197 protein-coding genes, 1 tRNA gene and 1 riboswitch (1 of these 199 cut by a window edge) are annotated in these 188,770 nt (G+C 62.0%); of the genes, 21 read left to right on the forward strand and 177 right to left on the reverse strand.

Going from position 1 to position 188,770, the window contains the following annotated elements; translation table 11 throughout:
* The 17 genes from AK2_RS03070 to rimP form a co-directional block, all read right to left on the reverse strand.
* Positions 1-244: the start of an aspartate-semialdehyde dehydrogenase gene (locus AK2_RS03070; protein ID WP_067931321.1), read on the reverse strand. Its footprint begins 830 nt before the window's first position; only the first 244 of its 1,074 coding nucleotides appear in the window; the start codon lies at positions 242-244; its stop codon lies off the left edge, out of view.
* Between the two features lie 33 nt (positions 245-277).
* Complete coding sequence (locus tag AK2_RS03075; protein WP_067931324.1) at positions 278-892, reverse strand: dipicolinate synthase subunit B; 615 nt, start codon at positions 890-892, stop codon at positions 278-280.
* Between the two features lie 13 nt (positions 893-905).
* Positions 906-1,781: a dipicolinate synthase subunit DpsA gene (dpsA, locus tag AK2_RS03080; protein ID WP_067931325.1), complete on the reverse strand. Its 876-nt coding sequence runs from the start codon at positions 1,779-1,781 to the stop codon at positions 906-908.
* 164 nt (positions 1,782-1,945) lie between these two features.
* Positions 1,946-2,407, reverse strand: coding sequence for a dUTP diphosphatase (dut, locus tag AK2_RS03085; protein ID WP_067931328.1), 462 nt, complete (start codon positions 2,405-2,407; stop codon positions 1,946-1,948).
* 5 nt (positions 2,408-2,412) lie between these two features.
* Positions 2,413-3,666, reverse strand: coding sequence for a M16 family metallopeptidase (locus tag AK2_RS03090; RefSeq protein WP_083520801.1), 1,254 nt, complete (start codon positions 3,664-3,666; stop codon positions 2,413-2,415).
* A gap of 81 nt (positions 3,667-3,747) precedes the next feature.
* Positions 3,748-4,677 carry a polysaccharide deacetylase family protein gene (locus AK2_RS03095; protein WP_067931330.1) on the reverse strand — a complete coding sequence of 310 codons (930 nt, stop codon included), beginning with the start codon at positions 4,675-4,677 and terminating at the stop codon, positions 3,748-3,750.
* A 137-nt stretch (positions 4,678-4,814) separates the two neighbouring features.
* Positions 4,815-6,923, reverse strand: coding sequence for a polyribonucleotide nucleotidyltransferase (locus AK2_RS03100; RefSeq protein ID WP_067931332.1), 2,109 nt, complete (start codon positions 6,921-6,923; stop codon positions 4,815-4,817).
* A gap of 176 nt (positions 6,924-7,099) precedes the next feature.
* Entirely contained in the window at positions 7,100-7,366 is a 267-nt protein-coding gene (rpsO, locus tag AK2_RS03105) for a 30S ribosomal protein S15 (protein WP_067931334.1), read from the reverse strand.
* Between the two features lie 148 nt (positions 7,367-7,514).
* Entirely contained in the window at positions 7,515-8,477 is a 963-nt protein-coding gene (locus AK2_RS03110) for a bifunctional riboflavin kinase/FAD synthetase (protein ID WP_067931336.1), read from the reverse strand.
* Entirely contained in the window at positions 8,468-9,394 is a 927-nt protein-coding gene (gene truB / locus AK2_RS03115; RefSeq protein ID WP_067931338.1) for a tRNA pseudouridine(55) synthase TruB, read from the reverse strand. The genes AK2_RS03110 and truB overlap by 10 nt, the downstream gene beginning before the upstream one ends.
* Positions 9,395-9,410: 16 nt before the next feature.
* Entirely contained in the window at positions 9,411-10,406 is a 996-nt protein-coding gene (locus AK2_RS03120; RefSeq protein ID WP_067931340.1) for a DHH family phosphoesterase, read from the reverse strand.
* A 4-nt stretch (positions 10,407-10,410) separates the two neighbouring features.
* Positions 10,411-10,770 carry a 30S ribosome-binding factor RbfA gene (gene rbfA, locus AK2_RS03125; protein WP_067931342.1) on the reverse strand — a complete coding sequence of 120 codons (360 nt, stop codon included), beginning with the start codon at positions 10,768-10,770 and terminating at the stop codon, positions 10,411-10,413.
* A 63-nt stretch (positions 10,771-10,833) separates the two neighbouring features.
* Complete coding sequence (gene infB / locus AK2_RS03130) at positions 10,834-13,473, reverse strand: translation initiation factor IF-2 (protein WP_369406114.1); 2,640 nt, start codon at positions 13,471-13,473, stop codon at positions 10,834-10,836.
* Between the two features lie 19 nt (positions 13,474-13,492).
* Positions 13,493-13,876 carry a L7Ae/L30e/S12e/Gadd45 family ribosomal protein gene (locus AK2_RS03135; RefSeq protein WP_067931346.1) on the reverse strand — a complete coding sequence of 128 codons (384 nt, stop codon included), beginning with the start codon at positions 13,874-13,876 and terminating at the stop codon, positions 13,493-13,495.
* The gene (rnpM, locus tag AK2_RS03140; RefSeq protein WP_067931348.1) at positions 13,869-14,150 is read right to left on the reverse strand and encodes an RNase P modulator RnpM; all 282 of its coding nucleotides are present in this window, start codon (positions 14,148-14,150) and stop codon (positions 13,869-13,871) included. Before rnpM ends, AK2_RS03135 begins: the two co-directional genes overlap by 8 nt.
* Before the next feature lie 56 nt (positions 14,151-14,206).
* The gene (gene nusA / locus AK2_RS03145; protein ID WP_067931350.1) at positions 14,207-15,331 is read right to left on the reverse strand and encodes a transcription termination factor NusA; all 1,125 of its coding nucleotides are present in this window, start codon (positions 15,329-15,331) and stop codon (positions 14,207-14,209) included.
* 36 nt (positions 15,332-15,367) lie between these two features.
* Entirely contained in the window at positions 15,368-15,841 is a 474-nt protein-coding gene (rimP, locus tag AK2_RS03150; protein ID WP_067931352.1) for a ribosome maturation factor RimP, read from the reverse strand.
* Positions 15,842-16,106: 265 nt separating this feature from the next.
* Here rimP and typA point away from each other — a divergent pair, with 265 nt between their 5' ends.
* Positions 16,107-17,951: a translational GTPase TypA gene (typA, locus tag AK2_RS03155; protein WP_067931354.1), complete on the forward strand. Its 1,845-nt coding sequence runs from the start codon at positions 16,107-16,109 to the stop codon at positions 17,949-17,951.
* 43 nt (positions 17,952-17,994) lie between these two features.
* Here the strand turns inward: typA and AK2_RS03160 are convergent, their stop codons facing one another.
* From AK2_RS03160 to AK2_RS03395, 48 genes are all read right to left on the reverse strand, one after another.
* The gene (locus AK2_RS03160) at positions 17,995-18,921 is read right to left on the reverse strand and encodes a prephenate dehydratase (RefSeq protein ID WP_067931355.1); all 927 of its coding nucleotides are present in this window, start codon (positions 18,919-18,921) and stop codon (positions 17,995-17,997) included.
* Between the two features lie 19 nt (positions 18,922-18,940).
* Positions 18,941-23,380 (reverse strand): PolC-type DNA polymerase III, encoded by a 4,440-nt coding sequence (locus AK2_RS03165; RefSeq protein ID WP_245632743.1) that lies wholly within the window; start codon positions 23,378-23,380, stop codon positions 18,941-18,943.
* A 26-nt stretch (positions 23,381-23,406) separates the two neighbouring features.
* On the reverse strand, positions 23,407-24,684 hold the full coding sequence (locus tag AK2_RS03170; RefSeq protein WP_439645076.1) for a M50 family metallopeptidase: 1,278 nt from the start codon (positions 24,682-24,684) through the stop codon (positions 23,407-23,409).
* Positions 24,681-25,844: a 1-deoxy-D-xylulose-5-phosphate reductoisomerase gene (locus AK2_RS03175; RefSeq protein WP_067931358.1), complete on the reverse strand. Its 1,164-nt coding sequence runs from the start codon at positions 25,842-25,844 to the stop codon at positions 24,681-24,683. The genes AK2_RS03170 and AK2_RS03175 overlap by 4 nt, the downstream gene beginning before the upstream one ends.
* A 74-nt stretch (positions 25,845-25,918) precedes the next feature.
* The gene (locus tag AK2_RS03180) at positions 25,919-26,707 is read right to left on the reverse strand and encodes a phosphatidate cytidylyltransferase (RefSeq protein ID WP_067931360.1); all 789 of its coding nucleotides are present in this window, start codon (positions 26,705-26,707) and stop codon (positions 25,919-25,921) included.
* 8 nt (positions 26,708-26,715) lie between these two features.
* Entirely contained in the window at positions 26,716-27,501 is a 786-nt protein-coding gene (gene uppS, locus AK2_RS03185; protein WP_083520804.1) for an undecaprenyl pyrophosphate synthase, read from the reverse strand.
* Between the two features lie 33 nt (positions 27,502-27,534).
* Positions 27,535-28,092 (reverse strand): ribosome recycling factor, encoded by a 558-nt coding sequence (gene frr / locus AK2_RS03190; protein WP_067931362.1) that lies wholly within the window; start codon positions 28,090-28,092, stop codon positions 27,535-27,537.
* On the reverse strand, positions 28,085-28,816 hold the full coding sequence (gene pyrH, locus AK2_RS03195) for a UMP kinase (protein WP_067931364.1): 732 nt from the start codon (positions 28,814-28,816) through the stop codon (positions 28,085-28,087). The genes frr and pyrH overlap by 8 nt, the downstream gene beginning before the upstream one ends.
* 87 nt (positions 28,817-28,903) lie before the next feature.
* The gene (gene tsf / locus AK2_RS03200; protein ID WP_067931366.1) at positions 28,904-29,557 is read right to left on the reverse strand and encodes a translation elongation factor Ts; all 654 of its coding nucleotides are present in this window, start codon (positions 29,555-29,557) and stop codon (positions 28,904-28,906) included.
* Positions 29,558-29,678: 121 nt separating this feature from the next.
* Entirely contained in the window at positions 29,679-30,392 is a 714-nt protein-coding gene (gene rpsB, locus AK2_RS03205) for a 30S ribosomal protein S2 (RefSeq protein ID WP_067931368.1), read from the reverse strand.
* A gap of 140 nt (positions 30,393-30,532) precedes the next feature.
* Entirely contained in the window at positions 30,533-31,252 is a 720-nt protein-coding gene (locus tag AK2_RS03210) for a hypothetical protein (RefSeq protein WP_067931370.1), read from the reverse strand.
* Between the two features lie 21 nt (positions 31,253-31,273).
* Positions 31,274-31,768 (reverse strand): chemotaxis protein CheD, encoded by a 495-nt coding sequence (locus tag AK2_RS03215; protein ID WP_245632745.1) that lies wholly within the window; start codon positions 31,766-31,768, stop codon positions 31,274-31,276.
* Complete coding sequence (locus tag AK2_RS03220) at positions 31,758-32,381, reverse strand: chemotaxis protein CheC (protein ID WP_067931372.1); 624 nt, start codon at positions 32,379-32,381, stop codon at positions 31,758-31,760. Before AK2_RS03220 ends, AK2_RS03215 begins: the two co-directional genes overlap by 11 nt.
* Positions 32,378-32,860, reverse strand: a complete 483-nt coding sequence (locus tag AK2_RS03225; RefSeq protein WP_067931374.1) for a chemotaxis protein CheW — start codon at positions 32,858-32,860, stop codon at positions 32,378-32,380. The genes AK2_RS03220 and AK2_RS03225 overlap by 4 nt, the downstream gene beginning before the upstream one ends.
* A 24-nt stretch (positions 32,861-32,884) precedes the next feature.
* Positions 32,885-33,418 (reverse strand): hypothetical protein, encoded by a 534-nt coding sequence (locus AK2_RS16790; protein ID WP_067931376.1) that lies wholly within the window; start codon positions 33,416-33,418, stop codon positions 32,885-32,887.
* A complete protein-coding gene (locus AK2_RS03235; protein ID WP_067931378.1) occupies positions 33,415-34,344 on the reverse strand; it encodes a flagellar biosynthesis protein FlhF in 930 nt (309 codons plus the stop codon). Before AK2_RS03235 ends, AK2_RS16790 begins: the two co-directional genes overlap by 4 nt.
* A complete protein-coding gene (gene flhA / locus AK2_RS03240; protein ID WP_083520807.1) occupies positions 34,344-36,380 on the reverse strand; it encodes a flagellar biosynthesis protein FlhA in 2,037 nt (678 codons plus the stop codon). Before flhA ends, AK2_RS03235 begins: the two co-directional genes overlap by 1 nt.
* Positions 36,377-37,468: a flagellar biosynthesis protein FlhB gene (gene flhB / locus AK2_RS03245; RefSeq protein WP_067931380.1), complete on the reverse strand. Its 1,092-nt coding sequence runs from the start codon at positions 37,466-37,468 to the stop codon at positions 36,377-36,379. The genes flhA and flhB overlap by 4 nt, the downstream gene beginning before the upstream one ends.
* A gap of 5 nt (positions 37,469-37,473) precedes the next feature.
* Positions 37,474-38,256: a flagellar biosynthetic protein FliR gene (locus tag AK2_RS03250; RefSeq protein ID WP_067931381.1), complete on the reverse strand. Its 783-nt coding sequence runs from the start codon at positions 38,254-38,256 to the stop codon at positions 37,474-37,476.
* 1 nt (position 38,257) lies between these two features.
* Positions 38,258-38,527, reverse strand: a complete 270-nt coding sequence (fliQ, locus tag AK2_RS03255; RefSeq protein WP_067931383.1) for a flagellar biosynthesis protein FliQ — start codon at positions 38,525-38,527, stop codon at positions 38,258-38,260.
* A 24-nt stretch (positions 38,528-38,551) separates the two neighbouring features.
* On the reverse strand, positions 38,552-39,328 hold the full coding sequence (fliP, locus tag AK2_RS03260; protein WP_067931385.1) for a flagellar type III secretion system pore protein FliP: 777 nt from the start codon (positions 39,326-39,328) through the stop codon (positions 38,552-38,554).
* Positions 39,325-39,969: a flagellar biosynthetic protein FliO gene (locus AK2_RS03265; protein WP_067931387.1), complete on the reverse strand. Its 645-nt coding sequence runs from the start codon at positions 39,967-39,969 to the stop codon at positions 39,325-39,327. Before AK2_RS03265 ends, fliP begins: the two co-directional genes overlap by 4 nt.
* Positions 39,970-39,986: 17 nt before the next feature.
* Complete coding sequence (locus tag AK2_RS03270; RefSeq protein WP_067921783.1) at positions 39,987-40,349, reverse strand: response regulator; 363 nt, start codon at positions 40,347-40,349, stop codon at positions 39,987-39,989.
* Between the two features lie 14 nt (positions 40,350-40,363).
* Positions 40,364-41,563 (reverse strand): flagellar motor switch phosphatase FliY, encoded by a 1,200-nt coding sequence (gene fliY, locus AK2_RS03275; protein ID WP_067931389.1) that lies wholly within the window; start codon positions 41,561-41,563, stop codon positions 40,364-40,366.
* Positions 41,526-42,548 (reverse strand): flagellar motor switch protein FliM, encoded by a 1,023-nt coding sequence (gene fliM, locus AK2_RS03280; RefSeq protein ID WP_067931390.1) that lies wholly within the window; start codon positions 42,546-42,548, stop codon positions 41,526-41,528. Before fliM ends, fliY begins: the two co-directional genes overlap by 38 nt.
* A 15-nt stretch (positions 42,549-42,563) precedes the next feature.
* Positions 42,564-42,989, reverse strand: a complete 426-nt coding sequence (locus AK2_RS03285) for a flagellar basal body-associated FliL family protein (RefSeq protein ID WP_067931392.1) — start codon at positions 42,987-42,989, stop codon at positions 42,564-42,566.
* A gap of 5 nt (positions 42,990-42,994) precedes the next feature.
* On the reverse strand, positions 42,995-43,210 hold the full coding sequence (locus AK2_RS03290; protein WP_067921793.1) for a flagellar FlbD family protein: 216 nt from the start codon (positions 43,208-43,210) through the stop codon (positions 42,995-42,997).
* Positions 43,211-43,278: 68 nt separating this feature from the next.
* The gene (flgF, locus tag AK2_RS03295) at positions 43,279-44,094 is read right to left on the reverse strand and encodes a flagellar basal-body rod protein FlgF (RefSeq protein ID WP_067931394.1); all 816 of its coding nucleotides are present in this window, start codon (positions 44,092-44,094) and stop codon (positions 43,279-43,281) included.
* Between the two features lie 62 nt (positions 44,095-44,156).
* The gene (locus tag AK2_RS03300; protein ID WP_281180611.1) at positions 44,157-44,606 is read right to left on the reverse strand and encodes a flagellar hook capping FlgD N-terminal domain-containing protein; all 450 of its coding nucleotides are present in this window, start codon (positions 44,604-44,606) and stop codon (positions 44,157-44,159) included.
* Complete coding sequence (locus AK2_RS03305) at positions 44,590-46,023, reverse strand: flagellar hook-length control protein FliK (RefSeq protein WP_245632758.1); 1,434 nt, start codon at positions 46,021-46,023, stop codon at positions 44,590-44,592. Before AK2_RS03305 ends, AK2_RS03300 begins: the two co-directional genes overlap by 17 nt.
* 28 nt (positions 46,024-46,051) lie before the next feature.
* Positions 46,052-46,783 (reverse strand): MotE family protein, encoded by a 732-nt coding sequence (locus AK2_RS03310; RefSeq protein ID WP_067931400.1) that lies wholly within the window; start codon positions 46,781-46,783, stop codon positions 46,052-46,054.
* Positions 46,776-47,216: a flagellar FliJ family protein gene (locus tag AK2_RS03315; RefSeq protein ID WP_067931402.1), complete on the reverse strand. Its 441-nt coding sequence runs from the start codon at positions 47,214-47,216 to the stop codon at positions 46,776-46,778. The genes AK2_RS03310 and AK2_RS03315 overlap by 8 nt, the downstream gene beginning before the upstream one ends.
* Positions 47,213-48,526 carry a FliI/YscN family ATPase gene (locus AK2_RS03320; RefSeq protein WP_067931404.1) on the reverse strand — a complete coding sequence of 438 codons (1,314 nt, stop codon included), beginning with the start codon at positions 48,524-48,526 and terminating at the stop codon, positions 47,213-47,215. Before AK2_RS03320 ends, AK2_RS03315 begins: the two co-directional genes overlap by 4 nt.
* The gene (locus AK2_RS03325; RefSeq protein WP_245632759.1) at positions 48,519-49,292 is read right to left on the reverse strand and encodes a FliH/SctL family protein; all 774 of its coding nucleotides are present in this window, start codon (positions 49,290-49,292) and stop codon (positions 48,519-48,521) included. Before AK2_RS03325 ends, AK2_RS03320 begins: the two co-directional genes overlap by 8 nt.
* A 1-nt stretch (position 49,293) precedes the next feature.
* A complete protein-coding gene (gene fliG / locus AK2_RS03330) occupies positions 49,294-50,307 on the reverse strand; it encodes a flagellar motor switch protein FliG (protein WP_067931408.1) in 1,014 nt (337 codons plus the stop codon).
* Between the two features lie 21 nt (positions 50,308-50,328).
* Positions 50,329-51,858: a flagellar basal-body MS-ring/collar protein FliF gene (gene fliF, locus AK2_RS03335; protein WP_245632746.1), complete on the reverse strand. Its 1,530-nt coding sequence runs from the start codon at positions 51,856-51,858 to the stop codon at positions 50,329-50,331.
* Positions 51,859-52,089: 231 nt separating this feature from the next.
* Positions 52,090-52,389, reverse strand: coding sequence for a flagellar hook-basal body complex protein FliE (fliE, locus tag AK2_RS03340; RefSeq protein WP_067931410.1), 300 nt, complete (start codon positions 52,387-52,389; stop codon positions 52,090-52,092).
* A gap of 37 nt (positions 52,390-52,426) precedes the next feature.
* Positions 52,427-52,861: a flagellar basal body rod protein FlgC gene (gene flgC, locus AK2_RS03345; RefSeq protein WP_083520809.1), complete on the reverse strand. Its 435-nt coding sequence runs from the start codon at positions 52,859-52,861 to the stop codon at positions 52,427-52,429.
* A 6-nt stretch (positions 52,862-52,867) separates the two neighbouring features.
* Positions 52,868-53,251 (reverse strand): flagellar basal body rod protein FlgB, encoded by a 384-nt coding sequence (flgB, locus tag AK2_RS03350; protein ID WP_067931412.1) that lies wholly within the window; start codon positions 53,249-53,251, stop codon positions 52,868-52,870.
* 180 nt (positions 53,252-53,431) lie between these two features.
* Positions 53,432-54,820: an ATP-dependent protease ATPase subunit HslU gene (gene hslU, locus AK2_RS03355; RefSeq protein WP_067931414.1), complete on the reverse strand. Its 1,389-nt coding sequence runs from the start codon at positions 54,818-54,820 to the stop codon at positions 53,432-53,434.
* A gap of 17 nt (positions 54,821-54,837) precedes the next feature.
* Entirely contained in the window at positions 54,838-55,389 is a 552-nt protein-coding gene (gene hslV, locus AK2_RS03360; protein ID WP_067931416.1) for an ATP-dependent protease subunit HslV, read from the reverse strand.
* 3 nt (positions 55,390-55,392) lie between these two features.
* On the reverse strand, positions 55,393-56,310 hold the full coding sequence (xerC, locus tag AK2_RS03365) for a tyrosine recombinase XerC (RefSeq protein WP_245632747.1): 918 nt from the start codon (positions 56,308-56,310) through the stop codon (positions 55,393-55,395).
* Positions 56,311-56,315: 5 nt separating this feature from the next.
* Positions 56,316-57,623, reverse strand: a complete 1,308-nt coding sequence (gene trmFO / locus AK2_RS03370; protein ID WP_245632748.1) for a methylenetetrahydrofolate--tRNA-(uracil(54)-C(5))-methyltransferase (FADH(2)-oxidizing) TrmFO — start codon at positions 57,621-57,623, stop codon at positions 56,316-56,318.
* Between the two features lie 6 nt (positions 57,624-57,629).
* On the reverse strand, positions 57,630-59,762 hold the full coding sequence (gene topA, locus AK2_RS03375; protein WP_067931420.1) for a type I DNA topoisomerase: 2,133 nt from the start codon (positions 59,760-59,762) through the stop codon (positions 57,630-57,632).
* Positions 59,763-59,919: 157 nt separating this feature from the next.
* Complete coding sequence (dprA, locus tag AK2_RS03380; RefSeq protein WP_067931422.1) at positions 59,920-61,020, reverse strand: DNA-processing protein DprA; 1,101 nt, start codon at positions 61,018-61,020, stop codon at positions 59,920-59,922.
* A gap of 202 nt (positions 61,021-61,222) precedes the next feature.
* Positions 61,223-62,128 carry a succinate--CoA ligase subunit alpha gene (gene sucD / locus AK2_RS03385; protein ID WP_067931424.1) on the reverse strand — a complete coding sequence of 302 codons (906 nt, stop codon included), beginning with the start codon at positions 62,126-62,128 and terminating at the stop codon, positions 61,223-61,225.
* A 12-nt stretch (positions 62,129-62,140) separates the two neighbouring features.
* On the reverse strand, positions 62,141-63,295 hold the full coding sequence (gene sucC / locus AK2_RS03390; protein ID WP_067931426.1) for an ADP-forming succinate--CoA ligase subunit beta: 1,155 nt from the start codon (positions 63,293-63,295) through the stop codon (positions 62,141-62,143).
* Between the two features lie 193 nt (positions 63,296-63,488).
* The gene (locus AK2_RS03395) at positions 63,489-63,872 is read right to left on the reverse strand and encodes a hypothetical protein (protein WP_067931429.1); all 384 of its coding nucleotides are present in this window, start codon (positions 63,870-63,872) and stop codon (positions 63,489-63,491) included.
* Between the two features lie 189 nt (positions 63,873-64,061).
* Here AK2_RS03395 and AK2_RS03400 point away from each other — a divergent pair, with 189 nt between their 5' ends.
* Positions 64,062-65,531, forward strand: coding sequence for a YifB family Mg chelatase-like AAA ATPase (locus tag AK2_RS03400; protein WP_067931431.1), 1,470 nt, complete (start codon positions 64,062-64,064; stop codon positions 65,529-65,531).
* A gap of 42 nt (positions 65,532-65,573) precedes the next feature.
* On the opposite strand, the gene AK2_RS03405 is transcribed toward AK2_RS03400, so the two are convergent.
* The 12 genes from AK2_RS03405 to AK2_RS03455 form a co-directional block, all read right to left on the reverse strand.
* Positions 65,574-65,960, reverse strand: a complete 387-nt coding sequence (locus tag AK2_RS03405; RefSeq protein WP_067931432.1) for a YraN family protein — start codon at positions 65,958-65,960, stop codon at positions 65,574-65,576.
* On the reverse strand, positions 65,914-66,186 hold the full coding sequence (locus AK2_RS03410; protein WP_245632749.1) for an EscU/YscU/HrcU family type III secretion system export apparatus switch protein: 273 nt from the start codon (positions 66,184-66,186) through the stop codon (positions 65,914-65,916). Before AK2_RS03410 ends, AK2_RS03405 begins: the two co-directional genes overlap by 47 nt.
* Before the next feature lie 36 nt (positions 66,187-66,222).
* Positions 66,223-67,227: a hypothetical protein gene (locus tag AK2_RS03415; RefSeq protein ID WP_067931437.1), complete on the reverse strand. Its 1,005-nt coding sequence runs from the start codon at positions 67,225-67,227 to the stop codon at positions 66,223-66,225.
* Positions 67,220-67,915 (reverse strand): ribonuclease HII, encoded by a 696-nt coding sequence (rnhB, locus tag AK2_RS03420; RefSeq protein WP_083520811.1) that lies wholly within the window; start codon positions 67,913-67,915, stop codon positions 67,220-67,222. The genes AK2_RS03415 and rnhB overlap by 8 nt, the downstream gene beginning before the upstream one ends.
* Positions 67,916-68,040: 125 nt before the next feature.
* On the reverse strand, positions 68,041-68,928 hold the full coding sequence (gene ylqF, locus AK2_RS03425) for a ribosome biogenesis GTPase YlqF (protein ID WP_067931438.1): 888 nt from the start codon (positions 68,926-68,928) through the stop codon (positions 68,041-68,043).
* A gap of 109 nt (positions 68,929-69,037) precedes the next feature.
* Entirely contained in the window at positions 69,038-69,388 is a 351-nt protein-coding gene (gene rplS, locus AK2_RS03430) for a 50S ribosomal protein L19 (RefSeq protein WP_067931440.1), read from the reverse strand.
* Positions 69,389-69,647: 259 nt separating this feature from the next.
* Positions 69,648-69,797, reverse strand: a complete 150-nt coding sequence (locus tag AK2_RS16795; RefSeq protein WP_157076205.1) for a hypothetical protein — start codon at positions 69,795-69,797, stop codon at positions 69,648-69,650.
* Between the two features lie 79 nt (positions 69,798-69,876).
* A riboswitch (cyclic di-AMP (ydaO/yuaA leader) is annotated at positions 69,877-70,002 on the reverse strand.
* A 122-nt stretch (positions 70,003-70,124) separates the two neighbouring features.
* Positions 70,125-70,889 (reverse strand): hypothetical protein, encoded by a 765-nt coding sequence (locus AK2_RS03435; RefSeq protein WP_067931442.1) that lies wholly within the window; start codon positions 70,887-70,889, stop codon positions 70,125-70,127.
* Positions 70,880-72,562, reverse strand: coding sequence for a hypothetical protein (locus tag AK2_RS03440; protein WP_067931444.1), 1,683 nt, complete (start codon positions 72,560-72,562; stop codon positions 70,880-70,882). The genes AK2_RS03435 and AK2_RS03440 overlap by 10 nt, the downstream gene beginning before the upstream one ends.
* A complete protein-coding gene (locus AK2_RS03445) occupies positions 72,507-73,808 on the reverse strand; it encodes an O-antigen ligase family protein (protein WP_083520812.1) in 1,302 nt (433 codons plus the stop codon). The genes AK2_RS03440 and AK2_RS03445 overlap by 56 nt, the downstream gene beginning before the upstream one ends.
* Before the next feature lie 82 nt (positions 73,809-73,890).
* Entirely contained in the window at positions 73,891-74,391 is a 501-nt protein-coding gene (locus AK2_RS03450; protein WP_067931447.1) for an acyl-CoA thioesterase, read from the reverse strand.
* A gap of 241 nt (positions 74,392-74,632) precedes the next feature.
* Positions 74,633-75,667 carry a M23 family metallopeptidase gene (locus AK2_RS03455; RefSeq protein ID WP_083520813.1) on the reverse strand — a complete coding sequence of 345 codons (1,035 nt, stop codon included), beginning with the start codon at positions 75,665-75,667 and terminating at the stop codon, positions 74,633-74,635.
* 140 nt (positions 75,668-75,807) lie between these two features.
* Here AK2_RS03455 and AK2_RS03460 point away from each other — a divergent pair, with 140 nt between their 5' ends.
* A complete protein-coding gene (locus AK2_RS03460; protein WP_067931449.1) occupies positions 75,808-76,212 on the forward strand; it encodes an acyl-CoA thioesterase in 405 nt (134 codons plus the stop codon).
* A 14-nt stretch (positions 76,213-76,226) separates the two neighbouring features.
* Here AK2_RS03460 and AK2_RS03465 read toward each other — a convergent pair whose 3' ends face one another.
* Positions 76,227-77,183, reverse strand: coding sequence for an RluA family pseudouridine synthase (locus AK2_RS03465; protein WP_169794722.1), 957 nt, complete (start codon positions 77,181-77,183; stop codon positions 76,227-76,229).
* 81 nt (positions 77,184-77,264) lie between these two features.
* Here AK2_RS03465 and AK2_RS03470 point away from each other — a divergent pair, with 81 nt between their 5' ends.
* Positions 77,265-77,534, forward strand: a complete 270-nt coding sequence (locus tag AK2_RS03470) for a hypothetical protein (protein ID WP_067931453.1) — start codon at positions 77,265-77,267, stop codon at positions 77,532-77,534.
* 90 nt (positions 77,535-77,624) lie between these two features.
* On the opposite strand, the gene AK2_RS03475 is transcribed toward AK2_RS03470, so the two are convergent.
* The 31 genes from AK2_RS03475 to AK2_RS03615 form a co-directional block, all read right to left on the reverse strand.
* Positions 77,625-77,701, reverse strand: a tRNA-Arg gene (locus tag AK2_RS03475).
* A 206-nt stretch (positions 77,702-77,907) separates the two neighbouring features.
* Complete coding sequence (gene trmD, locus AK2_RS03480) at positions 77,908-78,672, reverse strand: tRNA (guanosine(37)-N1)-methyltransferase TrmD (protein WP_083520832.1); 765 nt, start codon at positions 78,670-78,672, stop codon at positions 77,908-77,910.
* A gap of 7 nt (positions 78,673-78,679) precedes the next feature.
* Positions 78,680-79,246 carry a ribosome maturation factor RimM gene (gene rimM / locus AK2_RS03485; protein WP_067931457.1) on the reverse strand — a complete coding sequence of 189 codons (567 nt, stop codon included), beginning with the start codon at positions 79,244-79,246 and terminating at the stop codon, positions 78,680-78,682.
* Between the two features lie 120 nt (positions 79,247-79,366).
* Positions 79,367-79,792 (reverse strand): YlqD family protein, encoded by a 426-nt coding sequence (locus AK2_RS03490; RefSeq protein ID WP_245632750.1) that lies wholly within the window; start codon positions 79,790-79,792, stop codon positions 79,367-79,369.
* A gap of 34 nt (positions 79,793-79,826) precedes the next feature.
* Positions 79,827-80,057: a KH domain-containing protein gene (locus AK2_RS03495; RefSeq protein WP_067931458.1), complete on the reverse strand. Its 231-nt coding sequence runs from the start codon at positions 80,055-80,057 to the stop codon at positions 79,827-79,829.
* Between the two features lie 89 nt (positions 80,058-80,146).
* Complete coding sequence (gene rpsP, locus AK2_RS03500) at positions 80,147-80,419, reverse strand: 30S ribosomal protein S16 (protein ID WP_067931460.1); 273 nt, start codon at positions 80,417-80,419, stop codon at positions 80,147-80,149.
* Between the two features lie 48 nt (positions 80,420-80,467).
* Complete coding sequence (gene ffh / locus AK2_RS03505) at positions 80,468-81,928, reverse strand: signal recognition particle protein (protein WP_067931462.1); 1,461 nt, start codon at positions 81,926-81,928, stop codon at positions 80,468-80,470.
* Positions 81,929-81,963: 35 nt separating this feature from the next.
* Positions 81,964-82,329 (reverse strand): YlxM family DNA-binding protein, encoded by a 366-nt coding sequence (gene ylxM, locus AK2_RS03510; protein ID WP_083520814.1) that lies wholly within the window; start codon positions 82,327-82,329, stop codon positions 81,964-81,966.
* A 56-nt stretch (positions 82,330-82,385) separates the two neighbouring features.
* Positions 82,386-83,297, reverse strand: a complete 912-nt coding sequence (gene ftsY, locus AK2_RS03515) for a signal recognition particle-docking protein FtsY (protein ID WP_067931464.1) — start codon at positions 83,295-83,297, stop codon at positions 82,386-82,388.
* Positions 83,298-83,301: 4 nt separating this feature from the next.
* Positions 83,302-86,877: a chromosome segregation protein SMC gene (smc, locus tag AK2_RS03520; protein ID WP_067931466.1), complete on the reverse strand. Its 3,576-nt coding sequence runs from the start codon at positions 86,875-86,877 to the stop codon at positions 83,302-83,304.
* Entirely contained in the window at positions 86,858-87,577 is a 720-nt protein-coding gene (gene rnc, locus AK2_RS03525) for a ribonuclease III (protein WP_067931468.1), read from the reverse strand. The genes smc and rnc overlap by 20 nt, the downstream gene beginning before the upstream one ends.
* Before the next feature lie 99 nt (positions 87,578-87,676).
* Positions 87,677-88,915 carry a beta-ketoacyl-ACP synthase II gene (fabF, locus tag AK2_RS03530; RefSeq protein ID WP_067931470.1) on the reverse strand — a complete coding sequence of 413 codons (1,239 nt, stop codon included), beginning with the start codon at positions 88,913-88,915 and terminating at the stop codon, positions 87,677-87,679.
* A 92-nt stretch (positions 88,916-89,007) separates the two neighbouring features.
* The gene (gene acpP / locus AK2_RS03535) at positions 89,008-89,241 is read right to left on the reverse strand and encodes an acyl carrier protein (RefSeq protein ID WP_067921971.1); all 234 of its coding nucleotides are present in this window, start codon (positions 89,239-89,241) and stop codon (positions 89,008-89,010) included.
* 124 nt (positions 89,242-89,365) lie between these two features.
* Complete coding sequence (gene fabG, locus AK2_RS03540) at positions 89,366-90,100, reverse strand: 3-oxoacyl-[acyl-carrier-protein] reductase (protein WP_067931472.1); 735 nt, start codon at positions 90,098-90,100, stop codon at positions 89,366-89,368.
* A gap of 3 nt (positions 90,101-90,103) precedes the next feature.
* Complete coding sequence (fabD, locus tag AK2_RS03545) at positions 90,104-91,045, reverse strand: ACP S-malonyltransferase (RefSeq protein ID WP_157076206.1); 942 nt, start codon at positions 91,043-91,045, stop codon at positions 90,104-90,106.
* 40 nt (positions 91,046-91,085) lie between these two features.
* Positions 91,086-92,069: a beta-ketoacyl-ACP synthase III gene (locus AK2_RS03550; protein ID WP_067931473.1), complete on the reverse strand. Its 984-nt coding sequence runs from the start codon at positions 92,067-92,069 to the stop codon at positions 91,086-91,088.
* A gap of 13 nt (positions 92,070-92,082) precedes the next feature.
* Positions 92,083-93,090: a phosphate acyltransferase PlsX gene (plsX, locus tag AK2_RS03555; protein WP_067931475.1), complete on the reverse strand. Its 1,008-nt coding sequence runs from the start codon at positions 93,088-93,090 to the stop codon at positions 92,083-92,085.
* A complete protein-coding gene (fapR, locus tag AK2_RS03560) occupies positions 93,087-93,656 on the reverse strand; it encodes a transcription factor FapR (protein ID WP_281180614.1) in 570 nt (189 codons plus the stop codon). Before fapR ends, plsX begins: the two co-directional genes overlap by 4 nt.
* 172 nt (positions 93,657-93,828) lie before the next feature.
* Positions 93,829-94,005, reverse strand: a complete 177-nt coding sequence (rpmF, locus tag AK2_RS16365) for a 50S ribosomal protein L32 (RefSeq protein WP_083516700.1) — start codon at positions 94,003-94,005, stop codon at positions 93,829-93,831.
* Positions 94,006-94,085: 80 nt separating this feature from the next.
* Positions 94,086-94,592, reverse strand: coding sequence for a YceD family protein (locus tag AK2_RS03565; RefSeq protein ID WP_067931477.1), 507 nt, complete (start codon positions 94,590-94,592; stop codon positions 94,086-94,088).
* Between the two features lie 49 nt (positions 94,593-94,641).
* Positions 94,642-95,451: a patatin-like phospholipase family protein gene (locus tag AK2_RS03570; RefSeq protein WP_067931479.1), complete on the reverse strand. Its 810-nt coding sequence runs from the start codon at positions 95,449-95,451 to the stop codon at positions 94,642-94,644.
* A gap of 11 nt (positions 95,452-95,462) precedes the next feature.
* Complete coding sequence (gene coaD / locus AK2_RS03575; RefSeq protein WP_067931482.1) at positions 95,463-95,996, reverse strand: pantetheine-phosphate adenylyltransferase; 534 nt, start codon at positions 95,994-95,996, stop codon at positions 95,463-95,465.
* 39 nt (positions 95,997-96,035) lie between these two features.
* The gene (gene rsmD, locus AK2_RS03580; protein ID WP_067931484.1) at positions 96,036-96,575 is read right to left on the reverse strand and encodes a 16S rRNA (guanine(966)-N(2))-methyltransferase RsmD; all 540 of its coding nucleotides are present in this window, start codon (positions 96,573-96,575) and stop codon (positions 96,036-96,038) included.
* 368 nt (positions 96,576-96,943) lie between these two features.
* Positions 96,944-98,098, reverse strand: coding sequence for a glycosyltransferase family 4 protein (locus AK2_RS03585; protein ID WP_067931486.1), 1,155 nt, complete (start codon positions 98,096-98,098; stop codon positions 96,944-96,946).
* Between the two features lie 4 nt (positions 98,099-98,102).
* Positions 98,103-99,251, reverse strand: coding sequence for an NAD-dependent epimerase/dehydratase family protein (locus AK2_RS03590; protein ID WP_067931488.1), 1,149 nt, complete (start codon positions 99,249-99,251; stop codon positions 98,103-98,105).
* Positions 99,252-99,411: 160 nt separating this feature from the next.
* Positions 99,412-99,534 (reverse strand): hypothetical protein, encoded by a 123-nt coding sequence (locus tag AK2_RS17605; protein WP_281180612.1) that lies wholly within the window; start codon positions 99,532-99,534, stop codon positions 99,412-99,414.
* A gap of 95 nt (positions 99,535-99,629) precedes the next feature.
* Positions 99,630-100,457, reverse strand: a complete 828-nt coding sequence (asd, locus tag AK2_RS03595; protein ID WP_067931670.1) for an archaetidylserine decarboxylase — start codon at positions 100,455-100,457, stop codon at positions 99,630-99,632.
* A gap of 165 nt (positions 100,458-100,622) precedes the next feature.
* Positions 100,623-100,850: an alpha/beta-type small acid-soluble spore protein gene (locus tag AK2_RS03600; RefSeq protein WP_067931490.1), complete on the reverse strand. Its 228-nt coding sequence runs from the start codon at positions 100,848-100,850 to the stop codon at positions 100,623-100,625.
* A gap of 84 nt (positions 100,851-100,934) precedes the next feature.
* Positions 100,935-102,974, reverse strand: a complete 2,040-nt coding sequence (gene recG / locus AK2_RS03605; RefSeq protein ID WP_067931492.1) for an ATP-dependent DNA helicase RecG — start codon at positions 102,972-102,974, stop codon at positions 100,935-100,937.
* 12 nt (positions 102,975-102,986) lie between these two features.
* The gene (locus AK2_RS03610) at positions 102,987-104,705 is read right to left on the reverse strand and encodes a DAK2 domain-containing protein (protein ID WP_067931493.1); all 1,719 of its coding nucleotides are present in this window, start codon (positions 104,703-104,705) and stop codon (positions 102,987-102,989) included.
* Between the two features lie 10 nt (positions 104,706-104,715).
* On the reverse strand, positions 104,716-105,081 hold the full coding sequence (locus AK2_RS03615) for an Asp23/Gls24 family envelope stress response protein (protein ID WP_067931495.1): 366 nt from the start codon (positions 105,079-105,081) through the stop codon (positions 104,716-104,718).
* A 147-nt stretch (positions 105,082-105,228) separates the two neighbouring features.
* Between AK2_RS03615 and rpmB the strand changes: the two genes are divergently transcribed.
* A complete protein-coding gene (rpmB, locus tag AK2_RS03620; RefSeq protein WP_026961701.1) occupies positions 105,229-105,420 on the forward strand; it encodes a 50S ribosomal protein L28 in 192 nt (63 codons plus the stop codon).
* A 167-nt stretch (positions 105,421-105,587) separates the two neighbouring features.
* On the opposite strand, the gene spoVM is transcribed toward rpmB, so the two are convergent.
* From spoVM to AK2_RS03695, 15 genes are all read right to left on the reverse strand, one after another.
* Positions 105,588-105,668, reverse strand: coding sequence for a stage V sporulation protein SpoVM (spoVM, locus tag AK2_RS16370; protein WP_067922019.1), 81 nt, complete (start codon positions 105,666-105,668; stop codon positions 105,588-105,590).
* Between the two features lie 127 nt (positions 105,669-105,795).
* On the reverse strand, positions 105,796-106,461 hold the full coding sequence (gene rpe, locus AK2_RS03630; RefSeq protein WP_067931498.1) for a ribulose-phosphate 3-epimerase: 666 nt from the start codon (positions 106,459-106,461) through the stop codon (positions 105,796-105,798).
* Positions 106,458-107,333 (reverse strand): ribosome small subunit-dependent GTPase A, encoded by an 876-nt coding sequence (gene rsgA, locus AK2_RS03635; RefSeq protein WP_067931500.1) that lies wholly within the window; start codon positions 107,331-107,333, stop codon positions 106,458-106,460. The genes rpe and rsgA overlap by 4 nt, the downstream gene beginning before the upstream one ends.
* A 40-nt stretch (positions 107,334-107,373) precedes the next feature.
* A complete protein-coding gene (pknB, locus tag AK2_RS03640; protein WP_067931502.1) occupies positions 107,374-109,419 on the reverse strand; it encodes a Stk1 family PASTA domain-containing Ser/Thr kinase in 2,046 nt (681 codons plus the stop codon).
* Positions 109,416-110,177, reverse strand: coding sequence for a Stp1/IreP family PP2C-type Ser/Thr phosphatase (locus AK2_RS03645; RefSeq protein WP_067931505.1), 762 nt, complete (start codon positions 110,175-110,177; stop codon positions 109,416-109,418). Before AK2_RS03645 ends, pknB begins: the two co-directional genes overlap by 4 nt.
* A gap of 34 nt (positions 110,178-110,211) precedes the next feature.
* Entirely contained in the window at positions 110,212-111,249 is a 1,038-nt protein-coding gene (rlmN, locus tag AK2_RS03650) for a dual-specificity RNA methyltransferase RlmN (protein ID WP_067922033.1), read from the reverse strand.
* A gap of 47 nt (positions 111,250-111,296) precedes the next feature.
* Positions 111,297-112,658, reverse strand: coding sequence for a 16S rRNA (cytosine(967)-C(5))-methyltransferase RsmB (rsmB, locus tag AK2_RS03655; protein WP_067931507.1), 1,362 nt, complete (start codon positions 112,656-112,658; stop codon positions 111,297-111,299).
* Positions 112,655-113,602, reverse strand: coding sequence for a methionyl-tRNA formyltransferase (fmt, locus tag AK2_RS03660; protein WP_245628878.1), 948 nt, complete (start codon positions 113,600-113,602; stop codon positions 112,655-112,657). The genes rsmB and fmt overlap by 4 nt, the downstream gene beginning before the upstream one ends.
* 5 nt (positions 113,603-113,607) lie before the next feature.
* Positions 113,608-114,090 (reverse strand): peptide deformylase, encoded by a 483-nt coding sequence (gene def, locus AK2_RS03665; RefSeq protein WP_067922042.1) that lies wholly within the window; start codon positions 114,088-114,090, stop codon positions 113,608-113,610.
* 68 nt (positions 114,091-114,158) lie between these two features.
* Positions 114,159-116,630 (reverse strand): primosomal protein N', encoded by a 2,472-nt coding sequence (gene priA, locus AK2_RS03670; RefSeq protein ID WP_245632751.1) that lies wholly within the window; start codon positions 116,628-116,630, stop codon positions 114,159-114,161.
* Positions 116,627-117,832 carry a bifunctional phosphopantothenoylcysteine decarboxylase/phosphopantothenate--cysteine ligase CoaBC gene (coaBC, locus tag AK2_RS03675; protein ID WP_067931508.1) on the reverse strand — a complete coding sequence of 402 codons (1,206 nt, stop codon included), beginning with the start codon at positions 117,830-117,832 and terminating at the stop codon, positions 116,627-116,629. The genes priA and coaBC overlap by 4 nt, the downstream gene beginning before the upstream one ends.
* A gap of 93 nt (positions 117,833-117,925) precedes the next feature.
* Entirely contained in the window at positions 117,926-118,129 is a 204-nt protein-coding gene (rpoZ, locus tag AK2_RS03680) for a DNA-directed RNA polymerase subunit omega (RefSeq protein ID WP_067922051.1), read from the reverse strand.
* 36 nt (positions 118,130-118,165) lie between these two features.
* Complete coding sequence (gene gmk, locus AK2_RS03685) at positions 118,166-118,801, reverse strand: guanylate kinase (RefSeq protein ID WP_067931510.1); 636 nt, start codon at positions 118,799-118,801, stop codon at positions 118,166-118,168.
* On the reverse strand, positions 118,798-119,064 hold the full coding sequence (remA, locus tag AK2_RS03690; protein WP_067922056.1) for an extracellular matrix/biofilm regulator RemA: 267 nt from the start codon (positions 119,062-119,064) through the stop codon (positions 118,798-118,800). Before remA ends, gmk begins: the two co-directional genes overlap by 4 nt.
* Before the next feature lie 17 nt (positions 119,065-119,081).
* The gene (locus AK2_RS03695) at positions 119,082-119,972 is read right to left on the reverse strand and encodes a YicC/YloC family endoribonuclease (protein WP_157076208.1); all 891 of its coding nucleotides are present in this window, start codon (positions 119,970-119,972) and stop codon (positions 119,082-119,084) included.
* A gap of 267 nt (positions 119,973-120,239) precedes the next feature.
* Here AK2_RS03695 and AK2_RS03700 point away from each other — a divergent pair, with 267 nt between their 5' ends.
* Both AK2_RS03700 and AK2_RS03705 read left to right on the forward strand, forming a co-directional pair.
* Complete coding sequence (locus AK2_RS03700) at positions 120,240-120,899, forward strand: beta-barrel domain-containing protein (RefSeq protein WP_067931514.1); 660 nt, start codon at positions 120,240-120,242, stop codon at positions 120,897-120,899.
* Between the two features lie 17 nt (positions 120,900-120,916).
* Complete coding sequence (locus AK2_RS03705) at positions 120,917-122,548, forward strand: DHA2 family efflux MFS transporter permease subunit (protein WP_067931516.1); 1,632 nt, start codon at positions 120,917-120,919, stop codon at positions 122,546-122,548.
* A 76-nt stretch (positions 122,549-122,624) separates the two neighbouring features.
* On the opposite strand, the gene AK2_RS03710 is transcribed toward AK2_RS03705, so the two are convergent.
* The gene (locus tag AK2_RS03710; protein WP_439645078.1) at positions 122,625-125,342 is read right to left on the reverse strand and encodes a calcium-translocating P-type ATPase, SERCA-type; all 2,718 of its coding nucleotides are present in this window, start codon (positions 125,340-125,342) and stop codon (positions 122,625-122,627) included.
* A 137-nt stretch (positions 125,343-125,479) separates the two neighbouring features.
* On the opposite strand from AK2_RS03710, the gene AK2_RS03715 reads away from it, so the two are divergent.
* Entirely contained in the window at positions 125,480-127,273 is a 1,794-nt protein-coding gene (locus tag AK2_RS03715) for an Rqc2 family fibronectin-binding protein (RefSeq protein ID WP_067931519.1), read from the forward strand.
* Here AK2_RS03715 and AK2_RS16375 read toward each other — a convergent pair.
* Positions 127,189-128,670 (reverse strand): DUF2254 family protein, encoded by a 1,482-nt coding sequence (locus AK2_RS16375; RefSeq protein ID WP_169794723.1) that lies wholly within the window; start codon positions 128,668-128,670, stop codon positions 127,189-127,191. The genes AK2_RS03715 and AK2_RS16375 overlap by 85 nt on opposite strands.
* Positions 128,671-128,782: 112 nt before the next feature.
* Here AK2_RS16375 and AK2_RS03735 point away from each other — a divergent pair, with 112 nt between their 5' ends.
* Positions 128,783-130,072: a Glu/Leu/Phe/Val family dehydrogenase gene (locus tag AK2_RS03735; protein ID WP_067931528.1), complete on the forward strand. Its 1,290-nt coding sequence runs from the start codon at positions 128,783-128,785 to the stop codon at positions 130,070-130,072.
* Positions 130,073-130,297: 225 nt separating this feature from the next.
* A complete protein-coding gene (locus tag AK2_RS03740) occupies positions 130,298-130,945 on the forward strand; it encodes a QcrA and Rieske domain-containing protein (protein WP_067931530.1) in 648 nt (215 codons plus the stop codon).
* 84 nt (positions 130,946-131,029) lie between these two features.
* On the opposite strand, the gene pyrE is transcribed toward AK2_RS03740, so the two are convergent.
* The 10 genes from pyrE to AK2_RS03790 all read right to left on the reverse strand — a co-directional run bounded on the left by pyrE (position 131,030) and on the right by AK2_RS03790 (position 142,098).
* Positions 131,030-131,686 carry an orotate phosphoribosyltransferase gene (gene pyrE, locus AK2_RS03745; protein WP_067931532.1) on the reverse strand — a complete coding sequence of 219 codons (657 nt, stop codon included), beginning with the start codon at positions 131,684-131,686 and terminating at the stop codon, positions 131,030-131,032.
* Complete coding sequence (pyrF, locus tag AK2_RS03750) at positions 131,683-132,474, reverse strand: orotidine-5'-phosphate decarboxylase (protein WP_067931534.1); 792 nt, start codon at positions 132,472-132,474, stop codon at positions 131,683-131,685. Before pyrF ends, pyrE begins: the two co-directional genes overlap by 4 nt.
* A complete protein-coding gene (carB, locus tag AK2_RS03755; protein WP_067931536.1) occupies positions 132,467-135,754 on the reverse strand; it encodes a carbamoyl-phosphate synthase large subunit in 3,288 nt (1,095 codons plus the stop codon). Before carB ends, pyrF begins: the two co-directional genes overlap by 8 nt.
* Positions 135,738-136,862, reverse strand: a complete 1,125-nt coding sequence (gene carA / locus AK2_RS03760; protein ID WP_245632752.1) for a glutamine-hydrolyzing carbamoyl-phosphate synthase small subunit — start codon at positions 136,860-136,862, stop codon at positions 135,738-135,740. Before carA ends, carB begins: the two co-directional genes overlap by 17 nt.
* Before the next feature lie 49 nt (positions 136,863-136,911).
* Positions 136,912-138,216: a dihydroorotase gene (locus AK2_RS03765; RefSeq protein WP_067931540.1), complete on the reverse strand. Its 1,305-nt coding sequence runs from the start codon at positions 138,214-138,216 to the stop codon at positions 136,912-136,914.
* A complete protein-coding gene (pyrB, locus tag AK2_RS03770; RefSeq protein WP_083520821.1) occupies positions 138,213-139,196 on the reverse strand; it encodes an aspartate carbamoyltransferase in 984 nt (327 codons plus the stop codon). Before pyrB ends, AK2_RS03765 begins: the two co-directional genes overlap by 4 nt.
* Positions 139,193-139,759: a bifunctional pyr operon transcriptional regulator/uracil phosphoribosyltransferase PyrR gene (gene pyrR, locus AK2_RS03775; protein ID WP_067931541.1), complete on the reverse strand. Its 567-nt coding sequence runs from the start codon at positions 139,757-139,759 to the stop codon at positions 139,193-139,195. Before pyrR ends, pyrB begins: the two co-directional genes overlap by 4 nt.
* Before the next feature lie 234 nt (positions 139,760-139,993).
* Positions 139,994-140,935: an RluA family pseudouridine synthase gene (locus AK2_RS03780; RefSeq protein WP_245632753.1), complete on the reverse strand. Its 942-nt coding sequence runs from the start codon at positions 140,933-140,935 to the stop codon at positions 139,994-139,996.
* Positions 140,910-141,395, reverse strand: a complete 486-nt coding sequence (gene lspA / locus AK2_RS03785; protein WP_067931545.1) for a signal peptidase II — start codon at positions 141,393-141,395, stop codon at positions 140,910-140,912. The genes AK2_RS03780 and lspA overlap by 26 nt, the downstream gene beginning before the upstream one ends.
* Positions 141,396-141,495: 100 nt before the next feature.
* Positions 141,496-142,098 carry a TraR/DksA C4-type zinc finger protein gene (locus AK2_RS03790; protein ID WP_067931547.1) on the reverse strand — a complete coding sequence of 201 codons (603 nt, stop codon included), beginning with the start codon at positions 142,096-142,098 and terminating at the stop codon, positions 141,496-141,498.
* 237 nt (positions 142,099-142,335) lie between these two features.
* On the opposite strand from AK2_RS03790, the gene AK2_RS03795 reads away from it, so the two are divergent.
* Positions 142,336-142,512, forward strand: coding sequence for a hypothetical protein (locus AK2_RS03795; RefSeq protein ID WP_157076209.1), 177 nt, complete (start codon positions 142,336-142,338; stop codon positions 142,510-142,512).
* Positions 142,513-142,625: 113 nt separating this feature from the next.
* Here AK2_RS03795 and AK2_RS03800 read toward each other — a convergent pair whose 3' ends face one another.
* From AK2_RS03800 to bshC, 28 genes are all read right to left on the reverse strand, one after another.
* Positions 142,626-143,132, reverse strand: coding sequence for a DivIVA domain-containing protein (locus AK2_RS03800; protein ID WP_067922105.1), 507 nt, complete (start codon positions 143,130-143,132; stop codon positions 142,626-142,628).
* A 95-nt stretch (positions 143,133-143,227) separates the two neighbouring features.
* Positions 143,228-144,001, reverse strand: a complete 774-nt coding sequence (locus tag AK2_RS03805) for a YlmH family RNA-binding protein (protein WP_067931551.1) — start codon at positions 143,999-144,001, stop codon at positions 143,228-143,230.
* Positions 143,998-144,282, reverse strand: coding sequence for a YggT family protein (locus tag AK2_RS03810; RefSeq protein ID WP_067931553.1), 285 nt, complete (start codon positions 144,280-144,282; stop codon positions 143,998-144,000). Before AK2_RS03810 ends, AK2_RS03805 begins: the two co-directional genes overlap by 4 nt.
* 10 nt (positions 144,283-144,292) lie before the next feature.
* Positions 144,293-144,991: a YggS family pyridoxal phosphate-dependent enzyme gene (locus tag AK2_RS03815; protein WP_067931555.1), complete on the reverse strand. Its 699-nt coding sequence runs from the start codon at positions 144,989-144,991 to the stop codon at positions 144,293-144,295.
* Positions 144,975-145,829 (reverse strand): peptidoglycan editing factor PgeF, encoded by an 855-nt coding sequence (pgeF, locus tag AK2_RS03820; RefSeq protein WP_067931557.1) that lies wholly within the window; start codon positions 145,827-145,829, stop codon positions 144,975-144,977. Before pgeF ends, AK2_RS03815 begins: the two co-directional genes overlap by 17 nt.
* A gap of 66 nt (positions 145,830-145,895) precedes the next feature.
* The gene (locus AK2_RS03825; protein WP_067922286.1) at positions 145,896-146,189 is read right to left on the reverse strand and encodes a YlmC/YmxH family sporulation protein; all 294 of its coding nucleotides are present in this window, start codon (positions 146,187-146,189) and stop codon (positions 145,896-145,898) included.
* 142 nt (positions 146,190-146,331) lie between these two features.
* The gene (gene sigG / locus AK2_RS03830) at positions 146,332-147,111 is read right to left on the reverse strand and encodes an RNA polymerase sporulation sigma factor SigG (protein ID WP_067931674.1); all 780 of its coding nucleotides are present in this window, start codon (positions 147,109-147,111) and stop codon (positions 146,332-146,334) included.
* Between the two features lie 137 nt (positions 147,112-147,248).
* Entirely contained in the window at positions 147,249-147,947 is a 699-nt protein-coding gene (gene sigE / locus AK2_RS03835) for an RNA polymerase sporulation sigma factor SigE (protein ID WP_439645080.1), read from the reverse strand.
* The gene (locus AK2_RS03840) at positions 147,898-148,911 is read right to left on the reverse strand and encodes a sigma-E processing peptidase SpoIIGA (RefSeq protein WP_067931559.1); all 1,014 of its coding nucleotides are present in this window, start codon (positions 148,909-148,911) and stop codon (positions 147,898-147,900) included. The genes sigE and AK2_RS03840 overlap by 50 nt, the downstream gene beginning before the upstream one ends.
* Positions 148,912-149,100: 189 nt before the next feature.
* Entirely contained in the window at positions 149,101-150,219 is a 1,119-nt protein-coding gene (ftsZ, locus tag AK2_RS03845) for a cell division protein FtsZ (RefSeq protein ID WP_067931561.1), read from the reverse strand.
* 32 nt (positions 150,220-150,251) lie between these two features.
* On the reverse strand, positions 150,252-151,484 hold the full coding sequence (gene ftsA, locus AK2_RS03850) for a cell division protein FtsA (RefSeq protein ID WP_067931563.1): 1,233 nt from the start codon (positions 151,482-151,484) through the stop codon (positions 150,252-150,254).
* A gap of 185 nt (positions 151,485-151,669) precedes the next feature.
* Complete coding sequence (locus AK2_RS03855) at positions 151,670-152,047, reverse strand: small basic family protein (RefSeq protein WP_067931565.1); 378 nt, start codon at positions 152,045-152,047, stop codon at positions 151,670-151,672.
* Entirely contained in the window at positions 152,047-152,772 is a 726-nt protein-coding gene (locus AK2_RS03860) for a DUF881 domain-containing protein (RefSeq protein WP_067931566.1), read from the reverse strand. Before AK2_RS03860 ends, AK2_RS03855 begins: the two co-directional genes overlap by 1 nt.
* 13 nt (positions 152,773-152,785) lie before the next feature.
* A complete protein-coding gene (locus AK2_RS03865; protein WP_067931567.1) occupies positions 152,786-153,550 on the reverse strand; it encodes a DUF881 domain-containing protein in 765 nt (254 codons plus the stop codon).
* Positions 153,550-154,329: a cell division protein FtsQ/DivIB gene (locus AK2_RS03870; RefSeq protein WP_067931568.1), complete on the reverse strand. Its 780-nt coding sequence runs from the start codon at positions 154,327-154,329 to the stop codon at positions 153,550-153,552. The genes AK2_RS03865 and AK2_RS03870 overlap by 1 nt, the downstream gene beginning before the upstream one ends.
* A gap of 116 nt (positions 154,330-154,445) precedes the next feature.
* Entirely contained in the window at positions 154,446-155,702 is a 1,257-nt protein-coding gene (gene murA / locus AK2_RS03875; RefSeq protein ID WP_067931570.1) for a UDP-N-acetylglucosamine 1-carboxyvinyltransferase, read from the reverse strand.
* 5 nt (positions 155,703-155,707) lie between these two features.
* Complete coding sequence (gene murB / locus AK2_RS03880; RefSeq protein ID WP_067931572.1) at positions 155,708-156,631, reverse strand: UDP-N-acetylmuramate dehydrogenase; 924 nt, start codon at positions 156,629-156,631, stop codon at positions 155,708-155,710.
* Positions 156,632-156,707: 76 nt separating this feature from the next.
* Positions 156,708-157,823, reverse strand: coding sequence for an undecaprenyldiphospho-muramoylpentapeptide beta-N-acetylglucosaminyltransferase (gene murG / locus AK2_RS03885; protein ID WP_067931574.1), 1,116 nt, complete (start codon positions 157,821-157,823; stop codon positions 156,708-156,710).
* A 33-nt stretch (positions 157,824-157,856) separates the two neighbouring features.
* Entirely contained in the window at positions 157,857-158,960 is a 1,104-nt protein-coding gene (gene spoVE, locus AK2_RS03890; protein WP_067931576.1) for a stage V sporulation protein E, read from the reverse strand.
* A gap of 66 nt (positions 158,961-159,026) precedes the next feature.
* The gene (gene murD / locus AK2_RS03895; RefSeq protein ID WP_157076210.1) at positions 159,027-160,379 is read right to left on the reverse strand and encodes a UDP-N-acetylmuramoyl-L-alanine--D-glutamate ligase; all 1,353 of its coding nucleotides are present in this window, start codon (positions 160,377-160,379) and stop codon (positions 159,027-159,029) included.
* Between the two features lie 36 nt (positions 160,380-160,415).
* On the reverse strand, positions 160,416-161,387 hold the full coding sequence (gene mraY, locus AK2_RS03900) for a phospho-N-acetylmuramoyl-pentapeptide-transferase (RefSeq protein WP_067931581.1): 972 nt from the start codon (positions 161,385-161,387) through the stop codon (positions 160,416-160,418).
* 18 nt (positions 161,388-161,405) lie between these two features.
* The gene (locus tag AK2_RS03905) at positions 161,406-162,887 is read right to left on the reverse strand and encodes a UDP-N-acetylmuramoyl-L-alanyl-D-glutamate--2,6-diaminopimelate ligase (protein WP_067931583.1); all 1,482 of its coding nucleotides are present in this window, start codon (positions 162,885-162,887) and stop codon (positions 161,406-161,408) included.
* A 38-nt stretch (positions 162,888-162,925) separates the two neighbouring features.
* Complete coding sequence (locus tag AK2_RS03910; protein WP_245632754.1) at positions 162,926-164,902, reverse strand: stage V sporulation protein D; 1,977 nt, start codon at positions 164,900-164,902, stop codon at positions 162,926-162,928.
* Between the two features lie 106 nt (positions 164,903-165,008).
* A complete protein-coding gene (locus AK2_RS03915) occupies positions 165,009-167,207 on the reverse strand; it encodes a penicillin-binding transpeptidase domain-containing protein (protein WP_067931585.1) in 2,199 nt (732 codons plus the stop codon).
* A 17-nt stretch (positions 167,208-167,224) separates the two neighbouring features.
* Positions 167,225-167,608: a septum formation initiator family protein gene (locus AK2_RS03920; protein WP_067931587.1), complete on the reverse strand. Its 384-nt coding sequence runs from the start codon at positions 167,606-167,608 to the stop codon at positions 167,225-167,227.
* A gap of 118 nt (positions 167,609-167,726) precedes the next feature.
* Complete coding sequence (rsmH, locus tag AK2_RS03925; protein ID WP_067931589.1) at positions 167,727-168,677, reverse strand: 16S rRNA (cytosine(1402)-N(4))-methyltransferase RsmH; 951 nt, start codon at positions 168,675-168,677, stop codon at positions 167,727-167,729.
* A gap of 15 nt (positions 168,678-168,692) precedes the next feature.
* A complete protein-coding gene (mraZ, locus tag AK2_RS03930; RefSeq protein WP_067931591.1) occupies positions 168,693-169,124 on the reverse strand; it encodes a division/cell wall cluster transcriptional repressor MraZ in 432 nt (143 codons plus the stop codon).
* A gap of 225 nt (positions 169,125-169,349) precedes the next feature.
* Positions 169,350-170,993, reverse strand: a complete 1,644-nt coding sequence (gene bshC / locus AK2_RS03935; protein ID WP_067931593.1) for a bacillithiol biosynthesis cysteine-adding enzyme BshC — start codon at positions 170,991-170,993, stop codon at positions 169,350-169,352.
* 222 nt (positions 170,994-171,215) lie between these two features.
* Between bshC and AK2_RS03940 the strand changes: the two genes are divergently transcribed.
* The 3 genes from AK2_RS03940 to AK2_RS03950 all read left to right on the forward strand — a co-directional run bounded on the left by AK2_RS03940 (position 171,216) and on the right by AK2_RS03950 (position 173,614).
* Positions 171,216-172,049, forward strand: coding sequence for a hypothetical protein (locus tag AK2_RS03940; RefSeq protein WP_067931595.1), 834 nt, complete (start codon positions 171,216-171,218; stop codon positions 172,047-172,049).
* A 124-nt stretch (positions 172,050-172,173) separates the two neighbouring features.
* A complete protein-coding gene (gene ymfI, locus AK2_RS03945) occupies positions 172,174-172,941 on the forward strand; it encodes an elongation factor P 5-aminopentanone reductase (RefSeq protein WP_067931596.1) in 768 nt (255 codons plus the stop codon).
* Positions 172,942-173,032: 91 nt separating this feature from the next.
* Positions 173,033-173,614, forward strand: a complete 582-nt coding sequence (locus AK2_RS03950; RefSeq protein ID WP_067931598.1) for a hypothetical protein — start codon at positions 173,033-173,035, stop codon at positions 173,612-173,614.
* A gap of 7 nt (positions 173,615-173,621) precedes the next feature.
* Here AK2_RS03950 and AK2_RS03955 read toward each other — a convergent pair whose 3' ends face one another.
* The 8 genes from AK2_RS03955 to clpP all read right to left on the reverse strand — a co-directional run bounded on the left by AK2_RS03955 (position 173,622) and on the right by clpP (position 181,584).
* A complete protein-coding gene (locus tag AK2_RS03955) occupies positions 173,622-174,917 on the reverse strand; it encodes a Ger(x)C family spore germination protein (RefSeq protein ID WP_067931601.1) in 1,296 nt (431 codons plus the stop codon).
* An 81-nt stretch (positions 174,918-174,998) separates the two neighbouring features.
* Positions 174,999-175,640 (reverse strand): RsfA family transcriptional regulator, encoded by a 642-nt coding sequence (locus tag AK2_RS03960; RefSeq protein WP_245632755.1) that lies wholly within the window; start codon positions 175,638-175,640, stop codon positions 174,999-175,001.
* A gap of 130 nt (positions 175,641-175,770) precedes the next feature.
* Positions 175,771-175,998 (reverse strand): hypothetical protein, encoded by a 228-nt coding sequence (locus AK2_RS03965; RefSeq protein WP_067931603.1) that lies wholly within the window; start codon positions 175,996-175,998, stop codon positions 175,771-175,773.
* Positions 175,999-176,045: 47 nt separating this feature from the next.
* Positions 176,046-177,233: a tRNA uracil 4-sulfurtransferase ThiI gene (gene thiI, locus AK2_RS03970; protein ID WP_067931681.1), complete on the reverse strand. Its 1,188-nt coding sequence runs from the start codon at positions 177,231-177,233 to the stop codon at positions 176,046-176,048.
* Between the two features lie 63 nt (positions 177,234-177,296).
* The gene (locus AK2_RS03975; RefSeq protein ID WP_067931605.1) at positions 177,297-178,439 is read right to left on the reverse strand and encodes a cysteine desulfurase family protein; all 1,143 of its coding nucleotides are present in this window, start codon (positions 178,437-178,439) and stop codon (positions 177,297-177,299) included.
* Positions 178,440-178,578: 139 nt separating this feature from the next.
* Positions 178,579-179,643, reverse strand: coding sequence for a type I glyceraldehyde-3-phosphate dehydrogenase (gap, locus tag AK2_RS03980; protein WP_067931607.1), 1,065 nt, complete (start codon positions 179,641-179,643; stop codon positions 178,579-178,581).
* Positions 179,644-179,943: 300 nt separating this feature from the next.
* A complete protein-coding gene (locus AK2_RS03985; RefSeq protein WP_169794724.1) occupies positions 179,944-180,993 on the reverse strand; it encodes an SAM-dependent methyltransferase in 1,050 nt (349 codons plus the stop codon).
* Between the two features lie 6 nt (positions 180,994-180,999).
* A complete protein-coding gene (clpP, locus tag AK2_RS03990) occupies positions 181,000-181,584 on the reverse strand; it encodes an ATP-dependent Clp endopeptidase proteolytic subunit ClpP (RefSeq protein ID WP_067931611.1) in 585 nt (194 codons plus the stop codon).
* Between the two features lie 189 nt (positions 181,585-181,773).
* On the opposite strand from clpP, the gene AK2_RS03995 reads away from it, so the two are divergent.
* Positions 181,774-182,160 (forward strand): YgaP family membrane protein, encoded by a 387-nt coding sequence (locus tag AK2_RS03995; protein WP_067931613.1) that lies wholly within the window; start codon positions 181,774-181,776, stop codon positions 182,158-182,160.
* Positions 182,161-182,212: 52 nt separating this feature from the next.
* Here the strand turns inward: AK2_RS03995 and AK2_RS17065 are convergent, their stop codons facing one another.
* Together AK2_RS17065 and AK2_RS04000 are read right to left on the reverse strand one after the other, a co-directional pair.
* Positions 182,213-182,386: a hypothetical protein gene (locus tag AK2_RS17065; protein ID WP_169794162.1), complete on the reverse strand. Its 174-nt coding sequence runs from the start codon at positions 182,384-182,386 to the stop codon at positions 182,213-182,215.
* A gap of 87 nt (positions 182,387-182,473) precedes the next feature.
* The gene (locus AK2_RS04000) at positions 182,474-182,944 is read right to left on the reverse strand and encodes an isochorismatase family protein (protein ID WP_067931614.1); all 471 of its coding nucleotides are present in this window, start codon (positions 182,942-182,944) and stop codon (positions 182,474-182,476) included.
* A gap of 360 nt (positions 182,945-183,304) precedes the next feature.
* Here AK2_RS04000 and AK2_RS04005 point away from each other — a divergent pair, with 360 nt between their 5' ends.
* Positions 183,305-183,775 (forward strand): IDEAL domain-containing protein, encoded by a 471-nt coding sequence (locus AK2_RS04005; protein ID WP_067931616.1) that lies wholly within the window; start codon positions 183,305-183,307, stop codon positions 183,773-183,775.
* Between the two features lie 24 nt (positions 183,776-183,799).
* Positions 183,800-184,072: a DUF3055 domain-containing protein gene (locus AK2_RS04010; RefSeq protein WP_369406113.1), complete on the forward strand. Its 273-nt coding sequence runs from the start codon at positions 183,800-183,802 to the stop codon at positions 184,070-184,072.
* Between the two features lie 86 nt (positions 184,073-184,158).
* Here AK2_RS04010 and AK2_RS04015 read toward each other — a convergent pair whose 3' ends face one another.
* On the reverse strand, positions 184,159-184,662 hold the full coding sequence (locus AK2_RS04015; RefSeq protein ID WP_067931618.1) for a hypothetical protein: 504 nt from the start codon (positions 184,660-184,662) through the stop codon (positions 184,159-184,161).
* Positions 184,659-184,925 carry a hypothetical protein gene (locus AK2_RS04020; protein ID WP_157076213.1) on the reverse strand — a complete coding sequence of 89 codons (267 nt, stop codon included), beginning with the start codon at positions 184,923-184,925 and terminating at the stop codon, positions 184,659-184,661. Before AK2_RS04020 ends, AK2_RS04015 begins: the two co-directional genes overlap by 4 nt.
* Before the next feature lie 142 nt (positions 184,926-185,067).
* On the opposite strand from AK2_RS04020, the gene AK2_RS04025 reads away from it, so the two are divergent.
* The 4 genes from AK2_RS04025 to AK2_RS04040 all read left to right on the forward strand — a co-directional run bounded on the left by AK2_RS04025 (position 185,068) and on the right by AK2_RS04040 (position 187,375).
* On the forward strand, positions 185,068-185,343 hold the full coding sequence (locus tag AK2_RS04025) for a hypothetical protein (RefSeq protein ID WP_067931622.1): 276 nt from the start codon (positions 185,068-185,070) through the stop codon (positions 185,341-185,343).
* Between the two features lie 20 nt (positions 185,344-185,363).
* Positions 185,364-185,732 (forward strand): YlbF/YmcA family competence regulator, encoded by a 369-nt coding sequence (locus AK2_RS04030; RefSeq protein WP_067931624.1) that lies wholly within the window; start codon positions 185,364-185,366, stop codon positions 185,730-185,732.
* 104 nt (positions 185,733-185,836) lie between these two features.
* Positions 185,837-186,151, forward strand: a complete 315-nt coding sequence (locus AK2_RS04035; RefSeq protein WP_067931626.1) for a DUF1292 domain-containing protein — start codon at positions 185,837-185,839, stop codon at positions 186,149-186,151.
* 495 nt (positions 186,152-186,646) lie between these two features.
* Positions 186,647-187,375, forward strand: a complete 729-nt coding sequence (locus tag AK2_RS04040) for a YjbE family putative metal transport protein (protein WP_067931628.1) — start codon at positions 186,647-186,649, stop codon at positions 187,373-187,375.
* 133 nt (positions 187,376-187,508) lie between these two features.
* Here AK2_RS04040 and AK2_RS04045 read toward each other — a convergent pair whose 3' ends face one another.
* Complete coding sequence (locus AK2_RS04045; protein WP_067931630.1) at positions 187,509-188,543, reverse strand: glycoside hydrolase family 113 protein; 1,035 nt, start codon at positions 188,541-188,543, stop codon at positions 187,509-187,511.
* Positions 188,544-188,770: the final 227 nt, after the last annotated feature.

The following is a 188,770-nucleotide window of genomic DNA, read 5'->3' on the forward strand; positions in this document are numbered from 1 at the left end:
GGCTGGCGGCGGCACCCGCGCTGAACAGCGCGATGTCGACCCCGTCAAACGCGGACGCCGAGACGGCTTCGACGGGTACGGACTGGCCCCGAAAGGGGAGCGTCGTGCCCGCCGACCGCGGGGAAGCCAAGAGCCTCAACTCTCCAACCGGAAACCCCCTGCGTTCCAATGTATCGATCATCTTGCGGCCGACTGCGCCAGTCGCCCCCAGCACGGCCACACAATATGTCTCCTTGCGCTGCACTCGTCCCCGACTCCTTGTCCCGCAGCCCTCCCGTCAGGGAGATGTCGACGGCCGCTCCTCGCGCCACCGTTCAATCAATAGCGGCTGCAGTTGTTTTTTCTCGAGAGCGGCTTCCAACGTCTCTGGAATCAACCGCATCTGCGCTACCAACGAGTTTATTTTAACATGCGGCGCGTCTTGGCCGAACGGAACGAAGAAAATATTTTTTGTATTGAGGAGCTTGGCGAGATTGAATAGATTGAGCCCCAGTCCGTCGTTGGTCGATATGGCCAACACCACGGGCCGGTCGTTGCGCAGTGTGGCTTTCGCGGCCATGAGGACGGGAGAATCGGTGTTGGCGTTGGCCAAGCGACTGAGTGTGCTACCCGTGCATGGGGCGATGACCAGGCTGTCCAGGCGCTTGCTCGGCCCCAGCGGCTCCGCCTCGGGAATGGTCCGTATGCCCTGTTGACCGGTCACAGCCTCGATTCGTTCCGCCCACTCTCCCGCTTCCCCAAACCGTGTGCCGACGCCCAGCACGGTGTTGGAGAAGACAGGCACGACCGTGGCGCCCATGGCCACCAGCCGTTCCACCTCCGGAAACACCTCGGCGTATGTGCAATGCGACCCCGTCACGGCAAACCCGATGGTCTTTCCCTTGACCTCCACACACAATCCCTCCTCAATTGGCGGCCAGAAGCCGGCACACGCTGGCGGCGATAATCCGCCCTGCTGTCTTGGGTGCCACCAGCCCCGGCAGACTCGGCGTCAGAATCGCCTTCATGCCACGCCGTTCCGCGTAGCGAAAGTCCGTGCCGCCCGGCTTGGAGGCGATATCGATAATCACGGTCTGACGCGGCATCACCTTCAACACCTCGGCGGTCAGGATGGGCGCGGGCACCGTATTGAACACCACATCGATGTCGCGCACCGCCGCCTCCAGTCCATTCATGGCCGCCGGCTCCAAGCCCATCTCGATAATTCGCGCCAAATCCGCCGTGTCACGGGCAGCCACACGAACCTTCGCCCCCAAGGCGGCCGCGGTCCTGGAAAGCGTTTGGCCGCAACGGCCAAAACCAACCACCAGAACCCGGGACCCGTGCAGGGTGATGTCCGTATGCTGCATCGCCAAGGCGATGGCCCCTTCGGCCGTGGGAATGGAGTTGAGAATGGCCACCTCATCCAACTCCATCAGCTTCACCAGCCGCAGGCCGGCCGACTGACACCATTGCTCAAGGACAGGCCGAGCGATGCCGGAGAAGACAAAGGTCCCTGGTTTGGCGGCTCGGAACAAGTCCTCACGCAGGTAGATGGGGTCATCCGCAAAGTGGCTGTCGACGCGACCGTCGTCCTCCATGCCCGCCACCGGCAGGACAATCGCGTCCACCTGGCTGAACACCGGATCCGACAGCGTTACGTGACGGATGTCCGGGAAGGACCTGGACAACTGGTCAAAGCCAATCAGCGCCACGCTCCCGTCCGATTCAATCACCTGCGCGATCACCTCGACCATGCGCGCGTCTCCCCCGATGAACAGCACCTGGCGGCCTGTCAGCATCCGCCATCGCCCCCTTTGCCACTGGGTCGATGCAATCTATGAGCGAACGCCCATCAAGGTGCTGCCGCCCACATGAAGAAAGCCCGACTGATGGGTCCATGGCGTGGCCTTCCCCTCAGTCGGGCTTGGATGCAATCTGACGTTTTAAGACGGTGCCCGGCCGCCTACGGCCGCACCCCTGTGGAACCAAATCCGCCCTCCCCCCGCTCCGTCTGTACGAACACATCCGTGGCTTCCAGTACGGCCCGGTGCACGGGGGCAAAGACCATCTGCGCGACGCGGTCCCCTGGCTCAATCGTGACCGCCTCGCTGCCAAAATTCATCAACAACACCATCACCTCGCCCGTGTAGTCACTGTCGATGACACCGACGCCATTGGGCAGGGCCAGGCCGTGCCGGAGCGCCAGACCGCTGCGGGCGTAAACCAAAGCCACGGCACACGGGTTGAGAATCTGGATGGCGATGCCTGTCGGGACCTTGACCCGCTCACCGGGTGCCACCGTGATGGCGGCAGGCAGGCAGGCGTGCAGGTCCATCCCGGCTGCCCCCGCCGTGGCGTACTTGGGGAGATACTCGGGTCGGAAGTGCGGGGACACGACGCGGTATTTGACGCGAATTTCAGCCATCCGCGTCACCTCACCCAGCGTGCGAACCGGCTGTCCGTCACCGGCCCGACCGCGGCCAAGGCAAAGTCCTGTTGCAGCAGCCACGCAGCCATCGCCTTCACGTCCGCCACGGTCACGCCGTTGATTCGGGCCAAGGTCTCATCCAGCGGGACTTCGCGCCCCAACACCAACTCATTCTTGCCCAGTCGGCTCATGCGACTGCTCGTGCTTTCCAGGCTGAGCATGATGGAGCTCTTTACCTGCTGCTTGCACTTCTGCAGTTCATTGTCTGTCAAACCTTTTTTGGCCAAATCCTCGCAAATGGCGTAGATCCGCTCCAGCACAGTGTCCACGTGTTCAGGCGAGGTGCCTGTGTACACCCCGAACATGCCGCAATCCTGATAGGCCGAATGGAACGAGAACACGGAATACGCGAGGCCACGCTCTTCCCGAATCTCCTGAAACAGTTTGGAACTGGGCGCGCTGCCAAGGGCGTTGTTGAGCAGAATGAGCGGATACAGACGTTCGTCGCCCGCAGCCAGCCCTGGAGCGGCCAAACAGATGTGGACCTGCTCGATGTCCTTCTCCCGAACGGTCACGCGGGCGTCGAAGCTGGGCGGAGAGACCTCCGCCGTCCTCTGGGCTGAGGCCGCAAAGGCCCGCCCAAACAGCCGCCGGACCGTATCCACCGCCCGGTCCTCGGGGATGTTGCCGGCAATGGCCACCACCACCCGCTCGGGGCGGTAATGACTCGCCACGTATTCCAGCAAATCCGCTCGGGTGAACGCCAGCAGATTGTCTTCCAGGCCGAGAATCGTATATCCCAAAGGATGATCGCGATACGCCCCCTCCGCGATGACGTCCATCACCAACTCGTCAGGGGTGTCCTCGTACATGCGGATCTCTTCAAGAATAACTTTCTTTTCCTTTTCCATCTCTTCTGGGTAGAATTGGGAATCAAAAAACATGTCGGCCAGGGTCTCAATCGCCGTGTCGAAGTGTTCATCCAAAACCTTGGCATAAAAGCAGGTGTACTCTTTCGAAGTGAACGCGTTGACATGCCCGCCAATTTCGTCAAACAACATGGCCAATTCCCTGGCCGAGAGACGATGGGTCCCCTTGAACAACATGTGTTCAAGAAAGTGGCTGATGCCGTTGTTGTTCTTAGTCTCAAAGCGTGAACCCGTGCCAATCCAAATCCCCATGCTCACCGAACGCATGCTGGGGATCTCCTCGCCCACGACACGCACTCCGTTATCCAACACGACTCGGTACGTCACTCCGCAGCCTCCCTGGGGTCAAGGCGACCGATGGAACGGACGCCTGCATCTGCCAGACTAACTATAGCAGACCGCCAATCCTCATCTCAACAAATCGGGAGGGGCTGTGGCCGGCTGTTCGCGCACCACCTGATCGACCGTTTTGAAGCTGTAGCCCTGCTCGCGCAGCCCGGCGATGATCTGTGGGAGTGCCTCCACGGTGGGCTTGGTGGGGTGCATCAGCAGGAGCATGCCGGGCTCGGCATGCGCCAACGCCCGCCCGGCAATGGCAGAGGCCGGAGGTCGACGCCAGTCCACGGTGTCCACCGTCCACAACACCGTGTAGCACCCGTATTGGCGAGCCAGTTTGACCAGCCGTTGGTCGTAACTTCCAGCCGGCGGAGCCAGCAAGTCCACGCGCACCCCTGTCGCCTGCTCAATGCGTTCTCGGGAGCCAGCAACCTGTGCGGTCAACTGCCCGGTGGACAGCTTGCGAAAATCGGGGTGCCCGCTGCCGTGGCTGCCGATGTCCATGCCCGCCCGCGCAATCTCCGACGACAGCTGCGGGTGCTTTTCCACCCACGCTCCGTCCAAGAAGAACGTCGCCTTCACGCCTTCCGCCGTCAACGTCTGCAAGACCGCGGGGATGTACTCCTCGCCCCACGACACATTGAACATCAAACAGGCCGACTTTTCCTCGCGCGGACCGCGGTAAATCGGCTCCGCCGGCAGATCCGCCAAGCGCACGCGAGGAGCCACCGTCCTCCATACCATATGAAGGTGGCCATCCTGTCGCAACCGGGTCTCGCGGACGCTGCCCGCCACGTCCAGCCGCCAACCGGACAGGCCGGGTATCGCGTGCCACACCCTATCTACTTGCGCGTTCACAGCGGGCCGGCCCCACTTCTCTCCCAGGGTCTGCAATTCAACCTCCATGTCTTTGTCCTTGGCGCTCGCCTGAGAAACAGTTCCTGCACAAACAACCCAACACGCAGTCAGGCACGCGAGCATGCGCAACCGGCGGCGTCCCATACAGATTCCCCCTCGCACGTCTTGTATCGAGGGTTAGCTTGTCCCGAATCGAAAAAATCCCTCCGAACGGGCGGAAGGATTCTTGCGGTCCACAAGACATGCATATGGAGGAAACAAGCGAAGACGGCCGGCCCGGCTTATCCGTGGCTGGCCAGGTTGCCAGACCGCTGGCGCTGGCGCAAAACTTCCTTGCGGGAAAGGTTGATGCGCCCCTGGCTGTCGATGTCCGTCACTTTTACGGTGATTTCATCCCCCACCTTACAGATATCCTCCACCTTGGCCACACGGCCCACGTCCAGTTGCGAAATGTGAACCAGGCCCTCTTTGCCAGGGAGAATCTCCACGAACGCGCCATACTTCTCCACTCGGGTTACGCGGCCCACGTAAGTGGCGCCTACCTCAACCTCACGCACAATATCCAGTATCTGCTGTTTCGCGCGTTCAGCCCCTTCGGCATCCACTCCCGAAATGAAGATGCGACCGTCCTGTTCAATGTCAATTTTCACGCCCGTATCCTCGATGATCTTGTTGATGACGCGCCCACCGGGCCCTATCACGTCGCGAATCTTATCCGGATTGATGCGCACCGTGATCACCCTCGGAGCGTAGCGGGACAGCTCGCCGCGCGGTTGGCCGATGGCCGCCAGCATCTTCTCCAGGATGAACATCCGCCCCTGGCGCGCCTGCTCCAGCGCCCGTTCCAGAATCCCCCGCGTGATCCCGGAGATCTTGATGTCCATCTGCAAGGCCGTGACCCCCTGGGCCGTGCCGGCCACCTTAAAGTCCATGTCGCCCAAGTGGTCCTCCAATCCCTGGATGTCCGTCAAAATGGCCACCTGGCCGTTTTCCTCCACCAGACCCATGGCAATCCCGGCCACTGGCGCCTTGATAGGCACGCCTGCGTCCATCAAAGCCATCGTGCTGCCGCAGATGCTCGCTTGGGACGTGGAACCGTTGGACTCCAACACTTCCGACACGACACGAATGGCGTACGGGAATTCGTCTGGGGACGGAATCACCGGATCTAGCGCCCGTTCCCCCAGGGCCCCATGGCCGATGTCCCGACGGCTGGGGGCCCGCAGCGGCCGCGCTTCCCCGACACTGAACGGCGGGAAGTTGTAATGATGCATGTAGCGGTTGGATTCCTCCAAATCCAAACCGTCGAGGATCTGCTCATCTCCGAGCGCCCCCAGGGTGCACACCGACAGCGCCTGCGTCTGCCCCCGCGTGAACAGACCGGAGCCGTGCGCCCGTGGCAACAGTCCCACCTCGCAGGAAATGGGGCGGATTTCGTTCAACTTGCGACCGTCCGGACGGATGCCTTCATAGATGATGGCCCGCCGCACTTCCTCTTTGAGGATGTCGTGCAACACCTCGTCGATGTCCTTCGCCTGCTCTGGGTAGTCTTCCGCCAACTGGGCCTGCACCCGTTCTCCAACTTCGGCGACCGCCGCTTCGCGGGCCTGCTTGTCCGGGTTCCGGATGGCACCTTTGATGTCCTCGGTCGCCAGCTCTCGTACCCGCCTCTCCAGCTCGGGGTCCACAACGTGCAGTTCCACTTCCCGTTTAGGCTTGGCCACGTCCTGTGCAAACGTTTCGATTTCCGCGATGACCTGCTTCACCGACTCATGCCCGAACAGGATGGCCTCCAGCATCTCCGGCTCCGGAACCTGATTGGCCCCCGCTTCCACCATGACAATCGCGTCCTTGGTGCCGGCCACCGTCAGGTGCATGTCGCTTTGTTCCGCTTCCTGGACCGTAGGGTTGATAACCAGCCGCCCGTCCACCCTGCCGACAATCACGCCCCCAATCGGCCCGTCAAACGGTATGTCAGAAATCGTCAGGGCGGCCGAGGTCCCAATCATCGCCGCAATCTCGGGGGCGCAATCCTGATCCACGGACAGGACCATGGTCACCACCTGGACCTCGTTGCGAAACCCTTTCGGAAACAGCGGCCGGATGGGACGGTCAATCAAGCGCGCGGCCAGAATCGCCTTCTCGCTCGGGCGTCCCTCGCGCTTGATAAACCCGCCGGGAATCTTCCCCACCGCGTAGAAACGCTCCTCATAGTTGACCGTGAGTGGAAAAAAATCGAGTTCCTTGGGCTCCTGCGAGGCGGTCACCGTGGCGAGCACGACCGTGTCGCCGTAGCGCACCGTCACAGCAGCCGTCGCTTGTTTTGCCAGCTTGCCGGTCTCAAGAACACACTTGCGGCCGGCAAGCTCAAATTCGTGCTGCTTCACCATACCGTTCAAAAATCCCCTTTCGCACCTGCATCGAGCGGTCCATCGGATGAATTCGGCCTTGTCCTAGCATTTCCTTCCGCTTACGAGACCAAGCCGACTCCTGTCGCCCGGCCGCTTCCGAAAAACATCCATGACCGATATAAACAAGGCGGGCCGAAGCCCGCCTCAATACCCGCTTACCGCCGCAGGCCCAACGCCTGAATCAGTTCACGGTAACGATTGATATCCTTCTTCCGGAGGTAGTTCAACAAATTCCGGCGATGGCCGATCATCTTGTACAACCCGCGCCGGGAATGATGGTCCTTCTTGTGCACTCGGAAATGCTCGGTCAAGTCGTTGATGCGCTCCGTCAAAAGGGCAATCTGCACCTCCGGGGAGCCCGTGTCTGACTCATGGGTGCGGAACCGTTCCACAATTTCACGTTTGCGTTCTTGGCTCAACAACCTCTATCCCTCCAAAAGTCTGCCGCGAGAATCCCTGTTACCGAAGAGAGCGTCTGGAGGCAACGACAGTCCGCGGCACAGTTTATGCGGGCAGATTACATTGGTCATACTGCATTAGAATACCACGAATCCATATCATGTGTAAAGCTCAATTTCCACGGACGCCCAGCATATCCTTGACTTTCGCAACGTCCTGCGCAATCTGCGCGCGCAGTTCCTCCAGCCCGGCAAACTTCCGCTCCTCCCGCACACGCCTCAGGAAGGACACGGTCAGAATCCGGTCGTACAAATCTTGCCGCACCCCAAACAGGTGCGCTTCCAAACGAAACTCCCGGCCATCAACCGTAGGACGGTAGCCTGCGTTCAGCACGCCGAACCAGTTTCTTCTGCGCGTGTGCTCCCGCCGCTCCCGCCCCGACTCGTCCCATTCGACCGACACCGCGTAGACGCCGGGCGCGGGCAGCACGTATTCATCCAGCAACTCCAAGTTTGCGGTGGGGAAACCGATGGTCCGCCCACGCGCATCCCCATGCACCACCCGACCTTGGATTCGGTAGGGGCGCCCCAACAAAGCCTCCGCCGCCTCCACCCGGCCGTGGGCCAAGTGCTCGCGAATGTGAGAGCTGCTCACCTTGAGACCGTTCTCCTCCACGTGGCTCACCACGCTCACGGGGACGCCCAGTTCTTCGCACAGGCGGCGCAGGTCCTCCACATCCGCGCGCCCGCCTTGACCAAAATGAAAGTCCGATCCCACCACCACGCGGCAGGGGCGCAGCGGACCCAGGTGGTCACGCACAAAAGTTTCGGCCGAGGTCTTGGCGTAGGTGCGGGAAAACTCCACCATGTACAGCGCATCGACTCCGAGCGCCCTCATTTGCCGCACCTTTTCTGCATACGGCGTCAGGGAAGCCCGGTATTCTTCCCGACCACCGAGCACCCAGGCGGGATGGGGCCAGAGGCTGTACACGGCCAGTTCCGCCTGCGGCTCAGCCTGTCGGGCGGCCTGCAGAATCGCCTGGTGACCGATGTGCACACCGTCAAACTTGCCAATCGCAATCACACACGCCCGGTCGCGTGCCGGGGGCCTGTCCTTGACGTCAATTACTTGCATGGCACGCCCTTCTTCCAGAAAACTTTCCGCGGCCGAATCCAACTACGCCCAGCTTCGCGGTGAACCCGCCCCACTGCCAGCAAACTCCCATCCGCCGCCATGACCGCCACGTCCCCCGCTGCCTCCGCCGTCCCCACATCCATTCCCGGCGGCAAGGGTACAGCCTGTCCGTGCGCCAGCCGCTGGCACTGCTCATCTCGAAGACGCAGGTGCGGCAGCGCGGCGACAGCCTCCTCCATCGGCAACAGCGCCCGCGCTGGGTCTGCTGCGTTCTCCCACTCCGAGAGCTGGACCGCCTGCCCCAGATCAAACCGCCCTGACCGGGTTCTCCGCAGCGCTCCCATGTGAGCCGGCAGACCAAGGGCCTCGCCCCAGTCTCTGCACAACGAACGGATATACGTACCTGTAGAACACACCACACGAAACCACGCGCGCGCCTCATCCCCGGCTGTGAAGGAAACAACCTCCAGATTGGTGATCTGCACGCGCCGCAGCGGCAGCTGCATGGCCTCGCCCCGCCGCGCCCGCTCGTACGCGCGCTGGCCGTCAATATGTACTGCCGAGTAGGCGGGGACTCGTTGGTCGTAACCCCCGACAAACCGGCGCGCCGCCGCCTGCACCGCTTCCACCCGCAGATGGCGTGCCGAGGCGGACGTCACCACGCGACCGCTGGCATCGTCGGTATCCGTGGCTCGACCGAACACCACTTCGCCGTCGTACGCCTTCTCCGCGGCCGAGACGTACTCCAACAGGCGTGTGGCGTCGCCCACGCACAGCACCAATACCCCAGTGGCGTCCGGATCGAGCGTACCAGCGTGGCCGATCTTGCGGATTCCGAGCCGCCGTCTTGCCCTGGCCACCACATCATGGGAGGTTATCCCCGCAGGCTTGTCCACCACAAGAATGCCGTGCACCATCCGTCCATCATCCCCGTCACGCGCGGCCTAACTCGGTGGCGACCGCCACTGTCAGCCTGTTCATCGCCTCAGCCAACGGCAGCCCCAGCGTGCAGCCGGCAGCCCGGACATGGCCGCCACCGCCAAACTCCTGGGCAATCTTGGCCACATCCACCCGCCGCTTGGAACGCAGGGACACCTTCACCTTGCCGTCCGGCGTCTCCCGGAACAGCATCCCGACCTCCACCGTGTCGACGCTGCGCGCGAACCCCACCAAACCCTCCGCGTCGTCGTCGTCGGCGCCCGCCTCCGCCAACATAGCGCGGGTCACATACAGGGTGGCCAGGCGCCCGTCTTCCTGCAGGCGCAAATTGGCCAGAGCCGACTGCAGCAACCGCATCTGCGGCCAAGTGCGCGATTCCAGCGCCGGCTCCGCCACATCGTAGGGCTGTACACCGCTGGCCAGCAGTTCGGCCGCAATCTCGTGCACCTCACGGGTCGTGTTGGGCAGCGAGAAGCCCCCCGTATCGGTTAACAAGCCGGTATAGAGGCAAGTCGCCAACGCCTCGGACAAGGGCAACCCCAGCTGGCGAGCCACGTGATACAGCAGTTCGCAGGTGGCCGCCGCCTGCGGGTCCACATAGTTGGCGGCACCGTAACGAGGATTCGTCTGGTGGTGATCGATGTTGACCACGAGCGCCTCGTCGGCAATGTAGGCAGACACGCCCTCGTACCGCCCCTGGTCAGCGCAATCCAGCGCAATCACCTGCTGAAATTGTCGATCCGTCCGTTCCCCGGCCACCTGGGCCTTGGCGAACCCGGGCAAGTAGGAGAAGCGCCGCGGCATTGGCTCCGCGACGAGCAGCCGCCACGACTTGCCCAGACTGGACAGCATCTCGGCCATCGCGAAGGCGCTGCCCAAAGCGTCCCCATCGGGCCGCTCGTGGGTGACAATCAGCCAGTCGTCCCGCTTCGCAATCACCTCCGCGACCTGCTGCAAATCGGCCGCTTGACGCGGGGCCGGATTCCACATGCGCTCACGCCTCCCCTTGCGAGTCCTTCTTGAGCTCCCGCAGCACGCTCTCTATCCGCGCGCTGTAAGCCCCCGATTCATCAAGCTTGAACACCAATTCCGGCGTCAGACGGAGATGCAGGCGACGGGCCAACTCCCCACGCAGATAGCCGGTCAACTTGCTGAGGGCGGACAAGGTGTGCCGTTTCGTCTCCTCGTCTCCCAGCACGCTGACGTACGCCTTCACATGCTGCAGGTCGTTGGCCACCTCCACCCGCGTCAGGGTTGCGAACCCCACGCGCGGGTCCTTCACCTCCGAACGCATCAAGGCGGCCAGTTCCTTTTTCATCTGTTCAGCCACACGCTGAGCGCGCAGACGAGCCAATGTCTTCAGCCTCCTTCGTCCAGGCGACGGACGCACTCCGGCCGCCAAGGGGTTCAACATCGACTAGGCTTTCTTGACCGCCTCCATCTTAAAGGCCTCCACCACGTCGCCAACCTTGATGTCATGGAAGCGGTCCAGGGTCAAGCCGCACTCAAAGCCCTGTGCGACCTCGCGCACATCGTCCTTGAACCGTTTCAACGAATCGAGCGCCCCTTCGTACACAACAACCCCATCGCGGATGACGCGCGCCTCCGCGTCGCGGGTCATCTTGCCGTCGGTCACGTAGCAGCCGGCCACGGTGCCCACCCGTGAGATCTTGAACACTTCGCGGACCTCCGCGTGTCCAAGCACGACCTCCTGAAATTCCGGATCCAGCATGCCTTTCATGGCGGCCTCCAGCTCTTCGGTGACATTGTAAATCACCCGGTACAGGCGAATGTCCACCTTCTCCGCCTCAGCCACCCGGCGGGCGTTCGCGTCCGGGCGCACGTGGAAGCCGATGATGACCGCGTTCGAGGCTTTGGCCAGCAAGACGTCGTTTTCGTTGATGGCGCCGGCTCCTTTGTGAATCACCTTGACCCGCACGCCCTCGACGTCAATCTTCTCAATCGCGCCGACGACCGCTTCCACCGACCCCTGAACATCGGCCTTCACGACAACGTTCAATTCTTTGACGCCGCCCTCCTGGATCTGCCGATACAAATCGTTCAAGGTGACGCGAGCGGATTGCTCCATCTGGGCCGCGCGCTCGCGGTTCAAACGCTTTTGCACCAAGGCCCTGGCGGCCCGTTCATCGTCATACACCACAAACCGGTCGCCGGCGCTCGGAACATCGCCCAAGCCCTGAATTTCCACCGGTGTGGAGGGACCCGCCTCCTTAATCCGCTTGCCGCGGTCATTGACCATCGCCCGTACGCGGCCATAGGTGGTCCCGGCCACGACGATTTGCCCCACTTTCAGCGTGCCATTTTGCACCAGGACAGTGGCGACCGGGCCCCGGCCTTTATCCAGCTTGGCCTCAATCACCGTCCCGCGAGGCCTCGCATCCGGATTGGCCTTCAATTCCTGGATGTCGGCCACCAACAGGACCATCTCCAGCAGGGTGTCCAGGCCTTCCTGTTTGAGCGCGGAGATCTCCACGAAGATGGTGTCGCCGCCCCACTCCTCCGGGACCAACTCGTACTGGGTCAACTCCTGCTTGACCCGGTCCGGATTCGCCCCCGGCTTATCGATCTTATTCACGGCCACAAGAATCGGCACGTTGGCCGCCTTCGCATGGTTGATGGCTTCTACCGTCTGCGGCATCACTCCGTCGTCCGCCGCGACCACCAGGATGGTGACGTCGGTCACCTGCGCGCCGCGCGCACGCATGGTGGTAAACGCCTCGTGCCCTGGTGTATCCAGGAACGTGATGCGGCGACCGTCGATTTCCACCTGGTAGGCCCCGATGTGCTGCGTAATGCCGCCTGACTCCGAAGCGGCAACCCGGCTGTGGCGAATCGCGTCCAAGAGCGTGGTCTTGCCGTGGTCCACGTGCCCCATGATCGTGACCACCGGCGGCCGCGGGCGCAGATCTTCCGGATTGTCCTCGGTCACCAGCATGTCGATGGCCTCTTCGTCAGCCGGCTCGACAATCTCCAGCTCCACGCCAAATTCGCCGGCTATTAACTCCATCGCATCGGTGTCGATCTCCTGGTTGATCGTCGCCATGATGCCCAGGAACAACAATTTTTTGATGATCTCGGAAGCTTCCCGGTGCAGCAGCTTCGCAAAATCCCCGACCGACATCGGCCCTTCAACCGTGACTTTGGTCGGCAGCGGCTGACGATTCCCATTGCCTTGTCCGCGCCGGCGAGACCCGCTCTGACGCTGCAGAAGCTTCTCCTCGTTGAACTGCTCCTTGCGGTCAAACTGGTCTTTGTCGGGCCGCTCCTTGTCCTTGCGCCCCGTCACCGGCTTGCTTTGATTCCCCGTGACCGGCGCCGGCGGAATGGGAGTGGGCCGACCAAAACCACCGCCTGGCCGACCGCCGGGTCGACCTCCCGGCCGGCCGCCACGGCCGCCCCCTGCAGCGCCGCCAGGACGCGGCCCCGCTCCCCGGCGTTCACCTGGCCTATCGGAGGGACGCCTATCCGACCGCCCTCCGCCGACGCCGTCCGACCGGCGGTCACTGGTACGCTCGTCCCGGCGTCCATCGCCGCCCGGCCGGCCGCCGTAATCTCCGGCAGGCCGACCATTGCGGGGGTAACCCCCTGATCGCGCGGGCGCTTGCGCAGCTGAACCGTCCGCGCCCCCCGCCTGCGTCCGGACCGTTCCCGCCGCACCCTCGGCGCGCGCGGGCTGCCGGCTCCGCTCGTCAAAGGAGCGCCCCCTGTCCCGCTGCGGCATCCCCGATCCCGCGGGATTCCGGCCGTCCCGGCGAGCCGTCTGCCCTTCCCGGCCATTGTACCGGTTGCGCGTCGAAGCCCCGCCTTGCCGGTCGGAATCGACCTGCGCCTGTTGACGGGCCGCCCGCTCCCGGTTCCGCTGCTTCTCCCGCAGTTCACGTTCCACTTCGCTGGCGTGCCGCTCAGCCGCCCGCCGCTTGACGTCGCGAAAGAACTGCTCCACCTTCTCCACCATGTCGTTGTCCATCACGCTCATGTGATTGGCCACCGGAACATCCAGCCGATTCAATATGGTAATAATTTCCTTGCTCGACATGTTCAACTGCTTCGCGTATTCATAGACCCTCAGTTTCGTCAAAAGCTTCACCTCCGTAAATTGCCAGCAGAGAGCGCCGCAGCCGCTCGGCAAAGGCTGCATCCAACACGGCCGCCACGACCACGGCCCTGCGCCCCAGTGCCCGTCCGAACATATCCTTGTCGGGTCCCCGCAGTAATGGCACTTGGTAATACGTACACTTGTCGCGGAATTTCTTCGCGACGTTCGCCCCCGCGTCCCCCGCCAGCACGACCAATTGCGCCTGCCGCGCCCGAACTGCCGCCAGCGCAGCCTCGGAACCTACCCGCATCCGGCCGGCCCGCATGGCCAGTCCAAGCCAATTGTTGAGTGTCCGAAGTTCGCTCGCAGCAAGGGCCGGCGTCGGCTCCGTCGGGTCATCCATCGCCGTTCCCTCCCTGCAAGCGAGCTTCCAGGTCATCGTAGATGCCGGCCGGCACCGGGTTCTTCAGCGCGCGCTCCAACGCTTTGCGCTTGCGCGCTTGCCGCAGGCATTCAGGCCGTCCGCACAGGTACGCCCCCCGACCGTTGCGCTTGCCGGTCGCGTCGAGCACAATCTCCCCTTCTGGAGTCAGCACAACGCGGATGAGCTCGCGCTTGGGGAACATCTCCTGACATCCGACACACTTGCGCAGGGGCACCTTCCGCTGCCGTTGCACACGCATCCCTCCCTCGACACTCCATAGCTGTCTATACAGCAGAAACCACAAACGGATTACGGCTCGTTTAACCAATCCTCGGACAAGGTGCCGATGTCGTCGTCTTCCTCGTCCGCAAAGCTGCCAATCGTCCCGAACATGCCCAATTCAGCCGCCTGAGTCTCGCTCTTGATGTCAATTTTCCATCCGGTCAGTTTGGCCGCCAAGCGAGCGTTCTGTCCCTCCTTGCCAATCGCCAGAGACAACTGGTGATCCGGAACGACGGCGCGGGCGATGTGCTCGTCCTCCATCACCTGTACCTCGGAAACTTTGGCCGGCGAGAGAGCATTGGCGACAAAGGTCGCGACATCCTCATCCCACTTTACAATATCGACCTTCTCCCCGTGCAGCTCATTGACCACGGCCTGCACCCGCATGCCTCGCGCGCCGACGCAGGCGCCAATCGGATCCACCTCCGGATTGCGCGAATGCACGGCGATCTTGGAACGGTATCCGGCCTCACGCGCCACCGCCCGAATCTCGACCACCCCGTCGTAAATCTCCGGAACCTCCAGCTCAAACAGGCGCTTTAAGAATCCGGGATGAGTGCGTGACAACGACACCTGCGGCCCCTTGGACGTCCTTTCAACCCGGGCGATGAACGCCTTGACGAAGTCCCCCGGCCGCAGAACATCCCCCGGCATCTGCTCGGAAGCCGGCAGCACGGCCTCCGCCTGCCCTACATCCACGTAAGCCGCGCGCCCATCGGATCGCTGGACGACTCCGGTCACGATTTCCTCCTCACGGTCGGAGAATTTGCTGTAGATGATAGACCGTTCCGCTTCGCGAATCCGCTGGGTGACCACTTGCTTCGCTGTCTGCGCGGCAATGCGGCCAAAGTCCCGTGGCGTGACCTCAATTTCCACCACGTCGCCGACCTGGTATTTCGGATTCAAATCCAGTGCCGCGTCCAGCGAGATCTCCAGCCGTGTGTCAGTCACCTCCTCGACCACCGTCTTCCTGGCGTAGACGTGCACCTCGCCCGTCTCCCGTTCAATTTCGACGCGCACGTTGGCGGCTGAATTAAAATTACGCTTGTAACCGGAAATCAGCGCGGCTTCGATGGCTTCCAGGAGCGTGTCCTTGTCAATTCCCTTTTCCCTTTGCAGCTGCTCCAACGCGTCGATGAAATCCACATTCATGGGACGTCGATTCCCCCTTTGGCTGTCGCGACTCGATTACCACTCAAGCGACAGGCGAGCCGCCGCCACCTTGGAGAACGGCACCAGCACGCGGCGTTCAGCTCCCCCGGCCTGGCGGGTGATGGTCAGCGTCTGCCCATCGAAATCGTCCAGCACCCCTTCAATCACCTTCTCGCCAGCAAGCGGCTCGTATAATTTCACCCGCACCGCTCGACCCACGGCTCGCTCGTAATCCTCCGGTTTCTTGAGAGGGCGCTCCGCACCTGGAGAGGACACCTCCAGGATATAGGCGTTCGGGATGGGATCAACCTCATCCAGGCGCTCCGACAACGCCTCGCTGACACGGCTGCAATCGTCAATGTCCACGCCGCCCGGTTTGTCGATGAACACACGCAGGTACCAGGTGGCTCCTTCCTTTGTGTATTCCACCTCGACCAGATCCACGCCGGACGCCTGGACTATCGGTTCCGCCAACGCTTGTACGATGTCGGTCACGGACTGCTTGGGCACGAACGTTCCTCCCTCAAAACCCGCTCTGGGTCGTTTGCGGCTTGGCGCCCATGGCGCGTAACGGGCGTTGACAGCCTCATAAATCGAAGAGTGGGTGAACCCCACTCTTCGCCGCACAACCTATACGGAGTCTAACAGAGCCATTATAGCACCGGTACGCCGCAGTCGCAACGCTTGGACGGAGCCCCACTGCGAGCTGCCGTTGCAGAGGTCAGGTCCGGGTGGTATTGTGGGATGCAGACCGCGCAGGAAGGTGGGGATTTTTATGGAAACAATCAGCGGTCTGCGCAACGTCGCCATCATCGCCCACGTCGATCACGGCAAGACGACGTTGGTGGACCAGCTTCTGCGCCAATCGGGGCTGTTTCAGAGCCATCAGCAGATTGAAGAACGGGCCTTGGATTCCGGCGAGTTGGAGCGGGAACGAGGCATCACGATATTAGCGAAGACCACAGCCATTCCCTATCAGGGCGTCAAGATCAACATCGTGGACACCCCTGGCCACGCGGATTTCAGCGGCGAAGTCGAGCGGATCGTGAAAATGGTAGACGCTGTGCTGCTTGTGGTCGACGCCTTTGAAGGAGTCATGCCGCAGACACGGTTTGTATTGGAACGCGCACTGGCGGAGGGGCTACCCGCTATTGTCGTAATCAACAAAATGGACCGCGACAACGCGCGCCCCCAAGAAGTGGTCGACGAGGTGCTGGACCTGTTCATTGATCTGGGGGCTTCGATGGAGCAGTGCGAGTTCCCGGTTGTCTACGCGTCTGCGCTGCGTGGCACAGCGAGCCGGCAACCGGATGATCCTGGCACCGACATGCGTCCTCTGTTTGACGCCATCCTGGAACATGTCCCGGCCCCGAAGGTGGATGTGACAGCCCCGTTGCAGTGGCAGGTGACCATGCTCGACTACAACGAATACCTGGGACGCATCGGCATTGGCCGCATCGCCCGTGGTACGGTGCGAGTCGGCGACGCGGTGGCCATTCTGAAGCGCGACGGCAGCGTGGACAAATCCCGCATCGTCAAGTTGTACGCTTTCGAAGGATTGCGCCGCCAGGAAGTGGACAGCGCCAGCGCGGGGGATATCATTGCGATGGCAGGCCTCGGGGACATCACGGTGGGAGAGACGGTTGCGGCCATCGAGGCGCCGGAGCCGTTGCCGCTGTTGGCCATCGACGAACCAACCCTGGAAATGACGTTCATGGTCAACGACAGCCCCCTGGCAGGGCGTGAAGGTGTACACGTCACCTCGCGCAAGCTGCGCGAACGGCTGTTCGCGGAGTTGGAGTCGGACGTCAGCCTGCGGGTGGAAGAGACAGAGGAGGCGGACCAGTTCCGCGTCGCCAGCCGCGGGGAACTGCATCTGTCCATCCTGATTGAAACCATGCGCCGCGAGGGATATGAGCTGCAGGTGTCGAAACCGCGCGTCATCGTGCGCCGCGAGGACGGACAGGTTTTGGAACCTATCGAACACCTGGTGGTGGACGTCCCGGACGAGTTTGTGGGAGCCGTGGTTGAAGCGCTGGGCATGCGCAAGGGCGAGATGCAGTCGATGACGCCAGCGCCGTCCGGAAACACCACACGTATGGAGTTTCTTGTCCCGGCACGCGGCCTGATTGGCTTTCGCGGCGAATTTCTCACGCTGACCAAGGGTTACGGGACCATGCACCACACCTTCGCCGAATACGGCCCCTGGCGCGGCGATGTGGTCACGCGCCGGCAGGGGGTGCTGATTGCCAGCGAAGGCGGGACGGCGACCGCCTACAGCCTGCAGGCCCTTGAAGACCGGGGGGTCATGTTCGTCACGCCGGGCACCGTCGTGTATGAAGGCATGATTGTTGGCGAGCACACCCGGGAAAACGACCTGACCGTGAACGTCACCAAGCAAAAGCACATGAGCAACGTGCGCTCTTCCACCAAGGAGGAGACCACGCGGCTCAAGGCTCCGCGCATCTTAAGCTTGGAAGAGGCCATCACCTACATCACGGACGACGAGCTGTGCGAAGTGACGCCCCAGAGCATCCGCCTGCGCAAGCGGTATTTGAACAAAGGAGAGCGGGAGCGCAAAGCGAAGCAAAAGCGCCAGGCCCCGCCCGTGCAAGCCTGACGCGAGCGTGAGTCAACCGCCACGGCAACGGTTCATCCCCGGGTCACACTTCCGGGTACAGCCCGAGGTGGGCCGCACGGATGCCCATCTCGGCCAACTCGGCCCGCACTTGGCGCCATTTTGGAGCCGCCTCGGGGTCCCAATCCACATCGACAAAGAAGACGTAGGTGCCCAGCCCTGTGCCGCTGGGCCTGGATTCGATGCGGCTGAGGTTGAATCCCCTGCCGCAAAACACGCGCAGGGTGTCAACAAGTCCGCCGGGCCGATTCGGTACCCCCTCCAGGACTAACGACCGCTTGCGCCGGCCGCCGTGCCGGCGCACGGCCCGCGGCGTCAGCATGGGCAGGCCAATCAAGCCAAAGCGGGTTTGATTCCCCTCGCTCGCGGCCAGGCACGTGTAGGCAGCGGCTAATCCCTGAACAGCCGCCGCCTGGGCGGAGCCGATGGCCGCCCATTGACGCTGTCCTGCCTCGCGTACGTGGCGAGCCGCCTCGGCCGTGCTGGCCACCGCCGTGAGGCGGGCATGGGGCAGATGCTCGGACAGCCACGATTGGCATTGAGCCAGCGCCTCGGCCTTGGAAAACACCTCTTCAATCTCGTTCAGCTCCACATCCGCACTCACGGTCAACAAGAAGTGTTCAATGGCCAAGGTGTGGGTGGCGACAATCTGCAGGTCCGCCCAATGTGAGGAAGCTTGGTCCATGGTCCGAAAAGCGATTTGGCCAAGCAAGTCCCAACTGGTGGTAACACCGCCGTGAATGGTGTTCTCCAACGGAATGGAGGCAAACGGAGCCTCCCCTTCCCGGCCCGCTTCCACCGCTTCCCGACACTCCCTTTGCGTCCGCTCAATGACGGCCGCAATGGACGGCAGCGGACAAGCCTCCACCGTTCTGCCCGGCCACAGCTTGATGAAATACGCGGCAGCCTCCTGCGAAAAGGTTCCCTCCGGCCCCAAGTAGTATAGACGCACGGTATCCCCCCTGCACGACTCAAAATAGAGACAGTTGATTGGTCTCCGGCAACGACTTCAGACACCCCAGGGAATCCAGGATGTCGATGACGGCACGGGAGACTTTGCTCCGCGCCTGCAGGTCCTCGATGGACAGGAACGCGCCCTGCTGACAGGCTTCATAAAGACTGGTGGCGGCGCTCTCCCCCACCCCCGGGATGGCAGCAAACGGCGGCAGCAGGGCGTTTTCAGACTCCACCACCTGGAACCGGGTGGCATGAGACTGGTACAAGTCAATCGGAAGGAAGCGATACCCGCGCGCTGTCATCTCCAACGCGACTTCAAGCACGGTCAGGAGGCTTTTTTCCTTCGCGGACGCGGCGTTTCCCTTGGCCTCCAGCTCCTCGATGCGATTGCGGATGGCTTCCTTGCCGCGAACCATCAATTCCACGTCGAAGTCATCCGCCCGCACCGTAAAGTACGTCGCATAAAACGCCAGTGGATGATACACCTTGAACCAGGCGATGCGGACCGCCATCAGGACATATGCGGCAGCATGCGCCTTGGGGAACATGTACTTGATCTTGCGCCCAGACTCGATGTACCACTCCGGCACGCCGTGCTCACGCATGTATTGGGCGTCTTCTTCCTTGACGCCTTTGCCTTTCCGGATCGACTCCATGATCTTGAACGCCCGCGCCGGTTCCAAGCCCTTGTAGATCAGATACACCATGATATCGTCGCGCGCACAGATGACCTCGGACAAGGTCGCGATCCCGTTGCGAATCAGGTCCTGCGCGTTGTTCAGCCACACATCCGTCCCGTGCGACAGGCCGGAAATTCGCACCAGCTCGGAAAACGTCGTCGGCCTCGTGTCCTCGAGCATCTGCCGGACAAACTTGGTGCCGAATTCGGGAATCGCAAAGGTGCCCGTGGCGGACCGGATCTCTTCGGGAGTCACGCCGAGGCTTTCAGTCCCGCGGAACAGCTCCAGGACCTTGGGGTCGTCCAACGGTATGGACTTTGGGTCCACACCCGTGAGGTCCTGCAGCATGCGGATCACCGTCGGATCGTCGTGGCCGAGGATATCCAGCTTCAGCAGACACCGCTCAAGTCCGGAATGGTAGTCGAAGTGAGTGGTCAAGGTGCCGGTTGTCTTGTCGTCAGCCGGGTATTGCACGGGCGTAAAATGATAAATGGTCTCGTGCCGGGGCACCACCACCTGTCCGCCCGGGTGCTGGCCGGTCGTGCGCTTGACCCCGGTGCACCCCTCCACCAGCCGCTCCATCTCCGCGCTGCGCAGATGCAGCCCCCGTTCCTCGGCGAACTTGCGAACATATCCGTAGGCGGTTTTCTCCGCCACCGCGGAGATGGTCCCGGCTCGGAACACATGGTCCTTGCCGAACAGTTCTTCCGTGTACCGGTGCGCCCGGGGCTGGTACTCCCCGGAGAAGTTCAGGTCGATATCCGGGACCTTGTCGCCGTTGAAGCCCATGAACGTTTCAAACGGAATGTCCTGACCGTCCTTCACCATCGACGTGCCGCAACGAGGGCAGTCCTTGGCCGGCAGGTCGAATCCGGAGCCGACGCTGCCGTCCGTGATGAATTCGCTGTGCCGACAGGACGGACAGCGGTAATGGGGCGGCAGCGGATTGACCTCCGTAATGTCGGTCATCGTGGCCACCAAGGAGCTTCCGACAGAACCTCGACTGCCGACCAGGTACCCGTCCTGCAGCGACTTGGTGACCAGCTTGTGAGCAATCAGGTAGACCACGGCAAAGCCGTTGTTGATGATAGAATTCAGTTCCTTTTGCAGCCGTTGCTCGACCAGGTCCGGCAACGGGTCTCCGTACCAGCGCTTGGCCTTGTCATAGGCCAGCTGGCGAATTTCGTCTTCCGCTCCGTCGATGACCGGCGTATACAGATCATCCGGTATCGGCTTGACCACCTCGCAGGCGTCCGCGATGGCGCGCGGGTTGTCGATGACCACCGCCTTACGGTCCTGCTCCTCCAGGTGTTCAAAGTCGGCCAACATTTCGTCGGTGGTGCGGAAGAACAGCGGCGCCGAACGCGCGTCCTGAGTGCCCGGTTGAGCCTGCAGGAACACCTCGCGAAAGACCCCGTCCTTGGGATTGAGGAAGTGCACGTCCCCAGTCGCCACCACCGGCTTGTTCAGCCGCTTGCCCAGTTCGACAATCTGTTTGTGCATGTCGCGGATGCTCTGCAGGCTTTGCACAGTTTCGTCGCGGACCAGGTTTTCATAGTGGCTGGGCGGCTGAATCTCCAGGAAATCGTAGAATTCGCAGATCTCTTCAATCTCCTCAAGCGATTTGCCGCGCAGAAAGGCTTCCACCAATTCGCCGCGCTGACAGGCGGACCCAATCAACAGGCCCTCCCGCAGACGCACCAGCTCGCTGCGCGGCAACCTCGGCACACGGTGCAAATAGCGAGTATGGCCGAGCGACACCAGCTCATAGAGATTGCGCAATCCTGTCTGGTTGACGACCAGGATGGTGGCGTGAAACGGCCGCACGCGCGACATATCGATGTCCCCGGACAGTTGATTCAACGCCTGGAGATCGCGTATCCCGCGCTCGCCCAAATCCTTGAGCATGCGCAAAAACAGTTTGGCGGTCGCCTCGGAGTCGGCCAAGGCCCGGTGATGGTTGACCAGTTCGATGTGGAACTTGTTGGTCAATGTCTTCAGCCGATAATTTTTCTCGCCGGGATACAACAGGCGAGCCAGGGCAAGGGTGTCAATGACCGGCTGCGTCCAGTCCTCCATGCCAATCCGCTTCGCACACTGATGCAAGAACCCGACGTCAAACTCCGCATTGTGCGCGACCAACACAGCATCGCCCACAAACTCGCGAAAGCGCGCCATGGCTTCGGGCAGCTTGGGCTGACCCGCCAACATATCCGGCGAAATGCCGGTCAGCTCGGTGATTTTCGCAGACAGCCGGCGTTCGGGATCAACCAGCGTGGTGAAGCTATCCACCAACTCGCCATTTTTCACCTTGACGCCCGAGATCTCGATCAAGGTGTCTTCGCGGGCGTTCAACCCCGTCGTCTCCGTGTCGAAGACGACATACTCCCGCGTAGGCTCAAGCGCAATCGGCGCCGGACGATAGACGATAGGGGTGCCGTCGTCGACCACGTACGCTTCCACACCCAAGAGCACCTTGATGCCGTACTTCTGCCCAAGTTCGTAGGCCTCGGGAAACGCCTGCACCCCACCGTGGTCGGTGACGGCGATGGCGGGGTGTCCCCACTCGGCCGCCTGCTCCATCAAGCGCTGCAGAGGCGTCACCGCGTCCAGAGCCGACATCGGGGTATGCAGGTGCAGTTCCACGCGCTTGTCCACCGCCGTGTCGGTCCGCCGCGGCGGCTCGGCCGGGCGCATGGCGTGAATCATGAGCACCAGCTCTTTTTGGTAGGGATCAAATTGCACTGCACCCATGACGCGCACGTAAGAGCCGGAACGGAGTGGATCCAGCGCCTCCATTTGGCGGGGCGAATTGGTAAAGTATTTTGCGGTGATGGAATCCTCTTCGTCGGTCAGATTGAATTGGTAGAGTTTGCGCCCACTCGGCAGCACCCGGGTCTCCAACTTGAAGACGCGTCCCTCTACGACCACGCTCCTCATCTCGTCCGCGATGTCTTTCATCGGGGTCACGGGGCCATGGATGTCGCCCTTCCCTATCGTCAGTTCGGGAATCGGCTCGTCGTCGCGCTCACGACGCCCCCGCCAGGAAGAGGAGGCGTCCGCCCGGGAGGTGTCGACAGCAGGCGGTTGGGCCTCTGCTGCCTGCCGTTCACGCTGGGCAATCTCGACCACCTCCTGCCGCTGTTGGGCCAGCAGCTCCTGGCGAAGCTGCTCCGCACGCTCTTTTGCGTCCGCAGCCACATCCAACCGGACAATCAGGCGCAGGCCCAACGCCTGTTCCGCCAGGCGGGCCAACCATTCGCCCGCCCGCTTGCGCTCCACCTGTTCCTGCAGGGATGGACTCTCCAACCAAAACCTGGCGTTGACCGTGGCATCGGGCGATACGGATGAATCCTCGACCACCACCTCGCGTCGCGCCCGGCGGAACAAATTGCCGACCAACGGTTCCACGCCCGCATACGCGTCCAGGAGCGCCTGCACCATGGCCGAAGCCTCTGCTGGCGTGGGCCGCCGCTCCCAGACGGGAGACAACAGCTGCAACTCCACGCTGGGCGGAAAGACCTGTTGGCACACCTGGCCCACCAGGCGATGATTTTGCAGGGCTTCCCACGCCTGCCGGTACAACTCGTCCGCCGTATCGATAGGATTGGCCGTTGCCGATGGCTCCCCTTGGGGGAACGGCGGCAAGGGTCGAACGACCAAGCGCTTGGCCTGAAGGTGCAGCTGCACCTGTTCAATCCCGCACAGGGGAAGCTGGAAACTGTCGCTAGATCCGACCGTATCCATTGCCAGCGCGTGCTGCATCTCGCTCATTCGTCTTCCTCCAACTACTCATCCCTTTAGAACAGCCTCGTGACATCTCGGTAGGTGATAACCACCGCAAACAACATCAACAGGGCGAACCCAACCAAATGCACGAGCCCCTCTTTGTTGGGGTCGATGGCGCGGCCGCGCACCGCTTCCACCAGCATAAACAACAATCGGCCGCCATCCAGCGCCGGAATCGGCAGCAGGTTAAACAGGCCCAGGTTCAAGCTGAGCAGACCCGCTATCATCACCACCTGCCAGAAGCCGCTCTGCGCCTGCTGGCTGATGACGTCCGCTATCCCCACAGGCCCCGCCAGGTCTTGGAATTGATGATGGACAAGCACATCGCCCAGGGCCGCCAGCATGTTCACGGAACCGAAATAGACCGCGGAGAAGCCACTGGCCACCGTTTGCACAGGGTTATGAGTGACTGGGTTGTTCACGCCAATCTGAGGAATCCCGGCGCTGGACAGACGCGGGTGGACCACCACGGTACGCTCCACCCCTCCGCGCTCAATGTCCATGCGAACGGGCCGTGGGGGATTCCCCTTGTCGGATCGGATCTCTTCGACCATATCCACCCAGGTATTCACTTTTTTGCCGTCAATAGTTATCACCTTGTCGCCTTCGCGAAGGCCCGCACTCCAAGCCGGCGATCCAGCGACCACGGCGCCCAAGGTCGGTTGATTCACGGGAAGCCCGGTGTGCGTGTAATAAGCTGCGAACAGAACCCCCGCCAACAAAAAGTTCATCACCGGACCCGCCAAGATGATGGCGGCTCGTTGCCACAGGGGTTTGCCTAGGACCTGCTCTTGTTTCTCCACCAACGGGATGGCATTGCGCGGGCTCGTCTGCAGCTGCGCATAAGGACGCACCTGGTACGTGCGCACCGCCCCGTCCGCCTCAATGGTCATCTGCAGCCGATCGACAAGGTCGAGCGCCCGCAGCACCCCGACCTGGCCGCCGCGCATGTCGCGCGGACTGCCCAGCTGCGCAATCCGTCCCTTCTCATCCAGGCGGAAGGCAATCTCCTCTCCCTTTCGAAAGAGAGCGTCCTGTGGCACCTCACCCGCCAGCTGCACCAAGCCTCCAAGCGGCCACAGGCGAATCGAGAACTCCGTGTCGCCCCAATTCCACTTGAGCAGTTTCGTGCCAAACCCCACCGCGAATTGGGGCACCGCCACCCCGCACCGCTTTGCGACGAGGAAATGGCCAAACTCATGCAGCACGATGCACACCAGAAACACAACCACAATCGCGATGGCCGACTTGAGAACCGTCATCAGCATCGCAGCGCTCAACAGGGTCACCCACTCCTCTCGACCAGCGCGCTCGCCTTGGCCCGCGCCCGGGCATCCGCCTCCAACACCTCCTCGAGACAGGATGCCGCACCTGGCTGCTCGCTTTCCAACACCCGCTCCACCAACTCCGGGATCGCCATAAACGGGATGCGTCCGGACAGGAAGGCGGCCACCGCAATCTCATTCGCTGCGTTCAGGATGCATGGGGCCAAACCACCCGCACGACCGGCCTGGTAGGCCAAACGCAGACTCGGAAACCGATGCCAATCCGGCTCTTCAAACGATAGCGGCCCGCACTCGGCCAGGTTCAACCGCGGCCATGCAGAAGAAATCCGCTGCGGGTAGGTCACCGCATATTGAATCGGCATGCGCATGTCCGGCGGGCCCATCTGGGCCACGATGGAACCGTCGCAGAATTCAACCAGGGAATGCACGATGCTTTGAGGATGTACAACCACTTTTATCTTATCATACGACACCGCGAACAAATGATGCGCCTCAATCACTTCGAGTCCCTTGTTCATCAGTGTCGCCGAGTCAATCGTGATTTTTTGCCCCATGGACCAATTGGGATGAGCCAAAGCCTGCTCCACGCGCACTGTCTGGAGCTGCTCCATGGCCCAGGTTCGGAAGGGTCCGCCAGAAGCTGTCAGCCAAATGGCATTCAATTCGGCGGCTCGCCCGGCGCGCAGGCATTGATGGACCGCCGCGTGTTCACTGTCCACCGGCACGACGACCGCTCCGTTTGCGGCCGCATGCGGCATGACCAAATCCCCCGCAGTGACCAGGGTCTCCTTATTCGCCAACGCCACGCGGGCTCCTCGTCCAAGCGCACTCCATGTGGGCACAAGCCCTTTGGCCCCCACGATGGCCGATACAGCGATGTCAGTTTCCACCTCGGCCGCTTCACGGAGTCCTGCGTCCCCCACCACGACACTCGGCTTAGGTGTCCACCCGGCCAGCCGGCTGAGCAGTTCCCGCCCGACGTCGTCGTCGGCTACAGCCACCACTTCAGGACGCCATCGGCGCACCTGCTCAGCCAGCAGTTGCGCGTTGCGCCCGGCCGCGAGGGCTCGCACCTGATACTCGTCGCCGAGAGCAGCCAGGACCTCCAACGTCAAGCGACCGATAACCCCTGTAGATCCCAAGACGGTTACCGTCGTTCCCACTGGGCAAGCCCCCTCTCGTGTTCGCCGTCCGTTTCGCAGCCAGAGTGGGCTCCGCGGACGGATCCCCTATCCAATCACTGAAACCAATTCGGCAACCGGGAGACCAATAGCAGCGCAAACGGAGCCGCGAAAATTAGGCTGTCCACCCGGTCCAGCAGCCCGCCGTGCCCGGGCAGCAGCCGTCCCGAGTCCTTGACGCCAGCCGTCCGCTTGTACGCGGACTCGATGAGATCACCTAATTGGCCGGCGACAGAGATCGCCGCGCCCAAGACAACATACGCCCACATGTGATGAGACGGGCGCACCAGCCAAGCAAAGACGAGCACACCGACGATAGCCCCCATCACGCCTGCGGCGGCGCCGCTCACCGTTTTGGCCGGGCTGATGGCAGGCCACAGTTTGGGGCCGCCTACCCGCCGACCAATCATGTAGGCGGAAGTGTCCGTCATCCAAATCCCAATCAACAACAGCCAGAGCCATAACCACCCATCCGCCAAACCACGAAGGGCCGCCAGACTCTGGCCACCATAACCTATGTACAGGGCGCCGACCCACGAACTGGCCGCCTGGGCCAGCGTCACTCGATTGCGCGTCACCACCGGCAGCAGCAAGGTGACCGCCACCATGATTTGCAGCACCCACAGAGCGTGCCAACCGGACCACCATTCAATCAGGCTGACCACCGCGTAATTGAAAACAGCCAGCGGGCGGTACCAGCGCTCCCCCAGCATCATGGTAAACTCCGCCGCGCAGAGCAGCGTAGCCAGCCAGACCGTGACTCGCCAAGGGATGTACCCCCAGGCGATCAGCGCGATCACGATAATGATTCCGATCGCTGCTGTCACGACCCGTTGCTTCAACATTCGGTCACCTACTTCAGCCCGCCGAAGCGACGTTTGCGTCGGCCATAATCGGTGAGGGCAGCAAACAGCTCTCGGCGTCCAAAGTCCGGCCACAGCACATCCGTAAACCAAAACTCTGCGTACGCCGCCTGCCAGATCAGAAAATTGCTCAACCGTTGCTCACCGCTGGTACGGATGATGAGATCGGGATCTGGCAAGCCAGCTGTGTCCAGGCGCTGACCGAAAGACTGTTCCGTCAACTCGTCCATTCGCATGCGGCCCTGCACAATTTCTTCCGCCACCCTGCGTACTGCCCCCAGAACATCCGCGCGGCCTCCGTAATTCAGAGCAAAGGTCACAATCATGCCCGCTCCCTCCTGGGTGCGCGAGAGCGTGCGGTCCACCGTATCCCTCGTATAGGGAGGAAGCTTCTCCACATCACCGATGAACCGCACACGCACCCCGCGCTCCACCAGTTCATCAATCTCCGTGCGGAAGAATTCCTCCGGCAGACGCATCAGGTACTCGACCTCGCTCTCGGGCCGCTTCCAATTTTCCGTTGAGAACGCGTACAAAGTCAAACATTGAATTCCCGCATCGTCACAGGCGCGAATGACCTCCCGCATCGCCAGCATCCCGGCGTGATGGCCGGCTGCTCGCGGCAGCCCGCGCCGCCGTGCCCAGCGGCCATTGCCGTCCATGATGATGGCGACGTGCCGCGGCAGATTTTGCGTCGGGACGGGCAAATCCTCCTGCCCCCGCCTCGCCCCGCGGAACCATCGTCCAATCACGCCGAACCCCGCGTCCCCTTTCATCCTCCAGCCGTTCTCCCGAGAACCTGCCAAGCCTCAGATTTCCTTGAGCTCGCGTTCCTTGACCTCGAGCATCTTGTCAACCTCGACGACAAACCTGTCGGTCAATTGCTGAATCCGGTCCATACCGCGTCGCACCTCGTCCTCCGAGACGTCGCCCGCTTTTTCGGTGCGCTTGAGCTCGTCGTTGGCGTCTCGGCGTACATTGCGGATGGCGACACGGGCCTCTTCCGCCATCCTGCGCACGACCTTGGTCAACTCCTGACGGCGCTCGTCGGTCAAAGGCGGGATCACGAGACGAATGACGGAACCGTCGTTCATGGGGTTGAGACCCAGGTCCGATTTTTGAATCGCCTTTTCAATTTCCGACAACACCCCCTTATCCCACGGCGTGATCACCAGTTGCCGCGGCTCTGGCACGGAAACGGTGGACACCTGATTCACTGGCATTTGAGCACCGTAATACTCCACCATCACCTTGTCCAGCATGGCGGGTGTGGCGCGTCCGGCACGCACCGTGGCCAAGTCCCGCTTCAACGCTTCAATCGTCTTGTGCATCCGGTCTTGGGCCGACTTGACAATGTCTTCAAGCACGCGTCTTCCCCCTTATGATGGTACCTATGGGCTCTCCGAGCACAGCCCGGCGGATGTTGCCCGACTCCCCGAGTGCAAACACCAACAGGGGAATGTCGTTGTCCATGCACAGGGATGTGGCGGTCGAGTCCATGACACCCAACCCTTGGCGCAGCACCTCGAAGAACTCAAGCTCGTCGTATTTCACTGCATCGGGGTTCAAGCGCGGATCGGCATTGTACACGCCATCCACCCCGTTTTTCGCCATCAAAATGACTTCCGCCTCGATTTCAGCGGCTCTCAGGGCGGCTGCGGTGTCGGTCGAGAAATACGGATTGCCCGTCCCCCCGGCCAAGATGATGACACGCCCCTTCTCCAGGTGGCGGATAGCCCGCCGGCGGATGTAAGGCTCGGCGACCTGGCGCATTTCCACGGACGTCTGCACCCGCGTGTCCACACCCAATTTCTCAAGCGCATCCTGCAGCGCCAACGCGTTCAAGACAGTGGCCAGCATGCCCATGTAATCGGCGGTCGCTCGGTCCATCCCCTGCTGACTGCCGGAGACCCCTCTCCAGATGTTCCCGCCTCCGACCACCACCGCGACCTGCACACCCAATTGCACCACTTCGCGGATCTGTTCGGCGATCCGTTGAATCACGTTGGGATCAATTCCCATGCCCAGATCGCCAGCCAGCGCCTCACCACTCAACTTTAACACGATACGCCTGTACTTCGGCGTCGCCATCTGTCTACCCCCGTTCCATCCCACGCCGCCAACGCCGTCCCGACTACCTATATGCAAAGGGAACACTCACGGTGTTCCCTGTTCCGCTCACCTGCGGACCTGCTCCATGACTTCCTGCACGAAGTCTTTTTCTTCTTTCTGTATGCCTTCCCCGACTACGTACCGGGCAAAGCGGCGGATCGAGATGTTCTCGCCGATCTGGGCGATCTTCTCCTTCACCAACTGCTCGACGGTTTTCTCCGGGTCCTTGACAAACGGCTGCTCCAGCAAGCAGATCTCCTTGAGATACTTGTCGATTCGGCCTTCGACAATCCGGTCCACGATGTGTTCCGGCTTGCCTTCGTTCAAGGTCTGGGCACGAACAATCTCGCGCTCCTTGTCCAACACCTGCTGGGGTACCTCTTCCCGCCGGACATACTGTGGATTGCTGGCCGCGATGTGCATGGCGATGTCGCGCACCAGGGTGCGGAAATCGTCATTCTTGGCCACGAAGTCGGTCTCGCAGTTGACCTCGACCAAGACACCGATGCGCCCACCGCCGTGTATGTAGGATTCAACGAGCCCTTCCGCCGCGACGCGCCCTGCCTTCTTGGCCGCCGAGGCAAGCCCCTTCTCACGCAGGATCTCAATCGCGCGCTCCATATTCCCGTCCGCTTCGGTCAGCGCCCGTTTACAGTCCATCATCCCGGCGCCCGTCCGTTCCCGCAATTCTTTCACCATTTGGCTGGTTACAGCCGCCATGACAACCCCTCCTTGACTTCTCATGCAAACATACCACTGGATGAAAAGGGTTGACACACCGATGGGGTGACGAGGCAGAAACTCCCGTCACCCCATCGCCTCCAAACCCTGTCGTTTATGATTAAGCAGTCGTGATTTCTTCCTCTTCCGGCTCCTGGGGCGCGCCCTCCAACACGGCGTCGGCCATCTTCGAAGTCAACAGGCGAACCGCCCGGATGGCATCGTCGTTGCCCGGAATCACATAATCAATCTCATCCGGGTCGCAGTTGGTGTCCACGATGGCCACAATCGGAATCCCGAGCTTGCGGCCTTCCGACACCGCGATGCGCTCCTTGCGCGGGTCAATCACGAACATGGCCGCCGGAAGCTCCGTCATCCCCTTGATTCCGCCCAGAAACTTCTCCAATCGCTCCTGCTCCTTGCGCAGCAGGATGACTTCCTTTTTCGGCAGGAGTTCGAAAGTCCCCTCCGCCTCCATCCGCTCAATCTCCAACAGGCGCGCAATCCGCTTCTGAATCGTCTTGAAATTGGTCAGCGTGCCACCCAACCACCGGTGGTTGACGTAATACATCCCGCAACGTTCCGCCTCTTCGCGCACCGCCTCTTGGGCCTGTTTCTTGGTCCCGACAAACAGGATTTTATTGCCTTGCGCCGACAGATCGCGCACGAAGTGGTACGCTTCCTCCACTTTGCGAACCGTCTTCTGCAGGTCGATGATGTAAATCCCGTTCCGTTCGGTGAAGATGTATTTCGCCATTTTCGGGTTCCACCGACGTGTCTGGTGACCGAAGTGGACACCAGCCTCCAGCAGCTGTTTCATCGAAATGATAGCCACGCTCGACAAACCTCCTAATTTGGTTAGTCCTCCGTCCGCTTCCGCCCGAGAACCAACCGCAATCTGCGCGGCACCGGCTCTCGGTCCACAGACGTGTGTACTCCACCCGCAGGCGGGCCGTCACACTGTACAGGAATATATCACAAATTCCCGTCCGCTGGCAATCCGGGCGCCTGGCCTGGCCGACTCGCCTGCCCCTCGTTTCTGGCTCCTGCTGGTGCGAGCAAAAGCCCCCTCACGCTGGCGATCACAGACGTCTCCACTCCCAGGCGACGAGCCGCCTCTTCGTCCGAGCAGCCCGCGTACAGCAATTCGAGGGCGCGGTAGGCCGTTGCTTCGTCGCACAATATCGCCCCCGGCGCAGCCCCGTCAGCGCATGCCTTGTCATCGGTCGCGGCCGTCGTCCCTTCTGCCTTCGTGCTGGCAGTGGCCAAGGCGTCGCCGGCAGACACCCCCGCCGTCAGGCGACCCTGTTGCAGGGTTTGCAGTTCGGCGCGCAGCTGTTCAATCTGCGCCTCCAGGTGTTCACGCAGTCGGGTCAGCTCGGCCGCCACGTCTTCATAAATACCGCTCAGAATTTTCTCGATTTCCTCCTGATCCCAACCCGTGACGGGGGTTGTGGCAGCTGGGAGACGGTCTGGCGACGCACCCGCGCCAACCGCTCCAGCGCCGTCCGGCATCGTGGCCGAAGCGGCGTTCGGGCGCCGGAAACTGGTCCACAGCCCCGCCCCCAACAGCGGCGCTTGCAGCATGGACGAAGACGGGCCCTTCTTTAGGCGTCTTTGCAGGCGCATGTAGTACCACCCCAAGCCAACCAACAACACGAGCAAGACCACGTCCCAGAGCAAGGATTCCATCATGCCTTGCACCCCCCGCTCGTCTCATATCGCGTAGGTCTGATGGACCGTGCGAATCCACAACTGGTGGGTCACACTGTCGAACTCAATCGTCCTCCCGACCCGCCCCCCGACGTCCTTCGCCACCACCGGCACGCGGGCGCGTGCCAGCGCGGCCACAACCGACTCCAGATTTCGCTCCCCGATGCGCAGCGCCGGCGAGGCTAGGCGGCCTGTGAACATGTGCGCTCCCCCGGCCAGCTTGGCCTGCAGCTGCGCCGGTCGGCCGCCCGCGGCGATCACGGCGTCGATTAGCCACAATGTGCCCAGGTCCGCGTATTTTTGCGGTGGGGCGGCCACCTTCGTATCCGGTGCCGTTGGCAGCATCACGTGTACCATGCCAGCGACGTCGGCGTGCGGATCGTAAATCACGACCCCGATGCAGGACCCCAGGCCGACCGTCAACAGGCGGCCCGGACCCTGGATGACTGCGCCGTCCCCGATGCCGATGCGTCGGACCGAGGTGTCCTCACTCGCCACGGTCCCAACACCCCACCGCTCGCAGCAGGACCGCCATCGCGCCCGGATCGGGCAAAAGCACCAGATGAGCGTCCAGATCTTCTGTCCCGCGCTGGATCTCGGTTTGCAACAGCAACGCCTCCGTGGCCTGAGCCGCACTGTCCAGCAAGGCGATGTCCAACATCGCTCCCATCATGTCCACCGCGATGGCCGGAACAGAGGTATGCACGTTCAGGTGCGTCAAATTCGTCACCGCTGTCATGTACGACGCACAGAGGATGTTGGCCACCTCGCCGAAGGTGGACAATTCCAGCTCACTCCACTCAACCTTGTCGGCTGTGGACGCGGCAACCAGTGTATCGAGCAGGCGCCCCGCGCTCTCCAGGTCCATCAGGAAGAGAAAGTTGCCTGCAAAATCTCCGTCAATGCGAATGTAGGCGCCCGCCATCAATTTGTCCGGGCAGCCCATGGCCTCGGCGATCTCCGCCAACGGCAGAACCGCGGCCGAAGGCATCTTCATGTTGATGGTACTGGAGAGCAGTTTGGACAGCGCGGTCGCCGCGTGGCTCGCCCCGATATTGCCCATCTCGCGCAACACATCAATCTGTGCGGGTGACAGCTGGAGGGGCCTCAACCGCGCACACGCTCCTGAACCTGCTTCAATTGGGCGACCTGGACATCACTCAATACCCGCTCCAGATTCATGAGGACCACCGGTTTCTCTGGTCCGCCGACAACCCCCAACAAATAGCGCGCCTCAACCCCGCCAACCAAATCCGGCGGAGGCACCATTCGCTCGTCATCCAGTTGCACGATGTCAATCACGTCGTCGACCGCGAGCGCCACTTTGCACCCGTCTGTGTTCACAACCACCAGTTTCGTCTCGGACCGCTCCAATTGGTCCCCGTCCCGGCCGGATACGTAGCCGAATTGCTCGGCCAAATCAAACACAGGCAGGACCTCGTCCCCACGACTCACCACCCCTTTGATGGAAGGCAAAGTGCCTGGGACCGGCTGCACGGCCGCGCACCGTTCAATCGAGACCACCTGCCGGGCATCGGCCGCGAATTGATATTCGCCGAGTCGAAACACCACCGCTTGAAAATCGCTCATCCTCTCATCCTCCTCAGCTTGTGGCTAACCGTGCGCCACCCTCCGGATATAATTGAAGGCCGCTTGCTGGACAGCCGCCCAGTAGAGAGACGTGTCGACCTCCCCCACAAGGTAGCCCAACACGTCCACCGGCCGGCCGACGTGCTGTTCCAGCAGCACCCGCTGCCCCAGCGCCGCCTGGCGAGCCGGCCGCAGGCCCCCCGGCGCTTCCACGACCATCCACAACCGCTCGGCGGCCGGTTGTCGGGACAGATGGGACAACCAGTCTGACACTTGCTCTGGCCCCATGGTGCCGTCCAGGTGCACGATGATGTCGTCTACGGGCTGCTCGGGCCAGGATTCCACAACCATCGGCTGGGGAGCGCGCCCAGCGTCCTGTCGCTCGGGCTCGCCCCCGAGCCGGCGCCGCACCGCCGCCAGGAATTGCTGGGCAAACCCGGGACTGGCGCCAGGGGCGCGCAGAAACGCCAGGGAGCGCATGGCCCCGGGCATCGCCGCTGCTTGGCCCTGCCGGGCTTTCATCAATGAGCGCAGGGGAGACGCCTGATCCCCCATCATGCAGGACCCTCCCCTTGCATCCGCCGCAGCCACTCGGCCAGCGACACCGTGGCGATATCGTCCGGGACGTTTTGCCCCATGGTCGCGTAAGAAGGCGGCCGCCGACACTCCCAGACCAGGTTGATGACCGATCCGTACGTTCTTGTCTCATCCAGCTTCGTAAACAGAAACTTGTCGAAGACGACATCGCGAAAACGCGCCACGATTTCGAACAGGTCTTCGTCTTTGGCGGTAAGCCCCAGTACCAGGTATGTCTCGTCCGGACGTGCCAGCTCAATTACTCGCCGCGTCTGCTCCGCATGGCGCGGAGCGAGCAGATTGTGGCCCGCCGTGTCAATGAACACGCGGTCGTACCCGGCGAGCGCGGCGAGCGCCTGCGGCAACTCGGCCACATCCTCCACCACCGTCATCGGGGCGTTCATGATCTGCGCGTACGTGCGCAGCTGCTCCACGGCCGCGATGCGGAACAGATCGGTCGTCACCAGCGCCACCCTCTGGCCGGCCAGAACATGCAGCGCGGCCAGCTTGGCGATGGTCGTGGTTTTGCCGACGCCCGTAGGCCCCACAAACACCGCCACCCGCGAAGCGTTGCCAAGGGGACTTGCATCCAACCCACCCAGCCGCTGGCGCAGCAAAAGCTCAATCTGCGCCCAGTCGAGGCCCGGCTTGAGCAAGGCGGGGACGCGCACGCCGTGGCGCTTCAGACACGCAGCAGGCCCCTGGGCCGATCCGGTCGCTGGCTGTGACACCGGCACGTCGGCTCCGGATGCAGCCAACACCTCAATGCGCGAACTCCGGACCAGCCCCAGCCAGCGTCGTTCATGAATGCGGCGACTGCTCAAAATCACGGCGTCGTGTCCGAGGTCCCGGCGGATCTGCGGCAGTGCCTCCGGCATCTCCTTGACGACGTAGCGCTTGACGACCATCAGAGATTCACCACCCCGCCACTTTCAATCTCCACGGCCGGATCGAGTTCACTGTAAGAGAGCACCGTCAAATCCGGCAGAAACCGCGCGAGCCAGCGCCGCACCGGCAGCCGCAGCTGCGGGTGTGTCAGCAGAATCGGTGTCTTGCCCAGCGCCGTCAGCCGATTCGACTCCTCCTGCAAACGCCGGTAGATTTGCTGGGCCAGGTTCGGATCGACCGCAATCTGCGCACTGCCCTCCTGCATCAACAGCGACTGCTGCAGGCGTTCCTCGACGGTCGGGGAAAACGTGATCACCGTCAGCGGCTGCCCGGGCACACGGAACTGGTGACAGATTTGCCGAGACAGGGCTTGGCGCACGCGCTCGGTGAGGTAATCGGGGTCTTTGCTCACACTGGCCGCGTCGGCCAAGGTCTCCAAAATCGACACCAAGTCTCGAATCGATACCTTTTCCTGCAGCAGGTTCACGAGGACCTTCTGCACCTGGCCGAGCGACAGGACGCCCGGCACCAGGTCGTCCACCAGGGCCGGCGCCGCTTCCCGCACATGGTCCAACAGGGCCTTGGTCTCCTGCCGTCCCAACAGTTCGTGGGCGTGGCGGCGCAGTACCTCGGTCAGATGCGTCGCGATGACGGTGGGCAGGTCCACCACCGTATAGCCGGCTGCCTCGGCCCGAGCCTTCATGTCCTTATCAACCCACAGCGCGGGCATCCCGAACGCGGGGTCAGTCGTCGCGATGCCTTGAACGTTGGGATCCTCAGGCCCGGGGCTCATGGCCAGCCAATGACCCATTTGCAACTGCGCGCCCGCCACCTGAAGACCGCGTATCTTCAACACATACTCGGAAGGCTTGAGTTGCACATTGTCACGCAGCCGGATGGTGGGGATTACGATGCCCAGTTCCAGCGCCAACTGGCGGCGGATGGCGGCCACACGCTCCAGCAGGTCTCCCCCTTGTTTGGCGTCCACCAGCGGGATCAACCCATAGCCGAATTCAAACTCCACCGGCTCCACTGTCAGCAGCGACAACACGCTTTCCGGCTTTTTGGTCTGCTCATGCTGGCTGCGGACACGCTCTTCCGCCTGCTTGGCCTGTTGACGCGACAACTGCTGCTGCCGCTGCCAGGCGAGAAAGGCGGCCAGCAGGGCAACGGGCAAAGCGCGCATGAGCCCGATGGGAGTCGCCAAGCCCAGCAGGAACACGGCGCCAGCGGCAATGTACAGGGTGCGCGGATTGGAAAACACCTGGCCGAGCACGTCCGTACCCAGATTGGTCTCCGAAGCCGCCCGCGTCACCATCAGGCCGGTGGCGGTCGAGAGCAGCAGGGCGGGGATTTGACTGACCAGCCCGTCGCCGACAGAAAGCAACGTGTACGTTTGAGCGGCTTGCTGCCAATCCATGTGGTTCATCATCATGCCGATGATGAACCCGCCCACCACATTGACGGCCACAATCAACAAGGAGGCGATGGCATCGCCCCGGACGAACTTGGACGCGCCGTCCATGGCGCCGTAAAAATCGGCCTCCCGTTCAATCGCCTGGCGTCGCCTGCGCGCCTCCTCTTCGCTGATGAGGCCGGCGTTCAAATCGGCATCGATGGCAATCTGTTTCCCCGGCATGGCGTCCAGCGTGAAGCGGGCGGCGACCTCCGCCACCCGTTCGGCCCCGCGAGTGATGACAATAAACTGGATGATGGCGAGGATGAGGAAGATGATGAAGCCGACCACCAAATTGCCCCGGACCACGAAGCTGCCGAAGGTCTGGATGACTTCGCCGGCGTCGTGCTGGGTCAGAATCAGCCGGGTGGAGGACACGTTTAGCGCTAGCCGATACAAGGTGGTGACCAAAAGCAGGGACGGGAACACGGAAAACTCCAGCGGTTCGCGCGTGTTCATGGCCACCAGCAGCACCGTCACGGAGACAAACAGATTGATGATAAGGAGCACGTCGAGCAGGGTCTTGTTGATAGGCAACACCATCATGGCGACGATGCCAATGACGGCGACCATGACGATGATATCGGACCGTTTTTTCACGACCGCACCCCCATCCTTTCATCCCGCATACGGTACACGTGGGCCAGAACCTGCGCCACCGCCTGGTACAGCTCCTCCGGAATCGGATCGCCGATGTCGACGTTCCGGTACAGCGCCTGGGCCAACGGCTTCTGCTCCACCACCGGCACGCCATGCTCGCGCGCCAACTGGCGGATGCGCCTGGCCACATCCTCGGCCCCTTTGGCTGTCACGCAAGGAGCCCGCATCACGTTTGCGTCGTAGCGCAGGGCCACCGCCAAGTGGGTTGGGTTGGTGACGACCACGTCGGCCTTCGGCACCTCCTGCATCATGCGCCGCATCGCAAGCGCCCGCCCGCGCTTGCGGATCGTCGATTTGATGAGCGGATCGCCCTCCTCACGCTTCAGCTCATCCTTGATCTCCTGCAGCGACATGCGAATGCTCCGCTCAAAATCAAACCGCTGGTACAGGTAATCCAGTCCCCCCAGGACCACCATCAAAGCGGCAATGATGACCGCAATCTGGAACACCATGTGGCCCACCAGGGCGGGTAGGGCGGCCGGATTGACCCCGCTGAGGCCGGCTAGTCCGACGAGCACTCTGCGGACACCGACATACGCGCCCACGGCGACCACCAGGAGCTTGAGCAGGGATTTCACACCCTCCATCGCGGTGCGCAGGCTCACCAGCCGTTTCAGTCCGGCCAAGGGGTTGATGCGTTGCAGATCCGGAACGAGCCGCTTGGGCCAAAAGCCCGGGCCCACCTGGGCGAAGGCGGCTGCCCCAGCCACAGCCAGGACCACGCCGAGCCAGGGCGCCAGCATGCGCACAAACACCCACACGCCTTCCCGAAACACCCGGCCGGGATCTAGTGCGGTCGCGTCTAACTCCGCGGCGTGGGCAAAATCGGAGCGTATCAAGCTCTCCCACTGGTTCCAAATCCCCGGGCCGAAGACCCGCAATGCAGCCAGAGAGGCCAGCAGCACCAAGGCTGACGTCAACTCCGGGGAACGCACGACGCGCCCTTCCCGCCGTATTCTGCGCCGCTTGGCGGGCGTGGCTCGTTCCGTCTTCTCGCCGGCGAACCGCTGCAGGTTGAGACGCTGCACCGCCGTTACCCCCCCAGCCACTGTAGTGTCGTGTTGAGTTCTGAGAACAACCAGGAAAACACGCGTCCAAACAGATACACCAGCCCGGGCATGGCCGCGGCCATCACCGCCAATCCGACCAGCAGTTTCACAGGCAGCCCGACCACGAATACGTTCATCTGCGGCACAGCGCGGGACAGCAAGGCAAACGTGATGTCAGTCAACAAGAGCGCGACCAACAGGGGGGCTGCCACCTCCAGCGCCACGGCCATCGCCATCGACAAGGCTTCGGTGAGAACGGTCCACGGGTGGGCAGGGACGGCAAACGCACCGACGCCCACATAGCGGTAGCTCTGCAAGATGCACAGCGTCATCCCGTCCAACCCGTCCGCCGCAACAAAATACAGGCTGAACAGGACCTGCAGGAACATACCGCCGATAGCCGTCTGCGCGCCCGTGGCCAGTCCTTGATCCAGCAGGGTGGCCAGATTGAAACCCACCTGCACGTCGAACATCTGTCCCGCCATGGAAATGACGGAAAACACCAAGGTGGCGAGAAACCCCAGCAGCAGACCGACCACCGCCTCTTTCAGCGCCAGCAGCAGATAGCCGCCCGGATCGGCAAACGGGTCGACGGCGCTTGGCGGCTGGAGCGGAGCCACCCACAGCGCCACAAGCCCTGCCAACCCCACGTTGGCGATGACCGGCCACGCGCGCACCGACAGGAGCGGCGAAGCTACGAAAAAGGCGGTGACACGCACCATGACCAGGAAGACCAACGGATAGTGACTGATGGCGTAAGTCCACATGTCAGTTCACAAACGACATCAGATTGCCCAGGATGCCCCGCGTGAACTCCAGCATGTCGGTCAACATGAACGGACCGAACAGCACCAAAGCCAGTATGACCGCTGCAATCTTCGGAATGAAAGCCAGGGTCTGCTCCTGGATCTGCGTCGTCGCCTGAAAAATACTGACAATCAAGCCGATGCCGAGACCAAACAGGAGAATTGGGGCGGTGACCTTGATCACCAGCCAGATCACCTGTTGACCGAGGCCGAGGATAAAATTGGCGTCCATCACGCACTCCCTCCAGCGGCCGCATCACGTATAGCCGTGCAGCAGCGACCCCACAACGAGATTCCAGCCATCGACCATGACAAACAACAGAATCTTGAACGGCAGGGAGATGACCACCGGCGGCAGCATCATCATCCCCATCGACATCAGGATGGTGGAGACCACCAGATCAATGACAAGAAACGGGAGATAAATCATAAACCCGATTTCAAACGCCGTCTTGAGTTCACTGATGGTGTAGGCCGGCACCAGCGCGGACAAGGGAATCTTCGCGACGGATTTGGGCCGGTTCATGTGCCGATACTGCAAAAATAGGTCCAGGTCGGCGTTGCGCGTGTGCTTGGCCATGAACTCCTTGAACGGGACCTCCGCCCGCGTCAGCGCCGTCGACTGCGAAATCTGTCCATGCAAGTAAGGTTGCAGCGCGTGTTGATTGACAGCAGACAAGGTCGGCTGCATGACGAACAACGTGATGAACAGCGCCAGTCCAATCAACACCTGGTTAGGCGGCGTCTGCTGCAGGGCCAAGGCGTTGCGCGTGAATGACAAAACGACAATGATACGGGTGAAACAGGTCATCAGAATCAAGATTGCCGGCGCCAGGGATAAGACCGTCAACAGCACGACGATCTGCAGCGTCGTCTCCACCGAATTGCGAGAGCCGCCGCCAATCGACAGGTGGACGCCCGGGAGCACCGTCGTGTCTGCCGCCTCGGCGGGCGTCGCCCACAGGAACGCCCCGATGAGCACCACCACCACGGTGCCCACCAAGGTCGCGAGGATACGGCGTCTGCGCGTCATTTGAAGTCCTCCTCGCCAAGTTGCACCCACTCTTTGCTCAAAACCTGCGAAAACGAAGGGCGTACCGCCGCATCGTCCTTGTGGCCGTGCGCTCGGTGTTCTTGGGCGGCCGCATCGGACCCGGTATTCTCGTCCGCCTCTGGCCGCTCCGTGGGCGCCTGGGCGCGCCCGCTCTCCAGCAGACGTTTGTTGCGCACCGCCTGCAGCGCCGCCGCCAGCACGGCAACGGGAGAATCCGCCGACGCGGAAACTGCTGTTCCCCATGCCCCTCCGGGGGCCGGGTAGTCTTCCGTCACGTCCGCCAGGAGACTGACCTGCTCCCCGACACCAATCAGGTAACGCCTGTTCTCCACCTGAATCACCTGGACAAACCGGCCCGGCGCAATTTGCCGCGCCGCCAGCACCTCGATGGCGCCTTTAGCGGGCACCCCGCCCTTGCTGCCAAGCCAACGCAGCGTCAGCAAGACCAAAGCGAGAATCACCCCGAGGGCCAGCAACAGGCGCAGCCCCATCAGCCACGCGTTGCCGGCGGCAGAATCCACCGCCGGCGTCTTTGCCCAGGCCACGGACAGCCACCCACCCGCCGCCCATCCTAAAGTGGTCGCTCCGAACAGGTTTCGGAGGCGTTGTCTCCAACTCACCGCTTGTCCTCCAACCTTCAAGCCAACGCCTTTTGCACAGCTTCCAGCACGCGATCCGCCTGAAACGGCTTGACCACAAAGTCGCGGGCGCCGGCCTGGATCGCGTCGATCACCATGGCCTGTTGCCCCATCGCCGAACACATGATGACGCGCGCCCCCGGATCCAGCGCGCGGATCTTCTTGAGCGCGCCGATGCCGTCCAACTCCGGCATGGTGATGTCGAGAGTCACCAAATCCGGGCGCAGTTCCTGGTACTTGTCCACGGCCTCATTGCCGTCGGCAGCCTCGCCGATCACCTGATAGCCGTTTTTGGTCAGGATGTCTTTAATCATCATCCGCATGAACGCTGCATCGTCTACCACCAAAATCCGCTTGGACACCTTGCATCCACCTCTCATTGCAACTTTCGAACCCGGTCCGACGGGCTGATGATCTCGGTCACGCGCACGCCGAAGTTCTCATCGATGACAACCACTTCCCCGGTTGCGACGCGCTTATTGTTGACGAGGATATCCACCGGCTCCCCGGCCAGCTTGTCCAGTTCCACGACGGTACCCTGCGTCCAATTCAGGATATCACCAATTTTCTTCTTCGTGCGCCCCAATTCGACCGTCACATGGAGGGGCACGTCAAGCAACAATGCCAGATTGCGCGGCTCCCCTTCCCGGGCAGCCGTCTCCGCGCTCAGGTCGACAAATTCCGGGCGCACCACCCGAGCCGGCCGGGCATTCACTTGCGTGGGTCGCGGACCCGCGTAGGCCGCCGCCGTCTCCGCCGCGGCGCCGCGGTCTGACGCTGCCGCAGCGGCCGCTTGCGCCGCACCCTGGGCTCCCCCGCCGTCCGCCCCCACCGGTTCCGGGGAACTTGGCCCACCGTCTCCCTCCGTCGCCGCACCTTCGTCTGCATCGGAGGAACCATCCGGCGACCTTACCAAATTGACCATTTCCTTTGCGAAGGACAAGGGCAACCATTGCATAATGGTCGAATCAATCAAAGTGCCCACCCGCATGCGAAACGACACGTTGACAATCGGACCGGAGACCCCGAAATGCCACTCCTCGCTGGAAAGGTCGACAAACTGCACCTCAGGCGGAGAGATGTTGATGGGCCTGCCGAAAATCTGGGACATCGCCGTCGCCGCACCGCCCATCATCTGATTCATCGCTTCCGCGACGGCAGACAGGTGCAGTTCATTGAGTTCATCCGGGACGTTCTCCCCGTTGCCGCCCAGCATGAGATCGGCAATCGTCTTCGCATCATCCAATTGCACCAACAAAACGTTGGTCCCGGTCAAGCCTTCTGTGTATTGCACCCCAACCACGACAAACGGCTTAGGAAACTCCCCGCGCAGGTTTTCCGCCTGGTACAGACTGACCGTCGGGGTGGTGATCTCCACCCGCTGCTGCAACAACGTTGACAGCGACGTGGCGGCAGCACCGAAGCTGATGTTCCCGATTTCCCCAAGCACGTCCATGTCTTCCCCAGTGATGGAGAAGGAGTCGCTCTCGGGCGCGCCGTCGCCAGTGGAGGCGGTCGACGCCTGTTGCAACAAGGCGTCAATCTCCGCCTGCGACAGCTTCTGGTGGTCCGTCATCGTCATACACCTCTTTCCACAAGCTGAGAACCTGCACCGCCATCTTATCCCGGGAGCGGCCCAACCTGGCCGTGAACATCGGAACGCCGTCCACAAACACCCGGATCGGATCGTGAATGCCGGTGTTCAACGGGATCATGTCGTCGACATTGATGTCGAGCAGTTCCTCCAGGGTCAACTCGGCGGAACCCAGTTCAGCGGTGACCTCCACGTCCACAGCTTGCATGTGGCCCGCCAAGGCGGGGCCTGACGAGCCATCCTGTTTCGCCACTGCGGCGTCAAACAGGTACTGGGTGGTCAGCTTGGGTACCAAGGGCTCCACCGTGACGTATGGAATGCAAATGTTCCACAGACCCGACACCCCGCCTATGCGCGCACTCAGGGTGATCACCAGCACCGTCTCGTTGGGCGTGGCCAACTGCAGGAACTGGGGATTGCTCTCGAACGTCAACAGGTGCGGATTCAGGTCCGCCACACTCCGCCAGGCCTCGGCAAAGAAATTGCCCATGCCGGATAGCCCGCGCTCTAATAGCCCCTGTTCGATTTCCGTCAGCTCCCGTTCCCGATACGGTCCCTGCGGCGTCCCCCCCAGCATCCGGTCCAGGAGCGCGAACACCACTTGCGGGTTCATCTCCACAACCACCTTGCCGGTGAGCGGAGTGAACTCCATCACTTCCATCACCGTAAGTGCGGGAACCGACCGGATGAACTCCTCGTAGGGAACCTGATCCACCGATTCGACCTGAATCTGGACAATAATCCGCAGCTGCGCCGCCAGCTGCGTGGTCAACAGACGCGCGAAGTGTTCGTGGATGCGCGCGATGATGCGCATCTGGTCCTTGGAAAACCGCATCGCCCGGCGGAAATCGTAAACGCGAACCGATTTCTCCTCGGCCGCCTCGCGGATTTCCTCCGCCTTCAATTGACCGCTGGTAAGGGCCGACAACAAGGCGTCAATTTCGCTTTGCGACAGAACTTCCGACACAGAGCCCGCCCCTTTCTACTGCGTCACAAGGTTAAGAATGAGTACCTTTTCCACGCGCCCATCGGGGAGCAACTGATTGACTCTATCCAATACGGTCTGTTTCAACTGATTGACCCCCGTGTCCGTGGCCAGTTGGGCGGCTGTGAACCGACGCATCGTCGCATTCAGAAGGTCCAAAAGCGCCGGCTTCATATCGGACAACTCTTGCTTTGTCGCATCGTCCTGCGGTAGCAACGCGATGGTGAACTGAACTAATCCGTCCCCTTTCAAATTTGTCGTGGTTTGCGGCAGTTGAACCAGCAATGCGTGTTGCTGGGCCGGTGACAACGTCTTGTTGTCCGGCTTTGCCGTGGCCGTCGGCCGCCAATATTTATACCAGCCGACCGCCACGGCAAGGCACACAGCAATCGCTGCAATGGCGGCAGACATGACCAAGAGCATCCTCTTCAAAACTCTCCACTCCCTCGTTGCATTCCACTCATCCAACCGGCGGCTGCCAGAAATTCCACCACCGCCTGCCGAATCTGCTCCGGCGTCTCCCTGACCACGTACTTGTGGGAGTTCGACAACGTCACCACCGAGTCCGGCGTGCTTTCAATCGATTCAATGAGCAGAGGGTTCAACCACACGGCGCTGCCGTTCAGGCGTGTCAATTCAATCACCCAGCGTTCCCCCTCTTCCGGGCGGCCGGGAGTCCCCTGGCCGCCCGCCGGACCAGCGGCCGTCCGGATTAACTGTTCTTGAGGTTGACGATGTCGTTCAAAATCGCGTTGTCGGTGCCGATGACCTTCGAGTTCGCGTCAAACCCGCGCTGAGCGATAATCATGTTGCTGAACTCCTGAGTCAGGTCGACGTTGGACATCTCCAGCGCTCCCGATTGAATCAAGCCGGCGCCGTTGGTCTCTGGCTGCGTAAGAGTTGGAGTACCAGAGTTGGGAGCCACTTGGTACATCGTGTCACCCACCTTCTCCAGCCCGGCCGGGTTGGGGAACATGGCCAACGCTATCTGCCCTATCGTGGTCAGAGTGTTGGTGGCCTTATCCGTGGCGGTTACCGTGCCGTCCAGACCGATGCTGATGTCGGTGTACTGGTTTGGATCCACCCGGAGATCCACCAAATTGCCCGTCGCTGCGTCATAACCTATCAACTTCGCGCCATTGGGCAAAACGAGATACCCATTGTCATCAACCGTAAAATTGCCTGCCCGCGTGTAATACCGATTGCCGTTCATGTCGACGACGAACAACCCGTTCCCCTGAATGGCCAGGTCGGTCGGATTGTTGGTCGTCTCCGGAGCGCCCTGAGTGAACAGCGTGTCGATGGCGCCCACCTTCACCCCGAGGCCGATCTGTTGCGGATTCGTCCCGCCGAGTCCGCCTGCCGGGGCGGCGCCGGTGTTGATGGTTTGGCTGAGAATATCGCTGAAATCAGCACGGCCGGCTTTGAAGCCAGGAGTGTCGACATTGGCGATGTTGTTGCTGATGACATCCAGGTCCGTTTGAAACGCCTGCATGCCGGAAATGGCCGAATACATGGAACGCAGCATTGTTTCTCACTCCCTGCTTGGAATGCCCGTATCGTTGCCCGCCAGGCGGCCAACGCCTCTCCTCAAGCGGAATCGCTCACCTGCTGAAGGGAGCTGAGCGCATAATTGGTCCCGTTGACCACCAACTCCGGACTGCCGTTGACGTAGCGAACAGCCGTCACCACGCCGGAGACGGTGCTTCCGTCATCCGCCGTAACGACCACATTGGAACCAAGCAACTGGTGCGCATAAGATGCCTGATAGATACCGGCTAGGGATTGCAAAGTACTGAGCACCGACTGATCCGTCTGGGCCACGTTGGTCATTTGCTCGAGCGCGGTGAACTGCGCCAACTGCGAGAGAAACTGTGTATCGTCCATCGGCTCCAGCGGATCCTGGTACTGCATCTCGGTCACCATCATCTGCAAAAACGCGTTCTCGTCCAGGTTGCCTCCCGGCGCCGTTACCTGACTCGACATGTGTCCTCGCCTCCTCCGCGGTGAAGATGATTGCCGGTTACGCGCGCGCGACAAAGCCGATGGACTGACCGCTCATCCAGGCCCCGAGTCCGCCGGCGTCAGGGCCTGCCAGCGCTTGCCCCGGCGCGGCGGTCACCTCTGCGGCGGTGCGCCACTTGGCCGAACGCTCACGCTCCCGGTCCGATCCCCCACCGGCGCCGCCGGCGCCCGAGCTGGAGCTGTTGCTGCCGAATCCCACCTGCAGGCCGGACAACTGGACACCCGCGTCCTGCAGGGCGTGCGTCAGCGCGGCCGATTGCTGGTGCAACCAGCTGACGGTGGCCGGATGCGCAGCCGTAATCTGCACGGCGACGCCGTTACCTGTCTCGGACACGGTCACCGACAACGGACCTAAACCCTCGGGGCGAACCGAAACCTCTAGGGTGGCCGCACCCTGAGCAACCTGCCTGTGCACCACCTCGGCCAGCTGTCGAGATGCGAGCGGGTGAGCAAGTTGAACCACAGGTTGGCTCGTCATCTGTGATGGAGCCGCGTCAATCCGTCCGGATGCGCTTGGAGACGCATCCAGCTGCCCGCCCAAGGCCGCTGCGAATCCTGCCGCCGACGGACGTCCCGCCGTCGGCGCGGATTGATTGGACGGGCCGACCTCGCCATGCGAGCGCGGCGTCAACTGGTCCTCGCCAGTCATGTCGGCGTGCTGGCGTTGGGTCGGTTTACCTGCCGTATCCTTGCCGGAGCCCCAAGGGGCTGACGTCACGCCCACCCGAGGGCTGTCCACGTGGGAGCGTGCCCCTTGAGCCCAGTCCTGTTCCGCCGGATTCCGCTGTGCGACGGATTGCGCAGGTTGCTGCCCGGTCGCCTCCGCGCGCCCCAGGGGCGACTCAGACCGACCATCCTCTTTGGCGGACGCGTTCGCCCGCACGCCCGAGGCGGGTGTTTCCCTGCCAGCTCCAGCGGTGCCAAGGAGCGAAGGCTCGGCTTCAGGCGCCACCCCACCCGGCCTCGCCAGCGCCTTTGCGCCCGACGGATGTGGCTCCGTGGCGCCACCGCTTTGTCCGTCCCCAGTGCCGACATCTATGGAACGTTCCCTGGCTACGGACTGCGCGTGAGCTTCCATGGCCCTGCCGGCGTTCCCCGGACTTGCGCGGGCCTGCGTCCGCCCGATGCTCGTCCCCTCCGGGGACTTGTGCACCGGGCCGTCCTCCACCCGGCTCGGGTTGCCTGCCCCCGCCTGCGCCAGCAGGAACAGCCAGGCGGAAAAATCGTGCGGGGACGGGGCGGTCTGCTGCCGACTTGTCGGTTCCAACTCGACCTGATGGAAGCCTGCCCGGCGTCTCCCCGAGGCCTCCCGGAGGGAGGGCTGCCCCTTTGGCGCCACCGCCGACCGCAGCTTCCCTTTGTCCAGGGTTGTCAACGAGGGCGGCGTCCCCGGCGCCCGCGGGGCCTGCCCCGAGAATGGGAAGCTGTGCATCACACCTGTCACCTCCCTTCACGCTGTGTCAGCCAACCTGATTTCCGTTTGCTAAACTCTGCCCGCCAGTTCCATTCGCCGGCATGGCGGTCGCGCCCGTCGCCGCTCCCGCGCCATTGGCCGACCCGTTCGCGGCGCCTTCCGCGGCGGATTTGGCGAGGATCTTGCTCGCCCGGGCGGCATCCATCTCGGCCAGGATGGCCCCCGAGTCGGCCGCTGACATCTCCGCCACCACCTGAGCAGCTTCATCGATGGACATCTGATCCAGGACTTTGGCCGCGGCTTGGGGTTCCATGTCTTTTAGCACCTTGGCCTCGGCTTGCGCCTTGGCCTGGGACGCGGCGGCTTCTGTCAATTTCCGCCGCGCCGCCTGCAGCTGAGAGTCAAGCCGTCGATTGGCCTGCTGTTCGGACTGCAGCTCAGCCTTCAGCTGGGCGTTTTGCTGCTGCAACTGGGTCAACCGACTTTTTTGCTGGGCCAGCCTGTACGAAAGCTGGTCCTGCTTGGACGCGGATGACCCAGATGTCTGAGACCCCAGGTGCAGGTCCTGGCGCACGGTCTGCCAGACGGGAAAACCGAGGTACTGCAGCGCCGCCGCCACCATGACGGCAGCGGCCAAGAGCGGCACCACGATGACCAAGAGGAACCATGCCACTTTCCGGCCGGCAGAATCGTTGGCCTCCAGCTCCTTCTTCTGGCGCGCTGGCGCAGCCGCTGCCCGTCCTTGACTCTTTGGCTTTCCTGCCTGCACCTCATTCACCCGCCCCGGGCTGCACCCTCATCTGCAGCCCGATTTCATCCAGTTGGCGCTGCTCGCTCCTTTGTCGCTCGGCGGCGATTTGGGACCGACGTTGCCGCAACAGCACGTCCCACCGCAGCTGCTCCTGGTGAGCCGCTCGCACTTCCTTGCGCCCCTGCTCCACCGCCGCCTCCAGGCCTTCCACGCGTTCACCGACCCGTTTTCCAGCGGCTTGCAACGCTTCGGCATACAACTGCCACAGCCACCAATCCCGCCCCGATGGCGCCCGCAGCCGCGCCGCCAACGCGCGTCGGCGCTCTTCGCGCACCTGCTCCCACTCTTCCCGAGCGGCGGCCGCCTGCCGTTGCGCCTGGGCCAGGCGGAGCAGCTTCATCTCTTCCAGGCGCACGTTCACTTGATGCATCCGCTGCGGAACCTGCAGCTTGCGATTCATTCACTCACCCCCGCCAACTCGCACAGTCTCGCCACCGTCTCCTCGACCGTGGCGGACTCCTCCTCGCCTTGCTCCAGGAATCGGCGCAATTCAGGCATCCGAGAGATGGCCACATCGGTCTCCTTATCCAGCCCGGACTGATAAGCCCCTATCCGCAGCAGATCCTCGACCTCTTTGTAGCGCTGCAGCCAAGCGCGCACCTGGACGGCGGCTTGGCGGTGGCTCGGGCCGGCCAGGCGGGAAAACAGGCGGCTCACACTCGCCAGCACGTCCACCGCCGGAAATCTCCCTGCATTGGCCAAATCGCGCGACAGGACAATGTGTCCATCCAGGATGCCGCGGACCGCGTCAGCAATCGGATCGTTCAAGTCGTCCCCGTCCACCAACACGGTGTAAAAGGCCGTGATGCTACCGGTCTCCCCCGCCCCCGCTCGCTCCATCAGGCGCGGCAGGAGCGCGAAAACCGACGGCGTATAGCCGCGGCTGGTCGGCGGTTCACCGACAGCCAGGCCAATCTCCCGCTGTGCCATGGCAAAACGGGTCACAGAGTCCATCATCAGGTTGACGGCCAACCCTTGGTCCCGGAAGTACTCCGCAATCGCGGTCGCCGCAAACGCCGCTTTGAGCCGAATCAGGGCCGGCTGGTCCGATGTGGCGACCACGACGGTACTGCGCTGCTTGCCTTGTTCGCCCAAATCGTGCTCAAGGAATTCGCGCACCTCTCTGCCGCGTTCCCCAATCAGAGCAATAACGTTCACATCCGCCGAGGTGTTGCGGGCTATCATCCCCAGCAGGGTGCTCTTGCCGACGCCGCTGCCGGCGAAAATCCCCATCCGCTGGCCGAGGCCGACGGGCAGCAGCGCGTCGATGACACGGACCCCGGTTTGCACCTGGTCCAGAATAGGTCGCCGCGCCAACGGATTGGGCGGCGCCGCGTCCAGCGGCTGCGGCCGGGCATCCAGGATGGGACCCAAACCGTCCATCGGATAGCCCAGGCCGTCCAGCACACGCCCAAGCAGCCCCGGGCCGCACGGAACCGTCAAACGCTCGCCAAGAGCCAATACTTCCGCACCGGGCGCTATCGACGACAACTCCCCCAACGGCATCAGCAACAGCCGTTCGTCGCGGAATCCGACCACTTCGGCCAAACACTGCCTCCCATCTTGAGACAGGATGGAGCAGATGTCTCCGATGCTGGCGTATGGCCCCTTGGATTCCACGGTCATGCCCGCGACTTTGGCCACCCGACCATACAGCCGGAACCAACGCATGCTCTGCAATATGGGAGCGTAGGAGGCGGTCTCAGCCATCCTCTAACCCCCTCTCCAGAAGCTGCGGGAGGACCTGTTCCAACAGCTCCAGCTTCGTCTCAATCCGCGCGTCCAAGCGCCCGGCTTCGGATAGGACCTCACAGCCGCCGGGGCTGATGTCCGGATCAGGAACCACGGCGATCTCCCAATCCCCAGGCTTGCCCAGACGCCAACGAGGCTGGGCCTCGTTCGCCTGCCGGAAGTCGTCCGGGTGGACGCGCACCTCGACGTGGCTCCCCTCCAGCACGTAATCGAGCAGCTCCTGCACCATCTCCTCAACCTGAGCCGGGGCAAGCGTCAATTCACGGCGCAGGAGGACACGGACCGCCTCCATGGCGACACCGACCAGCAGCGGGCGGGCTGCCTGCAGGAGCCGCACGCGCTGCGCCTCCGCCTGGGCCACCACGGCCTGGGCCTGCGCAATTCGCTCCCGCCAGGCTTCGCGTGCCTCTGCCTCCCCCTGTTCCAATCCCTGCTGAAAGCCGGCGGAAAAACCCGCCTCTCTGGCCTGCGCGTGAATCTGCTCCTCTGCCCGCCGCGCGTCCTCCAACACCCGCTGGGCCTGACGCTGGGCCTCGGAGACGATGTCATCCGCCTGCTGCCGCGCCCGGGCCAGACACTCCTCCAGCCCCATCCGTTCAGCCACTTCGCCGGCCGCCACCCCGGAAGGCTCGACGTCCACGGCCCTCTGGGCCAGCGCGAGGGCAGGGCCTTCAATGGTGACCGATTCGACGGGGGGCCACGTCTGCGTGTTGGGCTTTAACACCTTAGACAATGATGTCATCTCCCCCAGCGCGAGCGACAATGATCTCACCGGCTTCTTCCAGCCTCCGGATCAGGCCGACAATCCGCTGCTGAGCATCCTCAACATCGCGCAAGCGGACGGGGCCCATGTATTCCATTTCCTCTTGAAACGACTCGGCCATCCGCTTGGACATGTTGTTGAAGATGACCTCCCGCACCTGTTCGCCCGCGACTTTGAGCGCCAGTTGCAGGTCTCTCGGGTCCACATCGCGAATGACCCGCTGAATGGAACGCGCATCCAGATACACGATGTCATCAAAGGTGAACATCCTCTGCTTGATGTTGTCGACAAGCTCGGGATCCTGCATGGCCAGGGTCTCCAGGATGGATTTCTCCGTCCCCCGGTCCACATTGTTCAAAATCTTCACCACCGAGTCCACGCCGCCCGTCATCTGGGCGTCCACATTCGTCATCATGGCCAGCTTGTTCTCCAGTACCTGTTCAACCTCAGCCACGACATCGGGAGATGTGCTGTTCATCAAGGCGATTCGCCTTGCCACATCCGCCTGCTGGTCATGCGGCAGCGAGGAGATCACCAGAGCAGCCTGGTCCGGATCAAGATAAGACAGCACCAACGCCATGGTCTGCGGATGCTCATCCTGCAAAAAGGTGGCCAGCTGCTGCGGGTCGGCCCTGCGAACCTGGTGGAACGGGCGGACTTGCAAAGCGGACGTCAGTTTGTGAAACACCCGCTCGGCCTCTTCCCGGCCGAGGGCCCGCTCCAGGACTTCGCGAGCATACTCGATGCCGCCGGTCAATATGTACTCTTTGGCCACCGCAATGTCGTGGAACTCCTGCAGCACCCGCTCCTCTAGGTCCGTGTCCACCTGTTGCAAGTTGGAGATCTCATAGGTCAACTGTTCAATCTCCTCTTCCGACAACTGTTGATAGACTCGGGCTGCCACTTCAGGGCCAAGGCTGATGAGCAGGATGGCGGCCTTTTGTTTGCCTGTCAATTCTCGTCTGCGCCGCTGCACCGCACCCGCCCCCTTGTACGACTAGTCACTGACAAGCCACGTCCGGATCAGATTGGCGAACTCCTCAGGCCGCTGCTGAGCCAGCCGCGCCAATTGGCGCTTGATTTGTTCGTCCTCCGTTAAGGACTCAGGCAAAGACTCCTCGCCGGCAGGAAGGCCGACGGGCTCTAGTTCCGCCTCTTCCTCGTTCTGGCGGCGCCTCCACCACAGCCACAGGCCGCCCGCCAGCAACAAGGCCGCGGCCAAAGCGGCCACCCACCACCAACGCCACGCTGCCGGGGCCGGCGTGGTAGCCTGTGTTTGGAAGGGAACTTTCATCACCGACACTGAATTCTGCGCATTGGCCCCCGTGGAAGCACCGACCGCATTTTTGACAAACTGCTGCACCTGCCGCATGACAGCCGGGGTGAGATTGGCACTGGCCGAATTCAGCATCACCCCGACGTCATACCCGTTGATTTGCACGGGGTCGCGCACCGTGGTGGTGTCGGTGTAGCTGTTGTCGTACGTGGTATTCGTTTCGTCATCTGTGGATTGGGACGTCGAATTGCCTGTGCCGTTTCCGGCGTAAGTGGGAAGTCCGGGATTGGTCGAAGATTGACCAGCCACGCCGCCGACGCCATTTCCTTGTGAATTGTCCGACTTGTGTATCACCTGTTGACTGGAGGGCAGCCCGGTATCCTGCCCTGGCACTGGCTGAACCACGTGCGACTTGCTCTGCACGCGATCAAACGTCACATTCGCGTGGACCACCACCACCGCATTCCCTGGTCCGACGATTTGCTCCAGCCCGGAAGTCAACCTTTGCTGGAGATCCTGCTCTAGCTCTTGCCGCTGGGCCAATTCCGTACCGGCCGTGACAGAGGTTGTGGATGCCGAGTTAGAGGACAAATCCACACCGTTTTGATCTACAACCGTGACGTTGCTTGCCGACAGCCCCTTGACCGAATGAGCGACCAACTGCTGAATTCCGGCCACCTGGGCGGAAGACAGCTGTACCCCTGTGCCCAACTGCACAAACACGGACGCTTTGGCCGTGTCCTGGGGCTGCGACACAAACACCTGTTCCTGCGGCATGACAATATGTACTTGCGCACTTTCAACGCCGTCGATGCTTTCGATTGTGTGGTTCAAACTCTGCTGGAGGGCATCCAAAACTTGTATGTTAAACTGGTCTTCCGTCATGCCGAAGGAATTCGAAACTGAACTGTAGCCGATGTATCCAGTGTCCGGGAGACCAGCCGTCGCCAACTGGATGCGGGCTTCATCGGCTTCACGCTGAGGTACCAGTACCGACGAGCCACTGATTTCGAATGGAATTTTGAGGTCTTCAAGCTTCGACTGGACTTCCCCAAGTGATTTATCGTCCAGTCCGCTCATGATTGTGACATAGTGAGGTCTCGACAGGAGCCATGCAGACACAGCGATGCAGGCAATCAACGCAGCAGCGGCAATCGCCAGATTTCGTCTTTGCCGACCGGACAAGCTTCCCCAGCGCGAACTCAAACGCGAACTCAGTTGTTGCCACCAACCGCCGAACGATGCGTTCAAACCAGTTCACCCTTACTTACATACTTAAAAACCCCTTTTCCCAACACAAAAGTGGTAGACAGGCGACCGCATCGTGTACGGGCACGGGTGCGTCCGGCGCGTCTGACTTGACCATCCTCAGGCGCCGAGCCAGTCCCCATGTGATTCTCTCTTTATGGCCTTCTATCTCTTTCTCTACGTTGTTTTCCCTCACGAGCGCCTATCTGCCGACGCCACGTCGCCGAGGTCAGATCACATCTGCATGTTCATCAACGATTGGTAAGCGCTGACCACCCGGTCCCGAGTCTGCACAACCAAATCCAAGGCCAGCGAAGCCTGTTGTTCCGCCACCATCAATTGGTCAATCGTCGTTGGCCCGCCGGCAGCATAGGACACCGCCGCCTGATCTGCCTGCTGCAAGATCCCGTTGACGTCATCCAGGGCTTTGCCCAACACGTCGCTGAACGACATTGTGCTCTTCGCGGACCCGCTCGCTGACGGTGTCAGAGTCGATGCGGACGAAGCCACACCGTTCACGCCTGTGACAGCCATAGACCTTCCTCCTCCATGAGAATCCGCTGCTCGCCGCTTATTTGCCCAATGAGATGGCAGCCGTCTCCATCTGTTTAGCGGCGTCAAACGCCGTCACGTTCGCCTGGTACGCGCGGGCCGCGGAAATCATGTCGACCATTTCGGTGGAAATGTCCACATTGGGCATCTGTACGTATCCATTGACCGCATCCGGATTCCCCGGATCATAAACAACCCGGAACGGGCTCGGGTCTTGCACAATCCCGACCACCTGAACGCCGGCATCCGGCTCCGTTTCCGATTGCGCCGCCGACAGCGCGTCCTGAAAGCTGTTCGTTCTGGGCGCCAGAATGACCATCTCTCGACGGTAGGGACCGCCCGTTGGGGTGCGCGTCGTATTCGCGTTGGCGATGTTGTTGGCGATAACATCCATGCGCACACGTTCAGCGGTCAATCCGGACGCGCTGATGGCCAAATCGCCTAGCCACGACACCGGTTATCACTCCCCTTGAATCGCTTCGCGCAGCCGGAGTATCCGAAGATCCACGTCTTGCACGAGAGCGTTGTAACGGATCTGATTCGCCGCCAATTCGCTCATCTCGGCATCCACATCGACGTTGTTGCCGTTGTTTTGTACCGCTGTCGATGTGTCAGTGACCACCTGCGGCTGCACGGACACCAACTGATTCAACTCGTCCGTGGTCAGACCGGAGCCATCGGTCGACGCCAGTTGCTGCTGCAGCATCGATTCAAAAGACACATCCTGGCGCTTGTAACCCGGTGTATCCACATTGGCGATGTTGTTGGCGTATACGCTCTGACGCAAATTGGATGCCGCTAACGCGTTTTGCAGGAGTTGAAACGTCCCTGTGTCCAGTGTCATCTTTTCACCCCGTCAACCTCTGCCACAACATGGGCATGATTCCTGCGGGCATAACTACTTTCCTAGGGTTACTAATTCGACACCCCGCGGCAGATTCCTGCACACTTCGACACGATTCCCCATGAATGAGAAAAAGCCACCAAACTTTCGGTGGCCTAACTTTCTGGTTAACCCGCAGGACTACAGGATGAACTGGCTGAGATCGCGATTGACGACAATCGTCCCCAGCTTCTCCTGCACATATTCAGGCGTGATGACTACCTCTTCCAGGTGTACTTCTGGAGCCTCGAAGGACAAGTCCTCCAGCAGTTTTTCGACCAGGGTGTGCAGACGGCGCGCCCCGATGTTCTCGGTCTCCTTGTTCACCTGCACCGCCAGTTCGGCGATGCGACGGATAGCCTCGTCGGTGAAGCGGACTTTCACACCCTCCGTTTCCAACAGGGCCGTGTATTGCTTGAGCAAGGCGTGTTGCGGTTCTTTCAGGATCTTTTCAAAATCGTCCGCGGTCAGGCTCGTGAGTTCCACGCGAATCGGGAACCGCCCCTGCAGTTCTGGGATCAGGTCAGACGGCTTGGAGATATGAAACGCACCAGCAGCAATGAACAGGATGTGATCCGTCGATACCGGCCCATATTTGGTCACCACCGTGGAGCCCTCGACAATCGGCAGAATGTCACGCTGCACGCCTTCACGCGAGACATCGCGCGTGTTTTGCTCCCGGCCCGCAATCTTATCCATCTCGTCAATGAAAATGATCCCGTGGTTTTCGACGCGCCGGACCGCTTCGGCCGTCACCGCATCCATGTCAATCAGCTTCTGCGCCTCTTCCTGCTCCAGCACACGCCTGGCCTCGCGCACGGTCAGGCGGCGTTTGCGCAGCCGCTTGGGCAATAAGTTCCCCAGCATCTCCTGGAGATTGCCCATTCCCTCCGCGCCCATGCCGGGCAAAAAACCCATCATCGGCGCCGCCTGTTCCTCCACCTCGATTTCAATCTCCTGGTCCTCCAGCTGACCGCTGCGCAATTGCTGACGAACCCGCCGCCGCTCGCTGCGGACGCTCTCCGACGGTGTCTCCTGTTCACTGGACGCGCCGGGGTTGGCTCCAAACAACATTTCGAATGGATTGCGCATACCCCGCCTGGCGCTCGGGTCTGGCACCAATGCCTGGACGATCCGTTCGTCAGCGTGTTCTCGAGCCTGATCTTTGACCCGTTCCATGTGTTCCGATTTCACCATGCGGATGGCGGTCTCCACCAAATCACGCACCATGGATTCCACATCGCGACCGACGTAGCCCACCTCGGTGAACTTGGTCGCCTCCACCTTGATGAAGGGGGCCCCAACCAGGCGACTCAAGCGGCGGGCAATCTCTGTCTTGCCCACACCTGTCGGACCAATCATAAGAATGTTTTTCGGCGTGACTTCCGCCTGCAGCTCGGGCGCCAGCTTGGCGCGCCGCATCCGGTTGCGCAGCGCGACGGCCACCGCGCGTTTGGCCGCCTGCTGTCCGACAATGTACCGGTCCAGTTCCTCGACAATCTGACGCGGGGTTAATTCCCGATAGGCCATCTTACCGCCTCCAAAATTTAAGCAGGTCCTATGCCCAGTTCTTCGACAACGATATGATCATTCGTGTACACGCAGATCTCCGACGCCATCTTCAAAGCTTCGCGGGCGATGTCCGCCACATCCATGGAGGTGTGACGCACCAAGGCGCGCCCGGCCGCCAGGGCATAGGCCCCGCCCGAACCGATGGCGCACAGGCCGTCATCCGGTTCAATCACCTCGCCGCTGCCCGAGAGAATGAACAGGTGCTGCTCATTCATGACGATGAGCATGGCCTCCAGCTTGTGCAGCACTTTGTCGGAACGCCACTCGCGCGCCAGCTCGACGGCGGCCCGCTGCAGGTTGCCGTCAAACTCCTCCAGCCGCGACTCAAACTTCTCAAACAGCGTGAACGCGTCGGCCACAGAGCCGGCAAATCCGGCAATGACACGTCCTTGGTACAGCCGCCGCACCTTGCGGGCGTTTTGCTTCATGATCATGGTGTTTCCCAGCGTCACCTGGCCATCGCCCGCCATCGCCCCGCGGCCGTCGCGCAGGATAGCAAATATGGTGGTCGCGTGCAAGTCCGACATGTGTTACTCCTCCTTTGTTCCCCCATCGGTGAGCCGCGCCCGCGGGTGCGCCCGGTCATAGACGCGCGCCAGCCGATCCCGGGTCGTATGGGTGTAGATTTGCGTGGAGGACAGACTGGCGTGCCCCAGCAATTCTTGCACAGCGCGCAGGTCGGCCCCGCCATCCAACATGTGAGTGGCGAAGCTGTGCCGCAACGCGTGCGGGCTGATATGGTGCAAACGGCCGACACGTTCGATACACGCATTGAGAATCCGGCGCACGCTGCGGTCAGTCAGGCGGCCCCCGCGCCGGTTGATGAACAGGGGCGAATCCCACGAGAGCTCGGGCCCGCGCAACGCCAGGTAGACGCGCACCGCTTGAATGGCGTAAGACCCCATCAACACATACCGCTCCTTGCGCCCCTTGCCCAGCACGCGGACTATCCCCTGCGCAAGGTCCACATCCCCCACATCCAGCCCGACGCCTTCACTGACGCGGACACCGGTAGCATACAGCAACTCCAAAAGCGCCCGGTCGCGTGCCGACCAGATGTCTTGCTGGCCTATCGAATCCAGCAAGACCTTGACCTCTTCCTGATAATAGAAGTCCGGAATCGGCTTCGGAAGCTTGGGCAACTGAACCGCTCGCGCCGGATTTCCAGTCACGACACCTTCCCTTTCCAGGAAGTCAAAAAAACGCCGGTAACAGGACAACCGCCTGGCCAGCGTGCGTTTGGCCAGTCCCCGCTGCACCTCCTGCGCCAACAGGGCGCGCAGGTCGGTCAGGGTCACCTGGCCGGGCTCGTCCTTGTGCCGCTCCCGCAGAAAGTCCTGGAGGATCTGCAGGTCTTGACGGTACGCGACCACGGTGTGGACAGAGGCGCCCCTTTCATCCTGCAGGCGGGTCAAAAACTCCCTCACATACGAAGCCAAACAGGACACCCAGGTCACACCTCGATTCTGGCCAGCACGCGCTGCCAGTCCGCCAACGCTCGATCCGCCAGTTTTTGATGGCGCTCGCGTTTGTCTCGAACCGTCTGGTCGAGTGGCGGAAACAGGCCGAACGTGGCGTTCATCGGTTGAAAATTGTCCGGTGAAGCTTCCGTGATATAGTGGGCCAAGCTGCCGATGGCGGTGGTTCGCGGCGGCGTGAGGACGCTTTGGCCGACGGCCAGCCGTCCGGCGTTGAGACCAGCTATCAGGCCCGCAGCCGCCGATTCCACGTACCCTTCGACGCCCGTCATCTGCCCGGCGAAAAACAAGGTGGGACGTGCCCGCGTCTGATATGTCGGCAAAAGGACAGTGGGACTGTTCATATAGGTGTTGCGGTGCATCACCCCGTATCGCACGAATTCGGCCTGTTCCAGTCCGGGGATCATGCGGAACACCCGCTTTTGCTCACCCCACTTCAGGTGGGTCTGAAACCCGACGATGTTGTACAGGTTGCCGGCCGCGTTATCCTGACGCAGTTGCACGACCGCATAGGGCCGCCGCCCAGTGCGTGGGTCCTCGAGACCCACAGGCTTCATGGGGCCAAACAGCAAGGTTTTCGGGCCCCGTTTGGCCATCACCTCTATCGGCATGCAACCCTCGAAGTACTTTTCCTCCTCAAAGTCGTGCAGAGGAGCTGTTTCGGCGGTGACCAGCGCCTCGTAGAAAGCCTCAAACTGCTTCTCGTCAAACGGGCAATTCAGGTATGCCGCCTCCCCCTTGCCGTACCTGGAAGCAGCGAACACCTTCTCCCGGTCAATCGACTCGCTGGTCACAATCGGCGACGCCGCATCGTAGAAGTACAGATGCCGACCTCCGACCAACCTCTCGATCGCGGCCGAGAGCGCCGGGGAAGTCAAAGGGCCGGTGGCCACCACCACGATTCCGTCCGCCGGAATGTCCCGGACCTCTTCCCGGCGCACGGTGACGCGTGGGTGTTGCTCCAGGGCGCGTGTCACCGCCTGGGCAAACCCCTCCCTGTCGACTGCCAAAGCGCTGCCTGCGGGCACAGCATGCGCGTCGGCAGCCCGCATGATGAGGGAGTCAAGCCTCCGCATCTCCTCTTTGAGCAGCCCGACCGCGTTGGTCAGGGCATTGGAGCGCAAAGAATTGGTGCACACCAACTCGGCAAACCAGGGTGTGTGGTGAGCCGGCGTCTTGACCTGCGGCCGCATTTCGTACAGTGTCACCGAGGCCCCTTGCCGGGCAGCCTGCCAGGCCGCCTCCGAACCCGCCAATCCGGCGCCAATCACGGTGACATGCATCTGCATCTACCCCCTAGCATATGCCCCAGATGTTGCCGGACGTTCCTTCCGCACACCTGCCTCACTCCCCTCAGCTTCCGGGTGAGCCGCCTCATTGCTGCAAACGACCACGGTTTCTCCCTTGATTCGCTTTTCGACCATGGGATGACCGCACACCGGGCACAAAGCCCCGGTCGGACGGTTCCATAACACATACTCGCAATCCGGATAGCCGCTGCAGCCGTAGAAGACCCGCCGCTTCCCGCGGCGCTCGACCAAGGGCTTGCCGCATTGAGGGCAATTGACCCCGGCTTCCTTGACAATGGGCTTGGTGTTTCGGCACTCTGGAAAGCCCGGACAGGCGAGAAACTTGCCGTAGCGCCCGTGCTTGTAAACCATCTTGCGACCGCACTTTTCACAGATCACGTCCGATTCCTCGTCGGCAATTTCGACCTGGCCGAGCAGGTCCTCAGCGCGCTGTAGGTGTTGCTCGAAGGAGTCGTAGAATTCGCCCAACAGCCTGACCCAATCAATTTTCCCTTCCTCGACCAAGTCCAGTTCCTGCTCCAGGTTTGCGGTGAAGTCGACATCAATCAACTCATGGAAGTACTGAAGCAGGAGGTCGACCACAATCTCGCCCAACTCGGTCGGGTGGAACCGTTTCTGCTCAAGTACCACATATCCCCGCTTCAGGATGGTGTCAATGGTCGGCGCATAGGTGCTGGGCCGGCCAATGCCCAGCTCCTCCATGGCCTTCACCAAGCTGGATTCTGAATAGCGCGGTGGCGGTTGCGTAAAGTGCTGCTCCGGCTGGAGAACAGGCGACTCCAGGGCCTGATGCGGTTCCAGGGGCGGCAGCAGGCGGGTCTGCTCGTCATCTGCCCCGGCATCGTCGCGGCCCTCTGTATACACGGCCATGAAACCAGGAAAACGCAGAACCGAGCCGCTGGCCCGGAACCACGCCCGCCCCGCCCGAATATCCACCGTGGTGGTGTCGAGCAGGGCGGAAGCCATCTGACTGGCCATGAACCGTTCCCAAATCAACTTGTACAAGCGGTATTGGTCACGCGAGAGAAAAGGCTTGACCGAATCCGGATCGCGTGCCGCGGAGGTCGGCCGAATGGCTTCGTGCGCATCCTGGGCCCCGCCCTTGCTGGCATATTGGCGCGGGGTACCGGGCACATATTCGTCGCCGAACCGTTCCCGCAGGTACGAGCGCGCTTCCGCCTGGGCCGACTCGGCAATGCGTGTGGAATCGGTGCGCATGTACGTGATCAGGCCCACGGCGCCGCCGGCGCCGACGTCCAGGCCCTCGTACAGTTGCTGCGCGACCGCCATCGTTTTGTAAGCGCGAAAGCCCAGTTTGCGGGCGGCCTCCTGCTGCAAACTGCTGGTAGTAAATGGAGGGCTCGGATTGCGGCGCCGCTCCGCCTTTTTTACCGACTCGACCACAAACGGCTCACCAGCCACGGCCTGGAGCAATTCGTCGACCGCCGCTCGATTGGCCAGCGTGGTCTTCTCCTCTCCGTATCCGTGAAAACGAGCAGTAAAGCCCCCCTTTTCGGTCTCAAAACGGGCGTCAACGGTCCAGTACTCCTCCGGTTGAAAGGCGCGGATCTCCCGCTCCCTGTCGACTATCAACCGCACCGCCACAGACTGGACACGGCCGGCTGACAGGCCCTTTTTCACCTTTTTCCACAAGAGCGGGCTCAATCGATAACCGACCAACCGGTCCAGGATGCGCCGCGCCTGCTGCGCCTTGACCAGGTCCAAATCCAGCGGCCGCGGATGCTGAAAGGCTGCCTTGACCGCGTCCTTGGTGATCTCGTGAAACACCACCCGACATGAATCGGACGGATCGACATTCAACAGGTGGGCCAAGTGCCAGGCTATCGCCTCCCCCTCGCGGTCGGGGTCAGCCGCCAGGAAGATGCGTTTCGCCTTTTTCCCGGCCTCGCGCAGTCCTTTGATGACGTCGCCCTTGCCACGGATGGTGATGTATTTGGGCTCAAAGTCGTGCTCGATATCCACTCCCAATTGGCTCTTTGGCAAATCCCGCACGTGTCCCATCGAAGCCTTGACCGTATAGCGTTTGCCCAGATATTTGCCAATGGTCTTCGCCTTTGCCGGCGATTCCACGATGACCAAATAATCCGCCAATCTGTTTCCCCCTCAATCCCGGCCAGCGTTCATGGCTATCCCGCGCCTCCGCTCTGCATCGGCCACGCCGGATGCGTCCGGGTCCGGTGGAGGCTCCACAATGAATAGGTATTCCTACCCATTCATTCTCAGAAACCTGTGTCAACCCATGATAGCATCACCGCTTTTTTGATTGCAAACCCACACCCGCCCGATATCCGCCGCCTGGTGCGCGCCCCAGCCAACCGCCCATTTCCAGCTCCAACAGGCCGGTGTACACCCTGGCCAACGGCCACCCGAGGCTGGATGCCAACTGATCAGGGGAAGCGTGCATCAGCGCCGCTTCGTACAACGCCTGCCACCGCTCCGGAGGGCGATGGGCCTCGCAGCAGGCCGAGTCCAACGCGCCGCCCAGGTCGGACACCAGGTCGTGCGGATCGATGAGCAGGCGCGCCCCGTCCTGAAGCAGCCGATTGGAACCGCGGCAATGAATGGAGGTGATGGGCCCTGGGACGGCGTACACGTCCCTGCCCAGCTCCAGCGCCATGTCGGCCGTTCTCAGAGCACCGCTGCGTTCTCCGGCCTGGATGACCACAACCACGTGCGACAGGGCTGCCAGAATTCGGTTGCGCTCCGGAAACCGATGACGAGCCACGCTTGTGCCCGGAGGATATTCGCTGACAAGCAGGCCGCGCCGCTGAATATATTCGTACAAACTCCGATGGGAAGGGGGATAACAGATGTCGGTGCCAGAGGCCAACACAGCCACCGTCCACCCGCCAGCCGCGAGGGCAGCCTCCTGAGCCGCGGCGTCGATGCCGAGGGCCATGCCGGACACGACACAAAACCCAGCTTGTGCCAGCACCTGTCCGGTCCAGCGGGCTGCCTCCAGTCCATACGCCGACGCCCGGCGCGTGCCCACCACGCCCACGCCGAGCCGGTTCAACGCCGCCGTCCGGCCGCTGACAAACAGGCACAGTGGCGGATAGGTCAGATGAAGCAGGGATTTAGGGTAGTCCGGCAGGCCGCGCACGAGGCAATGGACCCCCCGCTCCGCCAGTTGGGTCTCCAATTGCCGCGGTTGCACGCGGCGGCGCCAATCCTCCAGCCTCCGCACGGTGGCCGGCTGAAGGCGCACGGCTTCCATCCACTCCCTCGGGTGTGCCTCCCAAACCCTGGTCGCACTCCCGAGCGCTTCGATCAAGCGCAACAGGCTCATCCGCTCCAATCCTTTGCACATCGCGAGGGCGATGGAACAAGCCTTTTCATCCTCGACCACGGTGTTCCCCCATCTCGCAGGGTTTTGACCCTATTGTGGCGGATGTCCACCCTAAGCGTCGATGGCAGATAGGAGCAAACGTTTGCCACTGGATGTTAAAACACAATGGAAAGCGGCCCTGGCGTGGGGACCAGGGCCGCCTGCTCAGCGACTTCCCTCTCATCTGTCGCGGTGATGTCCGCTCACCCAGCAAGTGCTGGCTTCAACGGGCGGTGCGGCAGGACTCGAGCAGCCCGCGATCCTTTAAGTACTGCTCCATCGTCGCCCCCATGTCGGAAGGCGTCGGCGCCACGCGGATGCCGCACTCCTCAAGCTTCTTGATCTTAGAAGCGGCCGTGCCGCTGCCGCCGGAAATGATGGCGCCGGCGTGCCCCATGCGGCGTCCCGGAGGCGCGGTGGCGCCGGCGATAAAGCCGACCACCGGCTTGGTCATGTGATCGCGAATCCATTCGGCCGCCTGTTCTTCCGCGGTACCGCCAATCTCACCGATCATGATGACCGCTTCCGTGTCCGGATCATCATTGAACATCTTCAGCACGTCGATGAATTCCGTCCCTTTGACTGGATCGCCACCGATGCCGACCGCCGTCGACTGGCCGATGCCGCGCACGGTCAATTGGTAGACCGCCTCGTAGGTAAGGGTGCCGCTGCGGGAGACGACGCCGACTTTGCCTGGGACATGGATATAACCAGGCATAATGCCGATCTTACAGGCGCCGGGGGTGATCACGCCCGGGCAGTTGGGACCGATGAGCCGGGTGTGGCGGCCCTCCATGAAGCGCTTGACCTTGACCATGTCCAAGACCGGAATGCCTTCGGTGATGCAAATGACCAGGTCCAACTCGGCGTCGACGGCCTCCATGATGGCATCGGCCGCAAACGCGGGCGGAACGTAGATGACCGAGGCGTTCGCCCCCGTCTTCTCGACCGCCTCGCGCACCGTGTTGAACACCGGCACCCCCTCGACAGTCGTTCCGCCTTTGCCCGGCGTGGTGCCGCCCACGACCTTCGTTCCGTATTCAATCGCTTGTTTTGTATGAAACAGGCCCTGTTTGCCGGTGATTCCCTGCGTGATGACGCGCGTCTCCTTGCCGACCAAAATACTCATCGCAGAATCCCCCTATACCAAGGCGACGATGCGCTGAGCGGCGTCCGCCAGCGAGTCTGCCGCAACAATATTGAGTCCGGACTGGTTCAGGATTTCCTTGCCTTTTTCCACGTTGGTGCCTTCCAAGCGCACGACGAGCGGCTTGTCCAGTCCAATCTGCCGCGCCGCCGCGACGACCCCGTTGGCCACCACGTCGCACTGCTGGATGCCGCCAAAAATGTTGACCAAGATGCCTTTGACGTTCGGATCGGACAGGATGAGCTTGAAGGCCGCCGTGACCTTCTCCTCGTTGGCGCCGCCGCCGATGTCGAGGAAGTTGGCCGGCTCCCCGCCGTAGTATTTGATGGTGTCCATCGTCGCCATCGCCAGACCGGCGCCGTTGACCATGCACCCGATGTTTCCGTCGAGCGCGATGTAATTGAGACCAAACTTCGAGGCTTCAATCTCCTTCGGGTCTTCTTCGTCCAGGTCACGCAATTCGAGGATGTCGGGGTGGCGGTACAACGCATTGTCATCAAAGTTCAACTTGGCATCCAGAGCCATCACGTCGCCTTCTGCGGTGACGACGAGCGGGTTGATCTCGGCGACGGAGCAGTCCTTGTCCACAAAACACGCGTACAGACCGGTCATGAATTTGACCGCCTTATTGACCAGGGCATCGGGAATCTGAATCGCAAACGCGAGGTTGCGCGCCTGGTAGGGCAGCAGGCCCACGGCCGGATCTATCGTTTCCTTGAAAATCTTTTCCGGCGTCTTCGCGGCCACTTCCTCAATCTCCATGCCGCCCTCGGCCGATGCCATCATGACAACCCTGCCGCTTGCGCGATCCACAACCAAGCCTATGTAGTATTCCTTTTGAATATTGGAGAGCTGTTCAATCAACAGACGCTTGACGACCTTGCCCTGCGGGCCGGTTTGATGCGTCACCAACGTCTTGCCGAGCAGTTCACGGGCGTTGGCCTCGACCTCCGCAAGCGACTTGGAAACCTTCACTCCGCCAGCTTTCCCGCGGCCGCCCGCGTGGATTTGCGCCTTGACGACCGCCTTTCCGCCCAGTTGCTTGGCATGCTCCACAGCTTCCTCGACCGTGAAAGCGACATGACCTTGCGGCACCGCGACGCCGTACTGCGCGAGCACAGACTTCGCCTGGTATTCGTGAATGTTCATGCGCCGACTCCTTTCTCGCCACGCCCATACGGCGCGGGCATCCCATGATCCCCGGGGCCATCGGGGACAATCCTTATATAGGATAAATCAGTCGAGAAGCATTTACAAATCAAAAGCCCAGGGACGCATCCCTGGACCCGAGAGGAAAGTTGGACATGAATGAGACCTTCTCCGTGGCCGGCACCCTTCACATCTAGGAGCGCACCAGAAAAACGGCCGAGGCCAGCGAGACGGCCATGCAGACCACGAACCCGAGCAACAGCCGCTGCGCCTGCCGGTCCCGCAGCACATGCAACGCCAGCCCGCAGCCGGCGCCCACGACGGCCAACAGCCAGGTGCAGGCAATCATCTGGGGACGCTGGGCCCAGGGCAGACACGAAGCAATCGCGAGCGCCACGGCGGCTGCCAACAACACCTTGACCAGGCCGGAGAGGAAGTAGCGCCGCCAGGTCAAAGGACCGCACAGACTGCGCAATCGCTTTTTCCTGCGGAAGGCGCGCAAATCCACAACGCGGCCCCGGTTCGACGGCCGACTCTTCTGGTTTACCCGCTGCGTGTGTTCCCTGAAGTTCTGCACGTTGTCTCCCCCGCTCCCCGCGTTCACTCTTACTTTGATCCTACACGGAAGCCAGCAATTCTGCAATATTAAGACAACGTCTCCCGGACGTCATCGCCAAAGCGTGACATCCGCGGTATATACAAACTATACGCCAGCCGGACGGGGATGCGCCCCAACGACATGACCCGAATGCGGGAGGGATGGAACGTGCTGGGAATCGCAATGGGCGCAGTCTTGGACGGGGTCGAGGCCCATGTGGTGCGCGTCGAGGTCGACGTCAGCCGCGGGCTTCCCCAATTTTCCATCGTGGGCCTACCTGATTCCGCAGTCAGCGAGTCCAAGCTACGCATCCGTTCGGCGGTGCGCAACGCTGGGTTTGAGATGCCGAATCAGCGCATCACCGTCAACCTGTCGCCGGCCAGTGTGAAAAAGCGCGGCGCCGGTCTCGATTTGGCCATCGCAATGGGCATCCTGCGCGCCAGTGGACAGCTGCCGCCCGCCCGTGCACCCATCGGATTTTGCGCGGAGGTGGGACTGTCCGGCGCTCTGCTCACCGTTCCAGGCATGGTCAACCTGGCATTGGCGCTGCGGCGGGCCGGCATCCATAGGGTGGTCGTCGCCTCCGAGGCGCGGGAGCACTGCATTCCTGTGCCGGAGGTGGATTGGTTTGCGTACGGATCGCTCCAGGAGCTGGCCGCTGATCTGCTCGCCGAGCGCCTGCGCAGCCCGCTGGACTTCGCCGGGTCCCCGTTTCTCGACAGCGAACGCGCGGTTTCCCTCGCCGACGTCCATGGCCTGCCAGCCGCGAAGCGCGCCCTCAGCATCGCCGCCATCGGCCGCCACCACACTCTTTTGGTGGGCCCGCCGGGCACCGGGAAGACCATGCTCGCGGAGCGCCTGGTTACGCTTTTACCGAGACTGTCGGACAGCGCGGCGTTGGAGGTGTTTGCGATTCACCAGGCGGCGGGTCTGCCCAACCGACCGTCCCACGTGCCGCCGGTGCGTATGCCCCATCACACGGTCACCGCGGCCGGATTGGTCGGTGGAGGTACGCCGCTGGCTCCGGGCGAAGTCACGCTGGCCCATCACGGGCTGCTCATTCTCGACGAGCTCCTGGAATTTCGCCGCCACGCGCTGGAAACGCTGCGAGAGCCGCTGGTGCACGGCCGTGTCAGGCTTGTCCGATCCGGTCACAGCCGCGAACTGCCGGCGGATTTTCAGCTGCTGGCGACGTTGAATCCGTGCCCCTGCGGACAACGTGGATTCGCCGACTGCCGCTGCACGGACACGGAAGTAAAGCGCTACTGGTCGCGCTTGAGCGGCCCCTTGCTGGACCGGGTGGACCTGGTCGTCTCGGTGGCCCCCGTGGATACCCGCGCCCCGGGCGACACCTTCGTACCTCCGACCCCTGAACAAGTGGCGGAGATGCGGGGCGAGCTCACACGCCGTCAAACTGCGCGGGGCCGCGGCCGGTCCACAGAGGCCAGCGATTTTCAGGCCGACGCCAAGGCGTACTTGGAGCAACTTGGGCAGCGCTTGCATTTATCCCTGCGGGCTCAGGATTCAGTGCGCCGAGTGGCCCAAAGCGTGAGCGTACTGGAGGGCGAAAGCACCGTCAAATCCGCTCACGTCGAGGAGGCGCTGATGCTTCACGGCGACCTCGGACGCTGGTTGTGATCGTTTTTGGGCGCCCTGCAGCGCTCCCCGCCGCGGGATCCTTCACGGCGCTTCCACCGCCCACCGGATGTGTTGGACGTCCGTAACGCGGACGCCGTCAAGCATCAGCCCCAGCACGTCAATCCGGATGTCATGGACGAACTGACTGTAGGTGGAACTGTTCAAAAGCCAACCGGCAAGTCGCCGCAATCGCCTTTGCTTGTGCACATCGACCGACTCGATGGCCTCCCCGAACGCCAATCCGCGTCGCGTCCGCACCTCGACCAACACCAGTTCCCGGCGCGCCCGGGCTATGATGTCAATCTCCCCCAACGGGCAGCGCCAGTTTTGCTCCAGCACAGCCCACCCCAGGGAGCGCGTCAGGTACTCAACGGCGAATCGCTCACCGATCCGCCCTGTCCAGCGCCTGGTGTCGATGTCGGTAGACAAAGGCCAGCACCTCCGCCACGGCTTCGTAGAGTTCCTCGGGGATTACCGCCTCCACCTCCAGGGACAGCAAGGCGTCGACCACCTGCGGGTGCTGCACCACCGCGACATCGGCTTGCTCGGCCGCCCGCACAATCGCCTCCGCCACCTGGCCGCTGCCCTTGGCCACAACCCTAGGCGCCCGTTCACGGGCTTGGTCATAGCGCAGAGCGACCGCCTTCTTCCGCACCAAGACACCCCCTCGCCAGAGTCCGTCCGCCAATCGTCAATCACCGTCTGTGTGATGAGCCGCCGTAACGCGCTCCACCTGCCAACCCAGGCGCGACAAGCCGTGCTTCAGATTGTCGGCCCGGGCCGCCAAACGCTCGCTCACCTGTGCATCGCTGCACCGGATGTGCACCGACAGGCGTGGCCGCTGGGCCAACAGCACGACTTCGTAGTCCGCCCCAGCCAAAGAAAATGCGAGTTGGAGACGGTGCACTAGGTGTCCGGCGGAATCGGTCTGCGTCCGCCGTTCCGCCCGCCAGCGGATGGTCGGCGGGGAGCCATCCTGGCGCACCTCCCGGTACAGACCGCCACCTGTCACCGGAGCCAGCGGTGAGGCGACGCTCGCCTCCAATCGGTCGAGCAAGACGGTCCCCTGCAGGTCCGGTGGTAACTCGGCCCACTTCTCGAGATCGCGGATGTCTTGAAACGGAATCAGGCGATCCGCATGCGATGCGCCGGCGTCCCCGGAACCAGGCGGCGTCTCGCCCATCCCTGGCGAAACCGGGCCCAACCCCTGCCGCCCCTGGGCGGCCTGTTTCGCCAGAGCCTCGAGCAGCCGCCACCAGGTTTGGACCACAGCCTGCAAGTCCGCGCGCGCGGGCGCATCCTGAGCAGCCTGCTCCCCCGGCACGGCTGCTTGCACCGCCTGCCCGGAGGAAACGGCCGTTTGCACCTCCCGTTCCCTGGGCGGTGCTGTCCACACCTGTTGCGCCGATGGCGGATCGCTTGCGTCCGCCGCCCAATGTTCCACAAGCAGCGTCCGCCATGCCCATTCGGCGGCCAACAGGCGGGGGCTCTGCAAGACGGCCAACGGCAGCAACCGCTCCCTCCCGACAGCCAGGCGTTGCCCGAGAACCAGGACATCGCCTGCCGCGGGGGCTGAACGCGCAAGCCCCGGGGCCCTTCCGGCGGTGGCCGGAGCCTCGGCCTGACGCCCCTCCCCCCGTTGCACTGGGGCCGCAGGGTTGGGGGGCGACGTCTGGGTAACACGAAGGTCATCCATCCAAATTCAACCTCACCTGCAGGCACTGGGCCACCGGGGCGAATGATTGGCGGTGCACTGGCGTCGGACCCAGCCTCGCCAGCGCAGCCCTGTGCTCTCGGGTGCCATAACCCGCGTTGCGATCAAAACCAAAGTCGGGATATGTATGGGCCAGTTCGGCCATGCTCCGGTCTCTCGCCACCTTGGCCACGATGGAGGCCGCCGCGATGGACAGACACCTCGCATCCCCGTCCACAATCGGAAAACAGGCCCCGTTCGCCGGCGCATCCAGGGGCGGGTACAGACCATCGACCAACACCGCATCCGGAGCCACAGCCAGGTTGCGGATAGCCCGGCTCATGGCCAGGCGCGAGGCCTGCAGGATGTTCAACTCGTCGATTTCGGCGACACTGGCCCATCCAATGCCCACGGCCAGCGCGCGCTCAACAATCCAATCATACAACTCTTCCCGCCTGCGCCGGCTGAGACGTTTCGAGTCGTCGATACCCGTCCACAGTTCGGCGCTGCCGCCCAACACCACGGCCGCAGCCGTCACGGGTCCCGCGAGACAGCCTCGCCCAGCCTCGTCCACCCCCGCCACGGTCAAGCCTTCCCGCCAAGCATCACCGATCACCCGGCGCTCCTCCCGCCACAACCGGTACGAGCGGTCCTTTTCATCCCATCTTGCTCCTCGGGAACGACTGGGCATGCAGCCACCCCCAACCCGTTTTGAACCCGTTGCTTGTATCTCTAGTGTAGCGAGAATCCAGGGTTGTGACGAGATACAATTTGAAAAAAGAGAGAGCCGATAGAATCCGCGTCCTGAAGTGCCCGTCAGACCTCGCTCGGCCACTCGAGACTGATGCGCCCCAGCTTGCCTGTCTGCAACTCCCGCACTACCAGTTCGCTCACCCGCTCTGTGTCGGGCACCCCCCCGCGCCCCAGAAGCCCGCGCCGCATAGCGATTTGCTCCATCAGCGGCTGGGCCAGGGTGTAGGCCTCAAGTGGATTCGCCGCGCGCAGATCATCCGGCAGGCTGTCCAACCCGTACCGCTCACACAGACAGTCTGGATAGTGGACGGCCGCCCAGGTCAAGAAATACGCGCAGAGCTCCTGGATATCCAAAACCGACGACTTGAGGGCCCCGCTCAACGCCAGCCGAGCAGCGGCGTGCGGGTCTTCCAACTTCGGCCACAGTACGCCAGGGGTGTCCAGCAGCTCCAATCCTGCAACACGAATCCACTGCTGAACCTTGGTGATGCCCGGACGGTCCCCGATGGAGGTGGCAGCTTTTCCCGCCAAGCGGTTGATCAGCGACGATTTGCCCACGTTGGGGATGCCGACCACCATCGCCTTCACCGCTCGCGGCCGAATGCCTTTACGCAAATCGCGTTCCCGCTTGGCTGCGGTTGCTCGCTGCAGCGCCTTGGGTATCTCATCCACCCCGCGCCCGCTGCGGGCATCGACACCGAGCGTCTCCCGGCCCAACGCCCGGAAGTGGCGGTGCCACTGTTCGGTCACCGAACCATCCGCCAAATCGATGCGCGTCATCACGGTCACACGGGGTTTGCTCCCCATCATCTGATCCAGCATCGGATTGGCGCTGGCCATCGGCAGACGCGCGTCCACCAACTCAATGACCGCGTCCACTCGCCGCAGGCTTTCCGCCATCTCCCGGCGCGCCTTTGCCATATGACCTGGAAACCAGTTTATCGAGCGCATGTTTTCCCCCTGTCCGCTCCGTCAACCCGGGCGTACACGAAAAGCGGGAGACACTGGTCCCCCGCTTTCGTAGGTTGCCCCCGATTCCACCTGCAGTTTTGACCAACGCTTAGGCGTTGTTGCGAATCTCTTTGATTCGCGCAGCCTTGCCGGAACGCCCACGCAGATAATACAGCTTCGCGCGGCGCACGCGGCCACGGCGCACAACCTCAATCTTTTCGATGTTCGGCGAATGCAGAGGAAACGTCCGTTCCACGCCGACTCCGTACGAAATCTTACGGACCGTGTACGTCTCACTGATACCGCCGCCCCGACGCCGGATGACCACACCTTCGAACACCTGCACGCGTTCACGCTGACCTTCACGCACCCGCACATGCACGCGCAAGGTATCGCCCGGGCGAAACTCCGGAATATCGGAACGCAGTTGTTCCTGCGTAATCTCACGCACCAAATCCATAGACACGGCCTCCTTCCCGTTCGTGTTCGTACCAGAATGCTGGCAGAGGACCACGTAGTCACGCGCAACAGTGTACCATAAGTCCACAAGCCCCTGCAATCACTGGTTGTCCGCGCGTCTGAATCGAGTGGGCCAGGTCGGCGACGGCCCCCCATAGCGGACCCTCACCGCCTAGTCATCTCCCATGCCTGGCCATCACACACAAACGGCGCCGCAAGCGGCGCCGTTCGAGTACCTAAGGACTATTGAGATGCATGCATCAGGACAAGAGCACGGGCCCCTCCTGATCCAGCGAACTGCCCGATTCTGTCTCCATTTCCGCATCATCCTTGGTAAAGGGTAGGCGATTGAGCGATCGGACAATCTCCATGTCACGAATCAAGTCTGGCAGCTCCGGCTGCTTCATCATGTTTAGGTCCCTCCCGATTTCATAGAATGAAATCGCGAGTTCCGCTCATATGGAAGTTCTGCCCATTCGGCTGAGCCGAAGTGGCACTCCTACACGCTTACGGAGTTAGCTGACGGGTTAGGGCGTAGGATTCCCCTCGCGTACGCGATTCACCCCAAAAGACCGGGTCCTCCGCTTCCGATATGGAACTCAGCGATTTGAAGTTGACGTAACACTATTATACGCGACATGGCCCGCATGAGCAACGCTGCCCTTGGGCTGCACAGGTCATCCCCTTCCTGGCCGACACTGGATGAACCGGTCCCGCAGGCCGAGCAGGGCCCCTCGTCACTTTGCGGCGGGCAGACCGCTCGGTGCCGCCACCTGGGGCACATCGTTGAAATTGGAAAAGATGACATCGGTGGTCAGGGTAGTCGCCCCGCCAGTCGATGCTACCGATTGGGTCGTGGTCACCTGGTGCAGGAGGTGATCTGGGATACCGACAGCGAACGTGAACAGGGTATCGCCCTCGGCACGGCGCGCGTTTCCGGCGTTGCCCCAGAAGCTGTCCGTGCGCCGCCACGCCGTCGCCGGCAGCGATACCTCGTACACACGGCAAAATTGGCCGCCGACAAACTTTTGCGGACGCTCCGACAACCGCCGGTCATGGGCCCGCGCCCAGTTCAGCACGTTTCGATACTCTGCGAACCAATTGAGGTCCAGGGGGTGGTCCAATTTGTGCCACGTATCCTGGTAGGCGTAATAACCGCCAGTCCCGTCCCGGTACACCTCGTACGACTCGCGCCCTGCCTGGACCTGAAAATCGGCCGCTCCATCGGCCCCGATACTGCCATGCACGCTTAAATTCCCTGATGTCGCGCCGTGCCGGGCGTGCACGTACACCTTCACCTGGTATGAGGATGCCTCCGCCGCCCGGGCCGTGGCAGTGTCCAGAGCCGTCCATACCGATGGCGCCGAGGAGACGGGCGAAGCCTGAAGTGGTTGGGTAGCGTTCGGATCGACGGCCGGCGTACAGCCGGCCAGGGACAGGCTGATCACCGCAACCATCCCTATCCAGGCGCGCCTCCCCCTGTTCACCCCTGTTACCGCCACCGTAGACGCCTCCTCTGCTGCCATCCTGCCACCATAAAACCCGCCAGCACCAAAAGCCACGCCACCACCAAAGCTGGCTGCAGGGGCCAAAAATGTCTCGCCAACACAACGTACGCGCCACTGCCAGCCACCGCCGCCACCAGGCACGGTGGTTGTCCGGGGAAGAACTGCACCTGGCGGACGTTCTCAATCCCGCTTTCGAACACGCGCCAGTTCCGGTACAGCTGCCCGTCACGGTATGTGTAGGACGTCAGATAGGTCGTGCTGGACGAGCGAACGGCGCTCCGGTCGTCGGCCAAAATCTCGGGTGCCGCCCCGGGTGCGGTGCGGATGCTGGCAAGAAACTGCAGGTCGTCGTTGGGCGCCGTATAGATGCGGCGCGCGTGTCCGTCACCCGTAAAACTCAAGATATATGCGGGCGAGGCGTTGACGAAGACGGCATCTTTATCCGCCGTCCCAATGGGGCCGACCTGCATCCCCTCGCCAATCGGATTCGCCGGGGACCCGTGCAGACTCGCCACAACGTGCGGGCGGTTTCCTGCGAGCGACACCACCTCCAGGAGATTGCTGCCACCCAACAGCAGTTCGTGGGCGCCCGGCTTGGTGAACGAGCCGCTGCCGATGACAAACTGGGCATCGACGCGCACATGCACGGTGCGTCCCCGCCACTTCCCTGAGAGGACGCCGTTGTCGATGCGCCACGGCGCTACCGGCGCCACGCCAGCCTTGCGGAGTGCCTGCGACCAATCCTTCCACTCATCCTGGTGCGCCTGCACAATCAGCTCGGCCAACTCGGGTGCGTACTGGACGGGCTGTAATGCCGCGTCTACCGCGCCGGCGGACGATTGCGTCCGGACCGTGTACTGCAGCACTCGTCCCCCCACGACCGCCCACGTGCTCCGATCAAAAGGAGCCAAGGCGCCGCTCAACTCGGTCGGCTGAACCTCCGCCAGCTCCTGCGCCGTGGCCGGCCGCGCGCCGATCCGCCCGTTCTCCGGCGCCAGCTGCATGTACTGATAAACCAGGTGGTCGGCGGGCAGTTTCCCGCTCTTCACCGCTTGCAGGTAATCGTCGGTGTTGCTCCCGAACCGGGTGTCCGGCCAACGCGTCACCGTGAGCACCACCTCCCCGTGCTGGGTCCTGACCACGTCCAGCGGAAGCACCGGGTAATTCCCGTTATCCACGGTGAAGGTCCCGACCGCCAAAACGCGAAAGTGGGTAAGCAGGGGCCACAGGTTTTCCGGCAGCCACGCGTTGGCTGCCGCCAGCACCAGCATGGAGCCGAGCAGCGCAGAGAGGGCCACCCTACCAATCCAACGGGCCGCAGCCGCCAAGATGGCCATGCTGATGGCCGCCGTCAGCACGCGCTGGCCCAACGGCAGGGAAGCGAACGACGCCAGGGCCTGGCACGCGCAGAGCGAAAAAAGGCTGAACACCACCCACCAGCGCCGGTGCGGCCGGGGAATGGCGAACACCCAAAGCCACGCCATGAGCAACACGAGGAGAACACCGATGACAGCCAAGTCCTGCACGAGCGGCCGCACCAGCCATTCATCCACCAGATTTACAAACAACGACCAGGCCACACAGGCGAGGATGCGCGCCAGATGGCCCCAGTTACCCGTGAACAGGCGCCTCGCGCTGGATCTCGTTTGTATCCCGAGATGCTGCATGTTCTCCCCCCTTTGCCGCAGAGCCCGCGGTCAACGCCAGCGTCGCCACCGTGTAGTACGAAAGCGCCATGGGCGCGTACTCAAACACGTTCTCCATGGCATTGTGGATGAGTACGGCCAGCACCCCGGTGATGGCCCCCAGATACAGGTAGCGATGCACGTCGCGAGCGCGGCGCAGGGTTCGAAACAAGTCCAACACTAGACGCACATGCATGCCGAAGAACAGGACGAGCCCTATCAACCCCGCCTCGCCCAGCGTCTTGGCGTAGAAGCTGTCCGAATAAGTGGACAGGTGGTGAACCGTCGCCACGGCCCCTCCGTAGCGCCCAATCCCCGCTCCCAGCAGAGGGTTGGTGGACATGTGATCAAACGCCGACAGCCACTTGGCAATCCGCCCACTGTCGGCAGACTTAATCCAGTAGACCTGCGTGAACAAAGAGCCGATACGCGTCCGCACACCGGGCTCCAAGAACGCGCCGCAGATCAAAATCGCCAGCGGGACCAGGGCTCGGCGCTCAAAGGCAATGGCGCTGATTACCAGGGCTCCGGCCAACCCCAGCCAAGCGCCGCGGGTAAAGGTCAGAATCATCGCCACTGCGCACACCACAGCCCCCAGGCCGTAGAAGACTCGTCTGCGGCCCTGGGCCACGATGGCCAGACCGGCCAGCAACGGCGTCATCAGCGCCATATAGGACCCGAGTTCATTGGGGCTCTTGAGGACAGAAAACACCCGCGTACGGACGTGTTCGTCCGGATCGACCCAGTCGGACGGAATCGGCACCCCGATGATGTACTGGTAGATGGCGTGCAAGGCGATGAGAACCGCCGCGCCGACCAGCAGATGGAGCAGCAGCCTGGCCTCATGCTTGCTCACCGCATACGGCAGGACAAAAGCAAACATCAGATAATAAATGTAAAATCCTGCACCGGCGGCAGCATACTGGGGATCAGCCGCTCCCACAGCCGACAAGGCGACAATCCAAACCACAAACCAAAGGGCCGGCTTCTGCCAAGTCTGACGGGGCGGGCGCACGCCCCGCCGGTGGCGGCGAACCGCGACCCAGACCAGCGAGGCAAACGCCAGCTTGTCCCAGACCTCGCCGAGAGGGGTCAGCGGCGAAAGACGAAGAGCGTAGTCAATGATGGGAAAGAACATGAGCAGCCGCGGCACCCAGGTCGCCAGCCACACTTCCAGGGCATCCAGGTGCGTCGACGCTCGCCTAGGTGGCCTTGTTCTCAACGTCATACGTGCATGAACTCCAGACGAAAATTGGACACCACCTGGCCAACCACCAGGGGGCCGCGCCACACCTCTGCCACCGCTTGGCTCATATCGTTGATTCACCTTTCATAAGCTGCGTCCGATGCTGTTTGCGCCGCTTGCGCGCTTCATAACGTTCGGGAGCCGTCTCGTACAACCATTTCTCCTCTTCCGTCTCGGGGATGACGGGCGGCACTGGAGTCGGCCGCCCGTCTGGCCCCAGCGCCACAAAGGTTAAAAAGGAGGTGGCCGTGAGTTTGATCTCCCCTGTCACCAGGTCTTCGGACTCCACCTTGACGTGAACTTCCATAGAGGTGCGATGCGTCCAAGTCACAAACGCTTCAATCAGAATCGCCTGCCCCACCCGGATGGGTTCGAGAAAATCGAGACTGTCACTGGAGGCCGTCACTACCGGGCGGCGCGAATGGCGCATGGCCGCCACGCTGCCTACCTTGTCCACGTACGCCATCACTCGACCGCCGAACATCGTCCCAAGATTATTGGTGTCTGGCGGCAGAATCAAATCTGTCAGGGTGGTGCGCGATGCACCCGCGGGTTTCGGTTCCATACCAACGCCCCTTCAAAGATCATGCCGACCGCGTGACAAAGCGGCCCAGTGTTGGCTGTGGAGCAATATCCACGCACAGAAGGTCAACCGTTGGGACACAGGCGGCAGCCCGTGTTGTCAAAAAAGTCCCTGGCTCGACTTGCCTAAGCCGTTCATGTTGTTCCCATTTTACGTTGTCGAAGACACTCGGTTCAAGGGTGGGGAGACATCCACGCTCCTGCGTCTTTGCGCGTCGCGGGAGTCAGTGTTGCGGCGGCAGGATTCGCTGCGGTTGGCGCTGCCAGAGGGCCAACCACCCGGACGGGCTGAACGCCCATTCGCCGTGGCCTGTGTCGCGGTAAATGCCAAAGTGCAAGTGGGCGGGAAACTTTCCACTCGTGCCGGGAGGTCCGTAGCCACTGCTGCCCACATAGCCGATGACCTGCCCAGGCTGCACGAGATCGCCGCGTTTCAAACCTTTGGCAAAGCTTGAGAGGTGAGCATAGTAATAGTACATATTATTGGCGTCGCGGATGCCCATGCGCCAGCCGCCAAAGCGATTCCATCCCATCAATTCGATGTAGCCATAGCTGCACGCCAAGACCGGCGTTCCATAGCCAGCGAAAATGTCCACTCCTTCGTGGACGCGGCGCCCGCCGTAGCTGCGCCCGGAGCCAAAAGTGTGTTCAACCGTGTAATTATACCGCTTGTCCACCGGGAAACAGTGGCCGCGTGGGTACAGGCCGAAGCGTTCAAACAGCTTTTGGAACTCGAAAATCCGGTCCATCGCCACCGGATCCTGAAACAGATTCCACACAGACTCCTCCACGTCCTCTTCCCCGCTTTGCTCATCCAGCCAGCGGGCAAGGGCAAAGATGCGGTCCTTGTCCTCCCACTGCAACGCCAGACGGTCGCCATTGGCATCGACCCCAATGCCACGGAACAGCGCAATGGTGACCGGGTTTACGTCCGTGCCGTCCGGGTTGTCGATGCCCACCCACGCGGAGGGGGCAAAGGCGAACCCGTACCATGGCGCCTGCTGCCGATCCGCCCGGCTCTTCATGAGGTCGGCATACCGATCAATCGCTGCCAGCAGCGCCCACGGCGTTTCGTACCGCCTAGCCGCTTCCTCATAGAGGGAACGCAAGGGCTGCTGACGATGGATGGGCCGAGTAGCTGGAGCGCTCGCCGACAAAGCTGGCTCCGACGGCTGCAAAGCCGCAGCGGAACACGGTCCAGCTGCCGTCCATAGAGCGAGCAGGCACGCCGCGCCCCCGTACAACCGTCCCAGTCGCATCGTCCTTCCCACCTTCCCGCACACCCGTTGCTTCTGCTGCGCCACACTTGTCTGCCCTATACCGTACCCGTGTCAGCCCAAACTATGCGGCTGTGGTATGCTGGCTGTGTGGGGAGATGCTTGGGAGGAGGAGCGCGCCGATGACATGGCAGAACGAGATTGGCATTACGGTCCGGTCTACAGAAATCGATGTGAACGGGCACGTGAACAATGCCAAGTTCCTTGAATACCTTGAATGGGGAAGGGAAGATTGGTACGAGCAACTGGGATTGGACTACGCGACCCTGCGAGACGTTGGTGTCATTACCGTGGTCGTGAACGTGAACGCAAACTACCGGCGGGAAGCGCGCCAGAACGATAACCTGCGCGTGCGGACCAACCTGCTCCGCGCCGGTCGTACCAGTTTCGTCATGGCGCAAGAGATTGTCAATCAACGCGGGGAACGAATTGTCGACGCGCAAATCACCTTGGTGACCGTCGATCCGGTCGCGCGCACCAAGGTTCCCGTCCCAGACTGCATCCGCCAGCACGCCCTGGAACGGTGACGACCAGCCTACCGTCACGACAGCGCGCGTCTGATCTCATCCGGGGCGTAACCGAGTTCCAACAGTCGCTGCCGGAACGGCTCAGGAAAGGAAGCGGTCACACGACGCCCGTCCGGGAATTCGAGAGCGCCCGCGTGCAACCACTGGTGCGCGTCCTGCTTGGAGCGCGGCGCGCCATACTTCACATCGCCCACGAGCGGATGCCCGATGGACGCGAAATGAGCCCGAATCTGGTGCGTGCGCCCGCTCACCAACTCAATCTGCACCAGGCTGGTGCCGGTTCTTGACGCCACCCGCACAAATCGCGTTTCCGCGGGCTTTCCGGTCTCTGCGGTCGACGTGACGTTTTGCACCGGATTTCGCTCCACCCGGGCCCGAATCACGCCTTGGTCCTGGGTCTCCCCGACGACGATGGCAACGTACCATTTGCGCACGCGATGGTCCGCTATGTCCTCAGACAACCGGCGTGCGGCCTCGGCCGTCTTGGCAAACGCCACCAAACCGCTCGTGTTTCGATCCAATCGATGGACGGGTGCAGGGGAAAATACCCGTGATGGGGAGTCGATTGCCACCCTATCGGACGCCGATTGCGTGTGATACAAGTAGGCGGCCACCCGATTCACCAGCGTATCCTTATGCTCCGTACCGGCCCCATGGACCAACAGGCCCGCCGGCTTGGCCACGACCAGAATGTCATCGTCCTCGTAGCGGACATCCACCCGCGCGTCAATCCCGGCAAACTTCCGTGCCGATTTGCGCACGCGTGCGAAGTCCGCGTCAGCCATGTACAGATGCAGGATGTCCCCGGCCGCCAACACATCGTCGGCCTGGACTCTTCGTCCCCCGCGCTTTACGCGCCCGGTACGCAACATCTTGTAAATTCCCGACAAAGGCATCCCCGGCAACAATTGGCGCAAGTAACGGTGCGCTTTTTTTCCCGCGTCCTGTTGGTCGATGCGAAGTTCAATCACGTTATCTGCCTCCACCGCCCTGGATGTGTAGAAGTTCAAAATCACACCGACTTGCAACTGCCATCATCCGGGGAGGAACACATGCGGTCACAACTTTCACTAGAAGGGAGTTTCACGGCGCGAACCTGGCAGCAAGCGATGATTACGGCGCGCTCCCGGCACATGGAATGGGAATCGAAACCCTCCTGGGATGCCGCCAGCGTGCTTGACGCTTGGGCGGAGAAGAACGTAAGAGCCGGCTTAGACCCCAAGCAAATTTCTGACAAGCCGAACTTATGGGCCAAGAAGGCTGATAAATACATCCATGCCATGCACAGCGTGGGTACCCTAACAGCGGAGTTGTCCACATGAGCCTACTGGCCTACGAAGACCCGATTCAAGGGAATGTCGTGTGATACTACACATCGCCCGTCTGCTTGTTCCGCAGACGGGCGGTCTGAATGGCGTGCCCGGAGAGATTCGAACTCCCGACCTCTTGATTCGTAGTCAAGCGCTCTATCCGGCTGAGCTACGGGCACATAGTCTCATCTCCCATTATGAATAAGGGCGCCGCGTTGATCAAGCCTTGGGCCTTTCTCCCGTTAACTCAAGCTGTCTACAACTGCTGGCACGGTTCACCGTTGTGGACCATACGATGGTGTAGGCCTCCGGTTGCGAACCAACGGGATACAGCCACTGATTTCGCGCCGGGGGCCTCCCATATTCATGGGGGCCAGGCTTCGTTTCATTCGTCCAGAAGCGCGGAAAAATCTCCCTTCCGAAAGGCCTCCACCAGTTCCATGTCCGCGTCTGAGAGTTCCGCCTGCGCCAGTAAATCAGGGCGTCTGCGCCACGTCCGATACAACGCCTGCCCACGCCGCCACTGCGCAATACGGGCGTGATGACCCGACAACAGCACATCTGGCACCTTCAAGCCACGAAACTCCGCTGGCCGGGTGTATTGCGGATACTCCAGAAGTCCGGTGACAAAGGATTCCTCTTCAGCCGACGCCTCGTTTCCCAAAACCCCCGGCAAAAGCCGAACTGTGGCGTCCACCATGGCCATGGCGGCGATTTCCCCGCCCGTCATCACGAAATCCCCCAGCGAGACTTCATCCGTCGCCAGGTGCTGCGCAATGCGCTCATCAAATCCTTCGTAGTGGCCGCAAATGAAGATCAGCCGCCCATCGGTCTCCGATAACTCTTGCGCGAGGCGCTGCGTAAACGGGCGGCCGGTCGGGGTCATCAGCAACACCCGTTCCATCGCGACCGCCCCACCCTGTTTCCGCACGTGATCGACCGCGTCAAAGATCGGCTGCGGTTTCAGCACCATGCCCACGCCACCGCCGAAAGGATAATCATCGACCGTGCGATGTCGATCCGTGGCAAACTCCCGGAAGTTCACAAGCTCAATCTGCACCCGCCCGCGTTCGACAGCCCTCTTTAAGATACTTTCGGAGAGCACGCCGTGAAACATGTCCGGAAACAGAGTCAGGATATAAATTTGCAGCATCCTATCACTCCTGCTTGCCTCGACTATCCGCAGCGCCATCCGGTCTTTCATCCAACAGGCCGGGCAGCAAATGCACCACCATCCTGCCGGATGCGAGATTGACCTCGCGAATGCAATCACGAATGGCGGGCAACAGCACATCCTTTCGCTGCAAGGGCCCTCGCACCACATACACGTCGTTCGCCCCGGGCGTCAGGACATCGACCAATTGGCCCACGTACACGCCGTCGTCGCTGTAAACCTGCAATCCAATCAACTGGTCAATATAATAGCTGCCCTCCGGGAGAGACATGCGCTCCGATACCGGGACGCACAGTTCCATCCCCTTCCAGGCCTCGACATCTCCGATGGATGACACACCTTCAAAGAGCACCAACCAGAACTGCTTATGGGGCCGGGCGGACCGGACCACCAGCTGTTTGATCGGTGTCTGGCCAGCGGGTCGCAGCCACACCGACGCTCCCTCCGCGAACCGCTGCTCAGGAAAGTCGGTTCGCGGCAGGACACGAAGTTCCCCCCTCAATCCGTGCGTATTGGCAATCACACCCACCGTCAAGTACTCCAACTCCATCCGCACGCACCTTCCATCCGCCCATCCTAGGCATCTTAGGCACACCCGACGGTACACCCGACTCCAGCGAACGCACAAAAGGGGCGCAACGCGCCCCCAAGGGGTGATTCTGTCCCGCCGTCAGTCGTTCAATGACACGCCTCGCTGGCGAATCTCTTGAACAATCCCGTCTTTCACAATGATCTCCGCGCCGCGCAGGATTTCCGACCAATCATCACCGACATGCACATCGACGGTGGTCTCCACCGTCATGTTCTGGACCTCGGTCCCAAGGGGCATCTGTTGCACCTGCTGAATCTGCTGAATCAGCTCTTCACGCTGCTGCACCCGCTTGTTCCGCTCTTCCTCTACCTGCTCGCGAACCCGCTGGGCGACTTCGCCCCCCTGGGCCATAGCCTGTTCGATGGCCTGCCGTCCCTGCTGCTCAATCTGGTCCAACTCCATGGTCAACTGCTCGATTTGGCGCCGATACTCAGCTATGATCTGTTGCTTTGTCGTCTCCGTCATGACGATCTTCACAGCGACAGGTTGACGAATGGTCAGCAAAGGAATGTCCTCCTCGCCTGGACCCGAATCACGGTCAGGAATCGATGTCAACCAGCACTCGTTTTCCCTGCAGATACGCAGACGCGCCGACGACGTTGCGGATGGCCGTGGCCATCCGCCCCCGCCGCCCAATGACCCTGCCAACGTCGCTGGCTGCCACGGAAACCCGCAACACAATCACTTCGCCACGCTGCTCTTCAGCGACAACCACCTGATCCGGAAATTCAACCAGGGATTTTACCAGGTATTCGACGAGTTCTCTCATGCACGCCTCCCGCCGCCCCGTTGGCCGTTCCATGAAGATGGTTCCGCGGGCGCTCCCACAGTTATCCTGAAGCCGTGTCCGTCTGTCCGTTATTTTTGCAGCTTCAATTCATGAAACTTCTTCATGACTCCCGCTTGACTGAACAGATAGCGCACCCGGTCGGACGGCTGCGCCCCATTTCCCAGCCACTTGAGCGCCTTCTCCTCATCAATCTTGACCTCGGCAGGATTGGTCAAAGGGTTGTAATATCCAATCTCCTCGATGAACCGGCCATCCCGAGGGGAACGAGAGTCTGCCACGACCACGCGGTAAAACGGAGCCTTCTTCGCACCCATACGCTTCAAACGAATCTTCACTGCCATGTCATAATCCCTCCTGAGTACAGTTCGACACAATCCACGACTGACGCATCACTTTTTCTTTTTCTTGGACCTGTGCCGTCGAGGCGGTCTGGACTCCAGAGACGGAACCTCCCGGCCCGCCTCCGGAGCCAGTTCGGACAGGGCGGACATGTCCGGCAAGCTTCCCCCGCCCAGCGACCTCATCGCGCGGAGCGCCTGCCTGCGGCCGAACTTGCCTCCGCCGGCGAAACGCTTCATCATCTGTTGCATCTGATCAAACTGGTTGAGCACCTGATTGACTTCCCGCACAGTGACGCCGCTGCCGTTGGCCACGCGACGGCGCCGACTGGCATTCATAATCGCCGGATTGGTCCGCTCCTCCTTCGTCATCGAAGAAATAATCGCTTCTATCCGGCGAAAACGGCTGTCATCCAGGTTGACGTTTTCGAGCCCCTTCAATCGATTGGCCCCCGGCAGCATTTTCAGCACTTGGTCGAGCGGACCCAGTTTGCGGACCTGCTGCAGCTGCTCGCGAAAATCGTCGAGAGTGAACTGCGCTTTGCGCAGCTTCTCCTCCATCTCCCTGGCCTTATCCAAGTCGACCGTCTGCTCGGCCCTTTCAATCAGGCTGAGCACATCGCCCATGCCCAGGATGCGTGAGGCCAGGCGATCAGGGTGGAAAGCCTCAAGCGGCTCAATCTTCTCGCCCACACCCACAAACTTGATGGGGCAACCGGTGACGGCCCGTACCGCCAAGGCCGCGCCCCCGCGCGTATCGCTGTCCAGTTTGGTCAGCACGACCCCGGTCAGGGACAGTTGCTGGTGAAACGCTTCGGCCACCCGCACCGCGTCCTGACCGGTCATTGCATCCAAGACCAGCAGGATTTCATTCGGCTGCAAGCGTTCCTTCATGCGTGCCAGTTCCGTCATCAAGGCTTCGTCGATGTGCAGCCGTCCAGCCGTGTCCACAATGACGACGTCCGCCCCCTGGCGGCGGGCCTCGTCCACGCCGCGTTCCGCAATGTCAACCGGATCGACATCGGTGCCCAGATCGAATACCGGCACGTCGATTTGCGCTCCCAGCACCTGCAGCTGCTTGACAGCCGCCGGGCGATACACGTCGGCCGCCACCAACAAGGGCCGATGCTGATGCCGGCGGAAAGACAAGGCGAGTTTCGCCGCGGCGGTGGTCTTGCCCGCCCCCTGCAATCCCGCCAACATGACCACAGTCGGTGGACGAGAGGCCATGTTCAGACGAGCCTGCTCGCCTCCCATCAACTGCGTCAGCTCGTCGTGGACGATTTTGACCACCTGCTGGCCGGGGGTCAAGCTCCTTTGCACTTCCTGCCCGACCGCTCGTTCCCGCACGCGATCCACGAACTGACGGACAACCTGCACATTGACGTCGGCCGCTAACAGGGCGAGCCGCACCTCGCGCATGGCCGCCTGGACATCCTGTTCCGTGAGCTTGCCTTTGCCCTTTAACCGGCCAAGTGCTTTTTGCAAACTGTTGGACAACCCGTCGAGCAATCAGACACCCCCCTCGTGCCTGCCCGGGTGGGACACTACTCCGGGCTTGTTCGTGAGACCGCCTGCGTCAACGCGTCCAAGGCGGACTGCCAGCGCGCCGTCACAGCGTCCGGAAGGAGTGGGTACGCCGTCTGACCAACCGCCGCCGCGTTGTCCACCAGCACCTGCAGCCGCTGCCGCCACGCAAAGAATCCGACTTGCGCCTCATAATGCTCCAACTGCTCTTCGGCCCGGTGCAGGTTGTCATGCACCGCCTGCCGGCTTACACCGAGGTGCTCCGCGATTTCCGCCAGTGACCAGTCGTCAAAATACGTCAGCTCAAACACTTGCCGCTGCCGCGGTGTCAAGAGCTTGCCGTACAAATCATACAAAGCGGCCATCCGCGTGACCTTGTCGATCATACACGGAACCCCCACCCCTGTCAAGCTGTTCACCTTTACACGCCCCGATCATCCGCTCACGGGCGGGCGATAGCCGAGACGAACGCCTCCGCGGAAAAGGGTTCCAAATCGTCGGCCCCTTCACCTAGACCCACCCACTTCACCGGGACGCCGTGTTCCCGGACGATAGGCAGGATGACCCCGCCTTTCGCCGTTCCGTCCAGCTTGGTCAAGACGATTCCCGTCACGTGAGCCGCCTCCCGGAACGCCTGGGTCTGGCTGAGCGCGTTTTGCCCGGTGGTGGCGTCCACGACCAAGAGCACCTCGTGCGGACTTCCCGGAAGCTCGCGGGCCGCGACCTTGGCGATCTTCGACAGCTCCGCCATTAAATGCCCTTTGTTGTGCAGCCGGCCGGCGGTATCGCAGAGAATCACATCCGCCGCGCGCGCACGCCCCGCCACAATCGCATCGTACACGACGGCGGCCGGATCGGCCCCTTGGGCGTGTCGCACAACATCGCAGCCGACCCGCTCCCCCCAAACGAGCAGCTGCTCAATTGCGGCGGCGCGGAACGTGTCTCCCGCGGCCAGGATCACCTTTTGCCCCTCTTGCCGCAAACGGTGCGCCAGTTTCCCGATAGAGGTGGTCTTGCCAACCCCGTTGACGCCCACGAACAGGTAGAGAGTCGGGCCTTCCGTCGCCCGCCGCATCGAAGGATCTGCCCCCGCCAACGCTTCCAGCATGGCCTCCTCCAGCAAACGGGGCAGCTCCTGTGCGTCGCTTACCCGCTGCCGGCGCGCCAGGTTGCGCACCCGGTCCACCAGCCAGAGGGACGTGTCCACCCCCACGTCCGCGGCAATCAGCAATTCCTCCATCTCGTCGTACAAGCTGTCGTCCAGCCTGCGCCCCGACAGCAGCTCGCCGATCCGCCCGAACACCGCTTCTCGGCTCTTGCCCAGTCCCCGGCGAAACTTATCGAACAGTCCCACGACATCACCCCGCAGTTTCCATATCTCCGTCCCCTCCCAGGCGGACGCTGATTAGACTCGATACACCGGACTCCTGCATCGTCACCCCGTACAGGACGTCCGCCTCCTCCATCGTGCCGCGCCGGTGCGTGATCACGATGAACTGGGTGTCATCGGCAAAGCGGCGAAGTTCCCGGGCGAACCGGCTGACGTTCGCCTCGTCCAGCGCCGCCTCCACTTCGTCCAGCACGCAGAAGGGCACCGGGCGCACGCGCAGGATGGCGAACAACAGCGCCATCGCTGTCAGCGCCCGCTCTCCGCCCGACATGAGGTTCAAATTCTGCAGCTTTTTGCCCGGCGGTTGCGCCATCACCTCGATGCCGCTGTGCAGCACGTCCTCGCTGTCGGTCAGCTCCAGGTCCGCCCGACCGCCGCCGAACAATTGGCGAAAGGCCGTCTGGAATTCCTGGCGGATCTGCGCAAAGGTATTGGCAAACCTCTCCGCCATCTCGCGGTCAATGTCCTCGATCAGGTCCACCAATTGCTCCCGCGCCGACTCCAAGTCGTCCCGCTCCTGGTTGAGGAACTGCAGCCGCTGGGACAACCGTTCCCACTCCTCAATCGCGCCCAGCCGCACGTCGCCCAAGGCGCGCATGCGCCGCTCTTGTTCATCGGCCCGGCGCCGCAGTTCATCCACCGGCTCCGACAACGGATACTGCGCCTCCGCCCACTCGTACGTCATGTGGTGCGTCTCGCCTAACCGGACCAGCGCGTGTTGGAGTTCTGCGTCGGCCCGCTCGGCGGCCAGTTCCGCCCGCCGCAGTTGCTCATCGACCGCCCCTAGACCCTGTTGCGCGGAGCGCAAACGCTGCTCAGCCAGACTCACCTCTTGCTCGGCTGCCAGTTGCGCCTGGTGAAGCGACTGCAGGTCCGCCTCCACCTCGGCCAAGGCGGCGCGAACGTCGGCCAGGCGCTCGCGGACTTCGGCCTCCTCCTGGCGCGTGCGCTGTATCGAATCCTGCAGTCGCGCCATCTCGCTCGTCAGTTCCCGCGCCCGCTCGTGGCCGCGCTCGATGCGTCGGGTCAACTCCTCCACACGCTGCGCCAGGGATCGCTGTTCCTGACTCAACGCAGCCGTCTCGATTCGCAGGCCCGTCACCCGCTCCTGGGCCGCGGCCATCTCAAGCGTGCGCTGCTCCAACTCCTGACGGCGCGACAGGAGAGTTTTCTCCACCTGCTCCACCTGCGCCTCGGCGTCCGCAAGTTCCGCCTGCGCCGCGGCCTCTCGCTCGCGCAGGCTGGTTTCACTCTCCAACGCCTGCTCCGCTTCCCAGCGCGCGGCCTCCCGGCGATCCGCCGCGCTTTGCCGCCGCGCCTGCCACTCGCGCAGGTCCGCCTCCAGGGCGGCTGATTCCGAGCGCAGGCGGGTCATCTCCTCACCCACCTGCCGCTGCCGCTCCTGAGCGGCCACCGCCTGCTTTCGCAGCGCACGCTGCCGCTCCTGCAGCGCCTCTATCTGCTTTAGACTGGCCGCAAGCTCCGCCTCCACACTCTCACGCTCGCGCGTCCGGCCGAGCAATCCCGGTCCGCGGCGGGCATGGCTGCCTCCCGACATCAGTCCACCGGGGCTGACCACGTCCCCCTCCAGGGTGACCAGCCGCACCCGGTAGGCCAGGGCACGCGCCATCTCATTGGCCGCCTGCAGGGTTTCGGCTATCACCACGTTGCCGAGCAGGTGTTCGACGACGCGCCGATAGGGTTCCGCACACTCCACCAGGTCGCTGGCAATCCCCAGCCAACCGCTGTGGCCCGCGACTTTTTGACGATCTTGCTCGCTCAGACGCCGCCCCCGAATCACGTCCAGGGGCATGAAAGTGGCGCGACCGGCCTGCCGCCTCTTCAACCAGCCAATCGCCTCCCGGGCGCTCGCCTCGTCATCCACGACGATGTTCTGCAATCCGCCGCCCAGCGCCGTCTCAATGGCCACTTCTAGCCGCTTGTCGACCCGGATCAAACCCGCCACGGCGCCGTGGATGCCCCCGAGCCGCCCTTTGTCCGCGGCCTGGAGCACCGTGCGCACGCCGGCAGCGTACCCGTCATAGCCCATTTCCAAGTCCCGCAGCAGTTCCAAACGTGACCGCAACGAGGAAACCTTGGACTCCACCTGATGCAGGTGCTGCACCACGGCGACCTCTTGTTCGGCTGCCTGTTTCACCTCTTGGTTCGCCACAGCCAGCAGTTGTTTTCCCTCTTCCAGGCGCCGGGCCCTATCCGCTCGCTCCGCTGCAACCTTGGCCAACTGGGCGTCAATCCTGGCTATTTCCTCCTCCCAACGCACCCGTTCGGCCACCAGTCGCTCCCGCCGGCGCGCTTCCCCGGTCTTGGCCTCCTGTGCGGCCCGCACCTCGTTGCGGAGTCCCGCCGCCCGGTTGTGCGCCTCTAGCAAGCGGCTGCTCAGGTCCTCAATCTCCGCTTCCAACTGGGCCCGCCGGTCGGGGTGCACCGCTTCGGCCGCCGCCTCCAATTCCGCATTCTTGGCTTCCAACTGAGCGGTCAGCAGCGCCAGGCGGTCCGCCTGCCCCTCTCGCTCCGCCTCCAGTTCTGCCGTTTCCGCCTGCTGCTGGGCCAGTTGCTGTCTTCGGTCCTCCACGGTCTGCAGCAGGTTCTGGACGCGCTCGGCCATCAACTCAGCCCGCCCCTCCAGGCGTTGGCGCTCCTCCACGGCCTGTACCTCTTGCCGCTGCCGCTCCCCCGCTGCAGCCGCCACCGCGTCAAACTGCTGCCGGGCCGACTGCAACGCGGCCTCGTCAAGCTGCACCTGGGCGAGCGCTTGCCCCCGTCGCTCGGAAAGCTCCTGCACCGTCTGCGAACTGGCCTGCCAGCGCCGCTGCAGCTCTTGAATCTCCGCCACCAAAAGCGTGATTTCCAGCCGCTTCAGTTCTTCCGCCAACGCGTTGTACTGTCGCGCCTTCTCGGCCTCGGCTTCGAGAGGGCCCGCCTGCGCGCGCAATTCAGCCAGAATGTCGTCAATCCGCACAAGATTGGCGGCGGTTTCCTCCAGCCGACGCTCCGCCTCCTTGCGCCGGTACTTGAATTTGACGATGCCTGCCGCATCCTCAAACGGACCGCGTCGGTCCTCCGGGCGTGTCGACAGCATCTCCTCAATCCGCCCCTGCCCAATGATGGAATACGCCTCGCGTCCCAATCCTGTATCCATGAACAGTTCGGTGATGTCTCGCAGCCGGCAGGGCTTGCGGTTGATCAAGTACTCGCTCTCGCCGGTGCGGTAGACACGGCGCGTCACCGTCACCTCGTCAAAAACCACCGGGAGACGGTTGTCGCTGTTGTCCAGAGTGAGCGACACCTCGCAGAAATTGACCGGCCGGCGCGAATCGCTGCCGGCGAAGATCACATCTTCCATTTTCGCCCCGCGCAGGCTGCGGGCGCTTTGTTCGCCAAGCACCCAGCGTATGGCATCCGAAATGTTGCTCTTGCCGCTTCCGTTTGGGCCGACCACGGCGGTGATGCCAGCCGAGAAATCGACCACGGTCTTGTTGGCAAACGATTTGAAGCCTAGGATTTCAAGGCGTTTCAGGAACACCTTCAGGCCCCCCCGCGGCCTCCTCCTGCAGCATGTGGAGAGCAGCCTGCGCCGCTTTTTGTTCCGCTTCCTTTTTTGACCTGCCGACACCGCTGCCCATCACGCGCCCGCCGATGATAACCTCCACGCTGAACTGCTTCGCGTGCGCGGGACCGCGTTCATCGACCACCCGATAGGCCAACTGAGTCCCCACGTGCTGCTGCACCCACTCCTGCAGAGCGGTCTTGTAATCTGGAGCGATGCCTTGGCCAATATAAGGAAATACGTACTTCTCCACAAACGCCTTCACCGCATCCAATCCTTGGTCCAAATAAAGAGCCCCAATGAACGCTTCGAATACGTCGGCGAGCAAGGCTGGACGTTCCCGCCCTCCCGAACGCTCCTCACCTTTGCCGAGCCGCACAAACTGCTCAAAGTGCACTCGCTTGGCAAAACTGACCAGCGAGGGCTCGCACACAATGGCCGCTCGCAACCGCGTCATTTCGCCCTCGGACACGTTAGGCATGGTGCGATACAGGTACTCGCTCACGACCAGCTCCAATACCGCGTCGCCAAGGAATTCCAAACGTTCATTGTCCTGCAGTGAAGACCTGCGGTGTTCATTTCGATAGGATGCATGGGTAAAGGCCTGCTTCAGAAGAGGTTCCGATTGAAAATGAATCTGCAATCGCTCTTGTAATTCAACCCACTTATTGGACACATCGGGCACTCCCATTCCTCGCCTGGCAATCTCATATGCATGGTGGAAACCGCTCGCCGCACGCCCGCCACGGCGGACGCGGCGTGCGCGAGCGGAGATTCAGGAATAGCGCTTCAGAATGATGGCTGCATTGTGGCCGCCGAACCCAAAGGAATTCGACATCGCCACCTGTGGCTGCGCTTTGCGCGCCTGGTTTGGGACATAATCGAGGTCGCACTCTGGATCGGGAGTCTCGTAATTGATCGTCGGGGGCAAAGTCCCCTCCACCAGCGTCTTGACGGTGGCAATGGCCTCGACACCGCCTGCAGCCCCCAGCATATGGCCAATCATCGATTTATTCGAGCTGATGGCCAGGCGATACGCGTGCTCGCCAAACAGTTCCTTGATGGCCAGCGTCTCTGACTTGTCGTTCAATTCCGTGGAAGTTCCATGCGCATTGATGTAGTCCACGTCTTCGGGACGGAGGTTTGCATCCTCCAGAGCCTGTCGCATGGCACGGTACGCGCCCGATCCGTCCGGCGGCGTGGCCGTGATGTGGTACGCGTCCCCGGACATGCCGTAGCCGATGATTTCGGCGTAAATCCGGGCGCCGCGCGCCAGCGCATGGTCGAGCGATTCCAGCACCATCACGCCCGCGCCTTCCGACATCACAAAGCCGTCGCGGTCCTTGTCAAACGGACGGCTCGCCCGCGTGGGCTCGTCATTGCGCGTGGACAGAGCCTTCATGTTGGCAAAACCGGCAATCGCCAGGTCGACAATGGCCGCCTCAGAACCGCCGGCAAGCATCGCGTCCGCGGCGCCCCGTTCGATGATTTTGAAGGCGTCCCCGATGGCATTGGTGCTCGTCGCACAGGCCGACACCGAAGCGCTGTTGGGTCCGCGCGCCCCGGTGAGGATGGAAACATGACCGGAGGCCATGTTGGCAATCATCATCGGGATCATGAACGGGCTGACGCGCCGCGGCCCGCGTTCCCGCAGCACATTATGGTTCTCAAGCAGGGTGTGAATCCCGCCAATGCCGGAACCAATATACACACCGACCCGGTCTGCATTCTCTTCACGGATATCCAATCCCGAATCCTCGACGGCCTGCGTCGCCGCCGCTATCGCGAATTGCGCGAAGCGGTCGATGCGCCGAGCTTCCTTCGGATCCAGGTATTTTTCGACTTCAAATTCTTTGACCTGCCCTGCAATTTGTACGGGCAAACTGGAGACGTCGAACGATTCGATTCGGGAAATCCCGGACCGTCCGGCGACAAGATTGTCCCAAAAGGTCGATACGTCGTTCCCGAGTGGCGTGACGACTCCAAGCCCGGTGATAACGACTCGTCGCTTCACGTTGTCACCCCGCCTAGATGGACAGAAAGCCCCGGCAAACGCACGGGACTTCAAGCATGGCTGTTGCCTCTACGTTCATCCGGTTTTCCAAGTCATTGGTGCTGTTCGATGTATGTAACGACATCCCCCACCGTGCTGATCTTTTCCGCCTCTTCGTCGGAAATCTCCAGGTCGAACTCATCCTCGAGCTCCATGATGAGTTCGACGACATCGAGCGAATCGGCCTGCAAATCGTCCTTGAACGTCGCATCCAGTGTCACCTTGTCTTCATCCACACCAAGGCGGTCGACAATGATGCTCTTCACGCGCGTAAACGTGTCGGCCATCCTTTCACCTCCTGATCTCTGTGGCACCCTTGTCCAACTTGGGACCATGGACTGCCAGCGCGGGCCCGCAACTATCCTCTGTCGCGTCCTCTGCGCAAAGTATACTACATGAAATCAGAGTATACTACATCGCCATGCCGCCGTCGACCGCAATCACTTGGCCGGTGATATAAGCGGCTGCGTCAGAAGCCAGAAAAGCCACAGCCGCCGCCACATCCTCCGGGCGCCCGATGCGGCCGAGCGGGATTTGTTGGAGCATATGCTCCTTCGCTTGCGCGGGCAGCGCGGCGGTCATATCCGTTTCCACCAGCCCCGGCGCCACCGCGTTCACGGTGATGCCGCGCCCCGCCAGTTCGCGGGCCGCGCTCTTCGTCAAGCCGATGAGCCCCGCCTTTGCAGATGCGTAGTTGGCCTGGCCCGCGTTGCCCATCATGCCCACCACCGAAGTCACGTTGATGATGCGCCCGGAGCGTTGTTTCATCATCGGCCGTGCGACCGCACGCAGCATGTGGAAGGCACCGGTCAGGTTGGTGTTGAGCACCGCCTGCCAGTCCTCCTCCTTCATGCGCATCAACAACGTGTCCCGGGTGATGCCGGCGTTGTTGACCAAAACATCGACGCGGCCGAACGCGGCCAACGCGGACTCCACCAAACGGTCGGCCTGCTCGGGCTGGCTAACGTCCCCCTGCTCCACGAGCGCCTGGCCACCGGCCTCCTGCACCAGGCGCGCCGTTTCCCGCGCATCCATCTCACGCCCGGCAAAGTTGATGACCACCTGGCCGCCGTTGCTCGCCAGCGCTACCGCGATGGCGCGACCGATGCCGCGCGAGGCGCCCGTCACAATCGACACGACCCCCATCACTCACACCCCCTTCACTGCCGCGAGGCTGGCGCATAGCGACGCCTCGTCCTCCACGTGGTGCGTGACCGCTGTCCGCTGCACCTTGCGGATGAGCCCGGAGAGGACCGTTCCCGGGCCGAACTCGATGAATCCCTCCACGCCCATCTCCAGCATGCGGCGCACGTCCGCTTCAAAGCGGACCGGGGAATACAGTTGCCGTTCCAAGGCGTCGCGCAGCCCCTCCTCGTTTGTCACGGGCTGGGCGTCCACATTGGTCACCACCGGCACCTGGGCGTCCTGAATCGGCGTCTTCGCCAGTTCTGCGGACAATTTCGACGCGGCGGGCCGCATCAGGCTGCAGTGGAAGGGCCCGCTCACCTCCAGCGGCAACACCCGCCGCGCGCCCCGTTCCTTGGCCAGACGGCCGGCCGCATCCACCCCGGCCCTCGTGCCCGAGATCACAATCTGACCAGGGCAGTTGAGGTTGGCCAACTCCACCACCTCTCCAGAGTGGGACACCTCCTGGCAGACAGCGCCCAATTCAGGCTCTGAAAGCCCCAAGACCGCCGCCATGGCCCCATGACCCGCGGGAACCGCCTCGTCCATCCAGCGCCCGCGCAAGTGCACCAGGCGCACCGCGTCAGCAAACGAGAGCGCACCGGCCGCCACGAGAGCCGTATACTCGCCCAGGCTGTGTCCGGCCACCGCCACCGGCCGCAGGGGACACTCTGCGGCAAACACCCGATAAGCCGCCACGCCCATGGTCAGCAACGCGGGCTGCGTGTAATAGGTCAAACGCAGCTCCTCCGCTGGCCCTTTGCGGCACAAATCCGTCAACGAAAACCCCAGCGCCTCGTCCGCTTCCTGAAACGTCTGTGCGGCGATTGGGTACCGCTCCATCAATTCCTGACCCATGCCGACATACTGAGCGCCTTGGCCCGGGAAGACAAAAGCCCACTCCACGAACACTCCCCCTCCCAACAGATACCTTCGGCAGACGCTGTTATAGCCGCAGCGCAGCCGCTCCCCATGTCAGACCGGCGCCAAAACCCACCAGCACCACCAGGTCTCCCGTTTTCGCCCTGCCCTCCCGAAGCGCCTCATCCAGGGCAACCGGAATAGAGGCGGCCGATGTGTTGCCGTATTTCTGAATGGTCATGACGACCTTCTCGACCGGTATGCCAAACCGCTCCCGCGCCGCTTCAATGATGCGGATATTGGCCTGGTGCGGTACCAAGAGGTCAATGTCGTCACGAGTCAGCCCGGCCTCGGCGAGCACCTGCTCGGTCGACGCCGCCATCGCCTTGACGGCGAACTTGAACGTCTCTCGCCCCTCCATCTTCAGGTAGTGCATACGCCCTTCGATGGACTCGGCCGTGGCCGGCATTTTCGATCCGCCCGCCGGCAGATACAGGTGTTTCCCACCCCCGCCGTCGCTGCCGAGGTTGAATGACAAAAATCCGCGCTCGCCGTCGACCGGACCCACCACCGCCGCTCCCGCGCCGTCACCGAACAGCACGCAAGTGGTGCGGTCCTGATAATCCACAACACGGGAGAGGAGGTCGGCGCCAATCACAAGCACGCGCCGAAAGCGCCCCGACTCCACCATCGCCGCGGCTGTGGCGACCCCGTACAAAAATCCGGTGCAGGCAGCCGACAGGTCCATCGCTCCGGCATGAGTGGCCCCGATGCGGTCTTGCACCAAGCAGGCGGTTGCCGGGAACATCATATCCGGCGTCACCGTGGCGCAAATGATGAAATCCAGTTCCGACGCCGCCATCCCTGCGTCCGCCAAGGCGCGCTCCGCCGCCAGCGTGGCGTAATCGGAGGTCGTCGTCCCCTCTGGGGCAATCCTGCGCTCCTTGATGCCCGTCCGCGAGGTGATCCATTCATCATCAGTTTCTACCATTTTCTCCAAATCCGCGTTGGTTAGAACCTGATCCGGCAGCGCGGACCCCGTGCCCAGAATGCCTGCCCGTATCGTCACCCCATCATCCTCCTCAAGCGTGGTGCAAGTCCTGCTTTTGCAGCGACGAGATCAGCTTGCTATTGACCTCCTGTCGGCAAAACCGAATCGCCTGCATGAGCGCCGTGTACCATGCACGTTGATTGCTGCTGCCGTGTGCCTTGATGCAGCCGCCGGCCACCCCCAAAAAGGGCGCCCCGCCGTATTCGGCGTAATCGAATTCCGCCGCAAACGCGCGCAGCTTTGGGGCCAACAGGGTGGCGCCCAACTTGGCCCTCACTCCGGCTTGTGCAATCTCCGTCTTGAGCGCCTGGAACAACCCCAGGCCGATGCCCTCCGTCAGCTTCAGGACCACGTTGCCGACAAACCCGTCGCAGACGACCACGTCGCAGGCGCCCTCCAGCAAGTTGCGCGCCTCCACGTTGCCGATAAAATTCAGCCCGCATGCCTCCAGTTGCTCGTACGCGGCTTTGGTCAGGTTGTTGCCCTTCAGCGCCTCGGTACCCACATTGAGCAGGCCGATTCGCGGCTTGGCTACACCAAGGACATGCTGAGAGTAAGCCGCCCCCATGTGGGCATACTGCACGAGGTTGAAGGGCGATGCGTCCATCGTGGCCCCCGCGTCCAGAAGCAGCACCCCGTGGCCTTGGAAAGTCGGCAACACCGGCGCCAGCGCCGGTCTCTCTATGCCCGCCAAACGTCCGATGGTCAAGAGTCCCGCCGCCACCAGGGCCCCCGTGTTGCCCGCCGAGACCATCGCGTCGGCCTCCCCCTCGCGCACCATCCGCGCCGCCATGACGAGCGACGAATCTGGCTTGCGACGGACGGCCCGCACCGGCTCCTCGTCCGGCTGAATCACGGACTGGCTCGGAACCATCTGGACATTGGCCGGCAGTGTGAAGTTCTTCGCCTGGGTCACAGCCGCTTCGGTGCCGACGAGACAAAACTCCACGTCTGGATGGGAGCGGGCCAACTCACCCACAGCGGCGAGCGGTGCCGAGGCTCCCAAATCGCCACCCATGACATCTACCGCTAGTTTCAATCCTGTCCCTCCCACGTCCTGGCAGACGCCCTGGCGACCCAAATCCAGCCGTCCAGAACGGTCTCTCCATCCACTTCGGTGTGTGCCCGACACTTTAAGATCCCGGCGTGACGAGCCATTACGTCCACGCGCGCCCGCAGCGTCTCGCCAAGCCGGACAGGGCGGTAGAACCGTAACTCCGTCTTGGCGGTCACCGCCGAGTCCTCATCCATGACAGCCATCGCCAGAGAATTGACCTGGGCGAACAACACATGGCCGCGCACAATGCCGTTGCGGGCAAACACATGCAACGACGTGATGGGGAGTTCAGATATCCCCAGGCGGTTGAGTTCCAGCCGCACAATCCTGCCGACCACATCGTGCGCGTCCAGTGCGCGCACCTCGTCCTGCCGGTCCGCAGCTACGCGCCGAATCCGTTCTCGCACTTCTGGAATGTTGAGCGCCTGACGGTCCAAGCGGATGGTCGCCACACTGACGCCAAATGTCTCGGCCAACTTCTCGTCCGTGGCAAACGGGTTTTCCGTCAGCATCCGAACCAAGGCTAATCTCCGTTCCGATTTGCGCAGCGCCCATCCCTCACTTCCGCAGGCAAGAAGGTTGCCACCGAGACGATTATCACCTACTCATAAAAGGTAGTTCTAAAATACCGGATCCGCCGTCGGATGGCAAGATGCCGTCAAACGCAGCAAGGAGCCGACACCACGGCCGGCTCCTTGCTGCGTGCCCACGGGCTGCTCCTCAATTCGTGGACGCCACTTGGCGCCCTTTATAAGAACCGCAATTCTTACAGACACGATGCGACAGTTTGTATTCGCCGCACTCAGGACAACGAACCATGCCAGGGAGTTCCAGTTTAAAGTGAGTCCTGCGCATGCGTTTCCTCGTCTTCGAGATTCTATGTTGAGGTACCGCCATCTTTCTACACCTCCCTTGCAGGCTGTCCATACCACACGTGCTGTCGGCAACGTTGCGCCGAGAATCCGCCACGCATGATATTACTCCGAATCGTCCTTGGAAAGCAAGTCTTGCAGCACGGCCAGGCGGGGATCTACACGCTTGGTCTCGCACGAGCATTGCCGCTCGTTCAGGTTGCAGCCGCACTCGACGCACAAGCCGCGGCAGCCCTCGCGGCACAACGGCCGGTACTCAAGGGCCAGGTTGAGCGCCTGCTCCACATACGGATCGAGCAAAACGGTAGGTGAATCCACCGTTAAGATGTCCTCATCCGCCGCTGCCTCGGTCCCCAAGACACGCAGGCGTTCCGTAAACTCCGTCTGCAAGGGCGCCGTAAAAGACTCCAAGCAGCGCGAGCAGACGTACTCCACTTCCGTCGCCAGCGCCGCCCGCAAACGGTACACGCTCTTTGTAAAATCCACGTCCACCCGCACAGCCACCGGTTGTATCCGCGCGACCTGCGGGTTCTCCTGGGCAATCCGGGGAAGCTCGACCACACCTTCCACATGCATAGGACGACGCTTCGCTTGTTCCAGTTCCAATTGCACGGCTGTTCACCTCGTTGTCAGGTGCGACCAAGCTGACCCGTTTCCTTGTTCAGCGTTGAGGCGGACGGTCCACCGAGGTTGGATACGCCTCCGTCCGAGACCCGAGCAGATCCAGAATGTCCGGCATCTTCGCCTGTGCAGCTTCGTAGCCGAGACGAATGGCCTCCTTCGCTTTATGAAAGTGAGACGTCCCGATGCTTGACAAATCAGGCGCTATCAGGAGATCGGCCGGGTGGTGGACCAACAGCTGCTCTTGCATGATGTCCAGCGACTGCATGATGACGTCGAGCATGGTTTCCGGTACAGACGGTCGCGTGCCGGTGGACACGTCCACGCCGATGACCAGGTCCGCCCCCAAGGCGCGCGCCGCCGCGACCGGGACGCGTTCGATGACACCCCCGTCGACGAGCACCTGGCCACCCTTGCGCAAAGGCACAAACACGCCCGGGATGGCGATGCTGGCGCGCACCGCGTCAGCCAAGAGGCCGCTTCGCAGGATTACGGCACGCCGCGCGACCAGGTCCGTGGCCACGGCCGCGAACGGGCGATCCAGCTCTTCGATAGCCAAGCCCCGCGTCAGTAGTTTGACCATTTCCCACACTTTGTCGCCGCCAATCAACCCCAGCTTGGGCACCCTCAGGTCTATCCAGTGCCGCCAACGCAAGCTGGAGGCCAATCGCTCCATGAAATCGGGCCTCATGCCGGTGACGTAGAAGGCTCCCACCAGGCTGCCCATGCTCGATCCGGTGACCACATCGACCTGGATCTGGTGTTCCTCGAACGCCTTGAGCACACCGACATGGGCAAATCCCTTGGCTCCGCCGGATCCCAACGCCAAAGCGACGCGCCGCTTGCGCATCCCGAATCACCTCACCCTGCGCCAGAAGGACCCCGCGGCTTCGATTCACTCCCCTCCGCCGGTTGCCGCTGGGCAAACCGAGCATACAGGGCCTCCGCCACTTCGCCTGGAACCAGTCCCCGCACGTCGCCTCCCAGCGAAGCCACCTCCTTGACCAAGGATGAACTGATGTACGCGTATTGGCTGTGGGTAGGCAGAAACACCGTAACCAGCGTGGGATGCAGGTGGCGGTTCATCTGAGCCATCCTGCGCTCGGCTTCAAAATCGGCCACTTCCCGCACCCCGCGCACAATCACGTCAGCGCCCCGCAGTCGCGCGTAGTCTACCAACAAACCTTGAAACTGATCCACCTCCACATTGGCAAACCGGCGCACAGCGTGGCGCAGCCAGTGCATCCGCTCCTCCACTGTGAACAATGGGCTCTTCGCCGGATTCTGCAAGACCGCGACGATCACGCGATCAAACACGGCGGCCGACTGCTCCACCAGGTCCAGGTGGCCGTTGGTCACCGGATCAAACGAGCCCGGGTATATCGCAAGAGTCACGGCGCTCATCTCCATCCGCTGGGCATGGCGCGACCGCCATCACCCGCGGCAAACATAAATGGTAACTTGAATGTCCCCGTAGCGGCGCGCCTTCCATATGGAGAACGGTCCGCTGGCGTCAGGAAGGATCTCCTCGCGCGGGTGTTCGCAGACCACCCCGCCAACCCCCGGCGCGTGCGCTGCCGCCGCTTCCAGCACAGGCAGCCACAGACGTTCGCGGTACGGCGGGTCCACAAACACCCAGTCGACGGGCTCCGTCAACCGGGACCACACCGCCCGCCAATCCATCCTCCACACCTGCGCCGCTCCACCCGCGCCCAAGGCCGCGACGTTCCGGCGAATGGCCGCGATGCTCTGCGGGTGCCGGTCCACAAACACCGCCTGCTCCGCCCCTCGGCTCAATGCTTCCAGTCCGAGCGCGCCCGAACCGGCAAACAGGTCTAGAACGTGTTCGTCGCCGGAAAACGGCCCCAGCAGATTGAACATGGATTCCTTCACGCGGTCGGTCGTCGGCCGTGCCACCAACCCAGGCGGACTGAACAAGCGCCTGCCGCGCCATCGTCCAGCAATGATGCGCACGCTGAATCCTCCGTCGGTTCTTTCCTTCATTATGCCACAACGCCCAATGTCCCGCCCAACCGACGGGTGTTGCAACAGTGGACGATTTATATTCCAGCAGATGTATAATTCAAGACATTACCGGAAATGCTGGTAATAACAACGGCGGGAGCTGTTGTTGGCAACCGTGGGAGAAGACTTAGTCCCCATAAGCTCTTCCTCCGGTTTCTCCTCTCCCAGAATAAACGCCATTGCCCAAACGAGACGGTGCAAGCAGTCTCCGCGGAGCAAAGCGGCAAAAACCCACGCGTACCCGGGCGTGGGTTTTTGTTTTGGGGAGGCTGGTTGCAGCCAGCGGGGAGACGGTCCTCAGCGGACGCCGGCAGCCTTTAGAGACGGGAACCGCTGACCGGGGTCGAGCGCACCGCCGGTTGCTCCGCAAACAGCCGCCGGTAGTGGGCGAGCAGCTGCTCGGTCGGGCCGCTCCAGTCGAGGTTTTCCACAATCGCCTGGGTCCGCTGCAACACCGCCTTGCGGCGTGGCTCATTCCACAACAATTCGCGAACACCATGAATTAAATCGTCGACACTCGCGGCATCGAAGATGAACCCGGCTTGTCCATTTTCCAGCACCTCTCGGGTCGGCGGACTGTCCGCAGCCAACACGGGCAACCCGCTGGCCATGGCCTCAAACAGCACCAGCCCCAAGGTCTCCGTAGTGGATGGAAACACGAAGCCGTCCGCTGAAGCGTACGCCTCGGCCAGTTCCTTGCCGTGCATGTAGCCCGTGAATACGGTGTTCGTCCCGGCAAACACCCGCTCCAGTTCAGGCCTGTGCGGTCCGTCTCCGACAATAGCCAGGTGCACCCGCGAATCCGCGTCCAACACCGGGCGCAGGCGTTCGATGGCCTTTTCACTGGCCAGCCGCCCGACATACAGAAGAATTTTGTCGCCTTCCGCCATGTCCCGGGCCAATCGGCGGCGCATCGCTGCGGAGGGACGGGCCGATTGATACAAGGCGACGTCCACTCCACGTTCCCATAGTCCTAGATTGCGAAACCGGTGCTTTTCCAGGAGCGTCCAGGTGGCCTTGGACGTGCACAGATTGATCTGGGCCTGGTTGTGCAGCAGGCGAAAATACCACCACAGGACAGGCTCGAGAAAGTCGAGGTGATAATGACGCGCATATGTCGGCACATTGGTATGATAAGACGCGATGAGCGGGAGACGCATGCGCTTGGCGTACCATATCCCTGCCAGCCCGACAAACGCCGGATTGACCACATGGATGAAGTCCGGTTGGAACTGGGCCAACGCCCGCCCCACCGGCCATGGCATGGGAAACTTTTTTTCCGGGTAGAGAAAAAAGCGAAACGAAGGTACGCTCACCACCCGCGCGGCCGCGTATTCAGCGGGAGAACCTGCCGGCGCGAACAGCAGAACATCGTGCCCTGCTTTCTCCAAATGCTGCAATGTAGCACATAGCCGGGTGACAATGCCGTCCGTGTTCGGCAGGAACGTCTCCGTGAACATGGCGATCCGCATGCCGTTACCTCCAGGTGGCCGTCGGCGCAATCACACTCGTGTCGACACGGTCCTGATACCGCCGAGCTGTCTCAATCAGGTCGCGAATCAACTCGTCCGACAGCAAATGAGGCTGCAGTCCCAGGTCGAGCAGGCGCGTGTGCACCGCGTTGTAATAGTGTTCCTCCTTCTCCACGCGCGGGTTGGGCAGGTGCGCAATCGACGCCTCGATGCCCATTTCGGCCGCCACCCTTTTCACCCGCTCGGCCAACTCCAGTACCGAAAATTGTTCAGTGAACTGGTTGAAGACGCGGAACTCGCCGGCATCCGCCGGGTTCAGCGCCGCCAGCTCGACGCACTGCAGGGTATCCCGGATGTCCAGGAAAGCGCGTGTCTGTCCGCCCTTGCCATAGACCGTCAGGTCGTAGCCAATAGCCGCCTGGATGCAGAAACGGTTGAGCGCGGTGCCAAACACCCCATCGTAGTCAATACGGTTGTACAACCGCTCGTCACGCTTGCACTCGTCGGTCCACAGCCCGTAGACCACACCCTGGTTGAGGTCTGTAGCCCGGATCCCCCATGATTTGCAGGTAAACATGATGTTGTGACTGTCGTGCACCTTGGAAAGGTGGTAAAACGAGAACGGCTGTTTGGGATAGGGGAGAACGTCTTCGCGCCCCTTGTGTGAAATTCGTATGTATCCTTCTTCAATGTCGATGTTGGGGGTCCCGTATTCCCCCATGGTCCCCAGCTTGATCAAATGGCAATCAGGCACAATCTCCTTGATGGCAAACAGCAGGTTCAAGGTGCCAACTACGTTGTTGACCTGGGTGAACACAGCGTGTTCGCGGTCAATCATGGAATACGGCGCTGAACGTTGCTCTGCATAGTGAACGACAGCTTCCGGCTGGAACGACTGCATGGCTCCAGCGAGCACCTCGTAATCGGTCATGTCGCCGATAAACAGCTGGATCTCCTTTCCCGTGAGCTCCCGCCAAGCCGCCACGCGGTCCTCCAACGACGCGATGGGGGTGAGGGACTGAGTCCCCAATTCCTCATCCCAGCGACGGCGAATCATGTTGTCCAGAATGGCCACCTCGTGACCTCGTTCAGAAAAGTACAGAGCGGTGGGCCATCCACAGAACCCGTCACCGCCAGCAATCAAAATCTTCATTGACGCGTCACCCCATCACCAGGATAGTGCTTTATGCTTGAAGATAGATTGAAACGGTTGTCAAACCATCGTCACCCATCACCAATGTACAGGTTTTCGAGGGCCTCGGCAACCCGCGGACACACGAATCGGGGGGCGCAGACGCCCCCCGATTGCAAGTTCACCACGGCTGGTAATAGCTGCCGATGGATTCGCTGGCCTCGCACAGCCACTTCCAGTAGGCGCGCAGTCCGCGGCCGCAAGCGCGGCCGCAACTGCCAAGCACGCGTCGGACTGGGCGCATGGGACATCCCCCCTTACGCCCAGCCTCCCTAAACGGGCCGCCAATTATGCGTGGTCCTCAAGACCGCGGTTTCTGCTTGCGGAACACGGTTGACATCAGGGGAGCGGATTCATTTGGGCGACCTGCTCTCCCATCCTCACGCTCGATCCGGGGCTCACGGTGAAATTTTTTACCATCCCGGGCGGACACAGCAAAATCACGGTGGACCCCAACTCAAACCGCCCCAATTCCCCCCCTCTCTCCAGCCAGAGGCCCGCCGCGCCCTCGCTGATGCGGCGCCGCTGCCGATTCCATGCTCCGCTGAACCGAGGCCCATAAGGCGTGCGGATGCTCCCGACCACGGTCGCTCCCACTTTTACCATCGCCAGGCGTCCATACCCCGTCTCCAACCAACTGACCAGCCGTTCATTCTTGCTAAACAGCCCTGGCACCGCTGCCACCCCCAACGCATTGACCGGATACAGGCGCCCAGGGATGTAGCGCCAAAACACCACCTTGCCGGATATGGGCATGTGGATCCGGTGGTAGTCGCGGGGACTCAGATAGAGCGTGATGTAGTGCCCACCCTCAAACGCCTCTGCATCCTTGTCGCTGCCCAGGAGCGCCGACACGGTGTACAGGTACCCTTTGGCTTGCAGCAGCGTGCCCTCCAAAATCCGCCCCAGTGCGCTGACCGTGCCGTCCACCGGCGAAATCAGGCCCCCTGCGGCCAGGGGACGGGCGCCGGGGAGCAGGCCGCGGGTGAAAAATTCGCAGAGACTGCTGTAAGCGTCCAAGGGATGCTCGGCCTCGTCCGCGTCAATCTGATACCAACGGACATAGTGAGGGATGAGAAGGCGGCTCAGCCGCATCCGCGCAAACCGCCCGATGACCGCGGTCAGCGTCCGTTTGGGCAACAGCCGTACGCCCCACTGTTTCCACATGTGTGATCGCACAAGGGTCATCTGCAAACCTGGCTCCAGACCAATCCTCTTCTTTCTCCACCACGCGTGGGAACCCCGCGCATCTTTGCTATCTACCATCATACCAAAAGAGCCGGACCTGACGGTTCGGCTCTTTTGTTCCAACAAGGGTGATCCTAAGGCGTTTTAGAAGTTCCCCCCGCTGCGCCCTGCCAGTTGCTGCTCCGCGAGCGCCACGAGTTTGCGGGTCATGTTGCCCCCGATGGCACCAGTGTCGCGGGTGGTCATCGTCCCCCAATAGCCGTCCTGCGGCGGTGTGATGCCCAATTCCGAAGCCACCTCGTACTTGAACTGCTCAAGGGCCTTCACTGCGCCTGGGACGACGGGAGTGTTGCGTTTCTGACCCAAAGCCATCTGTCTCACCCCCTTATGTAGGCCTAGTATGTCTGCTGGCGAGCGTATATATGATTCCATTTTGTTCCCTTGCCCCGAATCGCCTCAGCCGGCGCGGAAACTGTGCTGTTGCAGAACCTCCCGCCGCAGCCTTTCATATTTGGGCAGGAGCCAGAAGTCGGTTTTGTCCATCAATGCCGTCGCCTCCTGCCGAGCGACATCCATGATGCGCAAGTCCTTCGTGAGATCGCCGACGCTGAACTCGGGCAGCCCGCTTTGTCGTACGCCTAAAAACTCTCCCGGACCGCGCAGCTGCAAGTCTCGCTCCGCAATCTCAAAGCCGTCTTCGGTCTGCGTCATCGTTTGCAGCCGCTCCTGCGCCAACTCAGATGTGGCGTCCGACAACAATATGCACATACTGGGCGCCTCGCCGCGCCCCACACGGCCGCGGAGTTGGTGCAGCTGGGCGAGACCAAACCGCTCGGCGTGATAGATGAGCATCACTGTCGCGTTGGGCACATCAATGCCCACTTCAATCACCGTCGTGCTGACCAGGATGTGAATCTCCCGCGCCAGGAAGGCGCGCATCACCCGCTCCTTCTCCTTGGCCGTAAGGCGCCCGTGCAGGAGTCCTACCTGGTATCCGGCGAACAACTCGGCAAACTCCTCCGCCAAGGCGGTTGCCGAAGCCGCGTCCGTTTGTGGGTCTTCCTCCACCAGGGGCGCCACCACGTACGCCTGCCGCCCGGCTTCCAACTCTCTGCGGATGCAGCGCACAGCCTTATCGCGATCGGCCGTGCGCAACCAGACGGTCCGCACCGGCTTGCGGCCAGCGGGCCGGCCCTGCAGGCGGGTCATATCCAAATCCCCGTACACAGCCAACGCCAACGTGCGCGGAATCGGTGTCGCCGACAGGTACAAAACGTCCGCGTTGCGCCCTTTTTCCTGCAGAGCCGCCCGTTGCGTCACGCCAAAACGGTGTTGTTCGTCAATCACCACGACACCCAGATTGGCAAACTGCACCCTGTCCGTCAAAAGCGCGTGCGTACCCACCAGCAGGTGCACGTCGCCAGCGGCGACCGCGGGCAGCAAAGCCAGCCTGTCTCGCTCGCTGGTGCTGCCTGTCAACAGCTCCACCCGCATCCCGAGCGGCTCCAGGCGCCGCTTTGCCTCCATGGCGTGCTGCTCGGCGAGAATCTCTGTGGGAGCCATGAGGACCGCCTGCGCCTGGCTCAGGAACCCACAATACGCCGCCCACAGAGCAACCCAGGTCTTGCCGGATCCCACATCGCCTTCCAGCAGGCGGTGCATGGGCCGTTCCTTCCGCAGATCCGTCAACACATCCCGGCACGCCTGCAGCTGGCCAGGGGTCAGCGGGCTGGGCAGGCTTTTCTGAAACCGTTCCAACGCATCCTCGGGCACGGCGCGGGGAACACCGCGCTCCGCCTCCAACCGCGCTCGGCGAAACCATTGCAATTGCAGCTGAAACAAAAAAAACTCTTCGAACGCTAGCCGCCGGTGAGCCTGCCGCAGCGCCTCCTCGCCGTCCGGCGCGTGCATGGCGGCCACCGCCTGGCGGTGGGAGATCAACCTGTATTTTTGCATCAAGTCATGCGGCAGCAATTCGTCCAGTTCATCCAGGTATTGATCCATGGCCTTGTGCATGAGGGATTGAATCTGGCTCGATGGGAGGGCTTTGCTCGCCCTGTAGACAGGCGTAAAGGCCGAGGCGAAAGCCGCAGCCTTGGCCCCCGACAGATCGCTGCGGCTGACGGTGAGGGTACGGTAACGGGCGTTGTAACGGCCGCTGAGCGTAAGCACCCGCCCGTCTACCAACTTCGACTTGACATACGGTTGATTGAACCACACGGCGGTGATGGGATGCCGGCCGTCCACGCGCATGCGCACCCGCACCATGCAGCGTTTGCCCTGCCAACGCACCTCTGCTCTCCCGTCAACAACCCCGCGGGCAGTGACATGGGCTCCATCGACAAACGCTTCAAAGGGCCGGACGCGAAAGTCTTCGTAGCGCACCGGAAAGTAGTGCAACAGGTCATGCACCGTCTCAATCCCCAACTCCTGCAGGGCTTTCTGCTTAGCGCTCCCTACACCCGCGACATGCGTGACCGGAATCGCCTGCAACATTTTGCGCCTTCCTTACTCCAACGAGAAGATGTAATCGTAAACCGGCTGCCCCCCATAGCGCATCTCGATCTCAAAGTCATACAGGTGCGCCAAGGTGCGGCGCAGCTCCTCCCGCTCCGTTTCATCGACCTGGTCAGAATAAAATACCGTCAACAGCTCCGCGTCCACGCCGTTGGCCCGCGCCGCCGCCGCCATCGCCCGCACGGCGGCCACCGCCGCCGCCGCCCGGTCGCCATGCACCTCAACCACGTCCGTCTCCGCTATGGCCATGTATTGCCCGGCCGCAATCTCGTGTCCTTGGTACTGACTGTCACGCGCCGCGCGCGCCACACATCCAGACTGAACCGAGCGCAGCGACGCCTCCATGCGGGCGCGATTGGCCTCTGCGGACTCGCGCGCGTCAAACACGGCGGCAGCGGCAATGCCTTGGGGAATGGAGGTGCAGGGCACTACCTCCAACCCTCCCTCCATGACCTCTCGAGCCTGTTCGGCGGCGAGCACGATGTTCTTGTTGTTCGGCAGAAACACCACCTGACGCCCGCCTGCGTTCTGCGCCGCCGCCACGATTTCCTCCGTGCTCGGGTTCATGCTTTGGCCGCCGTCAATGACCGTCGCCCCCAGGCTCTCGAACACGTCGCGGATGCCATCCCCGGAGGCGGCCACCACCAACGCCGTCGCAGTTCCCTGGCCCCGGTCTCCTTGCAAGACTCCATCCTGGTCCGGAGCGGCCGCAACCGATGCGGATGAATCCGTCTGCGCGGCCGTCTCCAGGTCGCTGATGCGGTCGTGCTGTTCCGTCATGTTTTCCACCTTAATCTGTACCAGCGGACCCCAGGCCAGCGCGTCCTCCAGCACCTTTCCCGGGTGCAGAGTGTGCACATGCACCCTCACCAGGTCTTCCGCCGCCACTACCAATAAGGAGTCCCCGTATTGCCCTAACCGCTCCCGCAGCTGTCCCTCCACCGACGGTGCCCGAGCGCCTGCCCGCACCAAAACTTCCGTGCAATACCCGTGCTCACCCGTGCGCGCGATATGCCTTCCCGCGTACTCCAAGACGGGCCGCGCCAGCACAGAGGGCGGCTCATCCCCCGTCGACGCCGCTGAACTTTCGTGCCCACGCAGGTACTCTAAAAAACCTTCGTAGATAAAGACCAGTCCTTGGCCGCCCGAATCCACGACTCCAGCCTGCTTTAGAACCGGCAACTGGCTCGGCGTCCGCTGCAAAGCCGCCTGGGCCGCTTCGTAGACCTGTTCCATCAGGACCGTCCAGGTCGGATTCTGGCGCGCCGCTCGGACCGCCGCTGACGCCGCCTCCCGCGCCACGGTGAGGATGGTCCCCTCCACCGGTTTGGACACGGCCTTGTAGGCAATGTCGACCCCTTCCTGCAGCGCCTGCGCGAAAATCCGCACGTCCATACGCGTCGCGCCCTGCACGGCTTTCGAAAAGCCTCGAAACAACTGAGACAGGATAACGCCCGAGTTTCCCCGCGCCCCCATCAGCAACCCAGTTGCCAGCGCCTGGGCGGCCTCCTGCACAGACCATTCGCTTCTCTGATTGAGCGCCGCCACGCCGGCAGCCAAGGACAAATCCATGTTCGTTCCCGTATCCCCATCGGGCACCGGAAAGATGTTCAAAGCGTTCACGATTTCCGCCTGCTCGTGCAAGCGTTGATGCCCTCGCCGCATCAGGGCTGCGAACGCCGTTCCGGTCAAAACTTGTTGGCCCGTCATGCAAAGCCTCCTACGCCTCCGTCGCTACGCGCACACCCTGAACATAGATGTTCACCCGCGACACGTCGATGCCCACCGATTCATTCAGCACGTAACGCACTTTGTCCCGCACGTTTTGGGCGACCTCATATATGTTCGTACCATAGCTGACGATGATGTACAGATTGACCTCCACTTCATCGTCGACAATCCGTACTTCCACGCCGCGGCCGGGGTTGTCCCGCCCCAGCAACTCTGTCAGACTATCCTTGACCTGTTGGCGGGAAGCCATACCTACCAGGCCGTAGCAGTCCATCGCCGCGAGGCCGGCAGTCGTCGCGATGACGTCTTCGACGATGGAGATGGTTCCCAAAGGCGTCTCGACCGTCTTCGGCAATCCGGGCACCTCCTGCCTGTGCTTTGTGCCATTGTACTATATTACAAGCAGGTAATAAAAGCGACGAACACTTTCGATTCCCCTTGCCGAGTGTCAACCCTTGCGCTATAATATGCCTGTTATGTGTCGGCGAAGGAGGTGCGGAAAATGGCAAGGCGATGCGAAATCTGTGGGAAGCAACCGCAAACCGGTCACTCCATCAGCCACTCGCACATCCTGAACAAGCGCCGTTGGATTCCCAACATTCAGGTCGTGCGGGCCAACGTCAATGGCACGGTGAAACGTATTCGGGTCTGCACCCGCTGCCTGAAGGCAGGAAAAGTCAATCGAGCCATTTGAGGCGATTCCCCGGCAGGGGACCCGGAGTTGAAGGTTTCCATCGGATCGCATGGGCTGTCGGAATGCAAAAGGAGCACCTGGTCGGTGCCCTTTTTTGATCCGCGCGTCAACCTGCCCCCGGTGGAATCCGCGCCGCCGCAGCGCGGCGGCGTGGCACCTCATGCCCGTCAATCTTTGGAGAAGGCCCCCAGGCAGGCCTTGACGATGCCGCCTAAAAACTTCGGGAGCTTGATGGTGTAAAACTTCAACCCAATTCCCCCCCTCGTCATCGGTTGCCCGCATCCGTGCTCGGGTCGAGACGTCGCCGTCTGTTCGCGCAGTGGGCCAACGCCATGTTGTTACATGTATATTCCCGCCCGGTGAAAATGTGCGGAATCACGAACTGGCGAGCGCACCCCGCAGCCGCGAGATCGCCTGCGCCCGGTCGCGCTCCCCGAACACGGCCGATCCGGCGACAAACACACTGGCTCCGGCCTCGGCGACCTCCCCAATCGTGCCGGCGTGGATGCCCCCGTCCACCTCCACATCGACCTCGGAACGGCCCAAATCCTGCAACCTCCGCCGCACCCGCCGCACCTTCTCGGTCATGGCCGGGATGTACGTCTGACCGCCAAATCCGGGATTGACCGTCATCACGAGTACCAGGTCGAGGTCCTCTGCCAGGTAATCCAACACCTCGATGCCCGTGGCCGGATTCAGCGCCAGGCCGCACGGCAGATGGTGCTGGCGAATCCTCTGCAAGGCCCGGTGCACATGCGCCGTGGCCTCTGCGTGCACCGTGATGCGGCTGGCGCCGGCCGCCGCAAACGCGTCGATATGCCGCTCCGGCTCCACGACCATCAAGTGCACATCCAACTCGCAATCGAACCGTCGGCGCAACGCCTCGACCACGAGCGGGCCCATCGTGATGTTGGGTACAAACCGCCCGTCCATGACATCCACATGAATCCAATCCGCGCCGGCTCGGAGGACCTCCTCCACCTCCTCGGCCAGGCGGCCAAAATCAGCCGAAAGAATTGAGGGGGCGATGCGGTGGTTCAATAACGTCGCGCCTCCTTATGTTTCAATTCTTGATACAGATGGCAATAACTCTCGTATCGTGTCGAAGCCAGAAGGCCGGCTGCGACAGCTTGTTTGACCGCGCAATCTTCTTCGTCCACGTGCAGGCAGCCGCGATAGGCGCAATCACCAGCCGCAGCCTGAAACTCCGGAAAGTAAAGGCGCAGTTCAGCCGCCGCCACGTCCAGATCCAGCTGGCTGAAGCCGGGCGCGTCGGCGATGTACGTGGCTTCGGAAATCCGGAACAACTCCACGTGCCGGGTTGTGTGCCGTCCACGCCGCAGTTTCTCGCTGATGTCCCCCATCTGCAACCCCAGCTGGGGATCAATGGCGTTGGCCAGCGAGGATTTGCCTGCCCCCGATGGACCTGCGAATACGGTGATACGCCCCCTCAACTCGGACCAGACCTGGTCCAGGCCCTGTCCGGTGCGGGATGACACCGGATGAACCGGGTACCCCGCCTGCCGGTATGGCGCAGCCAGCGCAGCCACCGCCTCGCTATCCAGCAGGTCCGCCTTGGATAGGACCACAACCGGCCGCAGCCCCCGAGCCGCAACGGCAATCAGTGTCCGATCCAGGAGTCCGCCCTGAAAGTCCGGGGACCGCACCGAAAACACCAGCAGCGCCTGGTCCGCGTTGGCGATGGGAGGGCGCACCAGTTCCGTCTGGCGCGGCAACACCTCGGTGATTACCCCTTCGCCGGCACCGGTTTCGTTCAGGAGTACCCGGTCGCCCACCAGGAGACTCACGCCACGCTTGCGGAAGACGCCTCGCGCCCGGCAACGCCAGCTCCCGCCTTCCCCCACGACGTCAAAAAAACCCCCCCGGCCCCTGACCACTATCCCGTCCGGCATCCTTCCCCTCCTTTCGCTTGCCATCTTCACAGCCCATACCTCAATCGTTGTATTTGACCCGCTGCTTTTTCACCAGTTTGCCGTCCACGTACACGTCTATTTCGCCGTCCTTGTGGGGAGCGAGGTATAAAACCACAGGGTAATTCTTGCTCCCCTGGACGGTTTCATCCACCACCTGCTGATCCGTGCCGGTGGCGTCGGACTTGACAATCACCACATGGGTGCCGCTCTTCGCCCCGTCGACCGAGACGGTCACGTCGTGTTCCTGTGTGCCAGGCGGAATGTTGGCCGCCGCTCCCGCTGCGTCATTCCCGGCGGAGGGAGTCGAATCAGCTTGCCCTCCCGTCCCGCCGGTGGCGTTGTCCGATCCGTTGTCGGCGATGTACAAATCGATCGCCGTCCCTGGCTTCACCGTGTCGCCCGGGCGGTTGGGCGCCGTGTTGACGACCGTCCCGTCAGCCACTCCTGGTTGCGGCTGGGGAATGATCTGGCCCACCACCAGCCTCGCGTCGACCAACATCTTGCTGGCCTCATCGAGCGATTTTCCAATCACGCTCGGCACCGTCGTCTCCGTCTGGCCGCGGCTCACGGCGAGCACCACCTGGTGGTCCGTGGACACCAGGTGGTTGGCAGGTGGATTGGTGGACACCACCTCTCCGGCCGGCACCTCATCGCTCGCCACCTGCTTGGTCTTGAGATGGCTCCGGGAAAAGCCGAGATTCACCAGTTGCTGCAGCGCCTGATCGACCGTTACGCCGGACAGGTCCGGCATGTTCACCTTCGGCGCTCCGGCGGAGATATACAAGGTCACTGCCCGATCCTGCTTTACCTCCGTGTCGCCGGCTGGGTTCTGTTCCACCACCGTCCCTTTCGGCGACTTTGACGAGGTCTGCTTCTGCTCATGAATCTGCCCCCGCTGAAATCCAGCTTGCTCCAACATCTGGATGGCCTCTGCTTCCGGCTTGCCGACCACGTTCGGCAACTTGACGTTCGGCACCTCCAACAGGCGCATCACGATGAAATAGGCCGCCACCACACCCGCAGCCACGAGGACAGTGGCCAGTGACACCCACAGACTGACGCGCAACCAGCGGCGGCCTCCGCGCCGCTGCTCGTCCTCTCCCGCAGCCTGCAAAGCAGAGGCTTCCGTCCGCCCCCGCTTCATTCCCGCCGGTCGAACCAGCCCGCCGGCGTCATCAGTAATGGCCGGGATGGCAATCGTCGCTTCGGGCACCGCTTGGGGAGGGTGAAACTTGGGCGCATCCGGGTTACGCAGCGCCTGCTCCAAGTCTTCCTTCAGAGCCCACATGTCCGGATAACGCTCGTCCGCCGACTTCACCATGCAACGAAGGACGATGTTTTCCAGGCTTTGCGGAATTTCAGGGTTGATCTGACGCGGTTCGACAAATTGATCGCGCAAGTGCTTGAGCGCCACACTGACCGCCGAGTCCCCCTGAAATGGCAGGCGACCGGTCAACATCTCGTACATCACGACACCGAGCGAATAGATGTCGCTCTTGATATCCGCCAAACCGCCGCGCGCTTGCTCCGGTGAAAGGTAATGGACGGAGCCCAGCACCGGCGCCGAGTGGTCATAGGTTAGCGTGTTGCCCCCCAAGGCGCGGGCAATCCCGAAATCAGTCACCTTGACCTGGCCCGCCTTGGTCAGCAGGATATTGTGAGGCTTGATGTCGCGGTGTACGATATGATGACTGTGAGCGTGCTGCAACGCATCGCAGATCTGCCGGGTGATGGACACCGTCTGTTCCGGCGAGAGCGCCCCCCGCTCCCGAATCAGGTCCTTGAGCGTGGGGCCGTTGACGTATTCCATGACGATGTAATACTCACCATCGGTCATCCCCACGTCGTATATATTTACAATATTAGGATGGGACAATCGAGCCGCCGATTGGGCTTCTTGCCGAAAACGGCTGATGAACTCCTCGTCCTCCATGTACTGGGGGCGAAGCATCTTGATGGCAACCGTACGCCCAAGCAACGTATCCAGCGCCCGATAGACCACGGCCATACCGCCGCCGCCGACTTGTTCCTGCAGTTCATAACGGCCTCCCAGCCGACGGCTCATTGTCCGCCCTCCTCTCGGTTGACCACGATGACAACGGAGACGTTGTCGGGTGCGCCGGCGACGAGCGCCCGCTCAATGAGCGCGTCCGCCACCAGTTCCACCTCGCGGTTGGAGTGCGCGTCCGCCAAGCGGGTCAGATATTCGGTCAGTTCCTCTTCAGCCACAAGGTTGGACAGGCCATCCGAGCACAACAGGAACAGGTCGCCCTGCTGCCACTGGGCGACGTTGATGTCCGGCAGGCTGATGCTGGCCGTGCCGAGCGATTTGGTGACCACATTCTTCTGGGGATGATGCACCGCTTCCTCAGGGGTGATTTGTCCCCGCCTCACCAGTTCCGCGACCAACGAATGGTCACGCGTCACCTGGCGTAACCCGTCGGCCTGGAGCAGATAAGCCCGGCTGTCGCCCACGTGGGCAAAAAACACTCGCGTGTTGTCGTACAGGGCGGCCACAAAGGTTGTGCCCATGCCGTGATATTCGGCACGGCTTTGCGACGCCTCCCACACTTTCTGATTGGCTTCGGCCACCGCCTCTTGCAACAGGTCAATCGGATCCACGTCCTCGTCGCCCAGTCCGCTGCGAATGTACTGGGCAGCCGTGTCCACCGCCAACCGGCTGGCCACCTCGCCGGCCGAGGCGCCGCCCATGCCGTCGGCGACGACGACCAACTGCATCGGTTGCCAATCGGTGAACCCTGCGCACACATCTTCATTCGTCTGGCGAACAAGACCTACATGCGTCCTGACTGCATACAGCACCTGCATTCCTCCACTTCCGGCGGTGGCCCCACGACTAACGGCGAGCGTACTGGGCTCGCAGCTGGCCGCAGGCGGCGGCGATATCGTGCCCCATCTCCCTGCGGACGGTGGCATTGACGCCAAGCCGGCGCAACTCCCGTAAAAACGCCTCGATTTGCCGCGGCGGCGTTCGCGTATAGTTTCTCTCCGGCACGTAGTTCACCGGGATCAGGTTCACATGACAGGGAAGTTCCGACACCAAGGCCGCCAGGTTGCGCGCGTCCGTCAGGGAATCGTTCTCACCGCCGACCAGTGCGTATTCGAAGCTGATACGGCGGCCCGTCTTGTTGCAGTAATAGCGGCAAGCCTCCATCAGTTTGGCGATTGGGTACGCTTTGTTGACGGGCATCATCCGCGAGCGCTGCTCATCGGTGGCCGCGTGCAAGGATACCGCCAGCGTGACCGGCCGACCGTCGTCCGCTAACCGAATGATACCCGGAACCAGCCCGACCGTCGAGATGGTGATGTGGCGCATCCCGATATTCAGCCCCTGTGGGTCGTGAATGATGTCCATGAACTTCAGCGCGGCCGAGAGGTTGTCCATCGGTTCTCCGGATCCCATCAGCACGACGGACGAGACGCGCTGGCCCGCTTGCGCCAGGAGGCGCACGCTGTGCATGAGCTGCTCAACCATCTCGCCCGCGCTCATCTGACGGATCATCCCGCCGAGGGTAGAGGCGCAAAACGTACAGCCCATCTTGCACCCCACCTGCGTGGACACGCATACGCTGTTGCCATAATCGTGTCGCATTAACACCGTTTCTACCGTGACCCCATCGGGCCAGCCGAGCAGGAACTTCACGGTGCCGTCACGCGACACCTGGCGGGTGACTTCATGCGAGGTTTGAATCACACTCTCCGCTGCCAGGCGCTCACGCAAGGTCTGCGGCAGATTGGTCATCGCCGCGAACTCCGACACCTGGCTCTGATACAACCAGCGGTAAATCTGTGCCGCTCGATAGGCGGGCTGCCCCATTTCCTGCAGCCAGGAGGTCCACTCCTCCATACGCAAGTCATATGCGTGTCTTGCCATCGCCCGTTCCCCTTTGCACGGTTTCAGGCGCCCGCCGACACTCCGCCCTATTGGAAGCGGTGCAGGCGCGCCATGTAAAACCCATCGGTGCCAAACTCGTCCGGCGTCAACAGCAACCCCTTGTCCACACTGCGCGACCGCAGCAGAGAGGGCAAATCCGGAGCCACGTCATCCCAGCGGAGCCGCAATCTAACGTCGTCCACCACGCTCTGGACAACGTCCGTATTCTCTTCCGCCAACACGGTGCAGGTGCTGTAGACAATGAAGCCACCAGGCCGCACCAGCTTGGCCGCCGCCTCCAACAGTTGGCGCTGCAAGCGGACGAGTTCGGCCACATCCCCGGGTGAGCGGCGCCAGCGGATGTCCGGTCGGTGGCGTAGGACGCCCAGGCCGCTGCATGGCGCATCCACAAGCACCGCATCGTACCGATCCGCATGCCCGGGGACACCGGGCAGCAATCTCCCGTCCACCGTCAAGGTTCGAATGGAAGTCAGCCCCAGCCGCGCGGCCGCCTGTTCAATAAGCTGCCGCTTGTGGGCATGCAGGTCACAAGCGTCCACCTGCCCCCTGTCCTGCAACAGCTCGGCGATGTGCGTCGTCTTCGCGCCAGGCGCCGCGCACAGATCCAACACCCGCGCCCCCGGTCGGACCGGGAGCAGAGGGGCAACCAGCATAGCCGCCTCATCCTGGATAGTGATCTTTCCGGCTCTGTACAAATCCCACGCTTCCACCGCCACGCCTTGGGCCAAGCGGAGGCCTTGAGGGGACAGGGGCGAGCGGCTCACGGGGATACCCGCGCGACGACGGATCTCCTCCATCACCTCGTCGACGTCGGCACGCAGCGGATTGACCCGCACCGAAAGGGTGCCCGCCTGGTTGCCGGCCGCCAGCACCCGCTCGGCCTTGGCGGGTCCAAACTGGCGCAAAAACGATTCGACTATCCAATCGGGATAGGAATACTGAATGCCCAAGCGCTGGACATCACTCTCTGCCTCCAGCCTGGCGAGGCGCGCCGCGGCGGATTCCTCCTGGCGCAGGTACGCGCGCAGGACCCCGTTGACAAAACCGGCCGCCTTGGGCTTGACCCGTTTGCACAATTCCACCGCCTCGGCCACCGCCGCATACACCGGGATGCGATCCAGAAACGCGAGCTGATACGCCGTCAACCGCAGCACCGTACGCACCTCGGCGTCCAGGTCGGCCACGGGGCGCCGGAGAAACGGGTGGAGCAGCCAGTCGAGGGTGCGCTGGCGCTGCACCGTGCCGTAGACCAGCTCGGTCAGCAGCCGCCGGTCCGCTCCCTCCAGCCGCGCCTCCCGCAAGCACTGCTGCAGGGCCAGATTGACGTAGGCCTGATCGCGCTCGACGCGCAAGAGCGTCTGCCAGGCCCAGAAGCGGACCCCTCTCATCGGCTACCCGCGGCCAAATGAGCCGCACGGCTGGTCACGCCGCGCAGCCAAGCGGCCGCCTCCATCGCCCGCTTGCCCGCAGGCTGCACCTTCGTCACCGGCAGCCAACCATCGCCGGTGCGCACGCACACCTCACCACCCAGGAAGCGGACGTCCCCCGGCACCCCGTCCACGGGCGAACAGGGGCGCATGGGCCAATGGCTCTCCCAGACCTTGAACGGCTGCCCTTGCCAGCTGCAGGATGCCCCCGGGGCAGGAGAAAGGGCCCGGATGTGGTTGTGCACCTGCCACCCCGGCTGCGCCCAGTCGATCGCCTCATCCTTCCTTGTAATCCGCTCCGCATACGTAACTCCCTCTGGCGGCTGGGGCACGGGCGTCACCTGGCCCGCGAGGTAGCGCGGCAGCACCTCCACCAACAGCTCGGCGCCCATTTGGGCCACGCGCGCTTCCAACTCGCCCAGGTTGTCGTTGCTGCCAATCCGGGTCTCGGCCCTGGCGAGCATCGGCCCCGCGTCCAACTGTTTCACCATTTCCATCAGGGTGACCCCGGTCTGCTCATCCCCTGCCATCAAGGCCCGCTGCAACGGCGCCGCGCCGCGCCAGCGCGGCAAGAGAGAAGCGTGCACATTGAGGCAGCCGGCCCCCGCTGTTTGCAGCAAACGCTCGGGCAGGATCTGACCATAGGCCGCCGTAATCAAGACATCCGGAGCCAGCGTTCGCACCCGCTCGATGATCTCGTCTGTGCGCACCCGCTCCGGCTGGGCAACCTCCAGCCCGAGCGCCAACGCCGCCTGCTTCACCGCCGGCGCCGTCAGCATCCGCTTCCGCCCCACGGGCCTGTCTGGTTGAGTGACCACGAGACAGACCTCGTGCCCGACCCGCACCAACGCCTCCAGGCTTGGCACCGCGAATGGGGGCGTACCCAAAAAGACAATGCGAGCCACCGGAATCACCCCTGTTTGGACCCGAGTTCGTGTTCGCGCACGATTTCCGACGGCTTGAGGTAGTCGATGAACAGGATTCCGTTGAGGTGATCGACCTCATGTTGGATGCAGCGAGCGAACAGGTCGCTCGCTTCAATGACAATCTCTTCCCCCTGACGGTTGAGCGCCCGCACTTTCACATGCCGGGCCCGCGTGACTTCCCCGCTCAACCCTGGCAGGGACAGACAGCCCTCCGCCGCCCGCTGGCTGCCTGAGCGCTCCAAGATCTCCGGATTGATGAGTTCCACCAGTCCTTCTCCGACATCGATGACGACCAGCCGCTTGGCGATGCCAATCTGATTCGCGGCCAGGCCGATGCCCTTTGCGTCGTACATGGTTTCCGCCATATCATCGAGCAGTTTTTCCACAGCCTTCGTGATGGCAGGCACTGGTTTGGCAATTTGGCGAAGAATGGGGTCGTTTCCCTTGCGAATGATACGAATGGCCATGTCAACTCCTCCTCCACGGGCGAGGTGTGGGCTGCTGTCGCCGTCCGTACCCGCTCCGGCGTCCTCGTTCAGGCAATCTTCCCAGCGCCCACGTCCAGCACGCAGACCCCGCCCAGGCGGCGCATTTTTTCCCGCACCAGCAGGAATGCGCTGGACACCGGATCGGCGACGTCTTGCCAATGCGTATACTTTACCACAACCTGATAGCGAAACTGATCTTCCATCCTCAGGATGCCGGCCGGATGAGCGGGCAACACCGTTCCCCGCTCCGTCGGCAGCCGGCGACGCAACTCCCGTTCAAATCGGCTGGCCGCGGCACGGGCCCAACGTTCCTCAGAGTGGCTCGCGACAAAAACAGCCAACTCAGAGAACGGCGGATAGAAGAACTGTTCCCGGATGGCCCGCTCGGCTCGATAGAAGCCCCCGTAGTCGTGACTCGCCGCCGCCGCGATGGCAAAGTGCTCGGGGCGGAAGGTCTGGATGACGGTGCGTCCTGGCACGTCCCCGCGACCGGCCCGCCCAGCCACTTGGGTGAGCAAATCGAATGTGCGCTCAGCTGCCCGATAATCGGGGACGGCCAGCATCGTGTCAGCCGCCAACACTCCGACAAACGCGACGTTGGGAAAGTCCAAGCCTTTCGCAATCATCTGCGTGCCGACCAGCACGTCCGCCTCTCCCGAGAGAAACTGGGTCATGGCTTCCTGGTGCGCCCCTTGCCTGCGGGTGGTGTCCACATCCATGCGCAGGATTCGCCAGCCGGGCCACTGCTCGGCCAGCAGCGCCTCGACCTGCTGCGTGCCGATACCAAACGGGCGCAGGGCCGTTTCCCCACAGGCCGGGCATGCCCCGGGCCAAGGCGCCCGGTGCCCACAGTAGTGACAGCGCAGACTCCAGTCATCCCCCGCTTTGTGAACGGTGAGGGAAATGTCGCAGTGTGGACACTGCAGGGATTCACCGCAGCTCCGACAGAGCACGAATTGGGCAAAGCCACGGCGGTTGAGAAACAAAATCGCCTGATGCCCGGCATCCACCGCCTCGCGCATGCCGGCCGCCAGTGCCCGGCTGAACAACGAGCGGTTGCCAGCCTTCATCTCCGCCCGCATGTCGACCACTTCCACCGCCGGCAGTGAGCGCTGGCCGACCCGACGAGGCAGTGTGACGAGCGACGCCAGGCCGGTCTCCACCCGGTGCATCGACGTTAACGACGGCGTCGCTGAAGCCAGGACCACCACCCGACCAGCTCGGCGCACTCGTTGCCGCGCTACCTCCCGTGCGTCGTAATGGGGAGTGTCATCCTGTTTATATGAAGGTTCATGCTCCTCATCCACCACAATCAAGCGTAAATCCACAACCGGGGCGAACACGGCGGAGCGCGCTCCCACCACGATGCGCGCCTCACCGCGCCGGATACGCAGCCATTCGTCGCGCCGCTGTCCGACCGACAGCCCCGAATGCAATACCGCCACCTGGGAGCCGAAGCGGGCCACAAAACGGCCGACCATCTGGGGCGTCAAACTGATTTCTGGAACCAGCACAATCGCGCCGCCGCCCTCCGCCAACACCTGCTCCATGGCGCGCAGGAACACCTCGGTCTTGCCACTGCCGGTCACACCGAACAACAACAGCTCCTGGGTCGGCAGGGCCCCCCGGAGCGCTTCCTCAATTCGAGTCAATGCGCGTCGTTGAGCGGCAGTCAGCGGATAGGCATGCGAGTCCGCAACCGGATAGGACACCGGGACGTCCCTGGCCACCTCGACCTGCACCAAGCGCGCCAGGCCCTGCTCGAGCAGCGCCCGGACGGGCGCGTCGGTAGGGCGCATCCCCAATTCCTTGAGCCGCACCCGCCCCTCTGTGGCCAGGGCGGCCAACAACTGGGCCTGTCGTTTGGCCCTTGTCCGCCGCTCCTCCGCCAAGGCCGCCAACTCCTCGCTTGTCCTCGCGGCCTCCAGGCAGGCAAGGGTGCGCGCCCTCGCCTTGTCCACCCATTCCATATCCAACTCCGCCAGCCCCAGGGACATCAGCTGCCGTACGGCGAGCCACGCCTCCGCGCCAAACCGCCGCTCCAGCCGTTCAAGGCGGGCAGGGCGACTTTGCAACGCTGCCCAAACCGCGGCGGCATAGGGCGGCAGCGAGGCTGCGGCCCCATCCGCATGCGTCTCCGCTGACACGGCCCGCACGCGGTGCACGACCTGCGCCCGATAGGCCGAAGGAAGCATCGCGTGCACCGCCTCAATCCAGGAACACACGTAGCGCCAGCGCAGCCACCCGCAAAGCTCAATCATCTCTTCTGTCAACAGCGGCTCCGCATCGACCAGGAACGCAATCTCCCGCAGCTTTGCCTCCGCCGGCTCCTTTTCCCGCAGACGCATGACAAAACCCTGCTGGCTGCGGCGGCCAAACGGGACGATGACACGCTGCCCGACAGCAAGGTGCGGCTTGAGCGACGCCGGCACGCGGTAGCTGAACCACCGATCCACCCCGCGCCCGCGCATGTCTATCAGCACGTCGGCAACCACATCGCTGCCCGCCGCGTCCGTCACTCGCCTCTCACCTCGGCCAAGCGTTCCACCACCGCGTCCAGAATCCTCTCGGCCACTTCCCGCTTGCTCAGGAGCGGCAGGTGCTCTTGTGCGCCAGATGCGCGCAGGAGGCTGACACGATTGGTGTCCACTCCGAATCCGGCGTCTGGCTCCGCGACATTGTTGACCACAATCAGGTCCAGTTGCTTGCGCTCCAGCTTTTCCCTAGCATAGACTAAAGCGTCCCGGGTCTCCGCGGCAAAGCCGACAATGACTTGGTCCTGCCTGCGCATCTCTCTGACTTTCGACAGAATGTCGGGCGTCGGCTCCAGTTCCAAGACCGGCACGCCTTGTGCCTTCTTCCACTTATGCTCGTGCCGCTGGACAGGCCGAAAGTCGACGGGCGCGGCGGCGCTGATGAACACGTCCGCTGCGGGCACCTCGTCGAGCACTGCCCGCAGCATGTCCTCCGTGGACCGAACGTGGCGCATCCGCGCCCCGGGCACGGGCGACAGGTGAGTCGGACCGCTGACCAACACCACCTCCGCGCCCCGCGCCAAGGCCGCCTCGGCCAAAGCGTACCCCATCTTGCCCGACGAAGCGTTGCTCAGGTAACGGACCGGATCGATATCCTCGACCGTGGGGCCCGCGCTGACGAGCACGCGCAGGCCGCCGAGTTGTCGGCGGCCGGCAAAGTGGGCATCAATGATGTCAGCGATGTCTTCCGGCTCGGCCAACCGTCCCTTGCCCGTGTACCCACAGGCCAACGGTCCCTCGCCCGGATTGACGACGAGCACCCCGCGCTGCCGCAGCAGGGACAGGTTGCGCTGAACCGTCGGGTGCTCGTACATGTGCACGTTCATGGCCGGCGCCACCAACAGGGGCGCGGTCACCGCCAAGGCGGTTGTCGTCACCATATCGTCGGCGATGCCCAACGCCAACTTCGCCAGCAGGTTGGCGGTGGCCGGAGCGATGACGTACATATCCGCCCGGTCAGCGATGGCGACATGCGCGATCTCGGCCGCGTCCGGCTCGGCGAACGTGTCGACGACCACCGGCCGATGGGTCAGCGCCTGGAACGTCAGAGGCTGGACAAAACGAGTGGCGTGTTCGGTCATCAGCACTTGCACCTGATAACCTCGTTTGACCAACTGACTGCACAGAGTCGCCGTCTTGTAAGCAGCGATGCCACCGCCCACGCCCACGAGGACAAAGTGTGCCAAGCCTATCCGTCCTTTCTTGATCTAACCGTTCGTGAGAAAAAGGCAGAACATCCCTGGTGGGTGCTCTGCCCTCGCGCGCCTATTCTCGCCCGCTCACCGCGCTCCATCCGGGCGCACGTATCGTACCTTGCCGTCGTGAATTTCCCACAGGGCACGACTGACGTTTTTGGTCGTTGACGATCCCGGTTGGTTCATCGTTCGCTGTTGCAGCTGGCGAGCCCGTTTCGATGTGGCGACGACCAGCGCATACTTGCTGTCGACCGAAGCGACCAATTCATCAATCGACGGATAGAGCAAGACAATCCCTCTTTTCATCGAGATTCCCGATTTGCATCATAATATTGTACTGCTTTTTTCCCACTCAGACAATAGATTCAGGTTGCGGGATACGCGGCCGTGTTCCGCCGCGACAATCGCTTCAATCCGTCGACAAGCCAACTCCACCTCGTCGTTGACCACCACGTAGTCGTATTCCCGCATCATCTGCAATTCCTTCCACGCGGCGCCAAACCGTCGCTGGAACGACTCCTCCGTCTCCGTGCCCCGCCCTAGGATGCGCGCCCGCAACTCAGCCGCGGAGGGCGGAATCAAAAAGATGAACACGCCGGCCGGGTAACGGCGTTTGACCTGCATGGCGCCCTGGATGTCAATTTCCAACAGGACGTCTTGTCCCAGAGCCAGCGTATCCTCCACGAACGACCTGGGCGTGCCGTAATAGTTTCCATAGACCTCCGCCCACTCGAGCAACTGCCCGTCGGCCATCATCTGCTCGAACTCCATGCGGGTCTTGAAAAAGTAGTTGACCCCGTCCTTCTCCCCAGGCCTGGGCTGGCGCGTGGTGGCGGATATCGAGACCTTCATGGGCACGCCGCGCCGCATCAATTCCGCGCACACCGTTCCCTTTCCGGCTCCGGAAGGGCCGCTGAGGACAAACAAGATTCCCGGTTTCGCGGTCGCCATGGCCGTCATTCCTCATCTTCCAACAATTGTTCCTTGGCAGTCAAACGATGAGCCACAGTTTCCGGCTGCACGGCAGACAGAATGATGTGGTCACTGTCCGTGATGATCACCGCCCGGGTCCGGCGCCCGTACGTCGCATCAATCAACCGCCCACGCTCCCGGGCCTCCTGAACGATGCGTTTGATGGGGGCCGATTCGGGGCTGACGATGGTTACAATCCGATTGGCCGACACGATGTTGCCAAACCCGATATTGATTAACCTGATGGACATGACCGCGCCTCCTGCACTTATTCGATGTTCTGCACCTGTTCGCGCAGTTGTTCGATGAGCGTCTTCGCATCGACCACGGACCTGGAAATCTCCGTATCGGCCGCCTTCGCCCCGATGGTGTTCACCTCACGGTGCAGTTCCTGGACGATGAAGTCCAACCGCCTGCCGACTGGACTGCCCGCAGCCAGCGACGCGGAAAACTCCCGCAGGTGGCTGGCCAAACGGGTGAGTTCCTCGTCAATCGAAACCTTGTCCGCATACAAGACCAACTCCGCCGCCAACCGGTCCGCATCAACCCGGCCCGCCCATTCTTGCAGGCGGCCGGCCAACCGTTCCCGCTCCGCCCGCAGCCGCTCTGGCGCCCGCGCCCGCATACCGTTCACGATTGTCTCCAACGCTCGCACCTTCGCGAGCAAATCGACGCTCACCCGTTCGCCTTCGCGGCGGCGCATGGCAACCAGAGCCAGGCAGGCGTCTTCCACCGCCTGCACCGCCGGCGACCGTAACGCCCGCGCGTCAGCCGCAGCCTCCGGCGGCAGGACGACCCCCGGAAAGGTCAACCACTGATACGGCTGCGCCGGTTGCACATCTGCCCGTCCGGCGGCCCGCATCCGCTCGGCCAGGTCTGACTCCAACCGCTGCAGGTGCTCCAGCAGCGGCCAATTGAGCGTCAGTGCGGCGGATTCACTGGGAGCAGCATGGAAACTGAGCGTGACCTCCACCCGTCCTCGCTGCACGTGCCGCGCAACAACGCGGCGCAATTCGTCTTCCAGCGGCCGCAGCGTCTTGGGTACATTGACCACCACGTCGAGAAAGCGGTGATTGACGCTGCGCACTTCTGCGTTCAGATGGAACTCCCCCGCCTGTACAGCGGCCTGTCCAAACCCGGTCATACTTCGACAATCCACGACAAATCCTCCAAGCGTATCTATATTCTACAGTAGTTATCCGGGTCGAGACAAGGTTATCACAGGTTATCTTGGATTTCCTCACACAATCCTTGACTTGCGCAAGAATTCGACGCCAATCATCTGTGCAAACTCTGCCTGTAGAATTGACAATCCGGGCCCTGCGAGATAAACTGATGCGCGTGAAAATTTTATTTTAGCCTCTATACTATTTTGGACTGGAAACACCAGTCGCGAGGGAAAACAGACCAAAGGGAGGACACATACGTGAAAACACGTCGGCTGCTCATTTTCAACATTATCGCGTTGATAGTCATCATCGCCATCCTGTTCGGCGGCTATTACTGGCTGGACCAACGCAACAAGTACATCAAGACCGACAACGCCCAGGTGACCGGCCAGGAGGTGGTGTTGAGCGCCCCGGCCACCGGCAAGCTGGTCAATTGGAAGGGCGACCTGGGTTACACCTTCAAGAGCGGAGACACGTTGGGAACCGTCGAAGTCCCGCCCAGCGCGGGCCAACACGAGCCTGTCGATGTGGACGTGAAGGCCCCGACCGATGGCACTGTGGTCCAGGACATCGCCGTGAAAAACCAATTTGTAGCGGCCGGATCCCCATTGGCGTACTCCTACGACCTCAAGCACTTGTGGGTCACCGCCAACATTAAGGAGACGCAGATAAACGACGTCAAGGTCGGTCAGACGGTGGACGTGTACGTGGACGCGTTCCCCGGTTCGTCCCTAACCGGCACGGTGAGCCAGATTGGCTACGCGACCGCCAGCACCTTCTCACTCTTGCCGCAATCGAACGACACGGCCAACTACACGAAGGTCACGCAGGTGATTCCAGTCAAGATTACCTTGAGCGGCTATCAAGGCATGCGTCTGGTGCCCGGCATGAACGTGAGCGTGCGCATTCACAAGTGACAAGGAGCTGAAGTGACGTGTCCGTAGATACTGCCCAGGAGGCATCCCGGCCCGCGGCTCCAGCAGGCAGCGCACACGTCGGGCCGATTCTAATCACCCTGATTCTTGGTGCCTTCGTGGCCATCTTGAATCAGACCCTGCTGAACGTGGCGCTGCCGCAGTTGATGAACGATTTCAGCGTCACCGCCAACACCGTGCAATGGCTGTCCACCGCCTACCTGATGACCAACGGCGTGCTGATACCCATTACCGCTTACTTGATTGGCACGTTCACCACGCGGCAGTTGTTCATCGGGGCCATGGCCGCGTTCACCATCGGATCGTTCATTTGTTCCATTGCGCCTTCCTTCGCGGTCATCCTCATCGGGCGCGTGATTCAGGCTGTAGGTGCGGGCGTCATCATGCCCTTGTTGATGACCGTCGTCCTCAACCTGTTCCCGCCCGAGGGGCGCGGCAAGGCGATGGGCGTGATTGGCATCGCGATGATCTTCGCGCCGGCTGTCGGGCCGACGCTGTCGGGGTGGGTCGTTGAGACCTGGACGTGGCGCATACTGTTCTGGATTGTCATCCCGATTGCGGTGATCGATATCCTGCTTGCGGTATTCTTACTGCGCAACGCGACCGAACGCACCAACCCCCGCTTCGACTGGCCGGGTTTCGTCACCTCCACCATCGGCTTTGGAGCCCTGTTGTACGGATTCAGCGAAGCCGGCAACAGTGGCTGGTCCGACGCAAAGGTGACCGGCTCCATCATCATCGGAGTGCTCGCACTCATCCTGTTCGTTTGGCGGGAGTTGACGGCGCGCGAACCGATGTTGAAGCTGCAGGTCTTCCGCTATGACATGTTCTCGCTGACGACTGTGGTCAGTTGCGTGGTCAACATGGCCATGTTTGCCGCGATGATTTTGCTGCCGATTTACATTCAGAACATCCGTGGCTTCACGCCACTCAAATCCGGCCTGTTGCTGATGCCGGGAGCCGTTCTGATGGGCATCATGTCGCCGATAGCTGGCGCCCTGTTCGACCGGGTGGGGGCGCGCCCGTTGGTCATCTTCGGGCTGATTGTGACGCTCATCACTACCTGGGACTTCAGCCACCTGACCCTGCAGACCAGCTACGCGCACATCATGTGGCTGTACACGGCGCGGATGTTCGGCATGTCATTCATCATGATGACCGTCATGACTGCCGGTCTCAATCAATTGCCGAGGCACCTCAACGCGCATGGCACAGCGGCCGCCAACACCGCCCGCACGGCGGCTGGGTCCCTGGGCACGGCCGTCATGGTGACACTGATGACGACGCGCTCGCAGGTGCATATGGGGCAATACGTCAATTCGGTTAACGTGACCAATCCGACCATTCAACAGTTCATCCAACACGTCGGGGCGGCCCTCGGCGCAACCGGCGACCAGGCGCAAGCGCTGGCGGCCGAGCTGTTGTACGGTATGGCCAGCAAACAGTCGACGATGGACGGCATCAACGACGCGTTCTTGGTCGCCGCACTCATCGTGGCTGTGGCGTTGGTGCTCTCGTTCTTCATCCGCCGGGTGACGCCGCCCAAGGCGTCCCAGCCCGCGGACACACAGGCGCTGGTGCCCAAGGAGCGCGATGCGTCCGAAATGCCCGATCCGGTACCCGTGGATTGAACGCGCGCGAAAGGCCGTGTCGCTCCCGTGGGGAGCGCGCGGCCTTCGCTTTGTTTGCAATAGGGATTGGGCGCTGTCACACGTCGCGCACCGGCACCTTGGGACGGATGGCTTTGCGGCCGGCGCGGCGCAACGACAAGGTGAACGTGGGCACGGCGGCGGCGACGAGCACCATCCCCCACTCCAACGGACCCAGCGGCACCGTGTTGAACGCTTCGGCCACAGGCGGGATGTACAGTGTGATGAGGAACAACGCCACCGAAGACGCCACCGCGAGCAGGAGCCAGCCGTTCTCCCACAGGCTGCGCCTGAAGATACCACCCTGCAGGCTGCGGCAGTCGAACACCAGAATCAGCTGCGCCATCGTCAACGTGGCGTACGCCATCGTCTGGGCGTGGGAGAGGTTTTGCGGGTTCTGGCGCAAGGACCAGAAAAAGACCGCCAAGGTCACCAGGCCGATGAGCGTGCCGCGGCTGACAATCTTGAGCCCCAGTCCACCTGCGAATATGCCTTCGCGCACGTCGCGCGGCGGCCTGTCCATGATGTCCTTTTCCACCGAATCCACGCCCAGGGCAATCGCCGGCAGCCCATCGGTGACCAGGTTGACCCACAGAATTTGAATCGGCAAGAGCGGCAGCGGCAGCCCGGCCAGCATGGCCAAAAACATGGTGATGATTTCACCCACGTTGCTGGCCAAGAGGTAACGGATGAACTTCTTGATGTTGTCGTAGATGCCGCGCCCTTCCTCAATCGCGGCGACGACGGTGGCAAAATTGTCGTCAGCCAGCACCAGGGAGGCGGCCTCCTTGGCCACATCGGTGCCAGCCATGCCCATGGCGACGCCAATATCCGCCTGCTTGATGGCCGGAGCGTCGTTGACGCCGTCCCCGGTCATGGCCACGACTTCGCCGTTGCTCTGCAACGCGCGCACGATGCGCAGCTTGTGCTCAGGGGTAACGCGCGCGTACACATAGATGTCGCGCGCCTGCTGGGCCAACTCCTCGTCCGACATCGCATCCAAGGCCGCGCCCGTGACCACCCGGCCACTCTCAGGCAGAATCTCCAGTTGACGCGCGATGGCGGTCGCCGTCTCCTGATGGTCCCCCGTGATCATCACCGTCCGCACCCCGGCCCGGTGACAGGTGCGGATGGCTTCGTACACCCGATCGCGCGGGGGGTCCATCATGCCCGTCATGCCGGTGAACACCAGCTCGGTCTCCGGATCGCGCGTTGCCTTGGCCGCCTCGACGCTGGGAAAGCGCCGATACGCGAACGCCAGGTTGCGCAAGGCCTGAGCGGCCATCTGTTGGTTGGCCGCGAGAATCTGCCGGCGCAGCCCCTGCGACAGAGGTTCCTCGCGCCCTCCAGTCAGCACCTTGCTGGAACGCTCCAGCAGCACGTCGGGCGCGCCTTTGGTCAACAGCAGGGTCTCCTCACCTTGGCGCACCAAGACGGACATCAGCTTGCGCTCCGATTCAAATGGGATTTCATCGATCCGCTCGAACCCCGCCTCCTCCGGTTTCAGCCCGGCCTTCATGGCCATCACCAAGAGCGCGCCCTCGGTCGGATCGCCGTCGAGCAGCCAGTCGTCCTCCTCGGATTGGGGTTTGAGCACAGCGTTGTTGCACACGGCCGCCACCTCGACCAGCCGCTTAACGGCCGGCCTGCGCAGCGGTTGAACGGGCCGATCCTCATAGATAAAGTTGCCGACGAGATTGTAACCGGAGCCGGTGACGCCGAACCACTCGCCATCCGCCCACACCCGCTGCACCGTCATGCGGTTCTGTGTCAGGGTGCCGGTCTTGTCGGAGCAAACCACCGTCGCACAGCCGAGTGTCTCCACCGACGGCAGCTTGCGGACAATGGCATGCCGCTTGATCATGCGCTGGACGCCCAGCGCCAAGGCAATCGTCACTATCGCCGGGAGCCCCTCGGGAATCGCCGCCACGGCCAGGCTGACGCCGGCGAGGAACATGTCGTACAGGTTGTGCCCGTGCAAGACGCCGGCCGCCACGACAAGCAGGGTGATGCCGAGCGCCAGCCACACCAGCACCTTGCCCAACTGGTCCAGCCGCCGCTGCAGCGGTGTCATCGTCTCCTCCGACTGCTGCATCAGGTCGGCAATCTTTCCCATTTCCGTCGCCATGCCGATTTCTGTGACCACAAACTCCGCCCTGCCCCGGGTCACCATGGTGCCCATATAGACCATGTTCTTGCGATCGCCCAGGCTCGACACCGGGTCGACAAAGACGCCCGCTTGCTTGCTGACGGGTACGGACTCACCGGTCAGCGACGACTCCTCCACCGTCAGCGCCTGGGCGACCAACAGGCGGCCGTCCGCAGGCACCCGGTCCCCACCCTCCAGGAGCACGATGTCGCCGGGAACCAGGTCCCGCGCCGGCACCCAAACCACCTCGCCGCCGCGGCGCACGCGGGCGTTTGGGGCGGTCAAAGCCTTGAGCGCAGCCAGGGACCTTTCCGCCCGCACCTCCTGCACAAACCCCAACACCCCATTGAGGATGATGATGGCGATGATGGTGATTGCGTCCGTGTACTCGCCGAGCAGCCCGGAGATGAGTGTGGCGGCAATCAGGACCAGAATCATGAAGTCTCTAAATTGATTGAAAAACACCGTCAAGAGCGACACCTTTGCGCCCTCCGCCAGCTGATTGACGCCATACTTGGTGCGCCGCGCCTCGACTTCGGCCGGGGCCAAACCGGAAGGCGTCGCCTCGAGAATGGACAGACAATCGCCGGCCGACAGGGCATGCCAGTTCTTCTCCACCGGAGCCACCCCTTTGAATCTCTGGCGCCTACGGGCGGTGCGCGCTTGCCGCCCCAGGGCCTCTTTACCCAGTGTCCTGTAATGCATATGCTTGTACGGTAAGAAACATGTCCGAGCCCCTACGGCTGACGGCGGAGGGATATAACATGGATAGCTTGGCACTTAAAGCCCTGGTGCGAGAATGGAAAGAAAAATACGCCGGAGCCCGCGTGGACCGGATTCATCAACCAGGCGACAGGACCCTGGTGCTCACCGTGCGGCAGGTGGGCACCCACCGCCTAGTCCTGTCTGCCGAACGGGGCCGCGAGCGCGCCCACACCCTGTTCTTTGCGCGCCCCGACAATCCTGTCGATCCCCCTATGTTCTGCATGCTCGCCCGCAAGCACTTGGTGGGCGGGCGCATCCGGGACATCCGGCAATACGGGTGGGACCGCGTGCTGGATATCGTCGTGGATACCGTCGACGAACTGGGCGATACGGCCGTGTTCACACTCACCCTGGAGCTGATGGGCAAGCACAGCAACCTGATTCTGTGCCGCGCCGACGCGGAGGGGAACCCGGACCGTATTGTCGATGCCATTGTCCGGGTTCCCTCCGACCTCAGTCGGGTGCGTCAGGTTTTGCCCGGCCTCGCGTACGTCCGCCCGCCCGCCCAGGAACGGCCGGCCATTGACCGCGTCACCCGAAACGACCTCGAGCGCCTGGCTGGCTTGCCGGCGGACGATGCAAAGGAATGGACGCGCGCCTTGATGCGGGCGGTGGCCGGCGTGGGCCCGGTGACAGCGCGTGAGGTCTGGGCGCGGGTGAGTGCTGAGACGGGCGCCGGGACGGCAGACCCGGAGCAGGTGGTGAGCACGCTCGAAATACTCGCGCGCGCCTCGGCGCTGGGATTAGAGTCGGCCTGTGTGGGACTGGATGAACTGGGGCGGGTGACCGCCTGCGCCCCCTTTCGCCTCAGCGCTTACGAGCGGCATCAGGGAGTTTCTTCCTTTGACGAGGCGTTGGCCCGGTTTGCTCAGGAACACGACGCCAAACAGGCCCTGACGGGACAAAAGGCAAACCTGGTGCGCGCCCTCACGGATCAACTGGACAGGCTGCGCGGCAAGCGGACGAAATTGGAAGCCGAACTGGAGCACGCGGAGGATCACGAATCCTTGCGCATTATGGGCGAACTGTTGACCGCCTACGCCCACCAGGTGGACAAGGGAGCGAGCCAGGTCACACTGGAAAATTTTTATGACGACAACCGCCCCATGACCATCCCGCTCGATCCGTCCAAGTCGGCGACACAGAACGCGCAGGCGTATTTTAAGCGGGCGAGCAAGCGAAAACGCGCGCTGACCCTGGCCGCGGATGAACTGGCACTGACCCTGGCCGACATAGCCTACCTGGAGTCGTGCCTACTGCAGGCGGAAGACGCGGACGCCGAGCAGTTGCCTCTGCTACGTGAAGAATTGGTGGAACAAGGGTTCCTCAAGCCCAGCCCGCGGCGCGGCGGCAACAAAGCCCAGCGCGCCAAACACCGCAGTGGCCGGCCGCAGTTTGCCCCGTACACGTTCCGGAGCAGCGATGGTTGGAGCATCCTGGTCGGCCGCAGCAACCAACAAAACGACCGACTCACCCTGCGCCAGAGCCGGCCGCAGGACATCTGGATGCACGTCAGAGACCAGCCCGGGTCACACGTGGTCATCCGTCGCCAAAGTGAAACGGTGCCGGAGCGAACGTTGCGGGAGGCAGCCATGCTGGCGGCCTACTACAGCAAGGCCCGCGATTCCTCCAACGTCGCGGTCGATTACACGGACATCCGCCACGTCTGGAAACCCAACGGCGCCCGTCCCGGGCATGTGTTGTACAATCAACAGCGAACCCTGTTTGTGACACCGGATCGCTCGCAAGTGGGGCTGCTGCTGGAGCAGATTGGCCAACCGTCGAACAAGTGAAGGGCTTCGTCCGCCAGCGATTCGGGCAGGCTGGGCGACGTCTGCGGCGGCCATCCCCACACATAGCAGAGGGTCTGGGCCAGGTCCTCGCGGTTTACGTGTGCGGCCAACAGCAGGGCGAGGTGCTGGCCGTGGAGGACCCATGTCTCACCCTGCACCTGTTCACGCCACCAGCGGGCCCAACGAGCGGTCTCGCGGCGGGAGGCAGCCACGGCGAAAGACTTCCAAAGCTCAAAATAAGTGACCATCGCCTGCAGCCGCCCCTCTTCTCCGAGCCCGGCGAAGGTAGGCGGGATCTGTTGGGCGAGCAAAAACCCGTCCACCAACGTCGATCCGATGACCGGTTGACTGGTGAACACCGGTTCGGCGATGGTCTCGATGACGCGCCACGTGCGTAGACAGAAGTCTTGCCCGCGCCGCCCGCAGGGCACGGCGTCCAGAGCCAATTGGTACAGCCGGCCCGCCACTTGCTCAATGTCGAACACCTGCCCTTCGGCCAGCAGGTGGTTGAACACCACGTGCCGGTAGGCCTTGATGACGACCACGGCGCCAGGCCAGAAGCGGCCTTCGATATACAATCGCCCCTGCCCTTGCAGGGCGTCCAAGACCGCGTAGACCAAGCCGGTCTCCTTCTCCTTGATGGACACCCCGACCACCTCCACCCATTGTTCCACCAGGTTTTCATGCACCTTGACGACGGCATCGTGCTCTCCTCCTGGGAGAGGCAACTGCACGCCGATCTCGCGCATCACCTCGATGCAGTGCATACCGGTGACCGAATCGCTGGCCGAAGCCGCGCGTTTGGCGATGTCGCAGATCTGTTCGATGTTGTCCAAGGCGGCATGCCAGTCCCGTTTCCGGCATGCGCGCTGATAGTCCCGGATGACCAGGTGCACGATGCGCTCCGGTTTGAGCAGTTGAACCACCGCGTACATGTAGATCAGCATGCTGACAAAGCAAATGACGACCAACACCAGGTCCGCGCTCATCTCCGGGACCAGGGCGCGCGGCAGCGGATCGCGGAGCGGATCGCGGATTTTGGCCATCAAGACAAAGCTGTGCATGATAGTCACCAAGTACAGCAAAAATAACGACGCGTTATAGGGCAGCCGCATGTAGAAATCGAGGACGCGATGGGTGTAGTTGCTGGCGGCGAGTTGAATCGCGACGAGTATAATGGAAATGGCCAGTGCGAGAATGGTGGAGAGCGAAGACACGATGGTGTTCAGATAGTTGCGGGCCGTATCCGTATCCCCGGTGAAGATCTCGGGCGGATACAGGAACACGATGGTAATCAGGAGCGCCGCCAGCAGCAGGTGGAACGCCCAGGACGAGGAGGCGCTGCGCAGGTGGCCAAAAACGGTTGCCATTCGTACGCTCTCGGGCCGCTGTCGCACGTTGTCGCTCTCTCCTTTGCCAGACTGGACTTTCCAAGTGGACTCGACTGATTTATTATGTATCAGGGTTTGAGAAATCATCAGGTTGCGATGTGAGAGGAGCGTCCTTGGCATGAGTACTCAGGTCAGCAAACGACTGGCGGCGGGCGCCAATCGTCCAGCCGCTGCGGAGAACGTGCTGACGTCGACACAGGCTGCCGTACACGCGGCGCTGACCCGCCTGGGTTATTCAGAAACGGTTTACGAACTGTTGAAGGAACCCGTGCGCACCCTCACCGTGAGGATTCCGGTGCGCATGGACAACGGGGATGTGCAGGTGTTTACCGGATACCGCGCACAGCACAACGATGCGATTGGCCCGACCAAGGGCGGCATCCGTTTTCATCCGGCGGTCACGGTTGACGAGGTGAAGGCTCTCTCCATTTGGATGAGCATAAAGTGCGGCATCTTCAATCTCCCCTACGGCGGCGCCAAAGGCGGCATCGTTTGCGACCCTCGGACCATGTCGATTCAGGAACAGGAACGGTTGGCGCGCGGATACGTGCGCGCCATCAGCCAGATTGTCGGACCCACGAAAGACATCCCCGCTCCCGACGTATACACCAATCCCCAGATCATGGCCTGGATGTACGATGAATACAGCCGCATTCGCGAATACGACTCCCCCAGCTTCATCACCGGCAAGCCGCTGGTGCTGGGCGGATCGGCCGGGCGGGAGAGGGCGACGGCGCTCGGGGTGTGCATCGCCATTCGCGAAGCCGCGGCCAAGCGGGATCGGAAACTGCAGGACCTGCGCGTGCTCATTCAAGGGTTTGGAAACGTGGGCAGCAACGTCGCCGCCATCCTGCATGAATGGGGGGTCAAAGTGGTCGGCATCAGCGATGCCGGCGGCGGCCTGTATGACAAGAACGGTTTGGACGTCCCTGCGCTGCTGGACCAACGCGACTCCTTCGGCATGGTGACGACGAATTACTCGGACGTCCTTAAGGGCGACGAGTTTCTGGTGCAGGACTGCGATGTCCTGGTGCCCGCCGCCTTGGAAAACCAAATCACCATCGACAATGCCGACAAAATCCGGGCCTCCATCATCGTCGAGGCGGCAAACGGCCCGACCACGCCGGCGGCGGAACAGGTGCTCCAGGAGCGCGGCGTGCTGCTCATCCCGGACGTGCTGGCCAATGCGGGCGGTGTCACCGTGTCGTATTTCGAATGGGTACAAAACAACCAAGGCTGGTACTGGACCGAAGAGGAGGTCAATCAACGCCTGGAACGGATGATGGTGGCTTCCGTGCACAGCATCCTACAGATGAGCGAGCGGTACCAAGTATCGCCGCGGCTGGCGGCCTATATGGCCGGTGTTCGTCCGCTGGCTGAGGCGATGCGCTGGCGCGGTTGGGTATAAGGACACACAAATGCACACATCACTAGCAGGCAGGCGCTGCTTATGGGCGGCGCCTGCTTGTTTTGTCTGTACACATCGAATATTCCACCAGGCGCACCGAAGTGATATACTTACTATGTTCAGAACTGTCCGTAGGATATCTCCAGGGACTCGGACCGAGCGGCGCCGGGCCTGGCGCCAGGACCCGAGTTCGCCGTATAGACAGGGCGCGAGGAGGAATGTGCAGTGTCTGACAAATCGCCAAACCAGCCCAAGCCTCCGGTGGGACCGACGGCGGACCACAGCCCGATTGCAGGTAAGCGCGTACAAACGGAAGGGCTCACGCGCCGCCAGTTCCTTACATACGTCCTTGGCGGAACCGGTGCGTTCATGGGCACCATCATGGGCGCCCCGCTCATCATCAGCGCCTTTGATCCACTTCACCGCGGGGCGGGTGGCAGTTACGCCCGCACGTCCTGGAAACCGTCCGACTTTAATGACAAGCTCCCAACCCACGTGACGTACAACATCCACATTGATGACGCGTGGGACTCGCAGGACAAAGCGAATGATGTCTTTGTCATCAAGTACCAAAGGAAATTGATGATTATGTCCCATACCTGCACGCACTTGGGGTGCCATGTCAACGGTTCGGAGGAGAACGGAAAATCGGTGGCGCCCAAGTACGGGAACGGCAAAGAATGGTTCATGTGCCCTTGCCACGGCAGCCAATACAACATCTACGGTGTGCCGACGCCCGGCTCGCCTGCCCCACGCCCGCTGGATCTCTACCAGTATCGCGTGGAAGCGGACGGCACCATATCCGTCGGGCCGTCGTTCCAGCGGACGAATGAGACCTGGGACGAAAACCCCAATCCGGTGGTCGAGTCGTGACGCCCTGACGACCGCCGGACGGGTACAGATGCCCTGGCCGGCGCGGGCATCACGCCCCCCAGCCAGGGCCGGACCGTCCCATCGCTACTCCTGCCCGAACGTCTCCGGGTTGCGCCGCCAGTCCCGCAAGACCTCCATGTCCCCGGAGTCAATGTACCCTTCCGAGCGTGCGACCTGGAGCAACGTGTCGTAATCCAACAGGGCGTGCGCGGGCACCCCGCTCTCCCGGGCACGCTCATCCGTCTGCGGAAATCCGTAAGAGAAGATGGCCAACACCGCCAACACCTGCGCCCCCTGCTGGCGCAGCGCGTCGACCACTTGATAGGCGGAACGACCGGTGGACAGGGTGTCCTCAATGACCAACGTCCGCGCGTCGCTCGGCAGGCGTCCTTCCACCTGGCGCCCGCGGCCGTGGCCTTTGGCGCTGGACCGGACGTACACCATCGGCAGCTGCAGCCGCTCCGACAGCCAAGCGGCGTGCGCAATGCCGCCAGTCGCCGCTCCGGCCACCACCTCGGCTCCCGGCGCGTTGTTCTTCACCCAGGCCTCAAACCCGTCTGCCACCTGGCGCCGCAGCAGCGGATAGCTCAGAATCAAGCGGTTGTCGCAGTAAATGGGAGACTTCCAACCGGAGGACCATGTAAACAGGTTGCGCGTGTCCAACTGCACCGCCCGAATCTGCAACAGCCCCCGCGCCAGGACGCGGGACGGACATGCTTCATGCGATTGTGGCGTTGTCACCGTTCACCACCTCCGTTTCGTGCCGGGCCCAGCGCCTGCCTCATTTCCTCCCAAATGTCAAACAGCGCCAGTTCTGGTTCATCGGCCCTGGTCACTGCCCGGCCCACCACCAGCCGCGACGCGCCCAGCCTCAGGGCCTCTCCCGGCGGCAGCGTCCGCCGTTGATCCGCGCGGTCTGCGAAGGCCGGGCGGGTGCCCGGAACGACCAATTCAAACCCGGGCCCAAAACGCGAGCGCAACCGCCTCACCTCACGGGCGGACGCCACCACACCGTCGAAGCCGCAGTCGTGGACCAGTTGGGCCAACCGCACCACCCACTCCTGCGGCTCGTGGTCCACGCCGATGTCCGTCAGGTCGTCGGCGCCCAGGCTGGTCAACACGGTCACACCGATCAACAGCGGTCGGAAGGCGCTTTGTTCCACCGCCTCGCGTGCAGCCGTCAGCGCTCGCCGGCCGGCAGCAGCGTGGACATTGACCATCTCCAACGGGTGCTGGCACAGGGATTTCACGGCTCCCGCCACCGTGTTCGGAATGTCGTGCAGCTTCACGTCGAGGAACACCCGCTTGTGCCGCCGCGCCAACTCATCCAGGATCTGCGTCCCGGAGGCGTAAAACAGTTCCAACCCCACCTTGTAGCCATCGACCGCGTCACCGAGGCGGTCTATCCAGGCCCGCGCCTGCTCAGCATCCGGAACGTCCAGCGCCAGGTAGGTGCGCGCCCGAACCTCGTCGTACTCCGGACCGGCCAGCCGCTCCCGCAGGGTCGCGCGCGTCCATCGCTCACTCATGGGCGACCCCCGCCAGACTGGCCGTTCCGGAGGCGTCATCGCCGCCTTGCCCCGGGTACGGACCAGCGGCCATCAACGGCGTCGTGCGAAAACGGATGGTGGAGAGCACCTCCAGCAACGAGCGCGCCGTGTCCAGCGAGGTCAGGCAGGGCACCCCGTGCTCCACGGCTGTCCGGCGGATGCGAAAACCGTCCCGCTCTGGTTTGCGCCCTTTGGTCAGCGTGTTGATGACCAATTGAATCCGCCCTTCACGGATGTCGTCCGCCAGGTTGGGCGTGCCCTGGGCCAGTTTATTGACCACCAGCACCGACAACCCTTTTCCCTTCAGGAAACGCGCCGTGCCTTCTGTGGCCGCCAGCTTGTAGCCCAGCTCCGTGAAGCCGCGCAGGATGGGCCATGCCTCCTCCTTGTCCTTGTCGGCTATCGTGGCCAGAATGGTGCCATATTCCGGCACGCGCGTGCCCGCCGCGAGCAGGCCCTTATACAACGCCTTGGCATAGGTGGCGTCGCAGCCCATGACCTCCCCGGTCGATTTCATCTCCGGCCCCAGGTCGATGTCGACGCGCCGCAATTTGGCGAAGGAGAACACCGGGACTTTGACCGCCACCAGCGGCCGCTCCGGCACCAACCCGGTCGTCCATCCCAATTGGTCCAGGCGCTGCCCCAGCACTGCCTGCATACCCAAGCGTACCATCGGCACCCCGGTGACCTTCGAGAGAAAGGGCACCGTGCGCGAGGACCTGGGGTTGACCTCAATCACGTACACCTGCCCGCCGCTGACAACGAACTGGATGTTAACCAGTCCCTTGACCGACAGCCCCCTCGCCAGACGGATGGTGTAATCAACCAACTGCTGACGAACGGATTCCGACAGAGACTGGGTCGGGTACACCGCAATCGAGTCTCCCGAGTGGACACCGGCCCGCTCAATGTGCTCCATGATGCCTGGGATGACCACCGTCTCGCCGTCGGAAATGGCGTCCACCTCGACCTCGGTGCCCTGCATGTACCGGTCAATCAGCACCGGATGCTGGTGTGAAACCTCCACAGCCTCCCGCATGTACGTCAGCAGCTCTTCATCCGAGTAGATGATTTGCATCGCACGGCCGCCCAGCACGTAGGACGGTCGCACCAGCACCGGGTAGCCGAGTTCGCCCGCCGCCGCGAGCGCCGCCCCCACAGACGTCACCGTTCGCCCTTCCGGACGCGGGATGCCCAGCTTCCGCAGCAAATCGTCAAACCGTTGTCGGTCCTCCGCCGTGTCGATATCCTGAAGGCTCGTTCCGAGAATGCGCACCCCCGCCTTCGCCAGCGGCTCCGCCAGGTTGATGGCGGTCTGACCGCCGAACTGGACAATCACCCCATCCGGCTGCTCGCGGTCGATGACATGAAGCACATCCTCGACATGCAGCGGTTCAAAGTACAGCCGGTCCGAGGTGTTGAAGTCGGTCGATACGGTCTCCGGGTTGTTGTTGACGATGACAGCCTCATACCCGGCCTCGCGAATGGCCCACACCGCGTGCACGGAACAGTAGTCAAATTCGATGCCTTGTCCAATGCGAATCGGGCCGGACCCCAGCACCAACAGCTTGCGGCGCGGACTGTCGACCACCTCATCCTCTTCCTCGTACGTGCTGTAGTAGTATGGGGTGGCCGCCGCGAACTCGCCGGCGCAGGTGTCCACCATCTTGTACACCGGGACCAGCCCGCGTTCTCGCCGCCATTGTCTCACTTCGAGGGGGTCTGCGCCGGTCAGCCGGGCCAAGGCGGTGTCCGGAAAACCGCGGCGCTTGGCCTCGACAATCAAATCGGGATCGGCTTCGGCCAGTTTCCGGAACGATCCGTACCGCTTCCCGGCCGCTTTCAGCTCCGATTCCAGCCGCACCAGTCCCTGCAGCTTGTGCAGGAACCAGCGGTCAATGCGCGTCCACTGGAACACCTTTTCCAGCGGCACCTGGCGCCGGAACGCCTCCGCGAGCACAAACAGCCGCTCGTCGTCGGCCTGCTTCAAGCGCCGCTCAATCTCCTCCATGCTCCACTCCGACGCTTCCTTTTGCCACAGGGAATCCACACCCACCTCGAGCGAACGGATCGCCTTCATCAGAGACTCTTCAAAGCAGCGGCCAATCGCCATCACTTCGCCGGTTGCCTTCATCTGCGTCCCCAGGCGCCGGTTGGCGCTGCCGAACTTGTCAAAGGGCCAGCGCGGGATCTTCGTCACCACGTAGTCGAGCGCCGGCTCAAAGCTGGCATACGTCTCGCCGGTCACCGGGTTTTTCAATTCGTCGAGGCTGTAGCCGACCGCAATCTTGGCCGCCATTTTGGCAATCGGATAGCCGGTCGCCTTCGAAGCCAGGGCGCTGGAACGACTGACCCGCGGGTTCACTTCAATGACGTAATACTGGCGGCTGTCGGGATGGAGGGCGAATTGAATGTTGCACCCGCCCTCGATGCGCAGCGCCCGAATGACCGCCAGGCTGGCCGAGCGCAGCATCTGGTGGTCCTGGTCGGACAGGGTCTGGCTCGGGGCCACGACGATGCTGTCACCCGTGTGAATCCCGACCGGATCGATGTTTTCCATGTTGCAGACGACGATGCAGTTGTCCTGGCTGTCCCGCATCACCTCGTACTCCAATTCCTTGAAACCGGCAATGCTGCGTTCCACCAAAACCTGGTGAATAGGAGACAGGGTCAAGCCCAGTTCGACAATCTCCTCGTACTCGTCCCACGTGGAGGCGATGCCGCCGCCCGTGCCGCCGAGCGTATAGGCCGGTCGAATGATGATGGGAAAGCCGATCTCGCGCGCGAACGCCCGCGCTTCCTCAATATTGGTGACAATCGAACTCTCCGGCACCGGCTGCCCCAACCGGTTCATCAGGGCGCGGAACTGCTCCCGGTCTTCCGCCTCGCGGATGGCCTCTAGCGAGGTACCGAGCAGCTTGACTCCTTCCTGTTCCAACACCCCCATTTCCGCCAGCTGGACGGCCAAGTTCAGCCCGGTCTGACCGCCGAGGGTGGGCAACAGGCCGTCAGGCTGCTCGGCGCGAATGATCTGCGCCAGGAACTCCGGTGTCAGCGGCTCCAAGTACACCTTGTCGGCAATCTGCGGGTCGGTCATGATGGTGGCTGGATTGGAGTTGACCAGCACCACCTCATACCCCTCTTCCTTCAGCGCCGCGCAGGCCTGGGTGCCCGCGTAGTCAAACTCGGCCGCCTGGCCGATGGTGATGGGCCCGCTGCCAATCACAAAGATCTTCTTGATGTCAGTGCGTTTCGGCACGGAGCACCCAGCTCCCTTCCTTGACCTGGTCTATCATGTTCATGAACTCGTCAAACAGGTAATCCGAATCATCCGGTCCGGGACGCGCCTCGGGATGATACTGTACACAGAACACCGGGTGCTTGCGGTGCGCCAATCCTTCCACGGTGCCGTCGTTGCGGTTAATGTGCGTCAGCACTAAATCGGTTCCCGGCAGGGTATCCGGGTCAACCATGTAGCCGTGGTTCTGGGAAGTGATGGTGATGCGGCCGGTGCGCAGGTCCTGCACTGGATGGTTGAGGCCCCGGTGGCCAAAACGCATCTTTGTGGTGCCCGCCCCGCTCGCCAGGGCAATCAGCTGGTGCCCGAGGCAGACGCCGAAGATGGGCACGCGGCCTATCAACTGGCGAACGGTCTCCACCGCGTAGGGAGCGTGCAGCGGATTGCCGGGGCCGTTGCTCAACATCACGCCGTCCGGTTGCCACTGGAGAATCTGGGCGGCAGTCGTGCGCGCCGGAACCACGATGACATCGCAGCGACGGGCGAGCAGTGAGCGCACAATGCCCGCTTTCATGCCAAAATCGACGGCGACGATGCGGCGCCCTTCGCCCGGGCAGCGGTACACCACCGGCGTGGTCACCCGGTCAATCGCATCCGTCGCCAACGGCTCCTGCAAACGCGCCACCAGGTCATCTGCAGGCGTGTCCTGCGTCGTCAACACCGCCTTCATCGTGCCGTGGCTGCGGATGGCCTTGGTCAGCCGGCGCGTGTCGACGCCGGCAATGCCGATGATGCCGTGATCCGACAGATACCCGTCGAGGGATCCGATGCTCTGAAAGTGGCTGGGGGCCTCGCTCCATTCGCGCACCACAAACCCTTTGACGTACGGTCGGCGCGACTCCACATCGTCGACATTGACCCCGTAATTGCCGATCAGCGGATACGTCATCGCCACAATCTGCCCGTAATAGGACGGATCGGTCAAAACTTCTTGGTAGCCGGTCATGCCGGTGTTGAACACCATTTCACCCACGGTCTCGCCGTCGGCGCCGAACGCCCAGCCCGCGAACGTAAGACCGTTTTCCAGGACCAGGCGGGCGCGCCGCCGTTGCTTGCCTCGTGCTGCCAATTCCATGCCTCCTCGCGTAGTCGTCCAGCCGGCCGGCTGCTCTCTGCTCTTATCCCCGCGTGTCCACCCGCACCCATTCCTCGTCGGCGTGGACGATACGGCCGTCCACCAGGGTCAAAGCCGGCCAGCCTCGCACCAGCCAGCCCGCGAAGGGGGTGTTGCGGCCCTTTGAATGAAACCGTTCCGGCTCTATCGGACGCTCCCGCTCCAGATTGACCGCCACCAAATCGGCCGCCGCCCCCACGCGCAGAACGCCTCCCCGCAAGCCAAAGGCCCGCGCCGGCGCGGTGGACATGCGGCGGACCAATTCCGCCAGCGGCATCCGCCCGGTCAGAACCAGGTGCGTGTAAAGCAGCGGGAAGACCGTCTCGATTCCCACCATGCCAAACGGGGCGTCGGCAATCGGATGCGCCTTTTCCAGAGCGGTATGGGGGGCGTGGTCCGTCGCCACCATATCCAGCGTGCCATCGAGGAACCCAGCCAAGCAGGCCTGCCGGTCCCGTTCGCTCTGCAGTGGCGGGTTCACTTTGTAGACCGCATCGTCACGGTCAATCACCGCGTCGCTGAGCAACAGGTGGTGCGGGGTGACCTCGGCCGTGACGCGCACCCCGCGCTGCTTGGCAAACCGTATCAGGGCCACCGCCGACTCGACGCTGACGTGGCAGACGTGCAGGTGAGCCCCCGCCTCTTCCGCCAACAGAATGTCCCGGGCTATCATCGCCGCCTCCGCGGCCGCCGGGATGCCCTGGAGTCCCAGCCGGTGCGCCGCTCCCGGCGCCAGCACGCCACCCGCCGACAGACTCTCATCCTCTGCGTGGATGGCCACCGGCAGCCCCAACCGCGCCGCCTGGAACAGAGCCTCGCGCATAAGGCCGCCGTGCTGGACGCCGTGCCCGTCGTCCGACAGGGCCACTGCCCCGGCCGCCTGCAGCGCGGAGAAATCGGTCAATTCCCGGCCCGCCTGCCCTCGGGTGATGCACCCAATCGGCAGCACCTTCGCGGCCCCGGCGGCCTCCGCCTGGCGGCGGACAAAGGTGATCCGCTCGGGAGTATCCAGCGGCGGCTTGGTGTTGGGCATGCACAGAATTTGACTGAATCCCCCGGCCGCAGCCGCCCGCGCCCCGCTGGCAATCGTCTCCTTGTCCTCAAACCCGGGCTCCCGCAGGTGTACATGGACATCGATGAAACCGGGCAACAGAACCTCGCCCTGCAGCGAGACCACCCGGTCGGCGGACGGCAGGTCGTCGCCAATCGCCGCGATGCGCCCCGATTCCTCGTCGACCAGGACACTGGCCGCAGTCAAAGACCCGTCCACCAAATCCAACAACCGGCCGCCGTCAATGCGGGTCTTCATGCGTGCACCTCCGAAAGTCGGCGGGCATGCCGGCTGTCCATCGGTCCGGAAGGTCGACCGCCGCCGGTGAAGCTGGGCAAATATTCATCAAGCAGCGCCATGCGCAGGTAGAGGCCATTTTCCACCTGGCGGAAGTAGGCGGCTCGCGCGTCCTCGTCCAGCTCCGGGCTTAACTCGTCCAGGCGCGGCAGAGGATGGAGAATGCGCGCGTGCTCAGCCAGCAGCGGCAGATGCTCGCGCCCCAACCGGCAGCGCGCGGCCTCCGCCGCTTCGTCTGCGTCCGCCAACCGCTCGCGCTGTACGCGCGTCTGGTACACCACGTCTGCTCCGGAGAGCGCCTCCGCGATGTCGTCCACCCGCTCCATCGCCAAGCCTTGCGCCCGCAACCGGGCTTCCAGTTCGCTCGGCAGGGCGAGCGAATCCGGATGGCACAGCCGCACTTGGACGTCCCGGAACCGGGCCAGCAGCAGGAGCAGGGAATGAGCCGTACGGCCGTATTTCAAATCCCCCAGAAGGGCCACCCGCAACCCGTCCACATGGCCGCACTCCCGCCACATCGTGTACACGTCCAACAGCGCCTGGGTCGGGTGCTCGCCGGAGCCGGACCCAGCGTTGATCACGGGCACCGGGCTGTATGGCGCCGCTTGCTCTATCTCCCGCTCTTCATGGTGGCGAATGACAATCGCGTCCACATAACTGCCGACGACGCGGAAAACATCCGACAACCGCTCGCCTTTTTTCGCCGAGGAGTTTTCGCGGGCGTTCTCTGCCCCCGCCACACGCGCGCCCAAACGCGCCGCCGCTGCCTCGAACGACAGCCGCGTGCGTGTGCTCGGCTCGTAGAACAAGGTGGCCAGGACCGCCCCGTCGTGGCGGACCATGACCTGCTGCCGCGGCAGCCCGCGCAACGTTTCGGCGGCCTGAAACCAGCGCTCGACATCCTGGCGCCTGAGCGACGCCGCAGAGAGCAAGTGCCTCATGCGCGCCCGCCTCCTGTTCGCGAAACCGGCGGTTCCAGCGCGCAAATCCAGACATTGTCCTCTCCGTCCACCTCGGCCAGATGGACGACAACCTCCTCGTCGCGCGCCGTGGGTACGTTTTTGCCGACAAAGTCGGGGCGAATCGGCAGCTCCCGGTGCCCGCGATCCACCAGGGCGGCCAATTGCACCATGCGCGCCCGGCCCACCAACATCAAGGCGTCCAGCGCCGCGCGAACCGTCCGCCCGGTGTACAGGACATCGTCCACCAGGACCACCACCTTGCCGCGCACCCCGTCCTCCGGCAATTCCGGCTTCTCCGGTCGCTGGAGAATGTCCGCGTCATCGCGAAACGGCCGCGGATTGAGGGCGTAGACCGGCGGACGTACGCCCTCAATGTCCAACAGTCTATCCGCGATCCGCTCAGCCAGCGGCACCCCGCGCGTGGTGACGCCGACCACAACCACGTTGTCCAGCCCGTGATTGCGTTCCAGCAGCTCGTGCGCCATACGCGTGATGGACCGTCGCATCGCCGCGGCGTCCATGATTTGCGCCTTCTTGTGCATCGCATGTTCCACCTTTCATGCCCGGGAGCACACAAAAACGACCGCTCCCCACATTTTGGAAAGCAGTCGTCTACGACAAACACCCTCAAGCGAAGTACACGATTGAGGATGATGTATACCGTTGTGCGACCCCTTTCCAACCTCACGGGATTGGATTAAAGGCAGTTCCAGTTGCCACAACTTTAGCAAGCGCAGTTGGGAATGTCAAGACCGAGACGAGCCCAATCGCCCGGCTCACCACAGCCCTGCCGCCAGTCCGTCCACCAGATGCTGCATGTCCGCCGGCAGGTCCGATGCAAAACGCAGGGCCTCGCCCGTCCGCGGATGCACAAAACCCAGTTCGCGGGCGTGCAGCGCCTGCCCTGCAATCGGCAGCGTATGGCGCGGGCCATAGAGAGGATCACCAGCCAGCGGATGGCCGATGTAGGCCATGTGCACGCGGATTTGGTGCGTCCGTCCCGTCGAAAGACGCAGCTGGACATACGTGTAGCCGGCAAACCGTTGACGAACGCGAAAGTCTGTGACCGCCGGCTTGCCCCCGCCGGTCACCGCCATCCGCTGCCGGTTTCTGGGGTCACGGCCAATGGGCGCGTCGATGCGGCCCTCGTCGTGAGCCAGGATGCCATGCACAATCGCTTCATACACCCGATGTGTCGTGTGTTCGCGCAGTTGTTGGGTCAGGCTGTGATAGGCCAAGTCGCTCTTGGCAAACATCACCAAACCAGACGTATCCTTGTCGATCCGGTGCACGACACCGGGGCGCAGCCCCCCGCCCAGGCTCGACAGCGGCGTTCCTCGCGCGATGAGTCCGTTGACCAGGGTATGACGCAGGTGGCCCGGCGCCGGATGGACGACCACACCGCGCTCCTTGTTGACGACCACCACATCCTCGTCCTCGTACACCACCGCGATGTCCATCTTGTCGCCGAGCAGCGCTATCGGCTCTGGCGCCGGCACCGCCACTTCGTAGGTCTCTCCCGCTCCCACCGCATCGCTGGGTCGCGGCGGAGCGGAATCACGGCGCACATGGCCGGCGCGTATCCAGGCCTGCACCTGGCTGCGGGAGACCGTGTACTCCAGTTCCTGCAGCCTGTCCGTCAGCCACCTGTCCAACCGCGCCCCCGCATCCGCCGCCTCCACCTGCAGGCGTTCACGAATGGCGTCCAGTGTCCTCACCCTCCGCCGGCAGGGTCCGTTTCGCCGCATCCGCCCGCAACAGGCTCCATAAGATGATGGCAATGCCCGCGTCGATGCAGACGTCGGCCAGGTTGAAGACCGGGAAATGAATCACCTTCAAGTACACGTAATCCACTACCGATCCGCTCAACACCCGGTCGGCCAGGTTGCCGACGGCCCCGCCCATCAACAGTCCGAGCCCAACCGCCAGCAGGCGCCGTGGCCGATAGCGGAACTGGACGTACACCACGACGGCGACCACCAGCACGGCGACAACCCAAAACAGCCATCGAACATGCGGAAAGATACTGAACGCTCCGCCCGGATTGCGTATGTATTGGATGTACACCCAATCCCCGACGATGGGAAAACCAGCCCCCAATGTCAGGTGCGTACGTATGTCCCACTTCAAGAATTGATCCAACGCCAACGTCAGCAGAGCTATCACATACGTCCACACGATGTCGCCCACCTCGCTCCTATGAGCCCCAGTCTACCACAAACTGAGGCCCATCCCCACCCATGCCCGCTGCCTGAAGAAAAGGCGACGGCAGTGGCGTCTACGGCAATTGCTCGCGGTATTGGCGGTCTGAAACCGCGTCCGCCGGATCGACAATCCCCTCATTGTCGTCGAGCCCCTGCAATTCGTAGTCGTGCTCGTACTCTGGGCGCTGGTTGTAGCGAGCCACCGCCTGCCATGAATCTTCACCATCGAACTCGACAACCTCAGTGCCGTCGAGATTGGAGCGATGGAAAGCCGGCGCGTTCACAGTCTCCTCCACTGGCCGCTGCCGGCTGGGGTGTTCCCGCTCTTCGCGGCGCTTGCAGTCCACGCACAAAAGCGCCGTCGGATAGGCGCGCAGCCGTTCGAACGGAATCGGGCGGGAACAGCGGCCGCAAATTCCGTAAGTACCATCCTCCAGGGCGGAGAGCGCCCTGTCGATGTCCTGCAGGCGCAGGCGATCGCGGTCCCGCAGCGCCAGATCCTTTCCGCGCTCAAACACCTCGCTGCCGATGTCGGCCGGGTGGTTGTCATACGCGGACAGCTCCCCCAACGTCGTGCCTATGGCCTCATCCATGCCGTACTCGCCGCTGTGCCGCAAACGCTGCTCGATGGTTTCGCGCTCCCGTAGCAGCCCGTCACGAATGCTTGCCCAATCCACCTTTATCCACCCCGCTTACGATGAGTGCTCCCATACCGCTGTCGTGCCGCCGGACCGCCCGGCCGGTGAACTTCCCACGGTATGGTCGGTTTCGAACCTACCTGCGAGGCTTAGTTTGGGCTGGTGAGCTGACTGCATACACCGCGAGACTGGCAATTTTGTTCAAAAGAATGTCAATCTATCGACCGAAGAGCCGGTGTATGATGATAGGAGACGCGAGGAATGGGGAGAGACTGTTTGCGCAAACATCGTCTGCATGCGATTGCACTCATCCTAATGTGGATTGGCGGTCTTGAGGTGTTGGCTGGTTTCCTCGCGAAAATCTGGTTTGAACTGACGGTCCCATGGACACCCCTGTTTTTTCTCGCCCTGCTGGTAGGGATTATTCTGTACGTCATCGCGCGCTTCTTGTAAAGCCCAAGGCCCAAAGGCCTCGGCAGCAACAGGGTGAGCGGGGTGCGAGGCCGCAGGCGCGAAAGGAACAGCGCGCTGTGGCCTTTTGCTTTTCTATAAATAAATTTTGTATCTTATATCGATTCCGCCTTGGCCTCGGAAAAATCGTGAGTGTTCAGCTCCGCATCAAACTTGTCCCAGTCGCCTGACTCCAACATCTCGAGCTGAGCCTGAATGAGCGACCGAAAACGAGCGCGAAATATGGCGGCGTGCTTCTGGACCTCCTCCACCTCCATGGCAATCTTGCGCGACTTGTTCAACGCCTCGCTGACAATGCGGTCCGCGTTCTTCTCGGCTTCCTTGATGATGAGCTGCGCTTCTTTGCGCGCGTTGGCCTTGACCTCCTCGGCCGTCTCCTGCGCCACCAGAATGGACTTGCTGAGACTCTCCTCAATGTTGGTAAAGTGCTGCAGGCGGTCGTTCAGGTCGGCGATACGCTCCTCCAGTTCTTTGTTCTGCCGGATTAACAACTCGTAGTCCTGCATCACACGCTCGAGAAAATCGTCCACCTCGTCCTCGTCATAGCCGCGAAACGAGCGGCTGAACTCTTTATTGTGAATGTCCAAAGGCGAAAGCGGCATCGGAAACCCTCCATTCGACATGTGTTGGCAATCGGACCGTGATTTCGAGCGCTTGCGTCCCTTAATTTCGACGTTCGCGCGGCAACTCCTGCCGCCTACGAACGCAGAATGCCGAGCCGCCAGCGCTCCCGTCCGCGTTGGGTCTGTCCATCCGGTTCGCCCACGGCAATGCGGCCGAACCCGCGCACCGAAATCACGTCCCCCTCGGCCACTTCCTCGTCAGGTTTGTCCAGCTCGGTAAAATTGAGTGTAACCTGCCCGCGCTCTACCCACTCCTTGGCCTTGGCCCGCGGCCAGTGACACGCCGCCGCCACCATCGCGTCGACGCGCGGGGAGGCCACATGCACCCATGCCCAGCGATAGGCAGGTGCCGCCCAGACCAAATCTTCCGGAGGCACGGTGACCAGCGATACCGGATGCTTGCCCACACGCCGCCAATGGGCCAACAGATACCCCACCAGGTCCACGTCGACAATCACCTGAATGCCATCGTCGCTGACACTTACATCGCCCACCTTGCGCCGTTCAATCCCCGTGCCCAAGAGGGCACCCAGCACCTGTCCATGGCGCACCCCCGTCAAGGGATTCATCACCAGAGCTTGCATCCGGAAGTCTGACGCTTCCGCCTCCCACCAGTCGGGCGCCAAGAGCGCGCGCTTGCGCTCGGCCTGTGGATAGCCGCCGTAGAACGTGACCGCGACGCCCACGCTCCCAGCCACCGATTGGGTCAGGTGCTGCTCACGCGGCGTCAAAAAATCAGTCAGCACCGCCTGGGACGTGCGCTCAGCCCGTCGCGCCAGGTCTTCCAGGCGACGCACCGTCGCCCGCTCTCCAGGGCGCACCCAGCCGGACCGTTCTTCCTCGCTCATGCTAAAGGCAACCTCCACAGTATGCTTATCACCATATTTTCCAGAAAGAAGTAAACAACGATTGCCACCAAGAACGATAAGTCCAGACGGATTCCCCCGAATGGAAGAGGGGGAATGAAGCGCCGGAAAATGCCGAGATAAGGCTCTGTCAATCGCGTCAGCAATTGACCTATAGGCGTATCGCCCAGGTTGGGTATCCAGGTCATCAACGCCGCCGCAATCAATAGATATCCATAGATTTCCAGTAAAATATAGATCAAATTCAGTATGTACGTCCACATGCCCCAGACTTCACTCCTGATTGTCGGATGCCCCCACCAGCCGCCGCCCGACGCGCACCATGGTGGCACCTTCCTCTACGGCAACCACGAAATCATTCGACATCCCCATGGAAAGCTCCTGCAGGTCCAGCTCTCGATAGCGGGTCCGCGCCTCCTCCAGTAGTTGCCGCAGGCGTCGAAACACAGGCCGGGAAGTCTCGGGATCCTCCGTATCGGGAGCCATCGTCATCAACCCCCGCACCTGAAGGTGGGAATAATCGGCCAATCCCTCCAACAGCGGCCACAACTCGTCCGCCGCGACGCCCGCCTTGCTGCTCTCTCCTGAGACGTTGACTTGTACCAACACTTGCATCGTTTTGCCCGCCAGCTGCGCACGCTTGTCCAATTCCGCCGCCAGCGACAGGGAGTCCAACGAATGTATCCAAGAAAAGCGCGGGACCACATATTTCGCCTTGTTCTGCTGCAAACGGCCGATAAAATGCCAAGTCACCGGTTCGCCGAAATCCGTGTTTACCTTGTCCCTCGCTTGCTGCCAGCGGTTTTCTCCAAAATCGCGCAAACCACTGTCCACCAAGCGCTGCACCACGTCGACAGCGACCGTTTTGGTCACGGCAATCAAGCGCACGCTGGCAGACGAGCGGCCCGAACGCACACAGGCGGACTCAATCTCCGCCCGCACCTCGGCCAACCTCTCAGGCAAACTGGTCACAGGACAAGTCTCCTCCCCTCCGCTTTGCACGCAATCCTACCACCGCCAGCTGCCGGCCAGTTCGTCCGCCGTCAGCGCGATAGGAAAACAAAACGTCATTCCGGCACGCGGTGCAAACGCCTGTGTCCTGCAGATGATGCGGGCTGACACCGGCCTCCAGTAGGTCCTTACGAATGCAGGATGGGAGATCGAGCAGGAATTTTCCAGGACGGCCCGGCCGTATTGTGGCATGGGCCCGCCCGAACCGATCTATAAACGCGCCCGCCACTGATTCGTCAACCTCATAACAACAGCGGCGGATGGCGGGCCCCAGTACCGCCCGCACATTCTGCGCCCGGCACCCGTACACCTCGACCATGGTCTTTACCACGCGGCTGGAGATGCCTTCCACCGTGCCGCGCCAACCCGAGTGAGCCGCAGCCACCACCCTCTGCACCGGATCAAAAAACAGGACCGGCACGCAGTCGGCTGTCAAGATTCCCAACGCGATTCCCCGCACATGGGTCACCAATGCGTCTGTGGCCGCAAAAGGGACCCGCTGCTGCGGCGCCAGCTCGAGCCAGTCTTCTCCGACGAGTGCGACGCGGCTGCCGTGCACCTGCTCAGCCATGGCGATATCGTGCACAGGCACGGACAGGTGAGCCGCTATCTTGGCCCGGTTGGCGGTCACGGCCGACGCGTCATCCCCCACGTGTCCACCCGCGTTGAGCGACGCAAACGGGCCCTGACTGACACCCCCGAGACGAAACGAGAACGCGGCATGGGCCCCAGCCGCGCGCCATCCGCTGGGCTCCAGCCAGATCGGCGTGTCGTGGCCGCCAATCCAGTTCCCCAACACACAGCATCCCTCCCAGCTAGGGCCATTGTATCACGCGGCCGGCCTCCTGTTTCGCCAAAGAACGAATCAGTAGCCACCGGTGCCGAGTTTTCCGGACTGGGGCGGGAGATAGTAGGTGTTTTCGCCGGAGGGGCGCAAGTCGACAAGAATCACATCGGAGCCAATCTTGACGATTTGATTCCAGGCCACGACGTAGTCGTGGCCTCCTCCCACCATACCAAAAAAGCGGGCTTCCCCCGGGATGATGATGGCCCGAATCAACCCGCTCTCAATATCGATGTCGAGATCGCCGATGGTTCCCAAGCGTTTTCCGTCGCCGATGTTGACGACATCTTTGGCCTGCAGGTCGGAAATTCGCATGCCACGCCCCCGCCTTTCCGTTCATTGGCCAACCTACAGAACATCCGGAGGGTATTCAGAGATATGTATATGCGGGACGGGACGAGAAATACGCGAGGAGGGACAGGTGCAGCCGCCCGCGTTGGACGGTCAGCGGGCGCTCTCATGCCTGGACGTGTTTATGCATACGTTGGATGGCGGCCTTCTCGAGTCGCGATACCTGAGCCTGGGAGATGCCGATTTCCTCGGCGACCTCCATCTGGGTTTTGCCTTCAAAGAAGCGCATGGACAGGATCTTTTTCTCACGGTCGCTCAGTTTGCGCATCGCCTCCCGGATGGCAATTCCCTCCACCCAATTGGAGTCCAGGTTCCTTTCGTCGTGGATTTGGTCCATGACGTAGATCGGGTCGCCCCCATCGTTGTAAATCGGTTCGAACATGGAGACCGGGTCCTGGATGGCGTCCAGGGCGAAGACCACATCCTCCTTGGGGACGTTCATAGCCTCCGCAATTTCGACAATGGTGGGCTCCCGCAGTTTTTGGTTGGTCAACTGATCCCGCACCTGCAGCGCCTTGTAGGCGACGTCCCGCAGCGAACGGCTGACGCGTATGGGATTGTTGTCGCGCAGGTAGCGGCGGATCTCGCCGATGATCATGGGTACCGCGTAGGTGGAGAAACGAACATTTTGGGACAAATCGAAGTTGTCGATGGCCTTCATGAGACCGATGCAACCAACCTGGAACAGGTCGTCCACATATTCGCCGCGGTTGTTGAACCGCTGAATCACGGAGAGCACCAGACGCAGGTTGCCGTTGACCAGTTTCTCCCGGGCCGACCACTCCCCGTTTTGCAGCCGAACAAACAGTTCACGCATCTCCGTGTTTTTCAGAACAGGAAGCTCTGATGTGTTCACTCCGCAGATCTCAACTTTCGTGCGCTTCATGCTGTTCTGTCCCCCCACATCCGTGACGACCACTGCGTCAACAGTATTTCCGGGGGTCTCCAAGTTATGCAAAGCCCAGCCGCGGATGGCCGCCGGTCCCGCTCCGGCGAAGCGCCTTAAAGCCGCCAGGCGGGAAGCTACATCATGCGGTCGAACTCCTCTTGAAGCCGTTTGATGATCCGCTTTTCCAAGCGAGAAATGTATGACTGCGAAATGCCCAGGAGATCGGCCACATCCTTTTGTGTCATCTCGCGCCCCCCTTGCAGCCCAAAGCGCAGTTCCATGATCCTGCGCTCCCGATCCGACAGCCTCGACAGGGCGTCGTACAGAAGCTCCCTGTCCACCTCCTCCTCCAGGTTGCGGTAAATGGTGTCCGCGTCGGTGCCAAGCACATCGGACAGCAAAAGCTCGTTGCCGTCCCAGTCGACGTTAAGGGGTTCGTCAAAGGACACCTCGGTGCGAATCTTGCTGTTGCGCCTTAAAAACATCAAGATTTCATTTTCTATGCAGCGCGACGCGTACGTAGCCAACTTGATCTTTTTCCCAGGGTCAAACGTGTTCACCGCCTTAATCAGTCCGATGGTCCCAATCGACACCAGGTCCTCGATGTTGACGCCTGTGTTCTCGAACTTGCGGGCGATGTATACCACGAGGCGCAAATTGCGTTCTATGAGAACCGAACGCACCGCCTGGTCCCCTTCTGGCAGGCGGCCCAGCAGGTACTCTTCCTCGTCGCGCGTCAGCGGAGGAGGTAAGGCTTCACTCCCGCCGACATAGTAAATCTCTTCATAGCCGCCGGCCAACAGAGCCCGGATGCGAATCCACAACAGACGCATCCGCATGCGCCATCGCAGTCGAATCTGTGCTGCCAACTGGGAATTCATCAAAGCCGTCAGCCTCCGTTATCACAGCTGCGTGTAAGATCACCTGGAACTCGCTGTCGGACGACAATTCTCCCGCGTGCAGCGCAATCAGGCAGGCGCCGCCTGCACGCCAGGTTTGGCCCTGCCGCAACTCGACAGCGTCGGGACGGAAAGCGAGGGCCAACTGTGCACCGCCGGCCCCTTGCAGCGGTACCAGGGTGAAACGATTGCGGCCCTCCCCGTCCTCGACGTGCTCCAGCGCACTCAGCGGGTCTCCCCCCTGCGCCAACGCGGCCCGCAAAGGCTGGGGCAGCAGGCTGGCGCACGCCGAGGCGTCAGCCAAGCAGACAGGCTTACGGGAGACCGGATCGCGCAGCCGATTGCCCGTGTCTACCAGGCCCATCAGGGTAGCGGTTTCGCCGTTGAACACCACGCGCACCGGCAACACCGCTCCGGCGTGCTGGTCATGCACCCGCCATCGATAGGCCGCGTAGCGCAACAGGAAACCCGCCAAGACAATGGCGACCAGCAATCCCAAACTCTCCAGACTTGTGGCAAAGGCAATCCGCGAGCCCTGCACTTGGGCCGTCGCCAGGGAGGTCCCGGGAACCGCGTAGTGCAGGGCCAGCGCCGCTCCCGCAAAGACAAAAGAGACGAAATAGAACATGACCGATACGCGCAACCATTCCAACCAGCGGCGGCACGGAATGGCCACAGCCACCATGGCAAGAGACACGACGACCTTGCCAGGCCACGATGTCAGCCACGCCAGTGACGGGAAAAACAGCAGCACTGCATACATCGCGCCGAGCAAGGCAGCTGCCAGAATGCGCTTCGGCCGTAACGGACGCCGGCAAATCCAGGCGCTTGTGGCCAGCAGCAGGCTGTCCATCACGAAGTTGATCAGCCAAACCACATCGAGATACACGACGGGCATGGCATCACCCCTGCCGAAGTTTGCCCACAGTATAGTACATATCTATTACAAACCCTGTCGGAACTTGACTGCGAATTGCGGTAAGTTTTGTAGAATGGGAAGAGTGAGAGGGTGTTTGCGAGGAAGGCAGACAGGCGCCAGGCTGCGGATGGCACCGGGGCTCATGCCGGTGCCATCCCGCCATCTGGGTCAACGCTCACGGTCGCGGCGAAAACGCTCCTCGCGGCGGCGAATGAACGCGGGAACATCCCAGGAGTTGGACGGCACGTTGGCCTGGTTGAATCCGTCCGCCACCGAAGTGCGCACACGAGTGGCTGCGACACCGGCCGCCGCCGTCGCCTCCGCCGCATTGGGCTTTGCCTCGAAGCCGGTGGCGATGACGGTCACCACAATGTCATCCTGCAGGTCCGGGTTGATGTTGGCCCCGAAAATCATATTGACGTCAGGATCCACAGCCGCCGAAACGATATCTGCCGCTTCGTTGACCTCCCACAGGCTCAGGTTCTCGCTGCCCGACACATGCATCAAGACGCCGCGCGCGCCCTCAATGGACGTTTCCAGCAATGGACTGCAAATCGCCATTTTGGCCGCTTCGGTGGCCCGGTTCTCGCCGGAGGCGGTGCCGATTCCCATCAGGGCGGAACCCCGTTCGGTCATGATGGCTTTGACGTCCGCGAAGTCCACATTGATGAGCCCGGGTACCGCAATCAAGTCGGAGATCCCGGAGACGCCCTGCCGGAGCACGTTGTCCGCCTCTTTAAACGCTTCCGTCACCGGTGTGTTGCGATCCACAATTTCCAACAACCGGTCGTTCGGAATCACTATCAAGGTGTCGACCTTTTCCTTCAGGTTGGCGATGCCGACCTCTGCTTGGCTCATCCGGCGCTTTTGTTCAAATCGAAACGGTTTGGTCACCACGCCGACAGTCAGCGCGCCCAGCTCCTTGGAAATCTCGGCGATGATAGGCGCGGCCCCCGTGCCGGTCCCGCCCCCCATGCCGGCGGTGACAAACACCATGTCCGCGCCCTGCAGAGCGTTGGTCAGAGCCTCCCGGCTCTCCTCGGCAGCCTTCTTGCCAATTTCGGGATTTGCGCCCGCCCCTAATCCGCGAGTGACCTTCTCGCCAATTTGAATCCGCGTCTCCGCCTTGGACAGACGCAACGCCTGGGCATCCGTGTTGACCACAATAAACTCGACGCCGGCAATGCCCGAGTCAATCATCCGGTTGACCGCGTTACAGCCCCCGCCCCCCACGCCGACGACCTTGATGCGTGCGAGCGAATCGACTTCCAAATCAAACTCCAACATGGTTGTTCCTCCTTGCCTGACATGACCATGGTTTATACGAAATCACGGAACCAATCACGGACACGGGCAAAAAAACCACCGCTCCTCGCGGCTCGCACATGCGTCGCCGGTTCCATACTCATGTTGCGGGCGTGCGTCCGCAGTGCGTAGGCAATCATCCCCACTCCGTTGATGAACGAAGGGTCCCGTACACCGAGAAATTCCGGCACGGCCACGCGGACAGGCGCCCCCAGCTCCTCGCTGGCTAATTCCGCCGCGCCGGGAATCGCCGCCACCCCGCCGTGCAGGACATACCCGCTGGTCAAGCCTCGCGCGTAGCCCAGTTTCTCTACTTCTTTTCGAACCAGCGAAAAGATCTCCTGCAACCGAGGTTCAATGATGGTCATCAAATCGTATTGGTTGTACTCCGTCTCCTGGTTGCTGCCAATCCGCGGCACCTTGAACCACTCGCCGTCGCCGCCGCCAATCGCGGCCTCAGTAGCCCGGCCGTACTGCACCTTCACCTGCTCCGCTGCCGTCGTGTGGGTCCGAAGACCGATGGCAATGTCGTGCGTGACATAGTCTCCGCCCATCGGGATGATGCTGGTGGCCACCAGGCCCCCATTCTCAAAGATGGAAACGGAGGTCGCGCCCGCGCCCATGTCCACCAGCGCGACCCCCAGATTGCGTTCATCGGCGGACAGCGCCACATGCCCGGCCGCCATCGGCAACAGGACCAAATTGGCGACCTCTATCCCCGCTTTTTCCACACACCGTACCACGTTGTGAATCGCCGTGCGACTGCCGGTGATCAGGTACGCGTCCGCCTCCAAGCGCACCCCGAGCATGCCCCGTGGATCGGCGATGCCACTGAGCCCATCGACCACAAACTCCTTCGCCACCACGTCGATGATCTCCCGCTCCGGTGGCAGCGCGACGACTCGCGACTGAGCCAGCACCCGTTCAATGTCTTCTTCGCCAATTTCACGATCCGGTGAAGACACGGCGACCACTCCGTGGCTGGTCTGGAGTTGGATGTGATTGCCCGAAACGCCCACGTAGGCCGATGTGATATGTATCCCCACCATCCGCTCAGCGTGATCAACCGCTTCCCGAATCGATTCCACGGTCAAATCTATGTCCACGATGGATCCGTGGCGGATGCCTTCTCCAGGCGCGGATCCAACGCCAATCACGTTGATGCTGTTGCCCGCCTGTTCACCGATGATGGCACGGACTTTAGAAGTGCCAATATCGAGACTGACGATGTAATCCCCTTTTGCCAATGCGCGTGGCACCTCCCGAAAACACAACTCCGCCGTGATACGCAAAATGTCCTTGTGACTAATTCCACAGGGACGTCAACAATCCTCTCTTCGACAAAAGTTTTTCTCCATCGACACACCTCTCGGCTCCCAGCCGCCCTCGCCGACGAACCCCGCTCTGCCGAGCCTCGGTTGCCGGGGAAGGCTCAGCCGTGCGACTTGTCCATCGCACCCCTGTGCCGCCGTTCCCCCATTTTGTTAAAGGCCAGGCGGCGGATGAGCGCGATGTTCTGGAACAGCCGGACGCCAAAGGCCACGACGGCCGCCAGATACAGGTCAACCCCCAGCTGATTCCCGATGTACGCCAGCAGGGCGGCGACCAACGTGTTAAAGAAAAAGCCGGTCAGGAACACAAAACTGTCAAACGTCTTCTCCAGGCTCGCCCGCACGCCGCCGACCACGGTGTCGAGCGCGGCCAGGATGGCAATGGAAAGATAACTCGTAAACGCGACAGGAATCGTGAAATTGGTAACATATCCAATAGCCACACCGATAATCAAGCCAATGACCGGTAGCCAGAACATTATGGGGTCACCTCCTTTGCGTACCGTCCTGGCAGCACATCGTGATAGCCTGGAACGGTGAGACTCGACATCGTCCGCACCGTGAAATCCTCGCCGATCTCGTTAAAATTTTTGGCAAACCCGTTCGCCGTCAGCACTGCGTTCATCGCACTGACATCCCCAATCGCCTTGATGACGTACGGCGGCGCGATGGAGTGACCGTTCACCTGGAGCACCGGATTCTTTTCATCCCCGACATCCCGCAATGACGACGTGCCGACGAAGCGATACCCGTTGATGCTGATGGCCTTCGCCCCCTGGGCGAACAGGTAGTTGATGACCGGCGTCAGATTGAGTTGCGGGTCGAAGACGGTGTTCGCGTCGTATCCGGGCAGGGTGGGATCCGCTTGAATGGTAATCTCGATGCCCGCCCCGGTCACCGGTGTGAGGCCCGCCGCCGCCTTTAACTGCGCGGCATCCTTCTCCAAGGCCTCTTTCCGGTCTTCATGGCTGCTGCCGGAGGTCTCGAACGTCAGCAGCTGCTTTTCAGCCTTTTCAATCTCCTGCAAGAGCAGGCTGTGTTCCTGGTTCTGCTCCATCAATTCCTCCTGCAAATCCAGGGAACTCTGGTTCCCGCCGGTGTTATCTTGAGGACTCGCCGACCGGGCTGAAATCTGCAGCGACAACATCAGCCCTATTAGCGTCGACACCACCGTCAAAGATGCGATAAATCCGCGCCGATTCACGCGCCTATCCCCCTTATTCCTGTTTGCCCTCGCTGCTCTTTTTCGACTGCGCCGCACTTTCTGAGGGCGGTGCGGTGACAGCGGCCGTGAATGCGGGCATTTGGATGTTCTGCTCCACCTTTACCGCGGACACCTTGATGTCCTCGACGTTGCGCAGGAGATCCAGGATCCCTCCTTGCATCTCCAAGGCTCCCTTGAGTACTGCCGGGTCGCCTATCGCTTGGATTTGGAACGGTGCGACGAGACGGTGATTGTTGACGGTGATAACCGGCCCGATACAGAAGATCCCCGAGTCTGCCACCACCCGGTAGTTGTTGATGGACACAGCCTCGGCGCCGGCGGTAAACAATTCGTTGATCACGTAGTTGATTTCCCAATCGTGCGTGGTGTAATCGGACACGCTGCCCACCCCGTTATACTGCCCGTCCATCAGCGTCACGCTGATGCCGGGGCCCTCCACCGGTGTGGTGCCGGCCAGTATGCGGTAGCGGGACAGATTCTGCTGGATGCTGGTCAACTGCGCGTCCGCCCCCGCCGATTCCTTCTCGTATGCCGCAATCTCAGCGTTGAGGTTCTGCAGGCGTTTTAACGCGTCCTTGTTCACCCGCTCCAGCTGAGCCACCTTGTCGGCCAGCTCCTTTTGACGCTCGTCTGTATAACTGGCTGTCACGTCGCTGACACGCGCCAGCATCGTCTGTCTGTACTGGAGGGTCACCATGAATCCCAGGACCATCGCGACAACCGTCAGAGAGAGCGCAAGTTTGGCCCGCGTTCGCATCAACGATTCCCCTTTTTCGCGGAATTGGCATACGGGATGTAGCGGTACGGGGGTGAACCTGCCATATCCATGATCCCCGGCGCATAGCCGTGCTTGCGAAAATACGACGCCGCCGTCACAACATCGGGCATCCGCTTGGCCAGCTCGCCCGTTGGTACGTCCGCCTGAAACCCGTCATCCAAATAAATCGACGCCGTACCGTATTGATCAATCACAATCTGCGATACGGTTGCCAACTCTTCATCCTTAAGCTTTGCAATTTGTTCACAGGCCTGTACGACGAAGGAGTTCCCAATCCGCTGTCCCAGTTCCACCTGGGCGGGTTTCGTGGTAGAGAGAATAGGATGAGGAAAACCGTCGCTGTCCGCGATCCGTCTGAACACCGTGCCGTCTGCAAGCAAAGAGTAAAACTGGTGACCGGCTTGGTAAATGGCCACCACGCGCTTTTGATGCAGGACCAGTGTCACCTGGCCGTGCGTGTAATCGGTCGTCACCTGGACCGAATCGACCGTCGCCTCACGGCGCTTCAGCGATGCGGCGATTGCAGAGGCATTCACTTGCCACAGACTCATCCCCGGCTGTACAGCCGCTTCGGCGCGGATGCGGCTGGCGGGCACCTCGGTGTTGCCCACGATTTCGACCCGCCGCACGCGCATCAGCGGCGACTCTAAAAACACCACGACCCCAACGAGGGCGAAGAAACAAGCGACCAGGATCCGGTTGCGCACGCGGCGGCGTTGCCGCACATCCGCCGGTCGTTCCGAGATTGCAGACTTCAAGCTTGTCCCTCCGCGCGTTGGATTCTATTGACATTATACCATCTTGGAGAGGATGACCGGGGGGAAAAACCGCACCGGAAGCTTACCACTTTTACCCTCCGATGCGGTTGGACGGCTCATGGCAGGTCAACGCGTTCCACGGCGGCTCCCAAGTCCCGCAGATACAGCTCAAGCTGCTGGTACCCACGGTCGATGTGCTGGCTCCCCTCCACCCGAGTGACGCCCTCCGCCATCAGTCCGGCGATCACCAGCGCCGCGCCCCCGCGTAAGTCGCTGGCCTCGACAGCCGCACCTGACAGCCCCGACACGCCGCGCACCACCGCGGTGCGCAGGTCGACCGTGATATCGGCGCCCATGCGCGCCAGTTCATCCGCGTGTTTGAACCGGGCTTCAAAAATTTCTTCCTTGACGACGCTGATGCCGTCAACCGTGGTCAGAAAAGCCATCAGCGGCGCCTGCAAATCGGTCGGAAACCCAGGGTAAGGGGCGGTGCGCACGTTTACCCCGTGATAGGAGCGCCCAGGCAGCACCACTAGCCTATCCGGCTCGGCCCGCAACTGCACTCCGGTCTCCCGCAGCTTGCCAATGACCGCGCCCAGGTGGTGCGCGTTGACATCGAGCAGCTCCACCTCCCCCCCGGTCGCGGCGGCCGCAATCAGCATCGTCCCGGCCACAATCCGATCCGGTATCACCCGGTACTGGCAGCCCCGCAGGTGGTGCACCCCGTCGACGACGATGGTGCCTCCTCCCGCGCCTTCGATGCGCGCCCCGCAACGATTCAGGAAATTGGCGAGGTCGACCACCTCCGGTTCGCGGGCCACATTCTCCAGCACCGTCTGACCGTCGCTGAGCACCGCCGCCATGATCAAGTTCTCGGTCGCGCCGACGCTGGGAAAGTCGAGCGTGATCGACGTACCCATCAAGCGGTTGCAGGTGCAGCGGATGAAACCGTGTTGTTCCTCCAGCGCCACCCCCAGCATGCGCATCCCGCGCAGGTGGTAGTCAATCGGGCGCTGGCCAATCACACAGCCGCCGGGCTTGGAAATCGTCACTTCCCCAAAGCGGGCCAAAAGCGGGCCCATGAGGAAGATGGAACTGCGCATCCGGCGCATCAGGTGCAGCGGCACTTCGGTGGAGTGAATGTCGCGGGAGTCCACCACCAGCGTGTCAGCCCGTCTCTCCACGCGAGCGCCCAGGTGGGCTAGAATGTGCGACATGACGTCAACGTCCTGCAGTTCGGGGACACCCTGAATCTCACAGGTGCCTTCCACCATCACGGTCGCGGCCAAAATCGGCAGCGCCGCGTTTTTCGCGCCGTAGATCCTTGTTTGTCCAGAGAGGGGACGGCCGCCGTGGATCTCCAGAGCTTCCACACCCATCACCTCCCTGAGGCGGGGTCGCCGATGACTCTCACCTCAGTTTCGAGCGTGATTCCGTATTTGGCTCGCACGGTATCCTGGGCGTGGCGCATGAGCTCGAGCACGTCTGCAGCGCTGGCGCGGCCGAGGTTGACGATGAAGTTCGCGTGTTTGTCACTGATTTGGGCGTCTCCGCAGCGCAAGCCCTTGAGTCCCGCCGCTTCAATCAAGCGCGCCGCGTGGGTGCCGGGCGGATTGCGAAAGACGGAGCCGCAGTTGGGCATGGACAACGGTTGAGTGCGGGCGCGGCGAAGCGACCATTCTCGGACTGTGGCGCGCAGTTTCTCCTCGTGGCCGGGGCGAAGGCGAAAACAAGCGCCAACCACGACGCCGGGATGGTCCTTGAGAATGCTGTAACGGTAGTCAAAGTGCAGGTCGGCGTTGGACAGGCGGCGCAGCTCGCCATCCGGTGTCATGACGTCCGCCCACTCAAGAACGTCGCGGACTTCGCCGCCATGCGCGCCCGCATCCATCATCACCGCCCCGCCGACCGTTCCCGGGATACCCGTGGCGAATTCCAATCCCGACAAGCTGTGGCGGATAGCCACGTGCGCCAAGGATACAAACGAGCGGCCCGCCTGGGCAACCACCCGATTCCCCACCACATTGAGCTGGGCCATGCGCCCTCCCATCTTCAACACCAATCCGCGGACGCCCCCGTCCAGGACCAGCAGGTTGGAGCCGCGCCCAATCACAGTCCAGGGCAATCCCGCCTCGGTGGCCACGATGAGCGCCCCCCTCACCTCTTCGATGCTCTCGGGAGTGACCAACACATCGGCCGGACCGCCGATTCTCCACGTGGTGTGATCAGCCAATGGGGCGTCGAATTCCACATGTCGAACTTGATAGCGTGCAAACAACGACTCCAGTTGCGTGCGATTCATATCGTACCCCCAACGAGTGTCGCGCCGGGCTCCTGCCCGTGCCCAGGTCCGTACCGCATCTTATGGCGTCGGCGATTCATTGGTGCACACGACCCGTTTCCTGCACCTCCATGACCAGCTGGTACAGGTCCTCCACCGCCCTCGGCGTGGCCAGGCGCCGGGCGCGCTCGCGCACTCGCTCGCCAACCCCGCGTTCCAGGATGTTCACCAGCTCGTCCCACAACCGCTCGGCCGTCAATTCGGCCTCCCGCACCATGACCGCCGCCCCCTGTTCCACCAGGCGCTTGGCGTTTTCCTCCTGGTGATTGGCGGTCACGTACGGGGACGGAATCAGAATGGAAGCCAATCCAAGGGAACAGACCTCCGCCAAAGTGGCCCCGCCGGCGCGGGTCACCACCACATCGGCCTGTGGCAGCAAGGCTGCCAGGTCGTCCATGAAAGGGAACAGGCGGACGTTGGCCGGTAGACTCCCGGCTCCTGAACTCACCTTATCGTAATGGGCCTGTCCCGTGATGTAAAACAATTGCCATTGCGGACGAGACGACAGACGCGGCAACAAGGTCAGCATCACGTCGTTGACCGTCTCGGCACCGCGGCTGCCCGCGTAGACCAGGATCAGCTTGCTCCGTCCGTCGACGCCATACTTCACGCGCGCCTCCCGCAGCGCCTGCGAGGAAACACCCAACACCTCGCTGGCACGCGGGTTGCCTGTCAGCACCACCTTGGGCGCCCGCTGAAACCACCGCTCCGTACCGGCGAAAGAAACCGCCACGGCGTCGGCCTTGCGGGCGCACACGACATTGGTCAACCCGGGGCGGGCGTTGGCCTCCCAAATGACACTGGGGATGCGCAGCCGGCTGGCCGCAAACACGACCGGCAGCGTGACGTAACCCCCGGTTCCCACCACCACATCGGGTCGGAAAGCTCGCAGCCGCGAGAGCGCCTGCCGATACCCACGATACGTGACGAGGACGGTTTTGACGGCATCGACGCTCACCTGCCGCCGAAGGCCCGCCGCCTCGACGGTGGCAAACGGCAAGCCGGCCCGTGTGACGATGCCCTTTTCCAACCCATGTTCACTGCCGATATAAAGCAACTCCGCGTCGGGATGTTGCGCTTTGACATAACGCCAAAGGGCGAGACCCGGCAGAATGTGGCCGCCAGTGCCTCCCCCTGTAATCACCATTCGCATTCCCACTCGTCACTCCTCGGTCGGCGCCGCCGGTTACCCAGGGGCTGCCGATGACTGGCTGGAGATGTTCAACAAAATCCCAATCCCAGCAAGCATCAACGTCAGTGAAGAGCCGCCATAACTGATCAAGGGCAGAGTGATACCGGTGGCCGGGATCGATCCAGTGACCACCCCAATGTTAATCAACACCTGCACCGCCATCATACCGGTGATGCCCGCAGCCAGCAACGCCCCAAACTTATCCGGGGCGTACAGCGCGACTCGGAAACCGCGCCAGACCAACACCGCGAACAGCAGCAGGACGCAGGCGGCGCCAAGATAGCCGAGTTCTTCCCCGATGATGGAGAAGATAAAATCGGTCTGCGGCTCGGGCAGGTAGAGAAACTTCTGCCGGCTGTTGCCAAACCCAAGCCCCAGCATTCCTCCTGAACCAAGCGCGTACAGGGATTGAATGATTTGGTATCCCTTGCCCTGTGGGTCCTGCCAGGGATCTAGAAAGGCAATGATGCGGTTGATGCGGTAGGGCGCCATCGCCACCAACCCGGCAAAGCCCGCCAATCCCAGCCCAAACAAAAACGCCAGGTGCGTCAGCCGCGCGCCGGCCGCAAACAGGAGAATGACCGTGGTACCGATGATGACCACACTCTGCCCAAGGTCAGGCTCCAACATGATGAGGGCCACCGCCAACAGGGCCATGCAGAGGGGGGGTACGAACCCGCTCCAGAACGATTGCATGCGCTGTTCCGAATCAGTGAGATAGTGGGCGAGAAACAGGATCAGCGCCAGCTTGGCAAACTCCGACGGTTGGATGCCAAAGGACCCGATGCCCAGCCAGGCCTGTGATCCGTTGCGGCTCTGGCCCAAGGGCAAGACCACCACCAAGAGGACGAAGCTTATCGCCGCGATGGCCGGCGCCAGGCGCCGCCACCGGTGATAGTCATACCCCGACAGGACCAGCATCAGCGCCACGCCAAGCGCCGCCCACAGCAATTGCCGCTTGGTAAAATAGAATGGATCCCCAAAGCGTTCGACCGACACGACCGAACTCGCACTGTGGACCATCGTAACGCCGAGGGCGAGCAGGCACAGTGTCGCCGCCACGATGACCACATCCATCTTGGTTCGCGCCTGCAGCAAGGCCGCATCCCCCTTCGTCTGCCCGCAACGGGCCGCCGCGCCCCGTCTCGGACGAGCTGTCAGACGCTATAGTGTATGCAGGGCCTCCTTGAACATGCGTCCGCGCTCCTCAAACGAAGAGAACATGTCCCAGCTGGCGCAAGCTGGAGACAACAGCACCACGTCCCCGGGCCGAGCCGCCTCGCGGGCCCGGGCGACAGCGTCCGGGATCGAAGAGGCCTTGCAGACGTCGGCCACGCCCGCCTCACGGCAGACCTGGGCAAGCCTGTCGGCCGCCTGACCCAAGAGCACCACCGCCTTGACCCGCGTTTTGATATCCTCCGCCAAGACCCGAAAGTCATCGCCCCTGTCCAGCCCCCCGGCAATCCAGACGATAGGCTGGCGAAAAGACCGCAGGGCGCCCAGCGCCGCCCGGGGGTTGGTCGATTTAGAATCATTGAAGTATTGCACCCCGGACGCTTCCAGGACAAATTCCAGACGGTGCTCGACCCCGCGAAACTCGCGCAGCACCTGGCGGATGGACTCCAGACGGACGCCGGCCGTGACGGCCGCCGCGGTCGCCGCCACCGCGTTTTCGACGTTGTGCTCCCCGCGCAACCCCAATTCAGCCACGGGGACAACGGCCTCTTGAGCGCCGTCCGCCTGCACGACGATCTGGCCGGCAGATACGTAGACCCCCGCCTCGTCGTGTGCCTGGCGCCCGAACCAGAACTGGCGCGGGCCCTCGGGAGCGTGGCTGCGCACCACCTCCTGGTCGGCGTTCAGGATGGCCACGTCACCGGCGTCCATGTTGCGGAACATGCGCCATTTAGCCTCCCGGTACGCGGCAAACGTACCATGGTAGTCGAGGTGCGACGGATACAGGTTCAGCAACACCGCAATCTGGGGGTGAAACGTCTCTGTGCCCAGCAGCTGAAAGCTCGAAACCTCCAGCACAATCGGCTGATTCGCCTCCGCCTCCTCCACCACCCCGGACAACACGACGCCGATATTGCCCGCCACGACCGGGTTCCTCCCGTCGCGCCTGAGCATTTCCCCGACCAGCGTGGTCGTGGTCGTTTTCCCGTTGGAGCCCGTGATAGCATATACGGGACCTTTGACGAACCAGGATGCCACCTCGATTTCGGTGTACACGGGAATGCCCCGCTCCAGCGCGGCCGCCAGGAGCGGGACATGGTAGGGGATGCCTGGATTCTTAACGATAAAATCTGGATGCGTATCGAGCAGGGACAACGGATGGCCCCCGCACACCGCTTCCACCCCCAACGCCTCCAACGCAACCAATGTAGGCTCCACCTGCTCGCGCGGCTTTTGTTCCGTGACGATGACCGACACCCCGTGCCGGGCGAGCAGACGGGCCACTGCTTCACCGCTCCTGGCCAAGCCTACCACCAGCGCGCGCCGGTTCTGCAACGACATCATCGAAGTCCTCCCATCTCAATATCCAAGGCCCATCTAGTGGCCGACCACCGCCAGGGTTCCAAATGCGGTCAGGAACGCGAACAACCAGAATGCTAGAACCACGTCCCACTCAGACCAACCCGTCAGTTCAAAGTGGTGGTGCAGCGGGCTCATGCGAAACACGCGACGGCCAAACACCTGGAAGGAAAACACCTGGATGATGACGGACAGCGCCTCGATGACAAACACCAGCCCAAACAGGATGAGAGTCAATTCGCTGTGCGTCAACACCGCCACCAGGGCCAATCCGCCGCCGATGGCCAGAGACCCGGTATCCCCCATGAACACCTTGGCCGGGTGCCGGTTGTAGACGAGAAACGCCACCAGCGCCCCGACCATCGCCGCGCAAAACAAGGCGACGTCGTACTCTGTATGCCAAAACGCGTAGCAGGCGTAAGCCGCGAACACCACGGCCGCACACCCGGACAACAGCCCGTCCAACCCGTCGGTCAGGTTGACGGCGTTGGTCGTCCCCACGAGAATCAAAAGCAGGAAAAGCACGTAATACCCGCCCAGGGTGAGCGCCCAGTCCGTAAACGGCACGGCCACCTGAAAAGCGACCTCCGTTCCGCGCCAGTGTACCCAAAGCATAGCAAACACCAGCACCGTGGCGAGAATTTGCAGAATGACCTTCTGCCTGGCCGTCAATCCTAGGTTGCGCTTTTTCACTACCTTGATGAAGTCGTCGGCGAAACCAATCAGGCCGAATGCCACGGTCGCCACCAGCAGGATGCGCATTTCCGGGCTGTTGAGCGCAAACTTCAGGGTAGTCACGATAAGTGCGAGCAGGATGATCACCCCGCCCATAGTCGGAGTGCCAGATTTGCTCTGATGGTGGGAGGGCCCCTCCTCCCGAATGCGCTGCCCAAATTTGAGCCGGTGCAGCAAGGGAATAAAAATCGGCCCCAGCAAAATCCCAACCGCGCACGCCACGCCGGCGGTCAGAAGCAACGCCTGCAAGTCCATCCGTGTACCTCCATCCCATCACGACCGAGACTGGACGGCCTCACGCGCCACTTCTCGGTCGTCAAACGGGTACTTCGTGTGTCCGATGATCTGGTAAGTCTCGTGCCCCTTGCCGGCCAAAAGCACCACGTCGCCCGGCTGGGCCAACTCGACGGCACGGAAAATCGCCTCGCGCCGATCCGAGATACGCTCGTACCGACCTGGGTAATCACGGCAAACGCCGGCCTCCATGTCGTCCAGGATGGACTCCGGGTCCTCCGTGCGCGGGTTGTCGCTGGTCAGCACCGTCCAGTCGGCCAGCCGACAGGCGGTGGCCGCCATCAGCGGCCGCTTGCCCTTGTCGCGGTCACCGCCACAGCCAATCACGCAGATCACCCGTCGTTCTGCGAATTCCCGGATCGCCTGCAGCGCATTCTCCACACTGTCCGGGGTGTGCGCGTAATCGACCAGGATGGTGTAGGGCTGCCCGGCCGCCACCGCCTCCAGGCGGCCGGGGATCCCGGTCACCGCCGCCAGCGCCTCGGCCACCTGCTCCGGCGTCAAGCCTTCAATCAAACCGACCGCAAACGCCGCCAACGCGTTGTATACGTTGAACCGCCCGGTCAGGCGGAGATTGACCTGGGCGCTGCCAGCAAAACTATCGACGCGGAAGCTCGCCCCTCGCGGATTCAGATGGATCTCGCGCGCCCGCACGTCGGCCGTCTGGTCAATCCCGTACGTCACCGTCTCGGCCACGGTTTGCTCGCGCATGTAGGACGCGGCTGGGTCGTCCACGTTGATCACCGCGTAGGCGGACTCAGCGGGCGTATCCCCGTACGTGTTGCCGAGCCGGGAAAACAGCTTGCCCTTGGCGGCGCGGTAGTTTTCCATCGTCCCGTGATAATCCAGATGGTCCTGCGTCAAATTGGTGAACACACCGATGTGGAAACGGATGCCGGCCACCCGCCGCACGTCCAGCGCGTGCGAGGAGACTTCCATGACCGCGCAGCGGCAGTCGGCGGCCACCATCTCGGCCAACAGGGACTGCAGCTCCACCGCTTCCGGGGTTGTGTTGGCCCCCGCCCGGTACTCTCCGCCGATGCGGGAACCGAGTGTGCCAATCAATCCCGTCTTGCGCCCAGCCATCGACAGCACCTGTTCAATGAGGTGGGTGACCGTGGTCTTGCCGTTGGTGCCTGTCACCCCGATGACCTGCAGGTGGTGAGACGGGTGGCCGTAGGCCACATCGGCCAGGATGGCGCCGGCCAAACGGGAATCTGGAACCACCAGCTGCGGCACAGCCACCCCTTGGACAACCCGCTCGCCCACGACGGCCACCGCACCCCGCCGCACAGCTTCCCCGGCAAACTGATGGCCGTCGACGGTATACCCACGTTGGGCGACAAACAAGTCTCCCGGCTGCACGGTCCGGGAATCTGAACAGACCCCGCGAATCTCCACATCGCCCGTGCCTATCCATTGCTTGCGTATCAAGACCCGTGACAATTGCGACAAGAGCACCCGACACCCTCCTTACCGGCCGAACTACCATGCCCAATCTAGTGGTTTTGCGAGGCCTTGTCAATTCCAGAACCGCCCGGAGGTGCGTCGCCCAGGAACAGGCGCACCGTCGAACCCTCCGGCACCCTGCTGCCGCCCGCGGGCGCCTGTGAGACGATGTACTTGCCCGTGCCAATCACTTGGGTCCTCAGATTGAGACCGCTCGTCATCGTCTTCCGTTGTGCCTCTCCCATCGAGAGGCCGATGAGATCTGGAACAGTGACCATGACCGGTTCATTCCAGGAACGCTTTTTGCTCAGCCCCTGCTGCGACGGCTGCACGCCCAGATAGGCCAAGCTGTCGGCCAACAGGCGCCCGACTATCGGGGCCGCAATCGTCCCGCCGAACACCGCGCTTTGCCTGGGCCGTGGGTGGTCAATGGCCACGTAGGCCACCAGTTTCGGGTCATTGGCCGGTGCCATGCCGATGAACGAAACGATGTAGTGGCTGCTGCTGTACCGGCCGTTTTCAACCACCTGCGCCGTGCCGGTCTTGCCGGCCACGCGATACCCCTCCGCGTACGCGTTCTTGCCCGTACCCCGCGCGACCACGCTCTCCAAGGTCTGGCGCACCTTGGCGGCCGTTTCCGCCGAGACCACGCGGCGCACGACCTCCGGCTGCACCGTCTGCACCACCTGGTGCGTATCGTGGTTGAGAAACTCCTTGGCCACATGTGGTTTCATGAGCAGACCGCCGTTGGCAATCGCCGACATCGCCATCACCTGCTGGATGGGCGTCACCGATACACCCTGCCCAAACGCGGTTGTGGCCAACTCCAACGGCCCTACCTTGCTCTCTTTGAACAAGATGCCGCGGCCTTCACCCGGCAGGTCAATCCCCGTTTTCTGGCCAAAGCCAAACTTGCGGATGTAGGAGAACAGCGTCGTCTTGCCCAACCGTTCCCCCAGCGCGATGAAGCCAGGGTTGCACGAGTTTTCGACCACGTTCAAGAAGGATTGGGAGCCATGCCCGCCCGCCTTCCAGCACTTAATCCGGTGGCCTGCCACCTCGTAGTATCCGGGATCATAAAAGCGGTCGTTCAGGCTCACCTTGCCCTCTTGCAGGGCCGCCGAAAGGGTCACAATCTTGAACGTGGAGCCCGGCTCAAACGTCTTCCAAATGGCGAGGTTGCGATTGTAGGTAGAAGACGGATAATCGCGCCAATGGGACGGATCGAAACTCGGATAGTTCGCCATCGCCAGGATAGCCCCGGTTTTCGGGTCGGCCACAATGACGGTCGCCTCATCCGGGTTGTACTCCGCCACGGCCTGTTCTATCTCGCGTTCCGCAAAGCGCTGAATCTGCTCGTCGATGGTCAGAACCAAATCCTCACCGTCGGTCGGCGGGACGTACACCTGTCCAGATCCGGGCATCTTCTCGCCGCTGGCCTTGGCGAAAAAACTGATGTACCCTTTCTCGCCGGCCAATTCCCGGTCATACTCCTTCTCCACGCCGGTCAGGCCTTGATTGTCCGCCCCGGTGATGCCGAGCACCTGCGCGGCCAGCGCGCCTTCCGGATAGGCGCGCTTCCCTTCTTCGGTCAGGTAGATTCCTGGCAGCTGCAGATCGCGAATCTGGGTCGCCTGCCGCTCGCTGATGCGCCGCCCGCCGGGCGAAATGTAGACAGTCGCGTCCCGCTTTTGGAGCAGGGTGAGCACACGCTCCTCTGGCATCTTCAGGATATGGGCCAGCTTCATGGCCGTGCCTCGCTTGTCCTCAATCTGCGCCGGCACCGCAATCACACTCGGAGCGCTGGCTGTGTAGACCAACTCGTGCATGTTCGCGTCGTAGATGGTGCCGCGAATGCCCGCGACCGGGATGTTGCGCCGCCACAGGGCATCCGCCTGGGCGCCCAGCCACGGCGACTGCACCATCTGGATGTAAAACAGGCGCCCCAACAGGCCCCCAACCGCAGCCAACAGACACAGCAACAGCAGCAGCAAACGCCGCCTGACCAAGCCGCGTGTCACACGCACCGACGTCGCCCCCCAGCCTGTTCTCACCCATCATCGTATGCGGACAATCTGTCTGCTAGAATCCGGAGGGAAAGACAGGCATGAGAACCCGGTCAGAGGGATAAGGTCAGAGTCCGCTGGTATGACAAGTCACGTGGACGGTCTGGCCGCGGCGGACAGGTTTGCCGGGAGCCACCGACTGCGTGGACACATATCCCTGGCCGTCCGCCTCGAGGTTGAGACCCATCGCGGCCAAGATGTTGCCAGCTTCCCGCAAAGAGGCGCCGGTCAGGTCCGGCATGTGCAGCGTGTCGCCGCTGCCGGGGGCGTACAGGTAGACCTTGGTCCCTTGCGCCAAAGAGAGCCCGGCTTGCGGCCACTGGCGGGCTACCGTGCCGTCGCCGCCAACCACCTCGACATGCAGACCTAATTTATCCAAGGCTGACTTGGCCGCGGTCAGACTCTGGCCCGTGGCATCGGGCATCTGCACGTACTGCGTGGAGTGCTGCCCAGGTTCAGACGAACTTTTGTGGTCCGATTGCCCATCTGTTCGCGGGGAGATCCGATAGTACTGCATGCATTCCTTCAAAATGTCCCGCGCCGCCGGCGTGGCCACCGTGCTGCCCCACTGGTTGCTGGCCGCCGTCTTGGGCCAATACAGCGTGACATAGACCTCTACCTTAGGGTCCCAACCAGGCGCATAGCCGATAAAAGAGACAATGAACCGGTCCGAATAGTACTTCCCGGTCTTGGGGTCAACCGCCTGCGCCGTGCCGGTCTTGCCGGCCACGTCGTACCCGGGAAGATAGCCGACTTTGTCGATGCCCTTGGACACGTCAAGCACCATGACGTGCGACACCGTCTGTGCCACACTCTTGGGAATGACGTGCGGATCGACCACTGTTGGATGGAAAGTTTTTATGGCCTTGCCGGTTTCCGGATTGATCACTTTCTGCACGACATACGGCTTCATCAGCCTGCCGCCGTTGGCCACCGCTCCCACGGCAGCCATCTGTTGTATCGGCGTCACCGCGATACCTTGACCGAACCCGGAGGTGGCCAATTGCAGCTTGCCGCGCTCGGAATCGGGAAAGAGGAGCGAGTTCGCTTCCCCTGGCAAGTCAATCCCGGTCTGGTGCAGCAGGCCAAACCGGTTCATGAAGTTGAGGAGGTTGCTCCAACCCAGCTTCAGGGCGATGGTCGCAAAGCCCACGTTGCTCGATTCTTCCATCGCCTGCTCGAAGCTGATGCGCCCCCATCCGACGCGGTTCCAGTCATAGATGGTGCGCCCGGAGACCTCCAGGTGGCCAGATTCAAAAGTATCGTTCAGGTTGACAGCCCCGACCGTCAGCGCCGCGGCCAATACAATCACCTTGAACGTCGAACCGGGTTCAAAAGCGCTGTTGACCGCCCAGTTGGACAAGGCATCAGCGCTGGCGTTCCAGTACTGATTGGGGTCGTAGGTCGGGCGGCTGGCCATTCCCAGCACGGCTCCCGTGTTGGGGTTGGTGACGATGATGGCGGCGTGTTCCGGGTGGTACTGCTTGACCAGTTGGTCCATCTTTTCCTCGACGAATCCCTGGATGGTCGGATCAATCGTCAACTGCAGGTTGTCCCCCGGCTTGGCTGGCTTCTCGACCTGCATCGTCCACTGCAGGGGGAAACCATCGCCATCCTTGGTATAGCGCACCAACCCGTCAGTCCCCTTCAATAGCCGGTTGTACTCAAGTTCCAGTCCGCCTTGTCCCTGGCCGTGTTGATCAACGTACCCTATCACATTGGCGGCAAACGTCCCGTTGGGATAGAAGCGCTGTTCCGTCGGGGTGAATGTGACACTCTGCGTCAGGTCTACGCCTTGCGCCCGTGCAGACTGGCCCTTGGCAGAAGCGCGCCCCTTTTGCGACAGGGCCTTCAGGGACGACAGTATGGCCTGGCGCTGGGTCTCCGAGACCGGGTGCGGCCAGCGCACCCAGGTGTATTTCTGATTGCCGACGATTGCCAGCGCTTCCTTGCTCGTAACCCCCAGATCGCGGCTCAACAGCTGCGCCAACTGCTGCCGATCGCTGAAATCCTGGACGCGAATGTCCATCATGTACGCAGAGACGTCGTAGGCCAGGCGGTTTCCCTGCGCATCCAAGATCTGGCCGCGGGGAGCCAACAGCCGCGTCGTCACCGTCTGCGCCTTGTCCGCCTGGGCCAGCAGCCGGCCGCCAAACACGTGTTGAACAATCTGCATGCGAACCGCGACCGCACCCAGCGCCAGCAGGCACCCCGCCTGCAGCAACCAAACGCGGCGCCGGTGCCGGCTTGGACGATTCTCATTCATGGGCGGCACCGCCTATGTCAGTTGCCGCCCGCAGTGCCCGAAATCTGGACGGGATCGGCATACTTCATGTGCAGCTGATTGAGGGCAATCGACAGAATCCTGGCCGGCCGTTTCAACTCGTCCACATCCTTGGTGAGCGCCGCGTTCTCCGCCTCCACCTGCCGCGTCTGCTGCTGCAGCGAACTGATGTGGTAATTGATGCGGTCAATCTGCGCGCTTTGCATCGCGATAAACCAAAGGATGGCGGTGGAGATGACGATGCACGCAAAGATGGAAATTCGGTCATAGCGGGTGAAACGGTCCTTGCGTGGTTTCGGCGCTGCAACCGCAACGTGTCCCTGGTCCCTGTGAACCTCCCGCTGCGGCGCTGCCCATGCGGCATTCGATGAACTCGCTGGCATATTTCCTCTCCTCCTCATAGACTTTGCCCTCGTACATCGCACTGGAACCACTGCCTGCGGCGGCCGCAAGGGCTACACGCAACTGGTACCATCAGCTCAGGATATCCACGCATTTTGTTCAGACCTTTTCGGCGACTCGCAGCTTCGCCGAGCGCGACCTCGGGTTCTGCTCCTTCTCCCGCTCGCCGGGCTGGACCGGCTTGCGGGTGAGCACCCGGGCCTTCGCTGTACGGCCGCAGCGACAAACGGGAAAATCCGGCGGGCAGACGCACCCCTCCGCCCAACTCGCAAAGGTCCGCTTGACAATCCGGTCCTCAAGGGAATGAAAGCTGATGACCGCAACCCGCCCGCCGCTCGTCAACAATCCCAAACTCTGCTCCAAGGCATCCCGCAGCGCCCCCAGTTCATCATTGACCGCCACACGCAGGGCCTGAAACACGCGGCGCGCTGGGTGAGGCCCCGACCGCCTGGCGGCGGCCGGGATTGCTTCTTTCACAATTTCGGCCAGTTGGCCCGTGCTGCGAATCGGTGCACTCTGCCGAGTGCGGACAATCGCCTGGGCAATGCGACGGGCAAACCGCTCCTCCCCGTAAGCGAAGAAAATGCGGGCCAGTTCCGCGGCGTCCGCCTGATTCACCAGGTCTGCGGCCGTGGGGCCGCCCGCATCCACGTCCATGCGCATGTCCAGTTCCGCGTCGTGCCGATAACTGAAACCACGGTCTGGGTCATCAAATTGCGGGGAGGAGACGCCGAGGTCAAACAGGATGCCGTCCACAGCATCGAACCCGTGCCGCCTGGCCACCTCCGCGACATGGCGGAAGTTGCTGTGAACCGTGGTCATCCGTCCCGGCGCCACGCCCGCCGCCCACGTCTGGGCGTGGGCCAGCGCCGCGCGGTCCTGGTCCAACGCCAACAGCCGGCCATCGGGAGCGGTGCGCGCAAGCAAACAGCGGCTGTGTCCGCCGCCACCGAGCGTGCAATCGATGAACGTCCCACCCGGTTGCGGCCGCAAAAGGTCCACTGTCTCTTGCAAGAGCACCGTGACGTGGTGAAACGGCTCAGTCGCCATCGCAGCCATCGACTCCTAAAACGCAAGATCCACAAGGTTCTCGGCAATCTCCGCAAAGGATTCCGCCGCATTGGCAGAATACGATTGCCAGGTGGCCTGGGCCCAGATTTCGACCCGGTTCGACACGCCGAGGACGACACAATCCCGCTCCAACCCGGCATATTCCCGCAGGGAGCCCGGAATGAGGATGCGACCCTGTTTGTCGAGGCTGCACTCACTGGCTCCGGAAAAGAAGAACCGAACAAAGGAACGCGCATCCGCGCGGGTGAGGGGCAGGGCCTTCAATTTGCCCTCCAGAGTTTCCCATTCTGCCATAGGGTATACAAACAAACACTTGTCGAGACCGCGCGTGATCACGAACGAGCTGCCCAGTTCCTCTCGAAAGCGGACGGGCACAATCATACGCCCTTTGTCGTCGAGAGTATGTTGAAACTCGCCCATGAACACCCCGGTCCACCACCTTTACCCCACTCTGCCCCACTTCACTCCACATCACACCACTTAGCACATAGCTTTCGCGGTGAATCCCGATTCTCCTGCTTGGTAACGGAAGAAATTTGTACTCGTCCACAAAAAAAGCTGAAACGGCCGGCAACCGTTTCAGCAAGAAAGGAAATGGATACATGCGGTCCAAGGATTCATGGGGGTCGCAAAGGCGAATGGTTGATCCTTTCAGGCGTCCAGGTCCACTTCGTACACCGTCCCCGGCTGATCGAAATCTTCCCATACGGGCAGCTCGCGCAGCGTGTTCTCTCCATGCCGGCACCAGACGTTGAGGACGCACAGCCGCCGTTCCTGCAGGTGGCCGTCTGTCCACAGCCAGCGCTCAATGTGCCGTAGCTGCCGGACCTGGGCGTCGTGGCGCAGCTCCAGCCAGCGGCGCGCCTTGGCGCGAAACCGCTGCAGTTCCTGGGCTTCGCGTACGGCCTGCGATTGCGCCATCGCGGCCACCTGTTGTCCCCAGTCGGAGAATTGCTCCGCCCAGGCCCGCCAGCGCTCTCTCGTTTGCGCCTCCAGGTCATGAAATGAGGCCTCCAAGCGGGACATTCCCAGGTCGGCCAAGGCCTCCTGCACCAGATTCACCGGCTCGTACAGCCGTTCCCGAGAGATGCTCCACTGGCGCATGTGCCGCAACACGCTGGCTGGATACAAGGTCGCCCGCTGGCGCAGAAGCAGTGGCGGCAGCACTCGTCCATGCGCCCGAAACGTCCCCCGGGCTAAGGCATGATAGGCAATCTCGGCAGCGCCTCCGATATAGGCCAATGTCGGGAGCACGGTGTCCTGGACGACCGGGCGCAACAGCACATTGCTGCTGAAGCGTGTAGGCTGCTCTTGGGCCAGCGCCACCCAATCGGACACGCTCTTTTGTATGCCGAGGCCGCGCACTCGCAAAACCCCGTCCTCGTCCGTCCGCTCCAGAACATACCGCTGTCCGTCTTCGACATAGAACAACGTGGTGTTTGTGGCGTCGCGAACCACGGCCGGCACCATGCCCAAGGCTTCTACATCGCGGTACGCCGCGTCCAGCTCCGCCTGCACGTCTTTGTGCCCGACGAGAGCCCGCTCCCAGACAGGCTTCGCCAGTTCCCGCAAAGAGGGCAGACAAGGGTCAAACAAGACCACTCCGTGTTGGGCCGTGAGTCTCGCCAACAGCCGGGCGAACCAGGTGGCCAACGACATCCCAGCTTCGAACAGGCTGCGCAGGGTGTTCAAAGCTTCGAGAGTATGCGGTTCGCCGGCGAGGAATCGGTGGGCCGCTGCCAGCACCTCATCCACCGTGTCCCGCGTGAGGGGTTGGTGATACACCATTTGATGGGGAGAAACCTTTTGCCGCAGCTGCAGCTTCTGGAGTTCGTCCGCGCCGTCCAGGATGTAGGCGTGATTCACTTCCGCCCAATCGTGATCCTCCGAGGCCACCCAAAACACGGGCACCACGGGACATCGCAGTTCCCGTTCCAGACGGCGGGCGACGCCCACAGCGCTGAGCGCCTTGTACAAGGCAAACAGGGGACCACCAAACAAACCCGCCTGCTGGCCTGTCACCACCGCGACGGCCTGCGGGTGCGCGAGTCTTTCCACCTGCTGCAGCGACGCCTCGGACGCCCCCAAAGCCCGGTGGTAAGCCCGCAGCGCGTCCACCAGCGCCCGTCGTTTTGCGGGCGAATAGTCGGCATAGACATGCCGAGCCCGTTCCTGGTATGTATGAACCGAAGTCGGATCCTGCCCATCATACAGGTGCGATACTGTCGCAAACGAAGACATGTGCAGGTCTGTCAGCGGGTTGCCGCTGGCAGCCGTGCGCCGAGTCCATTCCATATCCACGTATCGCTCCTTTGGCCGCGCTCAAGAGTTTCTTGTTGCCGTTCGCCACACTATCATATCGACTGTACTTTCTGAAGTAAAGTCAAGCAAGCCTCGCAAGCAGACGGGGTTGCTGTGTATGCCCGCTAGGGTCCGATAGGCCGTCCACGTTCGCAAGCGCGCCAGCAAATTGCGCTATACTGGGTACAGAATGACGCGAAGTGGAGGCCCGCAACGATGAGTCCCTTTCGGGTGAAGCCGAACTTGACCCCACCCACACCGGAGAGGAAATCGGTTCGCGAATGGGAAGTAGAGTTTGGTGTGTACGTGCTGGACGTCAGTCCCGACCTGTTGAACGCGAACCTGAGCGAGACTGAGTTCCGCCGCCTGATGGCGACCCATTCCGTCTTGCAACGGCCGCAATCGGGCGCCCGTCCCGGATGGTCCACCGGCACGGACAGGGCGCGTACACAAGATGCGTCCAGAGATGCGTCCGGCGGTGCGGACGCTCCTCTGCCACACGCACCTGAACCCCGACCGGTCCCGGACACCGAGGTCCGGACCGCTTCACAGGCACAGTTAGATCCGCCCAGCAACCAACGCCGGGCGGGTCGCCGTTGGCTTTGGGCGTTCATCATCGCCACCGGCCCCGCCTTGGCCGTCTGGCTGTTATCTAAGTTGTACCGCGCGTTGTCACAGCGATTCTCCATCGCCTGGTATTGGTTGGCTTCCGTGCTGATGATGGACCTGCTCGTCCTTTGGTTGTCGCCGGTCTCCGCTCTGATCTCCGGCCCGTTCTTTCTGTGGTACCTGGTTGCCGATGCTCTGGGGCGCGGGGTCAATCAGGCGGCGCAAGGCATATTGGACAGGCTGGTTCCGCTCCTTCATCGCGGCGACGTGCACCCGTCCCTGCCGCCGTCGTTCGTGGAGACCATCCAACTGGCCGGGAACCCGCTCCCCGTTTACTTTTCGATTGGACAATGGATAACCAGTAGCCTGGTCCTCGCGACGGCTGTGGTGGCTGGCCGAGCGGTATGGAGGCGCCTACGCCTGCCCATTCGCGAGCGCTGACCCCGCTATGTTACAATGACTCGCGTGACTTGACCGGAATCTCGCTCATTCACTGCGGTCTCGCCCGTCCACTGCAACGAAAGCCGTAAGTTCCCAACAGGTCGAGTGTGAGGTGGTGCTCCAAGTGGGACAGGAGTATCCGGAAGAAGGAAAGCCGTTATCCGGACAGGTCGCCGTCGTCACCGGTGCCAGCCGCGGCATTGGACGCGCCGTAGCCCTCAGTCTGGCCGCGGCCGGAGCGCGCGTCATTGTCAATTACCACCGGGCGCAAAAAGAAGCTGAGCGCGTAGCCAACCAATGCCGAGCCCTGGCCGATGGGGCGTTGGCAGTGCAAGCGGATGTCGCACAACCCGACGAGGTGTCCCGGCTGGTGAGCGCAGCCACAGCGTTGGGCACTCCCTCCATCCTCATCAACAACGCAGGGATTGCCTGGAACGGGTTGTTTCAAGAGACTCCATGGCAAACTTGGCAACAACTCATCGCAGTGAACCTGACCGGGGTGTATCTATGCACCCAGGCTGTCCTCCCTTATATGCTGCGTGCAGAATACGGACGCATCATCAACATCGCGTCGGTATGGGGGGTGTCGGGGGGCGCTTGTGAGGCCGCCTACTCCGCCAGCAAGGGCGGGGTTATCGCTTTGACGCGCGCCCTGGCCAAAGAACTCGGTCGCACCGGAATTACGGTCAACGCGGTCGCTCCAGGAGCTATCGCCACGGACATGACCGCCTCCCTCGCAACGGAAGACGCCTCGCAGCTGCTGGATGAAATCCCAGTGGGACGCATCGGCGCCCCGGAGGAAGTGGCCCACTGTGTGCGCTTTCTGGCGCTGCCAGCCTCGTCCTACATAACTGGCCAAGTCCTCAGCCCCAGCGGAGGCCTTGTGACTTAGCACCTCCGGGCCCCCGCTCCCTAGCCCCCGCCCGGCACACTCGCCCTGCCTCCCGCGACCGCCTGTGCATTGCTTATCGGAGAATTGTTTTATGAACCATACGCAGTGCCTGCTGGCTAGTCCGGCACAGGTGCCGCGGAAGGAGGGGGCGGCGGTGAGAAACCACGGTTCTAAACGGAATCGAGAGGCCCAAGCCAAACAAAAAACCCGGGCAAGGCGAAAGGCGCAGCCGCTGCCGGCAGGCATCCGCCCGCGGCTAAACAGAGAAGCCTCCCGACTGGGCATGAATACGGAGGAATACCTGAATTTGCTGCTGACTCTCTCCGAAACCCTGCGCGGCGCCCTGGCACAAGAGGACCACATCGACGCCAAACCGTTGTTGGAACTGATGCAAAACCCGTGGTTCCGGACGATGTTGCAGTGGGTGTGTAAATCGGCCGTGTCCATCGCCAACGGCAATGGAGAACCGAGCGAGGTGGATGAGGGCCAACACCCGCCGCAGGCACCAGATACACCTCCACGCCAACCGATGGGGCCCGCCATGCCGCCGTATGCAGAACGGCCTCGGGCAGCAGATGAGCGGGTCCATGAAACCGGGCCAGCCTTGCCAGGTCCGCCTCAGCCCCACTGGGAGTCACGCCCCCCGTTGCCGGGCTGGCCGTCGATGGGTTGAGCCTGCCTCATTTCGCCTGACTCGGCATCGCCTGGATGCCGAAACGGCGGATGTTCAGGTCCACCCGCACGTCGATTTGGGCGGATCGCATCTGCTGACGCCAAGGATACTGAACCATCGCTTGATGGGTAAGAAAATGCGTGCGGAGGCGGCGTGAGATCGGAATCGGATCCACCTGATATTGATGGTATATCTTTTCCAGAAGCGCCTTCATCTCCTTGGCCATCGATTGATCGAGGTCGCGTTCAATCTGTAGGCTGAACGGCGACCGCTGCGCGGACGGCTCGACCGCACTGGTCAAATCGGCGTCCAGAGGCACGAGAAAACGCACGCGGGGAGGATTCGTCAGCGTCAACTGTTCGCTGGGCGACCGTTCCTTGCGCAAAAACAGGCCTATTGTCTGATTCGGGTGCAGCGGGTCGCGGAAGTCGATTTTTGCGCTGTGCAGCGATCCGTCCAATATCCGCAGATACAACATCTCCCGCCCGTTCAGGTAGGCAATCAGCTTGTCCCCTTGGAACAGGGCGCCGCCAATCCACTCCACCGGGTTGCCGCCGGAGCGAGCCACCTGACCAGGATTGAAATCGACTTTCGTCTCCTCGATAGGCCCCCCTGCCTTGTTGCCCCCTTGACCCGTACCGCCGTCCTGGCCGCTCGACGCTTCGCTTCCGGAGGTCTGGGCCACCTGGCTGTTGACTGCGAAAACAGGCAGCAGGGGGTCCTCGTGCGGATTTTCTATGGCGACCAGAAAATCCTGCAGTTGTTTGGACGGAAACAACCCATCTCGGTTCCCCATGACGAACAGATTGTCGGCCAGGCGCGCCGTGGAGCGCTCCAGCATCAGGTTGTTATTGTTAAAAACGTCCAGAGCCCTTCCCTTGGCCACGGCGACGAACAAGGTCCGCCGAAACTCGCGAAAGCGCACCATCGGTTCCAGGGTCTTTTTCAACCCCTCCTTGGCAAGGCCTTCGCCAAACACCACAATGCTCAAGTGGGACAACGTAACCGTCCGTTCGATGCTCGTGTTGGCCAGGGAGAGAGCCTCCGGAATACTGTGCACGCGAAATGTCACCGGCTGCGTTCCCTTGCCCTGCTCCTTGCCGCTGCCGCCATTACTCCCCTCGTGGCCTTGGGGCGCAGCGATTTGCAAGGTCACGTCGAGCAGGCCGTTAGGTGCCCTGTCGAGACCCACACCGGTGACAAAAGCGAGCTGCTCCAATTCCTGACGGTCAAAACACCCGGTTGACAGGCACAGGCAACAGACCGCCATTATCCATATCCCGCACTTACGCAGGCGGTGCATCGCTTCGGCCACCTTCCTCCACGGCCGTTAGCTTGCCTCCCAACCCCGCGTTTATACCTGCTTTAGCGTATGCGGCGGCCGTTATTCGGCCGATTCCAGCCGATCCTCGTGCACACGTTCCAGATTTCCGTACTCGTCAATCCGGTACATGAACCCGTGGTCAATCGACTCATTGTCAAACAGCGCGGCCTTGCGGGCCCGCTCAACAATCTGAACGAGAGAGCGGTAATCTTCGACAATCACGTCGTAGTCTCGATTCAGACGCTGGTATTGTTCCGCCAACTTCTCGTGCTCGCGGGCCAACCCCTCAAATTTGCTCTTCCATTCAGCTGCCTGGCGTTCGGCCGCTCGCCAGCGCGATGCCCACTGCTGGGCGGTGTTTTTCTCCTGCCGCAAAAAACGCAGCACCTGCGCCCAACTCATCAGCGTCGCCGTGGGGTGATCATAGTCTCCCCCCTCCAACTGCGCCTGAATCTGTTGCGACTTTCTTTCCTTGCGTTCCTCTTTGGCCCCTTCGATGGAGGGACGGTACTGCTTGCGCACCACCGCGTTCCAGCGGAACCCGCAGGCCGCAGCCGTTCTCCCCAAGCGCCGGCTGGCTTCGTTGAATCCCGCCAACTGGGTGCTGCCGTCTCGAATATGGCGAAGCACGATTTCCGCCAAGAGGGCGTCGTCTTCCTGCGTCCAGGCATCCTGTCGCATCGTCCGTACACTCTGTCGCATGTCCGATAGCCTCCTGAAAGCGTGCACAACTCCCTTGTCTCTTTATCCGTTATTCCCAAATAACGATAGATTTAAACAATCAAAGAGGGTCGGCGCACGCTCCGACCCTCATATGCCCAAAACCTCTTCCTCAGGGAACCATTTTGCGCAAGCCGCGCCGGCGATAAATCGCGGGCTCGCAACCGTTGACCATGCGAAACGCGGCCACGCGGCGGGAGTTGGCCCACGGACGCCACCGGAGGACCCGCCACAATATAGCCGCCGCCAACACCGCCCGGCTGCGCCTGAGCACCTGCTGCAGCGTGTAGCCAAGCGCAAGCCAGAGAAACAATCGATAGACCGTCTTCCATGTCTGCATCTCCATCGGCCTCCCCCATGACTGTAGGGTGGCCGACTCGTGTAGGCTCAATCCCCTCCTCGCGCCACGAAGGTTTTCGTCTCCAAGGTGTCCACGCACTCCCTTACCAACCGATCAATATCCAGGCCCGTCTCCGCCCGCTCCGCTTCCTCCGGCCGCGGTTTGGTACGCGGTCGCTTGGGTACAAAGATGGTGCAGCAATCCTCGTACGGGAGCACGGATATGTCGTACGTGCCGATTTCGCGCGCCCGGCGAATGATATCCACCTTGTCCTCGGCTACCAGCGGCCTGAGGATGGGCACGTTTGTCACCACATTGATGGTCCGCAGACTTTCCAACGTTTGGCTGGCCACCTGACCCAGGCTTTCTCCGGTGCACAGCGCCAAGAGCCGGCGCTTGCGGGCAATCGTATCGGCTATGCGCAGCATCATGCGGCGCATCACCGTGATGCCCAGCTCTTCCGGGCAGGCCTTGCGGATGGCCGTTTGGACTTCGGTGAAATGGACCACGTGCAGCTTCACTTCGCCTCCCCAGTTCGCCAGGATCTGCGCCAGGTCCTCGACTTTTTGCAGGGCGCGCTCACTGGTGAATGGAAAGCTGTGAAAGTGTATGGCCTCCAGCCGCACCCCCCGTTTCATCGCCAACCACCCGGCCACAGGGCTGTCGATGCCTCCGGAGAGGAGCAGGCCCACCCGTCCGCTCATGCCGACAGGAAGCCCCCCTACGGCCGGGATTTTCCGGCCGTATATCAGCGCCTCCTGATCTCGAATCTCCACGTAAGCGGTGAGAGCCGGATTGTGTACGTCCACTTTCCAACCGGTAGCCCGCGGCAGCACCAGTGCGCCCAGCCGTTGCGCGAGTTCCGGAGAAGTCAATGGATAGCGTTTGTTGGCGCGTTTCACTTCCAATTTAAAAGTCTTGGCCGTCTCGTGCTGCTGTTCATGCGAATGCAACAGTTCCAACACCTGGTCCCGGATCTCGTTCAGATCCAGGCCACACACCTGGACGGGACTCAATGAGACCAGGCCAAACACGCGCTGCAACCGCTCCGTCACCGCATCGACGGGTGCCCCGTTGAGGTCCACCGACAGCCTGGAGCCGACACGCCGAATCTCCACCTGCGGCCACGCTGTCAGGGCCCGCTTCATGTTGTGCACCAATAGCCGTTCAAACTGGGAACGGTTCTTTCCTTTGAGCGCAATCTCGCCATAACGCGCGATAACGTGATCGACCATCTTCAGGCCCAACCTTTCCTTGATGCATCCCCGGTACCGTACGAGCCCCGCGCCCTCAGTGACTCACAGAATACTGCGAAGCCAGTGTGTTTGTTCCCGTATCACGTCCAAGGCCTGAGCAACCTGCTCGGACGTGGTCCAGCGGGTCAGCGAGATGCGAATCGCCCCCTCCACCGCCGAATCACTCAGGCCCATCGCCACCAGCACATGACTCTGGGTGGCGTGCCCTCCTTTGCTGGAACAGGCCGATCCGGTCGAGACAAACAATCCCTTCGACTCCAACGCGTGCACCAGAACCTCGCCTCTCAAGCCTGGAAACGATACGTTCACAATGTAAGGAGAACGCTCCTGCGGGAGGTGAAGTTCGCATCCAGGGATCTCCCGCAGCCCGGCGACGAGCTGCTGGTTCAACGCGGACACGTGCTCCCAAGCCGCCTCCACTCCGTCGCTCATGACTTCCACGGCGGCAGAGAAAGCGGCGATTCCCAACACGTTCTCGGTCCCGGATCGCAGCCCGAACTCCTGGCCACCGCCGTAGACCACAGGTTCCACACGCACGCCGTCGCGCAGGTACAAGGCACCGATTCCTTTGGGAGCGCCCAGTTTGTGGCCCGAAACGGTGTATAAATCGGCCCGCGCTTCCCGCACCGGATATGGTATTTTGCCAAACGCCTGGATCCCGTCCACGTGAAAACGCACCTTCGGGTTGTCCGCCAGCGCTTTGCCAATCTGCTCCACGGGCATGCGGGCGCCCGTTTCATTGTTCACGTGCATCACCGAGACCAGGACCGTATCGTCGCGCACAGCCGCCAACACGTCTTTGGCGGCCACGCAGCCGTCCGGCTGCGGCGGCACGTATGTTACTTCATACCCTTGTCTTTCCAGAGCCCGCAGGGGTTCCAGAACCGATGGATGCTCCACCGCCGTGGTGACGACATGGCGGCCGCGACCAGACAACATACGCGCGGTGCCGAGCAGGGCCAGGTTGTTGGCCTCCGTGCCGCTGCCCGTGAAGACAACCGTCCCTCCGGCCGCCCCCATCATGCGCAAAACCTGCCGACGCGCATTGGACACGACCTCCTCCGCCTCAATGCCCTTTCGGTGCAGGGAGGAGGGGTTGCCAAAGATCGCCATGCGCTCTTTGATCACGTCCTGCACATGCGGCAAAAGCGGCGTTGTCGCCGCGTTGTCGAAGTAAAGTTCCATCCACTCCAGCCCCTTTTGCGATACAACATTCTAACACAAAAACCGGACGAGCCACATGGGCTGGGTCAGCCCATGGAGGACAGGTCCGGTGAAGTCGTTCCGCTGGGAAACGGCGGGATGGGACAGTACGGAGAAAGACCTACCAGGCGGTCCCGGCAATGGTCCGTGTCGACCCAACCGGGGCCTCCTCGCCAACGGGTGCGGCCACGCGTTTGGCCAGGTCCACCATCCGGCAGGCGTAACCCCATTCATTGTCGTACCAGGCCAACAGCTTCACTTGGCGCCCACCGACGACCATGGTCGCCGTGGCGTCGACGATGGCGGACCTCGCATCCCCATTGAAGTCCACGGAGACGAGCGGGTCGTCGACGACGCCCAGAACGCCCGCCAGCTCCCGATTGGCGGCGTCACGCAGCGCCGTGTTCACCGTCTGCGCCGAGACATCGGTGGTCAACCGCAGGACGCAGTCCAACAGGGACACATTGGGAGTGGGAACACGTACGGCTATCCCGTCCAAACGCCCCTGCAGTTCGGGCAGCACCAAGCCGATGGCTCGCGCTGCCCCGGTGCTGGTGGGGATGATGGATTGTCCACAGGCGCGCGCCCGGCGCCAGTCCGAGTGCGGGTTGTCCAGATTGCGTTGGTCGTTCGTATAGGCATGGATGGCGGTCACCAAACCACTTTCAATCCCGAACACTTGGTGCAACACCTTGGCCACTGGCGCCAGGCAGTTGGTGGTACACGACGCACCGGACACAATGTGATGACGATGCGCGTCGTACATATCCTCATTGACCCCGACCACAATTGTCACATCCGCGTCATCCGGGGATTTCATCGGCGCTGTCACCACCACCTTGCGCGCCCCTTGCTCCAAGTGCAGAGCGGCTCCATCCCGGGTCCGAAAGCGGCCAGTGGCCTCCACCACCACATCCACCTGCAGCTCCTCCCATGGCAGTTCGTGTGGATGTCGAGTGTTGAAAACGTGGGTTTCGCGCCCGTTCATCGTCCACCCCGCCGCTGTTCGCTCCAGAGGCTCCAAAAAGCGGCCATGGACCGAGTCATAACGCAGGAGATGCATCAGCGTGTCCGCATCCGCAGTTCCGTTGACAGCCACAACCAAAATGTCGTCCAACTCCGCGGCCCGCCGGTAGACCATACGACCTATCCGTCCAAAGCCATTGATGGCCATTCGGATCGCCATGTCCGTGTCACCGCTCCTTCACATACAGGCTGATAGTTCCGCCCTTTATATTACGCAATATCCCTGTTTTATTCCATACTATAATTTGATTTCAGGTCAATTATAATGTCATATTTGGGGTATCCGGCGACACATGTGGAGGCATAATCGAAAAAAAGAAGCGCCTGTCCGGACAGGCGCCATCTCTTTTGGATAGAATGTATATCTTCAGCGCATGGAGAAAACGTAGTGCAGCCCCAGCACCAGGAACAGCACCCCCGCGACTAGACAGACGACGGCCAATCCCCGCAGCACATGTCTTCACTCCCCCGCCCGGAGCTCCAAGACAGAAAACCGCTCACCCATGAACGTGGGCAATGTCAAGCGCTTTATTTGCTCTGCCACGTTCGGCCACGCGGCCGTGGCGGCCAGCGCCTCGGCTGCTTGCAAAATACCTTCGTGAAGCAAAAATTGCCCCTGCGAGCGGAGCGGCAAAACGGTAAACCCGGACGCTGCAGCGGTTTCCCGTACTTGCGTCCAGTTGACGTCCGCAGTCACATCCACAGCTCCCGGACAGTCCAGGATAGCGTCCAGGTCAAGCACCCGGTGGCCCTGATACCCGCGCAGAGTCCCGTTTGGCCGCACCCCAGCCTGCCACTCCTCCCTGGTGATGCCATAGTCGAAAAAGACGCAGGACAGCGGAACGGCCATCCTGCGCAGGTGATGAAAAAATTCGGTCAACGATACCGCAACCTCCGCCTGGCAGTTCACGGGACAGTCGACGTAACGATAGGCCAGATCCGTCACTAGGCCATCCGTTGGCCGCCAAATCAACGCCAGGCGGTTGCGGGCTTCATCCCAAACCACCCAGGCCTGGTCCCAGCCGTCGCGTCTGCGGCGAACACGCTCCACCGGCAAGGCGTCCAGCACCTCATTGCCCACCACCAGCGTGGGCCAATCCGCCAGGATGTCGTCCCACACCACCTCGGGAAAGGTGCGCAGGCGTTCACGCTGCAGACGCCGCAACCCGGGCGCCCGCTCAACAAGGACATACCGCAACTCACAAACCTTGTCCATTTGCGTCCGCCAGGCGGAGAGAAAAGCTTGCGCGAACTCGCCCTGGCCAGGGCCGATTTCGACCACCTGCAGGTATCGCGGTCGTCGCCACCGCCGCCAAACCCGCTCCGCCCACAAAGCCAGCGTGTGGGCAAACAGAGGCATCCCGGAAGCGGTGTAAAAATCGCCGCCCTCTTCACCGATGCGGACACGCCGGTTATAGTACCCGTCCTCCCCGTACAGGGCCAGGCTCATGAAGCGGGCGAACGTAAGCCCGCCCGCCCTTCGCACCTCTTGTACCAGACCCGCAGCCACCATGCCTCAATCGTTCAACTGAATCACGTCGTCGATGAGCCCGTACGCCTTTGCCTCATCCGCCGACATGAAGTGATCCCGGTCCGTATCCTCCTCTACACGCTGAAGCGGCTGACCGGTGCGTTCGCTGAGGATCTGGTTCAGACGCTGTCTCGTACGGATGATATGTTCAGCGTGGATTTTGATGTCGGAAGCCTGCCCGCGGGCCCCACCCAGGGGTTGGTGAATCATCACTTCCGAGTTCGGCAAGGCAAACCGTTTTCCCTTCGTGCCGGCTGCGAGCAGCACCGCCCCCATGCTGGCCGCCATGCCGACGCAAATCGTGGAGACATCCGGTTTGATGTGTCGCATCGTGTCGTGGATGGCCAAGCCTGCGCTGACCGATCCGCCCGGGCTGTTGATATACATCTGAATATCCCGCTCCGGGTCGTCCGCGGCCAGAAACAGCAACTGGGCGACCACGGCGTTGGCCACCTCGTCGTCAATGGCGGTGCCCAAAAAGATGATGCGGTCCTTCAACAACCGCGAATAAATGTCGTAGCTGCGTTCTCCTCGGCTGGTCTGCTCAATGACAATCGGCACCAAGCTCATCGGGTAGTTCCCTCCTCACTCATTAGCACCTATCTTGGACACATCCAGTATGCCGTAGTCACCGCAATTAGTCAAGGTAAGTCAAAGTCAAATCCAGTTCGCATCGGATGGGCTCACTCTCCTAATACTAGGGTCGTGGCCGATGCGCGGGCCATGCTGTAAACGGATGGGTGAAAGGAGGGAAAGTCCGTGAAAAACAACATCAGCGCACCCGACCGTTACTTGCGGTTGATGGCCGGTCTGATGGCCTACGGCAGCGCCAGCGCCATGCGCAGAGGCAGCGTGGGAAAGAGCATCCTGATGGCGTTTGGCGCCATGAAAGTGGCGGAAGGCGTCACCGGGTGGTGCCCGGTCACAGAGCTGGTGGGACGCCTGACTCGCACAGAAAGCCGAGATGCCCAGTATTCGAATCCTGCGGCCGAGTCATCCGTGCGCCGGCAAAGCAACAAGGAAAAGGGCGAGCCAGAGGGCGGCCGCGACCTGAAGGCCCAAAGGCGGAGTGATAACAACCGGCAATCCCGTTCGGCCGATGCGGACTCCATCCCTGAACACACGCACACAGACGAAGATGTGTGATCACCAAGAGCGTGCCGGCGGGGTTCGCCAACGGACGGGAACCCCGCCCCGCTCAGGCAAACTGGCGAAAGCGCACCCCGTATTTCCCGTGTCGCGTCTGATACACCTGCACCTCGTCAGCGTGCACAGGACCACGGATGCGCTCGTCCGCTTCAATCCACATCACCGCACAGTACGCTTCAAACTTAGAATCGTACAGGCCGGCAAAATACACCCATCGGCTCATCGGCTTCGCCTCCCCCGGGTTCATAGTATGCGCCCCGGAGCGGCCGCCTCGCCACTCCAATCGTTACCTTCTCCTCGCGGGCGGCGGTTACAGGTACACGCGGTCCCCGCCCAGCGGAATCACATTTTCCCGTCCGATGGCGTGCCGCGCTATCATCATCGCCTCCCAATTTCGACCGTGGTACGAAGCGCACAAGCGCTCCAAAACCTTTACGTGGAAGCCCGCATCCCAAAGCGAAAACATGGTCGCCAAAACCGACAGTTCACTGTCCACACCGCCGACATGCACTTCTTGTACACCGTGCTCAAGAAGTATCCGCCGAACCTCGTGCGTGAACCCGGAATACGTGGACTTTTCAATCACCTGGGCCCGTGGGTGCGACAGCAGCAGGGTGTTCTCTCCTCCCAAGTCGTCGTACACCCAGCGCGTCAGCACCACGGCTGCGTAGTCCTCCGCGTGCTCATCGAGGAACTTCTGGCACAAGCGTGCAATGTAGTCGAGGGAACTGCGCAGGAACTCTTCCTGCACATCCAACAGGATTAACCCTTTTTTGACCATGTCCACCCCCCCAAACGGCCTGGCCCCAATTGCGTCTCCATCTCCAGCCTGGCCCGAGCTCAATCGATCACGTATTATGGTACCATGAGGAATATTCAAAAGGAACCGAACAGGCGGCTCGTCTCTGCATTGGGTGGTATGTGCGCGAATGGGACCACAACGACAGCGGCGGCATCACCAGCTCGCAGTTTCCTCTTTCTCCCCCTTGACTTCTATCTCGCGAGCAATTTTGCTACAATAAATATGCCTCGGAATGTCCCATAGCGCCCGCGCTGGGGACGGTCAGCCTGCATACGGTGGAACAGGACCGGCACGCACCGTCAGGATGTTTGCCAAGCCAGTCGATGGGAGGGGAGCATCGTGATCGCCAAGGAAGATATTCTGCACTTGAAGACGAAGATACTCCCGGCCGGCGCAGAAATGATCCTGGACTTCTTGTCCTCGTATCTGCAGCAAGTGGAACTAACCAGCATAGTCCTGGAGAACGTGCCGCTGTTGATCATCGGCCGCCACGGGATGATTGCCCGCATTCCAAACGGCGGTGGCATCCAGAAGGCGAGCCAGCCGAAGGACATCATGGCGCTGCTCCAGTCCTATATGCCGAAAAACGAGAAACTCTACCTGTTCGTCAACCTGCCCGACTTGCCTTTGCCGGCAGAGGTGGCGGACGTCATCCGTGAAGTCGAGGCCCGCGCTGCGCGCAAGTATGAATTGAAACAGATTATCGACGAAGCGCTGGACCAGCGGGACAAGCAGCGGTTCTTCGAAGCCGTGCGCGAGTGGCAAGAGTTGATGGAGTCCGAAGATCCGCCGACCATGCGGCGGTTTTAGCCGGAGAAATGGGAGGTCCGCCCCTTGTTGGACAGCGGCATGGTTCTTTACGATGAAACAGAGGCCACGACCACGAGATATGTGGGTGTCGTGGGCCAATACGAGCGGTACGACTTGGCCATCACAAGCACCGGCCACTTTTACGGGAAGTCCCTGGTGACGTCAATTTCGTCGGGACGTACCGCCATTCTGGGAACGGATGATCTGGTGAACATCCCGTACCTCATGCAGGTTTTCGCCTTGACGGATGAAAGAGCAGCCCAGGAACTTTCGGAACTGCTCCAAGAGAACATCTGAGACCGGTGTCGCCCGCGGGCGACGCTGGTTTTTTGCGCACGCCGACGCCCGTGACTGAATCACGGGTGCCGAACCAGGGAACCTCATCAAGCTTTCCCCATCTTCAGCTGGTCGCCGTAGCGTTCCACAAACAAGGCAGCCGCTTGCTCTTGTTCACGCCCCACCAGACTGGTCAATTCCGGCTTGTTTCCCGTATTGTCGATGCGGAACAGGGATACCTCCAAGACAGCGGCACCTGGCGCATAATAGGCGCCATAGGCGGCTTCGCCAGCGTGGAAGTAGGCGCCGAGCGCCAACTGCTCCGTCTGCCCGTCGGGCTCTTCGACCGCGGCGAAGAAAATGGGTTCCACCTCGTCCAGCACGCGGTCGGTGAACAACCGTCCCGGAAACGATAAGTGCAACCCCTGCCGGCTTTGCTGGCCGATGACAAATAACAACCTCTCATCGTCGCGGCGAAACCGAACCAACGCGAGATGGGCGTCTTCGTACCAAAAGGCATACACGTCGGCGTCTGTGAAGGTCAACCAAGCAGGAGTCTGTTCGCGGTGCGCATTGTGAGTACCCTGCTCCCATCCCGCCGGCAAGCTCATCGCTCCGCATCCTCACGCTCTTTTGCCAAGGCTCGGTCAAAGTTTTCCTTGGTCTCCGAGGCACAGATATACAACATGAAGAGGGTGGCAAGCGCCGCCACCGCCATACCGAGCAGTCCCATAAGCAGCCCCCGCTCCCGTTTTATGTATAGAATACTGATGATTCGGTCCAGGGTCAATCGCCGGATGAGACGGTCTTGGCTTTCTGGGTTGCCGTCGGACTCGCCGTGTTTTCTGTGGCCGAGCGGCGTGCACGCAAACAAGGCGTCCTCGGCCATTATTGATGGTTGGGGAACGTTATACCCGGCGAACTGGCCGTTCTGCAGCGAAATGTCCGTTTTGACCGACCGTTTGCCTGGCCTTATAATGAATGTCAAGAGTGGAACTGGACACGGATTTATACAGGTGCGTCGCTTTTCCTTTCTGGCCGCACAGGTGCAAACCGTCGCGGAAGGAGTGGCCGCTGTGCTGAGGTGGGCGAAGGGCCAATGGGTGCGCTACAGCCTGTACGCCTTGCTGTTCCTGTTTGTCATCCTGGGGGTTAGCCTGCATTCCTATCCGTTGCTCATGGCTTTGCTGGTTGTTGGCATCGCGATGGCCGTATTGGCAGACAAAATGGAGAATTCTCCTAGCGATCCGTACAAACGTTTCAATGACAAGCACCATCGCCTGAATCGCTGACCGCCACGGGAGGCTCATGAATGGACCGAAATGAACTGTGGATGCAAGCTGAAGAGCTGGCGGACATGATTCTGCAAACCCCGGAAATTCAGCGCTACCAACAGGCAGAATCCAGGTTGCAGGAACATCCACAGGCTCAATCCTTGATGCGACGCTTGCGTTCGCTCCACGAACAAATCGAGGAATTTACCGTGCGCAAGGTTCCGGAAGCGTACTACCGCCACCTGACGCAAGAATCCGAGGCGGTCCTTCAGGAATTGGAACAAATTCCTGTGGTACGTGAATTCCAACAGGCTCAATCCGCAGTCAACGACCTGCTGCAAGCGGTCAGCGAACGCCTGGGTCAAGCTGTGCAGGAGCGGATGACAGATACCCCTGACCGTCTCTGACGAGCGCTGGTCATCTTCGTGAGCGGGGAGGTTTGTGTTTCCAGGCGGAGCATGATAGTATGAGGGCATTCTCCTCAAACGGAACCAGAAAGAAGGATGGGCCGATGACGGAACATAACCATGAGCACCATGACCATGATCACGGACACGAGACCGAGGAACTCATTGTGCTTCAAGATGAAGATGGAAACGAGCACAATTTTATCTTGAGCGACTTCATCTCGGTCGAAGATAAGGATTACGCGGTCCTGCTGCCGGCTGACGAAGACGATGATGAAGGCGTCATCATGAGACTTGACGGCGAAGATGGAGACGATGTCGTCCTGGCCATCATCGAGGACGAAGAAGAATGGCAAAAAGTTGTCGATGCCTACAACGAGTCCCTGCTGTCGGATGACGAGGACGACGACCTCGAATAAAGAAACCTTGTACTTCTGTGAAGTGGCGCGCTGGAGACATGTTCTGCAGCGTCGCCTTATTTTTTACGGACGCCACGCTGACGCGTGACTGGCCTCTCATCCACCATGCACCTGTGCCGGTTGACAGTTCGCTGTCTGGCCTCTATTGTTTATAGGTGGGACAGGCAGTGATGCTGTGATCCTGGCTAGACAGCCGCGGACAAATCCATCCTGTAAGGGAGTAGCTGCCGCGAAAGCTGCATTCGCGGACGAAGCGTGCCGTCAATACGGTGCGGTGGACAGAAGTGGACATTGCAAATCCAAGGCCCCGCACCCGGTACCTTACATAGCGTCGGGACAGGCCAGACGGCTTGCCCTCCCGATCCTGTGAGCGAGACTTACAGTCTGAGGAATATGGCGGTCGGTACGTGCGCATGGCGCAAAACGGACAGACTGACCTTCATCAGACTGTGGTCTCGCTCTTTTGTTTCATCGTACACCCGGAGGAGGATACCCATGAATTGGTACTTGCTTGTGTTGAACGTGGTTCTGGTCAACATCATCCTGTCCGGGGACAACGCACTCGCCATCTCACTGGCCGCCGACAGGCTGCCGCCAGCGATGCGCAAACGAGCCATTGTACTGGGCAGCGTCTTGGCCATCCTGCTGCTGATTGGGTTTACCGCCCTCGGTACGTTCATCATCCAAATCCCGGTCCTGAAAACCGCCGCGGGTGCACTGTTGATGTGGATTGCCCTGCGCTTGGCGATAGAGCAGCTTCGCAAGCCCGAGAACACGCGGGAAACGCGGATCGCAGCGCCTGATCGGCTTTGGAAAGCCATCGGCACAATAGCGGTGGCCGACCTATGCATGGAGCTGGACAACGCGATGGCTATGCTGGGCGCCGCGGATGGACGATTCAGTGTGTTGCTGGCCGGCTTTCTCTGCACGATTCCGTTTCTAATTCTGGGCAGCCAGGTGATGACAAAGGTGTTGGACAAGCTGCCGTGGATGATCTTCCCGGCCGCCGGTTACATCGCATGGATTGCCGGGAACATGACAGCGGACGACGCAATCTACGCGCATCTATCCTGGACCCCCATGCTTGAGCGGTGGATACCTCTGTTCTGCCTGTTGGTGTTCTCCTGCATCATCGCCGTCTCCGCGTGGCGATCCAGGCGGTCCAAAAGCAGGTTTGACGCGGCGCTGCGAGAATCGCCCTCCCTCGACAGGCTGGCCAAGTAAGCGACAGGGGCTAAAGCCATGCTCCGTTATCCCCTGCCCTACATCCTGCAAAAACTGGGCGTCCAGGACAGAACTTGGGCGCATTCGTCGCCTGGCGCAGCGGACACCACAATACTGACAAAACGAACGCGAATCATGGATGATTCCCTTTCCCGTAGTGACGTGCGACCGCGTGAAACGCCTGCTTGCGTTCCCAGCGCGGAGAATGCTGCGAGGCCGCATCGTTTCCTGCAGGCCAGGTACGGACCAGGCTGTAGCTGGCGGTGTCCAAGTCGTAACGCGGATCGATACTCGAAGGATAACTGGGGCTGACAAATGTGTAGACGAACGCACCGTCGACTCCCTCGCTGTCGAACAGCTCCAGCAGCTCGGTCAGGTACCGTGCCTGCACGCTCTCGTCACGTGTAAGCGGCTTGCCGAGGCGCCAAGGTGTGGATTGCCGATTGACCACCATCCATCCCATGCCACCGAGGTCGTCTGCGCCGACATACGTGCAACATCCGAATTCGGTCACGACAACGGGCTGGCCGAATTGCGTGTAGTTGCGGATGAGGCCGGGAAACTCTTGCCTATTGTTCCCGTCGCGGTAAGCGTCGATGCCGACGATGTCGAAGTTCCGCCAATCGATATCCTCCCACAGCCCCGATGCGTAGGTCAATGGCCCCGCGAAGCGGCGACGCGCCTCCGTTGCGACGCGGGCCAAAAAGGTGTTCAAACGCTCTTCGGGCGATCCGTTTGCCAGCATGTCGGCGGTCCAACGCGAAGGATCCGACAAAAACGCCAGGCGGTCAAGCAGGCTGTCTCCAGGGATCAGGCCCGACATGAAGACGCTCAGTTCGCACCCGAGAACGAGCACCACCTGACTGCCCACCTTGCGCAGGTCCTCGCAGGCCGAGGCGGCCTCCAGCATGTTTTGGAATGTCTCTTGCTCGTTGGCATTATGAACCGATGGGGAAAACCACACCTCCAATCCATGTCGACATGCGGCACCTGCGGCCAGCTTCAGCCGCTCTATGTCCTGGCCGGTGATGCGCACGGCATTGCAATGCAATTCTTTCGCAATCACTTGCATCTCCTGTTCCACAAGGTCCAGGGGCAACGTCTCGCGTGTGAGTCCACCATTGATGACAGGGGTTCCAACGTCGTAGGTCACGCCTCGGATTCGCATGTTTTCTAACGGCATCCTTTCGAAATTTAAGACTTTTGGCCATATCGTCAAGTTGCGGAGACTGGCCAGAGGTGTTGCCCCACAGGGCTATCCCCCACACTGTATCACAATAGCCGCTCGCCCGTCTGCCCCCCTTGATGCCCCAGCGGCGTCAAACCACAAAAAAAGACCGCCCAGTTAGTTCTGGGCGATCTCGCCGAAAACCTCGTGTCTCTCGGGCTGTCATG

Origin of the sequence: Alicyclobacillus kakegawensis NBRC 103104, from assembly GCF_001552655.1 — a bacterium.
GTDB lineage: Bacteria > Bacillota > Bacilli > Alicyclobacillales > Alicyclobacillaceae > Alicyclobacillus_G > Alicyclobacillus_G kakegawensis.

Excerpts from the sequence above, each read along its gene's own strand:
- recG (WP_067931492.1), bottom strand. The coding sequence starts at position 102,974 with ATGTTGCAGGCGATTCCGGTCACGCATGTCGCGGGTGTAGGGAGCGCT.
- AK2_RS03165 (WP_245632743.1), bottom strand. The coding sequence starts at position 23,380 with ATGAGCGAGATGCAGCACGCGCTGGCAATGGATACGGTCGGATCTAGC.
- AK2_RS03840 (WP_067931559.1), bottom strand. The coding sequence starts at position 148,911 with ATGCCCGTCGTGTATCTCGATGTGGTTTGGCTGATCAACTTCGTGATG.
- AK2_RS03100 (WP_067931332.1), bottom strand. The coding sequence starts at position 6,923 with ATGGTGAAGCAGCACGAATTTGAGCTTGCCGGCCGCAAGTGTGTTCTT.
- AK2_RS03865 (WP_067931567.1), bottom strand. The coding sequence starts at position 153,550 with ATGCGAACGCGGGCCAAACTTGCGCTCTCTCTGACGGTTGTCGCGATG.
- fliE (WP_067931410.1), bottom strand. The coding sequence starts at position 52,389 with ATGGCTGTCACAGGCGTGAACGGTGTGGCTTCGTCCGCATCGACTCTG.
- AK2_RS03950 (WP_067931598.1), top strand. The coding sequence starts at position 173,033 with ATGAACCATACGCAGTGCCTGCTGGCTAGTCCGGCACAGGTGCCGCGG.
- AK2_RS03610 (WP_067931493.1), bottom strand. The coding sequence starts at position 104,705 with ATGACGGGCCAACAAGTTTTGACCGGAACGGCGTTCGCAGCCCTGATG.
- rsgA (WP_067931500.1), bottom strand. The coding sequence starts at position 107,333 with ATGCCGGACGGGATAGTGGTCAGGGGCCGGGGGGGTTTTTTTGACGTC.
- ylxM (WP_083520814.1), bottom strand. The coding sequence starts at position 82,329 with ATGATCGACAAGGTCACGCGGATGGCCGCTTTGTATGATTTGTACGGC.
- nusA (WP_067931350.1), bottom strand. The coding sequence starts at position 15,331 with ATGAATGTGGATTTCATCGACGCGTTGGAGCAGCTGCAAAGGGAAAAG.
- AK2_RS17605 (WP_281180612.1), bottom strand. The coding sequence starts at position 99,534 with ATGCGCCCAGTCCGACGCGTGCTTGGCAGTTGCGGCCGCGCTTGCGGC.
- truB (WP_067931338.1), bottom strand. The coding sequence starts at position 9,394 with ATGGTGCACGGCATTCTTGTGGTGGACAAGCCTGCGGGGATAACCTCC.
- fliQ (WP_067931383.1), bottom strand. The coding sequence starts at position 38,527 with ATGGACGCCAATTTTATCCTCGGCCTCGGTCAACAGGTGATCTGGCTG.
- AK2_RS03305 (WP_245632758.1), bottom strand. The coding sequence starts at position 46,023 with ATGCACAGCTTCCCATTCTCGGGGCAGGCCCCGCGGGCGCCGGGGACG.
- uppS (WP_083520804.1), bottom strand. The coding sequence starts at position 27,501 with ATGAAAGGGGACGCGGGGTTCGGCGTGATTGGACGATGGTTCCGCGGG.
- AK2_RS03415 (WP_067931437.1), bottom strand. The coding sequence starts at position 67,227 with ATGGATGACCTTCGTGTTACCCAGACGTCGCCCCCCAACCCTGCGGCC.
- acpP (WP_067921971.1), bottom strand. The coding sequence starts at position 89,241 with ATGGCCGACACGTTTACGCGCGTGAAGAGCATCATTGTCGACCGCCTT.
- AK2_RS03460 (WP_067931449.1), top strand. The coding sequence starts at position 75,808 with ATGACATGGCAGAACGAGATTGGCATTACGGTCCGGTCTACAGAAATC.
- AK2_RS03965 (WP_067931603.1), bottom strand. The coding sequence starts at position 175,998 with ATGCAGACATGGAAGACGGTCTATCGATTGTTTCTCTGGCTTGCGCTT.
- murD (WP_157076210.1), bottom strand. The coding sequence starts at position 160,379 with ATGTCGTTGCAGAACCGGCGCGCGCTGGTGGTAGGCTTGGCCAGGAGC.
- fabG (WP_067931472.1), bottom strand. The coding sequence starts at position 90,100 with ATGGGGGTCGTGTCGATTGTGACGGGCGCCTCGCGCGGCATCGGTCGC.
- AK2_RS03120 (WP_067931340.1), bottom strand. The coding sequence starts at position 10,406 with ATGTGGAATCCGGCCCCGCGTCAAGCGGCCGATTTGCAGCAGGTCGCG.
- AK2_RS03495 (WP_067931458.1), bottom strand. The coding sequence starts at position 80,057 with ATGAGAGAACTCGTCGAATACCTGGTAAAATCCCTGGTTGAATTTCCG.
- AK2_RS03915 (WP_067931585.1), bottom strand. The coding sequence starts at position 167,207 with ATGAATGAGAATCGTCCAAGCCGGCACCGGCGCCGCGTTTGGTTGCTG.
- asd (WP_067931670.1), bottom strand. The coding sequence starts at position 100,457 with ATGTGGAAACAGTGGGGCGTACGGCTGTTGCCCAAACGGACGCTGACC.
- AK2_RS03180 (WP_067931360.1), bottom strand. The coding sequence starts at position 26,707 with ATGTTGAAGCAACGGGTCGTGACAGCAGCGATCGGAATCATTATCGTG.
- AK2_RS03315 (WP_067931402.1), bottom strand. The coding sequence starts at position 47,216 with ATGAATCGCAAGCTGCAGGTTCCGCAGCGGATGCATCAAGTGAACGTG.
- AK2_RS03825 (WP_067922286.1), bottom strand. The coding sequence starts at position 146,189 with ATGCGAATTTCCGACCTGCAGGCCAAAGATGTCGTCAACATCGGCGAC.
- AK2_RS04030 (WP_067931624.1), top strand. The coding sequence starts at position 185,364 with ATGGACCGAAATGAACTGTGGATGCAAGCTGAAGAGCTGGCGGACATG.
- AK2_RS03940 (WP_067931595.1), top strand. The coding sequence starts at position 171,216 with ATGAGTCCCTTTCGGGTGAAGCCGAACTTGACCCCACCCACACCGGAG.
- rimM (WP_067931457.1), bottom strand. The coding sequence starts at position 79,246 with ATGGAGTTGGAGTACTTGACGGTGGGTGTGATTGCCAATACGCACGGA.
- pyrB (WP_083520821.1), bottom strand. The coding sequence starts at position 139,196 with ATGAGGCACTTGCTCTCTGCGGCGTCGCTCAGGCGCCAGGATGTCGAG.
- pyrH (WP_067931364.1), bottom strand. The coding sequence starts at position 28,816 with ATGGCGACGCCGAAGTACAGGCGTATCGTGTTAAAGTTGAGTGGTGAG.
- AK2_RS03855 (WP_067931565.1), bottom strand. The coding sequence starts at position 152,047 with ATGTTCTGGCTACCGGTCATTGGCTTGATTATCGGTGTGGCTATTGGA.
- AK2_RS03570 (WP_067931479.1), bottom strand. The coding sequence starts at position 95,451 with ATGCGCAAGCGGCGCGTCGCTTTGGCGTTGGGATCCGGCGGAGCCAAG.
- clpP (WP_067931611.1), bottom strand. The coding sequence starts at position 181,584 with ATGAGCTTGGTGCCGATTGTCATTGAGCAGACCAGCCGAGGAGAACGC.
- dut (WP_067931328.1), bottom strand. The coding sequence starts at position 2,407 with ATGGCTGAAATTCGCGTCAAATACCGCGTCGTGTCCCCGCACTTCCGA.
- AK2_RS03285 (WP_067931392.1), bottom strand. The coding sequence starts at position 42,989 with ATGCTCTTGGTCATGTCTGCCGCCATTGCAGCGATTGCTGTGTGCCTT.
- rsmB (WP_067931507.1), bottom strand. The coding sequence starts at position 112,658 with ATGAGAGGGGTCCGCTTCTGGGCCTGGCAGACGCTCTTGCGCGTCGAG.
- fliP (WP_067931385.1), bottom strand. The coding sequence starts at position 39,328 with ATGACGCGCAGACGCCGTATCCTCGCGACCTTGGTGGGCACCGTGGTG.
- AK2_RS03810 (WP_067931553.1), bottom strand. The coding sequence starts at position 144,282 with ATGTGGACGTACATACTGAATTTGATCTATATTTTACTGGAAATCTAT.
- AK2_RS03600 (WP_067931490.1), bottom strand. The coding sequence starts at position 100,850 with ATGGCTTTGGGTCAGAAACGCAACACTCCCGTCGTCCCAGGCGCAGTG.
- AK2_RS03765 (WP_067931540.1), bottom strand. The coding sequence starts at position 138,216 with ATGAAGACCCGCATTGACGGCGGCCGGTTGTTGGATTTGGTGGACGGG.
- rnhB (WP_083520811.1), bottom strand. The coding sequence starts at position 67,915 with ATGCCCAGTCGTTCCCGAGGAGCAAGATGGGATGAAAAGGACCGCTCG.
- AK2_RS04015 (WP_067931618.1), bottom strand. The coding sequence starts at position 184,662 with ATGAGCTTGCCGGCGGGATGGGAGCAGGGTACTCACAATGCGCACCGC.
- AK2_RS03715 (WP_067931519.1), top strand. The coding sequence starts at position 125,480 with ATGGATAGCTTGGCACTTAAAGCCCTGGTGCGAGAATGGAAAGAAAAA.
- flgF (WP_067931394.1), bottom strand. The coding sequence starts at position 44,094 with ATGCTGCGTTCCATGTATTCGGCCATTTCCGGCATGCAGGCGTTTCAA.
- sigG (WP_067931674.1), bottom strand. The coding sequence starts at position 147,111 with ATGAAGCGCACGAAAGTTGAGATCTGCGGAGTGAACACATCAGAGCTT.
- AK2_RS04035 (WP_067931626.1), top strand. The coding sequence starts at position 185,837 with ATGACGGAACATAACCATGAGCACCATGACCATGATCACGGACACGAG.
- fliY (WP_067931389.1), bottom strand. The coding sequence starts at position 41,563 with ATGACGGACCACCAGAAGCTGTCGCAGGCGGAGATTGACGCCTTGTTG.
- sigE (WP_439645080.1), bottom strand. The coding sequence starts at position 147,947 with ATGCGTCTGTTGTGGATTCGCATCCGGGCTCTGTTGGCCGGCGGCTAT.
- murB (WP_067931572.1), bottom strand. The coding sequence starts at position 156,631 with ATGAATCGCACGCAACTGGAGTCGTTGTTTGCACGCTATCAAGTTCGA.
- AK2_RS03590 (WP_067931488.1), bottom strand. The coding sequence starts at position 99,251 with ATGAAGATTTTGATTGCTGGCGGTGACGGGTTCTGTGGATGGCCCACC.
- AK2_RS03960 (WP_245632755.1), bottom strand. The coding sequence starts at position 175,640 with ATGCGACAGAGTGTACGGACGATGCGACAGGATGCCTGGACGCAGGAA.
- typA (WP_067931354.1), top strand. The coding sequence starts at position 16,107 with ATGGAAACAATCAGCGGTCTGCGCAACGTCGCCATCATCGCCCACGTC.
- AK2_RS03095 (WP_067931330.1), bottom strand. The coding sequence starts at position 4,677 with ATGGGACGCCGCCGGTTGCGCATGCTCGCGTGCCTGACTGCGTGTTGG.
- gap (WP_067931607.1), bottom strand. The coding sequence starts at position 179,643 with ATGGCGATCCGAATGGCCATCAATGGCTTTGGACGGATAGGTCGTATG.
- mraY (WP_067931581.1), bottom strand. The coding sequence starts at position 161,387 with ATGGACTTGCAGGCGTTGCTTCTGACCGCCGGCGTGGCGTGCGCGGTT.
- AK2_RS03135 (WP_067931346.1), bottom strand. The coding sequence starts at position 13,876 with ATGGATGACCCGACGGAGCCGACGCCGGCCCTTGCTGCGAGCGAACTT.
- def (WP_067922042.1), bottom strand. The coding sequence starts at position 114,090 with ATGGCCATTCGTATCATTCGCAAGGGAAACGACCCCATTCTTCGCCAA.
- AK2_RS04045 (WP_067931630.1), bottom strand. The coding sequence starts at position 188,543 with ATGCGAATCCGAGGCGTGACCTACGACGTTGGAACCCCTGTCATCAAT.
- AK2_RS03250 (WP_067931381.1), bottom strand. The coding sequence starts at position 38,256 with ATGTGGACTTACGCCATCAGTCACTATCCGTTGGTCTTCCTGGTCATG.
- AK2_RS03320 (WP_067931404.1), bottom strand. The coding sequence starts at position 48,526 with ATGGCTGAGACCGCCTCCTACGCTCCCATATTGCAGAGCATGCGTTGG.
- rpsP (WP_067931460.1), bottom strand. The coding sequence starts at position 80,419 with ATGGCAGTGAAGATTCGTTTGAAGCGTATGGGTGCGAAGAAGGCTCCG.
- AK2_RS03805 (WP_067931551.1), bottom strand. The coding sequence starts at position 144,001 with ATGAGCGAGGAAGAACGGTCCGGCTGGGTGCGCCCTGGAGAGCGGGCG.
- AK2_RS04000 (WP_067931614.1), bottom strand. The coding sequence starts at position 182,944 with ATGGTCAAAAAAGGGTTAATCCTGTTGGATGTGCAGGAAGAGTTCCTG.
- AK2_RS03470 (WP_067931453.1), top strand. The coding sequence starts at position 77,265 with ATGCGGTCACAACTTTCACTAGAAGGGAGTTTCACGGCGCGAACCTGG.
- rlmN (WP_067922033.1), bottom strand. The coding sequence starts at position 111,249 with ATGGCAAGACACGCATATGACTTGCGTATGGAGGAGTGGACCTCCTGG.
- tsf (WP_067931366.1), bottom strand. The coding sequence starts at position 29,557 with ATGGCGGCTGTAACCAGCCAAATGGTGAAAGAATTGCGGGAACGGACG.
- AK2_RS04040 (WP_067931628.1), top strand. The coding sequence starts at position 186,647 with ATGAATTGGTACTTGCTTGTGTTGAACGTGGTTCTGGTCAACATCATC.
- AK2_RS03455 (WP_083520813.1), bottom strand. The coding sequence starts at position 75,667 with ATGCGACTGGGACGGTTGTACGGGGGCGCGGCGTGCCTGCTCGCTCTA.
- AK2_RS03800 (WP_067922105.1), bottom strand. The coding sequence starts at position 143,132 with ATGCCGCTTTCGCCTTTGGACATTCACAATAAAGAGTTCAGCCGCTCG.
- rpmF (WP_083516700.1), bottom strand. The coding sequence starts at position 94,005 with ATGGCGGTACCTCAACATAGAATCTCGAAGACGAGGAAACGCATGCGC.
- AK2_RS03445 (WP_083520812.1), bottom strand. The coding sequence starts at position 73,808 with ATGACGTTGAGAACAAGGCCACCTAGGCGAGCGTCGACGCACCTGGAT.
- rplS (WP_067931440.1), bottom strand. The coding sequence starts at position 69,388 with ATGGATTTGGTGCGTGAGATTACGCAGGAACAACTGCGTTCCGATATT.
- AK2_RS03920 (WP_067931587.1), bottom strand. The coding sequence starts at position 167,608 with ATGCCAGCGAGTTCATCGAATGCCGCATGGGCAGCGCCGCAGCGGGAG.
- pyrF (WP_067931534.1), bottom strand. The coding sequence starts at position 132,474 with ATGAGTGAGCGATGGACGCGCGCGACCCTGCGGGAGCGGCTGGCCGGT.
- trmFO (WP_245632748.1), bottom strand. The coding sequence starts at position 57,623 with ATGCATGTCACCGTGATTGGCGCCGGATTGGCGGGTTCGGAGGCGGCC.
- rpmB (WP_026961701.1), top strand. The coding sequence starts at position 105,229 with ATGGCAAGGCGATGCGAAATCTGTGGGAAGCAACCGCAAACCGGTCAC.
- AK2_RS16790 (WP_067931376.1), bottom strand. The coding sequence starts at position 33,418 with ATGATGGGGGATCAGGCGTCTCCCCTGCGCTCATTGATGAAAGCCCGG.
- AK2_RS03440 (WP_067931444.1), bottom strand. The coding sequence starts at position 72,562 with ATGCAGCATCTCGGGATACAAACGAGATCCAGCGCGAGGCGCCTGTTC.
- sucC (WP_067931426.1), bottom strand. The coding sequence starts at position 63,295 with ATGAACATTCACGAATACCAGGCGAAGTCTGTGCTCGCGCAGTACGGC.
- hslV (WP_067931416.1), bottom strand. The coding sequence starts at position 55,389 with ATGTCGGACTTGCACGCGACCACCATATTTGCTATCCTGCGCGACGGC.
- gmk (WP_067931510.1), bottom strand. The coding sequence starts at position 118,801 with ATGACGGCCATGGCGACCGCGAAACCGGGAATCTTGTTTGTCCTCAGC.
- AK2_RS03450 (WP_067931447.1), bottom strand. The coding sequence starts at position 74,391 with ATGGAACCGAAACCCGCGGGTGCATCGCGCACCACCCTGACAGATTTG.
- AK2_RS03955 (WP_067931601.1), bottom strand. The coding sequence starts at position 174,917 with ATGCACCGCCTGCGTAAGTGCGGGATATGGATAATGGCGGTCTGTTGC.
- sucD (WP_067931424.1), bottom strand. The coding sequence starts at position 62,128 with ATGAGTATTTTGGTCGGCAAGGAGACGCGCGTCATCACGCAGGGAATC.
- AK2_RS03975 (WP_067931605.1), bottom strand. The coding sequence starts at position 178,439 with ATGGAACTTTACTTCGACAACGCGGCGACAACGCCGCTTTTGCCGCAT.
- AK2_RS03210 (WP_067931370.1), bottom strand. The coding sequence starts at position 31,252 with ATGATGGAATCCTTGCTCTGGGACGTGGTCTTGCTCGTGTTGTTGGTT.
- AK2_RS03735 (WP_067931528.1), top strand. The coding sequence starts at position 128,783 with ATGAGTACTCAGGTCAGCAAACGACTGGCGGCGGGCGCCAATCGTCCA.
- infB (WP_369406114.1), bottom strand. The coding sequence starts at position 13,473 with ATGTCGAGCAAGGAAATTATTACCATATTGAATCGGCTGGATGTTCCG.
- dpsA (WP_067931325.1), bottom strand. The coding sequence starts at position 1,781 with ATGCTGACAGGCCGCCAGGTGCTGTTCATCGGGGGAGACGCGCGCATG.
- AK2_RS17065 (WP_169794162.1), bottom strand. The coding sequence starts at position 182,386 with ATGAGCCGATGGGTGTATTTTGCCGGCCTGTACGATTCTAAGTTTGAA.
- pyrR (WP_067931541.1), bottom strand. The coding sequence starts at position 139,759 with ATGCACAAGAAGGCGCAAATCATGGACGCCGCGGCGATGCGACGGTCC.
- AK2_RS16795 (WP_157076205.1), bottom strand. The coding sequence starts at position 69,797 with ATGATGAAGCAGCCGGAGCTGCCAGACTTGATTCGTGACATGGAGATT.
- bshC (WP_067931593.1), bottom strand. The coding sequence starts at position 170,993 with ATGGAATGGACTCGGCGCACGGCTGCCAGCGGCAACCCGCTGACAGAC.
- pknB (WP_067931502.1), bottom strand. The coding sequence starts at position 109,419 with ATGAGCCGTCGGCTGGGAGGCCGTTATGAACTGCAGGAACAAGTCGGC.
- flgB (WP_067931412.1), bottom strand. The coding sequence starts at position 53,251 with ATGACACTGGACACAGGGACGTTTCAACTCCTGCAAAACGCGTTAGCG.
- AK2_RS03225 (WP_067931374.1), bottom strand. The coding sequence starts at position 32,860 with ATGAGCGATTTTCAAGCGGTGGTGTTTCGACTCGGCGAATATCAATTC.
- thiI (WP_067931681.1), bottom strand. The coding sequence starts at position 177,233 with ATGGTCGATCACGTTATCGCGCGTTATGGCGAGATTGCGCTCAAAGGA.
- AK2_RS03110 (WP_067931336.1), bottom strand. The coding sequence starts at position 8,477 with ATGCAAGTAATTGACGTCAAGGACAGGCCCCCGGCACGCGACCGGGCG.
- remA (WP_067922056.1), bottom strand. The coding sequence starts at position 119,064 with ATGTCCATCAGGTTAATCAATATCGGGTTTGGCAACATCGTGTCGGCC.
- murG (WP_067931574.1), bottom strand. The coding sequence starts at position 157,823 with ATGCGAATGGTGATTACAGGGGGAGGCACTGGCGGCCACATTCTGCCG.
- ftsZ (WP_067931561.1), bottom strand. The coding sequence starts at position 150,219 with ATGTTGGAGTTTGATTTGGAAGTCGATTCGCTCGCACGCATCAAGGTC.
- hslU (WP_067931414.1), bottom strand. The coding sequence starts at position 54,820 with ATGGCCTATCGGGAATTAACCCCGCGTCAGATTGTCGAGGAACTGGAC.
- AK2_RS03235 (WP_067931378.1), bottom strand. The coding sequence starts at position 34,344 with ATGGTCGTCAAGCGCTACGTCGTCAAGGAGATGCCGGAGGCACTGCCG.
- rsmH (WP_067931589.1), bottom strand. The coding sequence starts at position 168,677 with ATGGCGACTGAGCCGTTTCACCACGTCACGGTGCTCTTGCAAGAGACA.
- AK2_RS03585 (WP_067931486.1), bottom strand. The coding sequence starts at position 98,098 with ATGCGGATCGCCATGTTCACGGAGACGTTCCTGCCGAACACGGACGGC.
- ylqF (WP_067931438.1), bottom strand. The coding sequence starts at position 68,928 with ATGCGCTCGATAAACTGGTTTCCAGGTCATATGGCAAAGGCGCGCCGG.